This window comes from Pseudomonas sp. TH49 (assembly GCF_016650625.1).
In the GTDB taxonomy this organism is placed as follows: Bacteria; Pseudomonadota; Gammaproteobacteria; order Pseudomonadales; family Pseudomonadaceae; genus Aquipseudomonas; species Aquipseudomonas fluorescens_H.
The window spans coordinates 1-226599 of sequence record NZ_JAEKFL010000001.1; the positions used below are offsets into that span (position 1 = coordinate 1).

222 protein-coding genes, 4 tRNA genes and 4 pseudogenes (1 of these 230 only partly in view) are annotated in these 226599 nt (G+C 59.5%); 105 read left to right on the forward strand and 125 right to left on the reverse strand.

The features are described 5' to 3' along the window. Positions 1 to 132 (forward strand): annotated as a pseudogene (locus JFU48_RS30410) (SOS response-associated peptidase family protein); the annotation flags it as partial. A gap of 539 nt (positions 133 to 671) precedes the next feature. On the opposite strand, the gene JFU48_RS00005 reads toward JFU48_RS30410, so the two are convergent. The 33 genes from JFU48_RS00005 to JFU48_RS30420 form a co-directional block, all read right to left on the reverse strand. After that, the gene (locus JFU48_RS00005; protein ID WP_201135536.1) at positions 672 to 1466 is read right to left on the reverse strand and encodes a DNA adenine methylase; all 795 of its coding nucleotides are present in this window, start codon (positions 1464 to 1466) and stop codon (positions 672 to 674) included. Positions 1467 to 1615: 149 nt separating this feature from the next. Continuing rightward, positions 1616 to 2143 carry a lysis protein gene (locus tag JFU48_RS00010; RefSeq protein WP_201135537.1) on the reverse strand — a complete coding sequence of 176 codons (528 nt, stop codon included), beginning with the start codon at positions 2141 to 2143 and terminating at the stop codon, positions 1616 to 1618. Next, the gene (locus tag JFU48_RS00015) at positions 2125 to 2688 is read right to left on the reverse strand and encodes a glycoside hydrolase family 19 protein (protein WP_201135538.1); all 564 of its coding nucleotides are present in this window, start codon (positions 2686 to 2688) and stop codon (positions 2125 to 2127) included. The genes JFU48_RS00010 and JFU48_RS00015 overlap by 19 nt, the downstream gene beginning before the upstream one ends. A gap of 49 nt (positions 2689 to 2737) precedes the next feature. Further along, a complete protein-coding gene (locus JFU48_RS00020) occupies positions 2738 to 3787 on the reverse strand; it encodes a phage late control D family protein (protein ID WP_201137037.1) in 1050 nt (349 codons plus the stop codon). Positions 3788 to 3883: 96 nt separating this feature from the next. Next, positions 3884 to 4090, reverse strand: a complete 207-nt coding sequence (locus JFU48_RS00025) for a tail protein X (protein WP_064596196.1) — start codon at positions 4088 to 4090, stop codon at positions 3884 to 3886. Further along, entirely contained in the window at positions 4065 to 4910 is an 846-nt protein-coding gene (locus JFU48_RS00030; RefSeq protein WP_201135539.1) for a phage tail protein, read from the reverse strand. The genes JFU48_RS00025 and JFU48_RS00030 overlap by 26 nt, the downstream gene beginning before the upstream one ends. A 9-nt stretch (positions 4911 to 4919) precedes the next feature. Next, positions 4920 to 7580, reverse strand: a complete 2661-nt coding sequence (locus JFU48_RS00035) for a phage tail tape measure protein (RefSeq protein WP_201135540.1) — start codon at positions 7578 to 7580, stop codon at positions 4920 to 4922. A gap of 150 nt (positions 7581 to 7730) precedes the next feature. Further along, on the reverse strand, positions 7731 to 8330 hold the full coding sequence (locus JFU48_RS30415; protein ID WP_201135541.1) for a phage tail assembly protein: 600 nt from the start codon (positions 8328 to 8330) through the stop codon (positions 7731 to 7733). Between the two features lie 13 nt (positions 8331 to 8343). Further along, positions 8344 to 8847 carry a phage major tail tube protein gene (locus tag JFU48_RS00045; protein ID WP_034156538.1) on the reverse strand — a complete coding sequence of 168 codons (504 nt, stop codon included), beginning with the start codon at positions 8845 to 8847 and terminating at the stop codon, positions 8344 to 8346. Between the two features lie 12 nt (positions 8848 to 8859). Further along, positions 8860 to 10026 carry a phage tail sheath subtilisin-like domain-containing protein gene (locus JFU48_RS00050; RefSeq protein ID WP_201135542.1) on the reverse strand — a complete coding sequence of 389 codons (1167 nt, stop codon included), beginning with the start codon at positions 10024 to 10026 and terminating at the stop codon, positions 8860 to 8862. A 103-nt stretch (positions 10027 to 10129) separates the two neighbouring features. Next, positions 10130 to 10558 carry a phage tail assembly chaperone gene (locus tag JFU48_RS00055; protein ID WP_242486615.1) on the reverse strand — a complete coding sequence of 143 codons (429 nt, stop codon included), beginning with the start codon at positions 10556 to 10558 and terminating at the stop codon, positions 10130 to 10132. A gap of 2 nt (positions 10559 to 10560) precedes the next feature. Then, positions 10561 to 12531 (reverse strand): phage tail protein, encoded by a 1971-nt coding sequence (locus JFU48_RS00060; RefSeq protein ID WP_201135544.1) that lies wholly within the window; start codon positions 12529 to 12531, stop codon positions 10561 to 10563. Next, on the reverse strand, positions 12524 to 13132 hold the full coding sequence (locus tag JFU48_RS00065) for a phage tail protein I (protein ID WP_201135545.1): 609 nt from the start codon (positions 13130 to 13132) through the stop codon (positions 12524 to 12526). Before JFU48_RS00065 ends, JFU48_RS00060 begins: the two co-directional genes overlap by 8 nt. A gap of 1 nt (position 13133) precedes the next feature. Beyond that, complete coding sequence (locus JFU48_RS00070) at positions 13134 to 14015, reverse strand: baseplate assembly protein (RefSeq protein ID WP_201135546.1); 882 nt, start codon at positions 14013 to 14015, stop codon at positions 13134 to 13136. Continuing rightward, positions 14012 to 14338: a GPW/gp25 family protein gene (locus tag JFU48_RS00075; protein WP_150751243.1), complete on the reverse strand. Its 327-nt coding sequence runs from the start codon at positions 14336 to 14338 to the stop codon at positions 14012 to 14014. Before JFU48_RS00075 ends, JFU48_RS00070 begins: the two co-directional genes overlap by 4 nt. 5 nt (positions 14339 to 14343) lie before the next feature. After that, complete coding sequence (locus JFU48_RS00080) at positions 14344 to 14592, reverse strand: hypothetical protein (protein ID WP_242486616.1); 249 nt, start codon at positions 14590 to 14592, stop codon at positions 14344 to 14346. Positions 14593 to 14647: 55 nt separating this feature from the next. Then, positions 14648 to 15232 carry a phage baseplate assembly protein V gene (locus JFU48_RS00085; protein ID WP_201135547.1) on the reverse strand — a complete coding sequence of 195 codons (585 nt, stop codon included), beginning with the start codon at positions 15230 to 15232 and terminating at the stop codon, positions 14648 to 14650. Continuing rightward, positions 15229 to 15741, reverse strand: coding sequence for a hypothetical protein (locus JFU48_RS00090; RefSeq protein WP_201135548.1), 513 nt, complete (start codon positions 15739 to 15741; stop codon positions 15229 to 15231). The genes JFU48_RS00085 and JFU48_RS00090 overlap by 4 nt, the downstream gene beginning before the upstream one ends. Then, positions 15734 to 16399, reverse strand: coding sequence for a hypothetical protein (locus tag JFU48_RS00095; RefSeq protein WP_201135549.1), 666 nt, complete (start codon positions 16397 to 16399; stop codon positions 15734 to 15736). The genes JFU48_RS00090 and JFU48_RS00095 overlap by 8 nt, the downstream gene beginning before the upstream one ends. Next, positions 16396 to 16716 (reverse strand): head-tail joining protein, encoded by a 321-nt coding sequence (locus JFU48_RS00100; RefSeq protein ID WP_201135550.1) that lies wholly within the window; start codon positions 16714 to 16716, stop codon positions 16396 to 16398. The genes JFU48_RS00095 and JFU48_RS00100 overlap by 4 nt, the downstream gene beginning before the upstream one ends. Before the next feature lie 2 nt (positions 16717 to 16718). Continuing rightward, the gene (locus tag JFU48_RS00105; protein ID WP_201135551.1) at positions 16719 to 17714 is read right to left on the reverse strand and encodes a major capsid protein; all 996 of its coding nucleotides are present in this window, start codon (positions 17712 to 17714) and stop codon (positions 16719 to 16721) included. 62 nt (positions 17715 to 17776) lie between these two features. Next, positions 17777 to 18121, reverse strand: a complete 345-nt coding sequence (locus tag JFU48_RS00110; protein ID WP_201135552.1) for a head decoration protein — start codon at positions 18119 to 18121, stop codon at positions 17777 to 17779. A gap of 2 nt (positions 18122 to 18123) precedes the next feature. Then, complete coding sequence (locus JFU48_RS00115) at positions 18124 to 19272, reverse strand: head maturation protease, ClpP-related (protein ID WP_201135553.1); 1149 nt, start codon at positions 19270 to 19272, stop codon at positions 18124 to 18126. Beyond that, positions 19269 to 20750, reverse strand: a complete 1482-nt coding sequence (locus tag JFU48_RS00120) for a phage portal protein (RefSeq protein WP_201135554.1) — start codon at positions 20748 to 20750, stop codon at positions 19269 to 19271. Before JFU48_RS00120 ends, JFU48_RS00115 begins: the two co-directional genes overlap by 4 nt. Next, positions 20750 to 20956, reverse strand: a complete 207-nt coding sequence (locus tag JFU48_RS00125; protein WP_008087653.1) for a phage head-tail joining protein — start codon at positions 20954 to 20956, stop codon at positions 20750 to 20752. Before JFU48_RS00125 ends, JFU48_RS00120 begins: the two co-directional genes overlap by 1 nt. A gap of 1 nt (position 20957) precedes the next feature. Next, positions 20958 to 22973 (reverse strand): phage terminase large subunit family protein, encoded by a 2016-nt coding sequence (locus JFU48_RS00130; RefSeq protein ID WP_201135555.1) that lies wholly within the window; start codon positions 22971 to 22973, stop codon positions 20958 to 20960. A 4-nt stretch (positions 22974 to 22977) separates the two neighbouring features. Next, positions 22978 to 23541 carry a hypothetical protein gene (locus JFU48_RS00135; protein ID WP_201135556.1) on the reverse strand — a complete coding sequence of 188 codons (564 nt, stop codon included), beginning with the start codon at positions 23539 to 23541 and terminating at the stop codon, positions 22978 to 22980. A 135-nt stretch (positions 23542 to 23676) separates the two neighbouring features. Then, complete coding sequence (locus JFU48_RS00140; RefSeq protein ID WP_034156347.1) at positions 23677 to 24021, reverse strand: phage holin family protein; 345 nt, start codon at positions 24019 to 24021, stop codon at positions 23677 to 23679. 191 nt (positions 24022 to 24212) lie between these two features. Further along, entirely contained in the window at positions 24213 to 24695 is a 483-nt protein-coding gene (locus tag JFU48_RS00145) for a hypothetical protein (protein WP_201135557.1), read from the reverse strand. Positions 24696 to 25023: 328 nt separating this feature from the next. Then, on the reverse strand, positions 25024 to 27723 hold the full coding sequence (locus JFU48_RS00150; RefSeq protein ID WP_201135558.1) for a DUF5906 domain-containing protein: 2700 nt from the start codon (positions 27721 to 27723) through the stop codon (positions 25024 to 25026). Continuing rightward, complete coding sequence (locus JFU48_RS00155; RefSeq protein ID WP_201135559.1) at positions 27720 to 27926, reverse strand: TraR/DksA C4-type zinc finger protein; 207 nt, start codon at positions 27924 to 27926, stop codon at positions 27720 to 27722. Before JFU48_RS00155 ends, JFU48_RS00150 begins: the two co-directional genes overlap by 4 nt. Then, positions 27919 to 28407 (reverse strand): phage regulatory CII family protein, encoded by a 489-nt coding sequence (locus JFU48_RS00160; RefSeq protein ID WP_201137039.1) that lies wholly within the window; start codon positions 28405 to 28407, stop codon positions 27919 to 27921. Before JFU48_RS00160 ends, JFU48_RS00155 begins: the two co-directional genes overlap by 8 nt. 139 nt (positions 28408 to 28546) lie before the next feature. After that, complete coding sequence (locus tag JFU48_RS30420; RefSeq protein ID WP_446739762.1) at positions 28547 to 28786, reverse strand: Cro/CI family transcriptional regulator; 240 nt, start codon at positions 28784 to 28786, stop codon at positions 28547 to 28549. An 88-nt stretch (positions 28787 to 28874) separates the two neighbouring features. Here JFU48_RS30420 and JFU48_RS00170 point away from each other — a divergent pair, with 88 nt between their 5' ends. The 10 genes from JFU48_RS00170 to JFU48_RS00215 all read left to right on the forward strand — a co-directional run bounded on the left by JFU48_RS00170 (position 28875) and on the right by JFU48_RS00215 (position 34639). Then, positions 28875 to 29672 carry a LexA family transcriptional regulator gene (locus JFU48_RS00170; RefSeq protein WP_242486647.1) on the forward strand — a complete coding sequence of 266 codons (798 nt, stop codon included), beginning with the start codon at positions 28875 to 28877 and terminating at the stop codon, positions 29670 to 29672. Between the two features lie 347 nt (positions 29673 to 30019). Beyond that, positions 30020 to 30391: a hypothetical protein gene (locus tag JFU48_RS00175; protein ID WP_201135561.1), complete on the forward strand. Its 372-nt coding sequence runs from the start codon at positions 30020 to 30022 to the stop codon at positions 30389 to 30391. A gap of 10 nt (positions 30392 to 30401) precedes the next feature. After that, on the forward strand, positions 30402 to 30677 hold the full coding sequence (locus JFU48_RS00180; RefSeq protein ID WP_034156305.1) for a hypothetical protein: 276 nt from the start codon (positions 30402 to 30404) through the stop codon (positions 30675 to 30677). Further along, positions 30674 to 31057, forward strand: a complete 384-nt coding sequence (locus JFU48_RS00185; RefSeq protein WP_201135562.1) for a hypothetical protein — start codon at positions 30674 to 30676, stop codon at positions 31055 to 31057. Before JFU48_RS00180 ends, JFU48_RS00185 begins: the two co-directional genes overlap by 4 nt. Then, positions 31054 to 31296 (forward strand): pyocin activator PrtN family protein, encoded by a 243-nt coding sequence (locus JFU48_RS00190; protein ID WP_073473050.1) that lies wholly within the window; start codon positions 31054 to 31056, stop codon positions 31294 to 31296. Before JFU48_RS00185 ends, JFU48_RS00190 begins: the two co-directional genes overlap by 4 nt. A 60-nt stretch (positions 31297 to 31356) precedes the next feature. Continuing rightward, complete coding sequence (locus JFU48_RS00195) at positions 31357 to 31707, forward strand: hypothetical protein (RefSeq protein ID WP_201135563.1); 351 nt, start codon at positions 31357 to 31359, stop codon at positions 31705 to 31707. A 41-nt stretch (positions 31708 to 31748) separates the two neighbouring features. Next, positions 31749 to 32561 carry a DUF2303 family protein gene (locus JFU48_RS00200; protein WP_201135564.1) on the forward strand — a complete coding sequence of 271 codons (813 nt, stop codon included), beginning with the start codon at positions 31749 to 31751 and terminating at the stop codon, positions 32559 to 32561. A gap of 74 nt (positions 32562 to 32635) precedes the next feature. Further along, positions 32636 to 33043, forward strand: a complete 408-nt coding sequence (locus tag JFU48_RS00205; RefSeq protein WP_201135565.1) for a hypothetical protein — start codon at positions 32636 to 32638, stop codon at positions 33041 to 33043. A gap of 166 nt (positions 33044 to 33209) precedes the next feature. Further along, complete coding sequence (gene xisR / locus JFU48_RS00210) at positions 33210 to 33425, forward strand: excisionase family protein (protein WP_073473060.1); 216 nt, start codon at positions 33210 to 33212, stop codon at positions 33423 to 33425. Then, complete coding sequence (locus JFU48_RS00215) at positions 33422 to 34639, forward strand: Arm DNA-binding domain-containing protein (protein WP_201135566.1); 1218 nt, start codon at positions 33422 to 33424, stop codon at positions 34637 to 34639. The genes xisR and JFU48_RS00215 overlap by 4 nt, the downstream gene beginning before the upstream one ends. A 40-nt stretch (positions 34640 to 34679) precedes the next feature. Here the strand turns inward: JFU48_RS00215 and JFU48_RS00220 are convergent, their stop codons facing one another. The 8 genes from JFU48_RS00220 to dapA form a co-directional block, all read right to left on the reverse strand. Continuing rightward, positions 34680 to 36251 carry a DUF2326 domain-containing protein gene (locus JFU48_RS00220; protein WP_201135567.1) on the reverse strand — a complete coding sequence of 524 codons (1572 nt, stop codon included), beginning with the start codon at positions 36249 to 36251 and terminating at the stop codon, positions 34680 to 34682. Between the two features lie 19 nt (positions 36252 to 36270). Beyond that, complete coding sequence (locus JFU48_RS30425) at positions 36271 to 36492, reverse strand: ABC-three component system middle component 7 (protein ID WP_446739763.1); 222 nt, start codon at positions 36490 to 36492, stop codon at positions 36271 to 36273. Beyond that, positions 36479 to 37333, reverse strand: coding sequence for an ABC-three component system protein (locus tag JFU48_RS00225; RefSeq protein WP_201135568.1), 855 nt, complete (start codon positions 37331 to 37333; stop codon positions 36479 to 36481). Before JFU48_RS00225 ends, JFU48_RS30425 begins: the two co-directional genes overlap by 14 nt. 368 nt (positions 37334 to 37701) lie before the next feature. After that, positions 37702 to 37791: transfer RNA gene (locus JFU48_RS00230), tRNA-Ser, on the reverse strand. An 84-nt stretch (positions 37792 to 37875) separates the two neighbouring features. Further along, the gene (purC, locus tag JFU48_RS00235) at positions 37876 to 38589 is read right to left on the reverse strand and encodes a phosphoribosylaminoimidazolesuccinocarboxamide synthase (protein WP_003222578.1); all 714 of its coding nucleotides are present in this window, start codon (positions 38587 to 38589) and stop codon (positions 37876 to 37878) included. 28 nt (positions 38590 to 38617) lie between these two features. Then, positions 38618 to 39379, reverse strand: a complete 762-nt coding sequence (locus JFU48_RS00240; protein WP_201135569.1) for an MBL fold metallo-hydrolase — start codon at positions 39377 to 39379, stop codon at positions 38618 to 38620. Positions 39380 to 39383: 4 nt separating this feature from the next. After that, the gene (bamC, locus tag JFU48_RS00245; RefSeq protein ID WP_003222574.1) at positions 39384 to 40499 is read right to left on the reverse strand and encodes an outer membrane protein assembly factor BamC; all 1116 of its coding nucleotides are present in this window, start codon (positions 40497 to 40499) and stop codon (positions 39384 to 39386) included. A 17-nt stretch (positions 40500 to 40516) separates the two neighbouring features. Next, complete coding sequence (dapA, locus tag JFU48_RS00250) at positions 40517 to 41395, reverse strand: 4-hydroxy-tetrahydrodipicolinate synthase (RefSeq protein WP_103485629.1); 879 nt, start codon at positions 41393 to 41395, stop codon at positions 40517 to 40519. Positions 41396 to 41720: 325 nt separating this feature from the next. Between dapA and JFU48_RS00255 the strand changes: the two genes are divergently transcribed. Next, positions 41721 to 42281: a glycine cleavage system protein R gene (locus JFU48_RS00255; protein WP_003222572.1), complete on the forward strand. Its 561-nt coding sequence runs from the start codon at positions 41721 to 41723 to the stop codon at positions 42279 to 42281. Between the two features lie 10 nt (positions 42282 to 42291). Then, on the forward strand, positions 42292 to 42765 hold the full coding sequence (locus JFU48_RS00260) for a peroxiredoxin (protein WP_201135570.1): 474 nt from the start codon (positions 42292 to 42294) through the stop codon (positions 42763 to 42765). Between the two features lie 121 nt (positions 42766 to 42886). Here JFU48_RS00260 and JFU48_RS00265 read toward each other — a convergent pair whose 3' ends face one another. Further along, entirely contained in the window at positions 42887 to 43957 is a 1071-nt protein-coding gene (locus tag JFU48_RS00265; protein WP_003222568.1) for an AI-2E family transporter, read from the reverse strand. 32 nt (positions 43958 to 43989) lie between these two features. Next, positions 43990 to 44229: a sulfurtransferase TusA family protein gene (locus tag JFU48_RS00270; protein WP_003222566.1), complete on the reverse strand. Its 240-nt coding sequence runs from the start codon at positions 44227 to 44229 to the stop codon at positions 43990 to 43992. 98 nt (positions 44230 to 44327) lie between these two features. Here JFU48_RS00270 and JFU48_RS00275 point away from each other — a divergent pair, with 98 nt between their 5' ends. Further along, positions 44328 to 45761: a M48 family metalloprotease gene (locus JFU48_RS00275; RefSeq protein ID WP_003222564.1), complete on the forward strand. Its 1434-nt coding sequence runs from the start codon at positions 44328 to 44330 to the stop codon at positions 45759 to 45761. Positions 45762 to 45840: 79 nt separating this feature from the next. Here JFU48_RS00275 and JFU48_RS00280 read toward each other — a convergent pair whose 3' ends face one another. The 4 genes from JFU48_RS00280 to rpoE all read right to left on the reverse strand — a co-directional run bounded on the left by JFU48_RS00280 (position 45841) and on the right by rpoE (position 49652). Further along, on the reverse strand, positions 45841 to 47271 hold the full coding sequence (locus tag JFU48_RS00280; RefSeq protein WP_003222562.1) for a DegQ family serine endoprotease: 1431 nt from the start codon (positions 47269 to 47271) through the stop codon (positions 45841 to 45843). 210 nt (positions 47272 to 47481) lie between these two features. Continuing rightward, positions 47482 to 48444, reverse strand: a complete 963-nt coding sequence (locus JFU48_RS00285) for a MucB/RseB C-terminal domain-containing protein (protein WP_103485631.1) — start codon at positions 48442 to 48444, stop codon at positions 47482 to 47484. A gap of 8 nt (positions 48445 to 48452) precedes the next feature. Further along, positions 48453 to 49040 carry a sigma-E factor negative regulatory protein gene (locus JFU48_RS00290; protein ID WP_003222558.1) on the reverse strand — a complete coding sequence of 196 codons (588 nt, stop codon included), beginning with the start codon at positions 49038 to 49040 and terminating at the stop codon, positions 48453 to 48455. A gap of 30 nt (positions 49041 to 49070) precedes the next feature. Then, positions 49071 to 49652, reverse strand: a complete 582-nt coding sequence (gene rpoE / locus JFU48_RS00295) for an RNA polymerase sigma factor RpoE (RefSeq protein ID WP_003172477.1) — start codon at positions 49650 to 49652, stop codon at positions 49071 to 49073. Positions 49653 to 50210: 558 nt separating this feature from the next. Here rpoE and nadB point away from each other — a divergent pair. Continuing rightward, positions 50211 to 51827, forward strand: coding sequence for an L-aspartate oxidase (nadB, locus tag JFU48_RS00300; protein WP_003222555.1), 1617 nt, complete (start codon positions 50211 to 50213; stop codon positions 51825 to 51827). On the opposite strand, the gene JFU48_RS00305 is transcribed toward nadB, so the two are convergent. Together JFU48_RS00305 and JFU48_RS00310 are read right to left on the reverse strand one after the other, a co-directional pair. Continuing rightward, positions 51796 to 52248 (reverse strand): protein YgfX, encoded by a 453-nt coding sequence (locus JFU48_RS00305; RefSeq protein WP_201135571.1) that lies wholly within the window; start codon positions 52246 to 52248, stop codon positions 51796 to 51798. The genes nadB and JFU48_RS00305 overlap by 32 nt on opposite strands. Further along, on the reverse strand, positions 52232 to 52486 hold the full coding sequence (locus JFU48_RS00310; RefSeq protein ID WP_003222550.1) for an FAD assembly factor SdhE: 255 nt from the start codon (positions 52484 to 52486) through the stop codon (positions 52232 to 52234). The genes JFU48_RS00305 and JFU48_RS00310 overlap by 17 nt, the downstream gene beginning before the upstream one ends. A gap of 149 nt (positions 52487 to 52635) precedes the next feature. On the opposite strand from JFU48_RS00310, the gene ygfZ reads away from it, so the two are divergent. Continuing rightward, a complete protein-coding gene (gene ygfZ / locus JFU48_RS00315) occupies positions 52636 to 53577 on the forward strand; it encodes a CAF17-like 4Fe-4S cluster assembly/insertion protein YgfZ (protein WP_003222548.1) in 942 nt (313 codons plus the stop codon). A gap of 35 nt (positions 53578 to 53612) precedes the next feature. Beyond that, complete coding sequence (locus JFU48_RS00320) at positions 53613 to 54434, forward strand: HDOD domain-containing protein (protein ID WP_201135572.1); 822 nt, start codon at positions 53613 to 53615, stop codon at positions 54432 to 54434. A 117-nt stretch (positions 54435 to 54551) separates the two neighbouring features. Here JFU48_RS00320 and JFU48_RS00325 read toward each other — a convergent pair whose 3' ends face one another. Then, a complete protein-coding gene (locus JFU48_RS00325; RefSeq protein WP_201135573.1) occupies positions 54552 to 55937 on the reverse strand; it encodes a sensor histidine kinase in 1386 nt (461 codons plus the stop codon). Further along, on the reverse strand, positions 55930 to 56601 hold the full coding sequence (locus JFU48_RS00330; RefSeq protein WP_003222545.1) for a response regulator: 672 nt from the start codon (positions 56599 to 56601) through the stop codon (positions 55930 to 55932). The genes JFU48_RS00325 and JFU48_RS00330 overlap by 8 nt, the downstream gene beginning before the upstream one ends. A 236-nt stretch (positions 56602 to 56837) precedes the next feature. Between JFU48_RS00330 and JFU48_RS00335 the strand changes: the two genes are divergently transcribed. Genes JFU48_RS00335 through JFU48_RS00355 form a run of 5 tightly spaced genes read left to right on the forward strand, consistent with a single transcriptional unit; the run spans position 56838 to position 62207 of the window. After that, a complete protein-coding gene (locus JFU48_RS00335) occupies positions 56838 to 58130 on the forward strand; it encodes an OprD family porin (protein WP_201135574.1) in 1293 nt (430 codons plus the stop codon). Between the two features lie 39 nt (positions 58131 to 58169). Next, entirely contained in the window at positions 58170 to 59147 is a 978-nt protein-coding gene (locus tag JFU48_RS00340; protein ID WP_103485701.1) for a Bug family tripartite tricarboxylate transporter substrate binding protein, read from the forward strand. 58 nt (positions 59148 to 59205) lie between these two features. After that, positions 59206 to 59664, forward strand: coding sequence for a tripartite tricarboxylate transporter TctB family protein (locus JFU48_RS00345; protein ID WP_201135575.1), 459 nt, complete (start codon positions 59206 to 59208; stop codon positions 59662 to 59664). 1 nt (position 59665) lies between these two features. After that, the gene (locus tag JFU48_RS00350) at positions 59666 to 61180 is read left to right on the forward strand and encodes a tripartite tricarboxylate transporter permease (protein WP_003222538.1); all 1515 of its coding nucleotides are present in this window, start codon (positions 59666 to 59668) and stop codon (positions 61178 to 61180) included. Continuing rightward, a complete protein-coding gene (locus tag JFU48_RS00355; RefSeq protein WP_007963258.1) occupies positions 61173 to 62207 on the forward strand; it encodes an AbrB family transcriptional regulator in 1035 nt (344 codons plus the stop codon). Before JFU48_RS00350 ends, JFU48_RS00355 begins: the two co-directional genes overlap by 8 nt. 119 nt (positions 62208 to 62326) lie before the next feature. Here the strand turns inward: JFU48_RS00355 and ung are convergent, their stop codons facing one another. Then, the gene (ung, locus tag JFU48_RS00360) at positions 62327 to 63019 is read right to left on the reverse strand and encodes a uracil-DNA glycosylase (RefSeq protein ID WP_139055269.1); all 693 of its coding nucleotides are present in this window, start codon (positions 63017 to 63019) and stop codon (positions 62327 to 62329) included. Positions 63020 to 63151: 132 nt separating this feature from the next. On the opposite strand from ung, the gene JFU48_RS00365 reads away from it, so the two are divergent. Then, positions 63152 to 64264 (forward strand): enoyl-CoA hydratase/isomerase family protein, encoded by a 1113-nt coding sequence (locus tag JFU48_RS00365; RefSeq protein WP_003222532.1) that lies wholly within the window; start codon positions 63152 to 63154, stop codon positions 64262 to 64264. 68 nt (positions 64265 to 64332) lie between these two features. Here JFU48_RS00365 and JFU48_RS00370 read toward each other — a convergent pair whose 3' ends face one another. The 5 genes and pseudogenes from JFU48_RS00370 to JFU48_RS00390 all read right to left on the reverse strand — a co-directional run bounded on the left by JFU48_RS00370 (position 64333) and on the right by JFU48_RS00390 (position 73007). Next, positions 64333 to 69855, reverse strand: coding sequence for a calcium-binding protein (locus JFU48_RS00370; RefSeq protein ID WP_201135576.1), 5523 nt, complete (start codon positions 69853 to 69855; stop codon positions 64333 to 64335). A gap of 2 nt (positions 69856 to 69857) precedes the next feature. Next, on the reverse strand, positions 69858 to 70718 hold the full coding sequence (locus JFU48_RS00375) for a hypothetical protein (RefSeq protein WP_201135577.1): 861 nt from the start codon (positions 70716 to 70718) through the stop codon (positions 69858 to 69860). Between the two features lie 35 nt (positions 70719 to 70753). Continuing rightward, a complete protein-coding gene (locus JFU48_RS00380) occupies positions 70754 to 71962 on the reverse strand; it encodes a glycosyltransferase family 4 protein (RefSeq protein ID WP_201135578.1) in 1209 nt (402 codons plus the stop codon). A gap of 201 nt (positions 71963 to 72163) precedes the next feature. Beyond that, a pseudogene (locus JFU48_RS00385) lies at positions 72164 to 72560 on the reverse strand (hypothetical protein). A 180-nt stretch (positions 72561 to 72740) separates the two neighbouring features. Continuing rightward, on the reverse strand, positions 72741 to 73007 hold the full coding sequence (locus tag JFU48_RS00390) for a hypothetical protein (RefSeq protein WP_003222522.1): 267 nt from the start codon (positions 73005 to 73007) through the stop codon (positions 72741 to 72743). Positions 73008 to 73348: 341 nt separating this feature from the next. Here JFU48_RS00390 and JFU48_RS00395 point away from each other — a divergent pair, with 341 nt between their 5' ends. The 8 genes from JFU48_RS00395 (at position 73349) to JFU48_RS00430 (ending at position 80034) form a co-directional block, all read left to right on the forward strand. After that, positions 73349 to 74836 (forward strand): sensor domain-containing diguanylate cyclase, encoded by a 1488-nt coding sequence (locus tag JFU48_RS00395; protein WP_003222519.1) that lies wholly within the window; start codon positions 73349 to 73351, stop codon positions 74834 to 74836. Beyond that, a complete protein-coding gene (locus JFU48_RS00400) occupies positions 74829 to 75059 on the forward strand; it encodes a cysteine-rich CWC family protein (RefSeq protein ID WP_103521444.1) in 231 nt (76 codons plus the stop codon). The genes JFU48_RS00395 and JFU48_RS00400 overlap by 8 nt, the downstream gene beginning before the upstream one ends. Before the next feature lie 33 nt (positions 75060 to 75092). Further along, complete coding sequence (locus JFU48_RS00405; protein ID WP_201135579.1) at positions 75093 to 75785, forward strand: pseudouridine synthase; 693 nt, start codon at positions 75093 to 75095, stop codon at positions 75783 to 75785. A gap of 316 nt (positions 75786 to 76101) precedes the next feature. After that, positions 76102 to 76986, forward strand: a complete 885-nt coding sequence (locus tag JFU48_RS00410; RefSeq protein WP_201135580.1) for an alpha/beta fold hydrolase — start codon at positions 76102 to 76104, stop codon at positions 76984 to 76986. 158 nt (positions 76987 to 77144) lie between these two features. Then, a tRNA-Gly gene (locus JFU48_RS00415) sits at positions 77145 to 77218 on the forward strand. A gap of 288 nt (positions 77219 to 77506) precedes the next feature. Next, positions 77507 to 77824: a helix-turn-helix domain-containing protein gene (locus tag JFU48_RS00420; RefSeq protein WP_003222513.1), complete on the forward strand. Its 318-nt coding sequence runs from the start codon at positions 77507 to 77509 to the stop codon at positions 77822 to 77824. Further along, positions 77817 to 79076: a type II toxin-antitoxin system HipA family toxin gene (locus tag JFU48_RS00425; protein WP_201135581.1), complete on the forward strand. Its 1260-nt coding sequence runs from the start codon at positions 77817 to 77819 to the stop codon at positions 79074 to 79076. The genes JFU48_RS00420 and JFU48_RS00425 overlap by 8 nt, the downstream gene beginning before the upstream one ends. Before the next feature lie 229 nt (positions 79077 to 79305). Continuing rightward, positions 79306 to 80034 carry a class I SAM-dependent methyltransferase gene (locus JFU48_RS00430; protein ID WP_201135582.1) on the forward strand — a complete coding sequence of 243 codons (729 nt, stop codon included), beginning with the start codon at positions 79306 to 79308 and terminating at the stop codon, positions 80032 to 80034. Positions 80035 to 80162: 128 nt separating this feature from the next. Here JFU48_RS00430 and tam read toward each other — a convergent pair whose 3' ends face one another. Continuing rightward, on the reverse strand, positions 80163 to 80933 hold the full coding sequence (gene tam / locus JFU48_RS00435; RefSeq protein ID WP_201135583.1) for a trans-aconitate 2-methyltransferase: 771 nt from the start codon (positions 80931 to 80933) through the stop codon (positions 80163 to 80165). 149 nt (positions 80934 to 81082) lie between these two features. After that, positions 81083 to 82168 carry a type I restriction endonuclease gene (locus JFU48_RS00440; RefSeq protein ID WP_201135584.1) on the reverse strand — a complete coding sequence of 362 codons (1086 nt, stop codon included), beginning with the start codon at positions 82166 to 82168 and terminating at the stop codon, positions 81083 to 81085. 220 nt (positions 82169 to 82388) lie between these two features. Between JFU48_RS00440 and JFU48_RS00445 the strand changes: the two genes are divergently transcribed. Then, positions 82389 to 82799 (forward strand): low affinity iron permease family protein, encoded by a 411-nt coding sequence (locus JFU48_RS00445; RefSeq protein ID WP_003222503.1) that lies wholly within the window; start codon positions 82389 to 82391, stop codon positions 82797 to 82799. A 96-nt stretch (positions 82800 to 82895) separates the two neighbouring features. Here JFU48_RS00445 and JFU48_RS00450 read toward each other — a convergent pair whose 3' ends face one another. From JFU48_RS00450 to JFU48_RS00475, 6 genes are all read right to left on the reverse strand, one after another. Beyond that, complete coding sequence (locus JFU48_RS00450) at positions 82896 to 83399, reverse strand: DUF4142 domain-containing protein (RefSeq protein ID WP_003222501.1); 504 nt, start codon at positions 83397 to 83399, stop codon at positions 82896 to 82898. Between the two features lie 75 nt (positions 83400 to 83474). Next, on the reverse strand, positions 83475 to 83633 hold the full coding sequence (locus tag JFU48_RS00455) for a KGG domain-containing protein (RefSeq protein WP_003222499.1): 159 nt from the start codon (positions 83631 to 83633) through the stop codon (positions 83475 to 83477). A gap of 118 nt (positions 83634 to 83751) precedes the next feature. Further along, entirely contained in the window at positions 83752 to 85101 is a 1350-nt protein-coding gene (locus JFU48_RS00460) for a sensor domain-containing protein (protein ID WP_201135585.1), read from the reverse strand. Between the two features lie 79 nt (positions 85102 to 85180). After that, positions 85181 to 85819: a LysE family translocator gene (locus JFU48_RS00465; RefSeq protein ID WP_103485687.1), complete on the reverse strand. Its 639-nt coding sequence runs from the start codon at positions 85817 to 85819 to the stop codon at positions 85181 to 85183. A gap of 60 nt (positions 85820 to 85879) precedes the next feature. Further along, a complete protein-coding gene (gene fos / locus JFU48_RS00470) occupies positions 85880 to 86296 on the reverse strand; it encodes a fosfomycin resistance glutathione transferase (protein WP_201135586.1) in 417 nt (138 codons plus the stop codon). Between the two features lie 4 nt (positions 86297 to 86300). Then, a complete protein-coding gene (locus JFU48_RS00475; RefSeq protein ID WP_201135587.1) occupies positions 86301 to 87017 on the reverse strand; it encodes a hypothetical protein in 717 nt (238 codons plus the stop codon). Between the two features lie 107 nt (positions 87018 to 87124). Between JFU48_RS00475 and relB the strand changes: the two genes are divergently transcribed. Together relB and JFU48_RS00485 are read left to right on the forward strand one after the other, a co-directional pair. Beyond that, positions 87125 to 87364: a type II toxin-antitoxin system RelB family antitoxin gene (relB, locus tag JFU48_RS00480; protein ID WP_103485684.1), complete on the forward strand. Its 240-nt coding sequence runs from the start codon at positions 87125 to 87127 to the stop codon at positions 87362 to 87364. Continuing rightward, positions 87354 to 87638 carry a type II toxin-antitoxin system RelE/ParE family toxin gene (locus JFU48_RS00485; protein ID WP_201135588.1) on the forward strand — a complete coding sequence of 95 codons (285 nt, stop codon included), beginning with the start codon at positions 87354 to 87356 and terminating at the stop codon, positions 87636 to 87638. Before relB ends, JFU48_RS00485 begins: the two co-directional genes overlap by 11 nt. A gap of 7 nt (positions 87639 to 87645) precedes the next feature. Here the strand turns inward: JFU48_RS00485 and JFU48_RS00490 are convergent, their stop codons facing one another. Then, the gene (locus JFU48_RS00490; protein ID WP_201135589.1) at positions 87646 to 88569 is read right to left on the reverse strand and encodes a LysR family transcriptional regulator; all 924 of its coding nucleotides are present in this window, start codon (positions 88567 to 88569) and stop codon (positions 87646 to 87648) included. 77 nt (positions 88570 to 88646) lie between these two features. Here JFU48_RS00490 and JFU48_RS00495 point away from each other — a divergent pair, with 77 nt between their 5' ends. The 3 genes from JFU48_RS00495 (at position 88647) to JFU48_RS00505 (ending at position 91723) form a co-directional block, all read left to right on the forward strand. Further along, positions 88647 to 89135: a DMT family transporter gene (locus JFU48_RS00495; protein ID WP_201135590.1), complete on the forward strand. Its 489-nt coding sequence runs from the start codon at positions 88647 to 88649 to the stop codon at positions 89133 to 89135. Between the two features lie 171 nt (positions 89136 to 89306). Beyond that, positions 89307 to 90542, forward strand: coding sequence for an aminotransferase class I/II-fold pyridoxal phosphate-dependent enzyme (locus tag JFU48_RS00500; RefSeq protein ID WP_003222486.1), 1236 nt, complete (start codon positions 89307 to 89309; stop codon positions 90540 to 90542). 14 nt (positions 90543 to 90556) lie between these two features. Next, the gene (locus tag JFU48_RS00505) at positions 90557 to 91723 is read left to right on the forward strand and encodes an MFS transporter (protein ID WP_003222484.1); all 1167 of its coding nucleotides are present in this window, start codon (positions 90557 to 90559) and stop codon (positions 91721 to 91723) included. Here JFU48_RS00505 and yiaY read toward each other — a convergent pair. After that, on the reverse strand, positions 91720 to 92868 hold the full coding sequence (yiaY, locus tag JFU48_RS00510; RefSeq protein ID WP_201135591.1) for an L-threonine dehydrogenase: 1149 nt from the start codon (positions 92866 to 92868) through the stop codon (positions 91720 to 91722). The two genes, JFU48_RS00505 and yiaY, sit on opposite strands and share 4 nt — an antisense overlap. A gap of 153 nt (positions 92869 to 93021) precedes the next feature. Between yiaY and JFU48_RS00515 the strand changes: the two genes are divergently transcribed. Beyond that, a complete protein-coding gene (locus JFU48_RS00515) occupies positions 93022 to 94041 on the forward strand; it encodes a DUF4917 family protein (protein WP_201135592.1) in 1020 nt (339 codons plus the stop codon). Positions 94042 to 94140: 99 nt separating this feature from the next. On the opposite strand, the gene JFU48_RS00520 is transcribed toward JFU48_RS00515, so the two are convergent. Next, positions 94141 to 94683, reverse strand: a complete 543-nt coding sequence (locus JFU48_RS00520) for a helix-turn-helix domain-containing protein (RefSeq protein WP_003222480.1) — start codon at positions 94681 to 94683, stop codon at positions 94141 to 94143. Between the two features lie 106 nt (positions 94684 to 94789). Between JFU48_RS00520 and JFU48_RS00525 the strand changes: the two genes are divergently transcribed. Continuing rightward, positions 94790 to 95572 (forward strand): aldolase, encoded by a 783-nt coding sequence (locus tag JFU48_RS00525; protein WP_201135593.1) that lies wholly within the window; start codon positions 94790 to 94792, stop codon positions 95570 to 95572. 25 nt (positions 95573 to 95597) lie between these two features. Continuing rightward, positions 95598 to 96432, forward strand: a pseudogene (locus tag JFU48_RS00530) (dihydrodipicolinate synthase family protein); the annotation flags it as partial. 87 nt (positions 96433 to 96519) lie between these two features. Here the strand turns inward: JFU48_RS00530 and JFU48_RS00535 are convergent. The 5 genes from JFU48_RS00535 to JFU48_RS00555 form a co-directional block, all read right to left on the reverse strand. Next, entirely contained in the window at positions 96520 to 97041 is a 522-nt protein-coding gene (locus JFU48_RS00535; RefSeq protein ID WP_201135595.1) for a hypothetical protein, read from the reverse strand. Then, the gene (locus tag JFU48_RS00540) at positions 97041 to 97685 is read right to left on the reverse strand and encodes a hypothetical protein (RefSeq protein ID WP_045122715.1); all 645 of its coding nucleotides are present in this window, start codon (positions 97683 to 97685) and stop codon (positions 97041 to 97043) included. The genes JFU48_RS00535 and JFU48_RS00540 overlap by 1 nt, the downstream gene beginning before the upstream one ends. A 153-nt stretch (positions 97686 to 97838) precedes the next feature. Continuing rightward, positions 97839 to 98183, reverse strand: coding sequence for a YegP family protein (locus tag JFU48_RS00545; RefSeq protein ID WP_003222469.1), 345 nt, complete (start codon positions 98181 to 98183; stop codon positions 97839 to 97841). A 195-nt stretch (positions 98184 to 98378) separates the two neighbouring features. Further along, positions 98379 to 98684 (reverse strand): ribbon-helix-helix domain-containing protein, encoded by a 306-nt coding sequence (locus JFU48_RS00550; RefSeq protein WP_003222468.1) that lies wholly within the window; start codon positions 98682 to 98684, stop codon positions 98379 to 98381. Between the two features lie 13 nt (positions 98685 to 98697). Continuing rightward, positions 98698 to 99279: a DJ-1/PfpI family protein gene (locus tag JFU48_RS00555; protein WP_103485675.1), complete on the reverse strand. Its 582-nt coding sequence runs from the start codon at positions 99277 to 99279 to the stop codon at positions 98698 to 98700. Between the two features lie 329 nt (positions 99280 to 99608). Here JFU48_RS00555 and JFU48_RS00560 point away from each other — a divergent pair, with 329 nt between their 5' ends. After that, positions 99609 to 100514 carry a DMT family transporter gene (locus tag JFU48_RS00560; RefSeq protein ID WP_086792057.1) on the forward strand — a complete coding sequence of 302 codons (906 nt, stop codon included), beginning with the start codon at positions 99609 to 99611 and terminating at the stop codon, positions 100512 to 100514. 65 nt (positions 100515 to 100579) lie between these two features. Here JFU48_RS00560 and JFU48_RS00565 read toward each other — a convergent pair whose 3' ends face one another. The 4 genes from JFU48_RS00565 to JFU48_RS00580 form a co-directional block, all read right to left on the reverse strand. Next, complete coding sequence (locus JFU48_RS00565; RefSeq protein ID WP_201135596.1) at positions 100580 to 101806, reverse strand: class I SAM-dependent methyltransferase; 1227 nt, start codon at positions 101804 to 101806, stop codon at positions 100580 to 100582. A gap of 267 nt (positions 101807 to 102073) precedes the next feature. Further along, positions 102074 to 102691, reverse strand: a complete 618-nt coding sequence (locus tag JFU48_RS00570; RefSeq protein WP_201135597.1) for a TPM domain-containing protein — start codon at positions 102689 to 102691, stop codon at positions 102074 to 102076. Between the two features lie 33 nt (positions 102692 to 102724). Continuing rightward, positions 102725 to 103483, reverse strand: a complete 759-nt coding sequence (locus tag JFU48_RS00575) for a TPM domain-containing protein (protein ID WP_201135598.1) — start codon at positions 103481 to 103483, stop codon at positions 102725 to 102727. Between the two features lie 13 nt (positions 103484 to 103496). Continuing rightward, positions 103497 to 104105: a LemA family protein gene (locus tag JFU48_RS00580; RefSeq protein ID WP_003222455.1), complete on the reverse strand. Its 609-nt coding sequence runs from the start codon at positions 104103 to 104105 to the stop codon at positions 103497 to 103499. A gap of 259 nt (positions 104106 to 104364) precedes the next feature. On the opposite strand from JFU48_RS00580, the gene bglX reads away from it, so the two are divergent. Continuing rightward, on the forward strand, positions 104365 to 106656 hold the full coding sequence (bglX, locus tag JFU48_RS00585; RefSeq protein ID WP_201135599.1) for a beta-glucosidase BglX: 2292 nt from the start codon (positions 104365 to 104367) through the stop codon (positions 106654 to 106656). 141 nt (positions 106657 to 106797) lie between these two features. Here the strand turns inward: bglX and JFU48_RS00590 are convergent, their stop codons facing one another. From JFU48_RS00590 to JFU48_RS00610, 5 genes are all read right to left on the reverse strand, one after another. Further along, positions 106798 to 107955: a phospholipase D-like domain-containing protein gene (locus JFU48_RS00590; protein WP_003222452.1), complete on the reverse strand. Its 1158-nt coding sequence runs from the start codon at positions 107953 to 107955 to the stop codon at positions 106798 to 106800. 1 nt (position 107956) lies between these two features. Continuing rightward, positions 107957 to 108547: a YceI family protein gene (locus tag JFU48_RS00595; RefSeq protein ID WP_103485669.1), complete on the reverse strand. Its 591-nt coding sequence runs from the start codon at positions 108545 to 108547 to the stop codon at positions 107957 to 107959. 218 nt (positions 108548 to 108765) lie between these two features. Next, positions 108766 to 109071 carry an amidase gene (locus JFU48_RS00600; protein WP_201135600.1) on the reverse strand — a complete coding sequence of 102 codons (306 nt, stop codon included), beginning with the start codon at positions 109069 to 109071 and terminating at the stop codon, positions 108766 to 108768. After that, entirely contained in the window at positions 109068 to 110147 is a 1080-nt protein-coding gene (locus JFU48_RS00605) for a serine hydrolase domain-containing protein (RefSeq protein WP_201135601.1), read from the reverse strand. The genes JFU48_RS00600 and JFU48_RS00605 overlap by 4 nt, the downstream gene beginning before the upstream one ends. A 169-nt stretch (positions 110148 to 110316) precedes the next feature. Next, positions 110317 to 111195, reverse strand: coding sequence for an acyl-CoA dehydrogenase family protein (locus JFU48_RS00610; protein ID WP_103522405.1), 879 nt, complete (start codon positions 111193 to 111195; stop codon positions 110317 to 110319). Between the two features lie 153 nt (positions 111196 to 111348). Here JFU48_RS00610 and olsB point away from each other — a divergent pair, with 153 nt between their 5' ends. Then, the gene (olsB, locus tag JFU48_RS00615) at positions 111349 to 112104 is read left to right on the forward strand and encodes an L-ornithine N(alpha)-acyltransferase (protein ID WP_003222441.1); all 756 of its coding nucleotides are present in this window, start codon (positions 111349 to 111351) and stop codon (positions 112102 to 112104) included. Continuing rightward, positions 112104 to 112898 carry a lysophospholipid acyltransferase family protein gene (locus tag JFU48_RS00620; RefSeq protein ID WP_201135602.1) on the forward strand — a complete coding sequence of 265 codons (795 nt, stop codon included), beginning with the start codon at positions 112104 to 112106 and terminating at the stop codon, positions 112896 to 112898. Before olsB ends, JFU48_RS00620 begins: the two co-directional genes overlap by 1 nt. A gap of 110 nt (positions 112899 to 113008) precedes the next feature. On the opposite strand, the gene JFU48_RS00625 is transcribed toward JFU48_RS00620, so the two are convergent. Next, on the reverse strand, positions 113009 to 113587 hold the full coding sequence (locus JFU48_RS00625; RefSeq protein WP_201135603.1) for an acyl carrier protein phosphodiesterase: 579 nt from the start codon (positions 113585 to 113587) through the stop codon (positions 113009 to 113011). Positions 113588 to 113756: 169 nt separating this feature from the next. Between JFU48_RS00625 and JFU48_RS00630 the strand changes: the two genes are divergently transcribed. From JFU48_RS00630 to JFU48_RS00640, 3 genes are read left to right on the forward strand one after another with little or no spacing between them, the layout of a single operon-like run. Continuing rightward, the gene (locus JFU48_RS00630) at positions 113757 to 114077 is read left to right on the forward strand and encodes an ArsR/SmtB family transcription factor (RefSeq protein ID WP_003222436.1); all 321 of its coding nucleotides are present in this window, start codon (positions 113757 to 113759) and stop codon (positions 114075 to 114077) included. 5 nt (positions 114078 to 114082) lie between these two features. Beyond that, positions 114083 to 115249: an MFS transporter gene (locus JFU48_RS00635; RefSeq protein WP_003222434.1), complete on the forward strand. Its 1167-nt coding sequence runs from the start codon at positions 114083 to 114085 to the stop codon at positions 115247 to 115249. Positions 115250 to 115279: 30 nt separating this feature from the next. Continuing rightward, positions 115280 to 116329 carry an alkene reductase gene (locus JFU48_RS00640; protein WP_041070489.1) on the forward strand — a complete coding sequence of 350 codons (1050 nt, stop codon included), beginning with the start codon at positions 115280 to 115282 and terminating at the stop codon, positions 116327 to 116329. A gap of 342 nt (positions 116330 to 116671) precedes the next feature. On the opposite strand, the gene emhR is transcribed toward JFU48_RS00640, so the two are convergent. Next, complete coding sequence (gene emhR / locus JFU48_RS00645) at positions 116672 to 117304, reverse strand: efflux system transcriptional repressor EmhR (protein ID WP_045122322.1); 633 nt, start codon at positions 117302 to 117304, stop codon at positions 116672 to 116674. A gap of 267 nt (positions 117305 to 117571) precedes the next feature. Between emhR and emhA the strand changes: the two genes are divergently transcribed. From emhA to JFU48_RS00670, 5 genes are all read left to right on the forward strand, one after another. Continuing rightward, the gene (gene emhA, locus JFU48_RS00650) at positions 117572 to 118726 is read left to right on the forward strand and encodes an efflux RND transporter periplasmic adaptor subunit EmhA (protein WP_003222427.1); all 1155 of its coding nucleotides are present in this window, start codon (positions 117572 to 117574) and stop codon (positions 118724 to 118726) included. A 3-nt stretch (positions 118727 to 118729) separates the two neighbouring features. Continuing rightward, a complete protein-coding gene (gene emhB / locus JFU48_RS00655) occupies positions 118730 to 121879 on the forward strand; it encodes an efflux RND transporter permease subunit EmhB (protein ID WP_003222425.1) in 3150 nt (1049 codons plus the stop codon). Then, positions 121876 to 123336, forward strand: coding sequence for an efflux RND transporter outer membrane subunit EmhC (gene emhC, locus JFU48_RS00660; RefSeq protein WP_003222424.1), 1461 nt, complete (start codon positions 121876 to 121878; stop codon positions 123334 to 123336). Before emhB ends, emhC begins: the two co-directional genes overlap by 4 nt. A gap of 416 nt (positions 123337 to 123752) precedes the next feature. After that, the gene (locus JFU48_RS00665; RefSeq protein ID WP_201135604.1) at positions 123753 to 125012 is read left to right on the forward strand and encodes an OprD family porin; all 1260 of its coding nucleotides are present in this window, start codon (positions 123753 to 123755) and stop codon (positions 125010 to 125012) included. Positions 125013 to 125291: 279 nt separating this feature from the next. Further along, positions 125292 to 126098, forward strand: a complete 807-nt coding sequence (locus tag JFU48_RS00670) for a methyltransferase domain-containing protein (protein ID WP_201135605.1) — start codon at positions 125292 to 125294, stop codon at positions 126096 to 126098. A gap of 104 nt (positions 126099 to 126202) precedes the next feature. On the opposite strand, the gene pcaC is transcribed toward JFU48_RS00670, so the two are convergent. The 11 genes from pcaC to pcaR form a co-directional block, all read right to left on the reverse strand. Continuing rightward, positions 126203 to 126595, reverse strand: coding sequence for a 4-carboxymuconolactone decarboxylase (gene pcaC, locus JFU48_RS00675; RefSeq protein WP_003222417.1), 393 nt, complete (start codon positions 126593 to 126595; stop codon positions 126203 to 126205). A gap of 10 nt (positions 126596 to 126605) precedes the next feature. Further along, positions 126606 to 127397: a 3-oxoadipate enol-lactonase gene (gene pcaD / locus JFU48_RS00680; protein WP_201135606.1), complete on the reverse strand. Its 792-nt coding sequence runs from the start codon at positions 127395 to 127397 to the stop codon at positions 126606 to 126608. A gap of 11 nt (positions 127398 to 127408) precedes the next feature. After that, positions 127409 to 128773: a 3-carboxy-cis,cis-muconate cycloisomerase gene (locus tag JFU48_RS00685; protein ID WP_201135607.1), complete on the reverse strand. Its 1365-nt coding sequence runs from the start codon at positions 128771 to 128773 to the stop codon at positions 127409 to 127411. Positions 128774 to 128819: 46 nt separating this feature from the next. Further along, the gene (locus tag JFU48_RS00690; protein ID WP_201135608.1) at positions 128820 to 130115 is read right to left on the reverse strand and encodes an MFS family transporter; all 1296 of its coding nucleotides are present in this window, start codon (positions 130113 to 130115) and stop codon (positions 128820 to 128822) included. A 260-nt stretch (positions 130116 to 130375) separates the two neighbouring features. Further along, positions 130376 to 130942 (reverse strand): protocatechuate 3,4-dioxygenase subunit alpha, encoded by a 567-nt coding sequence (pcaG, locus tag JFU48_RS00695; protein ID WP_003222412.1) that lies wholly within the window; start codon positions 130940 to 130942, stop codon positions 130376 to 130378. 1 nt (position 130943) lies between these two features. After that, positions 130944 to 131648: a protocatechuate 3,4-dioxygenase subunit beta gene (gene pcaH / locus JFU48_RS00700; RefSeq protein WP_201135609.1), complete on the reverse strand. Its 705-nt coding sequence runs from the start codon at positions 131646 to 131648 to the stop codon at positions 130944 to 130946. A gap of 36 nt (positions 131649 to 131684) precedes the next feature. Continuing rightward, complete coding sequence (gene pcaF, locus JFU48_RS00705; RefSeq protein WP_201135610.1) at positions 131685 to 132890, reverse strand: 3-oxoadipyl-CoA thiolase; 1206 nt, start codon at positions 132888 to 132890, stop codon at positions 131685 to 131687. Continuing rightward, on the reverse strand, positions 132887 to 133666 hold the full coding sequence (locus JFU48_RS00710) for a CoA-transferase subunit beta (protein ID WP_103485655.1): 780 nt from the start codon (positions 133664 to 133666) through the stop codon (positions 132887 to 132889). Before JFU48_RS00710 ends, pcaF begins: the two co-directional genes overlap by 4 nt. Further along, positions 133666 to 134523: a CoA transferase subunit A gene (locus tag JFU48_RS00715; RefSeq protein WP_003222404.1), complete on the reverse strand. Its 858-nt coding sequence runs from the start codon at positions 134521 to 134523 to the stop codon at positions 133666 to 133668. Before JFU48_RS00715 ends, JFU48_RS00710 begins: the two co-directional genes overlap by 1 nt. A gap of 273 nt (positions 134524 to 134796) precedes the next feature. After that, on the reverse strand, positions 134797 to 136143 hold the full coding sequence (locus JFU48_RS00720) for an MFS transporter (protein ID WP_103485654.1): 1347 nt from the start codon (positions 136141 to 136143) through the stop codon (positions 134797 to 134799). 294 nt (positions 136144 to 136437) lie between these two features. Then, positions 136438 to 137280, reverse strand: a complete 843-nt coding sequence (gene pcaR / locus JFU48_RS00725) for a pca regulon transcriptional regulator PcaR (protein WP_003222399.1) — start codon at positions 137278 to 137280, stop codon at positions 136438 to 136440. Positions 137281 to 137932: 652 nt separating this feature from the next. Here pcaR and JFU48_RS00730 point away from each other — a divergent pair. Together JFU48_RS00730 and JFU48_RS00735 are read left to right on the forward strand one after the other, a co-directional pair. Beyond that, positions 137933 to 138133 carry a hypothetical protein gene (locus tag JFU48_RS00730; RefSeq protein WP_003222398.1) on the forward strand — a complete coding sequence of 67 codons (201 nt, stop codon included), beginning with the start codon at positions 137933 to 137935 and terminating at the stop codon, positions 138131 to 138133. Positions 138134 to 138508: 375 nt separating this feature from the next. After that, positions 138509 to 139984 carry an inorganic phosphate transporter gene (locus JFU48_RS00735; RefSeq protein ID WP_003222397.1) on the forward strand — a complete coding sequence of 492 codons (1476 nt, stop codon included), beginning with the start codon at positions 138509 to 138511 and terminating at the stop codon, positions 139982 to 139984. A 1376-nt stretch (positions 139985 to 141360) separates the two neighbouring features. Here JFU48_RS00735 and ccoM read toward each other — a convergent pair. The 3 genes from ccoM to JFU48_RS00745 all read right to left on the reverse strand — a co-directional run bounded on the left by ccoM (position 141361) and on the right by JFU48_RS00745 (position 142238). Next, entirely contained in the window at positions 141361 to 141474 is a 114-nt protein-coding gene (ccoM, locus tag JFU48_RS30265) for a cytochrome c oxidase subunit CcoM (RefSeq protein WP_003222396.1), read from the reverse strand. 148 nt (positions 141475 to 141622) lie between these two features. Further along, positions 141623 to 141877 carry a hypothetical protein gene (locus JFU48_RS00740; RefSeq protein WP_146774706.1) on the reverse strand — a complete coding sequence of 85 codons (255 nt, stop codon included), beginning with the start codon at positions 141875 to 141877 and terminating at the stop codon, positions 141623 to 141625. A gap of 19 nt (positions 141878 to 141896) precedes the next feature. Continuing rightward, positions 141897 to 142238: a hypothetical protein gene (locus JFU48_RS00745; RefSeq protein ID WP_003222394.1), complete on the reverse strand. Its 342-nt coding sequence runs from the start codon at positions 142236 to 142238 to the stop codon at positions 141897 to 141899. 253 nt (positions 142239 to 142491) lie between these two features. Here JFU48_RS00745 and rapA point away from each other — a divergent pair, with 253 nt between their 5' ends. Beyond that, the gene (rapA, locus tag JFU48_RS00750) at positions 142492 to 145338 is read left to right on the forward strand and encodes an RNA polymerase-associated protein RapA (protein WP_003222393.1); all 2847 of its coding nucleotides are present in this window, start codon (positions 142492 to 142494) and stop codon (positions 145336 to 145338) included. A 172-nt stretch (positions 145339 to 145510) separates the two neighbouring features. Here the strand turns inward: rapA and JFU48_RS00755 are convergent, their stop codons facing one another. Beyond that, a complete protein-coding gene (locus tag JFU48_RS00755; protein ID WP_201135611.1) occupies positions 145511 to 146860 on the reverse strand; it encodes a spinster family MFS transporter in 1350 nt (449 codons plus the stop codon). Positions 146861 to 147160: 300 nt separating this feature from the next. Here JFU48_RS00755 and JFU48_RS00760 point away from each other — a divergent pair, with 300 nt between their 5' ends. Then, positions 147161 to 147529 (forward strand): YkgJ family cysteine cluster protein, encoded by a 369-nt coding sequence (locus tag JFU48_RS00760; protein WP_201135612.1) that lies wholly within the window; start codon positions 147161 to 147163, stop codon positions 147527 to 147529. A 148-nt stretch (positions 147530 to 147677) separates the two neighbouring features. Beyond that, positions 147678 to 149960 (forward strand): putative bifunctional diguanylate cyclase/phosphodiesterase, encoded by a 2283-nt coding sequence (locus tag JFU48_RS00765; RefSeq protein WP_201135613.1) that lies wholly within the window; start codon positions 147678 to 147680, stop codon positions 149958 to 149960. On the opposite strand, the gene JFU48_RS00770 is transcribed toward JFU48_RS00765, so the two are convergent. Beyond that, positions 149851 to 150747 (reverse strand): NAD(P)-dependent oxidoreductase, encoded by an 897-nt coding sequence (locus JFU48_RS00770; protein WP_201135614.1) that lies wholly within the window; start codon positions 150745 to 150747, stop codon positions 149851 to 149853. The genes JFU48_RS00765 and JFU48_RS00770 overlap by 110 nt on opposite strands. Before the next feature lie 197 nt (positions 150748 to 150944). On the opposite strand from JFU48_RS00770, the gene JFU48_RS00775 reads away from it, so the two are divergent. Further along, complete coding sequence (locus JFU48_RS00775) at positions 150945 to 153143, forward strand: hypothetical protein (RefSeq protein WP_103485739.1); 2199 nt, start codon at positions 150945 to 150947, stop codon at positions 153141 to 153143. Between the two features lie 294 nt (positions 153144 to 153437). On the opposite strand, the gene JFU48_RS00780 is transcribed toward JFU48_RS00775, so the two are convergent. Beyond that, on the reverse strand, positions 153438 to 153743 hold the full coding sequence (locus JFU48_RS00780; RefSeq protein WP_201135615.1) for a DUF2288 domain-containing protein: 306 nt from the start codon (positions 153741 to 153743) through the stop codon (positions 153438 to 153440). Between the two features lie 352 nt (positions 153744 to 154095). Here JFU48_RS00780 and JFU48_RS00785 point away from each other — a divergent pair, with 352 nt between their 5' ends. The 5 genes from JFU48_RS00785 to JFU48_RS00805 all read left to right on the forward strand — a co-directional run bounded on the left by JFU48_RS00785 (position 154096) and on the right by JFU48_RS00805 (position 159096). Next, on the forward strand, positions 154096 to 155223 hold the full coding sequence (locus JFU48_RS00785) for a branched-chain amino acid ABC transporter substrate-binding protein (RefSeq protein ID WP_003222386.1): 1128 nt from the start codon (positions 154096 to 154098) through the stop codon (positions 155221 to 155223). A gap of 230 nt (positions 155224 to 155453) precedes the next feature. After that, positions 155454 to 156377: a high-affinity branched-chain amino acid ABC transporter permease LivH gene (gene livH, locus JFU48_RS00790; protein WP_201135616.1), complete on the forward strand. Its 924-nt coding sequence runs from the start codon at positions 155454 to 155456 to the stop codon at positions 156375 to 156377. Continuing rightward, the gene (locus JFU48_RS00795) at positions 156374 to 157630 is read left to right on the forward strand and encodes a high-affinity branched-chain amino acid ABC transporter permease LivM (protein WP_003222382.1); all 1257 of its coding nucleotides are present in this window, start codon (positions 156374 to 156376) and stop codon (positions 157628 to 157630) included. The genes livH and JFU48_RS00795 overlap by 4 nt, the downstream gene beginning before the upstream one ends. Further along, positions 157627 to 158394 (forward strand): high-affinity branched-chain amino acid ABC transporter ATP-binding protein LivG, encoded by a 768-nt coding sequence (gene livG, locus JFU48_RS00800; protein WP_003222381.1) that lies wholly within the window; start codon positions 157627 to 157629, stop codon positions 158392 to 158394. Before JFU48_RS00795 ends, livG begins: the two co-directional genes overlap by 4 nt. After that, complete coding sequence (locus JFU48_RS00805) at positions 158395 to 159096, forward strand: ABC transporter ATP-binding protein (protein WP_003222380.1); 702 nt, start codon at positions 158395 to 158397, stop codon at positions 159094 to 159096. A gap of 183 nt (positions 159097 to 159279) precedes the next feature. On the opposite strand, the gene JFU48_RS00810 is transcribed toward JFU48_RS00805, so the two are convergent. Continuing rightward, positions 159280 to 160518 (reverse strand): DUF2599 domain-containing protein, encoded by a 1239-nt coding sequence (locus tag JFU48_RS00810; protein ID WP_201135617.1) that lies wholly within the window; start codon positions 160516 to 160518, stop codon positions 159280 to 159282. A 30-nt stretch (positions 160519 to 160548) separates the two neighbouring features. Beyond that, positions 160549 to 161922 (reverse strand): DUF2599 domain-containing protein, encoded by a 1374-nt coding sequence (locus JFU48_RS00815; protein WP_201135618.1) that lies wholly within the window; start codon positions 161920 to 161922, stop codon positions 160549 to 160551. A 303-nt stretch (positions 161923 to 162225) separates the two neighbouring features. On the opposite strand from JFU48_RS00815, the gene JFU48_RS00820 reads away from it, so the two are divergent. From JFU48_RS00820 to JFU48_RS00835, 4 genes are read left to right on the forward strand one after another with little or no spacing between them, the layout of a single operon-like run. After that, positions 162226 to 162534 carry a BufA1 family periplasmic bufferin-type metallophore gene (locus JFU48_RS00820; RefSeq protein ID WP_103485735.1) on the forward strand — a complete coding sequence of 103 codons (309 nt, stop codon included), beginning with the start codon at positions 162226 to 162228 and terminating at the stop codon, positions 162532 to 162534. Positions 162535 to 162559: 25 nt separating this feature from the next. Then, on the forward strand, positions 162560 to 163447 hold the full coding sequence (bufB, locus tag JFU48_RS00825) for an MNIO family bufferin maturase (protein ID WP_201135619.1): 888 nt from the start codon (positions 162560 to 162562) through the stop codon (positions 163445 to 163447). Continuing rightward, positions 163444 to 164202 carry an HvfC/BufC N-terminal domain-containing protein gene (locus JFU48_RS00830; protein WP_201135620.1) on the forward strand — a complete coding sequence of 253 codons (759 nt, stop codon included), beginning with the start codon at positions 163444 to 163446 and terminating at the stop codon, positions 164200 to 164202. Before bufB ends, JFU48_RS00830 begins: the two co-directional genes overlap by 4 nt. Continuing rightward, a complete protein-coding gene (locus tag JFU48_RS00835; protein ID WP_201135621.1) occupies positions 164199 to 164675 on the forward strand; it encodes a DoxX family protein in 477 nt (158 codons plus the stop codon). The genes JFU48_RS00830 and JFU48_RS00835 overlap by 4 nt, the downstream gene beginning before the upstream one ends. Before the next feature lie 107 nt (positions 164676 to 164782). On the opposite strand, the gene JFU48_RS00840 is transcribed toward JFU48_RS00835, so the two are convergent. Continuing rightward, positions 164783 to 165697 carry a LysR family transcriptional regulator gene (locus JFU48_RS00840; protein WP_201135622.1) on the reverse strand — a complete coding sequence of 305 codons (915 nt, stop codon included), beginning with the start codon at positions 165695 to 165697 and terminating at the stop codon, positions 164783 to 164785. A gap of 103 nt (positions 165698 to 165800) precedes the next feature. On the opposite strand from JFU48_RS00840, the gene JFU48_RS00845 reads away from it, so the two are divergent. The 3 genes from JFU48_RS00845 to JFU48_RS00855 all read left to right on the forward strand — a co-directional run bounded on the left by JFU48_RS00845 (position 165801) and on the right by JFU48_RS00855 (position 168824). Continuing rightward, positions 165801 to 166400, forward strand: a complete 600-nt coding sequence (locus tag JFU48_RS00845; protein ID WP_003222362.1) for a short chain dehydrogenase — start codon at positions 165801 to 165803, stop codon at positions 166398 to 166400. A gap of 59 nt (positions 166401 to 166459) precedes the next feature. Beyond that, positions 166460 to 167113: a COG3650 family protein gene (locus JFU48_RS00850; RefSeq protein ID WP_103485731.1), complete on the forward strand. Its 654-nt coding sequence runs from the start codon at positions 166460 to 166462 to the stop codon at positions 167111 to 167113. Between the two features lie 97 nt (positions 167114 to 167210). Next, complete coding sequence (locus tag JFU48_RS00855; RefSeq protein WP_135295099.1) at positions 167211 to 168824, forward strand: NAD(P)/FAD-dependent oxidoreductase; 1614 nt, start codon at positions 167211 to 167213, stop codon at positions 168822 to 168824. A 139-nt stretch (positions 168825 to 168963) separates the two neighbouring features. Here the strand turns inward: JFU48_RS00855 and JFU48_RS00860 are convergent, their stop codons facing one another. Then, positions 168964 to 170061: a PLP-dependent cysteine synthase family protein gene (locus JFU48_RS00860; protein WP_177434737.1), complete on the reverse strand. Its 1098-nt coding sequence runs from the start codon at positions 170059 to 170061 to the stop codon at positions 168964 to 168966. A gap of 169 nt (positions 170062 to 170230) precedes the next feature. Between JFU48_RS00860 and nhaA the strand changes: the two genes are divergently transcribed. From nhaA to JFU48_RS00875, 3 genes are all read left to right on the forward strand, one after another. Continuing rightward, a complete protein-coding gene (gene nhaA, locus JFU48_RS00865; RefSeq protein ID WP_201135623.1) occupies positions 170231 to 171418 on the forward strand; it encodes a Na+/H+ antiporter NhaA in 1188 nt (395 codons plus the stop codon). A gap of 305 nt (positions 171419 to 171723) precedes the next feature. Next, positions 171724 to 172917 carry an S-type pyocin domain-containing protein gene (locus JFU48_RS00870; RefSeq protein WP_201135624.1) on the forward strand — a complete coding sequence of 398 codons (1194 nt, stop codon included), beginning with the start codon at positions 171724 to 171726 and terminating at the stop codon, positions 172915 to 172917. A gap of 11 nt (positions 172918 to 172928) precedes the next feature. Then, the gene (locus JFU48_RS00875) at positions 172929 to 173180 is read left to right on the forward strand and encodes a pyocin S6 family toxin immunity protein (RefSeq protein WP_103485727.1); all 252 of its coding nucleotides are present in this window, start codon (positions 172929 to 172931) and stop codon (positions 173178 to 173180) included. Between the two features lie 74 nt (positions 173181 to 173254). Here the strand turns inward: JFU48_RS00875 and JFU48_RS00880 are convergent, their stop codons facing one another. Further along, the gene (locus JFU48_RS00880; protein ID WP_003222347.1) at positions 173255 to 173719 is read right to left on the reverse strand and encodes a glycine zipper 2TM domain-containing protein; all 465 of its coding nucleotides are present in this window, start codon (positions 173717 to 173719) and stop codon (positions 173255 to 173257) included. A gap of 167 nt (positions 173720 to 173886) precedes the next feature. On the opposite strand from JFU48_RS00880, the gene JFU48_RS00885 reads away from it, so the two are divergent. Next, positions 173887 to 174123: a hypothetical protein gene (locus JFU48_RS00885; RefSeq protein WP_103485726.1), complete on the forward strand. Its 237-nt coding sequence runs from the start codon at positions 173887 to 173889 to the stop codon at positions 174121 to 174123. A gap of 5 nt (positions 174124 to 174128) precedes the next feature. Here the strand turns inward: JFU48_RS00885 and pdxH are convergent, their stop codons facing one another. The 5 genes from pdxH to dinG all read right to left on the reverse strand — a co-directional run bounded on the left by pdxH (position 174129) and on the right by dinG (position 182076). After that, the gene (gene pdxH, locus JFU48_RS00890; protein WP_201135625.1) at positions 174129 to 174776 is read right to left on the reverse strand and encodes a pyridoxamine 5'-phosphate oxidase; all 648 of its coding nucleotides are present in this window, start codon (positions 174774 to 174776) and stop codon (positions 174129 to 174131) included. A 24-nt stretch (positions 174777 to 174800) separates the two neighbouring features. Further along, a complete protein-coding gene (locus tag JFU48_RS00895) occupies positions 174801 to 176018 on the reverse strand; it encodes an OmpA family protein (RefSeq protein WP_201135626.1) in 1218 nt (405 codons plus the stop codon). Positions 176019 to 176129: 111 nt separating this feature from the next. After that, entirely contained in the window at positions 176130 to 177275 is a 1146-nt protein-coding gene (locus JFU48_RS00900) for a serine hydrolase domain-containing protein (RefSeq protein ID WP_103485724.1), read from the reverse strand. Positions 177276 to 177486: 211 nt separating this feature from the next. Further along, positions 177487 to 179838 carry a beta-galactosidase gene (locus JFU48_RS00905; protein ID WP_201135627.1) on the reverse strand — a complete coding sequence of 784 codons (2352 nt, stop codon included), beginning with the start codon at positions 179836 to 179838 and terminating at the stop codon, positions 177487 to 177489. 93 nt (positions 179839 to 179931) lie between these two features. After that, on the reverse strand, positions 179932 to 182076 hold the full coding sequence (gene dinG / locus JFU48_RS00910) for an ATP-dependent DNA helicase DinG (protein ID WP_003222341.1): 2145 nt from the start codon (positions 182074 to 182076) through the stop codon (positions 179932 to 179934). 366 nt (positions 182077 to 182442) lie between these two features. Here dinG and JFU48_RS00915 point away from each other — a divergent pair, with 366 nt between their 5' ends. Continuing rightward, positions 182443 to 182907: a DUF2269 family protein gene (locus JFU48_RS00915; protein WP_003222340.1), complete on the forward strand. Its 465-nt coding sequence runs from the start codon at positions 182443 to 182445 to the stop codon at positions 182905 to 182907. A gap of 186 nt (positions 182908 to 183093) precedes the next feature. Here JFU48_RS00915 and JFU48_RS00920 read toward each other — a convergent pair whose 3' ends face one another. The 4 genes from JFU48_RS00920 to JFU48_RS00935 all read right to left on the reverse strand — a co-directional run bounded on the left by JFU48_RS00920 (position 183094) and on the right by JFU48_RS00935 (position 185794). Then, positions 183094 to 183852: a collagen-like triple helix repeat-containing protein gene (locus tag JFU48_RS00920; RefSeq protein WP_103522356.1), complete on the reverse strand. Its 759-nt coding sequence runs from the start codon at positions 183850 to 183852 to the stop codon at positions 183094 to 183096. Next, on the reverse strand, positions 183845 to 184120 hold the full coding sequence (locus tag JFU48_RS00925) for a DUF1145 domain-containing protein (protein ID WP_201135628.1): 276 nt from the start codon (positions 184118 to 184120) through the stop codon (positions 183845 to 183847). Before JFU48_RS00925 ends, JFU48_RS00920 begins: the two co-directional genes overlap by 8 nt. Positions 184121 to 184282: 162 nt before the next feature. Further along, positions 184283 to 185008 (reverse strand): OmpA family protein, encoded by a 726-nt coding sequence (locus tag JFU48_RS00930; RefSeq protein WP_201135629.1) that lies wholly within the window; start codon positions 185006 to 185008, stop codon positions 184283 to 184285. 90 nt (positions 185009 to 185098) lie between these two features. Continuing rightward, a complete protein-coding gene (locus JFU48_RS00935; RefSeq protein ID WP_201135630.1) occupies positions 185099 to 185794 on the reverse strand; it encodes an OmpA family protein in 696 nt (231 codons plus the stop codon). A gap of 197 nt (positions 185795 to 185991) precedes the next feature. Between JFU48_RS00935 and JFU48_RS00940 the strand changes: the two genes are divergently transcribed. Genes JFU48_RS00940 through JFU48_RS00955 form a run of 4 tightly spaced genes read left to right on the forward strand, consistent with a single transcriptional unit; the run spans position 185992 to position 187713 of the window. Continuing rightward, complete coding sequence (locus JFU48_RS00940) at positions 185992 to 186489, forward strand: DUF6231 family protein (RefSeq protein ID WP_041070621.1); 498 nt, start codon at positions 185992 to 185994, stop codon at positions 186487 to 186489. 4 nt (positions 186490 to 186493) lie between these two features. Beyond that, the gene (locus JFU48_RS00945) at positions 186494 to 186970 is read left to right on the forward strand and encodes a YchJ family protein (protein WP_003222334.1); all 477 of its coding nucleotides are present in this window, start codon (positions 186494 to 186496) and stop codon (positions 186968 to 186970) included. Positions 186971 to 187018: 48 nt separating this feature from the next. After that, on the forward strand, positions 187019 to 187513 hold the full coding sequence (locus JFU48_RS00950; RefSeq protein ID WP_201135631.1) for an LEA type 2 family protein: 495 nt from the start codon (positions 187019 to 187021) through the stop codon (positions 187511 to 187513). Beyond that, positions 187510 to 187713, forward strand: a complete 204-nt coding sequence (locus tag JFU48_RS00955; protein WP_003198420.1) for an SEC-C metal-binding domain-containing protein — start codon at positions 187510 to 187512, stop codon at positions 187711 to 187713. The genes JFU48_RS00950 and JFU48_RS00955 overlap by 4 nt, the downstream gene beginning before the upstream one ends. Before the next feature lie 331 nt (positions 187714 to 188044). Here JFU48_RS00955 and JFU48_RS29875 read toward each other — a convergent pair. Both JFU48_RS29875 and JFU48_RS00960 read right to left on the reverse strand, forming a co-directional pair. After that, positions 188045 to 188134 (reverse strand): annotated as a pseudogene (locus JFU48_RS29875) (cysteine hydrolase); the annotation flags it as partial. Positions 188135 to 188227: 93 nt separating this feature from the next. Continuing rightward, positions 188228 to 188785, reverse strand: a complete 558-nt coding sequence (locus JFU48_RS00960) for a cysteine hydrolase family protein (RefSeq protein ID WP_201137041.1) — start codon at positions 188783 to 188785, stop codon at positions 188228 to 188230. 143 nt (positions 188786 to 188928) lie between these two features. On the opposite strand from JFU48_RS00960, the gene JFU48_RS00965 reads away from it, so the two are divergent. The 11 genes from JFU48_RS00965 to pdeM all read left to right on the forward strand — a co-directional run bounded on the left by JFU48_RS00965 (position 188929) and on the right by pdeM (position 203072). Then, positions 188929 to 189573: a glutathione binding-like protein gene (locus JFU48_RS00965; RefSeq protein WP_201135632.1), complete on the forward strand. Its 645-nt coding sequence runs from the start codon at positions 188929 to 188931 to the stop codon at positions 189571 to 189573. 202 nt (positions 189574 to 189775) lie between these two features. Then, positions 189776 to 192223, forward strand: coding sequence for a penicillin acylase family protein (locus JFU48_RS00970; protein WP_201135633.1), 2448 nt, complete (start codon positions 189776 to 189778; stop codon positions 192221 to 192223). A 190-nt stretch (positions 192224 to 192413) separates the two neighbouring features. Beyond that, positions 192414 to 193448, forward strand: a complete 1035-nt coding sequence (locus tag JFU48_RS00975) for a ligase-associated DNA damage response exonuclease (protein ID WP_201135634.1) — start codon at positions 192414 to 192416, stop codon at positions 193446 to 193448. Then, the gene (locus JFU48_RS00980; protein WP_201135635.1) at positions 193445 to 195133 is read left to right on the forward strand and encodes an ATP-dependent DNA ligase; all 1689 of its coding nucleotides are present in this window, start codon (positions 193445 to 193447) and stop codon (positions 195131 to 195133) included. Before JFU48_RS00975 ends, JFU48_RS00980 begins: the two co-directional genes overlap by 4 nt. Before the next feature lie 422 nt (positions 195134 to 195555). Next, a complete protein-coding gene (locus tag JFU48_RS00985; protein ID WP_201135636.1) occupies positions 195556 to 196338 on the forward strand; it encodes a transporter substrate-binding domain-containing protein in 783 nt (260 codons plus the stop codon). A 57-nt stretch (positions 196339 to 196395) separates the two neighbouring features. Beyond that, positions 196396 to 197124 (forward strand): ABC transporter permease, encoded by a 729-nt coding sequence (locus tag JFU48_RS00990; protein WP_003222319.1) that lies wholly within the window; start codon positions 196396 to 196398, stop codon positions 197122 to 197124. Further along, positions 197121 to 197831, forward strand: a complete 711-nt coding sequence (locus JFU48_RS00995; RefSeq protein ID WP_003222318.1) for an ABC transporter permease — start codon at positions 197121 to 197123, stop codon at positions 197829 to 197831. The genes JFU48_RS00990 and JFU48_RS00995 overlap by 4 nt, the downstream gene beginning before the upstream one ends. Positions 197832 to 197842: 11 nt before the next feature. Further along, entirely contained in the window at positions 197843 to 198961 is a 1119-nt protein-coding gene (locus JFU48_RS01000) for a succinylglutamate desuccinylase/aspartoacylase family protein (RefSeq protein ID WP_201135637.1), read from the forward strand. 13 nt (positions 198962 to 198974) lie between these two features. Next, entirely contained in the window at positions 198975 to 199739 is a 765-nt protein-coding gene (locus JFU48_RS01005) for an ABC transporter ATP-binding protein (RefSeq protein WP_003222314.1), read from the forward strand. 190 nt (positions 199740 to 199929) lie between these two features. Further along, the gene (locus JFU48_RS01010; protein WP_201135638.1) at positions 199930 to 202419 is read left to right on the forward strand and encodes a ligase-associated DNA damage response DEXH box helicase; all 2490 of its coding nucleotides are present in this window, start codon (positions 199930 to 199932) and stop codon (positions 202417 to 202419) included. Then, positions 202416 to 203072 carry a ligase-associated DNA damage response endonuclease PdeM gene (gene pdeM / locus JFU48_RS01015; RefSeq protein WP_201135639.1) on the forward strand — a complete coding sequence of 219 codons (657 nt, stop codon included), beginning with the start codon at positions 202416 to 202418 and terminating at the stop codon, positions 203070 to 203072. Before JFU48_RS01010 ends, pdeM begins: the two co-directional genes overlap by 4 nt. 46 nt (positions 203073 to 203118) lie before the next feature. On the opposite strand, the gene JFU48_RS01020 is transcribed toward pdeM, so the two are convergent. Beyond that, entirely contained in the window at positions 203119 to 203325 is a 207-nt protein-coding gene (locus tag JFU48_RS01020; protein ID WP_003222309.1) for a hypothetical protein, read from the reverse strand. A gap of 103 nt (positions 203326 to 203428) precedes the next feature. Then, on the reverse strand, positions 203429 to 203995 hold the full coding sequence (gene dcd / locus JFU48_RS01025) for a dCTP deaminase (protein WP_003222308.1): 567 nt from the start codon (positions 203993 to 203995) through the stop codon (positions 203429 to 203431). A 353-nt stretch (positions 203996 to 204348) separates the two neighbouring features. On the opposite strand from dcd, the gene JFU48_RS01030 reads away from it, so the two are divergent. Beyond that, positions 204349 to 204558 (forward strand): cold-shock protein, encoded by a 210-nt coding sequence (locus JFU48_RS01030; protein ID WP_002554837.1) that lies wholly within the window; start codon positions 204349 to 204351, stop codon positions 204556 to 204558. Positions 204559 to 204721: 163 nt separating this feature from the next. On the opposite strand, the gene JFU48_RS01035 is transcribed toward JFU48_RS01030, so the two are convergent. Beyond that, complete coding sequence (locus JFU48_RS01035; RefSeq protein ID WP_003222306.1) at positions 204722 to 205729, reverse strand: DUF481 domain-containing protein; 1008 nt, start codon at positions 205727 to 205729, stop codon at positions 204722 to 204724. A 165-nt stretch (positions 205730 to 205894) separates the two neighbouring features. On the opposite strand from JFU48_RS01035, the gene JFU48_RS01040 reads away from it, so the two are divergent. The 4 genes from JFU48_RS01040 to JFU48_RS01055 all read left to right on the forward strand — a co-directional run bounded on the left by JFU48_RS01040 (position 205895) and on the right by JFU48_RS01055 (position 210667). Then, positions 205895 to 206248 (forward strand): MGMT family protein, encoded by a 354-nt coding sequence (locus tag JFU48_RS01040; protein WP_003222304.1) that lies wholly within the window; start codon positions 205895 to 205897, stop codon positions 206246 to 206248. Positions 206249 to 206291: 43 nt separating this feature from the next. Continuing rightward, positions 206292 to 207851 carry an AmpG family muropeptide MFS transporter gene (locus JFU48_RS01045; protein WP_003222302.1) on the forward strand — a complete coding sequence of 520 codons (1560 nt, stop codon included), beginning with the start codon at positions 206292 to 206294 and terminating at the stop codon, positions 207849 to 207851. A 129-nt stretch (positions 207852 to 207980) separates the two neighbouring features. Further along, positions 207981 to 209696 (forward strand): proline--tRNA ligase, encoded by a 1716-nt coding sequence (locus tag JFU48_RS01050; protein WP_201135640.1) that lies wholly within the window; start codon positions 207981 to 207983, stop codon positions 209694 to 209696. Positions 209697 to 209713: 17 nt separating this feature from the next. Next, entirely contained in the window at positions 209714 to 210667 is a 954-nt protein-coding gene (locus tag JFU48_RS01055; protein WP_201135641.1) for a hypothetical protein, read from the forward strand. A 119-nt stretch (positions 210668 to 210786) separates the two neighbouring features. Here JFU48_RS01055 and dinB read toward each other — a convergent pair whose 3' ends face one another. Next, positions 210787 to 211848: a DNA polymerase IV gene (dinB, locus tag JFU48_RS01060; protein WP_003222295.1), complete on the reverse strand. Its 1062-nt coding sequence runs from the start codon at positions 211846 to 211848 to the stop codon at positions 210787 to 210789. 280 nt (positions 211849 to 212128) lie between these two features. Between dinB and JFU48_RS01065 the strand changes: the two genes are divergently transcribed. From JFU48_RS01065 to JFU48_RS01085, 5 genes are all read left to right on the forward strand, one after another. Next, positions 212129 to 212205, forward strand: a tRNA-Met gene (locus tag JFU48_RS01065). A gap of 99 nt (positions 212206 to 212304) precedes the next feature. Then, positions 212305 to 213527, forward strand: a protein-coding gene (locus tag JFU48_RS01070) for an IS3 family transposase (RefSeq protein WP_201135642.1) whose coding sequence is annotated in 2 segments (ribosomal slippage) — positions 212305 to 212656 and positions 212656 to 213527 — 1224 coding nt in all. Because the reading frame shifts where the segments join, the coding sequence is not laid out codon by codon here. Between the two features lie 214 nt (positions 213528 to 213741). Next, positions 213742 to 213818, forward strand: a tRNA-Met gene (locus tag JFU48_RS01075). A 279-nt stretch (positions 213819 to 214097) separates the two neighbouring features. Continuing rightward, positions 214098 to 216737 (forward strand): bifunctional lysylphosphatidylglycerol flippase/synthetase MprF, encoded by a 2640-nt coding sequence (gene mprF, locus JFU48_RS01080; RefSeq protein ID WP_201135643.1) that lies wholly within the window; start codon positions 214098 to 214100, stop codon positions 216735 to 216737. Continuing rightward, positions 216737 to 218029 (forward strand): virulence factor family protein, encoded by a 1293-nt coding sequence (locus tag JFU48_RS01085; RefSeq protein WP_201135644.1) that lies wholly within the window; start codon positions 216737 to 216739, stop codon positions 218027 to 218029. The genes mprF and JFU48_RS01085 overlap by 1 nt, the downstream gene beginning before the upstream one ends. Before the next feature lie 106 nt (positions 218030 to 218135). Here JFU48_RS01085 and JFU48_RS01090 read toward each other — a convergent pair whose 3' ends face one another. Genes JFU48_RS01090 through JFU48_RS01100 form a run of 3 tightly spaced genes read right to left on the reverse strand, consistent with a single transcriptional unit; the run spans position 218136 to position 220271 of the window. Continuing rightward, positions 218136 to 218807, reverse strand: a complete 672-nt coding sequence (locus JFU48_RS01090; protein WP_201135645.1) for a PP2C family protein-serine/threonine phosphatase — start codon at positions 218805 to 218807, stop codon at positions 218136 to 218138. Further along, the gene (locus JFU48_RS01095) at positions 218804 to 219502 is read right to left on the reverse strand and encodes a hypothetical protein (RefSeq protein ID WP_003222287.1); all 699 of its coding nucleotides are present in this window, start codon (positions 219500 to 219502) and stop codon (positions 218804 to 218806) included. Before JFU48_RS01095 ends, JFU48_RS01090 begins: the two co-directional genes overlap by 4 nt. A 1-nt stretch (position 219503) precedes the next feature. Then, a complete protein-coding gene (locus tag JFU48_RS01100; RefSeq protein ID WP_003222286.1) occupies positions 219504 to 220271 on the reverse strand; it encodes a hypothetical protein in 768 nt (255 codons plus the stop codon). A 502-nt stretch (positions 220272 to 220773) separates the two neighbouring features. Between JFU48_RS01100 and JFU48_RS01105 the strand changes: the two genes are divergently transcribed. Beyond that, entirely contained in the window at positions 220774 to 221100 is a 327-nt protein-coding gene (locus JFU48_RS01105) for a DUF3077 domain-containing protein (protein ID WP_201135646.1), read from the forward strand. Between the two features lie 196 nt (positions 221101 to 221296). Here JFU48_RS01105 and JFU48_RS01110 read toward each other — a convergent pair whose 3' ends face one another. After that, positions 221297 to 223138, reverse strand: coding sequence for a potassium transporter Kup (locus JFU48_RS01110; protein WP_400497827.1), 1842 nt, complete (start codon positions 223136 to 223138; stop codon positions 221297 to 221299). 350 nt (positions 223139 to 223488) lie between these two features. Between JFU48_RS01110 and rimO the strand changes: the two genes are divergently transcribed. From rimO to JFU48_RS01130, 4 genes are all read left to right on the forward strand, one after another. Further along, positions 223489 to 224826, forward strand: coding sequence for a 30S ribosomal protein S12 methylthiotransferase RimO (gene rimO / locus JFU48_RS01115; protein ID WP_003222282.1), 1338 nt, complete (start codon positions 223489 to 223491; stop codon positions 224824 to 224826). 219 nt (positions 224827 to 225045) lie between these two features. Next, positions 225046 to 225519, forward strand: a complete 474-nt coding sequence (locus tag JFU48_RS01120) for a GNAT family N-acetyltransferase (RefSeq protein ID WP_003222281.1) — start codon at positions 225046 to 225048, stop codon at positions 225517 to 225519. A gap of 189 nt (positions 225520 to 225708) precedes the next feature. Then, on the forward strand, positions 225709 to 226419 hold the full coding sequence (locus JFU48_RS01125; RefSeq protein ID WP_003222280.1) for an rRNA pseudouridine synthase: 711 nt from the start codon (positions 225709 to 225711) through the stop codon (positions 226417 to 226419). 72 nt (positions 226420 to 226491) lie between these two features. After that, a protein-coding gene (locus tag JFU48_RS01130) for a DUF1456 family protein (protein ID WP_003222279.1) crosses the window boundary here: on the forward strand, positions 226492 to 226599 show its beginning. Its footprint extends 360 nt past the window's final position; only the first 108 of its 468 coding nucleotides appear in the window; it begins with the start codon at positions 226492 to 226494; its stop codon lies off the right edge, out of view.

The window sequence follows — 226599 nt, forward strand, 5'->3', positions numbered from 1 at the left end:
AAGGACCGCGCCGAGCCACTGGTGTTACAACAAGGCGAACCCACAGAAGCTTTCGAATGGTTCAAGGTCGACCGGGCCATTGGCAATGTGCGCAATCAAGGGAAAGACTTACTAAACCCTAAAGAGGACTAGCGGTCGATTTTCGAGCGCTTTCGGCGACTTAAAACACCTTTTATTTCTTTATTTCTTTATTTCGTCATTTCGTCATTTCGTCATTTCGTCATTTCGTCATTTCGCTAATTCGCTAATTCGCTAATTCGTTAATCCACCATTAAATAAATATCCTTCCGATATCCTTTTGATACTCAGATTTGCAAAAGCACTAGTGCAAGCGTGAAGATATCGCGCCCCTATACACCCTTTGCCCTATGACAGGGCGTTTTATACACCCATCACCCTAGTACAAAGCTCTCCTATACACCCATTGCCCTATAACACCTTACAAGATCAGCTTAACGAGCTGAGACTTGACGAGACGCTACAATTAAAACTAAGGTGCCACCCAAGCAAATCACCACTGCAATATCAAACGGCGCTTCCCAACGTCGCGACCTTATTTACATTACGAGAAGCCAATGAAATACATTAGCTATGCACGCCTTTGCCTTATTTTCGCAATTGAGTTAGTTCGACTGCTGCAGCTTCTCGTTAAGAAAAGTCCATGGTGATAGTTAAAACAATCCTCCCAACGATTCTGGCGCCCAATTCATGATCACCAACTCGCCGCTCACCTCGGCTTTGCCTTGCCGCTGGTTGGTATTGGAGTAACGGATGTCCAAGGTCTCGAAGTGGAATCCTTCGAACACTCGGCGGATGTCCGGGTGATCATTGATGCTGACCATCACCTTGCCTTTGCAGCGGCGCATGAAGTCGGCCATCCGTTCATAGTTGTCGAACGGAAAGTCCACGCCGTACCCGGCGGTCTGCCAGTAAGGCGGGTCCATGTAGTGGAACGTGTGGGCACGGTCGTAGCGTTCAGCGCATTCAAGCCAGGGGAGGTTTTCGACGTAGGTGCCGGACAGGCGCTGCCACGCAGCCGAGAGGTTTTCCTCGATGCGCAACAGGTTGATGGCCGGGGCAGTCGTCGCCGTCCCGAATGTCTGACCCGAAACCTTGCCGGCGAAGGCGTGGTGCTGCAGGTAGAAGAATCGGGCGGCGCGCTGGATGTCGGTGAGGGTTTCGGGGCGGGTCATTTTCTGCCATTCGAACACCTGCCGCGAGCTGAGCGCCCATTTGAATTGGCGCACAAACTCTTCGAGGTGGTTCTGCACGACGCGGTAAAGCGTGACCAGGTCGCCGTTGATGTCGTTGAGGACTTCGACCGGCGATGGCTGGGGCTTCATGAAGTAGAGCGCGGCACCGCCGGCAAAGACTTCAACGTAGCATTCGTGTGGCGGAAAAAGCGGAATGAGGCGGTCGGCCAGGCGGCGTTTGCCGCCCATCCAAGGGATGATGGGTGTAGACATAAAAAGCAAGACCTTTACTGTATGGATAAACAGGTGCTAGGCTCGCCGCGCTTTGTGCACGGAGCAAGAGCCTTGGCTGGACTTGCAGGGACCATCTGCAGGGACGGCGGTCGATCCGGATGTTGACGCATCTGGACCGGCCGCTCTTTTCACTTCGGTGTTGAGACTTCTTTGGCGTATGCCTGGCAGGCCGCGAGGGCAATCAGCCCCCGGTCGCCGTCATCGGTGACGCTGATAATTCGTTGAGCATGCGCTGGGTCAAGTTCGGATCTTGTGGGGCCATGAACCATGCCGCCGGTGGCGGTGGTGGCTGACACCGATCCGTTGCCGGCGCCGAGTAGGACTGACAGGCGCAGATCAGCAGTGGCAAGACGGTCGCGCAGGCGACCTTGATCACGTTGGGCATCACTCAAGGCTCGATAATGGGTTTGTTCACTGGTTGCCAGGCGCTGCTCGAGCGCAAAGCGTTTGTCCTGTTCGGCACGCTGCTGCGCAACCGTGGCCAGGGCCAACTGGTTAAGGGTTTCGGTGTGGAGCCGGGCCTGCTCTGCGAGCTGTTTGCCGTAGCGCCAATCCTGGACTTGCCAAGTAATGGCCGCAGAACCACCGACTAAAACGACCAGCAACACCCCTTTCACCAGCCGATACGGCGCCGGGATCAGTTCGCCGAGACGCATAGCACCGCCCTCGCCCGTCCCCACAACTCCAGCCGATCCTGCAGGCCGTTGAGACCGCCGTTGATCCGGCGGGTGATCGTGTTGAATTCGTTTTGATCGGCCAGCGCGTTCAGCCCATTCACCGACCAAAACCACGCGGCTGACTCGGCAGCCCACTGCGGCAACTCCAGCAGTTCAGGCGTGCGCAGCAATCGCTCGTCACCGAACAGCGCCAAGCTGCAGCGCAGGTAGTTGTCATGGCCAGTGACCTGGATCAGGCCGCGACCGCGATAGCGCTGGCCATCACCATCCGCTGCCGGTGTGTTGCCCAGTTTCGCAGCCAGGTTGCCGGTGTCGTATTTGCTCAGGTACTGGTCGCCGCCCAGTTCCCGGACGTACTGCAGCTGACCCGACTCGTGACCGACTTGCGCCAGAAACGCGGCTTGGCGATTCGGCGTGTTGATCTGTCGATGGGCCATGGCTGCGTTGAGGGCGGATACAAAAACGCCCGCTTGGCGGCGGGCGTTGGGCATGATGCTTTGCAGCTGTTGCTCAGTGATAGGCATACAAACTCCAGACATAAAAAAACCGCACTCAGGCGGCGATGGGATGCGGCTATTGCTTCTCGATGTTCACAACCTTGAGGGGTGTTTTTGGCCCTTTCTTTTTCTTGCCCTTGGATTTACCGGTTTTGCCGGCATTGCATTCGACCGTAGTGGACCATCCGGACTGGGTGAATACCTGCTCAACCGAATCCGCCAGGTATTCGCCATCAAGCCCGACCTTGAACCCCTGAGCGATGATGGGACGCTCGGCGAAGATGTCCGTTCGGCCGGGCATCTCAAGCCGAACATCGGCGGTAGAGCGGTTGAACGCTGACAGACGGGCCTTAGCCGCCGCTTCAGCAGCGGTCTTGTTTGGGTAGATATGGCGGTCGGTATGCACTGCCGGCAGGCCATCAGGAGCGTCATCATTGTCGATGGTGACCACCGCGAGCTTGCCGTTCTTCTTGTCCTGATGCTTGGTCGCGACCGCCTTGTGTGAGTTGCGATCACCGAGACTGAATTGCCAGCGGCTGAGGTCGCGGCGGGTTAGGGTTATTGCACCGAATGCTTTGCCGCTTGCAGTCTGGCCACCTTGGCGCGGCATCACCAACAGCTTGCTGTCGGCGACCTTGGCTGTGCAGTCGTACTGCTTGGCCAGACGGGTGATGAAATTAAAATCGGACTCGTTAAGCTGGTCGACCCGGGCGACCTTAGTCGACACCGGGCACACCGGCTGCCAGCCATTGCGCGCGGCGATGTCGGCCACAATCTTCGACAGCGGCACGTCTTCCCAGCTTCCGCTTCGGATGGTCTTGCCACTGCCACGCATGTCGCTGGCCTTGCCCTTGATCACGATGGTATCCGGTGGGCCTGACACCTCGACCGTGTCCACGGTGTAACTGCCCATTCGCACCAAGGTCGTTTCGGCATAGCCCAGGTAAATCTCGATTGAGCTGCCGCGTCGTGGCAATTGCACTTGCCCATCACGGTCGTCGATACGCAACTCAAACTCATCCGACTCCATCCCCGGCTTGTCCGAGGTACGCAGCAACAACAGCCGATCATTGATCTTGGCCGTGACGTCGGCCCCATCGGCGACAATTCGAAACATCGGAGTCATGGTTTTTTCCAATAAAAAACCCGCACAAGACGGGCCAGAAAAAAAGGTGTCGTTACGCGTAATGCGGCGCGGTGCCGGCGAAGGCATCGCCCCGGGTCAATCCCACAAGCTGACGCCTTCACTGGTCGGACTGGGCAGATCCGGCAGGACGATAATCACGCCCGACCGGAACGGTTGAGGCTCATCGGCCAGCCCCTGATTGGCATCGAGCACGGCCTCGACGCTGCCATTCAAATGGCCGTAAACGTTGTTGCAAATGACATCGAGCATGTCGCCATCAGACGTCCTGCATGTCGTCGCCATAGCGCTCAAACTCCAGAGTGAAGCCCTGTTTGCGAGCAATCCCGCCGTGCAGCAGCGCAGACTGTTCCTCGTTGATGTTTTTCAGACACCACGTTCCGATCACCTCGCCATAGCCCGTGGTCAGGGTCAGCGGTTGCAGCCTGGCCCCGATGGAACGCAGCGTGTCGAGCTGCTTTAAACCGCCTTTGAAGCCCGGATAGATCGTGCCCTTGAGCGTCAACTTTTCATCGCCCATACCGATGGCCTGCTTCGCCGGCCGGCGCGTCAGCCGCTCCTGCGAAGCCCAGCGGAACTCAGTCGAACGGCTCAGCTCATCAAACGCCGCCGTGTCCAGGTTGAAGTAGTACGGCTCAATTTTCGGATCGCGCGGCTGAATGATCATCAGATGGGGGAGCGGCTTTACCGCCTCCGGCGCCGGCGTGGCCTCACCGGCAAAGGAACTGGTGGGCACGATGTTGGCCAGCGACGGGCTGACCTTGCCGGCGACGTTGTTGATCGCCGTGGCCGCCTTGCCCGCCTGTTCCTTCAACGTGCCCAGCCGATCCTGCACTTCAGCCGCCGCCCGGGTGGCGCGGCCGTACACCGCCACCACCTGACCGACCTTGGCCTGAGCCGCGTCGACGCCGCGCATCACCCGCTGAAGTTTGGCGCCGATGGCGGGACCGACAAACGGGATGTTTTCCAGCTCGGATGCCGCGCCGGTCAGTTCGCGGATCGCACCGTTGACCGGGGTCAGCATGCCGTCAGCACTGCGCCGCCCGGTTTCCGCTGCCTCGACCAGGTACTTCAGGCTCGATTGCATCTGCTCCATGTAAGCCATGAAACCTCCTTAGACATGGGGTTCGTCATACAGCTTGGCGGCGTTACTCTTCGCCGCGTCCGCCATCATTCGTTGCATGTGCGGCATCAGGTCCTGCGCCAAGGTCTGCGGGTCTTTCACGTCCCCCTGCACCGTGACCGGCATGTTCAGCGAGTACTGAAACTGCTGATCCACCTTGGCCGGAACTGGCTTCTCAGCCTCCTTGGGCTGGATAGCCAGCGTTGCCGACTTGAGCGGCGCCGTCACCGCCATCGAGCGCGCGACATCCCCCAACACTGGGCCTTGCTGCGCCGCTGACGCCATCATGAGCGGCGTGACTGGCACCGGCGCCTTTGCCGTTTGTTCGGGCTTTTCATCCTCTCCACCGAACAGCGACTTACCCAACGACCCGCCCAGCGCCGCACCGCCCTGACTGCCCAGGTAAGCACCGATCATGCCGCCAATGGCCGTGCCGATGATCGGCACCACCGAACCGATGGCAGCGCCTGCTGCTGCACCGGCCATGGTGCCGGCCAGGTTGCCCGCGGCCGCACCGTAACCTTCGGCTTTTTCGTCCTTGGTCTTGGCGTTTTGAAAGGTTTCAAAAGCCATCGCGCCGGACTCCAGCAGCGTTCCGCCAGGAATGACCTTGGCCGCCTTGCCGACCTTACCGACGGTTTCCGTGACGACGCCGAGCTTGGACAATGCCCCACTTGGAACGGGAGGGACTGATGGCGATGGAATCGAAACAGGGGGACGCGGAGCCGGAACAGATGGACGTGAAACCGGAACAGGTGGACGAGGCACAGACGAGCGAGGACCTCTCGAACTCGGCAACGACCGGCGCCGAGCGCTGCGCCTTGACCCACGTCCACGTCGGCGCGATTCGCCCGACGCATCCACACCGCCACCCATAGCGCCGGCATTGACGACGAAAACCTTCTTGACGCCGTCGTTACCTGCACCACTTTCAGTACCAAGGCCACCGCCTGTTGCCGCTTCCTTCACCCGCGAAACAACATCCAGGCCAGTCGCTACCAGATCAAGTTCTCCGGGTTTTATATTTGGGGCTTCGCTCCCATTCCTGCCACCGCGCGACCCACGCGCAAGGTTTAGCAGCCCCTTGCTGATCTTGATCGTGCTGAAGATACCTTTTAAGGCGATCAGCCCCGCCCCGACCGTGGCGATACCGGCAACCACCCCGGGCGCGCTATCCGTCAGCGACGTAATGCCTTTAGTAACCTTGGTCAACGACTCTGCCACGGTGTCCGTCACCGGGCGCAGCGCATCACCGACGCTGCGCATGGCGTCATCCATTGACTGGGCCATTTCCGCCCATTTCTGCGATGACGACTCACGCCGCTCGGCGAGGTTTTTGTCGAGGATCCCGGTCGCATCACGCGAATCGTTTTTAAGCTGGCTGTACAGCGCCTTGTTCTGCATGTACGCCGACAGCGCGGCCTTGACCTGCATATCGGCGAACAGGTCGCCGGTGCGCAGGGATTCTTCCAGCGAGGCCATCATGGCCTTGGCCTTTTCTGGATTGGCTTCCTTGCTGATTTTCGACGTCGCTTCGGCCATGGCCGCCGCACGCTTCGGATCGGTCGCCTGAATATATTTCTGAGCCAGCGCCATACTGGTCTCAAGCGTCGACATACCGTTTTGCAAACCGGTCTGCATCGATCCCTTGTAATCAATCCCGGCTTTTTCGTAAGCCTTGACCGTATCGGTCGAACCGATTTTGCCCATCCAGTTTTTCAGGTTGTTGGCCGCCTCGTCCGAACTGCCGGCCTGCTTCATCTGCACCTGCAACATGGCGCCCAGTTGCGTCACCGCATCCAAGCCGGTGATTCCGTTGCTGGCCATGTTGGCCAGCAGTTCCGGGAACCACTTGGCCATGTCGGCCGCTTCAAAGCTGCCCGCCTGACCTTGGTAGGCGATCGCTTCCAGCGCCTGCTGCATCTGCTTGGGGTCGGTGATCTTGGCGTTCTGCCCTAGGGCGTTGATCATCTTCGCCGTGTCGACGCCGCTGGATCCCTGCCCAACGACAAACTTGGCCGCGACAGGCGCGTATTCCAGCGCCTTGCTCAAGTCCATACCGGCGCCGACCAACTGATTGACCACGTCGGCCACATCGTTGCGCGCCATGCCGGTATCGCGTGACGTGTCGATGATCTTGCGCGACATCTCCTGCTCTTGCGGCTTGTTGGCAATGCCGGCCTTGATCGCGATGTCACGGACAATCGCGCCAAAATCAGCGCTGACCTTGGCCGGCACCGCCATGGCACCGACACCCACAACCGCAGCACCGACAGCGCCCTTCATGCCCTTTACGCCAGAATCAATCTGCTGATGACCCCTGGCTTTCAGCTCGGCCTTGTTGGCCGTCTGCCCCATCGAGCGATAGGCTTTTTCCAACCGGCCGACCTCGACCCCCTGCTTTTTCAAGCTGTCGAGGTTCGAGTTCAAACGGTTGAGTAATTTGGACGCACCGGCAGCCCCGGTGTCGTGAGCCTTTTTCCATTCTTCGCGCAGGCGGATGGTGTCGCCAATCGTGCGCTGCAGCACCCGCGCTTTGTTGCCTTCAGCCTCAAGGCGCTTGATGCGCCCGGTCACATCCTTGAACGCGGCGCCGACCGTGGAACTGACGGCACCGCCGATCACCAGCCCGAGGGCGAGTTTATTTGCCATGTCATGGCCCTCATGTGCCCAGCACTACCGATGGCGGCTCAATCCGTGAGCCACCACACCATATCCGCGAACGGCATCGACTGGATCTCGGCGGCGGAAAATCCGGTTTCCGCCGCAAGACGTTTCGCCGCCGACTTGATCACGCTGGGGTTAAAGCCCGTCGTCGTTGTCCATGCGAAAATAGCCGGCCTGCAAGCGGTTAAAATCCACCAGCTTCAGCCCCTCCAGATCCGCCACACGCGCACCGGACAATGCAGCAAACAACACCAGCTCGCGCTGCTCATCATCGCCACCCACTTCCCGGTTGGCCGCCCGCACGTCGCCCACGGTCGGCGAACGCAAGGCCAGCTTGTCGACGGTCACGCCATTGATTTCACTCGGACACGACAGCGTCACCAGCACCTGATCGGTGGTCAGCGATAACCACGCCGGCATCGAGTCCGAATAATCGGTTTTCGGTACCAGGTGCGAATACGCCGTTTGCACGCGGCGATAATCCGTCAGCTTGAGGCCTTCCAGATCCTTCAGTCCGACTTCGGCGAGACCGGCGAACAGCATCAGTTCGCGCTGCTCATCATCGCCGTTGGCAGCACGATCGGCCGCACGCACTTCACGCACGGTCGGGTTACGCAGGTTCAACGTCTCGACGTCGACACTGTTGGCCTTGCTTGGACGGGTCAGCGTTACGACCGCGCCGAGCGCACTTAGCGACAGCCAGGCCGGCAGGGTTTTAGCGATTACTTGAGTCATCTGGGTCTATTCCTTACAGGCCGAGCGCGTTGCGCACTTCGAGCAGTTGGTCTGTGCCGTCGATCACCTGAATGCCGGCGACCATGTCGATTTCGTACATCAGGCGCCCGTCAATTTCGAGCTTGTAGTACGTGACCGAAACGGCGTGTTTGATCTCGGCCGCATCACCGGCTTTCCAGTCACCGAGATCTACCTCTTTGAGGCGACCGCGCAGAGTGGCAACGACCGCTGTCACCGCGCCCTTTTGGCCCTTGAAGGCACCTCGGAACGTGGCGTTGAACGCCGTGCCGTCGGCCAGGCCGAAGTACTTCAGCGACTCGCGGCGCACGCCCTTGGTGACAAACGAGGCTTCCATTTTTTCCAGCCCCTGATCCATATCGATGGGGCCGGCCATGCCGCCGCCACGATATTCGTCGGTCTTGGTGGTCACCTTTGGCAGCGTCATGCTCGGCACGTCGCCGGAGAAGTTCACGCCGTCGACGAACAGGTTGGTGTTGTACAAAGTCTGAGGAATCATTGGTTACGCCCCTTAGGCTGCTTCAAGCACTTCGGTCATCCCTTCATTGGTGACCTCAAAAAGAAAGTTCGGGTTTTCGGCCGGCGGCACGTCGGTGAAGCGAATGCGCCAGTACACCTTGCCCTGCTCAATCTGGCTGGCCGTGTTTAGTTCCTGATCAGCGTAAGCCTCGAACTTGAGCACCGCGCCCTGGTTCTTCAGGTCGCGACCGAACGCTTGCAGGCCGTCGGTGACGTCCTTGACGTAGGTCTTGGTGATCGAGCGGTCGACCGCCCATTTGTGTCCGGCCTGCACCGCGTCCATGATGATGAACAGCGTGCGAACGCGGGTAACGAACGCCCACTTCGGATCGCTCGACAGCGTGCGGTTGCCCCACAGGCGGTAACCGTCGTCGCGAATGATCGTGGTGATATTGGCGTTGTTGAGCAGGTTGGCCCGGCAGGTTTCATCGCCGTCCAGGTACTCGACCGCGCGGCCCGTGCCGGTGATGCCGGTCAACTCCTTGTTCGATGGCGAAGCCCAGAAACCGTATTCAGCATCCGTCCAGGCAAACAGCCCCGCCGCCCAAGCCGAACCGGGTGCGTCGACGGTCTTGCTGGTGATGGTGTCCCAGTACTTGACGCCCGGGTCGACCATGAACAGGTTGCGACTGCCGAAGTTCTCGGCGTAGGCCATGGCGGCCTCGTCGGTGGTACCGGGTCCGTCGATGATGCCGATAGCGCGCAGTTTCTGCGCCAAGCTATCGAGCGCCGTGGCCACCGCCTGAGTCGCGGTGTGACCCGGCGCGATCAACAACCGCGGCTGGGCATTGAACAAGCTTTTGCCATCGAGCAGCGCCTGTAGGCCGGTACGCTGACCCGACTCCAGCACGCCGCCGATGATCGCCGAGGTTTGCAGCGCAGGGTCCTCCAGCTTGGCCACGCCGATGGCGACGATCACCGCCTTGGCCTTGACGTAGATCGCCTGACAGGCCTTGGTGATTGCCGAATCGGCGCCGAAGGCGGCAATGGCTTCGCGCTCGGTGGTGATCAACTTCAGCTCGCCCGCCTTGGCCGTACCACCGCCGAGAACGCCCGGGGTGAAGGTGTCGCACAGACCGATAATCGACGACGAGGGCAGCGAGATGGTGCGCGCGCCGGTGTCGACCGACGTGGTCGTGACGCCGTGGAAAAAACTCATAAGGGTCAGTCTCCAGAAACGAAAAAGCCCCGCAAAAGCGAGGCTGTGAGGGTGTTGGTGTAACGCGTAAAGGAATGAAAAACGCCCCGTCAGTGAGGGGCGTTTAGGTGGTTTGTGCTGACAGCCAGGTCGGCGCCGGCGGCCGGTGTTCGGCGAGTGGGAATTGATCCCCTTGCGGCCAGTCGCGCAACAGCCGGCGGTAGCCTTGCAGCTCGGTATATTGCTCAGGCGTGATCGAAGTCGACCCGCCTTCTTCGACCTCGTCGCGATGGCGTGAAACCAGAGGATCAGTAGCCGCCAATTGCCGATCACGCCAAACACGCTCGGCAGCGGCTAGCACCTCAGCGCTCGGCGGCGGCGGATCGATCAGGACAGGATAACCAGACTCGTCAGCAGCGATGGCCATTCCAGCAGACTGCCCATCTAAGAGCGCGCGGTGACTTTCGCGGGAAACTTCAACACCATCTTCTGGAATAGCCCCATTAATGTCGGTGTCATAGAAGCCAAGCCCAGTTGCACTAAAGAAAATCATGGTCAATACCCCCATACGCGCCAATAGATGGTTGGAATGACCGACGTGGTCGGTCCCGAGTTCGCATTGACCAAAATGCTATTGAGGCTGCTGCCGTTCTTTCTCACCCCAGCAATAGAAAACTCCGCCGCCCCGGCTTGTGCCGAGTTGGCTACTGAGACTCCAGCCCCGAAAATCGCGTTGGGGAACACGATGGGAAGGAGGATGGTTAGCTCCGCATTGTCTTGAACAGAGACCGTTCCCCATTGATCGATCAGACCTGACGGATGCCTCTGGTAGCCGTTACTCGAAAGAAGCGCAAGCCCAGACCCACCAACGGCAAGCCAGCCCGCCCCCCATGCGATGAACTCCGTCGCAACGCCGTTACCCAACAGCACATTGGGCGAACCCATCTGATTGCCATTAGGCCCGGAAATGTTGCCGTTGATGGACCTTACAGTACAGTTGGTCATTGCTGCCGCCTGAACATAAATCCGACTGCCAGCGGGCAGCAGCGTGGCATCAGGCAGCGTGAGAAGGATGGACGTCGCGTTTGCATAGACGTACTTACCGACATCGGCCGCCGTCAAAACAGTATTTACCGCGTAGGCAGCGTATCCGGCCAAGCTACCCGCCGCGCGCTGCACAAACTCAGTTGTTGCTAGCGCCTTGGTGCTGTCGAACTGAGGCCGAGTTGTGAAGCTCTCCCCCGCCATGATGCCGGCAAAACGCAGCGCAACAGTGCCACCGATCAGCCGCCACTGATCTTGCAGTCGAATGAATTCGGCGGTGTCACCCAGGCTCAAGACCAGAGGGCCAGCAATACCGGTTGAGGTGTAAACCAGATCGGCCCCATCCCCGATAATTCTCAGGCCGCCAGAGCCCGCACAGACCAGCGCTACAGTAGCGCCCTGCGCGATTCCAGCCGTAGGCGGCAAGGTCGCGGTGAGCTGTGCCGCACCCGAAAAGCTGTGAAGACCGCCTACGTGCGCAGCAGTAAGCGCCAAGTTCGCGCTATTTGTGGTGAAGCCCGAAAACTCGACCCCGCTGCGCTTCACGAACTCAGCCGTAGCCAGCAACTTGCTGCTGTCAAATTGCGCCGGCGTCGGCGCCTTGGGGCTTCCGACAAAGATCGGAGAAAACAAACGGGCGAGACCGTCGGTAATGTCCTTGAACGTCAAGGCAGTGACGCCTACAACAATCGCGCCATCTGTCACCAACTGCCAAATCGTGTCGGCCTGAGTAGCACCCGCCTCAACCGCCAGCGTCATATTCGGCGTGACCTTGGCATTGCTGTCGGCATCACTTGCCCGCGCCCAGGCACCGGCCGCCACCACATACGGCCCGTTATCCTTCGCCATCGTTTGGTTCTTTACCAACACCCGGTCGCCGGCGTTCAGCGAAACACCATCCACCACCTGCAAACCGAGCAGAGCAATGTTGGCCGTCGTTGCGGCGCGCACAGATTGCTTGATGTCGAGCCTGCTCAACTCGTCAAGAAGACGCGAGTCAACATATTCGCGGGTAGCCAGTACCACCGCTGGGTCAATCTTGAGCGTGATATTCCCGGCGTTGCTGACCACAAAGTTCATGCGCACGATCTGCGTGCGGCCAGAGCCTTGCGACAACAGCGGCTTGAAGCTTGGCGCGCAGTTGGCCACCGCCACCAGATCCCCGTCGGCATCGTAAAGGCCGATTTCGCGGATCCACTTACCACCTTCATCGGCCGGGATGATTTGCTCGGCGATGATCACCGCCGGATTGACCGGGTCGATCTTTAGTTGGTTGAGCGGCTTGCGGCGCCACTCATTTAGCAGCTTGGATTGACCGGCCGACGGCACTGGATTAGGCGGATCGGCCAGCCCGCCCGGGTTGGCATCGCCAACGCCCATTTCGGTGAGTTTCCAGGGAATGCCAAGCGCGTCGGCGTTCGCCTGCTTGGCCATCCCCACGTTCGTGAGGATCGCAAAAAACTGCGAGTTCGCATCAATCATAATAAACGTCCAGGGTGTCTATGGTGTGTTCGCGGCCGACCACGCCAAAGCTGCCAGTGACCTCAATGTCACGCATGACGGGTGGGTAAACGTCGATTTCGTCGCCGTCGTAGAGGGACACGGCAATGTCCAGATTCCCTTGGGTCTCAAGGCTGATGGCCAGCCCGGTCAGTTGCCGTGTGACGGGTTTGGCATCGTCAATCAGGCGCTCCAGCTCCTGATACATCTCCTCGGTGATGCCTGTGTCGAGAACGCCCACCTTCAGCGCGAAGGTGCCGGGCACGCCTTCCGGCACCGTCTGGAACCACTCGACGATCTCGATCAGATAGCCCAACGGCTCGACGACGCGGCGCAGAGCGCCGATGGTGCCCTTGTGTTTGTGGATGTAATACGACGCCTTGATGGCCGCGCGCTTGGTAGCCTCGCTCCACCGGTAATCCCAGCGATCCACCGACCACGCCCAGGCCAGGTGCGGCAGTAAATGAACGGGGCAGGTATCAGCGTTGTAGAGGTCGCGCAGAGGGACAATGGTCTTTTCGAAGAACGCGGCCTCCATGGCCCGTTCCAGTTGCGTGCTGTTGAGCGGGAGGAGACTTTTCATATCAGCCCGCCAGCCTCACGTTGTAGCGCATACAGAAAGCCGCTTGTGCCTTGGTCGGGGCCAGATCCTGCCAACCGACCAGCTCAACCCGGGCAACGCCGGCAACGTGCAACTGGGCGTCAACAGCGGACCGGGCGACCTCGACACCCAGCCGCTTGCGGGGATTGATCCAGGCTGCCAAGCGGCTTTTCGCCTCCGCCAAACTGGCATCCGCTTCTGGGCCGGCGCCGGCCATGTGCAAGATGGCGTCAATCTCGTAACGGATCACCTCTGCGCTCTGCACAGTCACCCGATCACCAACTGGCCGAACGTCATCGTCATTCAACGCAGTTGCCACCGTCGCCAGGAGCTCCGGCGGCGCTTCGCCTTCCCCGTCCAACCCCAGCACCGTGACCGTGACGTAACAGGGCGCCGGGCTTTCGGCCGTGGCATCTGCGACCAGGCCAGAGGCGTTGCGTGCATGCAGGATGTAGCTGTTACGCGGGCCGGCCGTGGTCAAGCCCTCATAGGCCAACTGGATGCGCTCGCGAAACGGGTCGTCGTCTTCCATGACCTTGGGCACCGGTGGCACCGCCAGCAGATCCTCGGCCTGAATGACCAGGCGCGTCAGATTGACGTTCGCGCCCAAGTGATCGAGGTCACCGCGAATAGCATGCGCCAGCAACAGCGCTTTGCCGGCGTCATTAACGCGAGCGCGGTTGCCGACTTTGTTGTAAGCCCCGACCTCAAGCACTTTGACCACGGGATCGCTTTCCAGCGCGGCCGTCCAGTTACCTCCCATGTACCCGCGAAACACGCTCAGCCCGTCCTGATAAACCTCTTCGAAGTCCAGAGGCTCCAGCACGGTCGGCGCTGGCAGCGACGACAGATCTACGGTACTCATGCGGCCACCTCCAACGTGACGCTGTCGCCCAGGTACTTCCCGACGATTTGCAAATTGATTTGCCCGCCAATGACGGAAATGACCCGCACCTGATCCAACTTCAAACGCGGCTCCCAGCGCTCCAGAGCGCGGGCAACCTCAGCCTGTACGGCGCTTTTCCAGCCCTCGTTAACGGGCAAATCGACAAACCGACGCAGCTTGCTGCCGTACTCCATGCGGTGCCGGCGACTGCCCAGCGGCGTGCTCAAGATGTCGGCAATGGATTGCCGTAGATGCTCGATGCCGGATATGGGTAGGCCGGTCTGGCGATCCATTCCGATCATCGATGTCACTCCTTGAACGGCTCGTATTCTTCGCTGGCTTTCAGGAACTTGACCGCCTCGATGTCGGAGGCCGGCACCACGACCGTCGCCTTCTCCACCGGATAGGAACGGTCAGTACCGGGCACAATCAGCAGTCGCGACGTGTAGAGCTTGTCGCGGAATTTCAAGGACTCAGGCGATGAGTAAGTTGAGGATGGCAATGCTGGTTCCGAGGACGTCTGCGCATCGGTTGAGGTCATATCGATCTTGGCCATGTGGTTCTCCAGGCATGAAAAAGCCCGCACTTGGCGGGCTGGATGAATGTTTGGGTTAATGCTTGTGGTGGTTGTCGCTGTTGCCGGCGGCCATGATGTTGCCAGCGCCGTCGATGTTGCCCGTTACGGATAACGCGCCGTCGATATTGACAGGCCCTTTGATATTCACGGTCGCTTCAAGATCAATCGTTCCCGACTTCACCGTTACCGCGTTATCCGTAACGACGACGTCCGTGCCGCCGACCTTGATCGCCACCGTGCCACTCGGCAGGGTGATGGTGTAAGACTTGGCCTGCCAGTCGTAGACCAGCGAGCCGCCATCATCAAAACGCCAGACCTCGACATGGTCGCGATTATCTGGCGGCGGTCCGGCATTGCCATACAAGCCCGGGACAAACGTGCCTTGTGACACGTCACCGCTCGGACTGATCAAACTGCCCTGCTCGCCCAAAGACGGCGCCCGCCAGTGCCTGGCCTTGCCGGCGGCGATGCTGTGCCACCGCACCCAAGCGCTGACCCATTCACTGCCGTCCGACACGCGACACACCGGCGGCGAAGCGGACAGATCCACCGCGACCACGTAGCAAGCCTTTATCGCCCCCGCGATCATGCGGTCATGCTGCGCGCTTGCGTAACTCACGGCAGATCCTCGGGCTTGAATGGCCCGTCACCCGGATCGACTTCAAACACCAACGACCCCGGCGGCTCGTCCGGCCACGGCCATTCCTCAAGGCCGAGATAAACTTGCTGAGTCCACTCCACCAGCCACACCGTGTATCCATCCAGGTGCGCCTGGGTCCAGTCCTGCAGCGATTGCACAAACTCGGCGGGTTCAACTGCCAACCCCCACGTCTGCGAACGCAGCAGCACCGCCAACTGCGTCGCCAATTGCACGGCCTGTTGATGATGGTGCGGCTTGATCGGGTCAACAATGATCCGAGCCTCGAACTTGCAGACCAGCGAGGTTTCGCCGGTGCCGATATCGGTACCCGGCTCGATCTCGGCCACCTCCAGAAACACCGCTGGCAGCAACACACGATCCTTAATGTCTGGCCAGGCTGTGACGGCCTGCACGCCAGGCAAGTGGGTACGCAGATGCTGTTCTACCGCCCGATAAAGCTGGTCCAGGCTGAACGGTTCGTCAGACATTGCCGATCCTCTTGAGGTATTTCTGCAGCTCAAAGTTGAGTTCTTGTTTGAGAATCGCCAACAGGATCTCATCTGCCTTTTTGACCCAGCTGTCGAAATGCGGCCGGGCTTGCTCCAGCGACACCTTGGCTTTGGCCAGCGGGAAACGACTACCGTTTTCGGCGACCCAACCCGAACTCGGCCCGCGACCGGGGGACACCGTGCTGTCGGGGTAGTCGTCCGCGTTGAAATGCTTGCTGGCTGTGCGGATCCAGATGTCGGGCTTGTTGCCATAGACCTTCTTGAGAAAGGCACCTTGGTAACGCCGCCCCGCCACCGACACACCGCTCCCGGTCTGCCGCGCCCGGCCGATCCGGCTGGATTCGATGGTGTTCAACCCGAACCACAGTTTGCCGCTCGCGGCCGCGCCGGAAACTGGATAGCTGCGCAACCGCTGACGCACCGCCGCTACGGCAATGCGCTCTGACCGGCTGACGGCTCGGGCGATGTGCGTGCGCAACCGTCCCAACGTCTTGTTGATCGCGCGCCGATGCGCCGCAGCAGCCGCTTTCGGCACCACCTTTGCAAAGTCCTGGAACGCCTGAAAATCTGCGGCCGAGGACTGGATAGAGATCATCCCGCCCCCGGCCGAGGGTTTGAAATAGCTGCCGACGCTCATGGCCGCAACCTCAGAATCAGGGCGACCAGACCGTCGCCGCTCGGTTCGAGCTGGATCAGGTCGTAGTCACCGCCGCCATCCAAGGCAGGCAAATCGACGCTGACCAGCATGCCTTGCTCCAGGCCGTGCGAATCGCTGACGCGGATCTCGAAGCGCGGCTCGCGCAAACCAGTATTGAGCTTGCCGAACTTGGGTTGCAGCCAGGGCGCGGCAAACATGCCGAACACTGGCTCTTCGCGACCCTCGATCCGCGCCGTATCGCCCAGCGTTTCGAACACCACCGCGTCGACGTCGGCGATCAGATCACGAAAGCCCACGGTCAGAGTTCCAGCAGAATCTGGGCGCGCGGTCGAGTGCACAGGTGCAATGGGTTGGACTGGGCCTCACCGGCCATGCCTTTGTTGAAGGGCAGCGGCTCGATCATGCTGTAGTACGGAATGCCCTGAGTGTTGACCGTTTCCATGTAGTCGGCCGGCGCGAACACCGAGATGTACAGATCGGGCACGCCTTCAGGCACCAGCAGCGCCTTGTCGTCGTGGACGAAAGACACACCGGCGACCTTGCCACGGTAGCGCTCCCAGATGATGCCGCCGAACTCGAAGCTTTCCCGGGCGTCGCCGCGCAGGGCTGCTGCCTGCTGGCTGTTGAGGTAGGTCTCTTTGACCGACTTGTGAACGATCAGCTTGTTCCAGAAGTTCTTGCCGCAGAAGGCGCGAGAACCGGTGCTGGTCACACTGCCGAGCGCGTCTTCCTGCATGTCCAGCGCTTCACCGCACTTGACCCGCAGCTCCGTGCCCGCATCCCCCAGGCCCATGGACATCTTTTGGCGCTCCACACCGAAGCGGTCATAGAGATTCAGCAGTACGGTCTTGCCATCGGCGTCGAGGATCTGGCCATTCAGTGCGCCCATGCGCTGAAACTCGTGCGTGGCGTCCAACTGGCGACGGGCCTTGGCCAGGCGCGCATTGACCACGTCCTGCACTGCCTGCAGCTCAGTGCGAGTACCGAAGGCACGGATGCCTTGGATCTCGTCAGCCTTGATCGTGAAACGCTCCGGCAGGTGCACGGTGTTGAACGGGATCAGGTTACGCTTGCTCGCAGCAACCACCAGGCCAGAACCACCGCGCTCACCGGCCGGCACCAGTGCCAGGGTGTCACCGTCCTTTTCAATCTGCACGGTCAGGGTGGTAATGCCTTCCTCGCGAAACAGGCCCAGGGCGCTGATGCGGCCCGGCAGGTAGGGTTGATCATTGAGTGCAGCGGTCAGCGAGGTAACGGTAAACGCTTCGTCTTCAAAAATGGCGATATCGGCCATGGGTACTCTCCAGAAACGAAAAATCCCGCACGCGGCGGGATGCATACAAATAAAGGATCGACTTAGCGGACGATCACGAAATGGGTGGTGAGTGCTTTCTCGGCGGCCAGATCGAGGCCGGTCAAATGCGCTTCACTGACCTCGGCCAACCGCACCACGGCGCGACCGCGACGCACCACATCGGATTCACCCAGCGGGCCGTAGAGAATGGCGACAGCGTTTTCGGTACCGTCCTCAGCAGTCGGTTCGTAAGGTGCGAATTCGCCGGTGGCGGTCACCAGCCCGAGAATTTGTCCCGGCCACAATGCTGGCCCCGCCGCTACGTTGATCGCTTCGCGCGAGATCGTGCCGGCGCCCTCAGACAGCAGGAATTCACCTGCGTGCATCGGTTCCTGTTTGATGGTCATGCTCATGCTCCTTTCGCGCCACGCGCGGTTCCAGTTTGAGCCGCTTGGCGAGCAGCCCAAATCGAGTTGGGGTCAGGTTGTTTGGCCAGCACCTTGGGTGCCGGGTCGTCGGCCAGCGGCAGACTGTTGTCGATTTCAAAGCCCTTACCGCTGGTGACGATCTTGTCGAACAGACGCGCCCGCACCGCCGGCGTATCCAGACCGGCCGCGACATACTCGGCACTGAATTCCGGCAGACGAGCGGCCACGCAGAGGTCGTTCACCGCTTTGGCGCGTGCAAGGCCGGCGAGAACGATCTCTTCGCTTTCGAGCTGGGTGGACTTGAGCAGAGGCTCGATCAGGTTGCTGATGCCCGCCGCCGTGCAGCGCTGAGTGATCAGCAGCGCCAACTTGGCCGAGTCGACAACAGGCGGCACCAGCGGTGGATCGACAGGTTCGAGTTCGGGATCCGATTCAGGTGGCTCATCGAGCTGGGCCAGCAATTCAGCCGGTGCGTTCTGGAAGCGTTGCAGCACCGCGCCTTGGCCGAGACACGCTTTGACCTTGACCCCGTCGCCCACTTCATCAGCCAGCCCCAAAGCCACCGCTTCGTTGGCAGTCAGCCAAGTTTCAGCCGCCACCAAACGCCGCAGCTCCACCTCATCGATACCGGGTGCTTTAGCTTTGTACGCGGCAATGATCGCTTCCATGGTCTGGTCGAGGACGTCGGCGACCTTGCGGAAGTCTTCCGCATCACCGGCGGCGTAGGTCCATGGGTTGTGAATCATTAACATCGCGTTGGAAGCGATCACCACGCGGTGGGCACCGCACACAGCCACACTGGCTGCACTCGCTGCCAGTGCATCGATCCGGCCGGTGCAGCGTTCGCCCAAACGCGACAGCGCGTTGTGCATGGCCAGCCCGTCGAACAGGTCACCGCCGATACTGTTGAACGCGGCGACCACCGGCGACACACCATCGTCCATGGCGCGCAGATCCTGCACGAATTGATTGGCCGTGATACCCCACGCGCCGATCTCGCCATAGACGAAGACTTCGATCACTCGCTCGGTGGCCTCGCCGCTGGCATGAACGGCGTACCAGGTCTTGTCCTTGACCTCGACGTGTTTGCCGGCGCGGTTGTAAATACGCGGTTTCGCGCTTTTGCTCATGATTGCTCCTTGTCGTCGGTGTCTTCGACGGCATCCAGGGTGTTGTAGTTGAGGCCCAATGCGGTGGCCCGCGCGAGATCGGCGGCGTTTTCCAGATCGACCGTCTCGGCGTCGTAGCCAGTACGCAAGACCATCTCGCTGCGCGACGAAAACCCGGCCCTCACCTCCATCGTGCGTGCTTGCACGTCCTGCACCGGCTGGATGTAGGCCCAGCCTTGTGGCACCCAGCGGGTGCGCAGGTACTTGCGGCGCTTCTGTGCGTAATCGTCCAACACCAGGACACCCGACAGCACCGCCATGTCCATCCACGCCGCCCGTACAGGGCGGCAGAGCTGGTGCACGTACACGCTGAATTGCAGTTGTTCCAGGCGGCGCCGAAACTCGTTGAGTACCACCCGCAGTGCTCGGTCGTTGATCCCGCGCATGTCACCAGTGAGGATCTCGTAAGGCGTGCCCGACCCCGCTGCCGCAGCCATCAGTTGTTGCCGCATGAAGTCCGGGTAGTTGTTGCCGGCGTCTGGTGGTTTGGAGAACTCAACCTCCTCACCTGCCCCCAGTTCCTGCATGGTGCCGGGTTCGAGCGCGACCATCGGGGTGAAGCCGTCGCGGTCCAGATCGAGCGGCTGACCGGTCACCGGATCTCTGGGAAGGGGTCCCGAGTCCGGCGCTGGACGCTTGATGAAACCGGCAAACAGGTTGGCCACTTCCTGACGGAACAGTACCGCGTCGTCGTAGTTGTCGAGACTGCGTAGACGCTTGAGCACCGGCGACAATCGCGGCACACCGCGCAACTGACCAGGCTCCACCGGTTCGAAAATGTGCAGCACCTGAGCCGACGGCACGCGGACTAGCTGGTTGTAACCGGCGTTCAGCGACGCTGCATCGCGCGGATGCGACATGTACATCCAGTACGCCACCCGCTTGCCACCGGGAGTGAACTCGATACCGGCGCGGATGACGTTGCCGTTTTTGGTGCTCTCGAATTTGTCGTGCGGCACGAATTCCGGCGCCAGGATTTGCAACTGCAGCGGAACCGCCAAACCGTCATCCAGACTGCGAGGACGCAACCGCACGAAGCATTCGCCCGAGGTTTCAACAGTGCGCGCCACCAGCGCCTGCTGGCCGTAGAAGTCGGTACGGTCATCCGCATCCGACTCATCGACCCAATCTCCCCACAGCTCCTGCAGCAGTTTGCGCAGAGCATCGTCGTCGGTCGTTGGCCTCGGAGTGATGCCCGTGCCGATCAGGTTGCTGACACGCTTGTCGATGACATTGAAGGCATACGGGTCGTTGCGAACCGCCGCCCGCGACCGCGACCGCAGATTGCGCAGGGCCGGAGTGTTGATGCTGTTGATCCCGTTGTCAGGAGCGTCCCAGCCAGTGGAGCGGCGCCCTTCTCCAGCGCCTTCGTAACTGGCCTTGATATTGGACGGCAGCACAAATCCGTTACGGGTCAGCGTTGGGAAGTGTCGGGCCATCAGACCCCCTTCCCAGCATGGTACAGCCGAACCACGCGCGAACGTGGCCCAGCTGCACTTGCCAACGAAGAGCGTATTTCCTCGCGCGCCTTGAGCAATTCATCGACCGTGCGGTATTCGACGGTACGGTCGGTGTAGCGCACAGTTTTCTCACCGCGAGCAATGGCTGCCTCAACCGCGTCGAGGTGCTTTTTTGTAAAGGACATATCAGCGTCTCTTCAGATAACCGCTGGCAGAGCTGCGGCGTTGAGGGGGTGCCACAGGGCGCGGTGTCGCGACCGGTGCAGCAGGTTGAGGTGCGGATTTCGCGGAAGCGACAACTGTCGCTGGTGGAACTGCCGTGGTAATGCGCGCGTCATGAACGGTCTTCGCAACCGGTGTGTCATCAAACAATCCAGATTGCGCTAACGAATGTCGCACGCGTTCCCAGTCATTTTCTTGATAACGATTGATGCCCATGTAATGCGCCATCGCCAAGCAATACACCATGAGGTCGAGGGCTTCGTTACGCTCTGCTTTACCCTTGATCCACTCGATGCGTTTGTGGCCGCGCACGTAACGAGCGACCTTGCGTTCAGCCACGCACTGGGCGAAGAACTCGTCCGGCAGGTCATTGGCAAAGTGAAGCGAGCCAGGACCGTCCGGGAACGGGTAGCGGTTGTAGATCCAGTCTTTGGCGGTGTCGGTACCGACGAACCACAACTCGGCGCCGTTGCGTTCGGTCTGGCCCTTCCATGTAACGTCAACCATGGATGGGCGCTGTGCAATCACCGGTCGACCCGGCTTGCTCGCACCCTTGATGGCGAAGATATTGCGCCAGCGGCGAACGCGGCAGAACTGATAGACCTCGTCGGTGTGATGACCACCGGAGTCAACGCCAGTGGCGAGAATGGCTAAACCGACACCGCAGGGATGCCGATATCGGGCCTTGAGTTTCTCGTCCAGAACGGACCAGGTGCGCTCGTCGGCCGGGTCGCCCCAGATGATCTGGTGATCCACAACCCAGCGTTCCATGCCGACGCCGAAGCCCATCACCATCAGTTCCAAACGGTTGGCCTGAACGTCGACAGCGCCGGTCAGCATCAATACACCGACCGGCATCGTACCGAGAGTGTAGGTTTCGAGACGCGCCCGAGCGATCAGTACTTCGGCCTTGGTTTGCTCTTGCGCACTGTCCCAAACCTTGGCTAAGCGAGTGTTGTAGAACACTTGCATAGGTTCCAGATCGCCTTTGTTTTGAGCGATTTTTGCTTTCTCAAACTGCATAGCCAAGGTGCGCCAGTCCATCCAGCCGGGCGGTGAATAGAGTGCGTTAAGGTGGAATCCTACCGTCTCGCCATCGCCCTCAGCGTGCGCGCGCCATTCGCCTTTGGCGAGCATTTCACCTTTATGGTGCTCCTCAATCAGCACATCACATTCGGCTCCAGAGCACTCGTAATGCACGGTGCTGAAATCGTCGCTGTAGTGAAGACGTTCCCACTCCAGTACCTGCATTTGACCGCAGTCTGGGCATGGCACGTAGTAGTGACGCTGGTCGCTACCTTCAAAGAGATCCGCAATCCGCGAAGCGCCTTTGATCGTTGGCGAACTGGAGAAATAAAACTTGGCGTTGCGACCAAAAGTACTCGCTCGCGTCTCCGCCAATTCGATGGGGTCCCCCTCCTCCCCGATGTCGACTTCCCAGCGGTCAATTTCATCGCCGTAAATGTAGCGCGCCGACAACTCTGACAAGTTTGCGGCAGAGCCGGCTGTGGTGACATACAGCGATCCGCCCTCAAACTCCTTGGTGTCCATCGTGTTGACTGCATCACGCCCGGTCGCGATGCGCTCACGTAAAACGGGCGTGGCTTTGATGGTCTTTCCGATCCGCGACGACACACGTTTGGCCAGGCCTAAGCTTGGCAGCAAGGTCAGGATATTTGACGGTGCCATGTGGATCAGCCCACCGATCCAGTTCAGCGCAATCTGGGTTTTCATTAGCTGCGAGGCCACCATAGTGACTACACGTTTGCTGCGATGTGCCGGTGACAGGCAACGCATAGGCTCGCGAGCATAAGGGGTCCGGGAGGTGCGGTACCGTCCAGGTTCAGCAGCACCCGTATCGCGCGGAATGCGCATGTACTCGTCAGCCCATTGATCGACCCACAGCTCAGGCTCTGGGCGCAGGCCACGAAAATACGCCGCCCGGTAAACCTCGGCGCCGTCTGCAAGTTTGGCATCCATATGATCAGTTTCCGGGGGTTAAGGCGTGACTAAAGTCTTCGGCTGAAAGGCGCTCAGCCTCTTCAAGCGCCTGGCGGATCTCACCAAGTAAGTGTTTTTCAATGTCCCAGGTGCTGGTCATAGCCGACAACACAGGGGCAAGTTTGGGTGGCAAGCTCAGTAACAAATCGCGAGTCATGCGCCCAGTTGCAAAAGCAGCTTGGTCGACGACTTCCCTATCAACCAACTCACCGGTGATCTTTTGGAGGTCAGCTTCTGCCCTCTCAGCCTGCGCAAGAGCCAACCGTGTTTTAGCCTGGTGATAGTCCGGCGCAGCTTGAGGGGCGGAAGTGGGAAGCGCGGGAGCGATCCATGGCTGCTGGACCGATGTAGCGGCGACCGGTGCGATTCGGGTACCCGAATTGCTGCGTGCTGGATCGCCCGTCATTTCTAAATACTGATCGGTGGCTTCAACATCGATCTTGCCATCCGAGGCGTAAATCAATCGGCCTTGCTTGGCCAGTTTGCCGACGTACTGGCGGGACCAACCTTTGCTGGCCGCGTATTCCGTTCGGCTCAAAACGGTCATGTAAACCTCCTGTCAACCTAGGGCCGTCAACCTCTGTCAACCTCTGTCAACCAACGTGGAAAAACCGGCCAGTCGCAAGATCCCGCGGGTTTCCGACCCCGTACCCTCCGAATAACCCCAGGGTCCCCGGCGGTTTCAGGCTGGCCCGCCACCATTCGGTGGAACATCGCACACACCAAGCCGCTTGGCAGCCCAGCGTTCGTACAAGCCGATGGCAACATCCGCGCCGGCCATTGCCGTCAGGCAACCCAAGGCGCCCGCCGTCCACAGCGACATCCCGGCGGCAATCATCAGCATCATCGCCGAGACCCCGCAGACAATGCAGGCACCGGATCGAAGTGCAAGCCGGCGCATCAAAGCCCAGCCCCGCGCACCATCCTTGTCTGCTCGCCACATCTCACCTGATACGCCGCCGACCAGAGCCAGGACGATCACCAACCAGATCGGCATTTCTGCCAGCGCTTGCTGCTCATTTGTCATGTTGTGCCTCAAGTGAAGGAGCATGCCGAACACAAAAAAGAAAACCCCGCCGCGGGGCAGGGTTTTCAGTGTCGCGGCGTACGCCAGGACGAAGTGCACAGCACGTGCTCGGGGAAGCGCCAAGGCGCAGAATCCATATCGTGGGGGCTTTTTACCCCCTGAGTACGGAACCGAAAAGGGGGCATTTTCGGTTATCCAACTTGACGCAACTTTGACGCAACTTTGAGGAGACTTTGAGGTAAAGCGCCCCGACCAACGGTCAGCCACTTACGTGCGTCCTTGCGCTCGGCCAGCACCTCGAAGAGTCGGACATGAAGGCGGTGCACAAGATCGTAGTAGGTTTGCTTCGCCTTTGAGACGTAACCAAGTTCATGCATCTGCGCCGCCCATGTCGGTGCAGGGTCAAAGCCATAACGCAAAACCGCCAACTGTTGCAGCCTCTCACCTCGACCATCTTGACGGGCAATCTCGGAAAGAGCGGCACCAACTTCCTGAGCAACTGCATCTGGACCTGCGCCACCGCCAAGAAGGATCCGTGATCCGGGCGTGCCGCGCGGCGCACAGCCGCCCCACTCCATGATCGTAGCCATCGGGCTGCCCATGCCACCAGCCTCACCGCCTTGTCGGCATTGCTCGCCCCAATGTTCCAGCAACAACTCCATCGACTCAATCATTGCCCTGCCCCCCGCAAAACCGAACCCAACACAGAAAAACCACAACCCGACACAAACCCAACACAGATAAATCCCTTTAAATCCAATGCTTTAATTGAACTTGAGTTGAGTGTGTTGGGTTTGTTGGGTTTATTAGTCGTCGCATTAGAAAAAAATCCTTCCGTTGAATTCGATGCAAACAACGTCATGCATGCGCGTGCGCGACACGAAACCCAACACACCCCACACAACACCCGCGAAGCCACGTAATTCGGGCACCTATATTGTGTGGGGTATTCAAAACCAACCCGACACACACTCGACACACCCAACACACTTTTGGAAGTAGTCATGCTGCAAGCGCCTTGATGTGATCCCAACTGTCCACGTGCCAGCCCGCCAGCTTGGCCTTGGCCCGCCAGTTTTCCACCTGCTTGCCCAGCTCCGCCGCCTTGAGTGATGGGGGCGGGGAAGCATCCAAATCAACAGGAAAGAAAAACGCGCCGAAGCGGCGGTTATTTCCGTCAGTCCAGGGTATCGCCCGCGTCTTATCCACTTCGGAACTGATGAACAGAGAGAACTTCGTCTGACTCATCACGTGCTCCTTGTTGCGTTGGCACCATTCGAGAAAAAGCGAATAGAGGTCAGTCGACAGACACGGCCCCCAAAGACCGTGGCCCAACTCGCTGTATTTCCAAAGGTGCAAAAAGGTTTGCCAGCCCGCGCGACTCAATGCCACCAAACGCTCACGTGCGTCGGTCGATGGTGGCCGAGTGCGCTGGTTGAAGTCGCCTAGATCGACCGATAGCAACCAACCGTATAGCGCCGCAACACCACCCTGCTCTAGCTCACGACCAATAGCCTTTTGCCGGGGGACTGGCAGTGTTTCCATTGGCCACATGACCAGCATTCGCCGATCACTGTCGCTGATAGGCCACGGAAGAATCTCGTTGCTTAGAAACACCGCGTTCATATGGTTGGCTTCTTCCCAGCCATTGATGAACTTCGATTCCATACGCACTGTTTTGCCGGTGATCAGATGCTTGATCTTGCCCACTTGGTTGTAACGCTGATCGCGACTGACAACCTCTTCGAAAACTGACCACAGCTTGCGGCTTTGCCATGCGTTGAAACTGCTCTCCAACTGCGTCTGACCAACAGTCGCCGCGTATTGGCCGTAGAGCATGCCAAGCGCGTCAGCAAACAGGAGGCTCTTACCCGAACCTTCCATAATCGAATGCATCAACACAGCCGTATCCATCTTGGCGCCCAAGTGCTGCAGCGGATAAGCCAACCAACGAGTTAGCCAATCGGTAGCCGCTTCATCATGGTTACAAAGAAATGAGATCAGCCAACGCAGGTTGGCACAGGCTGCGTCATCCCTCACTGGCTCAAGCGGCAAACCGTCAAAGGTATTGATGTACACCGCTGGATCCTTCGTCATGGTCGGATCAAACACGATGTGTTCAACATCGACGGTGCGGCGTTCGCTGCTGTTTAGCCACAACGGGTAAGTGTCACCCAGAGCCATCTTGACCGCGCCCTCGGCAATTCGCCGTTTCTTCTCGCGGTCCCATACGTCTTTGGTGCCATCGATGTACACATAGCGATCGGTAGGAGACATGCCGAATGCGCCACCTTTCTTCCCAGCCATCCGGCGCGCCTGCTCGATCTCGCGAACATGGTCGTCAGAAATCAGCCTCTTTCCTGTGTCTTCCAACCATGCTTTAGCGAGCGGTTTGCCCACCCGAGCTTCGAAGGCGGACTTCTTCATTACCTTCGATTGGTCGCAGTCCCAAACGTGAGTGGTGCCCTCGACCAAGGCGAAACGACGAAGAATGTGGTCGAGTGTCATGACCTCCCCCGCCCCCCCGTCAGGTGCAGGAGCAGCCTCGCTTTGGGCGTCCGTCTCGACCGGGATCGGCCCGCTGGAATCACCGGATGGGGGCGGGGGAAGATCGCTCGGATCAGGTCGCGCCGAGTGCTGCATTCCAAGCATCCGCGCAGCATCCTTCACAGCCTTCGACTGATCGCCGCCGTGCTCGAGTAAACAGAAGACTTCGAAGGCGTCGTTCTGATGCCCGTTCGCGAGCGGATCGGCACCGTGGTGAGAGTAAACCTTGCCCTCACTGATCGTCACCCCTGGCAGACCGGTGCTGCTTTGAGGGTACAGCCACTTATTGCCTCGCTTGATGTATCCATGGGCACGAAGAAGCTCCGCAACATCGTGACAACGGTTGAATTCATCAATTACCGAGGGCCGTTTGCCGCTACCGAGTGCAGGACGCTTTTGGGCTTTGACCGGTGGCTTCGGTGGCGCAACCGCCCATGGACACGCAGCTTCAGCATCTCGCTTAAAAAACTCCCAATTCTGCCAAATGGTAAGCAGCTCGTTGGTCAGCGTCGGCAGCCCGTCAGTAGCACTTGGAGCGGTTTTCCAGATGTAAGGTTTGCCGGTACCGGGATGAATTGATGGTGGAAATACGTCTTGCACCAATCCCGCACGTAGTTCAAAGACCGTGAAGCGTTTGAACGGCTCGGCTTCGGTTCGTGCAGCAGCTTCTGCGGCAAGATCACCCTGCTCTTTCGCAGCCTTGGCCTTGTCCATCAACCCTTTGAAAATCGAACCGTCCGGGTCTTTTTCATTCGGCCATGAAAGTGAATGACGCGTGAGTTCGATGCCTTCCGGCACCTTGAACACCACTCGGAATCGCAGCGGATTCCCGACGATAGTCGGGAACACCACTGCCATCGCATCAAGGTCAAGGCCCAACAGTTCATACAGAACATGTCGCGTCCATTGGACGTCATCAACATCCAATGAACAAACGCGGCTCGGCCCCAGCACGACGCCAAGGTTGTGATTTGGGTTTCGTTGCCAAAACGCCTCGGCCGTGTCGGCGTCGGTGATATAGCCTCCGGGCTTATTCCACCCTAGGCCTTTCGGAGCCTTTTCACCTGGATCAATCGATACGAGTGCCAAGTCAAAAGTATTGATGTAACGCTTTGCCCATGTAGCGATGGCTGTTCCTTTGCCCGATTCACTCATCGCCGGGCCTCCCGCAACTCCTGGCAAGAGACGCAGGTCTCGCAACCTTCAACCTTCTGCTGTCGAAGCAACGGGATTGGTTCGTCGCAGTCGCCACAGAACTGCGCGCTAACGCGGCTCGATGGCACGCGGCGACTGCGATGAATAGCAACATCAAGCAAGTATTGCGCCTGCTCGTTTGCGCGGTCGATATCATCAGCCATTGATGCGATCCTCCATCGCCTGACGAGCGCCCGCCATGATTCCAAGGACTTCGCGTATCACATCCATACCGTGCTTTTCGAGATCAACAACTTCGTGAAGCTCCCAAACATTATCCGCGGCGCCGTCATGCATCTTTGCCACGAATTCACCTGTCTCACCGAGCAACTTGCCAACGGCTTTCAGGGCATCACGCGTTGCCGGTACTGGCACTGGGCGGTACCAAACTGCACCTGCTGGACGCATTAATGCGTCCAGTAAGCGCGAATCAGCCGTCAGCCTGATCACTTCCTCAAGCTCATCGGGATTTAACCAGCGGCGTTCTTCATCGAGTTTGAGTTTTTTCTGGAGGGTGTCGTTGTCCAACACCATTTCAAAGGCAAGGGCGGTGATTCCGCCCTTGTAGTCACGACCAGCGCGATAAATCGCTTGGCGTAGTGGCAGGACCGGACCAGCGTCCGGCAAAAGATCTGTGCGACTCATAACCGTAAATCCCCTATTTACGGTGTAGCCATAGCCCAGGGCAAACCCTATCCTATGACCACGACCGATGTGCATGTGCTGTGTATCGTCGTAGTCGGGCTGGGGGATTCTTTGGTGAGAGGCCCCAGCTCGACACCTTTTAAGCGGCCCTGGCCTTGCGGCGCGATCCGATTGGACGAATCTCTACCGCTGTACAGGCCCCCTTCTCATCAACCCGAACTCGAATGTCCCGAGCTGAGTTGAGCATTTGAGAGACAGCGCTTTGCGATACCCCGATCAGTAAAGCCAGCTCTGGTTGAGTCTTACCCTCGGCGAAATCTCCCAAGGGAATTCCTATTTCGTTTGCCATCCACGTTTCCTCGAATGGGCGTTGCGGCATGAATATTAGTGTTACTTCTTTTAAACAGCAAGAAAAAAAGACGTTCTGCTGTTTTGATAAAATAAGTCTTCCTTATAAATTGGGATGCATGATTACCTCGATACCCTTTTCTGCCGACGACGAGACCCGAAAAGCCGAAGCCATGCGCTTGAAGGCTATTTATCAGGACCGCAAACGGCATGATCCCTCCCTTACCCAGGACAAAATCGCCGATCTGTGCGAATGGGCTGGGCAAAGCGTTGTCAGCCAATACTTAAATGGCCGAATCCCTCTCAACATCGGAGCGCTGATCAAATTTTCGAATGTCTTGGGCTTTTCGCTTGAAGAGGTAAGTCCACGTCTCGCTGCTCTCGCCGAAATGCCCCGCCTGCGGCATTCGCAGGGCGGCAATGAAAGCTCGAGAACCCCCGACTGGGAAATGCATCAGATTGAAGTGTGGGATGACGAGACCCCGCTCGGGCCTGATGAAGTAGAGCTGCCATTCTTTAAGGAAGTGGAATTGTCTGCGGGTAATGGATCTCAGGTTAGGCTTGAAACAAACGGACGTAAGCTTCGCTTCGGGAAACGTACTCTCAAAAGAAAAAGCATCGATCCTGCTTCTGCAGGTTGCGCTCCAGTAACTGGGAACAGCATGGAGCCAGTGCTTCCGGATGGCAGTACCGTGGGTGTAGACACCGCGAATACAGTCGTTCAGGACGGCAAGATGTACGCCATTGATCATGACGGACAGTTGCGCGTGAAGCTTCTCTATCGATTGCCAGGCTCAGGTTTGCGCCTTCGAAGCTACAACACCGAGGAACACCCGGACGAACGCTACGATGGCGACTACGTCCAACAGCACATTCGTATCATCGGGAAGGTTTTCTGGTATTCGGTAATGCTTTAAGAGATCTCCCCAAAGGCCCGTAAGGGTCTTTTTTCGTCTACTAATTTTATTTACCAATTTTTATAAGTGATACTGTTGACATATTAAATCAGTAACACTAATTTTGCATCGGAATCTACCTCTCACCAAAGAGATCAACCCATGCAAATCACACAGCAAAGCGACACCCGCTGCCCTGTTTACCTGCACCCCTCCACATGCAGCAGTCGCGCCGCAGTTGAAGACCTACAGCTTCGCACGGGGCTTCTCGTCGTCAGCAACCCTAAGGGCCGTACCGCCGCTATCAGGCCAGTCATTATCGCTAACGCATCCGAAGCCACTGCCGGGCCGCTCGGAGACGATGCGGCATGAATAACTACCTCATCCCCCTCACTAAACAAGACCTGTTGCATCACATGCTCCAGGTTGGTGGAGGTGCCGTGTGCCCTCTTCAACGACCAGAGCAAACCATCTATGCAAGCTTTGAGGTGGAGCTCACTCAAAACAGCGCAGTCGTCAGCGTTGAATTGGGAGGTCACACCGGCGAACTGACCCTCAAGCGGTCGGACCGAGCCAATCACCTGCACCTGCGGGATTTCATCCAGGACATTGCGAACGGCCGAATTGAATCAGCTCAACCCGCGCCACCCGAGCAGTCCGGCCGACTGGCGCAAATTGATCGAGCACTTGCGGACTCGGAAGCATTGCTTGCCCGCGTTCGCAAACTGATCGCTGCCTGAGGACTGCGCCATGAATCGCACCCTGGACGAAACAGCCGCATTGCTCGGACTCAAACCCCGCGCCTTCCGCACCAGGTTGCGCGAGCTGAGCATTCTGAACAGCAGTGGCGATCTAGCCAGCCAGCACCGTGATCGCGGCTATCTGTATTCGGATCCGCGCAGCACCGTGATTCCGTCCCTCAACAAGTGCCGTCATTACTCCGTGGTGATGGTGAAGGAAGAAGGGATCGAATGGCTGGCCAAGAAGCTAGGAATCATCATTACCAAAAAGGACGCCGCTGCATGAAAACCAACAACCTCAATGCCTACACGCAAGCCCTCGGCGCCCTGAAGCTGATCCCGATCTACTTGAACTGCCCGGGGGTCGTCAGCCGCGCAACGCTCGTTGGCGCCTCGACGGAAGCCATCCAATTACTGGAAAGCATGCCAGTGCTAAGCACCGAGTTGGCCGAGGTATTCCGCTGCGTCAACAACGTGATCCTTGACGGGCAAGTCGCCTACGTTACGCCGACCAACTCGCCTGAGTTCCCATTCGGCGCGGTGGTGGCTGACGCCAAGGGCAACATTTGTGCGGCTGCAATGGGCAAAAGTAAGGAAGGCCTCGCTGAGCTGATTCGCCTCAAGTTGCTGCCCCCATCGGAGGGGTTCGGGGAGAACGCAGCGTGAGCAACACACTTGAACAATTGCGACGTCAGTTCGCTACTCCGTGCCCGACCCTGGCGGCAGTTCGGGAACAGTACTTCGCGCACATTCGCACCGACCGCTACCTACTGGCCGAGATCAAGGCAGGTCGTATCGCGCTGGTCGTGAAGCGTCTGCACGGGTCGGCTCGCGCTCAACGAGTGGTGTACCTGCACGACCTGGCCGAGTTCCTCGACGCCCAAGCGGCGAAGCAAGCGGCTTGATTTCAACGGTCGCCTCTGCCGTCCAGAGGCAAACAATTCGCACATCAATAGGCACAGCACATGAAACCTACGGATACGGCCGAATTCATCGGCGAACTCAACGCAGGCGTCTTCGCCAATCAAATCGGTCACGCCCTTTCTGAAGTGGCATCAGGAGTTGTTGATAACGGCAAGGTTGGCTCGGTCACGCTGACCTTCACCTTGAAGCAGATCGCCAACAGTCATCAAGTCACCGTCAATCACAAGCTCGCCTACAAGGTGCCGACCAAACGCGGCAGTCGTACCGAGGACACCACCCTCGACACCCCGATGCACGTCAATGAGGGCGGGCGCCTGACTTTGTTCGCCGAAGCCCCCCGCGCCGGTCAGCTATTCGACCGCGACGACGCACCGATTCACGCAAAGTCCTAAACCGTTCGATTCCAAACCTCTCACCAAAGGAAGTCGATTCAATGGAAGCCAAAGCAATTCAGTTGATTCAGGACACCGCAGTATTGGCCTATGCCAAGCCGCTGGATACTTTCACCCCAGCGCTAGTATTGCCGTCTGACCAGAAGATCCACAGCATCGAGAAATTTCAAGCTGCTCGCAGCCGGTTCCGTGGCGCTCTCACCACACACTCGCTGCTGGACTTCGGCAATTACGTAATGACGCAAAGTGCCGAGGTTGTCGCGTCTGGTTTTGTGGACGCCGAAGCAATGTCGTGCACAGTCATTTTCAACCTGGGCGACACCAAATCACCAGGGCACGGCGACTTCACCGCCACCCTGAACTTGAGAAAAACTGCTGCGTTCCGGGCGCTGGAGCGTGCCGCCACCATTCAGTTCGCTCAGAAAGAACTCAGCGACTGGATCGAGGATTGGGCATCGAATCTCCAAGCCCTCGCGGCCGATGACAGTCCCATCGATTTGCGTAAAGCCGCGAGCGCCATCCGCTCCATCAGCATCGAGCAAGCACGCAAGAGCGAACACATCGTCGGCGACCTAAGCGCCTCTCGTTCAGCGATGGACCAGATTGAGGCCAAGTCCTCAGAAGGATTGCCTGCTGAATTCCTGTTCACGGTCGAGCCATATGAAGGGCTGAAAGTCCAGATCATCCGCCTGCGTGTAGCAGTTCTCACCGGCGGGGACAAACCCCTGCTGCGCCTGCGCTGGATTGGAGAAGAACAGCTTCGCGAAGACTTGGCACAAGAATTCAAAGAAGTCGTGCAGCACGAAGTCGGGGGCAGCGCGCAATTGACTATCGGCAATTTCAACTTGGGCTAACCACCCATCCAACACCCCTCCGCCGGCCTCTCACCAAGTATCCCTGCGGAGGGATCTACTGAGGTACACAGCACATGACTGCAATTCAAATCTGCGCACTCATCGCCCTGATCGTCTTGGCCGGACTACTTGTCTGGGCCGGTTATTTCATGGGGCATAACGACGGTATGTCCGCAGGCATGAGAGAAAGCGATGCGATCCAACGCGCCGAAAGCGCAAAGACCATTCGCGAATTGAAGGCTTCCCTCGACTTCATAAAGGCTGACCACGCCCGCCTGGCGCGATTCAGCAAGCGTCTTCAAGAAGGACTGGCACTCGGCGAAACCGAACGCCAGACGCTACTCAACATCGCCGAGAAGCTTCGGATTGCCGCCGAGACGTTCGCCGCCTTCCGCACTGGTAAAAAACTTGAAAGAGACACGATTGAGCTGCGAGATAAAGCGCTTGCCATGGCAACCCTTCTTGCTCCGGTGACCACATGACAGCGCTACGCCGAACGGTTCGAATTCGCCGAGGGCAAATGCCACCTCTCGACTTACAAACCATCTGCGACAAGTGCGACACCTCGCGAGCACATGGCAACCATCAACAATGCAGCAAGCAGCGCCAAGCTGAAGGTATCGCCCGGCGAGCAGCGGAGAAATCACAATGAGTGCAGCAGAGAAAATCGACTTTCACATCACACCGGGCGCCTGGTTCCGCCAAGACTTGCTGTACCCGGTTTTCGGCCTGAGTACCGAAGCAGTCCGCAAGTACCGCACCCGAGGCCTGTGGCTTGAAGGCAAGCACTGGCGGTATGACCCTGCCAATGTAATCGTCTACAACCGCGCAGCCATTGAGCGCTGGATGGAAGGGAAACCATGATCGATAAGATGCCGACCGGCGTTGAGATGAACGGCAAGCAGTTGCGTATCTGGTTCATCTTCAATGGCCAACGGTGCCGGGAGCCACTGGAAGGGATCTCGAAAGTAAACAAGGCCGCTATTGCGTATGCGGATAACAAGCGTCGGACCATCCTCACCGAAATCAAAGAAGGTCGCTTCGACTACGCGGCACACTTTCCGAAATCACCCAGGGCTGCAATGTTCACAGGCACTGGCGGCCCTTCGCTGAAGCGTACAGTGAAGGAAGGTATTGATCGCTGGCTAGAGGTTCAGCGCGCGCTCAAAGCTTCAAGCACCGTCGTCAACTACGTGAGCAAAGCAGTACACGTTGAGAATAAATTCGGTAAGCGTCGAATCGTCGACATCAGCAAGAGCGACATCGAGCTGTTTCAAGCTCAGTTGCTGAAGCAAGGCCTGGCCCCGAAGACAGTGAACGACATTTTCACTGTCGTTCGCGGAGTCTGGGCCGACGCATTCGGTGACGGAATACTGAAAGCGAACCCGCTCGACCGGATAAGCAACGTCGGGTCGGACGTCGACCTCGAGCATGCTGACCCCTTCAGCCGCACCGAGATCGAGTTGATTGGTAAAGCGGACCCTAGCCGGCGAGCTGATGCCCGAATGATCGAGTTCAACTGCTGGACCGGGCTGTCTCTGTCCGAGCTTATCGGACTGGCTGCTGAAGACGTCGACCTTCAAGCCGGCCTGGTACACGTCCGGCGGGCATTGGTCGTAGGAGAATTTAAAGTCCCCAAAGAACGCTCAAGGGTACGAGTCGTTGAGTTGATAGACCCTGCCCTCAAACTCATGAGGGAGATTGTCGCCGCCGCCAAGGACGCACAAGCCGAAGAGATCACCGTTATCCAACGCGACAACATCACTTCCAAAAAAATGAAAGTGAGATTCCTTTTTCGCAGCTCCACCAGCGGCTTACTCTGGAGTGGTAAAACATTGAGCAACTGGTTTACCGCCCACCTGAAAAAGGCCGAAGTCCGCCACAGAGGTGCCAATCAGTGTCGCCACACGTTTGCCAGCCAGATGCTGTCGAGCTATGTGCCAGTCGAATGGGTGGCCAGGCAGCTTGGGCACGCCGACACAACAATGGTGAGAAAACACTACGGTAGATGGATACCGAAGGACACTAAAAGCATGGCGGGTATAGTCTCGAAAATGTTGGGTTTTCGCCAAGATTAAGCTCAAAAAATCGACAGTTAAACATTATGAAGAACGGCTGTCACTTCGCGTTCTTCCATTTAACATTGAATGCCATACGATCTTTATCCAGCTTAAGAAACATTGCTTCAGTGATTATTTTCCGCACACCCGCCTGATACTTGCTAACTTCATCAATCGAAATAAAAACCTGCTTACTAAAAGAGCTGTAGATCTCCACCAAATGCTCTATTGCAGGTGTATCCATATTTTTGAATAACAGACTATCATGAATAATTATCGGAAGAACAGTTAACCGGAGGAACGTCAGATCTAGGGCGATCATGTTTGCAAAACCTTTCCCGGTTCCCCGATCATCGCCATGATCAAATTTATAATCTTTCTCACCTAGTGTAAGCACCGGTGAAATAGCTTTATTGCTATAAATTTTTGTTATTTCTTCTTCGATTCCTGCATTAAGTCCGACTTCTATCTCTGCAACCGAACTCTCTAGCGCCGAGTCAATATCAGCCTTTAATCTCTTGATTTCATTTTTTGCTTCTGCGCTCATCGTCCAGTATCGATTCTGCTGAATCAGAGCATTTTGCTGACGATCGAGATCTATTAAGCGCTCTAACAAATGAACCGAATCCTCACGGGAATCCACGAGATTTAAGAGCGAGTTATCAACTTTGGCTATATCGGCTTGGGCAGCGCCTAAAGCTTCTATTAGAACAACTTGTTCTGCTTTCAGCTGATCCTTCAGAATATTGGTAATGCCTGAATGAAAGGATTCTACCTCTAACAGTTTCTTCGAATCGACTTCAGGAAAAAAAGTGAGTATCGATTGAAAATCCTTACTACTTACAATCTTCGCATTACCTAAGTTTGACTCCACTCTGCTTAACTGCGTCTGGAGATCAAGCTTATACTCTACCAAGGCATCTTTTTGAAGCTTCAACTCAAGACTTTGCTCATTGATTATAGAGCGTATATCCGTAACATTTCTCTTCAGTGCCTGCTTAATCTTCTCAACCTCAGAAAAAAGCTGACTGATTACTGAATCGTTTTTAGATACCTGCGCTTTTGTGATTTTCTTTACTGCACCAGAGTTAAATGTACCATTAATGTCCTTTAGCGCTTTTTGAGCTCCGGCACGTTCCTGCTCCAGCTGAGAAATTAGCCAGTACATATTGAACATTTTGAGAATACGCTTTCTGACAACCTCCCATTTCTCCCGCACGGTTAGGTCCAAGGGACGTTTGTGGTTGTAGTTATTTCTTTGATAAATTCTAAAGAAACCGCTAACACAATCACGAAATGAAATTTCGCTTACACTGGTAAGATAGTTATCTTTAAGAAAGCTAGTAAACTCTCGAAGCGTGAGCATTCGCCCTTGTTCAAAGCAATAAACTGACTCAGGTGTTTCGGTATTTCGAATAAAGAGATAGCTTTTATCGAATTGAAATTCCATCACCACTTCTAAATGGCCAACATTTTTAATTACATCATCGCATTTTGTCGGAAAGTCGCTCCCACCAAATGCAAAGTCAATCAACATCAAAACTGATGACTTACCGATTGAGTTATGCGCATCATCCGCACCCACAACTGCATTCAGCCCTAACTTGAAATGGATAGAGGACTGGATCAATTTCTCGCATGTGATAGATTTAAGCAAGCTGAATGACCCCAGAGGTGAAGTTTACGTTTATTTTTTTTAAGACAAACAGCAAGTCGAGAGCATCTATAAACTCCGACACATCGAAAAATATATCCTTATGATTCAGATACACTGCTTGAACAGTATCATTATCTCTCAAAACTTCCAGCAACTTAGCTGCTTTAGGGAGACAACTATCCTCTAATGATATTATTTTATTAGGCAGTATCATCAGAAAAAATCTCACAATTCTGAATAAAATAAGAAACCAACACTTCAGATTTAGATCGTTCCTTGATCCCAGTGTTAGTCATAAACCATACGCACATCTCTTCAAATATTTGACTTTGATCAAAACCCTGCATTAACAACAGCGTGTAATAGCTCTTAACCTGAGAACAGATAAATAAAGACTTGGCCTTTTCCTCTAACTCTAGCTTTCTCAAGGACTCCCTAATAGGAGCAAAAAAACTCAGAATATACTGCCCAATCTTCATTTCATTCATGATGCCTAGGGATTCATCTTTCTTCTGCGAAAGCTTTAAGGCAGCAAATGATAGAGTTGTATTTTTAATATCCAACTCACTAAGGGTTTCCAAATCCCTAGCTACAAGCGCTATATCCTTGTGAAGAGTTTGCCTATCCCAAGTTTGTGAAAGCGCTTTAATTTTGTTGATTGTCTTTTTTATCTCAACCAGTTGCCTGTATTCCTGCACTGTCTTCTTAGTATCATAAATTTTATGACACTCTTTACACAGTGCGATAAAGTTCTCTTCACAATCGATATCATCTGAAAGCACTTCTTCAGCGATTAATATATGTTTTTCATGTTCGGTCGCATTTAGCGGATAGATATGTGCGATGTCGAAAACCCGCACACGTTTTGAGCCTTTCTTAACCATGAGCGCTCGCCTGCAGAGCGGGCAAAGTCCTTGGACTTCGCAAAGCAAGCTCATCTTAACCGTGTCAGTAACATTTGCTCTCCTAAGCTGATCTGACAAGTGTGGAGCTCCATCAATATTGAAACGGTCGACCGCTAGCAAGCGTGCCGCTATGACGACACCTTCGAGCATGCCAGGACCCGATTAAGAAATGGCTTTAAGACCATAGCACCCAGATTACTGAAAGCTACTGATTTGCCATCATTCTGTCCAGTAGACACCTGCTATTCAGCCCGGACGTCTTTTGACAATCCTCAGATCGGATACTCAATCATCTGTTGGAATGCTCACCGTCCGTGCCTGAAGAAGGTGGCGCGCCTCTAGGTGGCGATTGCTGATGAGACACACCAGAGCACTGTGCGGGTATTGAACGGCTCAGAGCGATTGATTAGAGCCTCAGAGGCGTGCACCTTGCCCTAAAAATGCCCTAATCAGAACAACGGAAACGAAAAAGCCCCCGTAATCATCAATGATTACGGGGGCTTCGTCTTGTTCAATAATGGCGGAGAGATAGGGATTCGAACCCTAGGTACCGGTGAAGGTACAACGGATTTCGAATCCGTCCCATTCGGCCACTCTGGCATCTCTCCAACGGCGCGCATCATAACAACACTTCTGCGGAAAGCAAACCCTCTTTCGCAAATTTTCTCCGTGCTATCAGATGCTTGCGTCGATTAAAGCGGTACACCCAGACGCTTGGCGACTTCTTCGTAGGCTTCGATGACGTCACCGAGGCCCTGGCGGAAGCGGTCCTTGTCCATTTTCTTCTTGGTGTCCTTGTCCCACAGACGGCAGCCGTCCGGGCTGAACTCGTCGCCCAGGACGATCGAGCCGTCGCTGAACACGCCGAACTCAAGCTTGAAATCGACCAGCAGCAGGCCGGCGTCGTCGAACAGTTTGCTCAGGACTTCGTTGACCTTGAGCGACAGTTCTTTCATCCGCGCCAGTTGCTCGGCGGTGCCCCAGCCGAATGCCACGACGTGGGATTCGTTGATGAACGGGTCGCCCTTGGCGTCGTCCTTCAGGAACAGCTCGAAGGTGTACGGGTTGAGCTTCATGCCCTCTTCGACGCCCAGGCGTTTTACCAGGCTGCCGGCGGCGTAGTTACGCACGACGCACTCGACCGGGATCATGTCGAGTTTCTTCACCAGGCACTCGTTGTCGCCCAGCAGTTTGTCGAATTGGGTCGGAATGCCGGCCGCTTCGAGTTTCTGCATGATGAAGGCGTTGAACTTGTTGTTCACCATGCCTTTGCGGTCGAGCTGCTCGATGCGCTTGCCGTCGAACGCCGAGGTGTCGTTGCGAAACAGCAGGATCAAGCGGTCAGCGTCGTCGGTCTTGTAAACCGATTTGGCTTTGCCGCGGTAGAGTTCTTCACGTTTTTCCATGATGGGCTCCGCTTGCTAAGTAGATGGGCTAGGCGATATGGCGCCAGTCGAGCCCTGAATCTTGATCGGCCAGTTGCAGCCAGTCCGGGTCGCACCCGAGGGTGTCGACGAAACATTGCCGGGCCAGCTGCGGCAGGTTGTTCTTGCTGCTCAGGTGGGCGAGAACCAGATGCTGCAAGCCCTGCCACCCCAACTCGGCCACCAGGAATGCCGCCTGATGGTTGTTCAAATGTCCCAGTTCGCCGCCCACCCGTTGCTTGAGAAAGTACGGATAGTGACCACGGGCCAGCATGTCGCGACAGTGGTTGGACTCGATCATCAACGCATCGAGATCCCGATAGCCGTCCAGCACCCGCTCGCAGTAGGAACCCAGGTCGGTCAGCAGGCCGAAGCGCCGCTGCTCGTTATCACTGAATACATACTGTGTCGGCTCTTGCGCATCATGGGCCACGGCAATGACCCCGATATTCAGTGCGCCGATCTGCAGTTGCTCGCCGCCGGCCAGAAAGCCTGCGGGTTTGATCGGTTTGCGCATCCCGCGCAGTGTGCCGCGACTGAGGTAGACCGGAAGATTGTAGCGCCGAGACAGCAAACCCACGCCATGCACGTGGTCGGCATGTTCGTGGGTTACGAGTATCGCGCTCAGTTGCGCCGGGTTCACACCCAGGCGCAACAGGCGTTTTTCGGTTTCCCGCAGGGAAAAACCACAATCCACCAGCACATACGTATCAGCGCTGGCGATCAGCGTGCCGTTCCCTTGGCTACCGCTGCCGAGAACGGCAAAGCGCATGTGATCAGCCCAGGTTGTCCTGAATCACGCTCAACACTTTGCGTGCCACATCGGCAGGCGCAACGGTGTTGATGTTCTTCTCGACGGTTACCTGAACGTTTTCACCGACCTTGCTCAGGCGAACCTGATAACGCTCGGCGCGGGCTTCAACTTCTTCCTTGGTCGGCGCACTGCCGAACAGACTGCTGAAGAAACCAGGCTTGTCGTCTTTCTTCTCGGCTTTTTCGGCCAGGTTGATGTAGTACAGGCCCAGGCTGCGGTTGATGTCTTCAACGCGCCACTGACCTTGCTCCAGCGCACGACCGACGCTCGACCAGGCACGATCCAGGTCCGGACCGACGTTCAGTACCGGGTTGCCGCTGCCGTCTTCGCTGAGGCTGACACGGCTTGGGGTATCGAAGTCACGCGAAGCCAGCATCGACACCGAACCGCCCTTCTCGGAGATCCGGCTCATGCTCGCGAGCATGTCGTCGACCAGCGCAGCGTCCAGGCCAGTGTTGACCGAACGGTTGGTGAAATCGACATCGGCGGTGCTGCCGGCAGGACGCTCGGCGCTGACCACGTAGATTTCACTGGTGTTGCGCTGCACGCCTGGCTCGATACGCACCCGCACGCGGGTTTCGCTGTCGGCACCGACACCGGCTGCGCTCAGGCGCTTGGCCATGGCGGCGGACAGTTCGTCGGAATGCTGCCATTTAGTCGTGAACTCGCCGGTTTGCGGGCGCTGTTCATCCAGACGGAAACCGTTGTCCTGGAAGAACTGCACCGCCACTGGCCAGACTTCGGCCGGCTGATGCTGGGCCATGACCCAACGCGAGTCGCCGCTCTTCTGCAACGAGTAGTCGGTCGCGTCGGCAATCGCCGACAGCGGTTGTGGACGCGGCACCACGTACTCGCCCTTGGCGGTGTCATCAGCCACGTTGCGCGGGATCGGCAACAGCGGATCCAGACGCTTGGAGGTGCTGACATTCGGTGGTAGTTGCATCGGTGGAGTCTGTTGCGCTTCCAGGTAATCGCTACCACGGTCACGGAAATAACCTTCCGGGCCCCAGACCCATCCGCAGCCACTGGTGCTGGAGATAATCAAGGCAAGTGCGGAAAGTCCGGCCATTCGCTTCATGCGTTGTACTTCCTCAATTAAACCAGGACGCTGCACTGGCGCAGGGCCGTGCGAAGCGTTTCATGACAAGGAGCGCTCAGCCAGGTCAGCGGCAAGCGGATGCCTTCGTGCATCAGGCCCATTTCAACCAAAGCCCACTTCACCGGAATCGGGTTGGCTTCGATGAACAGGTCCTTGTGCAGCGGCATCAGTTTTTCGTTGATTGCCCGTGCGGTGTCGGCGTCGCCATTCAGCGCAGCCTCACACAGATCAGCCATTTCGCGCGGGGCGACGTTGGCGGTCACGGAGATATTGCCTTTGCCGCCCAGCAGGATCAGCTCGACCGCAGTCGGATCATCGCCGGACAGCACGATGAAGTCCTTGCTCACGCCGTCGATGATGGCTTTGGCGCGTTTCAGGTCGCCGGTGGCTTCCTTGATGCCGATGATGTTCGGCACGGTGGACAGGCGAATCACGGTCTCGGCCTGCATGTCGCAGGAGGTGCGGCCGGGAACGTTGTAGAGAATCTGGGGAATGTCGACCGCTTCGGCAATGTGCTTGAAGTGCTGGTACAGGCCTTCCTGGGTCGGCTTGTTGTAGTACGGAACCACCAGCAGGCAGGCATCGGCGCCGGCTTCCTTGGCGTTGCGGGTCAGTTCGACGGCTTCGCGGGTCGAATTGGCGCCGGTACCGGCGATCACCGGGATACGGCCGGCAACCTGTTTGACCACGGCTTTGATGACGGCGATGTGTTCTTCTACATCAAGGGTTGCCGACTCGCCGGTGGTACCGACCGCGACAATGGCATGGGTGCCGTTTTCAAGGTGGAAGTCCACGAGTTTTCGGAGGCTGTCCCAGTCAAGACGCCCTTGTGCATCCATGGGTGTGACCAGTGCCACCATACTGCCCCGAATCATGAAAACGCTCCTGCCGGAAAAAGAGAGCGGTAATGGTACTGGCGCCAAGATGCTTGCACAAGCGAAGTACTGCGCCGCCATTCCCCTTGGCGTCGGTTTTCGCTACCCTTCAGACTTTGATCGGTACAGATCAGCTTGTACGTCGGGCTCCAGTCTCCCCTGTCGGCCACCCAGGCCCCGTTCCAGTGTCGCTGCTGCACGCTCTGCCTATATTGGAGCGAATTGCGAGCCATGGCCCGGGGCTTTCTGAATCGGCACGCGCAGACGCATCCCGACGGCCAACGCCCATCGACCTACCGACCGCTCATCGCTTTAGGAATGCTGCATGTCCACCCCCACAGTTCGCGAACAATTCCTTGTCATCAGTGCCCTTGGCGCCAACCCCATGGAGCTGACTAACGTCCTGTGCCGCGCCAGCCATGAAAATCGCTGCGCCGTCGTCACCTCCCGTCTGACTCGCCATGGCGAATGCAGCGCCCTGGTGCTGGAAATCTCCGGCAGCTGGGACGCCCTGGCCCGTCTCGAAGGCAGCCTGTCGGGCCTGGCCAAGCGTCACGCCTTTACCGTCAACGTGGTGCGCAGTGCCGCGCTGGAAAATCGCCCACAGGCCCTGCCGTACGTGGCCTATGTCAGCTCGGCGTATCGCCCGGACATCATCAACGAGCTGTGCCAGTTCTTCATGGATCACAACGTCGAGCTGGAAAACCTCACCTGCGATACCTATCAGGCGCCGCAGACCGGCGGCACCATGCTCAATGCCACATTCACTGTGACGCTGCCGGCCGGCACCCAGATCAGCTGGCTGCGCGACCAGTTCCTGGACTTCGCCGACGCAATGAACCTGGACGCGCTTATCGAACCCTGGCGCCCACAAAACCCAATGTAAGGAAGCTTTCATGGCCGTTGTCATCGACCAACCGGTTGCGGATTTCGAAGCACCTGCCACCAGCGGGCAGACCGTCAGCCTGTCCGCCCTGAAGGGCAAGCAAGTGGTGATCTACTTCTACCCGAAGGACAGCACCCCGGGCTGCACCACCGAAGGCCAGTGTTTTCGTGACCAGTACGCGGCGTTCCAGGCTGCCAACACGGAAATCTTCGGTATTTCCCGCGACAGCCTGAAATCCCACGAGAACTTCAAGTGCAAGCAGGAATTCCCGTTCGAGCTGATCAGCGACAAGGATGAAGCCGTCTGCCAACTGTTCGACGTGATCAAGCTGAAGAAGCTGTACGGCAAGGAATACCTGGGCGTTGATCGCAGCACTTTCCTGATCGACAAGAACGGTGTGCTGCGTCAGGAATGGCGCGGCGTGAAAGTGCCGGGGCATGTTGATGCGGTGCTGGCTGCGGCTCAGGCCCTGAATAAAGCCTGATATTTCTGCGTCGTTTTCACTGACGCCTTCGCGAGCAAGCCCGCTCCCACATAGACCTCGGTCAAATGTGGGAGCGGGCTTGCTCGCGAAGGGGCCATAAGCCTCAACGAATAATCCGGCTTTAAAGTAACGGAGCTACAACCGGCTCCTTGCGCGGCCAGGCATCCAGCACTGCCTTGAACAGCGTCGCCAGCGGAATCGCGAAGAACACTCCCCAGAATCCCCATAGCCCGCCAAATAACAGCACCGCGCAGATAATCGCTACCGGGTGCAGGTTGACCGCCTCGGAAAACAGCAACGGCACCAGCACGTTGCCATCCAGGGTCTGAATGATCCCGTAGACCGCCATCAAATAGATGAACTGATCGCTCCAGCCCCACTGGAACAAGGCAATCAGCAGCACCGGCACGGTCACCACCACCGCGCCGACGTACGGCACCACCACTGACACCCCGACCAGCAACGCCAGCAGCGCCGCATAGTTGAGGCCAAGGGCGACGAACGCGATGTAGGTCACACCGCCACAGATCACGATCTCGATGACCTTGCCGCGAATATAGTTGGCGATCTGCCGATTCATTTCCTGCGCCACGCGGGTGATCAGCGCCCGCTCTCGGGGCAGATAGCCGCGCACCCACTCGCCGATCATGGCCCGATCCTTGAGGAAGAAGAACACCAGGATCGGTACCAGTACCAGATAGATCATGATGTTGACCAGCAACGGCAGACTCGACAGCGAGAAGGTCAGCGCCCATTGGCCGAACTTGCCGATCTCGCCGCGCGCCGCTTCGATGGCCTGCAGTACCTGCTCGTCGGAGACCAGATGCGGATAGCGCTCCGGCAGCAGCAACAGCAGTGACTGCCACTTGGCGAGCATGCCCGGCAGTTCGTTGAACAGCGTGATCAACTGATGCCACAGCAACGGCAAGACCACCACGATGAACACCAGCAACACGCCCATGAACAGCGCGAACACCAGCCCCACCGCCGCTGCACCAGGCAAGCGCATGCGCTCAAGAGCGAGCACCAGCCCCTGCATCAGATACGCCAGCACCATCCCGGCCAATACCGGCGCGAGCATACCTCCGAGGGTAAGCACCGCGGTAAAGGCGAGAAACAGCAGCACCGCCAGCACCACCGCTTCTTCATCGGAAAAGTAGCGCTGAATCCAGTCGCGTAACACTTTGAACATCAATAATCCTTAGGTCTTTTACGCTGTCGGTTTCAGGCTTTCTTCAACCAGTAACGGTAGACGCCTGCTTCGTCTTCTTCGCGCAGCAGCGTATGACCGGCCAGACGGGCAAAGGTGCGGAAGTCGCGCTGCGAGCCGGCATCCGTGGCGATCACCTTGAGCACGGCGCCACTGGGCAGCTTGTTGAGTTCCATTTTGGCCTTGAGCAACGGCAACGGGCAATTCAGACCACTGGCGTCCAGTTCACAGTCATGGGCTACAGGGTCGGTCATCGCGTCACTCCGGTTCGGGTAATTGAGCTGCCTAGAATATCTGGTCGCAAGCCCGGTGTCCGGCTACAGTAAGGTCTTTGTCTTCTAAGGCTTTGTGCATGACATTTCTGCGCCCTACCCTGCTGACGCTCGCTTGCCTGCTCGCCTCACCGGGCTTTGCCGACGATCTGCCGTCACTTGGCGACGCCAGTTCTGCCATTGTCTCACCGCAACAGGAATACCAGCTCGGCCGCGCCTGGCTGGCCATGTTGCGCAGCCAGGTTGCACAGCTCAACGATCCGCAGCTCAAGGACTACGTCGAGTCCAGCGTCTATAAGCTGGTGGAAACCAGCCAAGTGACTGACCGCCGTCTGGAGTTCATCCTGATCAACAGCCCGCAACTCAACGCCTTCGCGGCGCCGGGTGGCGTGGTCGGGGTCAACGGCGGGCTGTTCCTCAACGCGCAGACTGAAGGCGAATACGCTTCGGTACTGGCCCACGAACTGGCTCACTTGTCGCAACGCCACTTCGCGCGCGGCGTCGAGGCTTCGCAGCGGATGCAGGTGCCGATGATGGCGGCGCTGCTCGCCGGGATCGTGATTGCCGCCGCCGGGGGCGGTGATGCCGGGATCGCGACCATCGCCGGCACTCAGGCCGCGGCGATTCAATCGCAACGCACCTTCTCGCGCCAGAACGAACAGGAAGCCGACCGCATCGGCATTCTCAATCTGGAAAAGGCCGGCTACGACCCGCGTTCGATGCCGACCATGTTCGAGCGCCTGATGCGCCAGTATCGCTTCGACGCCAAGCCGCCGGAATTTCTGCTGACTCACCCGGTCACCGAATCGCGTATCGCCGACACTCGCAACCGCGCCGAGCAGGCACCACAGGGCGGTATTGAAGACAGCATGCGCTATCAGTTGATTCGTGCCCGCGTCCAACTGATCTATGAAGAAACTCCGGGCCTGGGCGCCAAGCGCTTCCGCGCCCAATTGGACGAGAACCCGAAGAACGACGTGGCGCGCTATGGCCTGGCGATCGCCCAGATCAAAGGCGCTCAGCTCAATGAAGCGCGGGAGAACCTCAAGCAGTTGCTGGCCAAGTCGCCGAACGAGATCATCTACAACCTCGCGCAGATCGACCTGGACATCACCAACAACCGCCTGCCGGATGCGCAAACGCGGGTTGACCGGATGCTCACGCAATATCCGGGCAACTACCCGCTGAATCAGGTTCGCGTCGATCTGCTGCTGAAACAGAATCGCACCGCCGACGCGGAGAAAGCCCTTGAAGGCCTGCTCAAATCCCGCCCGAACGATCCGGACGTGTGGTATCAGGTTGCCGAAACCCGTGGCCTGTCAGGGAACATCATCGGCTTGCATCAGGCTCGCGCCGAATACTTTGCGCTGGTGGGTGATTATCGTCAGGCGATCCAGCAGCTCGACTTTGCCAAACGCAAGGCTGGCAGCAACTTCCCGCTGTCCTCGCGGATCGATGCACGCCAGCGTGAGCTGATGGAGCAGGAGCGCATGATCAAGGACATGATGGGCTGAGTTTTCGTCCTCGAAACATTGTTTCAGGCATAAAAAAACCGCCTCTTTCGAGGCGGTTTTTTATTTCACCGCAACCGGATTATTCAGCCAGTTTGAAGGTGATGAAGCTGGCCCGGCCTTGACGCAGAACACGCATCGACACCGAACGATTCTTCGGCAGCGCCTTGGCAATCTCGCCGAACTCCTTGGTGGAGCCAATGGCCTGGTTGTTCAGGTGAGTGATCACGTCACCCGGCTGCAGACCGATCAGGGCTGCAGGACCATCCTGGACGTCCTTGATGACCACGCCGCCTTTGAGGTCGTAGGCTTTCTTCTGCTCATCGGTCAATTCGACCACCGACACACCGAGGCGGTTGCTGCTGCTTTCCGCGCCGGATTTCGGTAGCGATGCCAGCTCTTTGTCTTCGTCCGGAATTGCGCCGACTGTCAGCTCGACATTCTTGCGCTTGCCGTCACGAATCACTTCGAGGTTGGCCTTGGCGCCAGCCTTCAGCGCACCGACCAGGTGTGGCAGGTCGGCGGACATGACGATCGGCTGACCGTTCATGCTCAGGATCACGTCGCCCACTTGCAGGCCGCCCTTGGCTGCCGGACCGTCATCCTGAATCTGCGCAACCAGCGCACCAGCCGGCTTATCTAGACCGAACGACTCGGCCAGATCCTTGTTTACTTCCTGGATGACCACACCCAGCCAACCGCGACTGACCTTGCCACCGCTTTTCAGCTGATTGGAAACGTCCATGGCTACGTCAATCGGGATGGCGAACGACACACCCATGAAACCACCCGAACGGGTGTAGATCTGCGAGTTGATCCCGACCACTTCACCGTTCAGATTGAACAGCGGACCACCGGAGTTACCCGGGTTGATCGGCACGTCGGTCTGGATGAACGGCACGTAGTTTTCGTTCGGCAGGCTACGGCCGACGGCACTGACGATGCCCTGAGTCACGGTATGGTCAAAGCCAAACGGCGAACCGATCGCTACGACCCACTGACCAGCCTTCAGGTCCTGGGACTTGCCGAGCTTGAGCACCGGCAGATCCTTGCCATCGATTTTCAGCAGGGCTACGTCTGAACGCGGGTCGGTGCCGATCAGCTTGGCTTTCATTTCACTGCGATCAGCCAGACGCACGAGGATTTCGTCGGCATCGGCAATCACATGGTTGTTGGTCAGGATGTAGCCATCCGAGGAAATGATGAAGCCCGAACCCAGCGATTGCGCTTCACGCTGGCGATCACCGCGCGGCGAACGCTGCTGAGGCGGCATGCCGCGCTCGAAGAACTCGCGCAACATAGGCGGCAAGCCTTCCAGGTCAGGCATCTGCTGGTTCACTTTGCGATCCGGCAGCTTCTGCGTGGTACTGATGTTCACCACCGCAGGCGAGGCCTGTTCAACCAGTTGGGTGAAGTCCGGCAAGTCGGCCGCCTGGGCAGCGGGAACAGCCTGACCGAGCACCAGCACGGTGGCGAAAATGGAGAGATAAGACTTCAAGCTAAGTATCGACATACAGCTCCCGTTACGACGAGCAGGGTTAAGCGATATGGAGCAAGGAACACCGGGAACCGCGGGCCGGCATTTTTGTTCCGGGAACAACAGACAAGGCCAGAGCCGTGAGGCTCTGACCTATAAAAAACTTTCGGGTGATTTGCAAATGAAAATGCTGAGCAAACATTTCATCTACGTCTCGACGAAGAGGTGGAAATGACTGAAATCAGCTCACTGCTTGCTGGTTGCAGCGCCATCGTTGCGCATCGACAGGGCAATCCGTTCGGCCGTGCCAATGGGTATTTCACCGACCACCGTCACCATCATTTCGCCTTCAGGCGTGGTCAGGCGGCGGGAAACAGCGACGGTCGGCCCGAGCTGTGTGCGGGTATCGGTGACTGTCGCGCCGTTCAACGGCTCGAGAAACACCGAAAACCGCGCCAGCCCGTCGTCATACATCAGGCTGCTGACCTGAGTCTTGGTTTCCGGGTCTTTGTGCGAGGTACTGCTGGTCAGCACAAACCCCGGAGGCAGCCAGTCCGAATGCCAGACCTGGGCCGTCTTAACGGCGGAGGCCTTGTCACTGTCGAGGGTGATTGCCTTGCAATCGGTGCCAGGTTGCAGATCTTTGTCAGAAGGGGCATCAGCGGTATCAAGGCTGGTGAACTGGAAGCGCTCGAGTAACTGCCCCTTGTCATTGAGCAGCAACGACTTGAGTGGCAAACCAGTCTGTTTATCCAGATGCAGTTCGAAGCCGTAGCGATGCTGGTCACGAGGCGTCAGCGAAACGATTACCGCATCACGCCCGGCCACGCGCGACTTGCCGATGACAGCAAGGTCATACCAGTTTTTCAGCTTTTGGGGATCAAGCGAACGAGCGGTCGAGTTGGGTGAGTCTCCCAACCCCGCAATCAGGGTGCCGCTGACGCATTGAGTATGTCCATCAACGCGCACGACTTCCTGAGCCGAGCCATCGAGCTGAAGCAAACGCTCGCGGACCTGGCCATTCTGGACACGATGCCAGATGTTGTGGGTAGAAAAACTACCGTTACGCTCGTATACGAAAGTGCCGTGGAAGCTTTGCTGCTGCTCGGCCTGGCCCAGGCGGGTCAACCAGTCCTGAGCCTCGTCGGCATGGGCTGGAACAACGAACCAGCCACCAAGCAGAAGCGAAAGTAGAGGTATGGCGCGCATGATCCTCCTTAACGGTTTTCCATGCTTGCTGCACGCGCATAAGGCAGTGCGCTTTCAGTACCTTTCAGTGCAGCCTGCTGGGCATGCTGACGCAGATAGCCTGGCAGACGCTGATCGTGCCAGCCTGGCTGACCTTGCAGTACGCCGTTGGCCATCGGGCCTGTGGTTTCCGAGCTTTCCTTGTAGCCTGCCAGAACAGCCGGGCCTTTGACCTGAGGCGCAACCAGCGAAGGCTGATTGGACTGCTGGGCCAGCTCGACGCCAGCGATTTCGTCCTGATTGTACAGGCGCACACCGGCCAGCACCGCAACAGTCACCGACGCTGCAACGGCCAGACGGCCAAGATTGCGCCATGGGCCACGGGATACTTTGGCTGGAGCCGTTTCGTCTTCCAGCGCAGCAGAAACTGCCGCAGCAATGTCCAGACGCGGAAGTAGCAGATCCTTGTGCATCGCTGCCCGAGCGATCTGATAACGAGCCCAGGTCTCACGGGTTTCAACATCGTCCAGTGCATTGATCACTCGACGCAATTCCAGTTCGTCCGCTTCGTTATCCATCACTGCGGACAGCGATTCCTGCAGGGCTTCACGACTCATGGCGTTCCTCTCTTGGCTGTCGCCGCTGTCTCAGTTTTCCTGCAACAACGGCTGCAGGGCTTTATCGATGGCCTCCCGGGCGCGGAAAATCCGGGAGCGCACGGTACCCACCGGACACTGCATGACGCTCGCAATGTCCTCGTAACTCAGACCATCGAATTCACGTAAAGTTAAAGCCGTACGTAAATCCTCTGGCAGTTGCTGAATGGTTCGATGGACGGTGCCTTCGATCTCATCCCGCAGCAATGCGCGTTCCGGTGATTCGAGATCCTTGAGGCCGTGATCGCCGTCGTAGAACTCCGCATCTTCAGAACTTACATCGCTATCCGGCGGCCGGCGGCCGCGTGAAACCAGATAGTTTTTTGCCGTGTTGATGGCAATGCGGTAAAGCCACGTATAGAACGCGCTGTCTCCGCGAAAGTTTCCTAGCGCTCTGTAGGCCTTGATAAAGGCTTCCTGAGCCACATCCTGGGCTTCATGGGTGTCGTGCACGAAACGCACGATCAACCCGAGAATTTTGTGCTGATACTTCAGCACCAGCAGATCGAAAGCTCGCTTGTCGCCACGCTGAACGCGCTCGACCAGCTGCTGATCCTCTTCCTGGGTTAGCATGAACACTCCTCGATAAGCATGGAGGAGGCTTGCATAACTAAACGACCAGACTTGCAAACATAGACTCGGGCTTTTCGCAAAAGTTCTCCCCCTCCAGGCAAGTTTCCTGCGGGCTCTGATTTGGCACGCACGAAAAACGCAGCGCGGGATAAACCGGCTGCGCGAATAATCTTGTCATCGGTTCGCCGGCAAAACCCAATTCGCAGGTTTTGCATTGAAGCCGACACTGTCCCGTGCTTCAGGCAACGGACTATTGATCTTGGGCCTCTGGCAAAAGTTCCAATTATTTATAGCCGCGCTTAAGCGACATTGAGCGACCGTGCGCGGAAAAAGCCTGTTTCATCCTCGATACAGTCGCCTTTTCCCAAAACGACGGAAAAAAACGTCCGACGAAGCGTCAAGCTTTTGTCGTCACAGTAGTTTCACAATGCCATACGAGCCCGGCTATTGTGCCGCTCCCCCCCTCTATATACTAGTGGGCTGTGTGGCTGTCTTGACTCGCCGATCCAGCTGTCTGGCGCCACCCCCGATCCGGGTCGCTTTGAGCGGAATCCTGAAATGAGCCAACAGTTTCAACACGATGTTCTGGTCATTGGCAGCGGCGCTGCCGGTTTGAGTCTCGCGCTGACCCTGCCGGGTCACTTGCGCATTGCCGTATTGAGCAAAGGCGATCTGGCCAACGGCTCGACCTATTGGGCCCAGGGCGGTGTCGCTGCCGTGCTGGATGATACCGATACTGTCGAATCCCACGTCGACGACACCCTTAACGCCGGCGGCGGTCTGTGCCATGAAGACGCAGTGCGCTTCACCGTCGAGCACAGCCGCGAAGCCATCCAGTGGCTGATCGACCAGGGCGTGCCCTTCACCCGCGACGAACAGTCCGGCACCGAAGACGGCGGTTTCGAATTCCACCTGACCCGTGAAGGCGGTCACAGCCATCGGCGCATCATCCACGCAGCCGATGCGACCGGTGCAGCGATTTTCACCACCCTCCTCGCCCAGGCCAGAGAGCGCGCCAATATCGAGTTGCTTGAACAACGGGTTGCCGTTGATCTGATCACCGAACGCCGTCTGGGCATGGACGGCGAGCGTTGCCTCGGCGCCTATGTGCTGAATCGCGCGACCGGCGAGGTCGACACCTACGGCGCGCGCTTCGTGATCCTCGCATCCGGCGGCGCAGCCAAGGTCTACCTCTATACCAGCAACCCCGACGGCGCCTGCGGTGATGGCATCGCCATGGCCTGGCGCTCGGGTTGCCGGGTAGCGAACCTGGAATTCAATCAGTTCCACCCTACTTGCCTGTATCACCCGCAGGCCAAGAGTTTCCTGATCACAGAAGCACTACGTGGCGAAGGCGCGCACCTGAAGCTGCCCAACGGCGAACGTTTCATGCCGCGTTTCGATAAACGTGCCGAACTGGCGCCACGCGACATCGTCGCCCGGGCCATCGACCATGAAATGAAGCGCCTGGGCGTCGACTGCGTCTACCTCGATATCAGCCACAAGCCTGAAGCTTTCATCAAAAGCCACTTCCCAACCGTCTACGAACGTTGCCTGGGTTTCGGCATCGACATCACCAAGCAACCGATCCCGGTCGTACCGGCAGCGCACTACACCTGTGGTGGGGTGATGGTCGACCAGCACGGTCGTACCGACGTGCCGGGGCTGTACGCGATCGGCGAAACCAGCTTCACCGGTCTGCATGGTGCCAACCGCATGGCCAGCAACTCGCTGCTCGAATGTTTCGTCTATGCCCGCTCGGCGGCAGCGGACATTCTTGCGCAACTGGATGACGTCGCCGCGCCAAACGCCCTGCCCGAATGGGACGCCAGCCAGGTGACCGATTCCGACGAAGACGTGATCATCGCCCACAACTGGGATGAGCTGCGTCGGTTCATGTGGGACTACGTAGGCATTGTGCGCACCAACAAGCGCCTGCAACGGGCGCAGCACCGCGTGCGTCTGTTGCTGGACGAGATCGACGAGTTCTACAGCAACTATAAAGTCAGCCGCGACCTGATCGAGCTGCGTAATCTGGCGCAAGTTGCCGAACTGATGATCTGCTCGGCCATGGAACGCAAGGAAAGTCGTGGACTGCATTACACCCTCGACTACCCGAACCTGCTGCCCGAGGCGCTCGACACTATTCTGGTGCCGCCCACCTACGCCGGCTGAACTTGAGCCGCACCCGCAGGCGTCGATGCACATCGGCTGCCTGCGAGTCTCGCGGCACGCAGATCGAGCGCACCCGCCGCTCCCCGCGCAAACGAAAACGCAGCAACACAATCAGTGGCAACGCCAGGCTGTCGGGGCGCAACTGCACAGCCTGCCAGCCACCCGCCTGATTCCACAGCTGCCAGCCATCGGCGTCGCGGCGCAATCCGCAAAAAGCCTGCGGATGCTTCAGCAGAATCTGCCGTGGCAACACCCACGCGGCGTGCAGCAGACAGGCGAAAGCCCCGAGCAGACTGGCCCAGAGTGGAATCGACAGGAGAAACAACGCACCCAAAGCGAACGCCTGGGCCAACAGATACGCCGCCAGCAACTGCCGTGAGGCATGCCAGCGGCATTCGAACGTGTTACTTGGGCTGAACACGGTCCAGGATCATCCTCACCATGCGCTGCAGCTCAGGGTCTTCGGACTCGCTGCGCTCCATGAACCAGCCGAACATATCCTGATCCTCACAGGTCAGCAGACGGACATACAAGTCGCGATCGACCTGGTTGAGGTGCGGATAGACCTCTTTCACGAACGGCACCAGCAGCACGTCAAGTTCCAGCATGCCACGGCGGCTGTGCCAGAAGAGGCGATTGAGTTCAACTTGTTCGACCATGGAGCCCTCCTCAAATAGGCGCGCAGTATACAGCCCCGACGCGGGTCGCACAGTCGGCTTTGGTCGGGCACCACCGATCCTTTATCAACTACCCATTTCAACAACGCGCCCTTATGATGTGCCCCAGACTTTTTACCCTGCGATGACCCATGGCCGATTCTGCTTTTTTCTGCACCCTGTCTCATGAAGGCGTACTCGCGGTTCGCGGCGTGGATGCCGGCAAATTCCTGCAAGGCCAATTGACCTGCAACATCAATTACCTCAGCGACAGCCAGGCCAGCCTGGGCGCGCGCTGCACGCAAAAAGGCCGGATGCAGTCGAGCTTCCGCATTCTGCTCGAAGGTGACGGCGTGCTGCTGGCGATGGCCAGCGAACTGCTGGAGCCACAACTGGCGGATCTGAAAAAGTACGCGGTGTTCTCCAAATCCAAACTGACCGACGAAAGCGCCGCCTGGGTGCGTTTTGGCCTGGAGCACGGCGACGCTGCGTTGGCCAGCCTGGGTCTGAACCTGCCAGGCGAAACCGACAGCGTGGTGCGCAACGCAGGCCTGATCGCGATTCGCGTCTCGCCGGATCGCGCCGAACTCTGGGTACCAGCCGATCAAGCCGATGCCATCAAGGCCAAATTGGCCGCCGCCCTGCCCGAGGGCAATCTGAACCAATGGCTGCTGGGGCAGATCCGCGCCGGTATCGGCCAGGTCATGCCGACCACCCGCGAGCTGTTCATCCCGCAGATGCTCAACCTGCAGGCCGTCGGTGGCGTGAGTTTCAAGAAAGGCTGCTACACCGGCCAGGAAATCGTCGCGCGCATGCAGTACCTCGGTAAGCTCAAGCGTCGTCTCTATCGCGTGCAGCTGGACGCGAGCGAATTGCCGGAGCCGGGCACCCCGCTGTTCGCCCCAAGCCATGGCAGCGCCATCGGCGAAGTGGTGATTGCTGCCCGCGCCGAAGAAAAAATTGAACTGCTGGCGGTGTTGCAGGCCGAAGCTGCCGAAGCGGGTGATTTGCACTTGGGCGCCCTCGAAGGGCCAGCCCTGCATTTGCTCGACTTGCCCTACGAACTGGATCGCGACCGCGAAATCCAGCGCTGATCGCAGCTTTTGTTGCAACACCCTAGAGAGTCCACATGAGCGAGCTGGCGGATAAGGTCCAACAGGATTTGGTTGAGGCCATCGATAACGATGACCTGGTTCTGCCAACGTTACCGGAAGTGGCCCTGCAAATTCGCAAGGCCGCCGAAGACCCGGAAATCAGCGTCAGCACCCTGAGCAAAGTGATTGGCCGCGACACGGCGCTGTCGGCGCGCCTGATCAAAGTGGTCAACAGCCCGTTGCTGCGCGCAACCCAGGAAGTCACCGATCTGCACACCGCGATCACCCGGCTGGGTGTCAACTACAGCAGCAACCTGGCGATCGGTCTGGTGATGGAACAGATCTTCCACGCCCGCTCCGAAGTGGTCGAACAGAAGATGCGCGAAGTCTGGCGCAAGAGTCTGGAAATCGCCGGTGTCAGTTATGCGTTGTGCCGTCGGCATACCCAACTCAAGCCTGATCAGGCAGCGCTCGGCGGACTGGTGCATCAGATTGGCGTGCTGCCGATCCTGACCTACGCCGAAGATCACTACGAACTGCTGTCAGACCCGGTCAGCCTCAACCATGTGATCGACCATATTCATCCGCTGCTGGGCGACAAGCTGTTGCGGGTCTGGGAGTTTCCCGAGCAACTGGTGGCGTTGCCGGGACTGTACCTGGATTTCAAACGCGACTCGGCGCACATCGATTACGTCGATCTGGTGCAGGTGGCGAGCCTGTATTGCCACAAAGACAGCGATCATCCGATTGCACGGATTGATCCGCTCAGTGTGCCGGCGTTTAGGAAACTGGGGATCGATCCGGAGAACAAGGAATTGTGCGCGGATCTGGAAGAATCGCGGACGATGTTTTACTGATTGGGAACCGCGGCGCGCCCTTCGCGAGCAAGCCCGCTCCCACATGGGATCTGCGTCGTACACAAATCTCATGTGGGAGCGGGCTTGCTCGCGAAGAGGCCCGCACCAACACCACATTTACCCGGCGATAAAACTCACTCGAACCTTCAAACCGGCCTGCTCGCCATCATGCAACGTGATCTGCGCCAGATGCGCCCGGCAGATTTCCCCGACAATCGCCAGCCCCAACCCTGAACCTGCGACCTGCTGATTGCGCCGGTAGAAGCGTTCAAACACTCGATCACGCTCCTCCAGCGGAATTCCCGGCCCGTCATCTTCAATCTCAAGCACCGCCGGTGCCGCAACCCGCAGAATCACATTGCCGCCCGGTGGCGTATGCGCCAGCGCGTTGTCCACCAGGTTGCTCAGCAGTTCATTGAGCAACGTCGGTTCACCCCGCAACCACACCGGCTCATCCGCCTCCAGCGCCAGCGCGACCCCACGAGCATGCGCCAAGGGTGCCATGGCCATGCCCAATTCGCGGGCCAATTGACTCAGATCCAGCAGTTGCGCGCCGCCCTCGGCGATCGCCCGCGCACCGTTTTCCACGCGAGCCAGCGACAGCAGTTGATTGGCCAGATGGGTCAGGCGATCGGTGCTTTGCGCAGAGGATTCCAGGGTACTGCGCCAGGTTTGCGGTTCAGTCGAACGCAGCCCCAACTCCAGCCGCGCCTTCAACGCCGCCAGCGGCGTACGCAGTTCGTGTGCGGCATCAGCGATGAACTGCGCCTGCCGTTCGAACTGCCCGCGCAAACGCTCGGTGAAATGGTTGAGTGCACGCACCAGCGGCCACAATTCGCGCTGCACTTCCACCAGCGGCAGCGGCCGGAGGTCGTCCGACTGTCGTTCTTCCACCGCCGTGCGCAAACGCTCCAGCGGACGTAGCGCCGCACTCACTGCAAACCACACCAGCAACAAGGCGCCGATCGCGAGCATGCCCAGGCGCAGCAGCGTATCAGCCGCCAGACTGCGAGCCATGGCGACTCGCGCCTCGTCGGTTTCCGCGACACGGATTTCCGCCATGCCATTCATGTTCGGTTCGGTGACGGCCTTGAGCAGACTGACCACACGCACGTTCTGCCCGCGATACGTCGCGTTGTAGAAACGCGCCAGCGCTGGATAGCTGTCGGTTCTCGGGGTGCCGGGTGGCGGCCCGGGGAGGTTTTCGTAGCCGGAAATCAGCTTCTGATGGATGTCGTTGACCTGGTAGTAAATCCGCCCGGCGCTGTCGTAGGCGAACGTATCGAGGGCCACGTAGGGCACGTCGGCACTGAGCGTGCCGTCGCGTTGCGAGAGACCGGCGGCGATGGTTCGCGCCGAGGCCAACAGGGTTCGGTCGTAGGCCGTGTCGGCGGCTTCGCGCCCGTTCCAGTACGCGCTCAAACCACTGGCGAGCATCAACACCACCAGCAACAACGCGAGGTTCCACAGCAACCGCCAGCGCAGGCTGCTGGGCTTATGCATCGCGGCTCTCCAACAAGTAACCGAGGCCACGGAAAGTCACGATCGCCACTGGTTGGCCGTCGAGTTTCTTGCGCAGGCGATGCACGTAGATTTCGATCGCGTCGGGGCTGGCTTCTTCGTCGAGACCAAATACCTGTGCGGCCAGTTGCTCCTTGCTCATCACCCGTCCCGGGCGGGCGATCAACGCTTCGAGCACCGCCTGTTCGCGAGAGGTCAACGTGAGCAGTTCTTCGCCGAGGCTGAAGCGCCGGGTGTCGAGATCGTAGGCCAGTACGCCGCAGCGCTGTTGACGCTCGCCACCGAGCACGCTGCGCCGCAGCAGAGCTTTGACCCGGGCTTCGAGTTCGGTCAGTTCGAACGGTTTGGCCAGGTAATCGTCGGCGCCGAGATTCAAGCCGTGGACCCGGTCCTTCACATCGCTGCGCGCCGTCAGCATCAACACCGGCAGGTTCTTGCCGCGTGCGCGCAAGCGCGCCAGCACCTCGAAACCGTCCATGCGCGGCAGACCGACATCGAGGATCGCCATTGCGTATTCCTCGCTGCCCAGCGCCAGGTCGGCGGCCACACCATCGTGCAATACGTCCACGGTCAGACCGGTGCTCTTGAGCGCCTGAGCGACACTTTCGGCCAGTTGCAGATGGTCTTCGACGAGCAGGACACGCATGGATCGTTACCTCATTCACGGATGGCCGACGCCATTCTTTGCCGCGGAGTTTACAGCCGCAACCGCCGCTGTGAAGCCCGAAAACCGCGAAATCCGGCTGAAAGGTTAGTGAAAGGTTAGCCCGCTAGAGTCCGCCCACGGACAGTTCCGACTGCCGTCGCTGCTGCCACACAGCGATACGAAAAACGCCCCGATGCGTTTTCGACCAATAAGAACAATAAACGGAGTACACCCGCATGCCGTCCTTGCAGACCAAGGCTCTTACGCCTGTTCGTCCTTATCGTTTGCGCCACGCCACCCTCGCCAGCACTGCTGCCCTCGCCGGTTTTTCGCCGCTGAGCTACGCCGACTTCATCGAAGACAGTTCCGCCACCTTCGAAACCCGCAACATGTACTTCAACCGCGACTTTCGCGATGGCACCAGTGCCCAGCAATCCAAGCGCGATGAATGGGCGCAGGGTTTCATGCTCAATCTGCAATCGGGTTACACCGACGGCACCGTGGGGTTCGGTGTCGATGCGCTGGGCATGTTGGGAGTCAAACTTGATTCGAGCCCGGATCGCACCGGCACCGGCCTGCTGCCGACCCACGACGACGGGCGCGCGGCGAACGAATACTCGAAAGTCGGCCTGACCGGCAAAGTGAAAATCTCCGCCACCGAACTGAAAATCGGCAGCCTGATTCCGGAACTGCCGATCCTCAAACCGAACGACGGGCGCATCCTGCCGCAGACCTTTGAAGGTGGTTTGCTGACCTCCAAAGAGATCAAGAACCTGACCTTCACCGGCGGGCGTCTGGAGAAAGCCAAGGATCGCGACAGCACCGATTTCGAGGACATCGCCCTCAACAACAAGAACAGCCGTTTCGCTGGCACCGTGGCCGGCAAGCATTTCGATTTCGCCGGCGTGGATTACAAGTTCACCGACAAGATCACCGGCAGTTACCACTTCGCCCAGCTCGACGAAGTCTATAACCAGCACTTCTTCGGTCTGGTCGCCTCGCGGCCGATGGGTCCGGGCACGTTCGCCACCGACCTGCGCTTTGCGGTCAGTGACGATCAGGGCGCAGCCCGTGGTGGCGAGATCGACAACCGCTCGCTCAACGGTCTGGTCAGCTATGCGCTGAGCGGCCACAAATTCACCGCTGGTTATCAGCACATGTCCGGCGACAGCGCGTTCCCGTATGTCGATGGCAGCGACCCGTACCTGGTCAACTTCGTGCAGATCAATGACTTCGCCGGCGCCGAAGAACGCTCGTGGCAGGCGCGTTACGATTTCGACTTCGCCCGCCTCGGCATCCCGGGCCTGTCGTTCATGAGCCGTTACCTGAGCGGTGACAACATCAAGCTCAAGAATGGCGACGAAGGCAAAGAGTGGGAGCGCAACACCGAGATCAAATATGTAGTACAAAGCGGCGCGCTGAAGGACGTTGCCGTGCGTCTGCGCAATGCCACTTACCGTTCCAACTACTCCGCTCGCGATGCCGATGAAGTGCGGCTGCTGGTGAGCTATAGCGTTGCCCTTTGGTAATTCAGTACGTCCATAACAACAACTCCCAAGGAGACATAGATGAACTTATCACTGCGTAAAGTTGCTCTAGCCGCCGGCGTCATGCTGTTCGCCGGCCAACTGATGGCCGAACCAAAACGCCCCGAATGCATCGCACCGGCCTCCCCCGGCGGTGGTTTCGACCTGACTTGCAAACTGGCGCAAAGCGCGCTGGTCAACGAAAAACTGCTGACCAAACCGATGCGCGTGACCTACATGCCCGGTGGTGTCGGCGCGGTGGCCTACAACGCGGTCGTCGCCCAGCGCCCGGCCGACGCCGGGACGCTGGTGGCATGGTCCAGCGGTTCGTTGCTGAACCTGGCGCAAGGCAAGTTCGGTCGTTTCGATGAAACCAACGTGCGCTGGCTGGCCGCCGTCGGCACCAGCTACGGCGCCATCGCGGTGAAAAGCGATTCGCCCTACAAGACCCTCGACGATCTCGTTCAGGCGCTGAAGAAAGATCCGAGCAAAGTGGTGATCGGTTCCGGCGGTACGGTCGGCAGTCAGGACTGGATGCAGACCGCACTGATCGCCAAGGCCGCCGGAATCAACCCGCGAGACCTGCGTTACGTCGCGCTCGAAGGCGGCGGCGAAATCGCTACTGCACTGCTCGGCGGTCACATCCAGGTGGGTAGTACCGACATCTCCGACTCCATGCCGCACATCCAGAGCGGTGACATGCGTCTGCTCGCGGTGTTCGCCGATAAACGCATCGACGAACCGGAAATGAAAGACATCCCGACCGCTCGCGAGCAGGGCTACGACATCGTCTGGCCGGTGGTGCGCGGTTTCTACCTCGGGCCAAAAGTCAGCGACGAAGACTACGCCTGGTGGAAAGACGCCTTCGACAAACTGCTGGCCTCGGACGATTTCGCCAAGCTGCGCGATCAGCGTGAACTGTTCCCGTTCGCCATGACCGGCCCGGAGCTGGACACCTACGTGAAGAAACAGGTGGCGGACTACAAAGTGCTGGCCAAAGAGTTCGGCCTGATTCAGTGATCGTCTCTCTCTAGCCGCCGTGGCCTCGCGCATCGAGGCCTCGGCACAGGAGTTTCCCATGCTCTTACAACGCATTTTCGCCTCGGTGCTATTGCTGGCCTGCGTCGGCCTGGCGCTGATGGCGTGGCCGTATCAAGCGGCTTTTTCTTATGAACCGGTCGGCCCGCGCGCCTTTCCCCTGCTGATGCTCGGCTTGATGGGCGTGGCGCTGCTGTACATGGTGTTCCGCCCGGCACCGATCAAACACAGCGAAGACGAGCCACCGCTGGATCGCCAAACCCTGACCAAGATCGGCATCTGCGTCGTCCTGCTGCTGGTGTTCGCCGGCCTGTTCGAACCGCTGGGCTTCATCCTCAGCAGCATCCTGATCGGCATCCCGATGGCGCGCCTGTACGGCGGTCGCTGGCTGCCCAGCATCGTGGTGACAACGTTGATGGCCATCGGTCTGTACCTGCTGTTCGACCGTCTGATGGACGTTCCGCTGCCTTTGGGCCTGCTCGACGTTCTGGAGAACTGATATGGATACTCTCGGTTATTTGGGTCAGGGCTTCGGCGTCGCGCTGAGTCCGTACAACCTGGTCACGGCCCTGACCGGCACGCTGATCGGCACCGTGGTCGGGCTGTTGCCGGGCCTGGGCCCGATCAATGGCGTGGCCCTGCTGATCCCGATCGCGTTCGCCCTTGGCCTGCCACCGGAGTCGGCGCTGATTCTGCTGGCGGCGGTGTATCTGGGCTGCGAATACGGCGGGCGGATCAGCTCGATCCTGCTGAACATTCCGGGCGAAGCCTCCACCGTGATGACCACCCTCGACGGTTATCCGATGGCGCGTCAGGGTCTGGCCGGTGTCGCCCTGTCGCTGTCGGCGTGGAGTTCGTTCATCGGTGCGTTCATCGCCACCTGCGGCATGGTGCTGTTCGCCCCGCTGCTGGCGAAATGGGCGATTGCCTTCGGCCCGGCGGAATACTTCGTGCTGATGGTGTTCGCGATTGTCTGCCTCGGCGGCATGGCCGGTGATCGACCGCTGAAGACGTTTATTGCGGCGCTGATCGGGCTGTTCCTGTCGACCGTCGGCATCGACGCCAACAGCGGCGTGTACCGCTTCACCGGCAACAACATTCACCTGACCGACGGTATCCAGTTCGTGGTGTTGGTGCTGGGGCTGTTCTCGGTCAGTGAAATCCTCCTGCTGCTGGAAAAAACCCATCGCGGTCAGGAAGCGGTGAAGGCCACCGGACGCATGATGTTCAACTTCAAGGAAGCGGCGTCGGTGTTCGTGGTGAACATCCGTTGCGGCTTGCTGGGGTTCATCATGGGCGTGTTGCCGGGCGCCGGCGCGACGCTGGCCAGTGCCGTGGCCTACATGACCGAAAAACGCATCGCCGGTGCCGGCGGCAAATTCGGTCAGGGTGACGCCCGTGGCCTCGCCGCTCCTGAGACCGCGATCGGCGCTTCGGCCTGCGGCGCACTGGTGCCGATGCTGACCCTCGGCGTACCCGGTTCGGGCACCACCGCCGTGATGATCGGCGCGCTGTCGCTGTACAACATCACCCCGGGGCCGCTGTTGTTCCAACAGCAACCGGACATCGTCTGGGGCCTGATTGCCTCGTTGTTCATCGCCAACATCATGCTGGTGATCCTCAACATCCCGATGATCCGCATCTTCACCCGCATCCTCGCCGTGCCGAACTGGGCACTGGTGCCGGTGATCGCAATCATCACCGGGATCGGCGTGTACGCGGTGCATGCGACCACCTTCGACCTGTTCCTGATGGTCGGCATCGGCATCTTCGGTTACATCCTGCGCAAGCTGGATTTCCCGCTGTCGCCGGTATTGCTCGGGTTCATTCTCGGTGGGCTGATGGAGCAGAACCTGCGTCGCGCACTGTCGATCTCCAACGGTGCGCTGGAAATCCTCTGGTCGAGCCCGATCACCTTCGGTGTCTGGGTCCTGACCGCAATCATGTTGCTGATGCCGCTGCTGCGCATCTGGCGCAAACGCTCGGCAGCGCAACGCGCCATCGCCGATGTCTGATCGCTCCTCCCTCAGAAGCTGGTGGGCCACCCCGCTGGTCGGTCTGCTTGGCGGTTTTATCGCCAGCCAGATCGGCTGGCCACTGCCGTGGATGGTCGGCTCGCTGCTGGCGATCATCCTGGTGCGCTGCCTGACACCCTGGCAATTGACCGAGATCCCTGGCGGGCGCAAATGCGGCCAATGGATTGTCGGCATCGGCATCGGCCTGCACTTCACCCCGGTGGTGATGGAGCAGGTGCTGAGTCATTTCGGTTTGATCTTCTTCGGTGCGCTGGTCACCAGTCTGTCGGCGGTGGTCGGCGTGTGGTTGATGCGCCGTACCGGCGAGGATCGTGCCACGGCATTTTTCTCGAGCATGCCCGGTGGCTCAGGCGAGATGGTCAACCTCGGCGCACGCAATGGCGCGCTGCTCAGCCATGTGGCGGCGGGGCAAAGTCTGCGGGTGCTGGTGGTGGTGCTGTGCGTGCCGGCTGCGTTCAAGTATCTGCTGGGCGACGGCACGCCAATTTCCCACGCCGGCAACGTCGATTGGCGCTGGCTGGCGATTCTGTTTCCCACGGGCGCCCTGCTCGCCTGGCTCTGGCAACGCTTGCGTCAACCCAATCCGTGGCTGTTCGGGCCGCTGCTGGTCAGTGCCACGGTGAGCATTGCCTGGGATTTGCACATCGGCCTGCCGGATGGCGGCAGCCAGATCGGCCAGTGGCTGATCGGCAGCGGGCTGGGCTGTCACTTCAACCGACAGTTCTTCCGCCGCGCGCCGTCTTTCATGGGCCGGACGTTGATCGGCACGGCACTGACCATGTTGATCGCGACATTGGCGGCGTTGGGTTTGAGTGCGCTGACCCATCTGGATCTGCGTTCGCTGACGCTGGGCATGATGCCCGGCGGCATTGCCGAAATGAGCCTGACGGCGGAGACCCTGCAACTGTCGGTACCGCTGGTGACGGCGATGCAGGTAATGCGGTTGCTGTTTGTGCTGTTTCTGGCGGAGCCGTTGTTCAAGTATTGGAACCGTAATCCCGAGTAACACCGATAGACCGAGTTGCCTTCTTCGCGAGCAAGCCCGCTCCCACATTGATTATGTGCATGCCGCAAAACCAATGTGGGAGCGGGCTTGCTCGCGAAGGGGCCGGTCCGGTCAGCCGATCAAATCGGCGGCAACCGCCACTCGATCGGCGCCTCACCATTCTGCTCAAGAAACTTGTTGGTCCGGCTGAAGTGCCCACACCCCAGGAAGCCTCGATAAGCCGACAACGGCGACGGATGCACCGACGTCAGCACCAGGTGCTTGGTCGCATCGATCAGCTTCTGCTTGCTCTGCGCATGCGCGCCCCACAGCATGAACACCAGATGCGGCTGGCGTTCGCTGACCACTTCAATGATCCGGTCGGTGAAGAACTGCCAGCCCTTGTCCTTGTGCGCGTTGGCATTGGCCCGCTCGACGGTCATGGTGGTGTTGAGCATCAACACGCCCTGATCGGCCCAGCTCTGCAGGTAGCCGTGGTTGGGAATGTCGATGTTCAGGTCGCGCTTCAACTCTTTATAGATGTTGACCAGCGACGGCGGAGCCGGCACGCCGGGTTGCACCGAAAAGCACAGGCCATGGGCCTGGCCCGGGCCGTGGTACGGGTCCTGGCCGAGGATCACCACTTTGACTTTATCCAGCGGCGTCGAATTCAGCGCGTTGAAAATCAGCGGTCCCGGCGGATAGATTTCCTTGCCGGCCGCCCGCTCCTGCTGCAGAAAAGTGCGCAACTCTGCCATGTATGGCTGGTCGAACTCAGCACGCAGTGCCTCCTTCCAGCTCGGTTCGAGTTTGATACGGTCGTCAGCAGTCATGGTCATACCCGGCAAAAACAATGGGGCGAACCCTAGGAAAGCCGACCACGCTTGTCAATTGATCTGACGCAGATCCGGCACTTTCCCACACAGCGATCATACTGATCGTTCAAATTCCCGATCGAGGTCACGATGAATCTGCACTTCGAAGAACTCACCGGCACCGACGGCGCCCGCCTCGGGATCGCCAGCCTGGACGCTGAAAAGTCGCTCAATGCGCTGTCCTTGCCGATGATCAACGCCCTGAGCGACAAGTTGAACGCCTGGGCCAAGGATCCACAAATCGTCTGCGTATTGCTGCGCGGCAACGGCGCCAAGGCGTTCTGCGCCGGCGGCGAAGTGCGCAGCCTGGTGGAAGCCTGTCGCGCCCATCCCGGTGAAGTCCCACCGCTGGCCGCGCAGTTTTTCGCCGCCGAATATCGCTTGGACTACAGCCTGCACACCTACCCCAAACCGCTGATCTGCTGGGGCCACGGTTACGTGCTCGGCGGCGGCATGGGCCTGTTGCAAGGCGCCAGCACGCGGATCGTCACGCCGAGCAGTCGCCTGGCGATGCCGGAGATCACCATCGGTCTGTATCCGGACGTCGGGGCCAGTTGGTTTTTGTCACGGTTGCCGGGCAAGCTCGGCTTGTTCCTTGGTCTGACCGGAGCGCACATGAACGGGCGTGATGCGATCGATCTCGATCTGGCCGACCGCTTTCTGCTTGAAGAGCAGCAACCACAGCTGATCGAAGGCCTGCTGCAACTCAACTGGCAGGAACAGACCGACATGCAGCTCAACAGTCTGCTCAAGGCCCTGCAACAGGAAGCCGTGGGGCAGATGCCCGAGGCGCAGTGGTTGCCGCGCCGCCGGCAGATCGACGAACTGCTCGACGTCAGCGACGTCACCTGCGCCTGGAAAGCCATCAGCCTGCAACGTGACAGCAGCGACCCGCTGATCGCCCGTGCCGCGAAGACCATGAGCGAGGGTTCGCCACTGACCGCGCACCTGGTCTGGGAGCAAATCATCCGTGCGCGCCACCTGTCGCTGGCCGAAGTCTTTCAGATGGAATACACCCTGAGCCTCAACTGCTGCCGGCACCCGGAATTCAGTGAAGGGGTGCGGGCGCGACTGATCGACAAGGATCAGAAACCGCACTGGCATTGGCCGGACGTCAATACCGTGCCGGACGCGGTGGTGGAAGCGCACTTTCACAAGGTCTGGGAAGGTCGGCATCCGCTGGCGGATCTGTCGCAGTATTAATTGGCAACTGCCCGCGATAGTCCCGCTTGTCGCCTATCGCGGGCAAGCTTTAACTGAACTTATTAAACCTAAATATTCAACTCGTAAAACTTAACTATTTCCGCAATAGCGATTGACGACTCCTCGTTATTCTTAATCAAGATATCCTCCACATCCCTTAACGGAGGAAGAGGATGCAAACGTTCAGCAATTTCAGTGGCAGTATAGTCCTGAGTCGCTTTACCTTCGCCTCTAACCCTTATATAGCCGATGGCGCTTTCCCCTTCAGAAAAATGATTGGACACTCGCATCTTCGGTGAAACACCGTAATTCACAACTATTACCAGATCATCACCTTCGCGATGGAATTTCAATTGCCCGATATTCAAGTCAACATCTGAAAAATCGATTCCATCAATACCACCGCCCGAGTTATCAATCACGTCCCTGCCAAGACCATCATATTTATAAACATCATCGCCCGCCCCGCCGGACAACGTGTCATTACCTGGCCCACCCAGCAGCACATCCTCGCCAGAGCTACCAGTCAGCAAATCATTACCGTGACCGCCCACCAGCGGCAGCGTTTGAGCATCTCGAATAGATTGGGCGGGCGTCGCATTATCAATGACGACGGCATTATGGTAAGTATCCGGGGCAGGGCCCAGTTGACTAGACTCCAGAAGAGTCTTCAGGCTGGCGCTGGTGCCGTCGGCAAACCTTATGACTTCGATCCCGGAGCCCTGGAGATCCCCTGCATTGGGTAAAACGATACGAACCTGCTGAGTCCCCCATTTAATATCGAGAGTCGAATAAAGCATCTTCGCCCGAGGTGGATGGCGATAGTTGTCACGTGACGGATTGGGGGCCAATTCGATATTGACTGTTTCAATCAACACCGCCCCCCAACTTAACTGCAGCTCTTCCAGCCTTGCCCCATCTGGAAGAATGACAACATCTTGATCGATCCGCCCATACTCGTCTTTCCACCCCGTCACACCCACTTCCGGGCGCTGAAAAACAGGACTCAGTACATCCGCAATAATGGTCGTTGCGCCAGCGTGTGCTTGCACAGTGTAGGTATCGGCACCATTTTCACCGTAGAGCCAATCAATCCCTGAACCGCTGATTAAATAATCGGCCCCCTCGGATCCGAGCAGCGTATCGTTGCCCGCTCCAGCCGATAGTATGGCCCCCGGTAATCTGTCATTTACCGAACCATAATCAAGTGGGGTAAGCGCATAAGCGACTATCAGGTCATCACCCTTACCGCCATGAAAGGTATTCCCGACTTCCAGGTTCACTCGTCCGCCGCCGGCGTCACCTTGTACAGTCTTGTGCTTGATGGTTTCGGTCTTTACATCCCGGCGAAATTCTTTACGGACAGTTTCGCCAGAGTTGAAGCTTGCTGCAGGATAGATGTACCAACCTTCGATAGTCCCTGACTTGTTTCTATCCTCTACCAGCACGTCTCCTGTTTTAAACGAAAAACCGCTACCCGAACCAGATCGATAATATTGAGGTTTATGGTTCGATGGGTTTGCTGCCCCCTCAACCTTTGTATTTTTGAAATAGGAGTGGGATGCAGAGCTCGTCTGCCTGTCGCTGTACACAGCTCTGCCAGATGGAGCGTTCATCCACTGCGGTGTGTCAGACAAGGATCCGTTTTCGATGCTTTCGTCAATCAAGTCGGAATAAGTGATGAACCCCGTATCAGTCGTGAAAATGTGATTTCTGACCCAGACACCTTGATCATTGAGGGTGAAACCCGTGGCTTGCCTGTTTTTCGAACGCCTTCCTTGAATTTCCCCAAGGAATTTTTCCACCCCTTCAATGCCATTACCCAATTCAGCCTCATTTCCTTCGCTCGAAACATCAATGGCTGACTCGACGGGAACGCTTGCGATACCGCTGTATTCACTCGTGTCTTCTGTTTCTTCTATGTCTGCCTTGTCCACCACTTCCATTACCGGCGGTTCGATCACAACTACCGGAGCAAGCGTTTTTTTGATGACATCCTGATAGCTCAAGACCACTCCATCACTGAAACTGAAAGTTGAGTCTCGCCACGTCTCGTGATTTTTTATCAGAACGGCGTCACCCACTCCGTTGGCCAGCCGCAATACCAGACCGATTTCAATATCGATAATTTCAATCTTCAGATTGTCCGCAAAAAAACCGGCTCCGAACTTCATGACATTGTTGCCACCGGCGTCTACAACTACATCAAGCCCATCACCGGCGCCGAAATAGTAAATATCATCCCCGTCCCCCGCTTCCAGGTAGTCGTTACCGGCCCCGCCATCAAACACATTATTTCCTGAGTCACCGCGCAGGTAGTCCACACCCTCCCCGCCAAATAACGTGTCGTTTCCACCGCCGCCCAGCAACGTGTCGTTGCCTGAACCACCGTCCAGATAATCTGCACCCTGTTCGCTTTCAGGCGTCTGCTCGTAGTCGCCAGACATCAAGTCATCGTCATCACCGCCGTAAAGCGTATCGGCGCCCAAGCCCCCCCAAAGGGTGTCGTTTCCGGCACCGCCTCGAACGAGGTCATCATTGGTGCCGCCGGATTGCAGGTTTGGCTGGTCACCATCCAGAGCATCAGCGCCCGGCCCGCCTATCAGTGTGTCGGAGCCACCCAATCCCTGGAGCGTGTCGTCACCCATACCGCCATCAAGGAAATCATCACCGTGGTGGCGAATCGGATGGTCGTAGTAATCGCCAACCAGCTCGTCATTTCCTGCCCCACCAAACAGCAAATCATCAGCACCGCCGCCCCAAAGGGTGTCATCGCCCGCACCACCGTCCAGAAAGTCACGTCCGAAGAAATGGCTAGTGTCACCCGCCACACCATCCAATACGTCGTCATCCCCCTTCAGGGCATCATTGCCGGGGCCGCCATACAAGACGTCGCTACCGCCGTTGCCAGCGAGAGCGTCGTCGCCACTGCCTCCCTCCAGCAGATCGTTGCCATGGTGTCCGCTTTGGAGTCCTCCACCCCAATCAAGGTTGTCTCCGAACAATGTGTCGTTGCCACTCCCGCCCGTCAGGGTGTCGTCGCCCCCGTCGCCGCTCAGCTGATCATCTTCTGTTCCGCCATCCAACACATCCTCGCCCCAACCGCCGCAGAGAACATCTCTCCCGCCTTGGCCATACAGAACGTCGTTGCCTCCTTCCAATGCATCTTTCACGGAGGATTTGTCGAAGGTGGTGCGCAAGCTGATGACGCCTTGGGCAAGAACGACTTCATGTCGTTTATATTTCCAGTTTTGCTCCAGTACCCCAGTCGTATCGTCGCCGTGCAAGAAGTCATCACCCGCCCCCCCAGCCAGTGTGTCTCGACCGTTGCCACCGAGCAGCACGTCTCCAGAGGCAGTACCCACCAGCAGATCATCGCCCTGCCCACCATCCAGCCAATCGCCACGACCGACCTTCCCCTTGGCGACACCATCAGCCAGAGCTTTTTCAAGGGTTGACTGTTTGTCTCCAAACAATTGATCGTTTCCAGCTTGCCCGAACAGTCGATCAGAGCCGCCAAGCCCAAGGAGGATGTCGTCTTTGGGCGATCCGTAAAGTGCGTCGGCCTTATTCCTCTGTTTTACATTTGGCAACAGCACAACGTTACCCAAGTCATCGTAGGAAAGCTGATCACCGGGAACACTGGGGTCCGTATCGGCAGCTCTCCAGTCACCCTGGATAACCAGATCGGGTGTTGAAAAGGTGTGGCCATCGAAGTCGGGGAGCTGAACACCCAGCATCCCCGGCCTGTAGTGCTTGATTACGATCAGATCGCTCTGGCCGTAGCGGATGTTCAGTGTGTTTTCCGTGAGTTCTTCAATGAGCGTCAACGTTATGGATCGGTCTTGCGTGAACCATGTGTTGCTCAGAAGAGCACTGCGTTTGAGGGCGGGAATCGGACGGTCATTTATCAATAACTGCCCATCAGCATTTGCATCGAAAATTTCATCGATTCCGTCACCACTATAAAACGCGTACCGATCATTACCCTCGCCACCGGTCAGAGAATCGTTACCCTTGCCGCCGATCAAAACATCATCACCCGCCATCCCGTATAGCGCGTCATTGCCGTCGCCACCGCTTAACGAGTCGTTACCGCGAGCACCTTCAATAACGTCATTACCTGCCAGTCCACTGATCGAGTCATTGCCCTCACCGCCATACAGATGATCGGCATTTATCGCACCACCGAAAGATCGCCCTCCGTCGTCACCGAACATCACCAGCGGATTGGATACGCCAGTCGTCATGGGCGCTTGTTTGCCCGATGCGAGATCGGTGAAGGAAAACTTTTGGAGTGCGTTTTCTCCGAACGAACCATGGGTTCTGGATATCAACCGGGCCAACATTTCTGCGCGATCAAAAATCCACTGCTCAGTAATAAAGCCTTCACCCGTGGCAGGATCATAGAGTTCCAAGCCACGACGGGGAAAACCGTCATCTTTTTCTATGACTATTTCACTTAGCTGTTTCAGAGAATTGCGCAAAGCCAAGCCAACCGGTGTGTCTTGCGCGGCGAGCTTGGCCCATGCTGTAGCACTGCCATATTCGCTGATGGTCTTGGTAACGATGCTTTGGGATTGAATTGGTGTAAACGCTGAGAAAAATGCGTACACATTGGACGCAAACGTTTCCTCGGTGGTGGGCGCGGCATTAGAGTCGCCGTCGTATGTTCGCTTGAACATGTCAAAAAAAACATTTACGCCATATCGCAAGATCAGATCAACGATAGGCGAAACAGGTGTGCCTTTCACCACGTACTGGATCAAGGGATTGGTGTTTCCACTGGCCATTGCAATTTTGATTTGCTCAGGCACTACCGAAAACACGCTCTCAAGCACATTGACACCAAAGTTATTGACCGCCGCGCGTAGGCCGACACTGTATGAGTCAATGGCAAATAGAATATTCTTGAAATCATCGAGCCTGTTAACTTTAGCCAGTTCATGATTACCTTTGATTTCTGAGCCAGGGTCGCCTGCGGAAATCAATCTCCAGGTTTCATACGGGGGTTTGCCACCTAACAGGCTGAAACCGATGGTTCCAGACCAACCTGCGTTACGGCTTGTAGCGGTATCGTCTTTGCCAAGATCATCAAGGAATAAAACCTCTCCAATAGCGCTTGCATCAATACCTGCGATTTGACTGATTGAGGGCACTGTCCAAGGAGCCAAATCGCCCTTAACCGATCCATATAACAGTATATTCATGAAATTTACTGCAACCTGATTTGAGGAGGCCTGCATTTTCGACTCTGTAAATTTCTCACGTAATCGAAGTTCTCCTTGCCGCATGGTGTAGGCGCGAATCAAAGCGGAGTAAGCTCCCTGCCCACCATTAGCATCAATTGCGACATCAAGCCAAAGTCTGGCACTCTTCAAAACATCAATTACATCCTTCTCAAAGAGAGCATCCTCAGAAAATTTTTCGCCAATGATTTTAGATAAAACCCGATAAAAGGAAGCACAGTTTCGCCCCTGTTCCGCAGAGGCTATATACCTCTCAGCATCCTGATCAAACCACATCCCCTCAGAAGTATTCGCAACCTGTAGCACCATTGACTTTTCTAAATCATCAAAAACATAACTCATAGTTACTTCCCTGTAATTATGGAGCGTGAAAGATAGTCACTTACAAATTTAATCGCTTCAGGCGCACCTCGTAACGAACTTGTGTCCAGCCCGACACGTCCGTCCCCACCTGCAAAATCAAAACTGTAGAGCTCGACTGTGCAGTAGGTCTGTAACACTCCAAAGTCCAAACTTTCCAACTGTTCTTTGTTAAGCTTCAACAAGTCTTGTTTGCCCAAACCAGCGGCCTGAATCTTGTCGCCAGGATGATTCAATCCATCACAACTTATCGTCCGAGGTGTTCCGTCATGCCGGCGCCAATTACGCATAACAAATGTGGTAATGGAAAACTCATTCTTGAAATGAGGCGGAGGAGCATTAAGCCAAAGTTCCAACCCTGGATAATTTTTTAATACCACAATCAGATCATCCGGCCAATCTGTATGTCGATACCCCATGCTGTGCGGCTCAGTGCGTTCCTTCCGGGTGTAGAGTCTCGCCGCAAGCCGGAAATACCCCCAACTGGAAGGCTTTTCTATCCCGCTCATCTCATACTCCGTACGAAGTTCGCTACCCGTCCACCAAAATGAACCCTCGAGAGTATCGGCAATACATGACCCGTCACTTCTCAAATTCGATCCGAAATAAAATCCGGGTATCCGACTCCGATCAAGAAGACCCCCGCCCGGTATTGGCACCTGTTCCATACCCGCCAGTTTTTTACTGCAGTCACCTTGTTCCTTTTGGTAAATCGCCCTGCGTTCTGCCGCCTCCTCCCATTCAATATAAAAATCCACCACCCAATAGCACACCAGCAAAACCAGACCATACTTCAGTAAGGCTTTACAACGTCTAAAGGCTTCCTTGCGTGACATTTTGAACATTTCAAATCTCCCTTTTAAAATGACGAAAACTCTAGTTAGAATCGACCAGCCATCGCATCTTCAAAAACCTGAAAATAGCCCTTCAGACCAGCACTGACATCAAAACTGTTTGCCGTTAGCCGCGCAGCTTTTCTGATAGATTCAAAATCACCGGGATAATTTAAAACGCTGCATACATTGGCAGCTATTGATTCAACCTGGAAAAAATCGACAAGAACCCCATTACACCCGTGAACAACGACCTCCTTCACCGGAGCTGTATCAGAAGCGACTACCACACAGCCAGCCGACATGGCCTCCAATAAGGACCAAGACAAAACGAACGGATACGTCAAGTAAACATGCACCGTTGAAACTTGCAGAACAGCTCTATATTTCTGGTAAGGCAGCTTCCCGGTGAAATGCACATTGGAAACATCGCAATCCACCTCCGATAACATCTTGTCTCGCCAATTCTCATACCCAACAGGCCTCCGCCCATAGCTGACTTCATCTCCACCCACAATGACTATTTGAGCGGTCGGACACTCAGCCTGAATATGGCTGATGGACCTCATAAATGTATGAAATCCACGATAGGGTTCAAGGTTTCTGGCAACGTACGTCACTATTGGCTGATGTGCCTTAAGTACACACCCACTGGGTAAAGTTACAGCCTTAACTTTCTCGGCATGAGGCGTTTGGATGACACCTTCATGAATCACGCGAATTTTAGATTGATAGCTTTTCGGAAAAAGACTTCGTTGCCACTTTGTCGGAGCAATTCCAATATCACACTGCTCCAGATTCAACAGATGCATTGAGTTCAAAACTCTTAATCTTGAGGAAGCATCGGACGCACGTGGAAATTCAGGATCAAAACCTGAGTCTGCCCCCTGCGCTCGATAATAATATTCACAGAGGTGAATCAGTGGTGCATCCGGATATACATCCTTGATAAATAACGTTTCACCCCACCCGGGATGAGCAAGAATCACATCGGGTCGATAACCCTGTTGCTTAAGTTTCTTCAACAAGACCAAAACACGCTGCCCATCCAACACAGCCGTTTGATATCCATGCAAATAAGCATGGCTACTATTCGAGTCTCTTATTGAGGACCGATACCGAAGCAGTTTCACCCCGGCAATACCCGGTGCCGTATCACGACCAATTGCAAGCACTTTGAAACCCTTTCGACGCGCCGCCAATGCAACATGGCGAAATTGACCGGGAAAATTTTGATGAATGATAAGTAAATGCATGCCTGAAAAACTTCCGTGTTTATATAGCCCCGTAAATTGAAAGCTTCCAGCTTCAATAGGCGCATACAAACGCTAACAATTATTCAGAAATAAAACTGTAGGAGGCTTCCGAGAACTTCCTAGGAGATGGAGCAACATACGAATTTTCAACAGGTACAAAAAAAGCGGCGCTCAATGCGCCGCTTTTTTGTTTGCGGATGATTACCAGCGACCGCCTCGCCCGCCGTGGTCACCCCGATCACCGATGATCACGGCCACCACGGTCGCGATCCCAACCACCACCGCGGTGGCCGTCCCAGCGCCCGCGATCATTGTCGTGCCAGCGACGGCTTTCGTAATAGCGCGGGGCCGGCTGGTAGTAGCGCGGTTGCGAGTAATACCGTGGCGCGGGCTGGTAGTAACGCGGCGCAGGCTGATAGTAGCGCGGGGCCGAGTAATACGTGCTGCCACCGCTGTAATACGTGCCACCAGTGTTGTAGTAGGCCGGAGCGGGTGAGGTGTAGACCTCCGAGCTGTAATAGCTATCTGCGTAGGAGTAGGGAGCGCAACCGGCAACGGAAAACATCATCGCAGCAAGCAGTAGAATTCGTCGATACATGGCGGCCTCCTGGACCGCGAGTGAGCCACACCAGCGACGCTGGCAGGCATCAGTCGGTTATTCGGTGACTGACGAATGATCTGACAGCGTTTTCCGAATCTGGTGCGCTTCCGTAACAAGTTGAAACATGTGATTGATGAAATCCTGTTCATTTGCAAAACACTGTCATTCAGCCGTCGCTCAGTGGTGTCCACCGTGATAGCCGCCGCCGTGGTAACCGCGACCATAACCACCGCGATAGCCGTAACCACCGTAATAGTAACGGGCGCCTCCGTAGTAGCGCGGGCCGTAATATCCGCCGTAGTAATAAGGTGAGTAGTAGCCGGGATAGTAGTAGGGAGCGGCGTAGTAAACATCGGCGGGAGGCCCGTAGTAATAACATCCGGACAGCCCAAGCCCGAGCACTGCACCGAGCAACACTCGACGAAACAGTTTCTGAACACGCATGACGGCCTCCTGAAAGACCCACGACCGCAGCAGGACAGCGCAGCCGACACAGTTTTGACTGTCAGGCCCGGGGCAAGTGCCGGACTCGGACAAGCTTCAGATCAGCGGTGTCACTCCCCCTGAGAATCCCCCTGTGGGAGCGGGCTTGCTCGCGAATGCGGTGGGCCAATCAACATTCATGTGTCTGGAAAACCGCCTTCGCGAGCAAGCCCGCCCCCACCGTTGAACGGTGCAAATGCCCGGAAATACAGGAACGACCATTTGCGCCGCGTATGGAGCAGTTATTTCCCGGCAGTGCCACTAGAATGCTGCCATCGGCTCATCTGCCAACGGAACCGCCCATGCCGCACAGATCTGCGCTGTACTCCCAACGCTCGCTGGTGCTGACTCTGGTCGCACTGCTTGGTGCCGGCTTCCTCGCCACTTCCTTGCTCAGCTATTACGCCTCACGGGCGTCGATCCGCGACAGCATCGTCAACACCGAACTGCCGCTGACATCCGACACCGTTTATTCGGAAATCCAGAAAGACCTCGTCAGACCGATCCTGATTTCCTCGATGATGTCCCGCGATACGTTCATGCGCGACTGGGTGGTGAACGGCGAAAAAGACCCGGTAAAAATGACCCGCTACCTCGACGAGGTCATGACCCACTACGGCGCCTACACCGCGTTCTTCGTCTCCGACAGCAGCCACACGTACTACCACGCCAAAGGCGTGCTCAAGCAGGTCAGGATCGATGAGCCGCGCGACGCCTGGTACTTCCGCGTGCGCGACATGAAAGACCCGTACGAGATCAACGTCGACCCGGATCTGGCCAACAAGGACAACCTGACTTTCTTCATCAACTACAAGGTCTACGACTACGACAACCGCTTCATTGGTGCCGCGGGCGTAGGCCTGACGGTGGACGCGGTGATCAAGCTCATCGACAAGTACCAGCAGCGTTATCAACGCAGCGTCTACTTTGTCGATGCCTTCGGGCGACTGGTGCTCACCGGCGCCAGCGGCGGCCCGGAAGGTGCGCACATCGGGCAAAGCCTCAGCGAACTCGCCAGTATGAAAAGCCTGATCAGCCAGTTACCCAAGCCTCACAGCGGCAGTTACGAATATTCCGCCCACGGTCAGGGACATTTTCTCAACGTACGTTACATCCCGGAATTGCACTGGTATCTGTTCGTCGACAAGCGCGAGGACGGCGCGCTCAGTGACATCCGTCAGTCGCTGTACCTCAATCTGCTGATCTGCCTGCTGGTGACGCTGGGCGTGCTGGCCCTGCTCAATCGGGTGATCCGGCGTTATCAGCGTAAGATTCAGACGCAGGCCACGCTCGACAGCCTCACTGAATTGCCGAACCGCCGCGGCTTCGACCTGCTCGCCGTGCAGGCCCTGCACGAAGCGCAACGCGAGCCGAAGCCCCTGACTGCGCTGTTGCTCGATCTCGATCACTTCAAAACATTGAACGACACCTACGGGCACATGGCCGGCGATCAGGTGCTGATCGGCTTCGCCCGCGACCTGCAAAGTTGCCTGCGCCATTCCGACATTGTCTGCCGTTGGGGCGGTGAGGAATTCATCGTATTGCTGAAGGACACCGACGCTGAGACCGGTCAGAAGATTGCCGAGAAGATCCGCCGACACGTCGAACAACAGGCATATTCCTACGATGGCCACAGCCTGAGTCTGACCGTGAGCATCGGCGCCACCACCCTGCAAGCGGATGACACCTTGCACACGCTGCTGTCCCGGGCCGATCATGCGATGTACCGAGCCAAACAAACCGGCCGTAACCGCACCTGCGTGGAAATGCCTCATTCGACTTATGCCTGATACCGACGCTAAACCCGACCTCTGCCCGGCCTGCGGCGCCCGCAACGACTGCACCCTGGCCGACCCGCGCACCGCCGACCAGGCTTGCTGGTGCTATGGCGTGAGCATCGACCCGGCGGTCCTCGAAGCCCTGCCGGCCGAACTGCGCAATAAATCCTGCCTGTGCCCGCGCTGCGCGCAGGTCGAGGCGCAACTGCAAGCAGCGGCGCGACCGATCCCGTAAGATACGCGCCCCTTTATCCGCCGATTCCTGACCATGCGCGTCGACCGTTTCCTCAGCAACCTGCCCCGCTACAACCGTCAACAGGTTCGCCTGTTGCTGGTGGAAAAGCGCGTGCGGATCGACGGAAAAATCGTCAGCGACCCGCACAGCGAAGTGCTGGAATTCAGCCGCGTCGAAGTCGACGAAGAAGTCTTGCAACTCGGCAAACCGGCGCGCTACTTCATGCTGCACAAACCGCCGGGGTGCGTCAGCGCCACCCGCGATCCGCAGCACCCGACCGTGCTCGATCTGATCCACCAGCCGGACAAGGACGACCTGCACATCGCCGGTCGCCTCGACTTCAACACCACCGGGCTGATGCTGATCACCAACGATGGCGGCTGGTCGCGACGGCTGACCCAACCGCAGACCAAACTGCCGAAGGTCTATTACGTCGAGACCGAACAGGAGATCGGGCCGGAGTATGCAGTCACGTTTGCCGAGGGCATCTACTTCGCCTTCGAAAACCTGACCACGCAACCGGCGCAACTCGAAGTGCTCGGCCCGAGGGCGGCGCGTCTGAGCATCGTCGAGGGTCGATACCATCAGGTGAAGCGCATGTTTGGTCACTTCAACAACAAAGTGTTGCGCCTGCACCGCGAATCCATGGGCCCGCTGTTGCTCGATAACGCGCTAAAACCGGGCGAGTACCGCGCATTGCGCACCGAAGAGATCCATTTGTTCTAAGCCGGCGACCGCTCAGCAGAAGTTGTCGAACAATTCACCAACGGCACTTGCGCGATCCTGATCCCCCTGCTTGAATCAGGACGTCGGCCAAATTGTGACCGATGAGTCACGCAGTACATCCAAGCAACCTTTTTGCCGGTAGAGAGCCTCAAAGGCTCCACCTCCCCCGGCAGACTGCCCGCCAATAATAATACCCGTCGACCTGCCGTTCCGGATCGACATGGGCCCCAAACTCCAGGCGTATGCCTACCTGTCACAAAGCTCGTGCAATCTCTATTTGCGCGCATACCCGCTTGCTTGCCAGGAGTCTTATGACATGAGGCCAGAAATCGCTGTGCTGGATATACAGGGTCAGTATCGGGTTTACACGGAGTTCTATCGCGCAGACGCCGCAGAAAAGACCATCATCCTGGTCAACGGCTCGATGGCCACGACTGCGTCGTTTGCTCAAACCGTGAAAAATCTGCACCCGCAATTCAACGTGGTTTGCTACGACCAGCCCTACGCGGGCAGGTCGAAAATCCACAACCGCCACGAGAAACATCTGACGAAGGAAGTCGAAGGGCAGATTCTGCTGGAGCTGATCGACCATTTCGGTGCCGAACACGTGCTGTCGTTTTCCTGGGGCGGCGCGGCCACCCTGGTCGCCTTGGCCCACCAGCCGCGGCGCATCGAAAAAGCCGTGATCAGCTCGTTCTCGCCGGTGATCAACGCGCACATGCTGGATTACCTGGAGCGCGGTGTCGATTACCTCGGCCAGCGCGACGGCGACCGGGTCGGGCACCTGGTCAACAACACTATCGGCAAACACCTGCCGTCACTGTTCAAGCGCTTCAACTATCGCCACGTCAGCAGTCTGGCCGAGCACGAATACGGGCAGATGCACTTTCACATCAACGACGTGTTGCACAGTGATCGTCAGTGCTACCTGAATGCGGCGAAAAGGATCAACGTGCCGGTGCTGTTCCTCAACGGCGAATGGGATGAGTACACCGCCGCCGAAGACGCACGGATATTCGGCAACCACGTGGTACAAAGCACCTTCACCACGCTGCAGGCCACCGGGCATTTTCTCGACATGGAGCACAAGGCGGCTTGCCGTGACAGCCAGAACGCCCTGCTTGGTTTCCTGAAACCGTCACAGCAGTCGAGCCGAACGCGTTACTCGTTCGTCCAGGATCACCATGCATCGGCCATTTGAAAAAGCGTCGTCGCGAGCGAGTCTGTGGGGCTGAGAAGCCAGCGCTGATTACCTGCAGATTCGCCCGCGAATGACCGTTTTCAATACTGTAACGCGCTGCGGGCAAAAGAAAAACTTCAAATCCGCGCCCGACTCTGGTACAAAGTCAGCCGCTCTGAGCGGGTATAGTTTAGTGGCAAAACGAAAGCTTCCCAAGCTTTAGTTGAGGGTTCGATTCCCTCTACCCGCTCCACTCAATCGGGTCTCACGTCGAGGTTATGACGGGGGATGCAGAAACAGAAAAACCGGCCTACAGGGCCGGTTTTTTTGTGTCCGGGATTTGTGGGAACACACCATGAATGATGATTCTCCTGACTCGAACCTCTCCTCAACCCAAATTTGGATAATTCCATTTTTCTGTGGGTTATTGCGATTTTCAAAAGATAAGCCACAATAATCAGGAATAGTGCATGGATGACAAGTTCCTGGATAAATCCAGAATTACCGGCTTTAAAGTAGCTTTTGAGGTGTAAGACCCATTATGTTGGATTTAAGCCTTAGCAAGCCAAGTGAGATCGTCAAGCGGATCTGTGAACGTCTACGCACTGATCGACTCGCTCTGGAAATGACACAAGCGGACGTGGCCGCACGTGCCGGCATCGGAACCAACACGGTATCCAATCTTGAAGCCGGGCGTAATGTGGGCTTCGAAAATCTGGTACGTGTTGCCATGGTACTTGGGCGCAGTAAGGAACTCGAAAACCTGTTCTTGCCAAAGCTTGAAACTCTGGACGACATCCTGCGCTACGAAAACAGTGCCAAGCGTTACCGCATCAAAAGGAAATCCGACAATGCTTGAGAAAGTAGACGTCTACTACGAGGGCTGGGGTGAACATTGGCAGTGGGGCACGCTGGCTTCCACCACAGCGCTGACCGGTCGGCCGCTGGTGGTGTTTGAGTACAGCGACGAAGCGAAAAAAAGAGGACTCGAACTTTCGTCCCTGAAACTTCCTTTGCAAGGCGCCAAATTAAGCCGGGATTTCCCGCCACATCAGTTGGGATTGCCAGGCCCCGTCTATGACTCGCTGCCCGACGGCTGGGGCATGCTGCTGATGGATCGTCTATTCAAACGTCGCGGCCTGAATCCCGCACGCATCGGACCTTTGGAGCGACTGGCCTACATCGGCAACAATGCCATGGGTGCCATGTCGTTCAAGCCTGTGGCACCTGACGTACTAGAACCACAAATGCATGTTCCCATTGAGTTACTTGCAGCCGAAGTGCGGCAAGTGCTGAAAGGTAAAGGGGGCGAGCTTCTTCATAAGTTGCTGCTGGTTGGAGGCTCTCCGCAAGGTGCCAGACCCAAGGCTCTGGTCTATCGCGCCCCCGACACCGGGACGTTCACCACAGCTGCCACTCCAGGTTTTGAAGCATGGCTGGTGAAATTCCCTGCCCAACACGAACATCCCGAAGTGTGCGCCATCGAAATGGTGTATGCCGCTTGCTTGCGCCTCTGCGGCATTCAAACGCCGGATACGCAGTACTTCAGTCTGTCAGATGGAATGGCTGCCTTCGCCAGCAGACGGTTTGATCGACAAGACGGACTACGCGTCCCCATGCAAAGCCTCGCAGCCTTTACCGGTGCAGATTTTCGCTCTCCGGGGGCATTGGACTATGTCAACTTCCTGCGCGCCACCCAAAGATGTACCAATGATGTACGTGAAAAAGCACGGGCGTTCGAGCGTGCTGTTTTCAACGTTGCGTTCCACAACCGGGATGATCATCCCAAGAACTTTGCCTACACCATGTCGCGAGCTGGCGATTGGAAATTAGCCCCGGCCTACGATGTGACCTTTTGCGAGGGGCCGGGTGGGTATCACCAGATGGATGTGATGGGCGAAGCGCTGGAAATCGACCGAAAGGCCATGCTTGGACTGGCAGAAGAAGCGGAGGTGGGTGCCTATGAGGCAGGAGTTATCATTGAGCGCTTTTGCGACGTATCCAGCCAATTCTCGACTGTGGCAAATGATCTTTATCCTGGCGTGATCACTCAGGAAACCCTGCGTACCATTCAAAGCCGAATTGATCACAACATCAAGCTGTTGCGATGACTGCATATCCTTGCAAATCACATTTTTTGAAACCCTGAAGATTTTTCCGACATTACAGATCCGCAACACACCCACGGTTCTCACCGTCCCCACGACCCAGTAGGATTCCCACTTCACCCACCACCCTCCCCCTGCGCGGCCATCGACGAATACGCGTTTTGACTTTCGAGGGACTCCATGGCGCGGCCACTGTGCCGCTGATGACCGAACTCAAAAGAGCCACTCACTCATGACGCAAAACATTTACGACGACCCGGAATTTTTTCAGGGTTACAGCCAGATGAACCGCTCGATCGGCGGTCTCGATGCCGCGCCGGAATGGCCGGCGCTCATGGCGTTGTTGCCGTCGATGCATGATCTTAATGTGGTCGACCTCGGCTGCGGCTATGGCTGGTTCAGCCGTTGGGCCAGTGACCAAGGCGCCGCCCATGTGCTGGGGCTGGATGTCTCGGAAAAGATGCTGGAGCGCGCGCGCGAAACCACTGCGGCGGCGAACATCCGCTATGAACGCGCCGATCTTGAGCATCTCGATCTCCCAGCGTGCAGTTTCGATCTCGCCTACAGTTCACTGGCGCTGCATTACATCAAAGATCTGCCAGGGCTGTTCGCTCATCTGTACGCAGCGTTGAAACCGGGTTCGCATTTTGTGTTCTCCATCGAACACCCGATCTTCATGGCCCCGCGCAATCCGGGCTGGTTGATCGACAGCGACGGTCGCAAGCGCTGGCCGCTGGACAGTTATCAGATGGAAGGCGAACGGGTGACCAACTGGCTGGCCGAAGGGGTGATCAAGCAGCACCGCACGATGGGCACGCTGTTGAATTCGTTGATCGCGGCGGGTTTTGCCATTCGCCATGTCAACGAATGGGGGCCGAACGATGCGGAGGTGGCGGCGCAACCGGCGCTGGCTGAAGAGCGGGAGCGGCCGATGATGATGTTGGTGGCGGTGCAGCGTTGATCTGATCTGAGCAAACGATATGTGGTGAGGGGATTTATCCCCGATGGGTGCGCAGCACCCGCTTAGAAGGCCTGCTGCGCAGTCCGTCGGGGATAAATCCCCTCACTACAAGTGCCTGAAGTCTGGCTTTAGCGAGTCGCGACGATAAATAGCCGTGGAAACGGCAACAGCACCGAACCATCAGGCAACGCCGGATACGCCTCGGCAACGGCCGCCAGATACTGCTGCAGATACTGCGTCCGCTCCTCTTCGCTCAGCGGGCTCAGAAACGGAATCAAGCCACTGCCCTTGAACCACTCCACGATCCCCGCCGCTCCACCGGACAACTGATGGTGATAGGTGGTGCGCCACACATCGACCCGCGAGCAGTGCGGACGCAACATCGAGAAGTATTCGCTGGCGCTGGCCATGTCGGTGCGCTGTCCGGCGGCGCCTGCCAGTTTCGCGGCCCACGGGCCGTTGGCGGCGACTTCGCGCATCAGTCGATGGGAAGGTTCGTTGAGGTTGTCCGGCATCTGGATCGCCAGACTGCCACCGTCCGACAGCTTACCCACCAGCGCCGGCAGCAACGTCGCGTGATCCGGTAACCACTGCAATACCGCGTTGGCGAAAATCACATCGAACGGGCCTTGATCCGCCCAACTATCGATTTCTGCGACCTCGAACTGCAACTGCGGCATGCGCTTGCGCGCGGCGTTGACCATGTCCGGCGAACTGTCGAGGCCCCTGACCTGGGCCTGCTCAAAACGCGGCACCAGCAGCTCGGTGGAGTTACCCGGGCCGCAACCGATATCGACCACCGATCGCGCCTGAACCGTGGGGATCGCCGCCAGCAGATCACGGGCCGGGCGGGTGCGTTCATCTTCGAAAGCGACGTATTGTCTGGCGGACCAACTCATTGCGTTCTCCTGTCGGGACACTTCAGCGGTTCGTCACAATACAGGCAGCGCTGCGGGCAATTCCAGAGCGGCTTATTGCAAAGGATTTCGACACTGGTATTCGAACCAAAAAAAGCAAAAAAAACCGGCCCTCAAGACCGGTTTCTTATTCAATCGTAGTACCCGACTGTCTTTTTCAGGTGATCCGAATATTCGTAAATGTCATCGACCGAGCTAATCGGATGCCGCGTTTCGTTTTTTTCCTCATCAAAAATACCGATGTACTTCTGCGAGCGATTGAAGTGCAGACGACAGATCGGCTTGCGGTTGTTGTCATCTAAAAGAATGCCAAAGTAACTTTGCGTATCACGCTGGACAATCCGCTTGGCATCAACCACTGATCGCACCAACGCACGAACAATGTGATAACCCTCAAGTTCTTCCAGCGTTGTAAGAACTTTGTCGTCCGCTTCATCACGCGCGTCTACTGGATCGGTCCCGACAGCAGCTGACGGCAACGACGCCAGCGAGGGCTGGATTGCACCACTCATTGCAGACTTGAGCCGATCATTGATCTGGTCATTAAGAAACTGCACAACAGCTTTTCTCGTCAACTCATGAAATTGCTCGCGTACTTTTTGCGTGATCACCCCGTCGTAAACGCGCGAAGCAAACACCTTCACAAAATCATCATCCGGTTTGATGACCTGGGCTGCGATCACCTTTTTTATCTGGCTGACATATTTCAATTCGCCAGCAGCATTGATGATGGATTCCACGTCAAATGCAGACTTTGTCAGTTTCACCAGCTCGGGAACCGAATATTCGTCGATATCCAGGAGATCCAACTCCAGAAAAGGCTTTTCATCCATCTTGTTCGGTGCATCCAGATCGGTGAAAAACTTGTAGACCTGACCATTGGTAAGGATAGAGATCCGAGCGCTGGTGACATGGAAGTAACGAAAGAGTTGGGACGCATGGTTAACGTGCAACGGCTCACCGATTTTCTTGCATTCGATGAGTATCTGAACTTCGCCCTCTTTCATGATGGCGTAATCAATCTTCTCGCCTTTCTTCGTACCGATGTCGCAGACAAACTCAGGCGTCACCTCTGTCGGGTCAAACACGTCGTAACCCAGAACGGTGCTGATGAAGGGCATGACAAACGCATTTTTTGTCGCCTCTTCCGTCTGAATTGCAGCACTCTGCAACCGAACTTTGGCGGCTAGACTGGCTAATTTCTCGAAGAATTCCATGAGTGACCTCTGACTAGTTACTATCCGTGCATTCGCATGCTGGCGAATTGACTGCCAGTTGATCCTAGACGCAAACCCGCACAAAGAAAGTTTTCTACCGAAAAGTGTTCCGACCTACGTCCAGACATGACCGTTTTCATTGGCGACAGCCTGTCTCAGTCGAATTTTCGCAACGTCGTCACTGTCTGAACTTCAAGCTCTCCCAATAAGGAACACCGCAATGAAATTCGCAAAAATATCCCAGACCCTGGCCCTCTGGGCCGGTAGCCCGAAAACCTTCATGGGCGCGTTGATCCTGATTTTTCTGTGGGGGCTGAGTGGGCCGATTTTTCATTTCAACGACACCTGGCAACTGATCATCAACACCTCGACTACCATCATCACCTTTCTGATGGTGTTCCTGATCCAAAACACGCAGAACCGCGATACGGACATCCTGCATCTGAAGCTCGATGAGTTGTTGCGGGTAAATAAGGAAGCGCAGAACGCGATGCTTGGCTTGGAATCGCTGGACCTCAAACAATTGGAGGCGCTGCGCAAGCATTACCGTAGCCTGGGGGAAAGCGAGGTGTTCAATCTTGATGGGCTGGGAGAGAAGAGCAAGCCGAAGCAGGATTTGAATGACTGCTGAGTAAAGTCAAAAAAGCAAAAGATCGCAGCCTTCGGCAGCTCCTTGGAATGGTGCAGGAGCTGCCGCAGGCTGCGATCTTTTGACTTGTAAGCGGGATCAGCGGCTGGCTTGCAGCGCTCGCGCCATTTCCAGATGGTTTTGCAGTTTTGGCAACGTCTCGTCGGCAAATGCCTTGATTTCCGGAACGTCGGTTGACTGCGCTTCCTGCTGGATCTGCTGAATAGCTTCTTCGGTCGCTTTCACCTGGCTCGCGGCGTAGGCCTGATCGAAGGTTTCACCGTCTTTCACCTGGGGGATCATGGTTTTAGCCTTGTCGGCAATTTCTTCACGAGGTGCGACGGGCAAGTCGAGCTTTTTCGCGATCTTTGCCAGATGCTGGTTGGCCGTGGTGCGGTCATTGATCACGACGATGGTGTAATCCTTGACCTCTTTGGAGTCGGATTTCTGGTGCGCCAGACGACTGGCTTCGATGTCGGCCATGCCTTTGGCGGACGCATCGTTGATGAAGTCGGCAGGCGACTGGGCGAATGCACTGCCAGCGAACAAACCCAACAGCGTGGCAAAACTGAAACGACGTATCTGGGTGGCCATCCGGCTCATGGTCGCGCCCTCCTATCTCTGCAAATTCAAGCGGGGGCTTGCGCCCCCGCCTCTCAATCAAAACTACCTCACCGACTACTTCGACTTCTGAGCTGGCTTGCGGCCCATTTCGGTTTTCGCAGGCTCTTTGTCGACTGTCGTGGTGGTGGTTTTCCCACCTTTGCGACCGGCTTCAGAGGCCTTGGTTCGATCGTTGGCGAAGTTTCCCGAGTTCGAGTTTCTTGAATTAGGCATGATTCTCTTCCTCTTGGTGTTGATCGTTGGCGAGCAGGTGCCCGCCTAGATTGAGAATTGCCGGACCGATAAAGGTTTAGAAAAGTTGCCCGCGCCGCGACGAACGGCGTGCACTGTTTCAGCTATCCACTACCCGATGATTGAGGCGTTTGGCGGCGTACATCGCCTGGTCGGCGTGCCGGAACAGTTGTTGCTCTTCGCGGCCATGTTCGGGATAACGGGCCACGCCGATGCTCGGCTCGATGCACAGGTTGTGACCGTCCAAGCGCATGGGCTGCATCAGCACCTGTCGGATTTTTCCGGCCACGCTGTCGGCGTCTTCAGCGGCATGAACACTGTGCAACAGCACCACGAATTCGTCGCCACCAATGCGCGCCACGGTATCGGTATCGCGTACGCAGCCCTTGAGCCGACTCGCCACCGTTTGTAGCAGCATGTCGCCGACCGCATGGCCAAAGGTGTCGTTGACCTGCTTGAAGTGATCCAGATCGACGTACAGCAGCGCCATGTTTCCCGACGCTTCGCGGGCACCGGCCAGCGCAGCCTTGAGGCGGTCTTTGAGCAATCCTCGATTGGGCAACTGAGTCAATTGATCGTACTGCGCCATGCGCTTGAGCCGCGCGTGCAGTTGCTGACGCTCGATCGCGGTCGCGACCTGGGCGCAGACGTATTGCAGCAGTTCCTTGTCCTGTTCGGTGTAACGCTCGCCACCCGGCAGGCTTTTGACGATCAGTGCGCCGATGGTGCCGTTCTTCGAATTCAGCGGCACACCGAGCCAGCACGGTGAATCCTGCCCCGCCACCAGCGCCGCGAAGTCGGGTGGGGCGTCGGGACTGTCCGGCGTCAGCAGAATCGGCTGACCGCTGCGGATAACCTCCGCACACAGGCGCCCGGTGACGGTGCCCGGCTGCTCGGGCTGCAATTCGTGATCGTCGACGTGATAGGGAAAATTCAGCTGCGCACAGTGCTCGTCGTACAGCGCCACGGAGAAATTCAGCGCCGGCAACCATTCGCCGATGATCAGGTGAATGCGCTTGAACAGCGCCAGCAAGTCTTCGGCGACATGCGCCGCTTCGGAAATCGCATACAACGCCGCCTGACGTGACTCGGCCTGCTTGCGCTCAGTGATGTCGCGGGCCACGGCGATGCGCAGTTGATCGACCTGCGACCAGCGCGCCGACCAGAGGATGTTGACGATGCGGCCATCCTTGCGCACGTAACGGTTTTCAAAATTGTGTTTGGGTTCGCCACCCATGATGTCGCGGGCGGCGGCGAGGGTGCGCTGGCGGTCTGCAGGATGCACCAGTTCGATCATCGGCCGACCGATCAACTCGTCAGGCGTATAGCCGAAAATGCGCTCGCAGGCGGCGCTGACAAAAACGAAACGGCCCTGCGTGTCCACCGCACAGACGGCATCGAGCAACAGGTCCATATAACTCGCCAACGGCGCGGAATTTCGGCTTTCCATGGTTCAGCGTGGGTGTCCGGACAATGCAGCACTGTTCAACCATCCCTGACCCTTTGTTCACGCATCCCTGCACACAACTTCAAGCCTTGTTCGGCAGCAATCCCGGTAGTGCGTGCACCAGTGCGTTTATGGCAAAACCGATGAACATCACGCCACACAAACGCGTGATCATCAGCTCGTGGCGCTGATACAGCGTGCGCACCCGTCGGGCGCCGACCACGCCGATCAGAATAGCGTAGGCCAGCAAACCGCCGAGGAAACTCAGGGCGATCAGCGCCGGCAGCATCGACCAGTTGAGCAGTTCGGCACGGCTCGACAGCAGCGCGGTAAACGTCGCCACAGCCACCGGATACGCCTTGGGATTGGTCAGGCCAAACAGGATGCCGTGCCAAAACGGCTGACGCGCTGCGCCCTGGGGCTGATCATCGCTGCGCCGTTTGGCCCGCACTGCGCGCCAGCCGAGCCAGAACAGGTACAAACCGCTGAGCACACCCAGCACATCGAACGCGGTGCTGCCGATTTCGCGGGCGCCGACGATAGCGATCAGCGCGGTGCTGCACCAGACCACATCACCGAGCAGGTGCCCGCAGAGAAACCCCGCCCCGGCCCGCCGCCCATGCGCCGCGCCAATGCCGAACACCGCCAGCACGCCCGGCCCAGGCGTGATGCCGTAAATGAAACCCGAGGCCAGAACGGCCATTAGCAGCGATGGAGTCATGAAAAACCTGCTGGCGCCAGTACAAATGATGGCCAGTCTATATCAGCCCGCAACGCCAGATCACGACGCGTCGTAAAAACGCATGCCCGCGTACGGTTTGTGCCGACAGGCTGCCAGTCGCGACGCGAGATCGCCGACGTGAGCCTCGAGCTTGTGGCTATCAGGGTCGAGAAAGTAGAACGATGCGCCTTCACTGCGGTTGTCGCGCCATTCCCTCACATTCGCCGCTTTTAACGTCTGCACAAACAACGGAAAATCTGTCTCGGCGAGGCTGAACGCGTAATGGGTGTAGTCGACGGACGGCTCGGTGGTGCGCTGCGCATCCAGCGACAGACACAACCACAGCCCCGGCAGCGACAGGTAGGCACCGGCGTCCCACGTGGCTTCGACGCGCAGACTCAATACATCGCGGTAGAACGCCAGACTGCGGGGCAAATCACTGACGGCGAGGGTCAGGTGGTTGAGGCCGGTGAGCATGGGGTCAGTAACCTCTGAGGTCTTCAGGAACGTTGTACTGCTGACCATCGTACGTCAGGGTGATCTGTTTTTTCTTCAGCTCGGTGGTGTTCGATACGCACTGGTTGCCGGACTTGGTGTTTTTCATTTTGCTGCCGCTGGTGGTGACGATCAGATCGGCGAAACCATTGTGGCTCGTTGGAGCGATCTCGAGCGTCCGGCGGATTTTTTTGCTGTAGCCCTCGCAGTCATTCACGAACTCACCGTTGTCCTTGAAGACCACCAGGCCTTCAAGCACCGGACGTAACTCGTCCCCCTCGCGCACATACAGCGCCAGATCGGTTTTCTCGTAGGGAATGGCATGGGAACTGTGGACGAACTTGGCTCGCAGCCCAAAAGCGCGGATATCCGGCGTCAGTCGGTAGCGCGCCGTGTCGATGCGCACATCATCCAGGCGCACGGCATCAGAGTTGTAGGCGCCCGGTTTACGGTAGGTGGCGATGGGTTTGGCATTGCTCGCATTGAGCAGCGCCAGATCCAGATCGAACGCCCCGGCATCGTCGCCGCCAGAATCGGCCAGATAGGTGGACTTGACCGAAATCGCCTGACTCGGAAACGCCGGCCAGACATTGCAGCGCGACATGGATTTGCCGTCGAAACTCTTGGTGGTGCAGGCGGCGTGGGCGTGGGAGGTAATGGCCAGGAATGCAAAAGCCAGGATGAAGGTGTTTCTGCAGGTCATTTTTCTTCCTTGATAAAGTCTTGTGCGCAACCGTTAGACGAATGGCGGGCCGGGGCAAGTATGACGCTGTAGTATGTTGCACTACAAACCACTACACCGAGACCACCATGTCCGTCATGTCTTTGCGGCTTCCCGACGAAATTGCAGATACGCTGGCCAACCTCGCCAAAGCGACCGGGCGCAGCAAGTCCTATCTGGCAGTCGATGCATTGCGCGAGTACCTGGCTCGTGAAGCCTGGCAAATTGAAGAAATCCAAAAAGCGCTGAACGAAGCCGATGCCGGTGATTTTGCTTCTGCCGATGATGTCAGGGCGATCGCTAACAAATGGAATGCCAATGCGCGTTGAGTGGCTGCGTACTGCACTAAAGAATCTCGATGACGAAGCCGCCTACATCGCGATTGAAAATCCGCAGGCGGCCTCTGAGTTTGTTCAAGCCATTCTCGACTGCGTCGATCAGCTTGCCCGCTTTCCCGCCTCCGGGCGCGAGGGACGTTTGCCCGGAACCAGAGAGTGGGCACTTCCTGATCGCCCCTATCTGATTCCCTACCGGGTTCGTCAAAGCCGGCTTCAGGTTCTGCGCGTTTTTCATACTCGCAGGCTTCCTCCGCGCACGTGGTAGGCCATTATCAATCGCGGCTCCCGGATCGATCTATCCCCTCCTCAATCCGGCGATTCAACCAGTTCAACGCCTGATCCCCACCCCGGCGCTTATGCCACGCCAGCACAAACGTGAACGGCGCGATCTCAAACGGTGGCGGCAGCACAATCAATTCCTGTTGATCAATCTCGCGCACGCTGCGTGACGACACCGTGAGAATCAAATCCGTACCGCTGATCAACTGTGGCGCGACGTTCCAGTGCGGCAGGCTGATGGCGACGCGGCGGCGTTCGCGCAATGAGGTCAGCGCCCGTTCGATTTCCGGGGTGCCGCTGCCGCGCATTTCCAGCAACACATGCGGGCGCGACAGGTAGGTCGGCAAATCCAGAAGCCCCTCGGCCGGCAGGCTGCGGCGATCCAGCAAACAGACGTAGCGCTCTTCGAACAGCAGCGTGCTGCGCAATTCGTTGGGCATTTCCGGGAACACCCCGGCGGCCAGATCAATGTCGCCGTTGAGCACACCTTCGAGCATGCCTTCGCGACTGGCGTGGCTGATTTGCAGGTCGATACCCGGTGCCTCGCGACGCAAGGTGCGGATCAGATCGGGCAGGATGATGGCCGCGCCGTAGTCGGACATCGCCACACGAAAGGTCCGCCGCGCAGTGGCCGGATCGAAAGTGTTCGGCGCCAGCAACGATTGCACCTGAGCCAGTGCTTCAGCCAGCGGTGCGACCAGCTCCAGCGCCCGCGCCGTGGGTACCAGGGTCGAACCGGCGCGCACCAGCAGCGGATCGCCAAGCAAGTCGCGCAGACGCGCCAGCGCATGGCTGACTGCCGGTTGGCTGAGGTGCAGCCGCTCGGCGGCGCGGGTGACATGTTGCTCGCTGAGCAAGGCGTCGAGAACCACCAGCAGGTTGAGATCGATACGGCGCAGATCATTCATCTTGTGCATGTTCTGGATGACAAAACGGAATTTAAATCTGCGCGACGAATACTCTAGAGTCCAGCAAAACCTGTTGGAGAATGATCATGAGTACGTTGCAGTGGGTCGGTTTGTTGCTGCTGGCCGCGTTTGCCGGCGCGGTGGTGCCGTTTCAAAGTGCGATCAACAGCAATCTGGCGCGAGGACTGGGACATCCGCTGTGGGCGACCTTGGCCTCGTTGCTGGTGAGTGTGCTGGTGCTGTTGCCGGTGATTCTGGCGTTGCGCCTGCCGCTGCCGTCGCTGGGGTTTATCAGCAAGGCGCCGTTGTGGATGTGGGCTGGCGGTGCGTTCGGCGTGTGCTTTGTGGCGCTGGCGGTGATGTTGCTGCCCAAACTCGGCGCGTCCGGGTTTGTTGCGCTGGCGTTGGCCGGGCAAGTGATTGCTTCGATGCTGCTCGATCACTTCGGGCTGTTTGGATTGCTGGAGAAACAGCTGACGTTGTCGCGGGTTTTGGGCGCGTTGCTGCTGATTGGCGGGGTGGTGTTGATTCAGTTTGGTGAGGCAACGAGCAGGAATCTGGCACCTGCCGGGTAGGACTCGGAGGTGCCCGACAGCCCATCAGGACATCGCCCTACAAGCAAATATCCAATAGCGTTCAATATTGCAGGACGTGTCTGATTCAAGCCCGAAGTCGCATTCCGTAAAGTCTGGCAATACACACAAATTGCAACGACCCGCGGATTGCTACGCTCAAGGGATGCCCTGATGAACCAGATGCAGCAAGCACCAAACCTTTATTCCAACTATCGAAAAGTCATCGCACTGGCAAACCAGGACTGGGAGAACGCCGAGCTCGGCAAAGTCGCCGGGCTCAATGTCGAAGTCATGGGTCCCAACCGCCTGCTCGACCAATATGGACGGGAGCTACAACATTTCTGTACCACGTCCTACCTTGGCCTTGATCATCACCCTGCCCTGCTCGAAGGTGCTATTGCCGCACTGCAGGAAACCGGCTCTATGCGCGTTGCCAACTCGAAAAATCGCTGCAAACTGGAGATTCTCGAAAAATACGAAACCGAGCTTTCGCAGCTGTTCGATGCTGTGTGCCTGACGACCTTGTCCTGCAGCGCTGCTAGTGCGGGGATCTTGCCGCTGCTGGCCAGCGGTGTATTGACCGATAATCGCCCGCCAGTAATGGTCTTTGACCGTCAGGCGCATTACTCGATGAATCATTTGAAAGCTGCCTGCGCCGACGAAACTCGTGTCATGACCTGTCCACACAACGACATGGATTTTCTGGAACAGATGTGCCAGCAATACGGCCGCGTGGCCTATGTTGGCGACGGCGCCTACAGCATGGGCGGCGTGACCAACATGGAAGGCCTGCTGTACCTCAAGGATCGTTACGGGCTGTTTCTTTATCTGGATGATTCCCACGCGTTGTCAGCCGTCGGCCATAACGGCGTCGGCCTGGTACGACCGAGAATCCAGACGCTGGAAGATGACTGCCTGATCGTTGCGTCGCTGGCCAAGTCATTTGGCGCCAGTGGTGGATTGGTGATGCTCGGTAACCTGCGCCAGAAAAAAATCATCCAGCGTTATGGCGGCCCGAGCAACTGGTCACAAAGTCTAAACTGTGCGGCAATCGGCGCCGGCCGAGCGTCGATCCGCCTGCATTACAGCGCCGAATTCGCCGCTCTACAGGCCAGCCTCCAAGCTAATATCCGCCTCTTCGACAGTTTGATCAGCACCGAGCAATGCCACAGCGCGATGGCGATCCGCTTGATCGATTGCGGCCAGGCGGATCTGGCCAACTGCATCGCCAGCGAACTGGCCGAGCAAGGCTTTTTCACCAGCGCGGTATTTTTTCCAGTGGTTGCCCAAGGTAAAGCGGCCATTCGGGTAACCTTGCGTGCTGATATGGAGCCGTCGCTGATCCGATATTTCTGCGAAGCAGTCAGCGAGTTGTTGCGCACGCATCGCGTCGATTTCGACATCTGAGCCAAGGACGACAGATGAACGCCAGCGCCACCCTTCTTATCACCTGCTGTACCGTTTTCCTCGCGCAGCTGGGCATGAGTATTTACCTGCCAGCGCTGCCGGAGATTGCCGGCCATCTGCACGCGGAGCCTGCACAAGTGGCGTGGGGCTTATCGATTTATCTGGTCGGCATGGCGCTGCCAATGCTGCTTTGGGGTTCACTGGCCCAGCGTATCGGACGCAAACCGGTGTTGCTCGCAGCGCTGGGCTTGTATGGCGTGACGAACCTGGGCTTGCCGCTGGGTTCGACGCTGGAGTCGTTCCTTTTACTGCGCCTGATTCAGGGCGTTGGCGCCAGCGGGATTTCGGTGATGGCAAGGGTGCTGATTCGCGACAGTTTTCGCGGCGACCTGCTGGCCAAGGCATTGTCGTGGATTTCGATTTCGTTCGTGGTGGCACTGGGTATCGGCCAGTACCTGGGGTCGATCATTCAGGTCGCGCTGGGCTGGCAGGCCATCTTCTACTTGCTCGGCATCACAGGCTTGCTGATGGCTCTGATCGTATCCCGGGCCAACTTCGCGACCTTGGAGGAGGTGCAAACAAACGCTTCGGCATGGAGGGTTTACCGGCGCATCCTGATCCATCGCGCGTTCCTGTTGCCGGCACTCGCCGGCGGTCTCGGCTACGGCGTCATCATCGCCTTCAACACGGCTGCACCGCTGATCCTGCAAGGGCCGTTCAATTGGTCCACGATGGATTACGGTCTGCTCGGCTGGCCGGTCAGTGCGGCGTACTTTCTCGGAGCGCTAGGGGTCAATCGCTGCGTTCTGCACGCGGGTCAACACCGTTTGATGACGCTGGGCGTGGCGCTGGTGATGGCGGGCTGCGGCGTGATGCTGCTGGGCAGTCTGATGGCCAACTCCATCGCGCTGCTGCTGTGGCTGCCCTACTGCGTGGCGGTATTCGGTCAGTCGCTGAACTATCCGATCAGCCTGTCCCGTGCCAACGATGGCGCACCGATTGCGGGAGCTTACGCGATGGCATTGAGCGGATTTATTCACCAACTGATGGCGGCGTTGATCGGCGCGATTGCCAGTCTTATTGCCAGCCCTTCGGCGTGGCCGCTAGCACTGTTGTGCAGTGTGCTTGCGTTCGGCGCGATGCTCTGTGTGAGATTCACGCCGACGCGTGTCAGCCCTTAAAACGCGTTACGGAAAATCTCCTCGATCTGCCGCTGATCCGCCGCCCGTGGATTGGTCAGGCCGCATGCATCTTTCAGCGCGTTGCTGGCGAGCACCGGGATGTCGCTGAGCTTGGCGCCGAGTTCACGCAGGCCACCCGGAATCTCGACGTCCCTGGCCAAACAACGGATCGCGTTGATCGCCGCCTGGGCGCCCTCTTCCGGGCTGAACCCACGAATATCCGCGCCCATGGCGTGGGCGACGTCAGTCAGGCGTTCGGCACAGATCAACGCGTTGAAGGTCTGCACGTGCGGCAGCAACACGGCGTTGCACACACCATGGGGCAAGTCGTAGAAACCACCCAACTGGTGGGCCATCGCGTGCACGTAGCCGAGCGATGCGTTGTTGAACGCCATGCCGGCGAGGAACTGCGCGTAGGCCATGTTCTCCCGCGCCGCGAGGTCGCTGCCGTCACGCACGGCCAGGCGCAGGTTGTTGCTGATCAGGGTCATGGCCTTCAGCGCGCAGGCGTCGGTGATCGGGTTGGCGGCAGTCGAAACGTAGGCCTCGATGGCGTGGGTCAGCGCGTCCATGCCGGTGGCGGCGGTCAGGCTTTTCGGCATGGCGACCATCAGCGCCGGGTCGTTGACCGACAGCAGCGGCGTGACGTTGCGGTCGACGATGGCCATTTTCACGTGGCGCGATTCGTCGGTGATGATGCAGAAACGGGTCATCTCGCTGGCAGTGCCGGCGGTGGTGTTGATGGCGATCAGCGGCAACTGCGGCTTGCTCGATTGATCGACACCTTCGTAGTCGCGGATCTGCCCACCGTTGGTCGCACACAGGGCGATACCCTTGGCGCAGTCATGGGGCGAACCGCCGCCGAGCGACACCACGAAATCGCAGCGACTGTCCTTGAGCAGCGCCAGTCCTGCCTCGACGTTGGCGATGCTCGGGTTCGGTCTGGCACCGTCGAAGATCACCGAGTCGATGTCCTGCATCGCCAGTTTCTCGGCGACCATGGCCGCCACGCCAGCCTTGGCCAGCCCCGCGTCAGTGACGATCTGCGCCTTGCGAAAACCGTAGTTGCGGATCGCAAGCATGGCCTCGTCGAGGCATCCGTTGCCCATGATGTTTACGGCTGGAATGAAAAAGGTGCTGCTCATGCGCGTCTCCTGACTGGGGCCGAATCGACTGCTCCGATCCGGCGGATGTGCACAGGATCGACCGATCGGTCACCACCGATGTTGATCTGGCTCAATGCCCGCTCGTGATAAAGTCGCCGCCCATCTGCCCTTTGTTTTGAGACTGCCCACGCAATGACCGATTTTCTGCAAGTCGATGCCACCCTCGAAGACTGGAGCGCCCTGCGCGTCACCGCCGACTTCAACGGTCTGCTGGTGGGCAATGGCGCCAGCCGCGCGGTGTGGGACGATTTCGGCTACGACTCGCTGTTCGAAAACGCGCGCACCGTGGAAGAGAAACCACTGAGTCCGTCGGAGCTGAGCGTGTTCGATGCGATGCAGACGCGCAGCTTCGAGCAGGTGCTCGGTGCGCTGAAAACCACCAGCCGGGTCAACAAGGCGCTGGCGGTCAGCTCGGCCGCACCGCGCAATCGCTACTACGCGATCAAGGAAGCGCTGATCAACACCGTGCATGCGGTGCACATTCCATGGCGACTGGTGCAGGCCTCGACCCTGGCGACGCTCAACGAAGAACTGGCGCGTTATCGCACGGTGTTCACCACCAATTACGACCTGCTCAGCTACTGGGCGATACAGCACCGCAGCGAGGCGATCGACGACCTGTTCAACGGCCCCGACGCCAGTTTTGATCTGAGCGAAAGCGCCAGCGTAAAACCGCGTCTGCTGTATCTGCACGGTGGTCTGCACCTGGTGCGCAATCAGGACGGCACCGCCCGCAAACTGACTTCGACCGAAGGCACCCTGCTCGGCAGTTTCGCGATCAACAACACGATCAAGACCCTCGACGACGTGCCGCTGTTCGTCAACGAAGGGCCGAGTGCGGACAAGCTGAAGACCATTCGCAGCTCGGATTATCTGTCGTTCTGCTATGAGCAGTTATTGGGCCACGCGCAGAACCTGTGCATCTTCGGGCATGCGCTGGGCGAGCAGGATGCTCACATCGTGAGGGCGCTGCGCCTGGCGAAACCGGCGAGCGTGGCCATCTCGATCTATCCGCGCAGTGCGGCGTTCATTCAGCACCAGAAGCGGCATTACGCGAAGGTGTTCGAAGGGACCGGGGTTGAGTTGCGGTTTTTTGATGCGAAGACGCATGCGTTGGGGAGTCCGAAGCTTTCGGTTCCCGTCGAGATTTGATGTAAGCAGTACTGACGCCTTCGCGAGCAAGCCCGCTCCCACCTTGGAATGCATTCCAAATGTGGGAGCGGGCTTGCTCGCGAAGCTTTTTCTGGCGGCTCATTCTTCCGAGCTGTGCACCACCACCAGCAACTGCGCCTGCACCTCGCCCACCGATCTGATCCGATGCGGTTTCTGCGCATTGAAATGCAGCGCATCGCCGCGCTCCAGCAGCACTCGCTCGTTCATGAAATCCACTTCCACCTGCCCTTCGTGGACGAACAGAAACTCTTCGCCCAAGTGCTCCTTGAAGGTCTTGTCGGTGAACTCGCTCGGCGGGTAGATGATGAACGGCAGCAGGTTGCGCTCGCTGACCTGATGCGCCAGCACCGCATACCCCGGGCTCTGATCGTTGGCCGCCAGTGACTGGCGCTCGTGGCTGCGCACCAGGCTGTAGCTGTCGAGGCTGACGTTGTCTTCGGAGAACAATTCCTCGACCTTCACGTTCAGCGCCTTCGCCAGTTTCAGCGCGGCCGCAATCGACGGGGTGTTCAACCCGCGTTCGACTTTCGACAGATAACTCTTGGTCATGCCGGATTTTTCGGCCAGCGCCTCAAGCGTTACCCCAAGTTTTTTTCTCAATAATTTCAAACGGATAGACATGCGCAGCAGTTATTCCATCAAGGAAACGACGATTCATGCTTGCTTATGACACTTTGTGTCATACAGGCTCTTTAGTGTCATTTGCAATCACCCAAAGGACACAGACATGGCCAAGACATTAGCACTACCCAAAGCGCAACTGGTCAAGCAAGCGCTGACCCAGATGCAAAACACCCTGGCGGATAATACGTGGACTGACCGGCAAAAGCTGGCGTTGACCTGCCGGATACTGTTCGAGAGCGGTCATGACTCCGGTCTGGCCGGACAGATCACCGCCCGTGGCCCGCAACCGGAGACCTATTACACTCAGCAACTGGGCCTGGGTTTCGATGAAATCACCGCGAGCAATCTGCTGCTGGTCAACGAAGACCTGGAAGTGCTCGAAGGCCACGGCATGGCCAACCCGGCCAACCGTTTCCATAGCTGGGTCTACCGCGCCCGACCGGACGTGAACTGCATCATCCACACCCATCCGACGCACATTGCTGCACTGTCGATGCTGGAAGTGCCGCTGCAGATTTCCCACATGGACCTGTGCCCGTTGTACGAGGACTGTGCGTTTCTCGAAGGCTGGCCGGGCGTGCCGGTGGGTAACGAAGAGGGCGAACTGATTGCCGGTGCACTGGGCGACAAGCGTGCGATTCTGCTGTCGCACCACGGCCAACTGTCGACCGGCAATACGATCGAAGAAGCGTGTGTCATCGCCCAACTGATCGAGCGCGCCGCCAGACTTCAGTTGCTGGCAATGGCCGCTGGCACGATCAAGCCGATCATCCCGCAACTGGGGCGCGAGGCCCATGACTGGGTGTCGAAACCCAAGCGCCACGCCGCCGCTTTCAACTACTACGCCCGGCAGAACCTGCGCCAGCACGCCGATTGCCTGAACTGATTTCAGCTTTTCAAGGAGACACCGCATGTCCAACATTCACGGCATCATCGGCTACACCATCACCCCGTTCGGCGCCAAGGGCGAAGGCCTGGATCTGCCCGCTCTCGGCCAATCGATCGATCGTCTGATCGACAGCGGCGTCCACGCCATCGCCCCGCTGGGCAGTACCGGCGAAGGCGCTTACCTGAGCGACGCCGAGTGGGATCAGGTCGCCGAGTTCAGCATCAAACACGTGGCCAAACGGGTGCCGACCATCGTCAGCGTGTCCGACCTGACCACCGCCAAAGCCGTGCGCCGCGCGCGCTTCGCCGAAGCGCATGGCGCCGACGTGGTGATGGTGCTGCCGGCCTCGTACTGGAAGCTCAGCGAGGCGGAAATCCTCGCCCATTACCGCGCCATCGGCGACAGCATCGGCGTGCCGATCATGCTCTACAACAACCCGGCCACCAGCGGCACCGACATGTCGGTCGAGCTGATTCTGCGCATCGTCAATGGCGTGGAAAACGTGACCATGGTCAAGGAGAGCACCGGCGACATTCAGCGCATGCACAAACTGCAATTGCTCGGTGAAGGCCAGGTGCCGTTCTACAACGGCTGCAATCCGCTGGCGCTGGAAGCGTTTGCCGCCGGCGCCAAAGGTTGGTGCACCGCCGCGCCGAACCTGATCCCGCAACTGAATCTGGATCTGTACGCAGCATCGCTGGCCGGCGATCTGGAGCGGGCACGTGAGGTGTTCTACCGCCAGTTGCCGCTGCTGGATTTCATCCTCAAGGGCGGCTTGCCGGCGACGATCAAGGCTGGATTGCGCGAGACGGGGGCTGGAGGTCGGCGATCCCCGGTTGCCAGTGTTCCCGGCAGACATCACCTCAAAGCGCTGCTCGACGTTTTGCGCTGATGAAAAAAATCCCGCCCGGAACACTCCGGGCGGGATTTTTCCTGCCTGTCGGTCAAAGACTGGCGGCGTGCTTCATCGCTTCACGGTGGAAGGGCTGATCCTTCAGGACCTGCGCAATGAACGTGTCAGTGATCAAGCGCACATGCTCGAACTGTCCGCCCGAGGCGTTGAAGGCGCCCCGCCAGGATTCAGTGTGATTGTGCACGGCATAGACACCCAGTATCTCCTTGCCATGGCTGAGACTGAACACCACTGTGCTGTCGAAGCTCACCGGTACCGGTACCAGGAACAGTGTGAAGGCACTCAGGAACAACTGAGGCTGAAGCGCGCCGACATCGCTGTTGGCGACTACCAGAACGTTGTAGCCATCCTCGCTTCGACCGGCGCGAACTTCGTCGAAAGTGCCGGGCCGACGCAGTTCGTCTCGCAACATCCAGCTCGGCAGACCGAGCACATTGACGCTGATCGCCGGCAGTTGCTGGCTGTAGTCGACGTCGGGGGCCTTGAGGCTGTGGGTCGCCTGACAACCCCCCAGCAACATGAGCAATCCCAGAAACAGAAGCTTGATGCGCATTAGAGTTTTCCTGACAGCATGGCTTTATAGACGGAGGCGCTGGGGCCGTTTTCTTCGCGAATGAACGGCGTGGCGGTGTCCAGATTCGGCAGGTCCAGACGCTGCAACCCCGGTACTTGCGGATATTTGGCACGAACCAGCGCCGCATCACGTTCAAGATGATCGCTGTGCAGGAACAGGCATGACAGCTGGAGACCGATCAGGCACCCGGCGCGAAAATCGCCGATGTAATAAGCCTTGCCCGCCTCGAGTTGCATGCCGATGGTGAAGTCTTCACGGCTCCACGTCACCGACTGCCCATGATCGAAACGCACGTTGTAGATCTCGTAACGACCGGGTTTGAGCGGCATCACAAACAACGTGCCGATGCCGTGATCGGTCTCGCGTACATCTCGCTCGGTTCGGGCGTAAAACTCGTTGTGCAGGCGTGCAGTGGCGAAATCATCGCTTCCACGCTTACGGATCATCAGCATTTGTTCCTTCGCCGAAAACCTCGTCTTGGGCCAGATGCCGACCACACCTACCACATAAGCCACGCCGGAATCGGCGGTTGGCTTGAGTTCATCGTCAATGTGGGTGGGTGACATGCTGTAGCAACCACTCAGGCCGAGCAGCGCCGTCAGAACAGCGAAAAAGCGAATCATCAAAGGAAAAACTCTCGCGTAAACATTGAAAAACACACGAAAGAGTATTGAACGCCGCCCCTTCCATGGATTGGTCGCGAAGGATAAGCGATGTAGTGGCACATAGCCAGAATTCAGTCGCCATTGTTTTGGCGACTGAGTCGTGGAGTTATTTCAAAGCACCGGCAACGTCTTGTCCTTGATCACTTTGCTCGGCCCGTTGGCCTTGACGCTGGCGATGCCTTTGGCGCACGCGGCGTCCGTGGAGTACGACTCGCTGCTGCCGATGATCTGATGGTTGGCGGCCTTGAGGTTGAAGTATGGGTGGCCATCCTTCGTCGATTTCTTCTCGTAGCGTTCATCCAGCGGGCTGTTGGTCTGCACCGAAGCAATGCCGTTGTCGACTGCCGCGCGAGTGGTGTAGAGCTCGCTGGTGAGAATGGTTTCAGCGTTGGCGGCCTTCAGCACAAACCTGAACTGGCCGTTGCTGCTTTTGCTCACTTCGTACCATCCGGACATGCTCGATTCTCCTTGGCGGTTGAGAGGTTTCGCGCCAGTGAGTAAAGACCAGCCCAGGATTTCTGTCGCCTGTAATGGCCTCTTCGCGAGCAAGCCCGCTCCCACATTGGTTAACGAGTGCTCACCTGTTTTTGTGATCACTGGAGATCCACTGTGGGAGCGGGCTTGCTCGCGAAGGCGTCGACCCGCAGTGGGCTATTTCACAACTGCTCGCACCACCGACAACTGCGGCTCCGTCACCCGCCGCTGACTCAGATACCGCGTGCAGCTCACCCGCAGGAAAGAGGCAAAATTCACCACCTCCCCGCGATAATCCATCACTTCTTCATACAGCTTGGCGATCAACTGGTTAGTGGTCATGCCATCGACTTCGGCGATTTCGCTGAGGATGTCCCAGAACTGGTTTTCCAGACGCAATGTCGTCACCACGCCGCAGATGCGCAGCGAGCGCGAGCGGGATTCGTAGAGAATCGGGTCGGCCTTGACGTAGAGCTCGCACATCGGCGCATCCTCGTTACAGGGTGATTTGGGTGCCAAGCAGGCCGAGGAATCCGGACAGCCAGTTCGGATGCGCCGGCCACGCCGGAGCAGTCGCCAGATTGCCTTGAACGTGGCCGTCGGTCACCGGGATATCGATGAACGTGCCACCGGCCAGGCGTACTTCCGGCGCACAGGCCGGATAGGCGCTGCATTCGCGACCTTCCAGAACGCCCGCCGCCGCGAGCAACTGCGCGCCGTGGCACACAGCGGCAATCGGCTTGCCAGCCTTGTCGAATGCTCTTACCAGCGCCAGCACCTTTTCATTCAGGCGCAGGTACTCCGGCGCACGCCCCCCGGGAATCAGCAGCGCGTCGTAATCGGCCTCGGCGACCTTGGCAAAGTCGAAGTTGAGGGCGAACAGGTGACCCGGTTTTTCGCTGTAGGTCTGGTCGCCTTCAAAGTCATGGATCGCGGTGCGCACGGTGCTACCGGATGGCTTGTCCGGGCACACGGCGTGCACGGTGTGACCGACCATTTGCAGGGCCTGGAACGGCACCATCACTTCGTAGTCTTCGACGTAATCGCCGACCAGCATCAGGATTTTTTTCGCGGCCATGGGGAGGACTCCTCTGGGAAAGGGCTTGCAGGAGTATTCAAGGTAGACCTTATCCGTTCGGGCGGGTAACAACCGGCTACTACGCCTCCCCGCCTTTGTGGCGAGGGAGCTTGCTCCCGCTGGGGCGCGAAGCGTCCCCTCGCTTTCCGTGAGTAAAGAATGCATTCAGGTTTGGCGCCTGCTGCGCAGGCGAGCGGGAGCAAGCTCCCTCGCCACAGGACTTATTCCAACTGTATGGATAACTCTGTGCCTAGCTGTAACAGCCCGACCCGCCCGGTTTATGGCTAGATGAAGCCACCTCCCTGTCACCTTCAATTCTGGTCACTCACATGTCCTCGCGCGAAAACACCGGCATGGCCCTCGGCCTGCTCGGGGTTGTGATTTTCAGCCTGACCCTGCCCTTCACGCGGATCGTGGTGCAGGAACTGCATCCGCTGCTCAACGGCCTCGGCCGGGCGCTGTTCGCGGCGATTCCGGCGGCGGCGCTGTTGTTATGGCGGCGCGAGAAGTGGCCGAGCTGGCAGCAAATCAAAGGCCTGAGCCTGGTGATCGCCGGGGTGATTCTCGGCTTTCCGGTGCTGTCGGCGTGGGCCATGCAGACCTTGCCGGCGTCCCATGGCGCACTGGTCAACGGTTTGCAGCCGCTGTGCGTGGCGCTGTATGCCGCGTGGCTGTCCCATGAGCGTCCGTCAAAAGCCTTCTGGGCCTGCGCCGCACTGGGCAGTGCGCTGGTGCTCGGTTATGCGCTTTACACCGGTGCCGGGAGCATTCAGGCCGGTGACTTGCTGATGCTCGGCGCGATTGCCGTGGGTGGTCTGGGGTATGCCGAGGGTGGCCGGTTGGCCAAGGAAATGGGCGGCTGGCAGGTGATCTGCTGGGCGCTGGTGCTGTCGACGCCGCTGCTGATCGGGCCAGTGTTGTATCTGGCGCTGCAACATCAGGGCGCGGTGTCGGCCAAGACCTGGTGGGCGTTTGGCTACGTGGCGTTGTTTTCGCAGTTTCTCGGCTTCTTCGCCTGGTACGCCGGGCTGGCGATGGGCGGGATCGCGCGGGTCAGTCAGATCCAGTTGCTGCAGATCTTCTTCACCATCGCGTTTTCGGCGCTGTTCTTTGGCGAACATGTCGAGCCGATCACCTGGGTGTTTGCCTGCGGGGTGATCGCAACGGTGATGCTCGGGCGCAAGACCGCCATCAAACCCCATGTGGGAGCGAGCCTGCTCGCGAAGGGGCCATAACAGCCAGCAGCATCCTTGGCTGGCAGTCCGCCTTCGCGAGCAGGCTCGCTCCCACAAGGTCAAGGTCAGGCCAGGTAACCGTCGGCGCGCAGCAGGGTTTCCAGACAGTGCTCGCTGATGTTGTAGAACGCCTTCAACTCAGCAATCTTCACCAGCAACTGAGCCGGGTCCACCGGCTCGGCGCGTTTCACCGCGAGAATCATCTTGTTCTTGTTGGTGTGTTCCAGCGAGATGAACTCGAACACTTTGGTCTCGTAACCGCAGGCTTCGAGGAAAAGCGCGCGCAGGCTGTCGGTGACCATTTCCGCCTGTTGCCCCAGGTGCAGACCGTATTGCAGCATCGGTTTGAGCAACGCCGGGCTCTGGATCTGCAGGCGAATCTGTTTGTGGCAGCACGGCGAGCACATGATGATCGACGCGCCGGAACGGATGCCGGTGTGGATTGCGTAGTCGGTGGCGATGTCGCAGGCATGCAGGGCGATCATCACGTCCAGTTCGCTCGGCGCCACGCTGCGCACGTCACCGCACTTGAACACCAGCCCCGGGTGCTCGAGTTTCGCCGCGGCGGCGTTGCACAGGTTGACCATCTCGTCACGCAACTCGACGCCGGTGACTTCGCCTTCGGCCTTGAGCGTGTTGCGCAGGTAATCGTGAATCGCGAACGTCAGGTAGCCCTTGCCCGAACCGAAATCAGCAACCCGCACCGGTTTGTCCAGCGCCAGCGGTGACGAGGTCAGGGCGTGGCTGAAGACTTCGATGAATTTGTTGATCTGCTTCCACTTGCGCGACATCGCCGGGATCAGCTCGTGTTGCGCGTTGGTCACGCCCAGGTCCTTGAGGAACGGCCGGCTCAGGTCCAGAAAGCGGTTTTTCTCACGGTTGTGCTCGGCGGACGGCGCTTCACGCAATTGCTGAGGTTTGCTCTTGAACAGTGAACTCTTGCCCTTTTTGCTGTATTCGAGCTGGGCTTCGTCGGTCACGGTCAGCAAATGCGCATTCTTGAACGCCGCCGGCAACAACTCGGCAATCACCGCCACGCCTTCGCTCAGCGGCAGATTCTTGGTGATGTCGCGGGTCTTGTAGCGATAGACAAACGACAGGTTTGGCTGCGCCTTGACCGTCACCGCCTTGATGATGATCCGCTGCAGATCCGCCTCTTCACCCACGTACTTGGCCAGCACCAGTTTGATGAAGCCGTTGTGTTCGAGGCTGGTTTGCAGCAGCTCGATGAACTGGGCGTGATGGTCTGGCGCGGGTTTGGCAGACGGCGCGGATGGGGCGGTAACGGACATGAACAAGCGGCCTCGGGCGGGGCGAAACGGGAATGGCGGGTATTTTAGGGGGATGGGGGTTGGGGACACGTTCTTATTTACCCAACGGCACAAGAACCCAGTACACCGGGCTTCTGTGGCGAGGGAGCTTGCTCCCGCTCGGCTGCGCAGCAGTCGTTAAAACAGGCGATTACTAACCAGACAAACCGCGTTTACCGGGTTCAGGGCCGCTTCGCGCCCCAGCGGGAGCAAGCTCCCTCGCCACAGGGGATGACTGCGGCCAGAGAATCAACCCAACACAATCAACCGATTGGGCAATTCATTCCTCACCTGCGTCACCGGCACATGCACCTTGAGCAGTTCACCGCACGCCTCGATGCAGGTCACGAACCCCTCAAGCGTGCGCCCCTGCCGCACTTGCTCGGTGAACGCGACGACAATCGCGTCCCAGCTTTTGTTGTCCAGCCGCCGGGAAATCCCCTCGTCCACCAGAATCTCCACGTAGCGTTCGGCCTCGCAGACAAAGATCAGCATGCCGGTGCTACCCACGGTGTGGTGCAGGTTCTGCTCAAGGAACTGGCGCCGCGCCAGGTTCGACGCACGCCAGTGGCGCACACGGCGCGGGATCAGATGGGTGGTGACTTGCGGCAGACGAAACAGCAGGCACAGAACAATGAACAGCCCCCACTGCACCAGCAACAGGCTGTGCATGGTCAGCCAGCCGCTCAGGTAATGGACGATGCCCGGCACCAGCAGCGCCAACAGGCTGGCCCACAGCAACGGGATGTACGCGTAGTCATCGGCGCGGGCCGCCAGCACGGTCACCAGTTCGGCGTCGGTGTCGCGCTCGACCCGGGCGATCGCCTCGGCGACTTTGCGTTGTTCGTGTTCGCTCAGTAATGCCATGTCGAAAAATGCCTGATCATTATTGTTGTGTGTTCACCAGCCGCCGGACGAACCACCGCCGCCGAAACTGCCCCCGCCGCCGCTGAAGCCCCCGCCCCCGCCTCCACCGCCGCCGCCAAATCCACCACCGCCGAAACCGCCCCCACCGCCGGAGCCGCCACGGCCGGCGGGAAGGATACCGAGCATCTGGCAGACAAACACGGTCAGGATGAACAACACCACCAGAAAAACAAACAACAGCGGATGGCGCGAGACAAAATCGCTTTGCGGATCGCCGCTCGACTCATACACCGTCGAGGGCTCGTCCAGCGGGTTGCCGCCGAGCACCACCAGCATCGCCGCCACGCCGTCGCTGATGCCCTTGCTGAAATTGCCGGTCTTGAATGCCGGGGTGATCACTTGATGGATGATCACCGAGGTCTGCGCATCGGTCAGCCGATCTTCCAGCCCGTAACCGACTTCAATGCGCAGCTTGCGCTCATCACGGGCGACGATCAGCAGCGCGCCGTTGTTCTTGTCTTTCTGGCCGATGCCCCAGTGCCGGCCCAGTTGCACGCCGTAATCCTCGATGGTGGTGCCCTGCAGATCAGGCACCGTGACCACCACCAGTTGCTCGCCGGTCGCTTGCTCGTGAGCCTGCAACTGCTGGCTCAACTGGGCGCGCACCGAGGGCTCGATCATCTGCGCCTCGTCCACCACCCGCCCGCTCAGCGCCGGGAACGTCAACTCGGCCCGGGCGCTGACGGTGAACAGCCAGAGCATCAGCACCAGGCCAATCTTCAACAAACGCATGGGCAACCTCGAATCAGAACTTCACTTCCGGGGCCTTTTCCGCACCGGGGGTGGTGGCTTCGAAGGTTTCGCGAATCGGCAGATCGCTGTACATCACGCTGTGCCAGAGGCGACCGGGAAATGTGCGGATCTCGGTGTTGTACTTCTGCACCGCCAGAATGAAATCGCGCCGCGCCACGGCGATCCGGTTTTCCGTGCCTTCGAGCTGCGATTGCAGGGCAAGGAAGTTCTGGTTGGCCTTGAGGTCCGGGTAGCGCTCGGAGACCACCATCAATCGGCTGAGCGCACCGCTCAACTGATCCTGGGCCTGCTGGAACTGCTTGAGCTTTTCCGGGTTGTCGAGGGTGCTGGCATCGACCTGGATCGAAGTTGCCTTGGCCCGCGCCTCGACCACTGCAGTCAGGGTTGCCTCTTCATGCTTGGCATAGCCTCTGACGGTTTCCACCAGATTGGGAATCAGGTCGGCACGACGCTGGTACTGATTCTGTACCTGGCCCCAGGCCGCTTTCGCCTGTTCGTCGAGGGTCGGAATGTTGTTGATGCCGCACGCGGTCAACAGCGTTGCCATCAGCAACAGCGTGGCGACCTGCAAACGCGAGCGGTAGGTTGGACTGACATTCATCAAAGTGATGCTCCCTGGCGTATTTCATAAAAAACCGACCGTGAAACCTTCTGCATCGGCGGTTCGGGCATAATCGGCGGCGCCACTGGATTGCAACGGGCCGATGGGCTAAAAAGAGGCCCTGCGCAAACGCTGCCGAAGGTCGGTGGGCGTTTTTTGGCTCGGTCATTTTGAGCCTGCACCCGAACAACAATAGTCGCTCCCTAACTTTTGGCTGGCCGGCATTGCATTGCCGCTTGGGCCCTTGAGAAAAATATTCATGAAGAAGCTGTGTTTGCTGGGCCTGTTCGTCAGCCTGGCCAGTCATCAAGTATTGGCCGCCACGACCCCGGTACCCCTGGAAAACAAGGACGCGTTCATCAGCAATCTGATGAAACAAATGACCCTCGATGAAAAGATCGGCCAGTTGCGCCTGATCAGCATCGGCCCGGAAATGCCCCGCGAACTGATCCGCAAAGAGATCGCCGCCGGCAATATCGGCGGTACGTTCAACTCGATCACCCGCCCGGAAAACCGTCCGATGCAGGACGCGGCGATGCGCAGTCGCCTGAAGATTCCGATGTTTTTTGCGTACGACGTGATCCACGGTCACCGTACGATTTTCCCGATTCCGCTGGCCCTGGCATCGAGCTGGGACATGGACGCCATCGGTCGGTCCGGGCGCGTTGCCGCCAAAGAGGCTGCATCTGACAGCCTCGACATCACCTTCGCGCCGATGGTCGACATCTCCCGCGATCCGCGCTGGGGCCGCAGCTCCGAAGGCTTCGGTGAAGACACCTACCTGACCTCGCGCATCGCCAAAGTGATGGTCAAGGCCTACCAGGGCGACACGCCGAGCGCGGCTGACAGCATCATGGCCAGCGTCAAGCACTTCGCCCTGTATGGCGCGGTCGAGGGCGGTCGCGACTACAACGTCGTCGACATGAGCCCGGTGAAGATGTACCAGGACTATCTGCCACCGTACCGCGCGGCGATCGACGCCGGTGCCGGCGGGGTGATGGTGGCGTTGAACTCGATCAACGGCATCCCGGCCACCGCCAATACCTGGCTGATGAACGATCTGCTGCGCAAGGACTGGGGCTTCAAGGGCCTGGCCGTCAGCGACCACGGGGCGATCTTCGAGCTGATCAAGCACGGTGTAGCCGCCGACGGCCGTGAAGCGGCGAAACTGGCGATCAAGGCCGGCATCGACATGAGCATGAACGACACCCTGTACGGCAAAGAGCTGCCGGGGCTGCTCAAGTCCGGCGAGATCGAACAGAAAGACATCGATAACGCGGTGCGCGAAGTGCTCGCCGCCAAGTACGACATGGGCCTGTTCAAGGACCCGTACCTGCGTATCGGCAAGGCCGAGGATGATCCGGCGGACACCTACGCCGACAGTCGTCTGCACCGCGCCGACGCGCGTGACGTCGCGCGTCGCAGCCTGGTGCTGCTGAAGAACCAGAACGACACGCTGCCGCTGAAGAAAACCGCGAAAGTCGCGCTGGTCGGCCCATTGGCCAAGGCTCCGATCGACATGATGGGCAGTTGGGCCGCCGCCGGTAAGCCGGCGCAATCGGTCACGCTGTTCGACGGCATGAGCTCGGTGATTGGCGACAAGGCCAACCTGATCTACGCCCGTGGCGCGAACATCACCAGCGACAAGAAAGTGCTGGATTACCTGAACTTCCTCAACTTCGACGCCCCGGAAGTGGTCGATGACCCACGCCCGGCCAACGTGTTGATCGACGAAGCGGTGAAGGCAGCCAAGGACGCTGACGTGATCGTCGCCGCCGTTGGCGAGTCCCGTGGCATGTCCCACGAATCCTCGAGCCGCACCGACCTGAACATCCCGGAAAACCAGCGCGAGCTGATCCGCGCATTGAAAGCTACCGGCAAACCGTTGGTACTGGTGCTGATGAACGGCCGTCCGCTGACCATCCTCGAAGAGAACCAGTCGGCTGATGCGATTCTGGAAACCTGGTTCAGCGGCACCGAGGGCGGCAACGCCATCGCTGATGTGCTGTTCGGCGACTACAACCCGTCGGGCAAACTGCCGGTGACCTTCCCGCGTTCGGTGGGCCAGATACCGACCTACTACAACCACCTGAGCATTGGCCGGCCGTTCACACCGGGCAAACCGGGCAACTACACCTCGCAGTATTTCGATGACACCACCGGGCCGCTGTTCCCGTTCGGTTACGGCTTGAGCTACACCCAATTCGCCCTGAGCGACATGGCGCTGTCCTCGACCACCCTGAACAAGACCGGCAAGCTCGACGCCAGTGTCACCTTGAAAAACACCGGTCAGCGCGACGGCGAAACCGTGGTGCAGCTGTACATTCAGGACGTCACCGGCTCAATCATCCGCCCGGTGAAAGAACTGAAGAACTTCCAGAAAATCATGCTCAAGGCCGGCGAACAGAAAGTCGTGCACTTCACCATCACCGAGGATGACCTGAAGTTCTACAACGCCCAGCTCAAGTACGCGGCCGAGCCTGGAAAGTTCAACGTGCAGATTGGCCTGGATTCGCAGGATGTGACGCAGCAGAGCTTTGAGTTGCTGTAATTATTCAGGTAACACATAAACCCTGTGGGAGGGGGCTTGCTCCCGAAGGCGGTGTATCAGCTACCTATATGCTGAATGACACTCCGCCTTCGGGAGCAAGCCCCCTCCCACATTAGATTTCCGTAATTTTCGAAATTGGCGTTATCCACGCCGATCGAGAATGTTGACCACCACCCGATCCACCCAGCCCCAGATCCTCTGCTTCACCCGCCGCCACAACGGCCGGCGCTGCCACTCCTCCAGACTGACCTGCTGGCTGAGACCGAAATCCTTCTCGAAACTCTGCACCACCGCTGCCGTCAACGACGGGTCCAGCGCCTCCAGATTCGCCTCCAGATTGAAGCGCAGGTTCCAGTGATCGAAGTTGCACGATCCGATACTCACCCACTCGTCCACCAACACCATTTTCAGATGCAGGAAGCACGGCTGGTATTCGAAGATCTGCACCCCGGCCTTGAGCAGGCGCGGGTAGTAGCGATGGCCGGCGTAACGCACCGACGGGTGATCGGTGCGCGGCCCGGTCAGCAGTAACCGGACGTCGACACCGCGAGCAGCGGCCTTGCGCAGCGAGCGGCGGATGTTCCAGGTCGGCAGGAAATACGGGGTGGCCATCCAGATGCGTTTTTGCCCGCTGTTGAGGGCGCGGAACAGTGATTGCAGAATGTCACGATGCTGGCGCGCGTCGGCGTAGGCCACACGGCCCATGCCCTCGCCCATGTCCGGCACCTTGGGCAAGCGTGGCAGGCCGACATGCGCCGACGGTTTCCAGGCCCGGCGATGGCGGTTGGCGATCCATTGGCGGTCGAACAATATCTGCCAGTCGAGCACCAGCGGGCCGCTGATTTCCACCATCACTTCATGCCATTCGCTGCTGTCCTGCTCCGGCGTCCAGAATTCATCGGTCGCACCGGTGCCGCCGACGAACGCCAGACGCTGGTCGACCAGCAGCAGTTTGCGGTGATCGCGATAGAAGTTGCCGACCCAGCGCCGCCAGCTCAGGCGATTGTAGAACCGCAACTCGACCCCGGCCTGAATCAGGCGCTGACGCAGGTGCAGGGTAAACGCGAGGCTGCCGTAGTCATCGAACAGGCAGCGCACCCGCACACCGCGCTCGGCGGCCTGCACCAGCGCCTGCACCACGGCTTCGGCACAGGCGCCCGCCTCGACCAGATACAACTCCAGCTCGACCTGTTCCTCGGCGCGGGCAATCTCCACCAGCATGCGCGGGAAGAATTGTGGGCCGTCGATCAACAGCTCGAAGCGGTTGCCGTCCCGCCATGGGAACACCGCGCCGCGCATGTCAGCGCGCCGTGAAAATCAGCACCGCACCCACCGGCACCGACAGACTGATGGCCGAAAGACCGGCCAGGTTGCGCAGAGTTTCCAAACCCGGCACCAGGTCGAAATCCTCGGCGTTGATCACCAGCGGCTCCAGCGTCACCACTTGAAAACGTCGGTCATCGAGACGGGTGGCCAACAACTCTGCCGGGTATTCATGTTGCTTGCCGTGCAGGTTGACGGTCAGCGGCAAGCGCAATTCCAGTTGCGCGCCGGGGGCCAGATCGTTGATCGGGCGCAGGTCGATCCGGGTGCTGATGGTCGCTTCGGGGAATTGCTCGATCTGGAACAGTTCCTTGCGCATGCGCTCGTCGCGCAGCGGGATGCCGCTGTTGATCGACTCCAGTTCGACTTCAACCTCGGCCCGACCGCTGGGGTCGACCTTACCGTGCAACACCAGAAAGCGCTGCACCTCGGAAATGTGGGCGTTTTTCGTGCTGACAAACGATAGCCGCGACGACTCGCCATCCAGATACCAGTTGGCCTGCGCCGGCAGCGCGGCGGCGGCCAGCAGCAGACTGGCGAAGGCTTTATAGAGGGAGCGGTTGAACATTGAATACTCGTGGGGGCGATAAACCTGCACGAACCTTAACCGCCCACGCCGTTATTGCAAACTGATCGCCGCAAATCTATCGATTGGTGAAAATCCCTGTGGGAGCGGGCTTGCTCGCGAAGGCGGTGAATCAGTCAACACAAATGCTGAATGGCACACCGTATTCGCGAGCAAGCCCGCTCCCACAGGGTTGTTCATTGACTGAAGGATCGAGGATTTCAGGGATTGAGGCGGCAACCCTGCCGTTCACTCAACCACTGCGCACTATTGCTGCGGCCCATGCCGCTGACGGTGATGGTTTTGCTCGCGCTGTCATCGGTAAAGCGGCTGGTCGGCAGCCACTGTTTCACATAGCCGCGGCAATATTCGGCGTCGTTGTTCATCACATAACGACACGAACAATATTCCTTGGCGGTGTACGCGCTGATGATATCGGGGAAGGCCCACAGGTTGTCCCGCTCGAGCCAGATCCAGCAGATGAGCACGATCAGCACCAGCAGCAGCGTCCGTTTCAACAGTTTCATGGCTGCACCGCCTTGAGCACGCGCTTGAGCAGTTCGTTGTGGCGATAGCTGCCGTCGCGATCATCGGCGTAACGCACGATCACCAGTTTCTCGCTGGGGATCACATACAGAGCCTGCCCCCAATGCCCAAGGGCGGCGAAGGTGTCGGGCGGCGCGTCGGGCCACGGCGCGGCGGCAGCAGCCACCGGGCGATTGAGCCACCATTGGCCGCCGGGCACCGCTTCGTCCTGATGCGCCTTGTAGCCGGCGAAAGGAGTGCGGTTGAAGGCGACCCAATCCTGGGGCAGCAATTGCCGGTCACCCCAACGTCCATCGCGCTGCATCAACAGGCCAACCCGCGCCAGATCCCGCGCCGTGAGATACGCGTAAGAAGAGGCGACAAACGTGCCGCCGGCATCGGTTTCCCACACGGCGTGGCGGATGCCCAGCGGCTCGAACAGCGCCGTCCACGGATAGTCGGGATAACGCTGGGGGCCAACCATGGCTTTCAACGCAGCGGCCAACAGATTGCTGTCGCCACTGGAGTAACGGAACGCCTGCCCCGGCGGCGCGTAGGCGTCGTGATCGGCGGTGAATCCTGGCATGTCGCGGTGCCCACGGGTGTAGAGCATCGCTACCACCGAGGATTTCAGCGGCGCGTATTCGTAGTCTTCCTGCCAGTCCAGCCCGGAGGCCCAATGCAGCAGATCCGCCACGGTGATCGCCGGGTATTTTTCCAGCGCCGGATAAAACGTCGAGACCGGATCATCCAGTTTGAACAGACCTTCGCCATACGCCACGCCAAGCACCGTGGCCATCAGGCTTTTGCTGATCGACCAGGTCAGGTGCGGGGTCTCGGCACGGGTCGGGCCGGCGTAGCGTTCGTAGATCAACTGACCGTCGCGGATGATCAGCAAGGCGTCGGTGCGGATGCCTTGGCGGGTGGTGTCGTCGCGAGGCGGGAAGGCGTAAGTTTCCAATGCCTCGACCGCGGCGCCGCTGATTTTTGCGCCAGTCGGCCATTGTTCATCGGGCCATTGCTCGGCCTGAACCGTGAAGCTGACCAGCAGCAGAAACAGGAACAGGCCTTTGCACATGGTGAGGGCTCTTGGGGGAGAACCTGCTGAGGGTAGTCGGGGTTTATGACAGGGGTGTGGTGATTTTGCGGCCGCCTTCGCGAGCAAGCCCGCTCCCACAATTTGATCGCATTCCTGCTGAAGGAACTCGGTCAACCTGTGGGAGCGGGCTTGCTCGCGAAGGGGCCCGTCAGCCCACCGCCAAAGCTTTGGCCAAGCGCTTGGCCCTGGCTCCCGCCGCCAACTGCATCACCGACTGATCACGCTGCCACATCAACGCCCACTCCGGATTACCCTCGGCCAACGCCCGATCGATCTCGGGTTTGAACGCATCGAACTGCGCAAACAACCCACCCAACAGCACATGTCCGGCCGGGTTGTTCGGCGGCTGGCGACTCGCTTCCGCACACCCACCCAGCAGCGCCAGCAAGCGCAACAGCAGCGGCTGCGACCAGCCGCTGTCCTGACCGACGCCATACAGCCACGCGGTCATCGCGCTCAACACGTAAACATCTTCCAGAGTGCGGAACGGCTTCACATAAGCATCCCAGCCGTCCCCCGCGAGCAACTCGCACAACGCGCCGTCCAGATGCAGACGACCGTGACTGATGTCCGGCATCAGCGGCAGCGCCGGGAGTTTTTCCACGCGCACGCCGGGTTCGCCGGGATAGACCACCGCCAGACTCAGGCGCGGCGTTTCGCCGGGTTCTTCACTGCGCGCGGCGATCAATAACCAATCCGCCGCATCCCCGGCGGTGACGAAATCCTTTTGTCCGTTGAGGCGCAAATCCGTCAGGCGCGTCTGCATGTCCGCCGGGCGCAAGCTGCGCTGTTCGGTCGCACACAACGCGCCAAGACTCGGCGGTGCGCTCGGCCAGAGCATGCGCAATGCCGCCTGATACCCCACCAGAAACGCCAACCCCGGCGTCGCCATCCGCCGCCCTCCGGCCACCGCCAGTTCGAACGGCGTCACGCTGCCCAGTTGATGCAACAACGTGGCGAAACCTTCCGCCAGATCTGCGACGGCGGGCAGGCGTTCACGACTTTCGAGCAGGGTTGGCCAGGGCATAAGAGGCTCCTTGTGGGCTGTCATACAAGCATCACCAAACGTTCATGGCGATGACACCGGGGCTACATAGCCTGACTTTGCACAACATGGCTGCATAAAGAAAGTCGATCGGCTGCAACCCACGACGGGTTCAAGGCCCGTACGGAGATTCCAATGACTCAGATCGCCCGCATCAGCGACACCGGCAATGAACGCCGCCTGCAAGCCGAACGCCTGATCGGCGCCGAGGCCTTGCAGCAAGCCCAGGCCCTGCGCTTCAACGTGTTCAGCGGCGAGTTCAACGCCAAGCTGAAAGGCGCGGAGCTGGGTCTGGACATGGATGACTATGATGTTCACTGCAGCCACATCGGCGTGCGTGACCTGAACACCGGGCGTCTGGTGGCGACTACCCGTCTGCTCGATCACACCGCTGCCAGCAGTCTGGGCCGTTTTTACAGCGAAGAAGAATTCAGCCTGCATGGCCTCGCCCATCTGCAAGGGCCGATCCTCGAAATCGGCCGCACCTGCGTCGACCCGGCCTACCGCAACGGCGGCACCATCGCCGTGCTCTGGGGTGAACTGGCCGAAGTGTTGAATCAGGGCGGCTACAGCTACCTGATGGGTTGCGCGAGCATTCCGATGCAGGACGGCGGTGTGCAGGCCCACGCGATCATGCAGCGTCTGCGCGAACGTTATCTGTGCACCGAACACTTGCGCGCCGAACCGAAGAATCCGCTGCCGTCGCTGGATATCCCGTCGAACGTGATCGCCGAGATGCCGCCGCTGCTCAAGGCCTACATGCGCCTGGGTGCGAAGATCTGCGGCGAGCCGTGCTGGGACGAAGACTTCCAGGTCGCCGACGTGTTCATCCTGCTCAAGCGCGACGAACTCTGCCCGCGCTACGCCAAACACTTCAAGGCGGCCGTGTGATGAGCCGGTTGCGCGTGTACGCGCGGATCGCGCGGGTGCTGCTGGTGGTGGCGCTGGGCTTGACCATGGCCAGCGTCTTCGGGATGTTCGAACGTCTGGGCCTGGCGCACTCGATGCAACGTCGGCAGCGCTGGTCGCGGTTTTTCATGGCGCGTCTGAGCAATGCCCTGCCCTTTCGCGTAACCGTGCACGGCGAGTTGCCGAAGCAGCCGATGCTGTGGGTCAGCAATCATGTGTCATGGACTGACATTCCGCTGCTGGGCATGCTCACGCCGCTGTCGTTTCTGTCCAAGGCCGAAGTGCGCACCTGGCCGGTGGCCGGTTGGCTGGCGGCGAAGGCCGGCAGTCTGTTCATCCGTCGCGGCTCGGGCGACAGCCAGTTGATCCGCAAACAGATGACACGTCACCTGCAAACGCAACATCCGCTGCTGATGTTCCCGGAAGGCACCACCACCGATGGCCGTTCGCTGCGCACCTTTCATGGTCGCCTGCTGTCGGCGGCGATTGATTCGGAGGTGATGCTGCAACCGGTGGCGATCCGTTATCTGCGCGATGGCGAAATCGACACGCTGGCACCGTTCATTGGCGACGATGATTTGCTCTCGCACTTGATGCGTCTGTTCAGTAACGACTGCGGCGATGTCGAGATTCATGTGCTCAAGCCGATTGCCTGCGTGGGTCGCGAGCGTGCAGCACTGGCGTTCGAAGCACAGCAGGCGGTGCAGAAGGCGTTGTTTGGTGAGGTGGCCAAACCTGCCGAACCGCGTCGCGCCGGCGAATTGATCGCCGCCTGAAACACAGTTCCCCCCTGTGGGAGCGGGCTTGCTCGCGAAAGCGGTGGTTCAGCCAATGCACATGTTGAATGACCTACCGCATTCGCGAGCAAGCCCGCTCCCACAGGGGGTTACTGCGTTGCCGACGTTTGTGCAAATTCTTGAAGCTGCGGATAGAACAAGCGGAAATCCTCACTCAGCGGCTCGTACAACCGCCGCAATTCCTGCATAGCCCCCGCCAGCTCCTCTGGCCGAGTCAGACGCCGCGAGATCCCGCGCAGCACCTGGTCCAGCACTTCGAATTCCTGGTACGAACCCAGCCAGTCATTGGCGACCATGTGCGGGGCGATTTTCGCCAGGCGTTCGGGCAATTGCGGCTCGCTCGACAGCACCCGATAAACGTCGGCGGTGAACTGCTCCAGTGGCTGATCGGCGTACTGCGTCCAGTCCCGCGCCAGGCAATGGTCGAAAAACACATCAAGGACAATCCCGGCATAACGCCGCCGGGTCTCGGAGAAACGCCCGAGGGCGATGTCCACCAAAGGGTGGCGATCGGTGAACACATCGATTCGCCGGTGCAGCTGAATCGCCGCTTCGATCTGCGGAGCAAACTGCCCCTGCAGCCGTCCTTTGACGAAATCGCCATACAGGCTGCCAAGTAATTGCTCGGGGCGCTGGCCTCCGAGGTGTAAATGTGCGAGATAGTTCATGGGCGCAGCTTAGCACTGCGCGCTTTCATCGTTACAGCACGCGTATCGTTATAACCCGATATACCGATTTATGCGGTCATCAGATCAAATTCATATTGGTATATCGCGAAATACCGATTTAAAGTTCGCCTCATCGCGATATAGCGCTACACATCACGAGCATAAAGCCATGAACCTCGACCTCGACGAAATAATAAAAGCCCTGGCACACCCAGTACGGCGAGACATTCTCATCTGGCTGAAAGACCCCAAAGCCCAGTTTCCTGAGCAGATTCACAACCACGAGTACGGCATCTGCGCCGGGCAGATCGATCAACGCTGCGGCCTGTCGCAGTCGACCGTCTCTGCCCACCTGGCGACCCTGCAACGCGCAGGTCTGATCAGCAGCCAGAAAGCCGGCCAGTGGCACTTCTTCAAACGCAACGAGGACGTGATCCAGGCGTTCCTCGACGCCATCGTCAAAGAGCTCAGCGCTCCCACAAGGAATTGATTCAAATGCCCCTCTCGCTACTCATTCTGGCCTTGAGCGCCTTCGCCATCGGTACCACCGAGTTCGTCATCATGGGCCTGCTGCCCGATGTGGCGGCCGACCTCGGTGTGTCGATTCCCGGCGCCGGCTGGCTGGTGACCGGTTACGCCCTCGGCGTGGCCATCGGTGCGCCGTTCATGGCACTGGCCACCGCCAGACTGCCGCGCAAGGCCGCACTGGTAGCGCTGATGGGCATTTTCATCGTCGGTAACCTGCTGTGCGCCATCGCCAGTGACTACAACGTGCTGATGTTCGCCCGTGTCGTCACCGCGCTGTGCCACGGTGCGTTCTTCGGTATCGGTTCTGTGGTAGCTGCCGGACTTGTAGCGCCGAACAAACGCGCATCCGCCGTGGCGCTGATGTTCACCGGCCTGACCCTGGCCAACGTCCTCGGTGTACCGCTGGGCACAGCACTGGGTCAGGAAGCCGGCTGGCGTTCGACGTTCTGGGCGGTGACCGTGATTGGTGTTGTGGCACTGATCGGTCTGATCCGCTTCCTGCCGGCCAAGCGTGACGAAGAAAAACTCGACATGCGCGCCGAACTCGCCGCCCTGAAAGGCGCCGGCATCTGGCTGTCGCTGAGCATGACCGCGCTGTTCGCCGCGTCGATGTTCACCCTCTTCACCTACGTCGCACCGCTGCTCGGCGATGTCACCGGCGTCTCGCCCAAAGGCGTGACCTGGACCCTCCTGCTGATCGGCCTCGGCCTGACGGTGGGCAACATCATCGGCGGCAAATTGGCGGACAAGCGCCTCGGCGCGACCCTGATTGGTGTATTCGTGGCGATGGCGGTGGTCTCCACCGTGCTGAGCTGGACCAGCGTGGCGCTGATCCCGACGGAAATCACTCTGTTCCTCTGGGCCACCGCCTCCTTTGCCGCCGTCCCGGCGCTGCAAGTCAACGTGGTGACCTTCGGCAAGGCCGCACCGAACCTGGTGTCGACCCTGAACATCGGCGCTTTCAACATCGGCAACGCCCTGGGCGCCTGGGTCGGCGGCAGCGTCATCGCCCACGGTTTCGGCCTGACCAGCGTGCCCCTGGCCGCCGCCGCGCTGGCCGTGCTCGCGCTGCTGGTGACCCTGATCACTTTCCGTCAGAACGGCGATGCCGGCCTGGCCCCTGCTACCCACTGATTAACCACTTAACTGACGAGGGTTGTACACATGGCAACTATTTTCGATCCGATCAAACTGGGCGACCTCGAGCTGTCCAACCGCATCATCATGGCCCCGCTGACCCGCTGCCGCGCCGATGAAGGCCGCGTGCCGAACGCGCTGATGGCCGAGTACTACGTGCAACGCGCCTCCGCCGGCCTGATCCTCTCCGAAGCCACCTCGGTGACGCCGATGGGCGTTGGCTACCCGGACACCCCGGGTATCTGGTCCAACGATCAGGTGCGCGGCTGGACCAACGTGACCAAAGCGGTACACGCTGCCGGCGGCAAGATCGTTCTGCAACTGTGGCACGTCGGCCGCATCTCGCACCCGTCGTACCTCAACGGTGAAACTCCGGTCGCGCCGAGCGCCATCCAGCCAAAAGGTCACGTCAGCCTGGTTCGCCCACTCGCCGATTACCCGACTCCACGTGCCCTGGAAACCGCTGAAATCGCCGAGATCGTCGAGGCCTACCGCACCGGTGCCGAGAACGCCAAAGCCGCCGGCTTCGACGGCGTGGAAATCCACGGCGCCAACGGCTACCTGCTCGACCAGTTCCTGCAAAGCAGCACCAACCAGCGCACCGACAACTACGGCGGCTCCCTGGAAAACCGTGCACGTCTGCTGCTGGAAGTGACTGACGCGGCGATCGACGTCTGGGGCGCCGGCCGTGTCGGCGTGCACCTGGCGCCACGCGCCGACTCCCACGACATGGGCGACGACAATCTGGCCGAGACCTTCACTTACGTCGCTCGCGAGCTGGGCAAGCGTGGCATCGCCTTCATCTGCTCCCGCGAGAAAGAAGGCGCCGACAGCCTCGGCCCACAGCTGAAAGAAGCCTTCGGCGGCGCGTACATCGCCAACGAACGCTTCACCAAGGACAGCGCCAATGCCTGGCTGGCAGAAGGCAAGGCTGACGCGGTGGCGTTTGGCGTACCGTTCATTGCCAACCCGGACCTGCCGGCACGTCTGAAGGCCGATGCACCGCTGAACGATCCGCGCCCTGAGCTGTTCTACGGCAAGGGCCCGGTCGGTTACATCGACTACCCGACGCTGTAAACCTTATTCAGGACGCGACAGAAATACAAAAGCCCCCGACTTGTGAAAGTCGGGGGCTTTTTCTTGGGTTTTGCCCCGCAATCGCTGAAGCTCCATTGTGGGAGCGGGCTTGCTCGCGAAAGCGGTATAACCGTCGGCAGATGTATTGAATGTTCAGACGCCTTCGCGAGCAAGCCCGCTCCCACAAGGTGATGCTGTCATTATTGGCGACAGCTAACATTCGTTCACAGCGAAGACACAAAATCCCTACAAAATCCGTAGCTCGCTACGTTTAAACTCGCGGTTCGGGTCTATATAAAAGCAGGCCGATTGACATAACCTGTGCCAATTACGCATTTCGTTTCATTTGCGCAGGCTGGGGCTCAGGCGCAGCATGTCCAGCCCTGTATCGACCCAGCGCTCGGCTTCGGCATGCAATTGAAAGCTGTCCGGCGCCAATAGCCATCCATACAGGAGGCCATCGATATACGCATGAATGCTGATGGCCGCCCGGGCAGTGTCGAGATCTTCCGGCAACTGGCCGCGATTTACCGCATTACGCAAGGTCAGGCCGATGCGCAGGTTGCAATCGAGACTGGCCGTGCGGCGCTGCTGGCGCAGATCGCACATTTCATCGGTGAATTCGCACTTATGAAAAAGAATCTCGTTGATGCGACGGGTCTTCGGATCCAGGGCTACCTGATGGAACAGATGGATCAACAGCTTGCGCATGCACCCCAGTGGGTCGAGTTCGTCCTCGCTCTCGCTGGCCTTCGCCAATTCATCCAGCGGTTCATGCAGGCTGTCGAGCATCGCCTGCACCAGATCCGCCTTGTTGCTGAAATGCCAGTAGATGGCACCGCGCGTGACGCCAGCCAGCGTTGCGATATCCGCCAGGGTCGTGCGGGCCACGCCTCTTTCATAAAACGCTTTCTCGGCCGCTTCGAGAATCTGGCTGCGCGTTTCCTGAGCTTCCTCTTTGGTACGACGGACCATGGCAGTAAAACCTCAAACAGGACGTTTCAGGGATGGCTGAATATCCGCTGAATAAAGAGGGGGCCGATCTCTCACGAATCAGCTCCCCAGCCTACAATTTCAAACCTTGCGACGACTTTTGTAACAGGGTGGGTACGACGCCAAGGTGTTTACAAACAACCATGAACGTAAGTATATTCCTTAGCAAGCTACTTATCCACTCGACCCGATTTTTTTAACCTTCCACACTTCTTGTGCGCACTGTGCGCGCCTGACCCGAGGATCTTCATGCAATTCAAGCCAGCTGTTACCGCTCTGGTCACTGCCGTCGCCCTGGCATCGCTGCTCAGCGGATGTAAAAAGGAAGAAGCGGCCCCAGCCGCTCCGCCTCCTCAGGTCGGCGTCGTCACCCTGCAACCACAAGCCTTTACACTCACGTCCGAACTGCCGGGCCGCACCAGTGCGTACCGCATCGCTGAAGTTCGACCACAGGTCAACGGCATCATTCTCAAGCGCCTGTTCAAGGAAGGCAGCGACGTCAAGGCCGGTCAGCAGCTGTATCAGATCGACCCGGCCGTCTATGAAGCCACCCTGAAAAGCGCCGAAGCCAACCTGCGTTCGACCAAGTCGATCTCCGACCGCTACAAGCAACTGGTTGACGAGCAGGCCGTAAGCCGCCAGGAATACGACACTGCCGTGTCCAACCGCATGGAGTCGGAAGCCTCGCTGCAAAGCGCGCAGATCAACCTGCGTTACACCAAGGTCTACGCACCGCTCTCCGGGCGTATCGGCCGCTCTTCGGTGACTGAAGGTGCGCTGGTCAGCAACGGCCAGGCTGACGCGATGGCGACGATCCAGCAACTGGACCCGATCTACGTCGATGTCACGCAGTCCTCGGTTGAACTGCTGGAACTGCGCCGCGAGCTGGAAAGCGGTCGCCTGCAGAAGGTCGGCGACAACTCGGCAGCGGTCAAACTGACCCTCGAAGACGGCAGCCAGTACAAGCTCGACGGTAAGCTGGAATTCTCCGAAGTGTCGGTTGATCCGACTACCGGCTCCGTGACCTTGCGCGCCGTGTTCCCGAACCCGGATCACACCCTGCTGCCAGGCATGTTCGTACGCGCCCAGTTGCAGGCCGGGGTCAACGCTGCCGCCATTCTGGCGCCGCAACAAGGCGTGACCCGCGACCTCAAGGGTACCCCGACCGCACTGGTTGTCGGCCCGGACAACAAGGTTGAACTGCGTCAGCTCAAGGCCAGTCGCACCGTCGGCAGCCAGTGGCTGATCGAGGATGGCCTGAAAGCCGGCGATCGTCTGATCACCGAAGGCCTGCAATATGTTCGACCAGGTGTTCAGGTCAACCCGACTGAAGCGACCAACGTAGCCAAGAACCCGGCCCCCGCTCAGGCAGCTGACAAAGCCGCTGGCGGCAAAGGGGAGTAACTCATGTCGAAATTTTTTATCGACCGTCCGATTTTCGCCTGGGTAATTGCCCTGGTGATCATGTTGGTCGGGGCACTATCGATCCTGAAATTGCCGATCAACCAGTACCCGAGCATTGCGCCTCCGGCCATCGCGATCTCCGTGACCTACCCGGGTGCTTCGGCACAAACCGTGCAGGACACCGTGGTCCAGGTGATCGAGCAGCAGCTCAACGGTATCGACAACCTGCGTTATGTGTCCTCGGAAAGTAACTCCGACGGCAGCATGACCATCACCGCGACCTTCGAGCAAGGCACCAACTCCGACACCGCGCAGGTTCAGGTTCAGAACAAGCTGAACCTGGCCACCCCGCTGCTGCCGCAGGAAGTGCAGCAACAGGGTATCCGCGTGACCAAGGCAGTGAAGAACTTCCTGCTGGTGATCGGCGTGGTGTCGCGTGACGGCAGCATGTCCAAGGACGACCTGTCCAACTACATCGTGTCGAACATGCAGGACCCGATCTCGCGGACTGCCGGTGTCGGTGACTTCCAGGTCTTCGGTGCCCAGTACGCGATGCGCATCTGGCTCGACCCGGCCAAGCTGAACAAGTACAACCTGACCCCGGCCGATGTCAGCACCGCGATTTCGGCGCAGAACGTCCAGGTGTCGTCCGGTCAGCTCGGTGGTTTGCCGGCGCTGCCTGGCCAGCAACTGAACGCCACGATCATCGGCAAAACCCGTCTGCAGACTGCCGAGCAGTTCAAGGCAATTCTGCTGAAGGTCAACCAGGACGGCTCGCAAGTACACATCGGTGATGTTGCCGACGTTGGCCTGGGCGGTGAAAACTCGACTATCTCGGCCCAGTTCAACGGCAAGCCTTCTTCCGGTCTGGCGGTAAAACTGGCCAACGGCGCCAACGCCCTCGACACCGCCAAAGCCCTGCGTAAAACGATCGACGAGCTCAGCCCGTTCTTCCCGCAAGGCATGGAAGTGGTGTTCCCGTACGACACCACTCCGGTGGTGACCGAGTCGATCAAGGGTGTGGTTGAAACCCTGGTCGAAGCGATCGTGCTGGTGTTCCTGGTGATGTTCCTGTTCCTGCAGAACTTCCGCGCGACCGTCATCACCACGATGACCGTGCCGGTGGTATTGCTCGGTACGTTCGGCATCCTCGCGGCGTTCGGTTTCAGCATCAACACCCTGACAATGTTCGGTATGGTGCTGGCCATCGGCTTGCTGGTGGACGACGCCATCGTCGTGGTGGAAAACGTCGAGCGGGTGATGAGCGAAGAAGGCTTGTCACCGAAGGAAGCGACCAAGAAGTCCATGGGCCAGATCCAGGGCGCTCTGGTCGGTATCGCCCTGGTTCTGTCGGCGGTACTGCTGCCGATGGCGTTCTTCAGCGGCTCCACCGGTGTGATCTACAAGCAGTTCTCGATCACCATCGTTTCGGCCATGGCCCTGTCGGTGATGGTGGCGCTGATCTTCACCCCGGCGCTGTGCGCCACCATGCTCAAGGCGATTCCGAAAGGCGAGCACGGCACACCGAAAAAAGGCTTCTTCGGCTGGTTCAACCGCAGCTTTGACCGCGGCGTGAAAAGCTACGAGCGCGGTGTCGGCAACATGCTGTCGCGCAAAGCGCCGTACCTGCTGGCCTACGTCCTGATCGTGGTCGGCATGATCTGGCTGTTCACCCGCATTCCGACCGCGTTCCTCCCGGAAGAAGACCAGGGCGTACTGTTCGCCCAGGTGCAGACCCCGGCCGGTTCCAGTGCCGAACGTACGCAAGTCGTGATCGACGAAATGCGCTCCTACCTGCTGGAAAAAGAGTCCGGTGCGGTGTCCTCGGTGTTCACCGTGAACGGCTTCAACTTCGCCGGTCGTGGTCAGAGCTCGGGTCTGGCGTTCATCATGCTCAAGCCGTGGCACGAGCGTGATGCGAGCAACAGCGTGTTCGCCCTGGCCCAGCGCGCCCAGCAGCACTTCTTCAGCTTCCGCGACGCGATGGTGTTTGCCTTTGCCCCGCCTGCGGTACTGGAGCTGGGTAACGCCACCGGTTTCGACGTGTTCCTGCAGGACCGCGCCGGTATCGGTCACGAAAAACTGATGGAAGCGCGTAACCAGTTCCTCGGCATGGCCGCGCAGAGCAAGGTGCTCTACCAGGTCCGTCCGAACGGTCTGAACGACGAGCCGCAATACCACCTGGAAATCGACGATGCGAAGGCCCGCGCCCTGGGCGTGAGCATTACCGACATCAACAGCACCCTGTCGATTTCCTTCGGTAGTAGCTACGTCAACGACTTCATCGACCGCGGTCGTGTGAAGAAGGTGTACGTGCAAGGCCAGGCCGGTTCGCGCATGAGCCCTGAAGACCTGAAGAAGTGGTACGTGCGCAACAGCGCCGGGACCATGGTGCCGTTCTCCGCGTTCGCCAAGGGCGAGTGGATCTACGGTTCGCCGAAACTGGCGCGTTACAACGGTGTGGAAGCGATGGAGATCCTCGGTTCTCCGGCGCCGGGTTACTCCACCGGTGAAGCGATGGCCGAAGTCGAAGCGATTGCCAAGAAGCTGCCGGCCGGTGTCGGTATCTCCTGGACGGGTCTGTCCTACGAGGAACGTCTGTCCGGTTCGCAGGCGCCAGCGCTGTACGCCCTGTCGCTGCTGATGGTGTTCCTGTGTCTGGCGGCACTGTATGAAAGCTGGTCGATTCCGATCGCGGTCATGCTCGTGGTACCGCTGGGGATCATCGGTGCGCTGATGGCCACCAGCCTGCGCGGCCTGTCCAACGACGTGTACTTCCAGGTGGGCCTGTTGACGACCATCGGTCTGGCAGCTAAAAACGCCATTCTGATCGTCGAATTCGCCAAGGAGCTGCATGAACAAGGGCGCAGTCTGCGCGATGCGGCGATCGAAGCCTGCCGCATGCGTCTGCGACCGATCATCATGACCTCGCTGGCATTCGTCCTCGGTGTTGTTCCGCTGGCGATCTCCACCGGCGCCGGCTCGGGCAGTCAACACGCAATCGGTACAGGCGTGATTGGCGGTATGCTCACGGCCACGATCCTGGCAATTTTCTGGGTCCCCCTGTTCTTCGTCACCGTGTCGTCCATGGGCCAGCGCAAAAATGCGGACCAGGATGACACCACAGAAACTCCTAAAGAGGCTGGCCAATGAGCAAGTCGCTACTCTCCATCGCGGTCGCAGCCTTCGTGCTGAGCGGTTGCTCGCTGATTCCTGATTATCAGCGACCAGAAGCACCGGTTGCGAACCAGTTCCCGCAGGGCCCGGCGTACTCGCCGGCCCAGGCACCGGCGCAAGCCGCTGCCGAGCAAGGCTGGAAGCAGTTTTTCCATGATCCTGCCCTGCAACAGCTGATCCAGGTCTCGCTGGAAAACAACCGCGACCTGCGCGTCGCGGCGCTGAACATCGACGCCTACGCCGCTCAGTACCGCATCCAGCGGGCCGATCTGTTCCCGGCGGTTTCGGCGAACGCCACCGGCAGCCGCCAGCGCGTTCCGGCACGGGCTTCGCAGACCGGTGAAGCGGGCATCACCAGCTCCTACTCCGCCACCGTCGGCATCAGCGCCTACGAACTCGACCTGTTCGGTCGGGTGCGCAGCCTGAGCGAACAAGCGCTGCAACAATACTTCGCCACTGAAGAAGCGCGGCGCAGCACCCAGATCAGCCTGGTGGCCAGCGTGGCCAACGCCTACCTGACCTGGCAGGCCGACAAGGAACTGCTCAAGCTGACGCAGGACACCCTCGGTGCCTTCGAAGAAAGCTACAAGCTGACCAGCCGCAGCAACGAAGTCGGTGTCGCCTCGGCGCTGGACCTGGCGCAGTCGCGTACCTCGGTGGAAAACGCCCGGGCGCAACTGGCCAAGTACACCCGTCAAGTGGCTCAGGACGAAAACAGCCTGACCCTGCTGCTCGGCACCGGTATCCCGGCCAACCTGCAAGCGGCCAAACCGCTGTCGGATGACCTGCTCAGCGACGTACCGGCCGGCCTGCCTTCGGACCTGCTGCAACGTCGTCCGGACATCCTGCAAGCCGAGTACAACCTGAAAGCGGCCAACGCCAACATCGGCGCGGCCCGTGCCGCGTTCTTCCCGAGCATCAGCCTGACGGCCAACGCCGGTACGCTGAGCCCGGACCTGTCCGGCCTGTTCAAGGGTGGTTCGGGGACCTGGCTGTTCTCGCCGCAGATCAACCTGCCGATCTTCAACGCCGGCAGCCTGCGCGCCAGCCTCGACGCGGCGAAGATCCAGAAAGACATCGACGTGGCGAACTACGAGAAGTCGATTCAGACCGCCTTCCAGGAAGTCGCCGACGGCCTGGCCGCCCGCCAGACCTACACCGAGCAGTTGCAAGCGCAACGTGACTTCGTCGCGGCCAACCAGGATTACTATCGCCTGGCCGAGCGTCGTTACCGCATCGGTGTCGACAGCAACCTGACCTTCCTCGACGCCCAGCGTCAGTTGTTCAGCGCGCAACAGGCGCTGATCACCGACCGCCTCGCGCAGCTGACCAGTGCGGTCAACCTGTACAAGGCGCTGGGTGGTGGCTGGAATGCGCAGACCGCGCAAAACGAACCGCTGAAAGAAGAAGCACCGAAGATGAAGCTGTTCTGATCATCCGGTGAACACAGGGAGCCCGCCACTTGGCGGGCTTTTTGTTGCCTGCCAGAAAGATTCTGGCGTCAGAACCGGCCTCTTCGCGAGCAAGCCCGCTCCCACTTTTGGAATGCATTCCCCTGTGGGAGCGGGCTTGCTCGCGAAGAGGCCCTGATAGACGCCAAAAAGACCCGACTCAATCTTGCGTTCGATAATCGCCCAAAACCCGCTTTCCCCGATTGAATCCCGCCCTTCGCGCCCCGCACCATTCGCTCCACAAAACCAATAACAACAGGTTCGACACCATGCTCCCGCGCCCTGTCCCGTCCGGCTGATCGCCGCCGCTGCATCCCAGATTCTGCAAGCGCTTGCCTGCCCCGAAAGTGGCGGCAACGGACCCGTTCGACCCAAAAAAAATAACAAGAGACCCTGCGATGACTCATCCAACTGCGCCGTACGCCCTTCCCGGCCTGATCGCCCTCGCACTGACCGGCGCTGCCCTGCCTGTCGCAGCCGAAGAAGCCGGATTTGTCGAAGGCGCCAGCGCCAACCTGAACCTGCGCAACTTCTACATCAACCGCAACTTCACCAACCCGACCAAGGCTCAGGGCAAGGCTGAAGAGTGGACGCAGAACTTCATCCTCGATGCCAAATCCGGTTTCACCCAAGGCACCGTCGGCTTCGGCATGGACGTGCTCGGCCTGTATTCGGTAAAGCTCGATGGCGGCAAAGGCACCGGTGGCACGCAACTGCTGCCGCTGGATCACGACGGGCGCCCGGCGGACAATTTCGGCCGTACCAACGTCGCGTTCAAGGCCAAGCTGTCGCAGACCGAAATCAAGGTGGGCGAATGGATGCCGGTGCTGCCGATCCTGCGTTCGGACGACGGCCGTTCGCTGCCGCAAACCTTCCGTGGCGGGCAGATCACCTCGAAGGAGATCAACGGTCTGACCCTCTACGGCGGGCAGTTCCGCGCCAACAGCCCGCGCGATGACAGCAGCATGAGCGACATGTCGATGTTCGGTAAGCCGGCGTTCACCTCGGACCGCTTCAACTTTCAGGGCGGTGAATACGTTTTCAACGAAAAGCGCACGCAGATCGGCCTGTGGAACGCCGAACTCAAGGACATCTACAGCCAGCAATACGTCAACCTGACGCACAGCCAGCCACTGGGCGACTGGACCCTGGGCGCCAACCTCGGCTTCTTCTATGGCAAGGATGACGGCAGCGCCCGCGCCGGCGAACTCGACAACAAGACCTGGTCGGGGATGTTCTCGGCCCGCTACGGCGGCAACACTTTCTACGTCGGCCTGCAGAAACTCACCGGCGACAGCGCCTGGATGCGCGTCAACGGCACCAGCGGCGGCACCCTGGCCAACGACAGCTACAACTCAAGCTACGACAACGCTCAGGAGCGATCCTGGCAGGTGCGCCACGACTACAACTTCGCCGCCCTGGGCATCCCCGGCCTGACCCTGATGAACCGCTACATCAGCGGCGACAACGTGCACACCGCAACCGTCACCGACGGCAAGGAGTGGGGCCGCGAATCGGAACTGGGCTACACCGTGCAGAGCGGCACCTTGCGCGACCTGAACGTGCGCTGGCGCAACTCGACCATGCGCCGCGACTTCAGCAACAACGAGTTCGACGAAAACCGCCTGATCATCAGCTATCCGATCAGCTTGCTGTAAACACCAAGCCCCTGTGGGAGCGGGCTTGCTCGCGAAAGCGGTTTATCAGTCACTTCAATGCTGCCTGACCCTCCGCCTTCGCGAGCAAGCCCGCGCCCACAGGGGTGTTGTGCCATCCGTCAGGATCTGTAGCGCTTCGCAAAGCCTCGGGTAGAGTAGGAAACACCTGAAGGACTCAGGCGCCACACCCTCCCCGCTTCCGCTATCCAAAGTTGTTGGTCCTCAAGTTTTGGCCAGGTTGTCATCGGAAGACACTGCTGATCATCGGAGGACCACCTCATGATCACTCATCTCAATGCAGCACCCGACTGGGACGCCAAGGCGTACCAGCAGTTTTCCCGTCAACGCCAGCGCCCGGTCAACGAATTGCTCGATCGCGTCGAACTGGATAACCCCAAACACATTTACGACCTGGGCTGCGGCACCGGCATTGCCACGCAGCTGCTGGCCGAACGTTGGCCGCGAGCGCAGTTGCTGGGCGTCGACAGTTCGCGGCAGATGCTCGATCAGGCCCGATGTCTGTCGATCAACGCTCGCTGGCAAGAGTGCGACCTGCTCGAATGGCAACCCAGACAACCCGCCGACCTGCTGCTCGCCGCGGCGGTGCTGCATTTCATTGGCGATCATCAACAACTGCTGCCGCGCCTGCTGGGGCATCTGAACCCCGGCGGCTGTCTGGCGGCGCACATGCCGGACTGGCGCGATGCCTTGTGGTATCGATTGATGCTCGACACCCTGGAAGACGCCGGCCCAGGTCACACCCCCATCGGCACGCCGCAACTGCGCCAGCACATGGCGGCGCGACCGCTATTGTCGCTGGAGGATTACTACCGCTTGCTGGCGCCGCTGACCACGTCACTGGATATCTGGGAAACCGAGCAATTACAGGTGGTCGGCGGCAAATCGCCGATCTACGACTGGGTGAAGGTCTCGGCGCTGCGGCCGGTGATGCAGGCACTGACGCCACAGGAACAGGCGCGGTTTATCTACCACTTCCTGATGCGTGTGCATGAGCATTATCCGCCGGAGAAAAACGGGCAGACGCTGTTTCCGTTCAAGCGGATTTTTATTGTCGCCAGGGTGTGAGGTGTCACGGCAAACATCGCCATCGCGAGCAGGCTCACTCCTACAGAGGAACGCGTTCCATTGTGGGAGCGGGCTTGCTCGCGAAGGCGTCAGTTCAGGCACCATCACTCCCGGGATTCAACCCCCAGCTCATCCCACACCGATTCCGCCAGATGGAACGTGGCATTCGCCGCCGGGATCCCGCAATAGATCGCACTCTGCATGATCACTTCCTTGATCTCGCCCCGGCTCACACCGTTGTTGGCCGCCGCACGCAAATGCAGTTTCAGCTCGGCCTCGCGGTTCATCCCGATCAGCATGGCGATGGTGATCAGGCTGCGGGTATGCCGAGGCAGGCCCGGGCGGGTCCAGATGTCGCCCCAGGCGTGACGGGTGATCATCTCCTGGAATTCCGAGTTGAACTCGGTCAGCGCATTCAGGCTGCGATCGACGTGGGCATCGCCCAATACCGCGCGGCGTACTTGCAAACCTTCGTCGTAACGTTGTTTCTCGTCCACAAATCTTCCCTCACTGAGCGTTCAGAAACGCCAACACCCGATCACTGAAAGCGGCACCGGCCTGCACGTTGGACAGGTGCGCGGCATAGAACTCGGCGTACTCGGCGCCGCGCACATGCTCCTGAATGAAATGCCCGCCGGACGGTGGCGTCACCGCATCTTCGGTGCCGGCGATCACCAGCAGCGGCAGGTTGATCGACGCCAGTTGCTCACGGAAATCGGCATCGCGTACCGCCGCGCAATTGGCCGCATAACCTTCAGGTGACGTCGCCGCGAGCATGTCGGTGATCTTCTTCGCCGCGGCCGGATTGGCCGTGGAAAAGTCCGGGGTAAACCAACGGGCAATCGACGCATCACGCAGTGCGACCATCGCTGCCGGGCCATCACGCAACACGGTTTCGATGCGCGGATTCCACACCGACGGGTCGCCGATCTTCGCGGCGGTGTTGCACACAATCAGTTTGTGCAGACGATGACCGGCATTGATCCCCAGCCACTGGCCGATCAACCCGCCCATCGACAATCCGCAGAAATGCGCACGCTCGATGTGCAGCGCATCCAGCAGACCCAGCACGTCGCGACCCAGTTGCTCGATGCTGTACGGCCCCGGCGTCACCAGCGACTGGCCGTGTCCGCGCGTGTCGAAACGCAGCACCCGGAAGTGCTCGGTGAACGCCGGTATCTGCGCGTCCCACATGTGCAGGTCGGTGCCCAGCGAGTTGGACAGCAACAACACCGGCGCATCGACCGGCCCATCCAATTGATAGTGCAGTTCGCCATCGGCGAGTTGAACGAAAGCCACAGCCCTCTCCTTCAGACAGTCAAAGCATTGTGTTCGGCGACTGCGCGCTCGACCCAGGTTTGCGCCTGGCCGAGGTAATGCGCGGGGTCGAGCAGATGATCGAGTTCGGTGCTGCTCAGTTCGGCAGTCACTTGCGGCTCGTCGCCGAGTACCGCACGCAGGTGGCGCTGTTCGGCCACCGCGCGTTTGCAGCATTGTTCGAGCAAATGGTGCGCGGTGTCGCGTCCGACCCGCTGCGCGAGGACGATGCTCACCGCTTCGGCAAGCACCAGCCCTTGAGTCAATTGGAGATTGCGCGCCATGCGTTCGGCGTCGACTTCCAGACCATCGGCCAGCAGGCGCGCCTGTTGCAGCGCACCGGACACCAGGCAGCAGATGTCCGGCAGGGTTTCCCATTCGGCATGCCACAGACCGAGGCTGCGTTCGTGCTCCTGCGGCATGGCGCTGAACAGCGTCGAGACCAGCCCCGGCACCCGCGTCGCGGCACCGATCAACACTGCCGCGCCGACCGGATTGCGCTTGTGCGGCATGGTCGACGAACCACCCTTGCCCGGCGCCGACGGCTCGAACACTTCCGCCGCTTCGGTCTGCATCAACAGACTGACGTCGCGCCCGAGTTTGCCGAGGCTGCCGGCGATCAAACCGAGTACCGCGCCGAACTCGACGATGCGATCACGCTGGGTGTGCCATGGTTGCTCAGGCAAAGTCAGTTGCAGCTCTTCGGCCAACGCCTGGGCGATTAGCAGCGCTTGCTCGCCGAGCGCCGCGAGGGTGCCGGACGCTCCGCCGAATTGCAGCACCAGCAGCCGTGGCTTGAGTTCACGCAGACGCTGGCGACTGCGGGTCACCGCGCCGAGCCAACCGGCAATCTTCATTCCGAGAGTCACGGGCGTGGCGTGCTGCAGCCATGTGCGCCCGGCCAGTGGCGTCGCCGCATGACGTTGGGCATGGGCGGCGAGCGAATCGGCAAGCGCTGCCAGATCGCTTTCAATCAGCTCCAGCGCCTGACGCAATTGCAGCACCAGCCCGGAATCCATCACATCCTGACTGGTCGCCCCCAGATGCACATAGCGCTCGGCCTCGGCACTGCTCGCGGCGATCTGCTTGCCCAACGCCTTGACCAGTGGAATCGCCGAATTACCGGCCGTGGCAATCGCCTCGCCCAGCGCCGCGAAGTCATACAGACCGGCGTTGCAGGCGGCGGCAATCGGCGCGACGGCGGACGCCGGAATCACCCCGACCCGCGCTTCGGCCCGGGCCAGCGCCGCTTCGAAATCGAGCATCGCCTGCACCCGGCCCTGATCGCAGAACACGTCGCGCATATCGCGGGCAGTGAAGTAGGCATCGAACAATTGATTGCCCGGTCGCTGAGTCATAAACAGTCCTTGCCGGCGCGGGCCATCGCGGCCCGCGCTCATCGGTTTACAGATCGTGATGCAAGTACGCCGCCTGTTTCGGCAGGCGCAGGCTGAACAGGAACGCCACCGCCATCATCACCGTGACGTACCAGTAGAAGGCGTTTTCCATGCCCCCGGCCTTCAGGCTCAGGGCCACGTATTCGGCCGAGCCGCCGAAGATCGCGTTGGCCACCGCGTAGGCCAGACCGACGCCGAGGGCGCGGACTTCCGGCGGGAACATTTCGGCTTTCACCAGGCCGCTGATCGAGGTATAGAAACTGACAATTGCCAGCGCCACGGTAATCAGCACAAAGGCCAGAATCGGGCTGCTGATGCTTTTCAGGCTCAACAGGATCGGCACGGTGAACAGCGTGCCGAGCGCGCCGAACCAGAGCATCGAATTACGTCGGCCGATCTTGTCGGCGAGCATGCCGAACAGCGGCTGCATGCACATATACAGGAACAGCGCGCCAGTCATGATGTAGCTGGCGGTCTTCGCGTGCATGCCGGCGGTGTTCACCAGGTACTTCTGCATATACGTGGTGAAGGTGTAGAAAATCAGCGAGCCACCGGCGGTGTAACCGAGCACGGTGATGAACGCGGCTTTGTGATCACGGAACAGCGCGCGAATGCTGCCGGCGTCCTTGTTCTCGCGCATTTCCTTGCTGGCGGTTTCTTTCAGCGAACGCCGCAGGAACAGCGAGATCACCGCCGCCACCGCACCGACCACAAACGGAATCCGCCAGCCGTAGGCACGCAGTTCGTCTTCGCTGAGGAACTGCTGCAGGATCACCACCAGCAACACCGCCAGCAATTGTCCGCCGATCAGCGTCACGTACTGGAACGAAGCGAAAAAGCCGCGCTGGCCCTTGAGCGCGACTTCACTCATGTAGGTCGCGGTGGTGCCGTATTCGCCACCCACCGACAAACCTTGAAGCAGACGCGCGAACAGCAACAGCAGCGGTGCCCACACGCCGATGCTGGCGTAAGTCGGCAGGCAAGCGATGAGCAGCGAGCCGAAGCACATCATCAGCACCGAAATCATCATCGAAGTCTTGCGGCCCTTCTTGTCCGCCAGCCGCCCGAAAATCCAGCCGCCAATCGGGCGCATCAGGAACCCGGCGGCGAATACACCGGCGGTGTTGACCAGTTGCACCGTGGGGTTGTCGGAGGGGAAAAACGCCGGGGCGAAATAGATCGCGCAGAAGGCATAGACATAGAAGTCGAACCATTCGACCAGATTGCCGGACGAGGCACCGACAATGGCGAAGATGCGCTTGCTGCGCTCTTCGCCGGTGTAATGAGCGGTGGTAGTTGTCATTGTTTTTACTCTGAGGGGACAGATGAGAGTCTAGACACACTTCGCAACAGTCCCGTTCCACACATACATCCAACACAATTCCCTTGTAGGAGTGAGCTATGTGGCGAGGGGATTTATCCCCGATGGGCTGCGAAGCAGCCTCAAAACGGATAATCACGGAGCAACAGACCTACCGCATTTACCGGTTTTGCGAGCGCTGCGCACTCGGTCGGGGATAAATCCCCTCACCACAAACTCACTCCCTGGGAATGGGGTCTCGATCAATAATCGAAGAACACCGTCTCCGCCTCAGTGCCCTGCAAAATCACATTCCACTGATAAACACCCGCCGCATCCGGCTTCGCCAGCAACGTCCCGCGGCGCTCAGCCGGCACACATTCCAGCAGCGGATCATTGACGTTCGCCGGATCGCCTTCAAAGTAGATGCGTGTCAGCAAGTGTTTGACCAGACCGCGGGCAAACACCAGCACCACCAGGTGCGGGGCCTGGGTCGAGCCCTTCAGGCCTTCGACCGTGCCCGGTTTGATCGTGGTGAAACGGAAGCGCCCTTCGGCGTCCACCGGCACCCGGCCGAAACCTTCGAAGTGCGGGTCCAGTGGTTTGTCCTGCTCGTCTTCCGGGTGCGCGTATTTGCCGGCGGCGTTGGCCTGCCAGACTTCGAGCATCGCGTCGTTGACCACATCGCCGTTGCCGTCAACGACTTGGCCGGTGATCGCCACGCGCTCGCCGAGGGTTTGTTCGACCGCGAGGTTTTCGCGGTTCAGCCAGGTCAGGCCGATGTGGTAGTACGGCCCGACGGTATGGGACGTGGTGGCAGTCAGCGTCATCTTATTTCTCCATCGGCGTGGCGTCGCGGCCGCGCAAGACGATGTCCCAGCGATAGCCGAGGGCGTAGGACGGAATGGTTTTTTCCAGATCGAAAGCGGCGATCAGACGCTCCTTGGCGGAGGTGTCCGGCACGCAGTTGTAGATCGGGTCGTAGGCCAGCAGCGGGTCGCCGGGGAAATACATCTGCGTCACCAGACGGGTGAGGATGCTCGGCCCGAACAGCGAGAAATGGATGTGCGCCGGGCGCCACGCGTTGTGGTGGTTGCCCCACGGATAGGCGCCGGGCTTGATGGTCTGGAACTGATACCAGCCGTCGGCGTCGGTCACGGTGCGACCGGTACCGGTGAAGTTCGGGTCCAGCGGCGCGTCGTGCAGATCGCGTTTGTGGTTGTAGCGGCCGGCGGCGTTGGCCTGCCAGATCTCCACCAGAATCCCCGGCACCGGCAAACCGTTTTCATCGAGCACACGGCCGTGAATGATGATGCGCTCGCCCAACGGCTCGCCGTCGTGCTGAGCAGTCAGGTCGTTGTCTTTCTCGGCGACGCGTTCGGCACCGATGGTCGGGCCGGTGGTCTCCGACAACGAATGCGGCAGAAACACCAATGGCTTGGACGGCGAGCGCAGGTTGGTGGATTGATACGTCGGGTGCAGGTACTCAGGCTGGGTGCCTTCCTGCGGACGACGGTAGCCAGGCTTGTCAGTCATTTCGCTTTCCTCAGTTCTTGTTCGTGCAGCTGTGCGTCAGACGCGTTCGATGGCCAGCGCCAGACCCTGCCCGACGCCGACGCACATGGTTGCCAGACCTTTCTTGCCGCCGGTCTTTTCCAACTGATGCAACGCAGTCAGCACCAGTCGCGCGCCGCTCATGCCCAACGGGTGACCCAAGGCAATCGCGCCACCGTTCGGGTTGACCTGCGACGCATCATCGGCCAGACCCAGTTCACGCAGCACCGCCAGGCCCTGGCTGGCGAAGGCTTCGTTGAGTTCGATCACGTCGAAATCGCTGACCGCCACCCCGAGACGCTCGATCAGTTTGCGCACCGCTGGCACCGGGCCGATGCCCATCACCCGTGGCGCGACGCCGGCACTGGCCATGCCCAGCACTTTGGCGCGGGCGGTCAGGCCGTGTTTCTTCACCGCTTCAGCCGAAGCGAGAATCAGCGCGGCCGCGCCGTCGTTGACCCCGGACGCGTTGCCGGCGGTGACAGTCTTGTCCGGGCCGTTGACCGGTTTGAGTTTGCTCAGGGCTTCAAGCGTGGTGTCGGCGCGAGGATGTTCGTCCTGGCTGACCACGGTTTCGCCCTTCTTGTGGGCAATGCGTACCTCGACGATTTCCTCGGCGAAGTAGCCCGCCGCCTGCGCGGCGGCGGTGCGTTGCTGGCTGCGCAGGGCGAACGCGTCCTGGTCGGCGCGCGACACTTTATAGTCGTCGGCGACGTTGTCGGCGGTCTGCGGCATCGCATCGACGCCGTACTGCGCTTTCATCAACGGGTTGATGAAACGCCAGCCGATGGTGGTGTCTTCCAGTTTCATGTTGCGCGAGAACGCTGCGTCCGCCTTGCCCATCACGAACGGCGCGCGGGACATCGACTCGACGCCGCCGGCAATCGCCAGCTCCATCTCGCCACTGGCAATGGCGCGGAACGCGGTGCCGATCGCATCCATGCCCGAAGCACAGAGACGGTTGAGGGTCACGCCCGGCACGCTGTCCGGCAAGCCCGCCAGCAGCAGCGCCATGCGCGCCACGTTGCGGTTGTCTTCGCCTGCCTGGTTGGCGCAGCCGAGGAACACTTCGTCGATTGCATTCCAGTCCACCGAGGGATTGCGCTCCATCAGCGCCTTGATCGGCACGGCGGCCAGATCGTCGGCGCGCACGGCGGCCAGACCACCGCCGAACCGGCCGATGGGGGTGCGAATCGCATCGCAGATATATACGTCACGCATCATGCTTCTCCCGGTGCCTGGCCGTGGGCGGCGGCGGTGCGCGCTTCGAGATCGCGCAGTGCAGTGAGTTCGACCTCGGTCGGTGCCGCCGTGGTTTCAACGTTGTCGGCAAAGCGGATCGCCCAACCGGTGGCTGCGATCACCTGCTCGCGGGTCACGCCCGGATGCAGGGCGGTGACCACAAATTCGTGGGTGCCCGCTTCCGGCTCCATGATGCACAGGTCGGTGATGATCCCGACCGGACCGGCACCCGGCAGGCCCAGACGCTTGCGCGAATCGCCGCCCTCGCCGTGACCGACCGAGGTAATGAAGTCGAGCTTGTCGACGAACGACCGCGCCGACTGTTTGAGGATGATCAACACGCTCTTGGCCGAACCGGCGATTTCCGGCGCGCCACCGGCACCCGGCAGGCGCACTTTCGGCGCGTGATAGTCGCCGACCACGGTGGTGTTGATGTTGCCGAAACGGTCGACCTGCGCCGCGCCGAGAAAACCGACGTCGATGCGCCCGCCCTGCAGCCAGTAGCGAAAAATCTCACCGGTCGGCACGACGGTGTCGGCAGTTTCCGCCAATTCGCCGTCACCGATCGACAGCGGCAACACGCTTGGCTTGGCGCCAATCGGGCCGGATTCGTAGATCAGCACCACGTCCGGCGACGAGGTCAGGCGCGCGAGGTTGGCGGCTTTCGACGGCAGGCCGATGCCGACGAAGCACACCGAGCCGTTTTTCAGGCGACGGGCCGCAGCGACGGTCATCATTTCGTTGGTGGTGTAAGTCATTACTTGGCCTCCGAAGCAGCGGCCAACTTGGCCTGGAACTCGCTGAAGTCAGCGCAGCCATGGATGTATTCGTTGATCCACGCGGTAAACGTCTCACGGTCACGGGCGATCGGATCCCACGCCTGATAGAAACGATTGTCACGTTCGGTGTAACCGTGGGCGTAGGACGGATGCGCGCCGCCCGGCACGTGGCAGACCGCGCTCAAGGCCCAGGTCGGCAGCACGCAAGCGTTCATCGGGGCGTTGAGGTTGTCGACGATTTCCTCGACGGTGACGATGCAGCGCTTGGCCGCCAGTGCGGCTTCTTTCTGCACACCGAGAATGCCCCACAGCAACACGTTGCCTTGGCGGTCGGCCTTCTGCGCGTGGATCACGGTCACGTCCGGACGTACCGACGGCACCGCCGCCAGCACTTCACCGGTGAACGGGCAGGTCACGGATTTGATCAGCGGGTTGACCTTCGGCAGGTCGGAACCGGCGTAGGCCCGCAGCACGGCGAACGGCAGGCCGGAAGCGCCGGCGACGTAGGCGTTGGCCAAGTCGGCGTGGCTGTGCTCTTCGATTTCCAGCGCATGCGGCCACTGCTTCTCGACCGCATCGCGCAGACGGTGCAGCGAACCGACACCCGGGTTGCCACCCCAGGAAAAGATCAGCTTGCGTGCACAACCGGCACCGATCAGTTGGTCGTAGATCAGGTCAGGCGTCATCCGCACCAGGGTCAGATCTTTCTTGCCCTGACGAATGATTTCATGACCTGCGGCTGTCGGAATCAGGTGAGTGAAGCCTTCGAGCGCGACGGTGTCGCCGTCGTTGACGAATTGCTTCACCGCGTCGTGCAGCGAAAGAATCTCAGCCATGGAGCAGGCTCCCGTTTTTGTAGTGAATCGCCAGTGAGAAAAAGGCGCGAGGTTCAGCGCCGGAGTCACTGCAGATTAAGCCGCTGAAAATCGCCAAACAATCCGATAATCGACTGAGTGTTCGTTTATCGAACAGATTGTTACCACCCTATCAATCACAAGCAAAAGCTTCGCGAGCAAGCCCGCTCCCACATTTGAAATGTGTTTTCCCTGTGGGAGCGGGCTTGCTCGCGAAGGCGTCGGAACATTCAACGCAAATCAAAATGACTCGACTCAAGTCGCATCCGCATGACTGACCACGCCTTTAATCACCACCGCCGTCGTCGCCAACGCCGCCGGAATCACCAGTGCCGTCAACACCTGCTCAAAGTTCCAGCCCAACCCCAGCAACGTCGCGCCCATCCACGCCCCGAGAATCGCACCAAACCGGCCAATCCCGAGCATCCACGACACCCCGGTCGCGCGGCCCTGGGTCGGATAAAACCGCGCCGCCAGCGACGGCATCGCCGATTGCGCACCGTTGACGCACATCCCCGCCACCAGCACCAAGGTCGCGAGCAAGGTGATGTTGCCCAGGCTCTGCCCCACCGCATAGGCAAACACCCCGGCCAGCAGGTAGAACGTGCCAATGACCTTGTGCGGATTGAAGCGGTCCATCGCCCAGCCCACAGCGACCGCGCTCAACACCCCGCCGAACTGGAACAACGCGCCGATGAACGCCGCCTGCTCCATGCTCGCGCCGCTGTCACGCATCAGGGTCGGCAGCCAACTGGTCAGCAGGTAGACGATGACCAGGCCCATGAAGTAGGTCAGCCACAGCAGCAAGGTGCCGGCGCTGTAGGTGCCGGAGAAAATCACCGCGAACACGTTGCGCGCCTTGACGGTTTTCTGTTCCGGCACGCTGAAACTCGAGGCCTGCGCGACGGTGACCGGATCGATCGGCGACAAGGTCTTGCGCACTTTGTCGGTGCCGCGATTACGCACCACCAGATAACGCGCCGATTCCGGCAGCCAGAACAACAGCACCACGGCGAGGATCAGCGGCAGGATCCCGCCGATCAGCAACAGGCTGTGCCAGCCGAACGCCGGGATCAGCTTCGCCGAAATGAATCCGCCGCCGGCCATGCCGAGGTTAAAACCGCAGAACATGCTGGTCACCAGCAAGGATTTCTTGCGCTCCGGGGTGTACTCCGAGAGCAGTGTGGTGGCGTTGGGCATGCCGGCGCCCAGACCGAGGCCGGTGAGGAAACGCAGCACCAGCAATTGTTCGACGTTGGTGCTGTAGGCCGAAGCCAGACTGAAAGCGCCAAACAGCAGCACCGCGCCGACCAGTACCACTTTGCGCCCGAAGCGGTCAGCCAGTGGGCCGGAACCCAGTGCGCCGAACACCATGCCGATCAGCGCGGCACTCATCACCGGGCCGAGGCTGGCGCGGTCGATGCCCCAGTCCTGGGACAAGGCCGGGGCGATAAAGCCCATCGCCGCGGTGTCGAGGCCATCGAGAAACACAATCAGGAAACACAGGATCACCACCCGCCACTGATAGCGCGAGATCGGTTGGGCATTGATGAAGGTCTGCACGTCGAGGCAGTTACCTACAGCGGACTGAGGCTGGTTCATTATTTTTATTCCACGCAAAAAACGCAGTCGAACGGCGGCCGGCCAAAAAGCGGCACGGTCACAAGAATAGAAGATCGAAATCAGGCGTTGCGGTGAATCCGGCAACAGGGAATGGGGCTGAGACAGTCGGGGAGCATGCGCATGGTGAGTTGCCTCTTGTCATTATTATGGGAGTCGACAATCCGGCAGGCTCATTCACATCTGCGCCGGATGACGCTGCCGCGACATTAATGATCCGAGGCTTTTAGCGTCAATTCGATAAACGCAACACTGTGCGTTTATCGAACAGCTTCATCAGGCGAACAACTGGGCGCTGAGGTCGCGGCTGGCACTGAGCAGGCCCGGCAGAAAGCGTTGCTCCAGCTCGGTACGGCTGACGCGGCCGGCGTGGGTGCTGACATTGAGCGCCGCGACCACCTGACCCGACGCGTCGTACACCGGCACGGCAATCGAACGCAGGCCTTGCTCGAGTTCCTGATCGACGATGCACCAGCCCTGCTGCCGAACTTCCTGCAGGCATTCGAGCAGACTTTCCGGGGTATGCAGTGTGCGACTGGTTTTGGCCACCAGTTCGGCATGGTCGAGGTATTCGCCCAGCGAGGTGTCGTCCAGCGCCGCCAGCAGGATGCGGCCCATCGACGTGCAATACGCCGGTAGCCGCCCACCCACCGACAGGTCCACCGAAATCAGCCGCTGCGTGGTCGCCGAACGGGCGATGTACAGAATGTCGTCGCCTTCAAGTGTGGCCATGTTGCAGGCTTCGTGCAGTTGCTCGCTCATGCGATCGAGGTACGGCTGGGCCGACACCGCCAGCGGCGTCGATGACAGATAGGCGTGGCCAAGGGTCAGGACTTTGGGCAGCAGTGAATATGTGCGGCCATCGGTGGTGGCGTAACCCAGTTTGATCAAGGTGTGCAGGCAACGGCGCACGGCGGCGCGGGGAATTTCCGTGCGGTGGCTGATCTGGGCGATGGTCAGGTGTCGCTTGCGCTCCTGAAACGCCTGCACCACCGCCAGGCCACGGGCCAGCGAGGTCATGAAATCCGGATCGCCGGTCAGCGCCTGGATGCGCTTGGCCGGCGAAGCGACGATCGGCGGCGCCACGGAGGTGAAGGAGTTGCGCATTTGATCGTTCATTTCTTGTCCTTTTGCATCACGGATCAATGGCTATACAAGCGGCTCGCCGACAGATGCACAAGGGCCGAGACGCCAAGATTGGGCGATTATCGAACCGCCGACCGATTATCGCAATCCATCAGCCGCCGTCCTTCGCGGCTTCTTCAATCGTTGGGCCAACCTGTTCAGCCAACTTTGCATGACCCATTAGTTGCTCGACTTAATGGCGCCAGAAACTGAACGCGCGTCCTTAAAGGTTTCGACAAATTTCAACTAGCGATAAAACTTGTCAGCAACAAAACGATCACACATCCCGAACCGTTTTTAACTTGGCAAAGATAGTCAATCCCGATTCGACCGCTATAATGCACCTCAGTGGCGCCGCGTTTTCACTGGCCGAGGGTGCCGCCCGCTGATGCGCTGCCTATTGCCGTCAGCCCCGGCCAGCGCCTGACGCTCATTATTCATGCACCGCCAGCGCGCTTGCTGAAACAGGAAACTGATGCTGCGTCAGTTTTAATCTGGTGCCGTAGCCGCCTGCAACATGGAAGTCTTGATCGCCCTGCCGACAACTCCAATGCCTGAACTGGCATTGCCCCTCGGTGGACGTGTTCAATCGACTCGTTGCCGTGCGTTTCACCAGACATTTATCTCAACTCAAACAGGTAGCACTGTGACGAAAGACGAACTGCGCGCGGAACTTGAGCGCCAGGAACAACGTTACAAGGAAGTTTACGGCGGGGAAGTCACCACCTACGCCGCCCAACCCGAACCGGAACGCAAGGCATGGCGTAAACGCCCCACAGTTCAGGATCAGGTTTTCCAGCAAGAACTGAAAAAAATGGAAGAAGAACTCAAAACCGAAGAACCATGAACGGGCGATCCTGAGTTTTTCGAGGGCCTGCGTCGCCACCGGCTACAAGCACGGTGACCCGATGATGCCTTGCGCGCCCGCTACCCGCGGGCAGCGGCCACCTCCCCCGTCCTGCACGGGAAAGGAGCGTGTCTGACTCGTTTCAGAGATATTTCACACAAACGTTTGAGGCCCCTGCGCGCTCGACAAAACGCCTGCTGCCTGAAAGTTTTTCCAAGCCAATCAAGCACTTGAAAAACCCTGCAACACGCTCGGGCTTTGCACCTTGCAACAATTTAATTCGACATTGATTGCTACCGATGAGCAGGTAGGGGATCGATTTCCAGTCTTTTCTGGCATAATCGCGCCCCCTTATGACCGGGTCAGAAAACCTTCATGATCGATTTATTCAGCGGACTGGATGCTTGGGTGCTTGTGAGCCTCTTGCTCGCCCTGACGTTTGTCCTCGCCTTCGAGTTCATCAATGGATTTCATGACACCGCTAACGCGGTAGCCACTGTTATCTACACCAAAGCCATGCCGCCTCACCTGGCGGTGTTCTTCTCCGGTGTGTTCAACTTCCTCGGCGTGTTGCTGGGCGGCGTTGGCGTGGCGTATGCCATTGTTCACCTGCTGCCGGTAGAACTGCTGATCAATGTGAACACCGGCCATGGCCTGGCGATGGTGTTCTCGTTGCTCGCCGCGGCGATCACCTGGAACCTGGGCACCTGGTACTTCGGTATCCCGGCCTCCAGCTCCCACACCCTGATCGGCTCGATCCTCGGCGTCGGCCTGGCTAACGCCCTGATCAACAACATCCCGTTGGCCGACGGCGTGAACTGGCAGAAAGCGATCGACATTGGCGCCTCGCTGGTGTTCTCGCCAATGGCCGGTTTCCTGATCGCCGCGCTGATCCTGATCGGCCTGAAGTGGTGGCGCCCGCTGTCGAAGATGCACAAGACCCCGGAACAGCGCCGCAAGATCGACGACAAGAAGCATCCGCCGTTCTGGAATCGCCTGGTCCTGGTGATCTCGGCCATGGCCGTGAGCTTCGTGCACGGTTCCAACGATGGTCAGAAAGGCATCGGCCTGATCATGCTGGTACTGATCGGTATCGTGCCTGCGCAGTTCGTGCTTGACCTGAGCAGCACCACCTACCAGATCGAGCGCACCCGTGACGCGACCTTGCACCTGAGCCAGTTCTACAAGCGCAACGCCGACTCCCTTGGCGAATTCCTGGCCCTGGGCAAAAGTGTTGAAGGCGATCTGCCGGAAAAATTCCGCTGCAACCCGCAGCAGACCGAACCGACCATCAACGCCCTGCTTGGCACCCTTAAAGGTGTAGCGGACTACCATTCGCTGTCCTCGGAAAGCCGCATCGAAGTCCGTCGCTACTTGCTCTGCCTGGACGACACCGCGAAGAAAGTCGGCAAGCTGCCAGGCCTTGAAGCGCGTGAAAAAGCTGACCTGGACAAACTGCGCAAAGACCTGACCACCACCACTGAATACGCGCCGTTCTGGGTGATTCTGGCGGTCGCACTGGCCCTGGGCCTGGGCACCATGGTCGGCTGGAAACGTGTGGTACTGACCATCGGCGAGAAGATCGGCAAGCAAGGCATGACCTACTCTCAGGGCATGTCGGCGCAGATCACCACTGCCAGTCTGATCGGCATGGCCAACATTTTCAGCCTGCCAGTGTCCACCACCCACGTCCTGTCCTCGGGCGTGGCCGGCACCATGGTCGCCAACAAGAGCGGCCTGCAGGGCGGGACTGTTCGCACTATCCTGCTGGCGTGGGTGCTGACCCTGCCGGCGACTGTGGCGTTGTCGGCTGGGTTGTTCTGGTTGGCGTCCAAAGCGTTGGGTAGCTGATAGACCGCAGCACATGAGAAAGGCGTGATTCGTGAGGATTGCGCCTTTTTTTGTTTTGGTTGGGGTTGGATTGGGGGCATATCCGTTGCTGCGGGGGTTGCTGATTACGGTTCCGCCCTTACGGCGGGTCACTTTTTCCAAACGCCGAAAAAGTAACCAAAAAGGCTTCCCCCGGCGTACGGCACTTCGCTGAGGCTCAGTGTTCCCTCGCTACGGTGTCCATCAGGGGGCATCGCCTACGGTTTGCTTCGCTGCACCTCCTCTCGATGGATGCGGCTCCGCCGCATGGCGCTGCGCGCCTACCCCCCTGATGGACACCTTCGCTCGGCCTGCCGAAGGGGCTCGAAGATCAAAAGCCACATCAAGAGCCAGAGCCAGAGCCAGAGCCAGATCAAAAGATCGCAGCCTTCGGCAGCTCCTACATGGGATTGGGTGTATTCAGTAAGAGATTGGTCGGCTGACAGGCCGCCTTCGCGAGCAAGCCCGCTCCCACAGTGGGGCCGGGCATATCAGTAAGAGATTGGTCGGCTGTCAGGCCGCCATCGCGAGCAAGCCCGCTCCCACAGTGGGGCCGGGTATATCAGTAAAAGATTGGTCGGCTGACAGGCCGCCTTCGCGAGCAAGCCCGCTCCCACAGTGGGGCCGGGTACATCAGTAAGAGATTGGTCGGCTGTCAGGCCGCCTTCGCGAGCAAGCCCGCTCCCACAGTGGGGCCGGGTACATCAGTAAGAGATTGGTCGGCTGTCAGGCCGCCTTCGCGAGCAAGCCCGCTCCCACAGTGGGGCCGGGTACATCAGTAAGAGATTGGTCGGCTGTCAGGCCGCCATCGCGAGCAAGCCCGCTCCCACAGTGGGGCCGGGTGCATCCGCAAGAAATTGGTCGGCTGTCAGGCCGCCATCGCCAGCAGGCTGGCTCCTACAGTTCAGATTGCGTGCTGCCCCTGCGGCGAAGCCGCCCCACTCACCACAATGAGCGTTAGCTCGAGTAAAGCTTTTGATCTCAGGGCCCGTCGGCAGGCTGAGTGGAGGGATTTATCCGGGGGTGGGAGCGCAGCGACCGTTTGGCGCAGCCAAACACAGCGAGAGGAGGTGCAGCGAAGCAAACCGTAGGCGCTGCCCCCCGGATGAATCCCGGAGCGAAGGAACCCGAGCCTAAGCGAGGGCCGAACGTCAGGGTAAAGCCTTTTTGGTTACTTTTTCGGCGTCTGGAAAAAGTGACCCGCCGTAAGGGCGGAACCCTAATCAGCAACCCCCACAGAAACGGATATACCCCCAAAACCCCAAGAACATGGTCGGCCCAAAGGCCGCCAAGAACACAAAAAAAAGGGCAACCGAAGTCGCCCAAAATGCCTTGCGTGCTCATCAAACCCAGAAAGACTACTTCTTGCGCTTATTCGCATCCTTCCAGATAAAAAATCCAAACCCTGCAAAAAACAGAACCATGAGACCTACGGTCAGAACCCCGGCAAACACCACGTTATCGAAAAACATGACTGTGGCCTCCTGGCCCCTGCTTTGCTGCGATGGAGCTAAGTTAACCAATCACGCAGGCGCAGAAATTGACCAGGATCAAGTCCGGACAACACAGAGGATAAAGGCGGGAAAATAACTGACCTGCATCAAAGGATGCAGGGGAAGATCAACGCTTTTTCGGTTTCTTTTTCGGCTTTTTCTGGGTTTTTCCCAACGGCATGGCCTGCTCGAAGGCCTTGCGAACTTCGTTAAGCCGCTTTTCGTTGAGATCATGCACACGCTTGGCGCGTTCAGTGCCGAGGTCGATCAGTTTTTCATCTTGGCTCATGGCGTTCAGCGCATCACTTGAAGAAAACACAACTGCCGCATCAGCGGCAGGGCTGCGCCAATCATGCAGCCTGACAACAGCACCCGACAACAATTCGTGTAAACCTTCGTACTCAGATCTCGATATCGACCCACAAGCCCTGACGCGGCTGATCTTCCATCAGCGGCACCACCGGCACGGTGTTGTCAGCATTCAGCTCGGTGCCCGGCACGGCCAGATGCTCCTCCGGGTCTTCGTCGGCTTCGCGACGGCGACGATCACGCTCCTGCTGGCGACGCTGTTCTTCGCGCGCCAGCAGTCGATCCTCTTCCGGATCGCGCTTTTGCAGATCGATCGTGCTTTCGTTGGAGCTTTCCTGCACCGGCACCACCGGAGGAATGTCCGGCCGCTGGCGAATCGGATCCTGCTGGGAAGTGATCGGCACAGCGCTCAGGGGGAGCATCGGTGGCAGCATATATAGGGTCTCCTGTCAGCAAGCTATCGGCTGCGGCAAAGGCGCCTTGAGCCATCCGTCGCAAATCTGTGACGCACTTGGCACCTGCAGGAGCTGCCGCAGGCTGCGATCTATTAATCGGACACCACAAATCTCAAGTGTTTCCAAAGATCAAAGGATCGCCGCCTGCGGCAGCGCCTACCCAGTAATCTTTGGCCCTGAAGCCTGCATTCCGTTAAGATAGCCCGCTTTTTCAAGGTGGGAGTCAGGCAGCATGGCGCAGCAGTATCAACCGGGGCAACGCTGGATCAGTGACAGCGAAGCAGAGCTTGGTTTAGGCACCGTTCTGGCACAGGACGGCCGCTTGTTGACCGTGCTTTACCCGGCCACTGGCGAAACCCGCCAGTACGCGCTACGGAATGCGCCCCTCACCCGCGTGCGATTCTCGCCGGGTGACACCATTACTCACTTCGAAGGCTGGAAGATGACCGTGCGCGAAGTCGACGACGTCGACGGGCTGATGGTCTATCACGGTCTCAACGGGCAGAACGAAGCCGTTACCCTGCCGGAAACCCAGCTGTCGAACTTCATTCAGTTCCGTCTGGCCAGCGACCGTCTGTTCGCCGGGCAGATCGACCCGTTGTCATGGTTCTCCCTGCGCTACAACACCCTGGAACACACCAGCCGCCAGTTGCAGTCCTCGCTCTGGGGCCTGGGCGGCGTGCGTGCGCAACCAATCGCGCACCAGTTGCACATCGCCCGTGAAGTCGCCGACCGTATTGCGCCGCGGGTTCTGCTGGCGGACGAAGTGGGTCTGGGGAAAACCATCGAAGCCGGTCTGGTGATCCATCGCCAACTGCTCTCGGGCCGCGCCAACCGCGTGCTGATCCTGGTTCCGGAAAACCTGCAGCACCAGTGGCTGGTGGAAATGCGCCGCCGTTTCAACCTGCAGGTCGCGCTGTTCGACGAAGAACGCTTCATCGAAAGCGATGCCACCAACCCGTTCGAAGACACCCAGCTGGCATTGGTTGCCCTGGAGTGGCTGGTCGAAGACGAGAAGGCGCAGGACGCCTTGTTCGCCGCCGGCTGGGATCTGATGGTGGTCGACGAAGCCCACCACCTGGTGTGGCACGAAGACAAGGCCAGCCCTGAGTATTCGCTGGTCGAACAACTGGCTGAAGTGATTCCCGGCGTGCTGCTGCTCACCGCGACCCCGGAACAACTGGGTCAGGACAGCCACTTCGCCCGTCTGCGCCTGCTCGACCCGAACCGTTTCCATGACCTGGCCGCGTTCCGCGCCGAGAGCGAGAACTATCGCCCGGTGGCCGAAGCCGTTCAGGAACTGCTCGACAAAGGGCGCCTGTCGCCTGCAGCACACAAGACCATCCACGGTTTCCTCGGCAACGAAGGCGAAGCCCTGCTGACTGCGGTCAACGATGGCGACAGCGAAGCCAGCGCGCGTCTGGTGCGTGAACTGCTCGACCGCCACGGCACTGGCCGCGTGCTGTTCCGTAACACCCGCGCCGCCGTGCAGGGTTTCCCGGAGCGCAAACTGCACCCGTACCCGCTGCCATGCCCGGACGAATACCTCGAACTGCCGCTGGGCGATCACGCTGAGCTGTACCCGGAAGTCAGCTTCCAGGCCCAGCCTGACGCCAGCGAAGAAGAGCGCTGGTGGAAATTCGACCCGCGCGTCGAGTGGCTGATCGATCAACTGAAAATGCTCAAGCGCACCAAAGTGCTGGTGATCTGCGCCCACGCCGAAACCGCGATGGATCTGGAAGACGCGCTGCGCGTGCGTTCCGGCATCCCGGCCACGGTGTTCCATGAAGGCATGAACATCCTCGAGCGTGACCGCGCCGCCGCCTACTTCGCCGACGAAGAATTTGGCGCACAGGTGCTGATCTGCTCGGAAATCGGCAGTGAAGGTCGCAACTTCCAGTTCGCGCACCACCTGGTGCTGTTCGATCTGCCGTCGCACCCGGACCTGCTCGAGCAGCGTATCGGGCGTCTCGACCGGATCGGTCAGAAGCACATCATCGAACTGCACGTGCCGTACCTGGAAACCAGCCCGCAAGAGCGCCTGTTCCAGTGGTACCACGAAGCGCTGAACGCGTTCCTCAATACCTGCCCGACCGGCAACGCCTTGCAGCATCAGTTCGGCCCGCGCCTGCTGCCGCTGCTTGAAGAAGCCGATGACGGCGAGTGGCAAGCGCTGATCGACGAAGCCCGCGCCGAGCGCGAGCGTCTGGAACAAGAGCTGCACACCGGTCGCGACCGTCTGCTGGAACTCAACTCCGGCGGCGCTGGCGAAGGTGACGCGCTGGTCGAGGCGATCCTTGAGCAGGACGACCAGTTCGCCCTGCCGATCTACATGGAAACCCTGTTCGACGCGTTCGGCATCGACAGCGAAGACCACTCGGAAAACGCCCTGATCCTCAAGCCGAGCGAGAAAATGCTCGACGCCAGCTTCCCGCTGGGCGACGACGAAGGCGTGACCATCACCTACGACCGCAATCAGGCGCTGTCGCGCGAAGACATGCAGTTCATCACCTGGGAACACCCGATGGTGCAGGGCGGCATGGATCTGGTGCTGTCCGGTTCGATGGGCAACACCGCCGTCGCGCTGATCAAGAACAAGGCGCTGAAACCGGGCACCGTGCTGCTGGAACTGCTCTACGTCAGCGAAGTGGTTGCACCGCGCTCGCTGCAACTGGGCCGCTACCTGCCGCCGGCCGCCCTGCGCTGCCTGCTCGACGCCAACGGCAACGATCTGTCGCCGCGGGTCTCGTTCGAAACCCTCAACGATCAACTGGAAAGCGTGCCACGTGCCAGCGCCAACAAGTTCATCCAGGCCCAGCGCGATCAGCTGACGCCACGGATCAACGCCGGTGAAGACAAGATTGCCCCGCGTCACGCCGAGCGCGTGGCCGAGGCCCGTCGTCGTCTGGCGGCCGATACCGAAGAAGAACTGGCGCGCCTGACCGCGTTGCAAGCGGTCAACCCGACCGTGCGCGACAGCGAACTGGATGCGTTGCGCAAGCAACGTGAACTGGGTCTGGCGATGCTGGATAAAGCGGCGCTGCGTCTGGAAGCGATCCGGGTGTTGGTGGCGGGTTAAACCGCCCTGCTTCAGTGCTGAAAACAAGAAGGCCCGCAGTGATGCGGGCCTTTTTGTTTGTCTGATATTCATGCTGCGCTGTTGATTGCCTCTTCGCGAGCAAGCCCGCTCCCACAGGGATCGACTTCACACCGCAGATCCAATGTGGGAGCGGGCTTGCTCGCGAAGGCGATCATGCAGTCGCCACCGCACCATCAGGTTCACTCACCGCCACCAACCCCTCCTTCATCCGCTGCGCATCCCGCACAAAAAACCGCGCCGCCAGAAACAGAAACACCATGGTGAAAAACAGCGCCACCGGAATCAGATACATCGCGTCATGCAGCCCGACAGCCTTGAATGCCTCGGTCATCTGCTCAGCCCCCGCCGAAATCATCGCCGACTGGGCGAAGTGATCCGACAAACCACCGACCACCACCGGCCCCAGGCCACCGCCCAGTAAATACAACCCGGCGAAGAACAACGCCATGGCCGTGGCCCGCAAGCGCGGCTCGACCACGTCCTGAATCGCCGTGTACACGCAGGTATAGAAGTTGTAGGCAAACAGCCAGCCGACGCTGAACAGCGCGACAAACACCCCGATCTCGACACGCCCGACATACAGCGCCCACACCGTACACACCGTTGAGACGATCAGGCTGAACCCGGCAAACAGTAGCCGTCCGTTGGCAACACGCTGATGAATCTTGTCGGCGATCCAGCCACCCAGGGTCAGGCCGATCAACCCGGTGATGCCGACAATCACTCCGGTCGCTACCGCCGCATCGTGCAGAGGCATCAGGAAATAGCGCTGCAGCATCGGCACCATGAACGAGTTGCAGGCATAGGTGGCGAAGTTGAAACACAACCCGGCCAGCACCAGCCAGAGGAACGTCGGCACCGCGAGCACCCGGCGAATCGGTTTGTCGACTCTCTCCTGCGAGACCTGCACGGTTTCTGCCGCACCGCGTTTGGGTTCCTTGATGAAGAACATGAACACCGCGAGGATCAGCCCCGGCACCGCCGCGATAAAGAACGGCGCGCGCCAGCTGTCGAACGCCTTGACCATCGCGCCGATGGTGAAGAACGCCAGCAGCAGGCCCAGCGGCAGGCCCAGCATGAAAATGCCCATGGCCCGCGCCCGACGGTGCGCCGGGAACAGGTCGCCGATCAACGAATTGGCGGCCGGCGCATAACTGGCCTCGCCAATGCCGATGCCCATGCGCACCAGCAGAAAACTCCAGAAACTGCCGACCAGACCATTGACTGCGGTCAGCGCGCTCCAGGTCGCCAGGCCCCAGCCCATCAGTTTTCTGCGCGAACCGGTATCGGCCATGCGCCCCAACGGCAGACCGGCGATCGCATAAACCAGGGTGAACGCGGTGCCGACGATCCCCAGTTGAAAGTCGCTGAGGTGCCATTCCATGCGGATCGGCTCGATGATGATCGCCGGAATGGTGCGGTCGAAGAAATTGAACAGGTTGGCAAGGAACAACAGGAACAGAATGCGCCAGGCATTCGCCGCTTGGGTCGAGTTCTGCATGGGTCCGTCTCTTTATTGTTATAGGGCTTCACTGCCGACGCATCCGAGCCCGGAACCTGCAATCTAGACAGGCGGGCCGGGGCTGTCTGTGATCATTCGTCAAGCTGATAACGAGGCATGGCACTGTAAAGAAACGTAAGCCCTTGATAAGTCAGCAATCCCCCATAAACCGGGGGTTTTGCGGCAAAATCCGGCTACAAAAAAATACTTTCGCGCCCCCCTTCCCAAGTCCATGGCGAAGCCTAGAATAGCCGCCGGATCCGTCCGGATTCGCCGATCAACCCCTTTGATGCCCTCCCCATGTCCGAAGTCAGTCCGTGTCTGAATTGCGGTGCCTGCTGTTCCCATTTTCGCGTGTCTTTTTTCTGGGGTGAATGCGCCTCCTCCGGCGGCACAGTGCCCGATGAACTGGTCACCCAGATCAGCCCCAGTCGGGTGGCGATGAACGGCACCGACTGCAAATCGCCGCGCTGTACGGCGCTGGTCGGTGAGGTGGGCAGTAACGTGCAGTGCTCGATTTATGAGCAACGCTCCAGTCCCTGCCGCGAATTCAATGCTTCCTGGGAAAACGGCGAACAGAATGTCGATTGCGACAAGGCGCGCGCCCGATTCGGCTTGCCGCCTCTCGAACCGGAATGGAATCAACTGCCTTACGACCAGAGCGCCTGACCCTTAGCGCCAATCGTTATGAGGCTCATGCCGAAATCGTTGGCGCCAATGTGCCACTATCGCTTGCATAGCAAAAACCGCCTCTATACTCCAGTCATTCGCCTGCGTTGAAGACGCAGTAGGGACGACTTCAGAGACGGGGCATGCTATGGAGTGGCTTGGTTTGCAGTTTGTTACCGAGCTGCCGGAGAGCGGGCAGGTCATTCTCGATTGCACACACAACCCCTTGCTGGTGCTGGTGGCCTATCTGGTCGCCTGCGCCGCGAGTTTTGCCACCCTCGACATGGCCGAACGCGTCGGTCACGCCGAAGACCCGGGCTCGCAACGGGTGTGGCGCTGGATCGGCGCTTCTTGCCTGGCCGGCGGCATCTGGGCCATGCACTTCATCGCCATGCTGGCGTTCCAGGCGCCGATCGAAGTCCACTACGATCTGGCGATTACCCTGTTCTCCCTGCTGATCGCCCTGCTCGCCTCGTGGCTGGCGATGCACACCTTGAGTGATCCGCAACCCAGCCTGGTGCACTACCTGAAAACCGCCATCGTCATCGGTCTGGGCATCGCCGGCATGCATTACGTCGGCATGGCGGCGATGCATTCGGTGGCCACCGCCTACTACCAGCCCCTGTTGTTCTGCCTGTCGATCGTGATTGCCATCGGCGCCAGCTTCGCCGCGTTGTGGGTCGCCGGTTATCTGCGTGAAGGCACTGGGCGTTTTCATCAATTACTCAAATACACCGCTGCGGTGATTCTCGGCGCCGGCATCATCAGCATGCACTTCACTGGCATGGCCGCGCTGCACCTGGTGTTGCCCGAAGGTACAGCACCGACGATGGCCGCCGACCCCAGCCATCTGCAACTGGGCCTGACGGTCGCGCTGATCATCCTGCTGATTCTCGGCAGCGCGATCAGTGCGGCCCTGGCCGACAAGAAACTGCAGAACAAGGAGCACGACCTGCGCCGGGTCAACGCCCTGCTCGGGCAGCTCGATCAGGCGCGGATGTCACTGCAGCAAGTGGCCAACTACGACGCCCTGACCAACCTGATCAATCGCCGTGGATTCAACCAGATCTTCGCCGAGAAACTCAGCCAGAAAACCAGCGAAGGCGGCATGCTCGCGGTGATGTTTCTCGACATCGACCACTTCAAGCGGATCAACGACAGCCTTGGCCATGACGCCGGTGACGCCCTGCTCAAAGTCATCGCCAATCACATCAAAGGTTCGGTGCGCAGTCATGAGGATGTGGTCGCGCGCTTCGGCGGCGACGAGTTCTGCATCCTGATCGGCCTGCACGACCGCGAAGAAGCACGCGGCATGGCGCAGCGGATCATGCAGAAAATGAAGGAGCCGATCGAGCTGGCCGGACGGCGCATGGTGATGACCACCAGCATCGGTATCAGCCTGTTCCCCGACGACGGCACCACCTGCGAAGAACTGCTCAAACATGCGGATCTGGCGCTGTATCAATCCAAGGGTGCCGGGCGAAACGGCCTGCATTTTTTCAGTTCCAACATGAAGACCCGCGCCAGTCTTGAACTGCAACTGGAAGAAGAACTGCGCCACGCCCTGCGCGAAGAAAACGGGCTGATGCTCTACTACCAGCCGATCTTCGAACTGAAAACCGGGCGGGTGACCAAGCTCGAAGCGCTGATTCGCTGGCAGCACCCGGTGCATGGCCTGCTGGCACCGGATCGTTTCATCGCGATTGCCGAAACCAACGGCCTGATCGCCGAGCTGGATAACTGGGTGCTGCGCCGGGCCTGCACCGACCTTGGCGAACTGACGCGCCACGGCTGCGACGAACTGAAAATCGCCTGGAACTGCTCGCCACTCAATCTTGCCCGGGAAGAGCTGGCCGATGAAATCGAAAGTGCGCTGCGCACCGCAGGCGTCGCGCCGGAACGACTGGAACTGGAAGTCACCGAAAACGCGCTGATGGGCAACATCGCCAACACCCTGGTGCTGTTGCGGCAGATTCGCGCCCTCGGGGTGTCGCTGTCGATCGATGACTTCGGCACCGGTTATTCATCGCTGGCCTACCTCAAGCGCCTGCCGCTGAACACGCTGAAGATCGACCGTTCCTTCATCCTCGACATCCCCAAGGCGACCGCCGACATGGAGATCGTCCAGGCGATCATCGTCATGGCCCACACCCTGCATTTGCAGGTGGTGACCGAAGGCGTGGAAAGCCTGGAGCAGTACGAGTTTCTTGAGCGCTCAGGCTGCGATTTCATTCAGGGCTACCTGCTCAGTCGCCCGGTGCCGCTGAATGAACTACGTCCGGTACTTGAGGAAATCAATCAGCGCAAACACTCGCACGCGGTCAATCCGCTGAGTCTGGCGCGCGGTACATTTGTACCAGTGTCGCTGGATCCTTCTGCAAAAAACCCTGCGCCCCATGCAGGCGCATCAGTTGTGCGGCCAATCCGCTGATCGGCGTGGCCGAGCCTTGTTCGCGGGAGAATTTCACCGCGGTGTCGAGATCCTTGAGCAGCGTGCGCACGTGCCATTTCACCGGTTCGAAACGGCTCTCGGCCATTTGCGGGGCGAGGATCTGCAATGGTTTCGAATCGGCAAAACCACCGGCCAGCGCTTCGGCGATCAGGCGCGCATCGACCCCGGCCTGCTCGGCCAGCACCACCACTTCGGCAATCACCAGCGCGTTGCAGGCGACGATCATCTGATTGCAGGCCTTTGTGACTTGCCCGGCGCCGATGCCGCCCATGTGCGTGACGCGCTGACCGAGGCGGAGCAATACCGGGCGCACCCGATCCAGATCCGCCGCCGCACCGCCGACCATGATCGCCAGACTGCCGGCCTCGGCGCCGACCACGCCGCCGGACACCGGTGAGTCGAGCCAGGCCATCCCGGTTTGGTCTGCCAACTCGGCGGCCATTTCGCGGGTAGCGGTCGGTTCGAGGCTGGAAAAGTCCACCAGCAACTGGCCGTTTTTCGCGCCTTCAGCGACGCCGGCGGGGCCAAACACCACCTCGCGCACCACCGCCGTATCAGCCAGACAGAGCATCACCACGTCGGCGTGTTCGCACAGTTCTGCGGGGCTCGCCACCTGCCGGGCGCCGGCCTCGACCAGTGGCGCGCACTTGGCCGGGTTGCGGTTCCACACGGTCAGCGGATAACCCGCGGCCAGCAGACGACGGCACATCGGCAAGCCCATCAGGCCGATTCCGGCAAAACCCAACGAAGGTAGCGTTGACATCATTTCGCCTCTTTTCGATTAAAGATCACTGAATAATGGCCGATTCATGAACGATCAGGAAAGGATTCCCCCGCGCGACGATCAGGCCAAGCCCCTGACGCCCGGGCCAAATACGCGCAGTCAAAGACGCGAGATCCTCTTTCCGTGAGGCTCGATGACATCGGTCGCCGAGCCAACCCTGTCCAGGTATATGGCGCACAATGACTTCTAAAAACAATCCGGCCACCGCGGTATCCGATCTGACCCTGAGCCCTGCGGCGAACAGCCCGGCTCCGATGAAGCCATTGCCTCCTTCGCGCCCGCTGGGCACTCACCAATACCTGTACTACACCGAAACCAATACCGACCGCATCCTCGACAACCTCGACGGTCTGCGTGACCTGGTGTTCCCGCGCCCGCCGCACCTGGAAGGCGACAACGAACAGCACAACGACCAGGAATTCCCCTCGGTGTGCCTGATCGGCCTCGGTCGCTGCGGCTCGAACATCGCCCTCGACGTCGCGGAGCTGGTGTACAACGCGCGCAAGTTCTACCTCAACGAATTCAACAACGAAGACCGTGCGGCGGATCGGCGTCTGGCCGACAAGGGCTACAGCCCGGCCCAGTGGATCAAGCACAACCTGCGGATCGGCCCGAACAAGTCGAGCAAACCGGTGTTCCTCGTCGAACCGCTGGTGATGCTCGGTGACCTCGACAAGGATATCGCCGGGCGCATCCGCTTCTCGCGAAAGGGCGAGAAAAGCGGCTTCCTGCGCGACTACAGCAAAATGAAGATCATGGACTTGTCCGAAGTCCACGCCGGTGGCGCCGGTAACGCGCCGATCCTCGGCCAGTATCTGGCGAAGATCATCCTCAACAAGGATACCCAGCGTTTCTCCAGCCCTGACTGGAAAATGATCCACTCGTACCTGATCGACAGTTGCGGCATCAAGGCCAACCAGTCGCGCCTGTACTTCTCGATCTTCAGTGCTGGCGGCGGTACCGGTTCGGGCATGGCCTCGGAGTTCGGCCTGGCCCAGCAGCACTCGTACATGAACAAGACGTTCGACACCAAGCCGATGGATGAGCACGACGGCAAGAGCGGGCATTCGTTCGTGTTCGAGCCGATCTTCACCAGCGGCATCTGCGTGCTGCCGAACATTTCCGACCACCGCAGTGAAATGTCCGAGGCGCTGCACATCAACGCCGGCCGCCTGCTGTGCAAATACCTGTCGGAAGAATGGGATTTCTCCTACAACTTCGCCAATGAAGACAGCAGCGAAGCCAGCGTCATGGGCCGTATCCGCCCATGGAACGCGATGATGCTGATCTCCAACGACATCATGCGTTACGCCGAAGAGAGCGATGACGGCAACATCCAGAACATTGATGTCAACGCGATGGAGAAGCACGCCAACCAGTACATCTCGCAGCAAATCTTCAACATTCTGACGGCGCAGGCGGTGACCACCGACTACGACCAGAACTACTTCCGTCGCGCCGGCATCGACATCGGCGAAACCATCCGCCTGGACGCCAACGACCTGTTCATGAGTCTGGCCGGCCCGGTGGCGATTGCCTACGCCGAATCGGTAGTGCCGGAAACCCCGCCGCCGAGCAGCGACAAGTTCAAGGTGTTCGACAAAGAGCCGCAGCGTCTGAACATCGATGACCTGTTCTTCCGCTCGATCGACCTGCCGCACTTCAACAAAGTCACCCAGGCCATCGAAGGCATCAGCCTGCTGCCGATCGAATCCAAGCGCTATCGCGCCTCGCTGGAGCAGTACAAGAATTCCGGCTACGACGCCGCCGCGCTGCACGACCTGCACTTCTTCAAGAACTGCTCGTCGGTGGTCTCGATCGTCTCGCTGCCGAAGGACTACAAGCTGTCGTACATGGACCTGAACCGGTTGAAGACCCACCTCAACAGCCTGTTCCCCAACACCACGCTCAAGCGCTATGCACTGGTGATCGGTGCCTCGGCCAACCTGTCGCTGACCACCCTGATCGCCAAGAGCCCGTGCCTGTCGGACGACTTCCTGACCCTGATCGTGGCGTTCATCAAGCGCTGCTTCGCCAAGACCCCGTACCGTTTCGACGAGACCCTGGACAACTCGATCCTCGACTTCATCATCAATGAAGACTTCGACGAAGACCGTATCGACGATCTGCTCAACGAGTTCGAAAACCCGGCAAAGATCCTCGACACCAACTGGTACGCGATCAAGCCGATGTACGAGAAGAAGTACCGCGAGCTGATCAACGACAAGGACAAGTTTGTCTCGATCAACGACATTCGCCTGTCGCGTGATTGCGTGAAGAAAGCGATCAAGTACCTGCGCGAGATCTACCGTCACCGGATCGGCAAGACCAAGGTTATTTCCCTGAATAACCATACCGGGAAGACTTACTCGGTCTGATCGCAGACCGAGTCGCCCCCTTCGCGAGCAGGCTCGCTCCCACAGGGAAGTGCATTCCAAATGTGGGAGCGAGCCTGCTCGCGAAGAGGCCATTCCAAACGCCGCAAAACCTTCATTGCCAACATCCAGAAACAATTAAGCAGCCGTTAGGCTGCTTACTAAACTGTTCCCGTTACGTTTACGTCACCGTGAGGCCACCCACGCTTGTGGCATTTCTCTACGGCAACGTGCCATCACGCTACTCGGCTACACACTTTTCCCGGATGACGGCACGCACTACAAAGGTGCACCCCTTCAGACCTGCGCCCTTTCCTGGATCAGAATCCACGGACTCACCACCACCGCCCACAGCGCTGGATCACGCTCGAAAATATCCAGCGCCCGCGTTTCAGACAGCTTGGCGAGTTTGTCCTCGGCCAGCCAGGTGGCGACTTTCTCGCCATCGTCCGATGCCACGGCCTCGGCGGCGGCGATCAAATCCAGGGCCGGGTCGACCCACAATAGGGCACCCTTGGCGAAGAACGGTTCCAGCTCTTTCCAGGTGATAGATGCGGTTTCACCAAGCAGCTTGGCATAGAGGGTGCTAGGTTCTTGATTCATGGGACTGTCCGGAAAAGAAATCGACGCGAATGATAACGTCGGTGGTCCGGCAGAAAAACCCGGTTGCAAATGGCTTCACCGAACGAAAAGAGCAGGAACGCCAAGGAATGCTGCTGTTTGGGGCATAAGCCCCAGGAAAGCCCCGCCGCAATTCTGTCTTTTTCATTCAAAAATGCGACACCCACAAGTTTTGCCCCCTGGCGCCAGCTTCCCAGGCCAACAACCGGCGCTCTACACTGTACCGGTACAGTTGCCGGGGGCATTTCCGGAGGGTATCGCAAAGATATCTGACCCGGTTCTGCTGCTACGGCGCCAGAACTCAAAAAAATTACAACAGTAAGAGTGGAGCACTATGACTAAGGCTACTAAGCAGATTTCCAAACTGTTTGCCGCTATGGTTCTGGCCGGGGTTGCCAGCCATTCGTTCGCCGCTGACACCATCAAGATCGGTATCGCCGGCCCTAAGACCGGTCCTGTAGCCCAATACGGCGACATGCAGTTCAGTGGCGCGAAAATGGCCATCGAGCAGATCAACGCCAAGGGCGGCGTCGACGGCAAGAAACTCGAAGCCGTTGAATACGACGATGCCTGCGATCCGAAACAAGCCGTAGCGATCGCGAACAAAGTCGTCAACGACGGCGTCAAGTTCGTGGTCGGTCACCTGTGCTCCAGCTCCACTCAGCCTGCTTCGGACATCTACGAAGACGAAGGCATCGTGATGATCACCCCGGCTGCCACCAGCCCGGACATCACTGCCCGTGGTTACAAAATGATCTTCCGCACCATTGGTCTGGACAGCGCCCAGGGCCCTGCCGCCGGTAACTACATTGCCAAGTACGTCAAACCGAAAGTCGTCGCCGTACTGCACGACAAGCAGCAATACGGTGAAGGCATCGCCACCGCCGTTAAACAGACGCTGGAAAAAGACGGCGTAAAAGTCGCGGTATTCGAAGGCATCAACGCCGGCGACAAGGACTTCTCCTCGATCATCGCCAAACTCAAGCAAGCCAACGTCGACTTCGTCTACTACGGCGGCTACCACCCGGAACTGGGTCTGATCCTGCGTCAGTCCGAGGAAAAAGGCCTGAAAGCCAAGTTCATGGGTCCGGAAGGCGTGGGTAACGACTCCATTTCGCAGATCGCCAAAGACGCCTCCGAAGGCCTGCTGGTGACCCTGCCGAAATCCTTCGACCAGGATCCGGCCAACGTTGCCCTGGCTGATGCCTTCAAGGCGAAGAAAGAAGATCCGAGCGGCCCGTTCGTGTTCCCTTCCTACTCGGCGGTTGAAGTGATTGCCGGCGGTATCACCGCAGCCAAATCCGAAGACCCGGCCAAAGTGGCCGCAGCCATTCACGCAGGCTCCTTCAAGACCCCTACCGGCGACCTGAGCTTCGACGCCAAGGGCGACCTGAAGGACTTCAAATTTGTGGTTTACGAGTGGCACTTCGGCAAACCGAAAACTGAAGTTTCGCCTCAGTAAGGCGCGCCCTGACTGACTGCCAATAAAGCCCACGGCGTGCCGTGGGCTTTGTTTTACGAATGTATGGGCCGCGCTGGCGTGATCCGCCAGTCTCCCCACCTGAAAATCTCAAAACCGTCATCAGCGGTTCGCTGGCAAAACCCGGATTCGAAGTGGATAAAGATCCACGGGGCCGGGCGGGAAAATGACTCCACCAGTGAAATGCGTATCAGGTTTTTAGGAGCGCTGTAATGCCTGACATCTATCACTTCTTCCAACAGCTGGTTAATGGCCTGACCATTGGCAGCACGTATGCCCTGATTGCCATCGGCTATACGATGGTTTACGGCATCATTGGAATGATCAACTTCGCCCACGGCGAGGTGTACATGATCGGCTCCTACGTGGCGTTCATCGCCATCGCCGGGCTGGCCATGATGGGAATCGACAACGTCCCGCTGTTGATGACCGCCGCGTTCATCGCGAGCATCGTCGTCACCAGTTCCTACGGTTACAGCATCGAACGGATCGCCTACCGCCCCCTGCGCGGCAGCAACCGTCTGATCCCGCTGATTTCCGCGATCGGTATGTCGATCTTCCTGCAGAACACGGTTCTGCTCGCGCAAGACTCCAAGGACAAATCCATCCCCAACCTGATCCCCGGCAACATCTCCATCGGGCCAGGTGGCGCACATGAAGTGCTGATTTCCTACATGCAAATCGTGGTGTTCGTGGTGACTCTGGTCGCCATGCTCGGCCTCACGCTGTTCATCTCCCGCTCTCGCCGGGGTCGCGCCTGCCGTGCCTGCGCCGAAGACATCAAGATGGCCAACCTGCTGGGCATCAACACCAACAACATCATCGCCCTGACCTTCGTCATCGGTGCTGCGCTGGCAGCCGTCGCTGCCGTGCTGCTGAGCATGCAGTACGGCGTGATCAACCCGAACGCCGGTTTCCTCGTCGGCCTCAAGGCCTTCACCGCTGCGGTACTGGGCGGGATCGGCAGCATCCCCGGCGCGATGCTCGGCGGGCTGGTGCTCGGGGTGGCGGAAGCCTTTGGCGCCGATATCTTCGGCGACCAGTACAAGGACGTCGTGGCTTTCGGCTTGTTGGTTCTGGTGCTGTTGTTCCGTCCGACCGGCATTCTGGGCCGTCCGGAGGTTGAGAAAGTATGACTAGGAATCTTAAACAGGCACTGTTCAGTGCCTTGCTGGTGTGGGCCGTGGCCTACCCGGTACTCGGTCTGAAACTGACCATCGTCGGCATCAACCTCGAAGTGCATGGCACCAGCCCGGCCATTCTGGCGACCATCGCCGTGTGCTCGGTGCTGATGTTCCTGCGCGTGCTGTTCAACCAGCAGATCAGCAAGGCGTGGAAATCCTCGCCGGGCCTGCCGTTGATCCCGGCCAAGGCCAGCAATTTCCTGACCCTGCCGACCACGCAACGCTACATCATCATTGCGCTGATCCTCGGTGCACTGGTGTGGCCGTTCTTCGGCTCCCGTGGCGCGGTGGACATTGCGACGCTGATCCTGATCTACGTGATGCTCGGCCTCGGTCTGAACATCGTCGTCGGTCTGGCCGGTCTGCTCGACCTCGGTTACGTCGGTTTCTACGCCGTCGGCGCCTACAGCTACGCGCTGCTGTCGCACTACTACGGCCTGAGCTTCTGGATCTGCCTGCCGATTGCCGGTCTGATGGCGGCGACGTTCGGCTTCCTGCTGGGCTTCCCGGTGCTGCGTCTGCGCGGTGACTATCTGGCGATCGTGACCCTGGGTTTCGGCGAAATCATCCGGCTGTTCCTGCGTAACCTGACCGATATCACTGGCGGTCCGAACGGCATCAGCAACATCGAGAAACCGACGTTCTTCGGTCTGACCTTCGAACGTAAAGCGGCGGAAGGCATGCAAACTTTCCACGAATATTTCGGCCTCGAATACAACTCGATCAACAAGGTGATCTTCCTCTACCTGGTGGCCCTGGTGCTGGCACTGGCGGCGCTGTTCATCATTAACCGTTTGCTGCGCATGCCGATCGGCCGCGCGTGGGAAGCGCTGCGTGAAGACGAAATCGCCTGCCGTGCCTTGGGCCTGAATCCGACGATCATCAAGCTGTCGGCGTTCACCCTTGGGGCAAGCTTCGCCGGTTTCGCCGGGAGCTTCTTCGCTGCCCGTCAGGGTCTGGTCACACCGGAGTCGTTCACCTTCATCGAGTCGGCGATCATCCTCGCCATCGTCGTGCTGGGTGGGATGGGCTCGCAACTGGGCGTGATTCTCGCGGCCGTGGTGATGATCCTGTTGCCGGAAATGATGCGTGAGTTCAGCGAATACCGGATGTTGATGTTCGGTGCGCTGATGGTGTTGATGATGATCTGGCGTCCACAAGGTCTGCTGCCGATGCAACGCCCACACATGGAGTTGCGAAAATGAGCCGCGAGATCCTTAAAGTCGAAAACCTGAGCATGCGCTTCGGCGGCTTGCTGGCGGTCAATGGCGTGGCCCTGACCGTCAAGGAAAAACAAGTGGTGGCGCTGATCGGGCCGAACGGCGCGGGCAAGACCACCGTGTTCAACTGCCTGACCGGTTTCTACCAGCCATCGGGTGGCAGCATCCTGCTGGACGGCGAGCCGATTCAGGGCCTGCCGGGGCACAAGATCGCCCTCAAGGGCGTGGTTCGCACCTTCCAGAACGTGCGTTTGTTCAAGGACATGACGGCGGTCGAGAACCTGTTGATCGCCCAGCACCGTCACCTGAACACCAACTTCCTGGCCGGCCTGTTCAAGACCCCGGCGTTCCGCAAGAGCGAACGCGAGGCCATGGAATATGCCGAGTACTGGCTGGAAAAGGTCAACCTGAAAGAGTTCGCCAACCGTACCGCCGGCACCCTGGCCTATGGTCAGCAACGACGTCTGGAAATCGCCCGCTGCATGATGACCCGCCCACGGATCCTCATGCTCGACGAACCGGCCGCCGGCCTGAACCCGAAGGAAACCGAAGACCTCAAGGCGCTGATCAGCGTGCTGCGTGAAGAGCACAACGTGACCGTGCTGTTGATCGAACACGACATGAAACTGGTCATGAGCATTTCCGACCACATCGTCGTGATCAACCAGGGCACGCCTCTGGCCGACGGCACGCCGGATCAGATCCGCGACAATCCTGAAGTGATCAAAGCCTACCTGGGGGAAGCGTAAATGCTGCAGTTCGAAAACGTTTCCACCTTCTACGGCAAGATCCAGGCCCTGCACAGCGTCAATGTCGAAGTCCGTCAGGGCGAGATCGTGACCCTGATCGGCGCCAACGGTGCCGGCAAGTCCACGCTGCTGATGACGCTTTGCGGTTCACCGCAGGCGCACAGCGGCAGCATCCGCTACATGGGTGAGGAACTGGTCGGCCAGGACTCGTCGCAGATCATGCGCAAGAGCATCGCCGTAGTGCCGGAAGGTCGTCGGGTGTTCGCCCGTCTGACCGTTGAAGAAAACCTGTCGATGGGCGGTTTCTTCACCGACAAGGGCGACTATCAGGAGCAGATGGACAAGGTCCTCGGCCTGTTCCCGCGCCTGAAAGAACGCTTCAACCAGCGCGGCGGCACTATGTCCGGTGGCGAACAGCAGATGCTTGCCATCGGCCGCGCGCTGATGAGCAAGCCGAAACTGTTGCTGCTCGACGAGCCGTCGCTGGGCCTGGCACCGATCATCATCCAGCAGATCTTCGACATCATCGAACAGCTGCGCAAGGACGGTGTAACGGTGTTCCTGGTCGAACAGAACGCCAACCAGGCGCTGAAAATCGCCGACCGTGCGTACGTTCTGGAGAACGGCCGCGTGGTGATGCAAGGCACCGGTGAAGCCCTGCTGACCGACCCGAAAGTGCGCGAGGCATACCTCGGAGGTTGAGGCTTTTCACTGAACAGAAAAACGGCCTTCGGGCCGTTTTTTTGTGCCTGGCAGATAGTTTGAATCCAACACAGATCCCCTGTGGGAGCGGGCTTGCTCGCGAAAGCGATTTTACATTCAGCCTATGTGCTGACTGATCCACCGCATTCGCGAGCAAGCCCGCTCCCACACAATCAAAAGCCGTCAGTACGGATTGCAGTGCTGCGCCACCGCTGTCGCCTGATCGACATAAGGCCGTGCCGGCTCAAGGTTCCACTCAGGCTTGTTCCTCACAGGCTTGCCCTCGTAGGTAGCTGCCAGATGGCAAACCATCTGCCGCCGCAATGACCCGCCATTGACGCTGTATTCGCGCCACTGCGGATCGTCCTTGTGCTTGTTGTACAGCTCGGCAAACATCCGGTCGGTCTGGTCATCCTTGATCGCCCGACCACACGCGGTCGGTACTACCGAGAGCGACCAGGTGTTCGGCCCCAATTTCGGGTCGGGACGTTGTACCCAGGTGCTGGACTCGATGTACTTGTCGCAGAATTTTGGCGCGGTCGGCGTCGAGGTCTGGATGCACGAGAATGTGGCCTTGGCGACCGGGGTTTTCGGGAAGTCGATCTTGATGATGTTGCGATCCTTGCCGGTCTTGGCCTTGTAATCCTTTTGATTGGCCAAGGCATCATTCAAGCCGCGCTGATCGCTGTAGAAAAACGCCAGAATCGGCAGTTCATCGGTTTTCGGGTTGCCCAGGCGCAGCTCGGTCTGGGTCTGAAATTCGCGGCTGTTGATGACCTTGCGCGCGCCCATGAAATTGCGAAAGGCGTCGACCCGCTCCTTGCTGCTCATCGGATTGCGCATGTTGAAGCCGCACTGCAACTGGTCCTGCTGGCGGTTGTTGTTGAATTGGGTGAAGTGCGCCACCCAGGCACTCGGACTCGTGATAGGTGGCTTCATGGCCTGGCAGACTGCCTCGGTCGGGGCGGTGTTCTTGTTGTCGCCACAGCCACGGTCGTTGCGAAAGTCGGTCCAGGCATCGTTGGGAAACGCGCAGTAGACGTGCACTGGCGTCTCGGGGTCTTTCACTAGATCCCGGGGCGTAATCAGGTAGCCGTTTTGTGTGCTCATGCCAGGGTCTTCATAACTGATGCCGTCGGCCCGCATGTATGAGGCAGCAAACGTGCCCAGCTCCACGGCTTTCGGGCTGGGATTCCACACGTCCCACTTTTGCCCTTTGGCCGGATCGGCGCGGTGCGTGCCGCGAACCAGCAGCCCCGAACAGTCCGACGCGGGATCCTGCCCGCAACTGTCGACGGTGTTGTTGTAGAGCTTTTCAACCTTCCGCAGCGTCTCGTCACATGACTCGGCGCTGGCCCATGCCGCATGTACCAACAGCGGCAACACGAGCAACGGGGCGATCCTGTTCAGACGTTTCTTCATGGCTTGCATCTCCTTGATTAGCCAACACACTCAACGCGGGACCGGGTTGCAACCCGCAGCGCGAGTCTCGCTGTCCGACAACGCCGGCCTGAACGGTTCCAGATTCCATGGCGTCTTGTTGCGGTAATTGACCAGCACGCAGCGCAGTTGCTGTCGCATGCTGCCAGCGGACTTTTCGTTGTCGCGCCAGTTACTGTCCGGCCCCTTGAGGGCGAACAACTGATCGTACAGAGCGCCGACTTGCTCACCGGGCAAGGCGCGCCCCGCCGCGGTGGGCACGATGCTCAGGCTCCATTCATCCTTGCGGGTGCCGGGGTCGTAACGTTTGATCCAGTCGGCGGAGGCGATGTATTGCGGCACCGGGGCGCCACCCACCACCATTTCGTCGATCGCCTGATCGGCGGCGACATAGCTGAAGCGCTGCTCTGCAGGCTTGGTGAAATCCAGGCGCAGGATCGGCACGCTGTAGCCCTGAGCCTGAAGTTTTTTCTGGAAATTGCGCGCGCTGTTCAGGCCGTTCTCCGGTTTCGGCGGCGCCTGATCACCGCGGGTGGCGAAGTTCTGCGTGCTGTTGACGTTGTAGATGAAGGCATCGATGTACTTCATGTTTTCACTGCCATCGTTGGTCGCGGTAGCGTTCTTCAACATGAACTCGTTGACTTGGGCACTGAAGGCAAAAGGATCCTTGTTGGTGGTGTTCGGCCGCGACTCGTGCACGCGGATCATCGCGTGCCAGTCGCTGGGTTTTTCCGCGTTCCACGAACATTGGCCGTACTGGATCGGCCCCTTCATCAGCCCGGTGTATTTCTGCGTCCACTGCTCGGCGGTGGTTACACCGGCCTCCGCGCAAGTGCCATAAGCCAGTGCGGCATTGCGATTGTTCATCGTGCCTTGCGCCGCGCGCGGCGGTTCGCGGCTGTCGAAGAAACCGCAGCCATACCACTTGCGCTCCGGCCCGGTGCCGCCATCGAACGCATAGATGCAGGTAAAGCCCTGCTCTTTGACCGGCATCTTCAACGCCGCCGCATCGGTGGGCGTGCGCAGGATGAAACCGGCAGGGTGAATCAGAATGCGCGTGCTCAGATCCTTGCGGATCCACGAGTAGGACGTCGCGCCGATCTTGATCGCATAGGGGCTGTAATCCCACGGATTGAACGGCCCGTCATTGACCATGCGCAAGGTCACGCCGCTGCAGTAATACAGCCCGCGCGCAGCACCGCTATCGGGTTCCTGGCAAGCGTCCTTAAGAGTGTTGTAGTTGCTGTTGACGCGCTTGAGCGTGTCCAGCGGATCAACCTGCGTCTGGGCGCAAACCGTGCCGAACAGCAAGGGCAGCGTGCAGGCAAGCGCAAAAGATGAAGTCCTGCGCCATAACACAGCGTGGGCTGAGCGATCCTTCGTCATGAGATACCGTCCTGGTAAATCGGCCTGTGACAGAGGCCGTTGAAATGACTATAGAACAGGCGAGAGTGAACACAATCACTGTGGGAGCGGGCTTGCTCGCGAAGGCGGTGTGTCATCAAACATCAATGGCGTCTGACACTACGCCTTCGCGAGCAAGCCCGCTCCCACAGTGGATTGCAGTGTTCGAAAATCTTTTCGAAAAAACTTTGCACTGCGCTGTAACGCATCGCCATGAGCGTTCTCTAGTGGGGTAAGCAAGCGCACTTCGCTTGTAAAACCCAAGCTCAAATCTGGAGAAACATCATGACTGCTACCACTCGCTCCCTGTCCGCCGCTGCCCTGGTTCTGGCTCTTGGTTCCGCCCTGAGCATGACTGCCGTTTCCAGCGCCAATGCCGCCGATAACAGCAACATGGAAAAATGCTTCGGCGTGGCCATGAAAGGTCACAACGATTGCGCCGCGGGCGCAGGCACTACCTGTGCCGGCACGGCGAAGATGGACTACCAGGCCAACTCGTGGAAGTTCGTGCCAAAAGGCACCTGCACCACCACCGAGAGCAAGACCTCGCCGACCGGTTTCGGTCAGATGGAAGCCTTCAAAGCCAAGTCCTGAACCATTGCCTGCCCGAGTGACGCTCATGTTGACCACCCGCGAAACTGTCCCACCGCGCACTCGGGCAGCCCTCTGCGGGCTCCCACCCCGCGCGGGGCTGGGGCTCAAGACCGGGCACTTTGTTGAAGTGCTCGGCACCCAACCGGACATCGGTTTCTTTGAAGTCCACGCCGAAAACTACATGGTCGACGGCGGTCCGTTTCATCATTTTCTCGGGTTGATCCGCGAGCAGTATCCGCTGTCGCTGCACGGTGTCGGGCTGTCCATCGGGGCCGAAGGGTCGCTGGACACTCAACATCTGCAACGCCTGAAAACGCTGATCGAGCGCTATCAACCGCAATCCTTTTCCGAACACCTGGCCTGGTCGAGCCACGGCCTGGTGTTCCTCAATGACCTGCTGCCGCTGGCGTATGACATGCCGACCCTGAACCGCGTCTGCGCGCATATCGACCAGGTGCAGAACAGCCTCAAGCGCCCGATGCTGCTGGAAAATCCAGCGACCTATCTCGGGTTCGAACGCTCGACCATCGATGAGCCGGAGTTCATTACCGAGGTGATCCGCCGCAGCGGCTGTGGTCTGCTGCTCGACGTCAACAACGTCTACGTCTCGTGCGTCAATCATCAACGCGATCCACTGACCTACCTCGACGCGCTGCCTTTGCACGCGGTCGGCGAGATTCATCTGGCCGGGTTTGCCGAAGATGCCGACAGCCTCGGCGACCGTTTGCTGATCGACGATCACGGCGCGCCGATTGATGACGCGGTCTGGGCGTTGTACCGACAGGCGCTCGAACGAATCGGCCCGGTGGCAACCTTGATCGAACGGGACAATCAGGTTCCGGCGTTCAATGTGCTGCTGGCCGAGGCGCAGCAGGCTGAAGCGTTATTGCTGCACGCCGGGAGTCAGCCATGAGCACTCAAGCCGACTTCAGCGCCGCCCTGCTCGACACTCGCCGGCCCTGCCCCGCTGGCCTGTGCAGCGTTAACGGTGCTGATCCCGCCAGCCGATTCTCGGTGTATCGCAATAATGTGCAAGGTTCGTTGATCAACGCGCTGGCCGACAGTTACCCGGTGGTGCAGCAGTTGGTCGGCGAGGAATTTTTCAGTGGCATGGCCAGCATTTTCATCCAGCAGCAGCCGCCGCGCAGTCCGTTGATGAGCCGTTACGGCGACGGTCTGGCAGACTTCATTGGCGCCTTCGAACCGGCGGCCGGCGTCCCTTATCTGGCCGACGTCGCACGGCTCGAACGCCTGCGCACCCGCGCCTATCACGCCGCCGATGCGCTGGCGATCAATGCGCAACAGATCAGCGCCGCTTTGGCCGATCCGCACACACTGGCCGAACTGACCATCGCCCTGCATCCCTCGCTGCACCTGCTCGATTCGGCCTACGCGGTGGTTTCGATCTGGGCGGCGCATCAAGGAGACGCGACGCTGGCGGGCATCGACGTCCATCAAGGCCAACACGCACTGGTGCTGCGCAACGCACTCGAGGTCGAGGTCTTTGCCCTCGATCACGGCGCCAGCGTGTTTATCCGCCACCTGCTCAACCACCAACCGCTGCTGCAAGCTGCGCAAAACAGCCCGCCCTTCGATCTGCCGCAGACCCTCGCCCTGCTGATCGGCCACAACGCCATCACCGACCTGAACAACAAGGTATCGCCATGAACAACCTCATCACTCGTGTCATCGGACTCATGGAAAAAATCCCCCACAGCCTGATCGCCTTCATCGCGCGGTTTTCGATTGCCGCGGTGTTCTGGAAGTCCGGGCAGACCAAGGTCGAGGGGCTGGCCATCGATTTGATCGACGGCACCTTGCAACTCGGCTGGCCACATTTGGCGGACTCGACGATTCCGTTGTTTCAGAGCGAATACCACGTGCCGCTGCTGTCACCGGAAATCGCCGCGCACATGTCGGCGTTCGCCGAGCACTTCTTTCCGGTGCTGATATTGATCGGCTTCGCCACGAGATTTTCAGCGCTGGCGCTGCTGGGCATGACGCTGGTGATCGAGGTGTTTGTCTATCCCGATGCCTACCCGACCCATGGCACCTGGGCGGCGGTGTTGCTGTACCTGATGGCGACCGGGCCGGGGAAATTGTCGATTGATCACCTGATCGCACGACGTTTTGCCAGCTGACCACAAACTGTAGGAGTGAGCCTGCTCGCGATAGCGGTAATCCAGCCAACATTTCTGTTGAATTTGCTTACGCAATCGCGAGCAGGCTCACTCCTACAGGAAATGAGTTAGCGCTGAAGTCGATCCAGCGCCTCGCCGCTGCGCTTGAACCAGCCAATCAGATAATCCGCCAGCACTTGCGTGCGTTTGGGCAAACCGCCCTGATAAGGATGCACCAGATACATCGGCATCCGGCGCGTCTGAAAGTCGCGCAGCAGCCAGCGCAACCGACCGTCAGCCAATTCCGTTTGCAGCAGATACGACGGCAAACGGGCGATACCAGCGCCGGCCAGTGCGGCTTTCTTCAGCAGGTTGTAATGGTTGCTGGCGAACGGCCCCGACACCCGCACCCGCAGCAATTCGTGCTGTTGGTGATACAGCCATTCCTCGCGACCACTGTAGTGACTGTTGAGCAGGCAACGGTGCTCGACCAGCTCCTGCGGGCTCAGAGGTTCGCCGAACTGCTCAAGATACGCCGGGCTGGCGCAGGTCATTTCCTGCCACGCCAGCAGTGGCCTGGCCACTAGCCGTTCGTCATTGGCCACTTCGCTGCGGATAGCCAGATCAAAGCCATCCCGGGACAGGTCGCGATAACTGTTGTTCAGCTCCAGCTCGATCTGCACCTCGGGGTATTTCTGCGAGAACTCCAGCAGCAGGCCATCGAAAAACGTTTCCCCCAGCGACACCGGTACCGTCATCCGCACCGGCCCGGCCATGTCGTCCTTCAAGCGCGCCAATGCCTGACGCGCGCGCTCCACCTGAACGACCAGCGCTTGCGCCTGCGGCAGCAAAGCGGCGCCGGCGGCAGTCAGGCTCAGACGGCGCGTCGTGCGTTGCAGCAGCACCACGGAAAACTGTGCTTCCAGCTGACTGATGCGTTTGGACAACTGGCCCTTGCTGCAACCCAGTTGCTGCGCCGCCAGGGTAAAACTGCCGGCCTCGATCAACACCGCAAACGCCGCCAGATCATCCATTTCGCTCATGGATTGTTTCCATTTGAAAACCAAAGGTTGCCTATTAGTGCGCTTATCCGCAGAAAAAACCACTCTAGACTGAAACCTCATTCAACCCATTGAGGAACAGCCCATGAAGATTCTGTTGATCGGTGCCGCCGGCACCATCGGTTCGGCCGTGGATAAAGAGCTGAGCCAGCGTCACGAAGTCATTCGTATCGGTCGCAACAGCGGCGATTTCCAGGTAGACATCAGCGACAGCGCGTCGATTCGCAAGCTGTTCGAGCAGACCGGCAAGTTCGACGCGCTGGTCTGCGCCGCCGGCAACGTGACCTTCGCCCCACTGGGCGAGATGAACGCCGACAGCTTCGCCCTGGGCCTGAAAGACAAGCTGATGGGCCAGGTCAACCTGCTGCTGATCGGCCGCGAATATGCCAACGACGGCGCCTCGTTCACCTTCACCACCGGCGTGCTCAGCCACGACCCGATCCGCTCCGGCGCCTCGGCAGCACTGGTCAACGGCGCCCTGGACAGTTTCGTCAAAGCCGCCGCCATCGAATTGCCGCGTGGCTTGCGCGTCAACTCGATCAGCCCGACCGTGCTGCTGGAAGCCATGGGCAGCTACGCCCCGTACTTCCGTGGCTACAAGCCGGTTCCGGCAGCCGATGTGGCATTGGCCTACGCCAAAAGCGTCGAAGGCCTGCAAACCGGTCAGACCTTTCACGTGGGCTAAACCCTTGTGATCAACGGTCAGCCTGCGTAACGTGGCGGCACTTGTCTGGAGAGCCGAAGATGCGTGTTGCCCGTTCGTTGATCGTTGTTGCCCTGCTGCCGTTGTTCGCCGCCTGCCAATTGCTCGATGGCCCGCGTGAAAGTGCTTCCCACGTCGGGCAGTCCCGGATGCAGGGGCAGTTGACGGCGGCCGACGGCAAACTGGTGTTCCAGCCGTGTGGCGAACAGCGTCAGTACGTGGTCAACGACATCGGCGGCACCAGCGTGCTGCAAGAGGCTGCGACCCTCGCCGATCAGCAGGGCAAGCTGTTTGCCGATGTGCGCGGGAAGATCGCCGGCGACCGCCTCGACCTTGGCCAGTTGTATCGCGTCGAGCGCTCCGGCACCGCGTGCGATGACCCGAATTTCAAACTGTTGATCCTGCGTGCCGCCGGCCACGGTCCCGAGTGGAACGTCAAAGTCAGCGGCAAGGGCATGGTCATCGATCGTGAAGGCCAGCCGGCACTGGCCGTGCCTTATGTTGAAGAGCAACTGGGCGACGGTCGCTTCAACCTCAGCAGCGAAGCCAACAACCAGCGCATCGAGTTGTGGGTCGCGCCGCAGCGCTGTGTCGACAGCAGCACCGGCAGCGTGCAGCACATGAGCGCCGAACTGCGCATCGACGGCAAGGTCGAGCGTGGTTGCGGGTATTTCGGCGGATCGCGTAACGACTGAGCGTTTTAGCCTCACCGGATCCGGCCTTTGCGGCTTATAATCGCGGCCTTCAAACGCCCTGGCGCAGTTGTGCGCCCCGCGAATCCGGATCCTCGCCATGTTACGAATCACCGAACTCAAGCTGCCAATCGACCATCCCGAAGAAGACCTGCGTGCCGCCATCGTGCAGCGCCTGGGCATCGCCAGCGATGACTTGCTCGATTTCACCTTGTTCAAGCGCAGCTACGACGCGCGAAAAAAGTCCTCCGAACTGTGCTTCATCTACACCATCGACCTCAACGTGCGCGACGAGGCCAAGGTGCTGGGCAAGTTCGCCGACGACCGTAACGTCAACGTGGCGCCGGATGTCAGCTACAAATTCGTCGGTCAGGCGCCGAGCGACCTGAGCCAGCGCCCGATCGTGGTCGGTTTCGGCCCGTGCGGGATCTTCGCCGGCCTGCTGCTGGCCCAGATGGGCTTCAAGCCGATCATCCTCGAACGTGGCACCGAAGTCCGTCAGCGCACCAAGGACACCTGGGGTCTGTGGCGTAAAAGCGTGCTCAACCCCGAGTCCAACGTGCAGTTCGGCGAAGGCGGCGCGGGCACGTTCTCTGACGGCAAGCTGTACAGCCAGATCAAGGATCCGAAGTTCCTTGGCCGTAAAGTCCTGCACGAGTTCGTCAAGGCCGGCGCGCCGGAAGAAATCCTCTACGTCAGCAAACCGCACATCGGTACGTTCCGTCTGACCGGCATGGTCGAGACCATGCGTGAAGAGATCCGCGCCCTGGGTGGCGAAGTGCGCTTCCAGGAGCGCGTGACCGATGTGCTGATCGAAGACGGCCAACTGGTCGGCGTCGAGTTGGCGAGCGGCGAAACCCTGCATTCGAAACACGTGGTTCTGGCCCTCGGCCACAGTGCCCGTGACACCTTCCGCATGCTCCACAGCCGTGGCGTGTTCATGGAAGCCAAGCCGTTCTCGGTGGGTTTCCGCATCGAACACCCGCAGTCGCTGATCGACCGTGCGCGGTTGGGCAAGTACGCCGGCCACCCGAAACTCGGTGCTGCCGACTACAAACTGGTGCACCACGCCAAGAACGGCCGTTCGGTCTACAGCTTCTGCATGTGCCCGGGCGGCACCGTAGTGGCGGCGACGTCCGAGCCGAACCGCGTGGTCACCAACGGCATGAGCCAGTACTCGCGTAACGAGCGCAACGCCAACTCCGGGATCGTCGTCGGCATCACCCCGGAAGTCGATTACCCGGGCGGCCCGCTGGCCGGTATCGAGTTGCAGGAACGTCTGGAATCCCACGCGTTCATCCTCGGCGGCAGCGACTACAAGGCCCCGGCGCAACTGGTCGGCGACTTCATCAATGGCACCCCGTCGACCGAACTGGGCGAAGTCGAGCCGTCGTACAAACCGGGCGTAGCCCTGGGCGACCTGGCCCTGGCGCTGCCGGACTTTGCCATCGAAGCGATTCGTGAAGCGTTGCCGGCGTTCGAGAAGCAGATTCGCGGTTACTCGCTGCACGATGCGGTGTTGACCGGCATCGAAACTCGCACCTCGTCGCCGCTGCGCATCACGCGTAACGAGTCGCTGCAGAGCATGAACGTCAAAGGTCTGTTCCCGGCGGGTGAAGGCGCGGGTTATGCGGGCGGGATTCTGTCGGCGGGTGTCGATGGGATTCGTATCGCGGAAGCGGTGGCGCGCGACATTCTCGGTCTGGAAGCCTGATACCTCTGTTTTGCAGTAACAGCAACCTCCTGTGGGAGCGGGCTTGCTCGCGAATGCAGTGTGTCAGTCGACGAAGATGTTGACTGACCCGACGCATTCGCGAGCAAGCCCGCTCCCACATTGGTTTCCGCGTTCGGCTTTAGATATTGGCGCGCAGCACTGAAGTCGGCAGCGCCTCGCCTTTCTCGGCGCTCGCCGCCACCGCCGCCATCAACCCCTCCAGCTCATAGCCCTGAGCCTTCAGCCAGGCCTGATCGTAATAGGTGTCGGCATACCGCTCGCCACCATCGCACAGTATCGCCACGATCGACCCCGACTCCCCCGCCGCTTTCATCTGTTGCGCAGCCATCAGTGCGCCGATCAGGTTGGTACCGCTCGACCCGCCGACATGCCGTCCCAGACGCTGCGCCAGATAATGCATGGCCGCCAGCGACAAGGCGTCCGGCACCTTGACCATCGCATCGATCACCTTGGGCAGGAACGACGCCTCGACCCGTGGCCGGCCAATGCCTTCAATTCGCGAACCGCAATCCAGGCGCAGACTGGCGTCGCCAGTCTGGTAGTAATCGAAAAACACCGAACGCTCGGCGTCGGCGCACAACACCCGGGTGCAATGCTGGCGATAACGCACGTAACGACCCAGGGTCGCGGTGGTGCCGCCGGTGCCGGGGCTGGAAATCAGCCAGCTCGGTTCGGGATGTTGCTCGAAACGCATCTGCTGGAAGATCGACTCGGCGATGTTGTTGTTCGCCCGCCAGTCGGTAGCCCGCTCGGCATAGGTGAACTGGTCGATGAAATGGCCGCCATGCTCGCGGGCCAGACGTTCGGATTCGGCGTAAATCTGCGTCGGATCCTTTACCAGATGGCTCTGGCCACCGTAGAAAGCGATCTGCGCAATCTTCTCTTTCGAGGTGGTCGCCGGCATCACCGCAATGAACGGCAAACCGAGCATGCGCGCGAAATACGCCTCGGAAATCGCCGTCGAACCGCTGGACGCCTCGATCACCGGCGCGCCGGGCTTGAGCCAGCCGTTACACAACGCATACAGGAACAACGACCGCGCCAGGCGATGCTTGAGGCTGCCGGTGGGATGACTGGACTCATCCTTGAAATACAACTCGATACCCGGGAAACCCGGTAGCGGCAAGGGGATCAGATGGGTGTCGGCGCTGCGCTGGAAGTCCGCTTCGATAATGCGGATGGCTTCGCGGGCCCACTGGCGGTTGTCGCTCATGATCATGCTCTCGTTGATTCGGGCAGAAATTGCCTCGTCACAGGCTCAGCCGCCAAGCATAGGAAAAAACCTACAGGCCTCACAGATACAGCTGAGCCTCAATATATCCGCCAACTGCTAGGCTCTGTGCAAGTGGATGTCCGACCTTTTGCCATGTAGATGGAGAGTGACCTTGCCGCTGCGCAGAACCTTTACCCGTTTCTTTCAGCTGGAAGCGGCCAGCGGCTTGCTATTGATTGCCGCCGCCATCCTCGCCCTGATCATCAACAACTCACCGCTGTCATGGCTGTACACCGGTTTTCTCGACACTCCGGTGGTGACGCAGATCGGTGCGCTGAAAATCGCCAAGCCGCTGCTGCTGTGGATCAACGACGGCCTGATGGCACTGTTCTTCCTGCTGATCGGTCTGGAAGTGAAGCGCGAAGTGCTCGACGGGCAGCTGTCGAAACCGTCGCAGATCGTCCTGCCGGGGGCAGCGGCGGTCGGCGGCATGGTCGTACCGGCATTGATTTACTGGTTTCTTAACCGCGACAACCCGCCCGCCCTGAACGGCTGGGCGATTCCCACCGCCACCGACATCGCCTTCGCTCTCGGCGTACTGGCGCTGCTGGGCAAGCGTGTGCCGGTGTCGCTGAAACTGTTTCTGATGACGCTGGCGATCATCGACGACCTCGGCGCCATCGTGATCATCGCGGTCTTCTATTCCGGCGAACTCTCGAGCCTGTCGCTGGGCCTGGCGGCGGCATGCATCGCAGCGCTGGTGGCGATGAACCGGCTCGGCGTGGTCAAGCTCGGCCCGTACATGATCATCGGTCTGATCCTGTGGGTGTGCGTGCTCAAGAGCGGGGTTCACGCGACACTGGCCGGGGTCACGCTGGCGTTCTGCATCCCGCTGCGCACGAAAAATGCCGAACCCTCGCCATTGATGACCCTCGAACACGCGCTGCATCCGTGGGTGGCGTACGGCATTCTGCCGCTGTTCGCCTTCGCCAACGCCGGGCTGTCGCTGAGTGGGGTGACCATCGAAAGCTTCACCCATCACGTCCCCATGGGGATCGCCATCGGCTTGCTGCTGGGCAAAACCGTCGGTGTGTTCGGCCTGACCTGGCTGGCGGTGAAAATCGGCATCGCCGCTCTGCCCCAAGGTGCCAATTGGGGTCAGGTGCTGGGCGTGGCGATCCTCTGCGGCATCGGTTTCACCATGAGCCTGTTTGTCGGCTCGCTGGCCTTTGAACCTGGCGTGAGCGACTACGCCGGCATGGATCGGATGGGCATTCTGACCGGTTCGATTCTAGCGGCGTTGATCGGGTATGCGGTGACGGCGGCGGCGAGTCGCCATAACGCAAATTCACCTGCATAGAACCTTTGAATGGGCTCGTTGTGGCGAGGGAGCTTGCTCCCGCTGGAGCGCGAAGCGATCCCAATATCCCGGGTCTGCTGCGCAGCCCAGCGGGAGCAAGCTCCCTCGCCACAAGTCCAGGCTCGTCTGAAAACCAGCGAACAATCCCGGAGATAAATCGCCTCACCACAGGCCTGGCTTGTCTGACAAATAGCGAACAATCCCCAGCCCATTAGAGATGCGTCCTACAGCCACCCTTTGTCTGCTTCGTTAACGTCGCACAGCCCTTTCGAAGGGTTGTCGATGGATGAACGAAAGGACGCTCAGTGGCTCGCAACAAGGACATTCCCCGGGTTCCCAACCCGCCGGCGGGCGACGGTCATCACGTCACCTACCGCTATATGACGGCCACTGAACTGGCCGAGCGCGACGCTCGACAAAACGCATACGACGCCATGCTGGCGCGGCAGGAGGCCTTCGAGCGCAGCCGCGAGATGGTGGCCAAAAAGCCTGATCCCGTGCGTGCCGGGTGCGTGTTCGCCAAGTCCTGCAAATTGCCGGACGCGATCATCGATTACTCGAATCCTTCGGGGATGGTCCCCACCGACAGCCTGAAAGATTACGGAGATCTGCTCCTGCTCGGCGGCCGTGAAGCCGATGACAGCGGCGGCGTTCCACTCAAGAAAATCAGCGGCACTGCCATCCCGGCAGGCCTGGGCACCTTCGCCCTTGCGGGTGAGGCGTTCAAGGCATTGCCCGCCATCGCGTCCACCGCCGTTGTGACCCCTTTGGTCGGGCTGGTGGCGTTGCTCATGCCATCGAACCTGGGCGACAGCGCCCTCTACACCGAAGACCAGTTGCTCGCCCTCAAACAGGCTCGAACCCGCGTGCGCCTGCATGTCGAACAACAGGCCGACGGCAGCCTCAAGGGTTATGGTTTCTACACCGGCAAGAATCGCGACTGGGAAATGGTCGATGTCGCGCAGTTCACCGCACGTGATAACCGCTTTGTCGCAGACCTCGGCGAAGGCATCGAACTGATCTGGACGCCCGCCGTGGACGGCTCCGACATTCTCGGCATTCCGGCGCTGGAGGTTGCTCCGCAGGCCCCGCATATTTGGGTGTACCCACCGACGAAAGCGGCGGACGGGATTCTGGTGAACCCGGTTTATCCGCCGGAGTATCGGGATTTCATTTTGGTGTTTCCGGCGGATTCGGGGGTTAAGCCGGTTTACATTGTGCTCAGTCGAGCTCGCGACCATGCCTACTACGACCACCCAAAGACGCTACCTGCGTTTCCTGATGCGGTCAGAGTGAAGTCCAAGTCATCGGTTCAGGGTGGAGGAAAGCGGCGAGCACGCTGGGTAGACCGCAAAGGTCGGATCTATGAATGGGATTACAAAAGCAATGCTGTAGAAAAATACGACAAACTGGGAACCACTCATTTGGGTGAGTTCAATCATATTACTGGCGAACAAACCGGGCCCGCCGAGCCGGATAGAAGAACCTCTAGAAATTAAGGGACTAAAACATGCGTTACCTTTCAATAACCGGGTTTTACCCTGACGAAATCCAAGACAGCTCGCTACAGTTTGAAATGGATATCAACGATAGCGAAATGAATGAAAAGGTTGCACAGCTCATTGAATCCAAGCCGCTTAACGAGCTGGAGCCTGGAGAATTGTTATTGAGCCGGGATCAAGTAAGCGCATTGGAAGTCCTTCTGAACGTCAGCTTCCCGAAGGGTCTGGAGTATTTCATGGGCACCTGTGCCCAGCACTGATCAGGCGAATTGAAACAAACAAAAAACCCCGACCAGTCACCTGATCGGGGTTTTCTTTTACCGCTCGTTTCCGCTTAGTGCGAAACGCGGCTGGTGCCACCGACGGTGGAGATGCGCACGCGCTCACCGACACGGAACACTTCGTTTTCCTGGACCTGTTGCACGTAGGCACGCATGCTGCCGTCGTCTTCGCGCACGGTGATTTCAACGCCTTGGGTGCGGGTCATGCCTTCTTCAGCGGCCGAGCCCAGCAGACCACCGGCTACCGCGCCGATGACCGCAGCCACGGCGCTGCCGCGACCGCCGCCGATGGCGCTGCCGCCGACACCACCGACCACTGCACCGGCGACACCGCCGATCGGGGTCTTGGTGCCTTCGATTTTCACCGGACGCAGGGATTCGATGGTGCCCATGCGAATCGTCTGCACGCGACGCGCTTCGTCACGGGAGTAGGAGTCACCGGTCAGGCTCGACTGGCAGCCGGTCAGCAACATCGCCATCGTGGAAAAGGAAGCAACCAGCAGAACAGACTTACGCATAGCATCAACTCCAAAAGAACATGTATTCATTAAACCCCGCAGCTTGACGCCTGTCACGACGCGGCCGGGATAAACTTGATTTTATTCAGGCCCGGTACAGCCACCTGCCGCCCACCCAACAGTAGCGCCAAATCGCCCAACCCGCCCTGCCGATCCAAGGATTTTTCATGGATTACGTGATCATTTTCGTCACCACCGTTGCCGGTTTGTACTTCCACGGGTGGCTGTACGTGCGGATCAAACGCTGGATGGATCGTGATCTTGCACTATCCCTGGCGGGCAATGATGACGGCAAACGCGCCTTCATGCTCGAACAGCTGGCCCATGCCCGCTCGCAGAAAATCAAACGACAGGATCTGCCGAAGTGGCTTGAGGCCGCTGCGGCAGGCTATCCCGCTCGGTAGACTGCTTAAGGCGCCAGACGTTCAAGAATCCAGTTGGCGCCCTGCTGACGATAGTTCAGGCGATCATGCAGACGACTTGGACGGCCCTGCCAGAACTCGATGCGCTCAGGCAGCAGGCGATAGCCGCCCCAGTGCTCCGGGCAGTCAGGCTGAGTATCGCTGAAGCGTTGCTCGGTGGCCTTGAGCAAATCCTCTAGCTCGCCACGGCCGTTGATCACCCGGCTCTGCGGCGAAGCCCAGGCGCCGAGCCGGCTGCCCAGCGGACGCACTTGATAATACGCGTCGGACTCTTCAGGCGTGACCTTCACCACCCGCCCCTCAATACGCACCTGGCGCTCCAGGGTTGGCCAGAAAAACGTCATGGCCGCGAAAGGATTCGCCTCCAGATGCTGCCCCTTGGCACTGTCGTAGTTGGTGAAAAAGGTGAAGCCCTGCGCGTCCAGGCCCTTGAGCAGCAGAATGCGACAATGCGGACGCCCATCCGCATCGACCGTGGCCAGGGTCATCGCGTTGGCCTCCACCGGCGCCTGTTCGGTTTTCACCGCGTCGGCAAACCACTGGTGAAACAGCGCGAACGGCTCGCCCGGGGCTTGCGCCTCGGTCAGGCCATCCCGGGTGTAATCACGACGCATATCAGCCAGAGCCTGAGTCATGGCGCATTCCTTTTCGTTAACGGATCACTGCTTGGCAGCATCGGTGGCAGCGACCTTCTTGTCGGTCGCTGCGGCTTTGGCCGGCTCGGTTTTCTTCACCGGAGTCTTGGCTGGAGCCTTCTTCGCAGGTGCTTTGGCTGCAGCTTTTTTCGCTGGAGCCTTTTTAGTCGCCGATGCCGCGGCTTTCTTCGCGGCAGGCGCTGGCGTTACCGGCTTGTCGACTGGCTTGACGTCCTGCGCGGCAACCAGAGTCACCGGTGCCGGAGCTGGCATGTTGTACTTGCTCAACAGCGCAACCATGGTGTTCTGCGGTGTAACCAGCAGCTCGATACGACGGTTCAAGGCACGGCCTTCAACACTGTCGTTAGCCGCGCGCGGAGCGTCGGCCCCCATGCCACGCAGCATCAGGCGGTCACGTTGCAGGCCGCTGAGACGGAAGATCGCGGCCACCGATTGGGCGCGTTCCAGGCTGAGCTTGGTGTTATCCGCCGCGACGCCCGAGCTGTCGCTGTGACCGAGTACCAGGATCGCCGTTTTCGGATCGGCTTCGAGGATTTTGGCGACGTTGGTGAACGGGCTCAGGGTAACCGGGAGCAGCATGGCCGGACGTTTCGGGTTGAACGAGCCTTCAACCGGTGCGATCAGCACCAGCACGTTCTCACGACGTTCGAACTGCAGGTTGCTGCCTTTGATGGCGGCACGCAGACGCGGCTCATAATCGTCAAGCCAGGCTTGAGTGACCTTCGGATCCGGCATCGGTACGACTTTGGCGGCCACCTGATCTTTGGCAGTGCTCTGCTGCTTGCCGAACGGCCACCACCACTTGGTGCCTGTGTCAGCGTTGGCGTTGGCGTTGGCGACTACAGCCGGCTTGGCGTCGGGTTTCGCCTCAGGCTTCACTTCAGCTTTGACGTCGGATTTCACATCAGCCTTGGCGGCCGAGTTGTCCGAACCGCCGAACGGCCAGTACCAAGGGCTGCTGCTTTCAGCCTTGGCCACGGGTGCGGTGGCGGCAGGCTTCAACGGGGCTGGGGCTGGGGCTGCTGGAGCCGGTGCCTTTGCAGATGCAGACGCTGTCGCTGGAGCTGGAGCTGGCGCCGATACTGGATCTTTGGCCGCTGCTTTATCGGAAGAGCCGAACGACCACCAATTGCCGCCGTCCGCATCATTTTTAGGGGTCTGCGCACATCCGGTAATTGCAACACACAGGGCGGCCAGGGCAAGAGTGTTTTTATATGACATTGAAAATCCCCAATATGAAGTAATTGAATCAGAGCTCTTTTGCCCGGATAAATAGACGTTTTGCATCGAAAAACAAAAACAGGCTCCATACCTGGAGCCTGAAGTAAAGCATTACAGACAAGTGGCAAGTACCCGCGCCAGTTTCTGCGCACGAGGGTCCATCAAGACGTACGGCCCCAGGGTATTTGTCACAAAACCAAAAGCAACATCGTGCTCCGGGTCTGCAAATCCGATGGAACCCCCGGCGCCCGGATGGCCAAACGCCCGTGGGCCCAGACCATAAGTCGCGTTCGGCACATCGGGTTGATCAAGCATGCAGCCCAGACCGAAACGGGTTCGGGTCAGCAGGGTCTTGTCTTCGCCGAGGCTATGCTCGCGTGTCAGCTCGTTGAGCATTTCGCCGTCAAGCAGGCTGCCGTCGAGCAATCCGGCGTAAAAACCCGCCAGGCTGCGCGCATTGCCGTGGCCATTGGCCGCCGGTTGTTGCATGCGTCGCCATTCCGGCTTGTTGGTACTGGTGAGCACCGAGGGCGGATTGGTGAATGCACGAGTGGTCATGGCCGTGGGTTCACGCATGGTCACTTGCAACAGGCGCTGGGCCGCGGCGTCGCCGACGTTGCCCTTGCCCCGGGCGATGTGCGCCACGCGGTAAAACTCTTCGTCAGCCAGACCGACATGAAAATCCAGGCCCAATGGCTTGGCCACGCGGGCCACGATCGATTCCCCCGGCCCGCGACCGTCTGCGCGGCGCAACAACTCGCCGATCAGCCAGCCGTAAGTGATCGCGGCATAGCCGTGCCCCTCACCCGGCGTCCACCACGGCGCTTCGGCCGCCAGGGCATCGACCATGGTTTGCCAGTCATAAAGGGCTTCGGGGGCGAGCAGTTCACGCAGGGCCGGCAAACCGGCCCGATGGCTGAGCAACTGGCGCAGGGTGACCGATTCCTTGCCGGCCGCCGCGAACTCCGGCCAGTAGCGGGCAACCGGAACATCCAACTGCAATTTGCCTTCGGCCACCAGTTGCAGCGCCGCAACGGCGGTGAAAGTCTTGGTGCAAGAGAACAGGTTGGCGATGGTGTCGCTGTGCCAGGCCTCGGTGCCGTCCTTGTCGGCGGTACCGGACCAGAGGTCGAGGACGGTTTCTCCGCCGACCTTGATGCACAACGCTGCGCCGCGTTCCTGGGGATCGTCGAACAGTGCCGCGAATGCCTCGCGCACCGCTTCGAATTGAAGCTCGTAATGTCCCTGAATCTGCACCCGCAACTCCCCCGCAAAAACACGCTACAAATTGGTCGGCATTGTTCCAGTCCTTGAGGGATTTGGGAACAGCCGCAGGCTAGACGGTTGATGTTGTGGCATACGACTGATGCCATCGCCAAAAGGCCTGCTCGCACAGCAGATTCATGAACACCACAAATCCAGTGTGGGAGCGAGCCCGCTCGCGAAGAACGATAGCTCGTTCCGAGGCTTAGTGCCCATTCCCTGAATGCCCGCCCGCATGCCCGGCGCCAGGCCCTTTGCCGGCCTCGCCCCGTCTGCCGCCTTCAGCTTCATGCGCCGGCGCAGCGGCTTTTTCGGCTTCTTTGCCCAACTGATCAAGCGCCTGCAGGTTGCTCTTGCGCACCGCCTCGACAAAGCCCTGATACGGCAGATCGGTAATCCCCACCAGACCGAAGTGCCCGTTCTCGCCGTCGAGCAGGCGTCCGGTCGCCGGTTGATCCAGATACTGGAACCAGTGCACGCCGACGATCGACGGTTCGTTCAACGCCTGTTTGAGGAAGTTGGCATAGGCCGGGCCGCGATCTTCTTCCCGTGCCAGTTGCGTTACGCCGCCCCAGAACGGCCCACGGTCAGCCGAACCGAAATTGAATTCGGTGATCAGCACCGGTTTGTCGAGGGCGTGCAAGGCGGCGAAGTCATACCCGTCCTGCGGCTTCAGCGTGTACATATTGAAGCTCAACACGTCGCAATACTGCGCGCAGGACGCTACCGCTTCCGGGGTGCTGGTGGCGAAACGGCCGCCGAGCAGCAACTGATTCGGCGCGTGCCATTTCAACGAGTCAGAGATGGTCTTGAAGTAGGTATCGGCGAACACCTTCTGGAAGTATTTGAAGTCGTTTTCGATTTCCGGATGCTCCGGATTCGGCATCGGCGGCACGAAACCCGGGTCTTCCATCAACTCCCACGCCGGCAGATCAATGCCCCACGCTTTCGACAGACCTTCCTGGTTGCGGTACTTGTCGCGCAGTTGCTTGAGGAACGCGCGCTTGGCTGGCACGTCGGTGGTCATTTTCAACGTGCCGTAGGCCAGGGCGTAGCGCGACTGCGGATCGTCGCCGGGACCGGCCCAGGCCAGTTCGTTGTCGGCGTAGTAACCGATCAACCACGGATCATCGCGGTGATCACGGGCAGCGATGGCCACGGCACGCTCGGTAGCCATGGCGAAACGCGGGTCGAACGGGTCAGGCATGCCGCCCCACCAGTCTGTGCCGGTGCTGATGCTGGTGTAGTCGCCGACGATCGACAGCGGCAAGGTGTACGGCACCCGCTCAGCGTCGCCCAGCGAATCGGCACTCCAGTTGCCAACCGTGTTGAAACCCCAGGCTTGCAGACGATCAAGGGTGTGCGCGGCCCACTTCTGCTCATCGACCGTGGCTTTGCATGGCGCGGCGCTCGTCGGCTCGGCTGCCGGTTCGGCGGGTGCCTGCGCTGCGCAAGGTTCGCCGTACAGGCGTTGCAGGTTGGCGCCGTAGAAATCGTACCAGCGCCCGGCGTTGTAGCCACGGCCCTGATCGGCACCGTTGCCGCCACGGTTGTCGCCTTCGCCGAAATGGCTGGCAAGTGGCTCGTCTGGTTTTGGCAGCGATTCGAACATCCACTCACGCCCGGCGACGTAGGTCTGGTTGACCTGCGGGCTGACGGTGTTGACCCCCAGCGAATAGAACGGATGCCCTTCCGGCGTCACCAGATACCAGCGCCCGTCACGCTTTTCAGTGCGGAAAAAGCCGCTGGCCTTGAACGCCGGGCCTTGGTTCCAGCCACCGAATTTGTCCAGCGAAGACTTTTCGCGCTCGGCCAGCCAGGTTTTCAGCTGTTGCTGTTCCTTGGCGGCGGCGGCTTTCAGTTGTTCATCGTTGCTGATTTTTTCCGGCCATTTGCTGCGGGTCGACTGCCCGTAAGCGTCCACCAGATTGCCATACACGGCCTGAGTCACGGCATCGCCGTCCTGCACGCCGAAACGCTCGAGCAGCAGGCTCTGAGCGGCTTTCGGCTGATCCATCCACAGGCTCACCGACACCACCTGACTGCGGTCCAGTTCACCGCTGCTGCTGGCCAGCAGAATCCGCTGACCATCGACGGTCATCGGCATCGGCGGCCCGGCCTTCATGCCCTGGCTCAGCGGCGAAGTCGCCACCAACGGCACCAGCAGGGTTTGCGCGGGTCCGGCCGGCAAGTCGACGCGGCTGGTCAGCGTCTGGCCGTTGTTGCTCTGGATTTGCACGTAAACCGTCACGGCCCAGTTCATTGCGCTCTGCAGACGCAGGCTCATCATGCCCGACTGCGACCAGTCCCAGGCGCCGGTCTGCGGGGTCAGGCGCAGGGTCGGACGGGCTACCGGGTTGAACGTCACCCGGCGCAGCACTTCACCTTCCGGGGTTTGCTCGGCGTTGGCTTGTGGCAGGTCAGTGTTTTCGGTGACGACTTTCACCACGTCGGCAGGACGGACGAAGTTGAACAGGGTCTGCTGACCGGCAGGCGCCGCCAACAACGGGGCGGCGAAGATCAAGGCAAACACGGCAGGCAACGAGCGGCGAATCATAAGAACGGAGTTCTCCCTAACGACCAAAAGGCCAATGGAAAAGCGATGGCGGAGAGATAGACAACGCGGCGGGCAAAACTGCCCACCGTTGTCTCAGGATATTTCACGACGGAATGGCGGCAACGCATTGAGGATCGCCTTGCCGTAGCGCTGGGTGACCAGTCGCCGATCGAGCAAAGTGATGGTGCCGCGGTCTTCTTCGGTACGCAGCAGGCGCCCGCAGGCCTGGACCAGTTTCAGCGAAGCGTCGGGCACCGAAATTTCCATGAACGGATTGCCGCCACGGGCCTCGATCCACTCCGACAGCGCCGCCTCGACCGGATCGTCCGGCACTGAGAACGGGATCTTGGCGATCACCACGTGCTCGCAATAGGCCCCGGGCAAGTCCACCCCTTCGGCGAAACTGGCGAGGCCGAACAGCACGCTGGAATCACCGCCATCGACCCGCGCCTTATGTTTGTTCAGGGTTTCCTGTTTCGACAGGTTGCCTTGAATGAACACTTGCTTGCGCCAGTCGCGGTCGAGGCCATCGAACACGTCCTGCATCTGTTTGCGCGAGGAGAACAGCACCAGCGTGCCGCGCGAGCCTTCGACCAGATCCGGCAATTCGCGGATGATCGCGGCGGTGTGAGCCGCGGCGTCGCGTGGGTCGGCCTTCAGATCCGGCACCCGCAGTACGCCGGCGTCGGCATGATGGAACGGGCTCGGCACCACGGCAGTGACCGCTTTTTTCGGCAGACCGGCGCGCATGCGGAAACGGTCGAAGGTGCCCAGTGCCGTCAAGGTTGCCGAGGTCACCAGGCAGCCGTAAGCCACGTTCCACAGGCTGCGACGCAAGGTTTCTGCAGCGAGAATCGGGCTGGCGTTGACCTCGATATCGAACAGCGAACCGCTTTCGGCCAGTGTCAGCCAGCGCGCCATCGGCGGGCTGTCTTCCGGGTCTTCGGCGGTAAATGCAGTCCACAACTCCCAGTTGCCCGAAGCCCGGGACAACAGGCTGCCGAACAGCGGATACCACTCCTCGGCCTGATTGCTGGCAATGCCGATGTTGACCTCGCCGTCCATGCCTTCCTTGAGCAGGTCGGTCAGACGGGTGAACAGATCGTTGAGCCGCGAGTAGCCCTTCTTCAGCTCGATGCCCATCTCGCGCATGTGCTCGGGAATCACCCCGCCGACGAAACGATGGCGTGGCCGCTCGCGACCTTCGACGTCTTCGCCGGGCTTGAAATCGGCGATCTGCTCGCACGCGGTGAACATGAACTGCTGCTGGGTCTTGATCTCCCGCGCCAGCTCCGGCACCTGCTCGATCAGCTTGCCGAGATCCCCCGGCAACGGATGCTGGGCCAGCAGTTTGGTGAGGTTCTTCGCGGTGGTTTCCAGCCAGTCGGCGGTGGAACGCAGGCGCGTGTAGTGGGCGAAGTGGCCGATGGCCTTGTCCGGCAGGTGGTGGCCTTCGTCGAACACATAAATGGTGTCGCGCGGATCGGGCAGCACCGCACCGCCGCCGAGGGCCAGGTCAGCCAGCACCATGTCATGGTTGGTGACGATCACGTCGACTTTGCCCATGCCTTCGCGCGCCTTGTAGAACGCGCACTGGCCGAAGTTCGGGCAATGACGGTTGGTGCACTGGCTGTGATCGGTGGTCAGGCGCGCCCAGTCGGCATCTTCCAGCGCGTTTGGCCAGCTGTCACGGTCGCCGTCCCACTTATTGCCGGCAAGCTTCTCGATCATGCTGGTGAACAGCTTCTGACTGGCCTCGTCGACCTCGATCTTGAAGCCTTCTTCTTCGAACAGCTGGGCGGTGGCGGTTTGCGCATGACCTTCCTGCAACAACATGTCGAGCTTGGACAGGCACATGTAGCGGCCACGGCCCTTGGCCAGCGCGAAACTGAAGTTCAGCCCGCTGTTGCGCATCAGGTCGGGCAAATCCTTGTAGACGATCTGCTCTTGCAGGGCCACGGTCGCGGTAGCGATCACCAGGCGCTTGCCGGCCAGCTTCGCGGTGGGGATTGCCGCCAGGCTGTAGGCCACGGTCTTGCCGGTACCGGTGCCGGCTTCCACCGCGACAATTGCGGGGTCGCCACTGCGCCGGCCTTCGTCGTCGGTGTCGATATCCCCGAGGACTTTGGCGATTTCAGCGATCATCAGGCGCTGGCCATAACGCGGTTTGAGGCTCTTGGCTTCAAGAAAACGCGAATAGGCGCCCTGGATCGTGGTTTTGAGTTCAGTGCTGATCATTGATTGTCGGGCGCAAAAAACGCTGGATAAATTTTCAGTGGTTTAGGGGGGCGTTCTCGATCAGTTTCCACGCCGCGTTGTTGCCTTAAAGCGGGCCAGGCAAGGCGCAGGCCGCTGGAAATGGTTGTTCCCTTTCCAAGGCCTGCAACGCAGGCTGGCCCGCTTTAAGGCACAACCCGAAGGGCCGGGCCTGCTGTTGTGCAGGGCTGCGTTGCTCGAAGCTTATTTGGAATGACCAAACCACGCTTCTCGCGCCTTGCCCTGCACAACAGCAGGCCCGGCGCGGCGCGGAAACTGATCGAGAACGCCCCCCAACGGCGGCTATCATACCCCGCTAATTAATCCCGCGCAGAACGGAGTGCCCCAATGACACCTTTTAGCCTCGTTTATCCGCTGCATGTCTTGTCCGCCCTGGTCTGGGTCGGCGGCATGTTTTTCGCCTGGATGGTCCTGCGCCCGGCGGCGGTGAAGGCTCTCGACGGCCCTGCCCGCCTGACCTTGTGGGTGGAAGTGTTTCAAGGTTTTTTCCGCTGGGTCTGGGTCGCGGTGATCCTGTTGCCGATCAGCGGCGTCGGCATGTTGCATTTGCAGCACATCGGCTTCGAGACCGCGCCTAAGTATGTGCAAGTGATGATCGGGCTGTATGTGGTGATGACGGCGCTGTTTATTCGGATTCAGGGCCTGATGCTGCCGGAGTTGCGCAAAGCGGTGGAGGCGAAAGACTGGCCCGCGGGTGCGGCGGTGCTGGGGCGGATTCGCCGGGTGGTGGGGATCAATCTGATTGTCGGGTTGGTGCTGGTGGCGATTGCGGCGGCGCGGCCGATGTTCTGACCCGCTGACGACAGGCACTATTTGTGGCGAGGGAGCTTGCTCCCGCCGGGCTGCGCAGCAGCCCCAAATCAGCTGGCGCGTTCAATCTGATGAAGCGCGGTATCTGGGATGGGGCCGCTACGCGACCCATCGGGGCGGTGCGACGTTTCGCTAAATCCCCTCACCACAATTAAGAAATACGCTGTTTTAGAGGCGTTGCACGGTCACCGCGCCCGCCGCACCCACCGGCCCTGGCTGACCATCAGCCCCGGCCTTGCCGTTCTTGCCGCCATCAGCGCGGTACACCAGGCAACCCTTGGACTTGCCGCCCTGGCCGGCCTTGCCGCCGACACCCGCCGGACCACCGGCGCCGCCAGCGACGTCGACTTTGATCAGCTCGGCCGGAAACTCGCGGGGCACTTCCAGGCGCACCAGCGCACCCGGGGCACCGGGTTGGCCATCGCTGCCATTGCTGCCATCAAAACCGTGTCCGGCTTCGCCCCAGGTGCAGCCCGGATCTTCACCGTTGCCGCCATCCAGACCGACAAAACCTGGTGCGCCGGTACCGCCACGGGCATCGACAAACAGCTTGGGTGCGGTCAACGCCTTGAACTGCAGATTCAGATTACGCCCGGCACGGGCGGCTTTTTCATAGGTCCCCGGTGCCCCGCGTGCAGTAATCAGGCTGCCTTCGCTCAGTTCGGCACGAATGACTTTCATGTCCAGCGCCTGTTCGCTCGGAACAATCGCGATGCGTGCTTCATGGCCCAGGCGCAGTTCGCCGACGGTCAGTTCGGTCACATTGGCAGGAATCAGCAAAGTGCCGTAATCGGCGACTTCGAGTTTTTCCAGCTGCAAGGTGCTGGCGGTATTGGGCAGGCGCATCAGGGAATTGGTTTCGACACTGACCACCTGGGCGCAGGCCAAGGGACTGATGAATGCAGCGAGCAGGCAAAGTTTACGCATGGGAAGAAGCCTCCGGAGCGGCCGGGGCCGGGATGGTTTGCAGGTGGAATACGCCAAACAGCAGGATCAGCAGACGGTCACGCCACGGGTTGGCACGCCCCTCGAGGCGAGAGAACAGCAACTCCAGCACATGCAGCGCCAGCAACAAGCCGCCGGCCAGATTGACCAGCAGATGCAGCGGATGCACAAACGGCATCAGCAGATTGAGCACTACCACGCACCACAACAGCAGGGTCAGCAAACGCCCCAGCCCCCAGAAAACCTTCATACGCTCCCCCGTGTCGGAATTATTCTTTGGGCGCACAGTAACGGCTTACACGGGGGATAAGCCAGAGGGGCAAAAGAAAAAACTTTTGTCAGTCGTCGGATCGCTGCCGGATCGACGATGATCGTCGCCCGGCAGCTCTAGTCTGCGGACTACAGACAAGTCTCAGCGATTGATATGCAACTCGACCCGACGGTTTTTCGCCCGTCCTTCTTCGGTCGCATTGTCAGCCACCGGCTCACTCTCGCCGCGTCCCTCACTGGTCAGTTTGTTCGGCGCCAGACCCTGGCTCAGCAAGTAGGCGGCAACACTGCTCGCGCGGCGTTCGGAAAGCGCCTGGTTATAGGCGTCCGAACCTTTGCTGTCGGTATGCCCGATAACCTTGATGCTCACCACGTCGGCGTTGCGCAATTTGTCCATCAGCGTATCGAGCTGGGCTTTGGCTGCCGGGGTCAGATCCGATTTGTCGAAATCGAACAACACATTGCCGGCATCGCTGAGGGTGATGACTTCGGTTTGCGGCGCTACAGGCTCCGCAGGTTTTTCGGTCACAGGATATTGCGGCAACGGGCAACCACGGTGATCGACCGGCGTATTGGGCGGTGTGTCCGGGCAACGATCACGACGGTCGAACACGCCATCGCCGTCTTCATCGCCATCCTGGGCGTAACAGATCAGTCCGCCAGTCAGAATCCCCAGCGCTGCGCCGCCACCGGCCCAGCCGCCACTTTCAATCGCGCCGAGCCCACCACCGACCAAGCCGCCAATGAGGCTGCAGATCGGCCATGTACGTTGATTGAGCGGGGCATCGCCATCGCTATGAGTGGCGCAACCGGTGAGCAAGCTGCCCAGCAGCAGCACCGGCAAGACGGACCTTGAGAAAACAGTCATTGTGAAAGCTCCTGTGTCACCGGCCCATACCGGTTACACAGGAGTAAAGACCCGCATCCGCGACTGCACAAGCCGCGGATGCGAGAGGGGCTAGCGGACGATTTTGATTTCGGTACGACGGTTTTGTGCACGGCCGTCAGCGGTTTTGTTATCCGCCACTGGCTGGCTTTCACCCATGCCCGATACCGAGACGAAGCTGGCACGCGGCACACCTTGCGAAATCAGGTATTCCACCACCGAGTGCGCGCGACGATCCGACAGTTTCTTGTTGTAGGCATCGCTGCCGACGCTGTCGGTGTGGCCGGTCACGGTCAGTTGCGCCGTCGACGACTCTTGTTTCAGGCGCGCGGCGACTTTGTCCAGAACCTGTTTGTCGGCACCGGTCAGGGTGGCTTTGTCGAACTGGAAGTGCACATCACGAATAACGATGGTTTCTTCCCTGACAATGACCGCCTCCTCTACCACAGGTGCAGGGGCCGGTGGAGGGCAGCCGTCAGCATCGACCTGCACGCCTCGAGGGGTGTGCGGGCACTTGTCGCGACTGTCCGGCACACCATCACCGTCTTCGTCGCCATCACCGTGTACCCAGCAATAGGCGGCTGCCGTACCGCCGACCAACAGTGCGCCGTAGCCGGCCCACGCCGAACTTTCCGTCGCGCCGAGGCCCGCACCGACCACACCGCCGACCGCCGCACAGGTCGGCCAGTCGGTTTTCTGCAAACCTGCGCAACCAGTCAACACACTGGTTAGCAGAATCAAAGGTAACGCTGTCCGAACTATGCTCATCTGGTTTTCTCCTGAGGGATCGGCTTAGAACCGATTCACGGAGTAAAGACCGGAGTTTTAATCTCCGCCAGCAATAGGCCAGCGTCATTTGGGACCGTGTTCACAGGGATTTGGCACTTTTGCCATACGCGACAAAACGGGGTCTAGGCCGGATCCGTCTGGCGCGCTAGTCTTGGCGATCTGATTGAGGAGCTTCGATGAACGTCGCCATTTCTTCGCGCACGCCGCAACAGGCGCTGGCCGCTTTACTGGATCGCTATGCACCGGCGCGTCTGCTGCTGATCGGTGCCAGCGAATTTCCGGCGCTCGCCGCGTTCAAGCAGGCGCACCCGGACTGCTGCGTGGCCCACGCCGAACCCGGTGCGTTGCCCGCCGAACTCGCGGCACGGCGCTTCGATCTGGCGCTGGTGGTCGATTGCCTGGAGCATCTGCCCAAGCGTGACGGCCTGAATCTGCTTGGCGGGATCCGCAACCTCAATGCCAGCCGCATCGCTGTGCTGGCAGACCTGCCGGCCAGCGGCTGGCAGGAGACCGATTTCTATTCACTGGCGCTGCAAGCCAGCGAACGTTTTCAGCGTGACGAGCAGGTACTGACCCTGTTCACCTACGATCTGCTTGACTACAAACAAGTCCCCGACTGGCTCAACTCGCGGTTCTGGGCCAATCCGGAAAACTTCGGGAAATACTGGTGGTAATGCAATGAGTACAGCCATTTGCCCGTGCGGCAGCGGCAACCTGCTGGAGGCCTGCTGCGGTCACTATCACGAAGGCCATCCCGCGCCGTGCGCCGAAGCCCTGATGCGTTCGCGCTACAGCGCCTATGTGCTGGGGCTGATCGATTATCTGGTGGCCACCACCCTGCCCGCCCAGCAGGCGGGTCTGGATCGCCAGTCGATCAGTGCCTGGAGCGCGCAAAGCACCTGGCTCGGTCTTGAGGTCGAAAGCTCGGAAGTGTTCGGCGGCCAGCCCGAGCACGCCTTTGTCACCTTTACCGCGCGCTGGCACGACAGTCAGGGCGAACACAGCCACCGCGAGCGCTCATCTTTCGTGCAAAACAGCGGGCGCTGGTACTTCATCGACCCGACCGTGCAGTTGAAGCTGGGGCGCAATGACAGTTGCCCGTGCGCAAGCGGGCAGAAGTTCAAGAAGTGCTGTGCAGGGTATTTCGGCGCATAGGCCTGCAATTTTTTTAGCGTCTAGACTGGCTGCAAAGGGAGTTCAACCATGCTCGGTCGTTGGCGCACATTCCAGTTCTTCACGTTGATGCTGTTGCTGAACCTCGGCGGTTGCGCCTCGTGGTTCAGCGACGACAGCCTCGACCCCGCCGTGCACCTGGTGAAAGTCGAGGTGGTGCGGGCCAAGTTGCTCGAACAGAAATTCATCCTGCACTTTCGGATCGACAACCCCAACGACAGCGACCTGACCGTGCGCGGTATGGAATATCGCATTCATCTGGCAGACCTGTTGCTGGCCGAAGGCGAGCATGAACACTGGATCACCGTGCCCCCCAAAAGCAGCGCGTTTTACCGGATACCGATCCGCACCAACCTGTGGCCACGAGTGAAGGACGTGGTGAAAATGCTCAAGAGTCCGCACCAGCAGGTGCCTTATCAACTGCAGGGCGAGATGGAAACCGGTTTATTCATCGCTCACTACGTGCACCTGGAGCGCAATGGCGTGATAATCCCGGCCGATTTAATTCCGGAGCACAACCGATGACTCAGCAACCTCACGTCCATGGCCCTGACTGCAACCACGATCATGACCATCATCACGATCACGACCATGGCCATGTCCACGGCCCGAACTGCGGCCACGCCCACCAGGAACCGGTGCGCAACGCCCTGAAAGACGTCGGCCGCAACGACCCTTGCCCGTGCGGCAACGGCAAGAAATTCAAGAAGTGCCACGGCGCTTGATGTTTCAGGTGAAGTCCTTCTTCGCCTGACAAGCCGCCTTCGCGAGCAAGCCCGCTCCCACATTCGACCGCATTCCTGCTGACTGAACGCGGTCGAATGTGGGAGCGGGCTTGCTCGCGAAAGGGCCGGCACATTCACCCCAAACTGTTCAGACAGCCGCCAGAATCTGCTTCGCACTGACCACCGTCGCATACTCCCCCTGCAAATTCCCCAGCGACATCCCGTGCACCTCTTCGGCTCCCACATTCGACCGCATTCCTGCTGACTGAACGCAGTCGACTGTGGAAGCGGGCTTGCTCGCGAAAGGGCCGGCACATTCACCCCAAACTGTTCAGACAGCCGCCAGAATCTGCTTCGCACTGACCACCGTCGCATACTCCCCCTGCAAATTCCCCAGCGACATCCCGTGCACCTCTTCGGCTCCCACATTCGACCGCATTCCTGCTGACTGAACGCAGTCGACTGTGGGAGCGGGCTTGCTCGCGAAAGGGCCGGCACATTCACCCCAAACTGATCAGACAGCCGCCAGAATCTGCTTCGCACTAACCACCGTCGCATACTCCCCCTGCAAATTCCCCAGCGACATCCCGTGCACCTCTTCGGCTGAGCGCGGTGTGCCGAAGTAATCGGCCTTGTCGAAGGTGAAACACGCATCCTCCGCGACCCACGCCTCAAACCCCAGATTGCCCGCCGTGCGCGCCGTGGATTCCACCGAGTTGTTGGTCGCTACACCAACAATGATCAATTGCCCAATCCCCGCCTCACGCAATTGAGATTCCAGCCCTGTGGCACAAAACGCATCCGGCACACGTTTCTGGATCAGCCACTCGCCTTGCTGCGGCGCAAACCGTGGCTGAAACTCCACCCCCGGTTGTTCGGGCCAGAACACCGAATCCGGCGAATGCGACAGATGCTGCACATGAATCACCGGTCGCCCGCTGCTGCGCCACGCCCTCAGTAGATCGAGCATGCGTTCTTCGGCCTGCGGATTATTCCGCCGCCCCAGGCGCGGCTCTAAGATGCCTTGTTGCTGGTCGATGATGATCAGTGCCGCGTTGGCCTTCAGCTCCATGGCGATTTTTCTCACGGGGGTCATTGAATTTTCCGCAGTTCAGCATCACCTGCACTTATTAAGCAAGCTATCGAACACACGGGACCACCTGCTGCCGGCGTTTGCTCTACGCAACCAAGCCAATTGTTGATCTGGAGTTTGCAATGATCGATCTGTATTACTGGACCACCCCCAACGGCCACAAAATTTCGCTGTTCCTCGAGGAGGCTGGCCTGCCTTACAAGGTGCATCCGATCAACATCAGCCTGGGCGAGCAGTTTCAGCCACACTTTCTGAAGATCGCGCCGAACAATCGGATTCCGGCGATCGTCGACCACGAACCGGCCGATGGCGGTGAGCCGCTGTCGCTGTTCGAGTCCGGAGCGATCCTGCTGTATCTGGCGGAGAAGACCGGCAAATTCCTGCCCAAAGACCTGCGCTGCCGGCAAACCGCGTTGCAATGGTTGTTCTGGCAGATGGGCGGCCTGGGGCCGATGGCCGGGCAGAATCATCACTTCAGCCAGTTCGCCGCGGAAAAAATTCCCTACGCGATCAAACGCTACATCGACGAAACCGCGCGCCTCTACGGCGTGTTGAACAAGCAACTGGCCGATCACGAATTCGTCGCCGGCAGCGAATACAGCATCGCCGACATGGCGATCTACCCGTGGATCGTCTCGCACAAGTGGCAGAGTCAGAACCTTGAAGACTTCCCGCACGTGTTGCGCTGGTTCAACCGGATCAAGGAGCGTCCGGCGACGGTGCAGGCGTATGCCTTGGTGCAGCAGATCAACCCGCCAAAAGCCTGATTGAAGCGCAAAAGATCGCAGCCTTCGGCAGCTCCTGCAGGGTGTACTCAATCCAATGCAGGCGTTGCCGCAGGCTGCGATCTTTTCCATTCGACAGAAATACACAAATAACCCCTGCCCCCGCTTGCGCGGCCACCTCCTGCTCACTAACGTAGCGGCTTTATTGCGCCCCCAGCCTCTACACCCCCGCAGGAGCTTTGCCATGGCCTCGCCAGCCCTTACACATTTTCTTCCCCGGTTCGGCGTTGCCGCAGCAGTGACCGGTGTCTTGAGCCTGTCCGGTTGCCAGACCTGGAACGCTCAGGACACCCTCCCGCCCACCTCCGGCGTGCAACCGCTCAAGGGCCTGGCGCAAAACGTTTCGGTGCGACGCAATGCCCAAGGCATGCCGTTGATCGAGAGCAACAGTTTCCACGACGCACTGTTCAGTCTCGGCTATGTTCATGCCAGCGACCGCATCAACCAGATGGTCACCCTGCGCCTGCTGGCTCAGGGACGTCTGGCGGAAATGTCCGGGCCATCGATGCTTGATGCCGACCGCTACATGCGTGCGGTCAACCTGAAGAAAAGCGCCGCCGAGCTTTACAAGGCTTCGTCGCCACGGCTCCAGCGCTTCTTTGAAGTCTATGCGCGGGGCGTCAACGCCTACCTGTTCCGCTACGCCGACAAGTTGCCGGGCGACCTCGCCTCCAGTGGCTACAAGCCGGAATACTGGAAACCAGAAGATTCGGCGCTGATCTTCGCGCTGCTGAACTTCAGCCAGTCGGCCAACCTGCCGGAAGAGATCTCATCCCTGGTGCTGGCGCAAACCGTGACCAGCGACAAACTCGCCTGGCTGACCCCGTCCGCACCCGATGAAAATCTGCCACTGGCCGAGGCCGACAAGCTGCAAGGCCTCAAGCTCAACGGGCAGATCCCCGGTCTCACCGAACTGAGCAACGCCAGCCAGCAATTGGCAGCGATGAATCTGCTGGGCGCCAGCACGTCGAACAACTGGGCGATCGCTCCGCAACGCAGCCGCAGCGGCAAGAGCATTCTGGCCAGCGACAGCCATGGCCCACTGGCGGCACCGTCGCTGTGGAGCTTCGTGCAGATCCGCGCGCCGAAATATCAGGCTGCCGGTGTCACCGTCGCCGGTCTGCCGATGATCCTCGGCGGTTTCAACGGCAAAGTCGCGTGGAGCGCCACCAGCGTGCTCGGCGACAACCAGGACCTGTTCCTGGAAAAGATCCGCCGTCAGGGCAACAGCCTGACCTATGAGGTCAACGGCAAGTGGCAACCGCTGGGCGTGCGCAACGAAACCTATTTCGTCAAAGGCCAGCGGCCGATTCGCGAAGCGGTGTACGAAACCCGCCACGGCGCGCTGCTCAACAGTGCCCAGGCAGCACAAGGCAACGGTTTTGGCCTGGCCCTGCAAACACCGAGCTTCACCGACGACAAATCGCTGGACGCGTTTTTTGACCTGACCCGCGCACAGAACGTTGAACGCGCCTCGGACGCCAGTCGCGAGATCCGCGCCACCGCCCTGAACATGGTATTCGCCGACGCCAGCAACATCGGCTGGCAAGTCACCGGGCGTTTCCCCAACCGTCGTGAAGGCGAAGGCCTGCTGCCATCGCCGGGCTGGGAAGGTCGCTACGACTGGGACGGTTACGCCGACCCGATGCTGCACCCGTACGATCAGGACCCGACCCAGGGCTGGCTCGGCACCGCCAACCAGCGCGTCATTCCCCATGGCTACGGCATGCAACTGTCCAACTCCTGGGCGGCGCCGGAGCGCGGCGAACGTCTGGCGGAACTGGCCGGCAGTGGCAAACAGGACGGTCGCAGCGTGATCGCCATGCAGTACGACCAGACCACGACGTTTGCCGCCAAGCTGAAAAAAATGTTCGAAGCGCCGGGTATGAAACAGCCGCTGAAACAGGCGATTGACGCCCTGCCGGAAGCCGATCGCAGCAAGGCTCGCGAGGCCTTGACCCGATTGATGGCGTTCGACGGCAAGCTCAGCCCGACGTCGGCGGATGCGGCGATCTACGAGTTGTTTCTGCAAGAAAGCATGAAGCAGATCTTCCTCGACGAACTTGGCCCCGAGTCCAGCCCGGCGTGGAAAGCCTTTATCGCCAATGGCGACTTGTCCTATTCGGCGCAGGCCGATCACCTGCTGGGGCGTGAAGACAGCCCGTTCTGGGATGACATCCGCACACCGCAAAAAGAAGACAAGGCACAGATTCTGGCGCGCAGTCTGGCGGCCGCGATCAACGCTGGCGACAGCCAGTTGGGTGGCGATCACAAGGCCTGGCAGTGGGGCAGATTGCATGGCTACACGTGGAAAAACGCCAGCGGCCAGACCGTTCGCGGGCCGCTGGCAGCCGGCGGCGATCACACCACGCTCAATACCGCGGCGTTTGCCTGGGGCAAGGACTTCAACACCACGCGGGCGCCGTCGATGCGCTTCATAGTCGACTTCAGCCAGAGCGAGCCGCTGATGGGCCAGAACGGCACCGGCCAGTCCGGCAACCCGGCGAGCCCGAACTACCTCAATGGCATCGATGCGTGGCTCAAGGGCCAGTACATCGGCTTGCCGATGCAGCCGCAGAACTTTGACCGGGTGTATGGCAAGACGCGCTTGACCCTCACTCCGGGAAAATAAACACAATCCCTTTGTAGGAGTGAGCCTGCTCGCGATCGCGGTCTGACCTTCAAAATTGAAGCGTCTGACACACCGTGATCGCGAGCAGGCTCACTCCTACAGGGGCTTTGTGCCGACCTGGAAATAATCGATAGAACTTCCGGACTCGCGCCAACCTCTTAGCTAACAAGCCCTCCATTCTGGTAACGACATGGACCTTGTTATCGCCCGCCCCGAAGGTTTGTATTGCCCGGCCGGGGACTTCTACATTGACCCGTGGCGCCCGGTCGAGCGCTCGGTGATCACCCATGCCCACGGCGATCACGCCCGTAACGGCAATCAGCACTACCTTGCCAGCAGCGCCAGCGAAGGGATTTTGCGTGCGCGTCTGGGTCAGGACATCAACCTGCAAACCCTCGCCTACGGCCAGCGGCTGACCCACCACGGGGTGACCTTGAGTTTCCATCCCGCCGGGCATGTGCTCGGTTCGGCTCAGGTGCGTCTTGAATACGGCGGTGAAGTCTGGGTCGCGTCGGGGGATTACAAAATCGAACCCGATGGCACCTGCGCGCCGTTCGAACCGGTGCGCTGCCACACCTTCATCACCGAATCGACGTTCGGCCTGCCGATCTACCGCTGGCAGCCGCAGGCGCAGGTGTTCAGCGAGATCAATCAGTGGTGGCAGGCGAACATCGCCACCGGCAAGGCCAGCGTGTTGTTCTGTTATTCGTTCGGCAAAGCCCAGCGGATTCTGCACGGCATCGACGCCAGCCTCGGCCCGATCCTCAGCCACGGCGCGGTCGAGCCGCTGAACCGGGTCTACCGCGAGGCCGGCGTGTACCTGCCACCGACGATCTACGCCGGCGACATCAAAAAGTCCGACCCGATCATGCGTCAGGCGCTGGTGATCGCCCCGCCCTCGGCCGGTGGCAGCACCTGGATGCGCCGTTTCGGTGATTTCAGTGATGCCTTCGCCAGCGGCTGGATGCGCCTGCGCGGTACTCGGCGGCGTCGTGGCGTGGATCGCGGCTTTGTGCTGTCGGACCACGCCGACTGGCCGGGTTTGCTCTGGGCCATCGAACAGACCGGCGCCGAGCGCGTGATGGTGACCCACGGTTCGATCGGCGTGCTGGTGCGCCATCTGCGTGAACAAGGCTTGGACGCGCAGGGTTTCAACACCGAGTACGGCGACGACGAAGAGGAAAACATCGACGCCGAACCTGCCATCGCCGAGGTGCAAGCATGAAAGCCTTCGCCGAGTTGTACGCCGAACTCGACGCCACCACGTCCAGCAACGCCAAACTGGCGGCGATGCAAAGTTACTTCGCCCAAGCTGCACCGCAGGACGCGGCGTGGGCGGTGTACTTTCTGTCCGGCGGGCGCCCACGGCAATTGGTGCCGGTGCGCATCCTGCGCGAACTGGCGGTAGAGGTCTCGGGGCTGCAACCGTGGCTGTTCGAGGAAAGTTATCAGTCCGTCGGCGATCTGGCGGAAACCATTTCCCTGGTGCTACCGGAGAATTCGCACAGCTCCGCGGCGGGCCTCGCCGAATGGATCGAAGACAAGCTGCTGCCGCTGCGCGGTGAAACCCCGGAATACCTCGCCCGCCAACTGCCCGCGCTGTGGGCGCAACTGGATCGGCCGAGCCTGATGCTGTGCATAAAGTTGATCACCGGCAGCTTCCGCGTCGGCGTGTCGAAATTGCTGGTCACTCGCGCTCTGGCGTCGATGGCAGGGCTCGACAGCAAACGCGTGGCGCAACGACTGGTGGGTTACACCGACCTGTCGAACCGGCCGAACGCGGCCAGCTACCTGAAACTGATCGCGCCGGAGTCCGCCGACGAACACGCCCAGCGTGGCGGCCAGCCCTACCCGTTCTTCCTCGCGCATGCCTTGTCGCAACCGGTCGAGGAATTTGAAGGGCTGCTGGGGCCGGCAAGCCACTGGCAGGTGGAATGGAAGTGGGATGGCATCCGCGCGCAGGTGGTCAAACGCGAGGGTCGGCTGTGGGTCTGGTCGCGGGGTGAAGAACTGGTGACCGAGCGCTTTCCCGAGTTCGACACACTGGTTCACGCGTTACCCGACGGCACGGTGATCGACGGGGAAATCGTGGTCTGGAAAAGCACTCATCCGAGCACCGAAGACGCCTTCGATCCGCAATCGAGCGCACCGCCGGCGGTGCAACCGTTCGCCCTGCTGCAGCAACGCATCGGGCGCAAAACCCTCGACAAAAAAATCCTCGAAGAAGTGCCGGTGGTGGTGCTCGCCTACGACTTGCTGGAATGGCGGGGCGAGGACTGGCGCAACCGTCCGCAGGCCGAACGGCGGGCGCAACTGGAACAAGTCATCGCCCACGGTAACAACCCGGTGTTACTGCCCTCGCCGATTCTGACCGGCAGCGACTGGTTCGACCTCGCCCGTCAGCGTGAAGCCTCACGCCGACTGGGGGTCGAGGGCATGATGCTCAAGGCCCGCGACGCCCTGTATGGCGTGGGCCGGACCAAGGACATGGGCGTGTGGTGGAAGTGGAAGGTTGACCCGTTCAGCGTCGATGCGGTGTTGATCTACGCCCAGCGCGGACATGGCCGGCGCGCCAGTCTGTACAGCGATTACACCTTCGCCGTGTGGGACGGCCCGCCAGAATCCAGCCAACGGGCGCTGGTGCCGTTCGCCAAGGCCTATTCGGGGCTGACCGACGAGGAAATGCGCCAGGTCGACAGCATCGTGCGCAAGACCACCGTGGAAAAATTCGGCCCGGTCAGCAGCGTCAAGCCGAGTCTGGTGTTCGAACTGGGTTTCGAAGGCATCGCCCTGTCGCGACGGCACAAGAGCGGGATCGCCGTGCGCTTTCCGCGAATGCTGCGCTGGCGGCAGGACAAGACGGTGGATGAGGCCGACAGCCTGGCGACGCTGCAGGATTTGCTGGCCTGACCCGGTTTTCCGGGACAAACCTCCAATCGTCCTGAATGAATTCCCTGTGGTGAGGGAATTTTGTGGTGAGGGGATTTATCCCCGATCGGCTGCGCAGCAGCCGCAAATCCGTACGCGAGGTTTGCTGAAAGAACACTGGGGGCCGCTTCGCAGCCCATCGGGGATAAATCCCCTCACCACAAATCACCTCACCCCTGGTCCTCTCAACCACAGAAAAATGCGTGCATCGACCCAAGTTGGTGCAGCCTTCAACGGCCGCCCATTCTTGTGCACCAATCCTTCTCCCTCCTCCCTCCCCCAACCTTTTAAAACACTTGTTCGGGACTCTGGTTCGGAAATTGCTACTTTCTATAGGTCGTACGCGTTGCAGTAACAATAATTCTGCGCCACAAGCGCTCATATTGGTTCTTAGGGATTGAATAATGAAAAAAGCATTGCTGACCCTTTCTGCACTGGCGTTGTGCATGGCTGCCGGCTCCGCGCTGGCCAAGGAATACAAAGAGCTGCGTTTTGGCGTTGATCCTTCCTACGCACCGTTCGAGTCGAAAGCGGCCGACGGCAGCCTGGTGGGCTTCGACATCGACCTGGGCAACGCGATCTGCGCCGAGCTGAAGGTCAAGTGCAAATGGGTTGAAAGCGACTTCGACGGCATGATTCCGGGCCTCAACGCCAACAAATTCGACGGTGTGATCTCGTCGATGACCGTGACCCCGGCCCGTGAAAAGGCGATCGATTTCTCCAGCGAGCTGTTCTCCGGCCCGACTTCCTACGTGTTCAAGAAGGGTTCCGGCCTGAGCGATGACGTCGCTTCCCTCAAGGGCAAGTCGGTCGGTTACGAGCAAGGCACCATCCAGGAAGCCTATGCCAAGGCAGTACTGGAGAAGGCCGGGGTGAAAATCCAGGCTTACGCCAACCAGGATCAGGTCTACGCCGACCTGAAAAACGGCCGTCTCGACGCCTCGATCCAGGACATGCTGCAAGCCGAACTGGGCTTTTTGAAGTCGCCGGATGGCGCCAACTTTGAAGTCAGCAAGCCGGTCGACAGCGAATTGCTGCCAGCCAAAACCGCTGTCGGTATTAAGAAAGGTAACAAAGAGCTGAAGGCGCTTTTAGATAAAGGTATCAAAGCGTTACACGATGACGGCAAATACGCCGAGATTCAAAAGAAACACTTTGGCGATCTGAATCTGTACAGCGGTAAATAATGCCCTGGCGCCCATCACTCGATGGGCGCCTTTTCCATCCGCTCAGGTTGCTGATTTATGTTCGAAAACCTCTTACAAAATCTGGGGCTCTCCGCCTTCAGCCTCAAGGGTTTCGGCCCGTTGCTGTTGGAAGGCACCTGGATGACCATCAAATTGTCGGCGTTGTCGCTGCTGGTGGCCGTGTTGCTCGGCCTCTTGGGCGCCAGTGCCAAACTGTCGAAATCGAAACTGCTGCGCCTGCCTGCCCAGCTCTACACCACGCTGATTCGCGGGGTGCCGGATCTGGTGCTGATGCTGTTGATCTTCTACAGCCTGCAAACCTGGCTGACGGCCCTGACCGACGTCATGGAGTGGGACTACATCGAAATCGACTCCTTCACCGCCGGGGTGATCACCCTGGGCTTCATCTATGGCGCGTATTTCACCGAAACCTTCCGTGGGGCGATCCTCGCCGTACCACGCGGTCAGGTCGAAGCGGCCACCGCCTACGGCCTCAAGCGTGGCCAGCGCTTTCGCTTCGTGGTGTTCCCGCAAATGATGCGCTTCGCTTTGCCGGGCATCGGCAACAACTGGATGGTGATGCTCAAGGCCACCGCGCTGGTGTCGATCATCGGTTTGGCGGATCTGGTCAAAGCCGCGCAGGACGCCGGTAAAAGCACCTATCAACTGTTCTACTTCCTGGTACTCGCCGCCTTGATCTATCTGCTGATCACCAGTGCTTCGAACGTCATCCTGCGCTGGCTCGAGCGTCGCTACGCCGCCGGTGCCCGGGAGGCCGTACGATGATCGAACTCCTGCAGGAATACTGGAAACCCTTCCTTTATACCGACGGCAATAACATCACCGGTCTGGCGATGACCATGTGGCTGCTCAGCGCCTCGATCTTCATTGGCTTTCTGGTGTCGATCCCTTTGTCGATTGCCCGGGTGTCCTCGCACTTCTATGTGCGCTGGCCGGTGCAGTTCTACACCTACCTGTTCCGGGGCACGCCGCTCTACATCCAGTTGCTGATCTGCTACACCGGGATCTACAGCCTGGCCGCCGTGCGCGCGCAGCCGTTGCTCGACAGTTTCTTTCGCGATGCGATGAACTGCACGATTCTCGCGTTCGCCCTGAACACCTGCGCCTACACCACGGAGATTTTCGCCGGAGCGATCCGCAGCATGAACCATGGCGAAGTCGAAGCGGCCAAGGCCTACGGACTGACCGGCTGGAAGCTGTACGCCTACGTGATCATGCCGTCGGCGCTGCGTCGCTCGTTGCCGTATTACAGCAACGAAGTGATCCTGATGCTGCACTCGACCACCGTGGCCTTCACCGCGACCATCCCAGACATCCTGAAAGTTGCGCGGGACGCCAACTCGGCGACCTACCTGACCTTCCAGTCGTTCGGCATCGCCGCGCTGATCTACCTGACCATTACCTTTGCGCTGGTCGGCCTGTTCCGCCTCGCCGAACGCCGATGGCTGGCGTTCCTCGGGCCGACCCACTAGGAAAACCTGTAATGCGACACCAGATCCATGACCTGTTGGCCCCGGTGCCGGGGACCGCACGACAGATCCACAGCTTCCACTTCGGCCCGGAGCAGGCCCAAGGCAAGATCTACATCCAGTCCTCGCTGCATGCCGATGAAATGCCCGGCATGCTCGTCGCCTGGCATCTCAAGCAGCGCTTGGCGGAGCTGGAAGCCGCCGGGCGCCTGCGCAGCCAGATCGTGCTGGTGCCGGTAGCCAATCCGGTCGGCCTTGAACAAGTGCTGATGGACGTGCCGCTGGGCCGCTACGAACTGGAGAGCGGGCAAAACTTCAATCGCTGGTTCGTCGACCTCAGCGAAGAAATCGGCAACGACATCGAGGGCAAGCTGGGCGACGACCCGCAGCGCAACCTTGATCTGATCCGCACCAGCCTGCGCAACGCCCTCGCCCGCCAGACCGCCGCCACGCAACTGCAATCCCAGCGCCTGACCCTGCAACGGCTGGCCTGCGATGCCGACATGGTGCTGGACCTGCACTGCGATTTCGAATCGGTGGTTCACCTCTACACCACGCCCGAGGCGTGGCCGCAGGTCGAGCCGCTGGCGCGTTACATCGAAGCCCAGGCCAGTCTGCTGGCCACCGATTCCGGCGGCCAGTCGTTCGACGAATGCTTCACCCTGCTGTGGTGGCAACTGCAGGAACGCTTTGGCGAGCACTTCGCGATTCCGCTGGGCAGCTTTTCGGTGACCGTCGAATTGCGCGGCCAGGGTGACGTCAATCACCCGATGGCCAGCCGCGACTGCCAGGCATTGCTCGACTACCTGGTGCAATTCGGCGCGATTGTCGGCGAACCGGCAGCGTTGCCGCCGCTGCCCTTCGCCGCCACGCCACTGGCGGGTGTCGAACCGGTGGTGACGCCCGTTGGCGGCCTGCTGGTGTACACCGCACAGGCCGGGCAATACCTCGACGCCGGGCAACAGCTTGCCGAAATCATCGACCCGATCACTGATCGGGTGACCTCTATTTGCTGTACCGCTGCCGGCGTGATGTACGCCCGCTCGCTGCGGCGCATGGCCACTGCCGGAATGGTCATCGCCCACGTGGCGGGCGCCGAAGCCTATCGCAGCGGCTACCTACTTTCGCCTTGAGGATGTCTGTCCCATGTACAAATTGACTGTTGAAGGTCTGCACAAAAGCTACGGCGACCATCAGGTACTCAAAGGCGTTTCGCTCAAGGCCAAAACCGGCGACGTGATCAGCCTGATCGGCGCCAGCGGCTCGGGCAAAAGCACCTTTTTGCGCTGCATCAACTTCCTCGAACAACCCAACGATGGCGCCATGAGCCTCGATGGCCAGGCGATCCGCATGGTCACCGACCGCCACGGCATGCACGTCGCCGACCCGAACGAGTTGCAACGCCTGCGCACGCGCCTGGCGATGGTGTTCCAGCATTTCAACCTGTGGAGCCACATGACCGTGCTGGAAAACATCACCATGGCCCCGCGCCGGGTGCTGGGTTGCAGCAAGCAGGAAGCCGAAGACCGCGCTCGCCGTTACCTGGACAAGGTCGGCCTGCCCGCACGGGTCGCCGATCAATACCCGGCGTTTCTCTCCGGCGGCCAGCAACAGCGGGTGGCGATTGCCCGGGCGCTGGCGATGGAACCGGAAGTGATGCTGTTCGACGAACCGACCTCGGCGCTCGACCCGGAGCTGGTGGGTGAGGTGTTGCGGGTCATTCAGGGTCTGGCTGAAGAAGGCCGGACGATGATCATGGTCACCCACGAAATGAGCTTTGCACGCAAGGTATCGAGTCAGGTGCTGTTTCTGCATCAAGGGCTGGTGGAAGAAGAAGGTGCGCCGGAAGACGTGTTGGGCAATCCGAAGAGTGAACGGCTGAAGCAGTTCCTCAGCGGTAACCTCAAGTAACGCCATCCACAATTCCCCTGTGGGAGCGGGCTTGCTCGCGAAAGCGGTGTGTCAGTCAAAACTGTTCTAACTGGCACACCGCTTTCGCGAGCAAGCCCGCTCCCACAGAGGTATGTGCTCGCACAAAATTAAACTTGTCCCTCAACGGCGCGGTCACTGAAGGAACACCTTCAGAGCGCAAGCCGCCGGTATGCCGACCTCCACCGACTTCGCAAAACTCTGGTTCAGCGCACGCGGCTGGAAGCCGTTCGCCTTTCAGAAAAACGTCTGGGCCGCCGTTAAAAAAGGTCAGTCAGGCCTGCTCCACGCCAGTACCGGCGCCGGTAAAACCTATGCGGTGTGGTTCGCTGCGCTCAACCGCTTCGCCCGTTTGGCCGCGCCCGCAGCCACCACCAGCAAACGCAAACCCCAGAGCGAACCACTGACCGTGCTGTGGATCACGCCGATGCGCGCCCTCGCTGCCGACACCGCCCGCGCGTTGCAAGCGCCGGTCAGCGATCTGCAGATCCCGTGGAGCATCGGCCTGCGCACCGGCGACACCAGCAGCGCCGAACGCGCACGTCAGGGCCGGCGCCTGCCGACCACGCTGATCACCACCCCGGAAAGCCTGACCCTGCTGCTCGCCCGTGCCGACGCCAAAACTGTCTTGTCGAGCCTGCGGATGATCGTCGTCGATGAATGGCACGAGCTGCTCGGCAACAAACGCGGCGTACAGCTGCAACTGGCCCTCGCCCGCCTGCGCCATTGGCAACCCGAGCTGATCGTCTGGGGCGTGTCCGCCACCCTCGGTAATCAAGCCCACGCCGAACAGGTGCTGATCCCACAGGGCGGTGGCATCAGCGTGCAAGGCCAGAGCGAAAAATCACTCAAGGTCGACACCTTGATCCCACCCGCCATCGAGCGTTTTCCCTGGGCCGGGCACATCGGTCTGAAGATGCTGCCGCAGGTTGTTGCCGAACTCGACGCCTGCGCTAGCAGCCTGGTGTTCACCAACACCCGCGCGCAGTCGGAAATCTGGTATCAGGCACTGCTCGACGCGCGACCGGACTGGGCCGGGTTGATCGCGCTGCACCACAGCTCACTGTCCCGCGAGACCCGCGACTGGGTCGAGCAAGCGTTGAAGGACGGAAAGTTGAAAGCCGTGGTCTGCACCTCGAGCCTGGATCTGGGCGTGGACTTTTTACCGGTGGAACGGGTGCTGCAGATCGGCTCGGCCAAAGGCGTGGCGCGACTGATGCAACGCGCCGGGCGCTCCGGTCATGCGCCGGGGCGCACCTCGCGAGTGACGCTGGTGCCGACCCACAGCCTGGAACTGATCGAAGCCGCCGCCGCAGGCGACGCGGTGGAGCAACGACACATCGAACCGCGTCTGTCGCCGCATAAACCGCTGGATGTGCTGGTGCAGCATCTGGTCAGCATGGCCCTCGGCGGTGGTTTTATTCCCGAAGAGCTGTACGAAGAAGTCCGTGGTGCCTGGGCCTATCGTGACCTGACGCTGGCGGATTGGGCCTGGGCGCTGGCTTTCGTACGTCACGGCGGGCTTTCTCTGACAGCCTATCCGGATTACCGCCGGGTCGAACCGGACGAACACGGCGTCTGGCGTGTCCCCGATGCGCGGTTGGCGCGCCGTCATCGCATGAGCATCGGCACCATCGTCAGCGACGCGAGCATCCATCTGAAATTCTGGAGCAAGGGCGGTGGCGGCAAGCAGTTGGGCAGTGTCGAGGAAGGCTTTATCGCGCGCCTGAAACCGGGTGACGGCTTTCTGTTCGCCGGGCGTTTGCTGGAATTGGTGCGCGTGGAAAACATGACCGCGTACGTCAAACGCAGCACCGCGAAAAAAGCCGCCGTGCCGCGCTGGAATGGCGGACGGATGCCGCTTTCCAACGAACTGGCCGCCGCCGTGGTCAGGCGCTTTACGGCGGCAGCGCGCGGGGAGTTCGCCGGCCCGGAAATGCAGGCGCTGCAACCATTGCTGCAAACCCAGGCGCGCTGGTCGGGCCTGCCTACCTCCGACAGCCTGTTGGCCGAAGTGCTGAAATCCCGCGAGGGCTGGCACCTTTTCCTCTACCCGTTTGCCGGGCGCCAGGTGCATCTGGGGCTCGCCAGCCTGTTGGCGTGGCGCGTGAGTCAGCGCCAGCCGCTGACGTTTTCGATTGCAGTGAATGATTACGGGCTGGAATTGCTCAGCGCCACGCCGGTCGATTGGTTCGGGCAACTCGATGCGGCGCTACTCAGCCCCGATCATCTGCTGCGCGACGTGCTGGCCAGCCTCAATGCCGGGGAGCTGGCGTTGCGGCGCTTCCGTGAAATCGCGCGGATCGCCGGGCTGGTGTTCGCCGGTTATCCCGGCGCGCCGAAAAGCACCCGTCAGGTGCAGGCCTCCAGCGGGTTGTTCTTTGAAGTGTTCAAGCAATACGACGCCGACAACCTGCTGCTTGCTCAGGCCGGGGAAGAAGTCCTACGCGAAGAACTGGATATTCGTCGTCTGGAACAGACACTGGAGCGGATCAACCGGATGAAACTGGACATGCACCTGATTAAAAGTCCTACACCGCTGGGCTTTCCATTACTGGTCGAGCGCATGCGCGAAAGCATGAGTTCGGAAAAACTCGCCGACCGTATCCGGCGCATGGTCGGCGATCTGGAAAAATCCGCGGACAAGGGTAAAACCTCATGAGCGCAGCTTATCCCGTGCGCCTGGCCGGTGAAGAACTCTGGTTGCTGCCGGAAAAGGCCCTGTACTGGCCGGCGCAGCAAGCGCTGCTGATCGCCGATGTGCATTTCGGCAAGGCTGCGGCCTACCGCACCCTCGGCCAGCCAGTGCCGCAGGGCACCACGGCGGCCAACATCGACGTGCTCGACCGCTTGCTGGCGAGACTGCCCTGCCGGCAGCTGATTTTCCTCGGTGACTTTCTGCACGGCCCCGGTTCGCATGCAGCGGGCACCCTGAATGCCTTGGCCGAATGGCGTGCACGTCACGCCGATCTGCCGATGACGCTGATTCGTGGCAATCACGACAAACGCGCCGGCGATCCGCCCCAATCGTTGAACATCCGGGTAGTGCCGGAGCCGCTGCTGCTCGGGCCGTTTGCCTTGCAGCACGAACCCGACCCGCATCCCGAACGCCATGTGCTGGCCGGGCACGTGCATCCGGTCTATCGGCTCAATGGCAAGGGGCGGCAGCGTTTACGGCTGGCGTGTTTCCGGCTGGGCGAACGTTTGAGTCTGCTGCCGGCGTTTGGCGCGTTTACCGGCGGCTTTCCGGTGGAGAAGGATGACGCCTGCAGGATTTTTGTCGTCGGTGATGACGAAATATGGCCAGTCAGCTGAGGTCTTGGGCAAACCTCAGCTGACTGGCCATTCATGGGGCAGTGACTCAGGCCACTGGCGCGGGTGGCGGCTCGTCCGGCAGCGTTGGCTCGCCCGGTTCGGTCGGTTGTTCGTTGGGGGTGTCGGGATCAGGCTGGCCGGGAATCCCGCCGGCCATGTTCAGCGGGTGTGCCAGCAGAGACCAGGCCAGTACGCCAACCTGATTGGGCTCAAGCCTTGCCAGTTCGGCGGTGATATGCGGATCGATCTTCATGGAACCCTCCTCGGCGAAGGCCCGCTTTGCCAGAAGCAAGAACGGGCAGTACACCCCATAGAGTGTCTGCCCGCCAAAGAATTCCCGCGAACTGCCGGATGGATCAGGTACGCGGCAGAGTCACGCCACGCTGGCCCTGATATTTACCGCCGCGATCCTTGTACGAAACTTCGCACTGCTCGTCGGATTCGAGGAACAGCATCTGCGCCACGCCTTCGTTGGCGTAGATTTTCGCCGGCAGGTTGGTGGTGTTGGAGAATTCCAGCGTCACGTGACCTTCCCACTCAGGCTCGAGCGGAGTGACGTTGACGATGATGCCGCAGCGCGCGTAGGTGCTTTTACCCAGGCAGATGGTCAATACGTTGCGCGGAATGCGGAAGTATTCGACGGTGCTGGCCAGGGCGAAGGAGTTCGGCGGAATGATGCAGACGTCGCTGTGAATGTCGACGAAGCTGCCGGCGTCGAAGTTCTTCGGATCGACGATCGCCGAATTGATGTTGGTGAACACCTTGAAATGGTTGGTGCAGCGCACATCGTAGCCGTAGCTCGACACACCGTAGGAAATCACACGGCTGTCGTCGCTGCCGCGCACCTGGCGCTCGACGAAAGGCTCGATCATGCCGTGTTCCTGCGCCATGCGGCGAATCCACTTGTCCGATTTGATGCTCATGGCGGGTGTCCTGAATAGCGAGGTGGAAAAAATCTGTCCGGCATCTTACCGGGCGCGCCGCCGTGTTCAAAGTCCACACTGAAATTCTCGCCGAACACGCTGGAAATACGGGTTCTGGCGACGAACTGTCACACCGCCGATCCCTAAAACAGAGAAACCTTCGCAAGAAACATTGGCACGTTCCGGAAAAAGGGTTAAGGTGGCGCCACTGTGTTGCTTGTGTCACTGAGAATCTCTACACGATATGTTGAATTTCGATCCAACCATCTACAAGAATTTTTCCTGCTCTTTGCACTCAGTCTCGGCCAGGGTTCTTCCTGAGTCGCAGTTATCTTTGTTCAAGGAGTTACACCATGTCTAATCGCCAAACCGGTACCGTTAAGTGGTTCAACGATGAAAAAGGCTTCGGCTTCATCACTCCACAATCCGGTGACGACCTGTTCGTTCACTTCAAAGCTATCCAATCCGACGGCTTCAAAAGCCTGAAAGAAGGCCAACAGGTTTCTTTCATCGCTACCCGCGGTCAGAAAGGCATGCAAGCTGAAGAAGTACAAGTTATCTAACTTGTAGCTTCTTTAGAAAAGAGCCCCGCCCTCAAAGCGGGGCTTTTTTGTGGGCGTGTGTTTTTCCACGCGCAAAAAAAGATCGCAGCCTGCGGCAGCTTCTACAGGATGAACACCATCCCCTTGTAGGCGCTGCCACAGGCTGCGATCTTTTGCTTGTGCTTTACCAGGCCACGCCAAACCCTGCGGTGTAGCGGGTCTTGTTCAAATCCGCGTCCTTGGTGCCGCTGATGATGTCGCGTTCAGCCTTGAGGTTGAGCGACGCCCAGTCGGTGACCTTGTAGCGCAGACCCATCTCGGCATCCAGCGCGTAGTTGGCTACGTCAGAGAGTGGCTTGCCCAGTTCGCCATTGGTGAAGAACTCGACTTTTTTGCCGATCAGGTAGCGGTTGTAATCCCACTTCATGGCGACCGAATAGAAGTTGTCCTTGCCGCCATCGCTGTATTCGTAATCGGTGCGGTTGAGCAACGAACCGAGCGAGAACGCGCCCAGCTCGTCGTCCCAGAACTGGTAGCCCGGACCCGTACCAACGACGCGCTGACGCGACAGTTCCTCAATATAGTCACGCTTGTAGTTCAGGCGACCCTGCCAGAACCACTTGTCGGTGAGGAAGCGGTCGAGTGCGTATTCGGCGCGCCAGTTATTGGTGGTGACCTGCTCGTCCTGCACTTCGCGGTTGTATTCGCCCTCGGCAGTGTGCCGCCAGCGGCCATGACGCGCGGTGGTCTTGAAGTCAATGTCGTAGTCGTCGGTATCCTTTTCCGCACGCTGATAATCCAGAGCCAGACCAACATTACCCTTCCACACCAGATCCTCGACCACCGGTTTCGGCTTGAGAATCTGCTGGATACTCGCCAGCTCCACGGTTTTCGGCGCCTCACCGTTGGCCAAGGTGACCTTGCCGTCATCGGCGGCGGTCAGCGACTTGGCTTTCTCACCGCTGTAGGCATCCTGCTTGACCAGCAGCTCCTGATCGCTTTGCAGGGTCTTGACCTCTTTCCAGTCGATGCTGACCGCCCCCGCATACTGGGTCTGGATCAGCAATTTGCCGCCGTCGAACAAGGAAATCTTACCGCTCAACTTGTCACCGTTCTTTAACCAGACGGTATCGGCAAGCAGCGGCGTGGAGGCACTGAAGACAGCAAGGCACAGCAAGGTTCTGGACAGCATAAGCGGATCGAGGGCTCAAGTTTGCGAAAAAAGGTCGGCATTATCCGTAGGAATAAGACCCTGACAAGGACTGACCGGGCGATTTCCATTGAGTTCATTTCTCATCTGCGCGCCGACGGATTACCCTTGACCCCATCCACCACCTCTTGTTCAGGAACGGCGCAGGTGAAAGAGCCACCCCATCCCGACGAAAGTCCGGCGCAAATCCGACGCACGGCGCTCTATTCGACACTTGCCCAAGTACCTGAGGGCAAAGTGGTCAGCTATGGTCAGTTGGCAGAACTCGCGGGGTTGGGGCGCGCCGCCCGCTGGGTCGGCCGGACCCTGAGCCAGCTACCCGCCGATACCAGGCTGCCGTGGCACCGGGTATTGGGCGCCGGCGGTCGGATCAGCCTGCCGCCGGGCAGCCCCTCGGGGGACGAACAACGGGCACGATTGCGTTCTGAGGGCGTCACCGTCCTGAACAATCGTGTGGATATTCAGCGCCATGGCTGGCGTCCGATAGAGCACAGCGGTTAGAGTGCGCGCTTTGTTTTCGCAATCTTGAGGCAGACTTCAGCCCATGCCCCGTAAAACCTGGCGCGCCGCGCTCGCCGCCTATGCCAGTCCTTCGACGCTCGTGCTGTTGTTGCTCGGTTTTGCTGCCGGCCTGCCGTACATGCTGGTGTTTTCGACGCTTTCCGTTTGGCTGCGTGAAGCCGGTGTTGCCCGTGAAACCATCGGCTACGCCAGCCTGATCGGCCTGGCCTACGCCTTCAAATGGGTGTGGTCACCGCTGCTCGACCAATGGCGCCTGCCTTTATTGGGCAAGCTTGGCCGCCGCCGTTCGTGGCTGGTGCTCTCGCAGACCCTGGTGATTCTGGGCCTGATCGGCATGGGCTTCTGTGATCCGCAGAAACACCTGTCCTGGCTGATCGCCATTGCCGTCATCGTCGCCTTCGCCTCCGCCACCCAAGACATCGCGGTCGACGCCTATCGCCTGGAAATCGCCGACGACAGCCGCCAGGCCGCGCTGGCTGCCAGTTACATGTCCGGCTATCGCGTCGCCGCCCTGCTCGCCACGGCGGGCGCGCTGTTCTTTGCCGAAGGCTTCGGCTCCACCGGTTTCAACTATCAACACTCGGCCTGGACCGGCACCTACGCCCTGTTCGGGGTATTGATGATCCCTGCCCTGCTGACCTCGCTGCTGATGCGCGAACCGCCAGTGCCACTGCGCACGCAGTTGCAGGCCGGCCGCTACAGTTTCGGGCATCAACTGGCCTCGGTATTCGTGCTGATCGTGTTGCTGGTGTCGGTTCCGGCGATGTTCACCCAGCTCTACAACACCGATTTCGCCGGCGTGCTGTTCGGCAATATGAGCCCGCTCGACCTGTTGCTCGAAGATCGCGCCTTTCTGCGCGCCATCCTCTACACCCTGCTCACCGGCCTGTGCCTGTCGACCATGGGCCGTCGCGGCCTGGCGCCGGTGCTGACCCCGGTCAACGACTTCATCCTGCGCTACCGCTGGCAGGCATTGCTGTTGCTCGGGCTGATCGCCACTTACCGGATGTCCGACACGGTGATGGGCGTGATGGCCAACGTGTTCTATATCGACCAGGGCTTCACCAAGGATCAGATCGCCAGCGTCAGCAAGATCTTCGGCCTGATCATGACCCTCCTCGGCGCCGGGATGGGCGGTCTGCTGATCGTGCGCTTCGGCATCCTGCCGATCCTGTTCATTGGCGGCGCAGCTTCGGCGGCAACCAACCTGCTGTTCGTGATGCTGGCTGACATGGGCCCGAACCTGCAGATGCTGGTGGTGACCATCTCCCTCGACAACTTCAGTTCGGGGATGGCGACCTCAGCCTTCGTCGCCTACCTGTCGAGTCTGACCAACCTGAAGTTCTCGGCCACCCAGTACGCCCTGCTCAGCTCGATCATGCTGTTGCTGCCGCGCCTGATCGGCGGTTATTCCGGGGTAATGGTCGAGAAGTTCGGCTACCACAACTTCTTCATGATCACGGCGCTGCTCGGCGTGCCGACCCTGGTGCTGATCGCCCTGCACTGGTTTCAGGAAAACCGCCGCGAAGGCCCGACACCAACGCCCGAGCCTGTGCCGACCAGCGTGGTCGAAGAGTCGTAGGACAATTCAGATACGGCGGGAGGATTCCCGCCGTTGAGCCTCACCGCCGAGCGCAATCCTGTACGTCGGCAAATCTCGCCGGTACACTGCTCCGTCATTTCCAGTCATAGCAACCGACAACGGCCAACCATGCGCACCAGTCAATTTTTGCTCGCCACACAGAAAGAAACGCCTTCCGATGCGGTCGTCGTCAGCCATCAGCTGATGCTGCGCGCCGGCATGATCCGCAAACTCGCTTCGGGCCTGTACACCTGGCTGCCGATGGGCTTGCGGGTAATGCGCAAGGTTGAAGCCATCGTTCGCGAAGAAATGAACGCTGCCGGTTCTCTTGAAGTGTTGATGCCGAGCACCCAACCGGCCGAGTTGTGGCAGGAATCGGGGCGCTGGGAAGAATACGGCCCTGAGCTGCTGCGCATCAAAGACCGCCACGGTCGCGACTTCTGCGCGGGCCCGACCCACGAAGAAGTGATCACCGATCTGATGCGCAACGAGTTGAGCAGCTACAAGCAGCTGCCGATCAACCTGTACCAGATCCAGACCAAATTCCGTGACGAAATCCGCCCACGCTTCGGTTTGATGCGCGGCCGCGAATTCATCATGAAGGACGCCTACTCGTTCCACGCCGATCAGGCTTCGCTGCAGATCACCTATGACCGCATGCATCAGGCGTACTGCAACGTGTTCACCCGTCTGGGTCTGAAATTCCGTCCGGTTGAAGCCGACAACGGTTCGATCGGTGGCGCTGGTTCCCACGAATTCCACGTACTGGCCGAGTCCGGCGAAGACGATATCGTCTTCAGCAACGGCTCCGACTACGCCGCGAACATCGAGAAGGCCGAGGCTGTGCCACGCGAAACCTCGCGTCCAGCACCGACCGAAGAGCTGCGCCTGGTCGACACCCCAGATACCAAGACCATTGCCGCCCTGGTGGAAAAATTCAATCTGCCGATTGAAAAGACCATCAAGACCCTGATCGTCCACGCCGAAGAGCCAGGCAAGCTGATTGCCCTGGTCATCCGTGGCGACCACGAGCTCAACGAAATCAAGGCCGCCCAGCAGCCGGGCGTTGCCAGCCCGCTGGTCATGGCTTCCGATGCCGAACTGCGTGACGCCATTGGCGCCGGCGCCGGTTCGCTCGGCCCGCTGAACCTGCCACTGCCAATCATCATCGACCGCTCGGTCGAACTGATGAGCGACTTCGGTATCGGCGCGAACATCGACGACAAGCACTACTTCGGCGTGAACTGGGAACGCGATCTGCCGGTTCCAACCGTTGCCGACCTGCGTAACGTCGTGGCCGGTGACCCAAGCCCGGACGGCAAAGGCACCCTGGAAATCAAGCGCGGCATCGAAGTCGGGCACATCTTCCAGCTGGGCAACAAGTACAGCAAGGCGATGAAGTGCGAAGTGCTGGGCGAGAACGGCAAACCGGTGACCCTGGAAATGGGTTGCTACGGTATCGGCGTATCCCGCGTGGTGGCTGCTGCCATCGAGCAGAACAACGACGACAAAGGCATCATCTGGAGCGACACCCTGGCGCCGTTCCAGATCGCCCTGGTACCGCTGCGTTATGAAACCGAGCAGGTGCGCGAAGCCACTGACAAGCTGTACGCAGAACTGACTGCGGCCGGTTTCGAAGTGCTGCTGGACGATCGCGACAAGAAAACCAGCCCGGGCATCAAGTTCGCGGACATGGAGCTGATCGGCATTCCACACCGGATCGTGGTCAGCGACCGCGGTCTCGCCGAAGGCAACCTGGAATACAAGAGCCGCACCGAGGCCGAAGCGCAAGCGCTGCCGGTTGCCGATGTGCTGTCCTTCCTTCAGGCCCGTATCCGCCGCTGAATCCAGATAGAGACCTCATGTTCAAGCGAAACACCCTGGGCCTCGGTGGCGCCGCCTTATGCGGCGCCCTGCTGGTCAGCGGCTGCGCCAATCACATGTCACAGCGCAGCGAGCACGAAGAGCGGGTCGAGCGTAAATTGCTCGATCACAGCCTGCAGATCGACGTCGGTGAGCCCAAGGTGCTCGAACTGCCGCAACGCCGCGTGAAGATCAGCGAACAGAAGACCTTCGAGGTCACCGAGTTCGAGGTCACGCGGCATTACGATCGCTATACGCCTTACCAGCCCTGGCGGAAAATCTACGAGATTCCGCTGGGTGCGGTTGCGCTGGTGGGGGGTATCGGCGCCAACGTGGGCAACGTTTTCGCACTCGGCAACCTGCCGGACAGCATGACCAGGGACTGGTTGAGCTACGGTCTGGACGGCCTCAACCCGGCCATGAACATGCAATCCCATGGTCGCGCGCAACAGAACCTGGCCAGTATCGATGAAGTCCAGCGCGACAAGCGCATGGAGTATTCGAGCCTGCCGTGGAGCGAGCGTCCAGTGCAGGTCAAGGCTGGCAAGCAGACATTCGACATGACCACCGACCGCAACGGTGTGCTGCGCCTGAACCTGCTGGACAGTCCGTTCGCCGAAAATGACCTGAATCATATCGGCAAGCTGCAGATCAGCGTTGAAGACGGCAAGGATGACGTGCACAGCGATTCATCCCTGGCCATCAGCAGCCATTTGCGCAGCAAGTTGCTCGAAGCCCATGGTTTGATTTACGACGATCTGGAAGACGACGAAGTGAGCCAGTGGGTCCACCGGGTCAAGCGTCTGTCGGAGCTGGGTCTGGAAGAGGAAGCCAGCGAGCTGGAGCAAAGCCTGATCGAACTGACGCGCAACGATCCTGAGTTACAGGCCGAGTTTCTCAAGTCGCTGACCAAGGATGCCGGGCGTCTGGTGGCGGATCCGGGACCGAATTAAGGCTGAAAAGCTTCGCGAGCAAGCCCGCTCCCACAGTTGATCGAGTTCCTTCAGATGGAATGCAATCAAATGTGGGAGCGGGCTTGCTCGCGAAAGCGGCATCAGCAACACCGCAGCAATTAGCGCTCAAACAACTCCATCTGCTCAAACCCACCCCGCAAATCCTCCAGCCTGACCCCCACCCCCAACAACCGCACCGGTTTCCCGCCCCGGTTGAACGCCTGCGTCAGCATCAACTGATAACTGCCCAGATCGCGCCCTGCCCCGGCTTGCTCCAGCGTGGTCTGGGTAAAGTCATGGAACTTCACTTTGACGAACGGCTTGCCCGGGCGATAGCTGCTGTCGATCCGCTCCATGCGGGTTTTCAGGGTTTCCAGCAGCTCCGGCAATTTGTCCAGGCAACTGCGCAGATCGGGTAGATCAACGTCGTAGGTGTTTTCCACGCTGATTGACTGACGGCGACTGTCGTTGTGCACCAACCGGTCATCGATCCCACGGGCCAGACTCCACAGTCGCTCACCGAAACTGCCGAATTCGCGCACCAGCGCCAACTTGTCCCACTCACGCAGTTGCAGGCAGTCGACGATGCCGAGCTTGCCCAGCTTGTCGGCGGTAACTTTGCCGACGCCGTGCAACTTGCTCACCGGCAGACCACTGACAAAATCCTCGACCTGATCCGGGGTAATCACGAACAACCCGTTGGGCTTCTTCCAGTCACTGGCGATTTTCGCCAGGAACTTGTTCGGCGCCACGCCCGCAGACACGGTGATGTGCAACTGATTGGAGACCCGGCGACGAATGTCCTGGGCAATTCGCGTGGCGCTGCCGCCAAAATGCGCGCTGTCGGAGACGTCGAGGTAGGCCTCGTCCAGCGACAGCGGTTCGATCAGGTCGGTGTAATCGCGAAAGATCGTATGAATTTCCTTGGAAGCTTCGCGATAGGCGTCCATGCGCGGCTTGACGATGGTCAGGTCGGGGCACAGCTTCAAGGCATGTCCGGATGACATCGCCGAACGCACGCCATACGCCCGTGCTTCATAGTTACAGGTAGCAATCACTCCGCGCCGATCCGCCGACCCGCCCACCGCCAGCGGCTTGCCTGCCAGGTTCGGGTCGTCGCGCATCTCGATGGCGGCGTAGAAACAGTCGCAGTCGACGTGGATGATTTTTCGTTGGGTCATGACAGAAAAGGAAACCTGGCGAGCCGGATCCCCAGTATCTCACTGACACCTGTATATAGCACCAGTAGTCTGAATGTTCTTTTCAGGCTGTAGGAAAACGACCATGAATTTATATTCTCAATCGAAAATCTCCTGCCGATAGAGCTGAAAGCCTTGCCCCACCTGCCCTGCGCACCCTTCGCCGGCCCTGTAAAAAGCGCTAACCGATTGAACAAGAACAGATTTATCTGAATTCAAGGTTGACAGACCGGCGTTCCTCTGTAGAATGCCGACACACAGACGCGGGATGGAGCAGTCTGGTAGCTCGTCGGGCTCATAACCCGAAGGTCGTCGGTTCAAATCCGGCTCCCGCAACCAAACATCAAAAAAGGCTACTCGAAAGAGTGGCCTTTTTTGTGCCTGTTGTCGCGTCCTGAATAAGGTTTACACCTTCTGACCAATCTTCAGGAGGATTCAATGGATACCGGAAAAAGGCGGAGCCAGCGCGATTACACGCTAGCTTTTAAATTGTCAGTCGTAGATCAAGTCGAAAAAGGCGAGTTGAGTTATAAAGAGGCTCAACGGCGCTTTGGCATTCAAGGCCGGTCCACGGTACTGGTTTGGTTACGCAAGCATGGCCGACAGGACTGGAGCCAAGGCGCCTCAATCCGAGCGCCGCGGAGCAGGCCGATGACCGACCCCAACCTCCCGCTGACACCCGAACAGCGGATCAAAGAGCTTGAAGAACAGTTGGCGCTGAGCAATCAGAAGGCCCAGTTCTTTGAAGCTGTCGTGAACGTCTTGAAAAATGATTACGGTGTGTCCATCGTAAAAAAGCGACCCGGCAAGTCCTCTCGCAAGGGCAAATCCAAGACCTGAGCATTACCAGGGCTTGCCTGTTTATGGGCATTTCGCGCCAAGCGTATTACAAGCGCAACCGAGCCTTTGACGCGAGAGTTTGCCAAGACCAGCAGGTGGTGGAATTCGTTCTGGAAAAGCGTCGCCGCCAGCCGAGGCTTGGGACGCGCAAACTGCACCACCTGATGGCAATTGAAGCCGCAGCGGCGTTACGTGTCGGTCGAGACCGCCTGTTTTCCATCTTGCGAGAGGCGCGAGAGCTGGTTCCTCGCAAACGCGCTTATCATAAAACCACGCATAGTCATCATCGCTTCCGCCGTCACCCCAACCTACTCAAAGCTGGCCCGGAACAAGTTGTAGCCAGCAGACCTGAGCAGGTTTGGGTCGCAGACATTACCTATCTCCCAACGCGGGAAAGTGTCGCTTACGTTAGCCTGATAACAGACGCGTACTCACGCAAAATCGTGGGTCATCATGTGCACAGCAGCCTGCATACGGAGTCGGTGGTCAGGGCGCTGCAGAAGGCTGTTAGTCAGCGAAAATCCAATCAACCGCTCATTCATCATTCAGATCGCGGAGCCCAGTATTGCTCCGATTTATACCAACGGATGCATACCCGGCATGGAATCAGGTGCTCAATGACTGACGGTTATGATTGCTATCAGAACGCTATGGCGGAGAGGGTAAATGGGATTTTGAAGACTGAGTTTTTGCTGCATCGCCCCAAAGACCTGGCGGATGCAGTGAAAATGGTGGATGAATCGGTGCAAATCTACAACCGGGAGCGGCCGCACTTATCCCTGAAATACAAAACGCCCGATGCGGTGCATCGGGCGTTTTGAGACTGAAACAGGTGTAAACCTATTTCAGGACTAGACATGTCTGTTTTTCAGACCGGCCTCCACATCACGCACATCCGGGCGAACAGGAATTCGTTGCATTTCCGAAACTTACCGCACCACTGCGACCGTTTGACGCAAATTCACACTTATTTGACCCTTTACGGGATTAGCGGTTGACACCTCGCCGTTCGCCTGTAGAATGCCGCCACACAGACGCGGGATGGAGCAGTCTGGTAGCTCGTCGGGCTCATAACCCGAAGGTCGTCGGTTCAAATCCGGCTCCCGCAACCAAACATCAAAAAAGGCTGCTCGAAAGAGTGGCCTTTTTTGTATCTGTGGAAAAAGTCCTTTCGCAACAATGATCTGTCACGCTGCAGTGAAACACTCAGGATCGTCAGACCCGCCGAGTTGCGACTATGCTTGAGTCGCAGGCAAGACGTCTGCAATCCATGACCCGCCCTCGCCGATACCCGATGAGAGGCGTAGTATTTTGTGATTATTTTTTTCTACAGGGATTGGTAACTTGGCTGGATACCTCCATCCTGTCGCGCACAATCCAAGAGGTGATTGATGCGCGCCAACTCGTCTGATCCACAAGACACCGTCACAGCAGACCATCCGATCAAGCCCGAGCGCCTGCGCTTGCTGGATCGTTTGAGCAAATACCGCCAGCCTATCGGTCTGGCGGTCACATTGCTGTTGTTTGCCATTGCGCTGATTGCCTGTCGCCATCTGCTGAGCGAACTCGATCTCTACGCGCTGCATGACTCGATCCTGGCCGTGCCGAAACCTGCTCTGCTCGGGGCATTGGGTGCGACGGTGATCGGCTTCATTATATTGCTGGGCTATGAATGGTCAGCGAGCCGCTATGCCGGCGTGACGCTGCCACCGCGCACGCTGGCGCTGGGCGGCTTCACTGCGTTTGCAATTGGCAACGCCATCGGCCTGTCGCTGCTGTCCGGCGGCTCGGTGCGCTACCGTTTATATGCGCGCCATGGTCTGGGGGCATCAGAAGTCGCCCACATGACGCTGTTCGCCAGCCTGTCGCTGGGCTGCGCCCTGCCACCGCTGGCGGCTCTCGCAACCCTCAGCGACCTGCCTTCCGCTTCCGCCGCCCTGGGCCTGTCAGAGCGCCTGCTTGGCACGATTGCCATGGTGGTGCTGGGTCTGGGCGCGATTCTGGCGATCGGCATCTACCGCCGGCGCCTGCCGGAGCAACCGTACCGCGATAACCTGCTGGTCAGGGCTGGGCGCCGGACGTTGCGCCTGCCGGGCCGCCGCCTGACCTTCCTGCAACTGATCATCACCGCCCTCGACGTCGCCGCAGCAGCCACCGTGCTTTATCTGCTGCTGCCGGAAGCCCCGCCATTCGGCGCCTTCCTGCTGGTGTACCTGCTGGCCCTGGCCGCCGGCGTCCTCAGCCATGTGCCGGGGGGCGTCGGGGTCTTCGAGGCGATCCTGCTCGCCGCGTTCGCCGACACACTCGGCGCCGCGCCACTGGCCGCCGCCCTGCTGCTCTACCGCCTGATCTATGTCGTGCTGCCGCTGCTGGTGGCCTGCCTGTTCTTGCTGATCAACGAAGGCCAGCGCCTGTTTCAGACCCAGACCATGCGCGCAGCGTCCGGTCTGGCGGCGCCCATTCTGGCGGTGCTGGTGTTCCTGTCCGGCGTGGTGCTGCTGTTTTCCGGCGCGACCCCGGAGATCGACACCCGTCTCGAACACATCGGTTTTCTGATCCCGCATCGTCTGGTCGACGCCTCGCACTTCGGCGCCAGTCTGATCGGCGTGCTGTGCCTGTTGCTCGCCCAGGGCCTGCGTCGTCGGCTGTCTGCCGCGTGGATGCTGACCACCATTCTGTTGCTGGTCGGCGCCCTGCTCTCGCTGCTCAAAGGCTTCGACTGGGAAGAAGCCACGCTGATGACACTCACCGCTGCGTTGCTGGGGGTGTTCCGCCGTTCGTTCTATCGTCCGAGCCGCCTGACCGAGCTACCGTTCTCGCCGCTGTATCTGGTGGCCAGCCTCTGCGTGCTGGGGGCTTCGACCTGGCTGCTGCTGTTCGCCTATCAGGACGTGCCTTACAGCCATCAACTGTGGTGGCAGTTCACCCTCGACGCTGACGCGCCGCGCGGCCTGCGCTCGCTGCTCGGTGCTGCCGTACTGTTGCTGGTGATCGCCCTGACCTGGCTGCTGCGCACCGCGCGCCCGGTGATTCACCTGCCGACACCGGATGAACTGGAACGCGCCTCGAAGATCCTCATGGCCTCGTCGCAACCCGATGGCGGCCTGGCACTGACCGGTGACAAGGCACTGCTGTTTCACCCCAACGACGAGGCGTTCCTGATGTACGCCCGCCGTGGCCGCAGCCTCGTGGCGCTGTACGACCCGATCGGCCCCGGCCAGCAGCGTGCCGAAATGATCTGGCAGTTCCGCGACCTGTGCGACATCCATCACACCCGTCCGGTGTTCTATCAGGTACGTGCCGAGAACCTGCCGTACTACATGGACATCGGCCTGACCGCGATCAAGCTCGGCGAAGAAGCCCGGGTCGATCTGCATCGCTTTGACCTGGAAGCCAAGGGCAAAGAGATGAAGGACCTGCGCTACACCTGGAACCGTGGGACCCGCGACGGTCTGTCGCTGGAAATCCACGAGCCGGGCCAGGCGCCGATGGACGAGTTGAAAGTGATTTCCGATGCGTGGCTGACCGGCAAGAACGTGCGCGAGAAAGGCTTCTCCCTCGGTCGGTTCAGCGACGATTACCTGAAGCATTTCCGCATTGCGGTGATTCGCTTCGAAGGCCGCCCGGTGGCGTTCGCCAACCTGCTCGAGACTTACAGCCATGACCTGGCCAGTCTCGATCTGATGCGCTCGCACCCGGACGCCCCCAAGCTGACCATGGAATTCCTGATGGTCGGTTTGATTCAACACTATAAGAGTCACGGATACGCGCGCTTCAGCCTGGGCATGGTGCCGTTGTCGGGGTTGCAACCCCGGCGTGGTGCACCGCTGACCCAGCGTCTGGGCTCGATGGTCTTCCGCCGTGGTGAGCAGTTGTACAACTTCCAAGGCTTGCGCCGCTTCAAAGACAAGTTCCAGCCTGACTGGGAACCCCGTTATATGGCAGTGCCCGCCGGACTCGATCCGCTGGTGGCGCTGGCCGATACTGCTGCCCTGATCGCGGGCGGCTTGACTGGATTGGTGAAACGCTGATGATTCAACGCTCCCTGAAGTACATCCTGGCCGCACTGATCGTGCTGGCCGTGATTGCCGGCGGCGGTTACTGGTACCTCAAACGCCCGGCACCGCAATCGACTCTGCAACCGCTGACTGCCGCCGACGGCACGGTCATGACCCGCGTCGTTCCCGGCACCCAGCCCAAGGCTCAGGTGCTGGTAGCGGTCAATGACGACCAGAAGCTGACCGACAACCAACTGAGCACCCTGAGCCGCAGCGCCTCGGCGCAAATCGTTCAGGTGATTCTGCCCAAGGACTGCCTGCAACAGAGCCGCGCGCTGCAAACCGGCCTGCGCGAACTGAATGGCCCGGCCACGCTGGTCAGCGGTATCGGCCCGGGCGCCGTGCTGGCCTGGCGCTGGCTGTCCGAGCAGAAGGACGACAAGGCCCAGGCCATCTCGGTTGACCTGGCCCTGGAAAAACCCGGCTGCACCCACCTGCTGCCGAAATCTGCGGCCCACGGCCATTGGCTGGTGGCATGGAACGACAACCCGGACGACACCAGCGCCGGTTTCGTGCGCGATCAACCGAACGCCGAAACCAGCATCAGCGACTACGACATCAATCTGCCGCAAGTGCTGAACAACGAGCTGCGCAAGATCCTCGTCGGCGGCGACAAGGACAACGGCGGTCTGGCGATTCCGGTGGTTGAAGTGCCGGCCGGTCAAGCCAAAGACACCGTGACCCTGTTCCTTTCCGGTGATGGCGGCTGGCGCGACCTCGACCGCGATGTGGCCGGCGAGATGGCCAAGATTGGCTATCCCGTCGTCGGCATCGACACCCTGCGCTACTACTGGCAGCACAAGAGCCCGGAGCAAAGCGCCCTGGACCTGACCGAACTGATGCAGCACTACCGTCAGAAATGGGGCACCAAGCGCTTCATCCTGACCGGTTATTCGTTCGGTGCCGACGTCCTGCCGGCGATCTACAACCGCCTGCCGGACACCGAGCAGCAGCGCGTAGACGCCATCATCCTGCTGGCCTTCGCCCGTACCGGCAGCTTCGAAATCGAAGTCGAAGGCTGGCTCGGCAACGCCGGCAAAGAAGCCGCCACCGGCCCGGAAATGGCCAAGCTGCCAGCGACCAAAGTAGTGTGCATCTACGGCGCCGAAGAAACCGACGAAAGCGGCTGCACCGACAAGACTGCAGTCGGCGAAGCGGTGAAACTGCCCGGCGGCCACCACTTCGACGAGAACTACCCGGCGCTGGCCAAGCGTCTGGTGGACCTGATCGAGAAGCGTCAGAGCAAGGATCAGCCGACAGAGTGATCTGAAGCGCTCCAACGAAAAGCCCCCGCAACCTCACGGTTGCGGGGGCTTTTTTACGCAAACTTGCAGCACTTCCTGCCAGTCGAAACTTCTATCGATACCGAGACTAAAGCTGAACATCTATCCACGTGATGTCATCTTCTACATCGATACAGCTGCCATCCGGCGCTGTTAGCAAGTAGCTTTGCTGTAACTCGGTTAGCTCCGCCCAAAAGCCATCGGTTGCAAATACCAGTCGTTCTCTTAGGGTCAATGAATGAAACACAAAGTCAGGGTTCGGTGCGCGACTCGCCTTCAAGCATCGAGTCACCCGGTTTCGAGCCGGATCTTGCGCCAGCTCGGAGTGGGAACGGTCGCGCCTCCAGTTAGCCTTACAGTGGGGCGACGTAATCCATTCGATCGCTCCTGCTGGCGTCACAACACCGCACGAACAATCACCCTCATACGCAAGCGTGAGTTTCCCATGAGCAGCGACACCCACCACATAACAAGTGGCGCCTGTGTGACTTGCAAACAAAACGGGGTGGAGGTCGGCCAGTATAGAAAGCAGTACCTGTTCAACAGCTTCGCACTCAGTGATATCGAGGCCGTGATCAAAGTGTTTTGACCAGACCTCTAAAACATCTTTCGCAAAGGACTCAGCCAACTGGCCACTGCCAACCCTCGATGTACCGTCCGTGATAACAAATACGCCGTTTTCTCCATCACAGAGCGCTCCAGCAAAGTCATGGTTGGTTCTCCTGGCTCGCCCTGCTACCGATCTGACGTGGTATTTCATGCGCTGCCCAGTTCTTTCATGCGCCCATGAATGATTTGCCCTCTTCCCGGATTGGCCTGTACCGAGCCCGAGCTTTCAATCACATAGTCAATGCCACTGAGAACCCTGAGTGCTCGAACTCCATTCGTGATGAATTCTTTGAGCTCGGATTCTGCCTGCCGAACCTCTTCTAAAAGCTCTGGACGTCCATCAATCAAGATAATGATGTCTTCGACGTCTTTATGGTATGGATCGCCACCGCCACGACCACTGAAGGCTTCCAGTTTTGTCGCGAGAAAATAGGTCGGTTTGAATATCTGGATGACGGTACCGCTGGGCAACGTAAATTTATTGGCCCGCGCCAGCCCCTCTACAAACCAGCGGTTGGCATATCCGAGAACCTCGGGATCAGAAGGCATCACGTCAACGACGATGTCGTTGAAGCGGAAACGACAGTTCACTTCATCCTCGCCAGTAATCTTGAAATTCCTGGCCGCCAACCGTTCGGTAAGCTGCTGCCAGGCGCCAATGCCTGCTAGCTCGATCACCAGGTCAACATCATCGGTGAAGCGAATGTCGTCCAGCACAACAGCATCAGTTACCAGCATGGCTGTGGTGCAACCTCCGACAAAGGCAACCTCCGCGAGAAACGCCTCTCCCAAACCCTCAGCAACAAACTCTATAAGCTCGTAGTTGTGATCAGCGTTGGATGACATGTTATTTCAGTCCCATCCCTGCTTTTAGAATGTCGACTGCAACACCACACTCTCGCGGACCTCCAAGGCGGATTGCATCAGCAAGCGCAAGATAGTGGTAAAGGGTCCTGTCCCGCTTCACCGCTTCCGGCACTGTCTTGTAGAGCGGCTCTATCGCCTGTCCACGCTCCGCTCCAAGTGCATCTGGCCAAACCGGAATCAGTCCGCCAGCACTTTTGATGCTTTTGGACAGTGCCGGTGCTGCAAAACCCGTCGGGATGCCGCGAACCATTGCCCCGGGCTTTACAGGGAAAAAGTATTTCAGAGCGTGCTCGGTGATGTTTAGCAACTGCCGCCGGTTAACTTTTGGAAGTCCGGTGTCATAGTCATTGGTGAGCAGCCCGGACACACGACACCTGGCGATGGAATTTGAAACTTCGCTCTTGCTTAGCCCAAGTGAAGCAGACAACGCACGCAACGAGTAACCTTCACTCCAGCTTGCCAGTGGCGGAACAGCTACCGGCTCCGACCACCCTTCCCACCCCGCCTCATCGTCCAAGGGCGAATCGAAATCCTGTCGGCGGAATACAGTATCTTCACCGTCGGTGGAGTAGGTGACCAATGGTTGCCCCACCCGACCGCCCGCCGTCATTTGACTGACCACGTAGGGCTTCAACAACTCCTCGACTCTGTTCGAATTTGACTCCGACTCCATTACCCCAAGGAGGTTTTCCTCCTGAGCGTGAAGGCTGGTCATCTTGAACAAAAGCAAAATGTCTTGACTCTTCATGAAGCTTAAAACTCCACTCGTCCACAATCCATAAAACGTGGACACTTGTCTCATTCAAAATATCCGATCGTCAAGCCCTTTATTCGACCCTCCTCCTGTGGCGCCAACTCAAGAATCCACCGCCCCCGAGATTGCTCGCCACCTTAATTCCGGTTACCGGTGTCGCAATATCAGATGACGTCCGCATACCTTGTAGGCAAACTCCTAATCTCGTGCTTGGGCACTTTGCCGCTCTGTTGCGCTTTTTTTCGACGGGATACTCTCCAGAGGTCGCTGACCAATTCAGTGATCGGGTGTGGTAACCCGGCTAAGCAAAGTGCAACAACGCTCCCAACACGACTCAGGTGTTTTTACGTCTGCAATTCCGAGTCATGGCGGCTGTGCGTGGGAGACCTTCGGGTCTGCCGGTTTCTTTGCTCTCCCGGTTTACCACCCTGCGTACAGCTGCCACCCATTCGTGTGGTAACGAATGCGGCAGCTCCTCGTTTTATGGAGCGAAACAATGAGCAAACAAAGTCCTTCATCACCTTCGGACCTCACAACCGTCGGCTTTACCTCTTTCCTCTACAACTCGGATCTGGCGCTATTCAACGTCCGCTCCGGTGTCCCCGTCATTGATGCACTGTCGCAAGCTTCCGATCTGCTATTCCTCGCCAAATCCTTCGCTGAGGACGCTGCCTTCATCAAAGACACCGACCGCCATGCCTGGGCTGCGCATTACCTGACGGTGATGGGCAAAGCCTTGATTGATGACGTGATCCAAGCGCTGATGCCGCGACCTGCGCGGATGAAGACCGAATCTGAAGAAGAATTGCCTGAAAGCCACTGACACCACAGAATCCTTGTGGGAGCGAGCTTGCTCGCGAATGCGGTGGATCAGCCACCACATGTCTCGACTGACATTCGGCCTTCGCGAGCAAGCTCGCTCCCACAGGGGATTTGCAGTGGGTTAGAGGTTTATGTGAAGCACAAAAAAGCCCCCGCCAGCTACAAGGCTGACGGGGGCTTTTCAGTTGGGGCGTGGCCTACATCTCGACCTGCGTCCCCAACTCAATCACCCGGTTCAGCGGCAGATTGAAGAAGCGCAAATTGCCGTTGGCATTCTTCAACATGAATGCGAACAGCGCCTCGCGCCAGCGGGCCATGCCTTCGAGTTTCGAGGCGATCACCGTTTCGCGGCTGAGGAAGTAGGTGGTGCGCATCGGGCTGAAGTCCAGATCATCCAGATGGCACAGTTTCAGCGCCTGCGGCACGTCCGGCTCGTCGGTGAAGCCGAAGTGCAGGATCACCCGGAAGAAGCCTTCGCCGTAGGAGTCCACCTCAAAGCGGCGTGCCGGCGGCACGCGCGGGATGTCTTCGTAGACCACGGTCAGCAGCACCACTTGCTCGTGCAACACCTGGTTGTGCAGCAGGTTGTGCAACAGGGCGTGCGGCACGGCGTCGGAGCGCGCGGTGAGGAACACCGCGGTGCCCTGCACACGGTGCGGTGGTTGTACACGGATGCTGCTGATGAAGATCGGCAGCGGCAGCGCGCCTTCGTCGAGGCGATCGACCAACAGCTCCTTGCCGCGTTTCCAGGTGGTCATCAGGATGAACAACACGATCCCCGCCAGCACCGGGAAGGCACCGCCCTGAATGATCTTCGGCACGTTGGCCGCGAAAAACATGCCATCGACCAGCAGGAAACCAAGCAGAATCGGCACGGCCAGCAGCGGCGGCCATTTCCACAGCAGCAGGATCACCGCTGCCACCAGAATACTGGTGATCAGCATGGTGCCCGTCACTGCCACGCCGTAGGCAGACGCCAATGCGCCGGAAGACTCGAAACCGATCACCAGCAGGATCACGCCGACCATCAGCGCCCAGTTCACCGCACCGATGTAAATCTGCCCCTGTTCAGCACTGGACGTGTGCTGAATGTGCATGCGCGGGATGTAACCGAGCTGGATGGCCTGCCGGGTCAACGAGAACGCGCCGGAAATCACCGCTTGCGAAGCAATCACCGTGGCCAGGGTCGCCAGCACCACCAGCGGTACCAGTGCCCAGTTCGGCGCCAGCAGGTAGAACGGGTTACGCGCCGCTTCCGGGTTTTCCAGGAGCAATGCGCCCTGACCGAAGTAGTTCAGCACCAACGCCGGCAGCACCAGCACCAGCCAGGCACGGGCAATCGGCTTGCGCCCGAAGTGGCCCATGTCGGCATACAGGGCTTCAGCACCGGTCAGCGCCAGCACCACCGCACCGAGAATCGCCACACCCATGCCCGGGTGAACCATGAAGAAACGCACGCCCCAGATCGGGTTCAGTGCATTCAAGACTTCAGGGTGCCTGACGATCCCGCTGACACCCAGCCCACCCAGCACCAGGAACCACACGACCATCACCGGGCCAAACAGCTTGCCGATGCGATCGGTGCCGTGTTTCTGGATCAGGAACAGCGCGACCAGGACCACCAGTGCCATCGGCACCACCCAGCGCTCCAGGCCATCGAACGCCAACTCCAGACCTTCAACCGCAGACAACACGGAGATGGCCGGGGTGATCATGCTGTCGCCGTAAAACAGCGCGGCACCGATCAACCCCAGAATCACCAGCACGGCCTGCAACCTGGGATAGCGGCTGGATGCACGTCGCGCCAGGGCGGTCAGCGCCATGATCCCCCCCTCACCCTGGTTGTCGGCCCGCAGGACGAACAACACGTACTTGATCGTCACGACCCAGATCAGCGACCAGAAAATCAACGCCAGAATCCCGAAGACTCCGTCGTGGTTGACCGGCACCCCATAGTGACCGGCAAAAACTTCTTTGAGGGTGTACAACGGGCTCGTGCCGATGTCGCCGTAAACCACCCCGACTGCCGCGACCAGCATGCTCAGCGGTTTTGCAGCCGAATGCTCGGCGCCCGCCGCCTGACTACTTGCCTGACCCATCCAACACTCCTACTTCTCAGAACCGGCTTCTTTGAATGAAGCACTATGCTTTGTGGTGCAGCATGCGCTGTTTTACCTGTTGTTACAGACGTTTTGTTGACTGTAAAAAATTGGTAAAGCTCAACGGCGCGAAGCATAGCGCAGCACTCGTCGTATTTCCCTGCATAAAGCTGGTCAAGTGCGTTGCTCATCGCTAGAATTGCGCACTTTTTGATCAGAGGCGCACTTCAAGCGCCCGTCCGTCAGCTTCCACACCAGGCAAGCGACGTCACAAAACACCGAGGTTAGACATGTCCACCACTCCTGCGCCGGCCAATCCAAAGGTTGGCTTCGTATCTCTGGGTTGCCCGAAAGCACTGGTCGACTCCGAGCGCATCCTGACCCAGCTGCGCATGGAAGGCTATGACGTGGTGTCCACCTATCAGGACGCCGACGTGGTGGTGGTCAACACCTGCGGCTTCATCGACTCGGCCAAGGCTGAGTCGCTGGAAGTGATCGGTGAAGCGATCAAGGAAAACGGCAAGGTGATCGTCACCGGTTGCATGGGCGTGGAAGAAGGCAATATCCGCGACGTACACCCGAGTGTGCTGGCCGTGACTGGTCCGCAGCAATACGAGCAAGTGGTCAACGCCGTGCACGAAGTGGTGCCACCGCGTCAAGATCACAACCCGCTGATCGACCTGGTGCCGCCGCAAGGCATCAAGCTCACTCCGCGTCACTACGCCTACCTGAAGATTTCCGAAGGCTGCAACCACAGCTGCAGCTTCTGCATCATCCCGTCGATGCGCGGCAAACTGGTCAGCCGTCCGGTGGGTGATGTACTCGACGAAGCCCAGCGTCTGGTCAAATCCGGCGTCAAAGAGCTGCTGGTGATCTCGCAAGACACCAGCGCCTACGGCGTCGACGTGAAATACCGCACCGGTTTCTGGAACGGCGCGCCGGTGAAAACCCGCATGACCGAACTCTGCGAAGCGCTGAGCACCTTGGGCGTGTGGGTCCGTCTGCACTACGTTTACCCGTACCCGCACGTCGACGAGCTGATCCCGCTGATGGCCGCCGGCAAGATCCTGCCGTACCTGGACATCCCGTTCCAGCACGCCAGCCCGAAAGTGCTGAAGGCGATGAAACGCCCGGCGTTCGAAGACAAGACCCTGGCGCGGATCAAGAACTGGCGCGAAATCTGCCCGGACCTGATCATCCGTTCGACCTTCATCGTCGGCTTCCCGGGCGAAACCGAGGAAGACTTCCAGTACCTGCTGAACTGGCTGACCGAAGCCCAGCTCGACCGCGTCGGCTGCTTCCAGTACTCGCCGGTCGATGGCGCGCCCGCCAATGACCTGGACCTGGAAGTGGTGCCGGACGACGTCAAACAAGACCGTTGGGAGCGCTTCATGGCGCACCAGCAGGCGATCAGCTCGGCGCGCCTGCAAATGCGCATCGGCCGCGAGATCGAAGTGCTGGTGGACGAAGTCGACGAGCAAGGCGCCGTCGGCCGCTGCTTCTTCGATGCCCCGGAAATCGACGGCAACGTATTCATCGACAACGGCAGCAATCTCAAGCCGGGCGACAAGGTCTGGTGCAAGGTGACGGACGCTGACGAATACGACCTGTGGGCTGAGCAGATCTAAGCACCACAAAATACTTGTGGGAGCGGGCTTGCTCGCGAAGGCGGTGTATCAGTCATTGGATATGTCGACCGATACACTGCTTTCGCGAGCAAGCCCGCTCCCACAGGGGATAGTCGTGTCATCAAAAGCCTCGCTCTTTTTTACGAGATGCGGGGCTTTTTTACGGCTATCGTTTACCGGGGGAAGGACTCCCTTGAAACGAACAAGAGGCCATCGGGCATGCGTCAGCATTCGGTCATTCACACGCCGAAACTCAGCGATTATCAGGAACTGACCCGGGTCTGGGAGGCCTCGGTCCGCGCGACCCATGATTTTCTGCCGGACAGCTACATCGAGTTGCTGCGCAATCTGGTGCTCACCCGTTATCTGGACGCGGTGATGCTGATCTGCACCAAAGACCATCAGCAGCGCATCACCGGATTCGCCGGGGTGGCGGCGGGCAAGATCGAAATGCTGTTTATCGATCCCGCGCACCGTGGCCAGGGGCTGGGCAAGCAATTGCTGAACTACGCCATGCAGCATCTGAATGCCGATGAACTGGACGTCAACGAACAGAACCCGCAGGCGCTGGGGTTTTACTTCAAGCAGGGCTTTGAAGTGATCGGCCGATCGGAGGTAGATGGCATGGGCCAGCCGTATCCGCTGCTGCATATGCGCTTGCGCCAGAATCAGCAGCGCTCGAAGCATGCCTGACACACCAAAGAACCTTTGTAGGAGTGAGCCTGCTCGCGATAGCGCCGGACCAGCCGACATCAATGCTGAATGTTAGACGGCAATCGCGAGCAGGCTCACTCCTACAAAAAACCACCTACCGAAATGGAACCGGGCTTAACCGGCGCCAGGCAGGTACAATGCTCACCCCTTTTTTGTTACGGCCCTGTCATGACTGACCCGATTCGCCTCTCCAAACGCCTCATCGAACTGGTCGGTTGCTCCCGCCGGGAGGCCGAGCTGTTCATCGAGGGCGGCTGGGTCACCGTGGACGGCGAAGTGATCGACGAACCGCAATTCAAGGTCGGCGACCAGAAGGTCGAGCTCGACAAGGACGCCCAGGCCACCGCGCCGGAGCCGGTGACCATTCTGCTCAACGTACCGGCCGGGATGGACGTCGACACCGCCATGCAATCGCTCAGCGCCGACACCCTCAGCGACGAGCACCGCTACGGCAAACGTCCGCTGCGCGGCCACTTCCTGCGCCTGACCGCCAGCGCCGATCTGCAGCCCAAGGCCAGCGGTCTGCTGGTGTTTACCCAAGACTGGAAAGTACTGCGCAAACTGACTGCCGACGCGGCCAAGATCGAGCAGGAATACGTGGTTGAAGTCGAAGGCGACATGGTTGCCCACGGCCTCAATCGCCTGCAGCACGGTCTCACCCACAAGGGCAAGGAGCTGCCGCCGGTCAAGGCCAGCTGGCAGAACGAAAACCGCCTGCGCTTCGCCATGAAGAACCCGCAGCCGGGGATCATCGCCCAGTTCTGTGAAGCGGTTGGCCTGAAGGTCGTCGGCATTCGTCGCATCCGCATCGGCGGCGTCTCGATCGGCAAGGTTCCGCTCGGCCAATGGCGCTACCTGTCCGGCAAAGAGAAGTTCTAAAGCCTCTGTTGCCGCCACACATTCCGGCAGCGTGCCTGCGCGTTGCCCACAACGATTATCAGGATTACCCACATGATTCATAACGACGTACTGCGCAGCGTGCGCTACATGCTCGACATCAGCGACAAGAAAGTCATCGAGATCATCAAGCTCGGCGGCCTAGACGTGGAGCTGAAAGAC

Bases quoted from the DNA above. Each gene is read 5' to 3' on its own strand.
- JFU48_RS00005 (WP_201135536.1), bottom strand. From the start codon at position 1,466: ATGTCTACACCCATCATCCCTTGGATGGGCGGCAAACGCCGCCTGGCC.
- JFU48_RS00010 (WP_201135537.1), bottom strand. From the start codon at position 2,143: ATGCGTCTCGGCGAACTGATCCCGGCGCCGTATCGGCTGGTGAAAGGG.
- JFU48_RS00015 (WP_201135538.1), bottom strand. From the start codon at position 2,688: ATGCCTATCACTGAGCAACAGCTGCAAAGCATCATGCCCAACGCCCGC.
- JFU48_RS00020 (WP_201137037.1), bottom strand. From the start codon at position 3,787: ATGACTCCGATGTTTCGAATTGTCGCCGATGGGGCCGACGTCACGGCC.
- JFU48_RS00025 (WP_064596196.1), bottom strand. From the start codon at position 4,090: ATGGCGACGACATGCAGGACGTCTGATGGCGACATGCTCGATGTCATT.
- JFU48_RS00030 (WP_201135539.1), bottom strand. From the start codon at position 4,910: ATGGCTTACATGGAGCAGATGCAATCGAGCCTGAAGTACCTGGTCGAG.
- JFU48_RS00035 (WP_201135540.1), bottom strand. From the start codon at position 7,580: ATGGCAAATAAACTCGCCCTCGGGCTGGTGATCGGCGGTGCCGTCAGT.
- JFU48_RS30415 (WP_201135541.1), bottom strand. From the start codon at position 8,330: ATGACTCAAGTAATCGCTAAAACCCTGCCGGCCTGGCTGTCGCTAAGT.
- JFU48_RS00045 (WP_034156538.1), bottom strand. From the start codon at position 8,847: ATGATTCCTCAGACTTTGTACAACACCAACCTGTTCGTCGACGGCGTG.
- JFU48_RS00050 (WP_201135542.1), bottom strand. From the start codon at position 10,026: ATGAGTTTTTTCCACGGCGTCACGACCACGTCGGTCGACACCGGCGCG.
- JFU48_RS00055 (WP_242486615.1), bottom strand. From the start codon at position 10,558: ATGATTTTCTTTAGTGCAACTGGGCTTGGCTTCTATGACACCGACATT.
- JFU48_RS00060 (WP_201135544.1), bottom strand. From the start codon at position 12,531: ATGATTGATGCGAACTCGCAGTTTTTTGCGATCCTCACGAACGTGGGG.
- JFU48_RS00065 (WP_201135545.1), bottom strand. From the start codon at position 13,132: ATGAAAAGTCTCCTCCCGCTCAACAGCACGCAACTGGAACGGGCCATG.
- JFU48_RS00070 (WP_201135546.1), bottom strand. From the start codon at position 14,015: ATGAGTACCGTAGATCTGTCGTCGCTGCCAGCGCCGACCGTGCTGGAG.
- JFU48_RS00075 (WP_150751243.1), bottom strand. From the start codon at position 14,338: ATGATCGGAATGGATCGCCAGACCGGCCTACCCATATCCGGCATCGAG.
- JFU48_RS00080 (WP_242486616.1), bottom strand. From the start codon at position 14,592: ATGGCCAAGATCGATATGACCTCAACCGATGCGCAGACGTCCTCGGAA.
- JFU48_RS00090 (WP_201135548.1), bottom strand. From the start codon at position 15,741: ATGTCTGACGAACCGTTCAGCCTGGACCAGCTTTATCGGGCGGTAGAA.
- JFU48_RS00095 (WP_201135549.1), bottom strand. From the start codon at position 16,399: ATGAGCGTCGGCAGCTATTTCAAACCCTCGGCCGGGGGCGGGATGATC.
- JFU48_RS00105 (WP_201135551.1), bottom strand. From the start codon at position 17,714: ATGGCCGATATCGCCATTTTTGAAGACGAAGCGTTTACCGTTACCTCG.
- JFU48_RS00110 (WP_201135552.1), bottom strand. From the start codon at position 18,121: ATGACCATCAAACAGGAACCGATGCACGCAGGTGAATTCCTGCTGTCT.
- JFU48_RS00115 (WP_201135553.1), bottom strand. From the start codon at position 19,272: ATGAGCAAAAGCGCGAAACCGCGTATTTACAACCGCGCCGGCAAACAC.
- JFU48_RS00120 (WP_201135554.1), bottom strand. From the start codon at position 20,750: ATGGCCCGACACTTCCCAACGCTGACCCGTAACGGATTTGTGCTGCCG.
- JFU48_RS00125 (WP_008087653.1), bottom strand. From the start codon at position 20,956: ATGTCCTTTACAAAAAAGCACCTCGACGCGGTTGAGGCAGCCATTGCT.
- JFU48_RS00130 (WP_201135555.1), bottom strand. From the start codon at position 22,973: ATGGATGCCAAACTTGCAGACGGCGCCGAGGTTTACCGGGCGGCGTAT.
- JFU48_RS00135 (WP_201135556.1), bottom strand. From the start codon at position 23,541: ATGACCGTTTTGAGCCGAACGGAATACGCGGCCAGCAAAGGTTGGTCC.
- JFU48_RS00140 (WP_034156347.1), bottom strand. From the start codon at position 24,021: ATGACAAATGAGCAGCAAGCGCTGGCAGAAATGCCGATCTGGTTGGTG.
- JFU48_RS00145 (WP_201135557.1), bottom strand. From the start codon at position 24,695: ATGATTGAGTCGATGGAGTTGTTGCTGGAACATTGGGGCGAGCAATGC.
- JFU48_RS00150 (WP_201135558.1), bottom strand. From the start codon at position 27,723: ATGAGTGAATCGGGCAAAGGAACAGCCATCGCTACATGGGCAAAGCGT.
- JFU48_RS00155 (WP_201135559.1), bottom strand. From the start codon at position 27,926: ATGGCTGATGATATCGACCGCGCAAACGAGCAGGCGCAATACTTGCTT.
- JFU48_RS00160 (WP_201137039.1), bottom strand. From the start codon at position 28,407: ATGAGTCGCACAGATCTTTTGCCGGACGCTGGTCCGGTCCTGCCACTA.
- JFU48_RS30420 (WP_446739762.1), bottom strand. From the start codon at position 28,786: ATGCCGCAACGCCCATTCGAGGAAACGTGGATGGCAAACGAAATAGGA.
- JFU48_RS00170 (WP_242486647.1), top strand. From the start codon at position 28,875: ATGATTACCTCGATACCCTTTTCTGCCGACGACGAGACCCGAAAAGCC.
- JFU48_RS00175 (WP_201135561.1), top strand. From the start codon at position 30,020: ATGAATAACTACCTCATCCCCCTCACTAAACAAGACCTGTTGCATCAC.
- JFU48_RS00180 (WP_034156305.1), top strand. From the start codon at position 30,402: ATGAATCGCACCCTGGACGAAACAGCCGCATTGCTCGGACTCAAACCC.
- JFU48_RS00185 (WP_201135562.1), top strand. From the start codon at position 30,674: ATGAAAACCAACAACCTCAATGCCTACACGCAAGCCCTCGGCGCCCTG.
- JFU48_RS00195 (WP_201135563.1), top strand. From the start codon at position 31,357: ATGAAACCTACGGATACGGCCGAATTCATCGGCGAACTCAACGCAGGC.
- JFU48_RS00200 (WP_201135564.1), top strand. From the start codon at position 31,749: ATGGAAGCCAAAGCAATTCAGTTGATTCAGGACACCGCAGTATTGGCC.
- JFU48_RS00205 (WP_201135565.1), top strand. From the start codon at position 32,636: ATGACTGCAATTCAAATCTGCGCACTCATCGCCCTGATCGTCTTGGCC.
- xisR (WP_073473060.1), top strand. From the start codon at position 33,210: ATGAGTGCAGCAGAGAAAATCGACTTTCACATCACACCGGGCGCCTGG.
- JFU48_RS00215 (WP_201135566.1), top strand. From the start codon at position 33,422: ATGATCGATAAGATGCCGACCGGCGTTGAGATGAACGGCAAGCAGTTG.
- JFU48_RS30425 (WP_446739763.1), bottom strand. From the start codon at position 36,492: ATGATACTGCCTAATAAAATAATATCATTAGAGGATAGTTGTCTCCCT.
- JFU48_RS00225 (WP_201135568.1), bottom strand. From the start codon at position 37,333: ATGCTCGAAGGTGTCGTCATAGCGGCACGCTTGCTAGCGGTCGACCGT.
- purC (WP_003222578.1), bottom strand. From the start codon at position 38,589: ATGGAAAAACGTGAAGAACTCTACCGCGGCAAAGCCAAATCGGTTTAC.
- JFU48_RS00240 (WP_201135569.1), bottom strand. From the start codon at position 39,379: ATGCGCTTTGCCGTTCTCGGCAGCGGTAGCCAAGGGAACGGCACGCTG.
- bamC (WP_003222574.1), bottom strand. From the start codon at position 40,499: ATGAAGCGAATGGCCGGACTTTCCGCACTTGCCTTGATTATCTCCAGC.
- dapA (WP_103485629.1), bottom strand. From the start codon at position 41,395: ATGATTCGGGGCAGTATGGTGGCACTGGTCACACCCATGGATGCACAA.
- JFU48_RS00255 (WP_003222572.1), top strand. From the start codon at position 41,721: ATGTCCACCCCCACAGTTCGCGAACAATTCCTTGTCATCAGTGCCCTT.
- JFU48_RS00260 (WP_201135570.1), top strand. From the start codon at position 42,292: ATGGCCGTTGTCATCGACCAACCGGTTGCGGATTTCGAAGCACCTGCC.
- JFU48_RS00265 (WP_003222568.1), bottom strand. From the start codon at position 43,957: ATGTTCAAAGTGTTACGCGACTGGATTCAGCGCTACTTTTCCGATGAA.
- JFU48_RS00270 (WP_003222566.1), bottom strand. From the start codon at position 44,229: ATGACCGACCCTGTAGCCCATGACTGTGAACTGGACGCCAGTGGTCTG.
- JFU48_RS00275 (WP_003222564.1), top strand. From the start codon at position 44,328: ATGACATTTCTGCGCCCTACCCTGCTGACGCTCGCTTGCCTGCTCGCC.
- JFU48_RS00280 (WP_003222562.1), bottom strand. From the start codon at position 47,271: ATGTCGATACTTAGCTTGAAGTCTTATCTCTCCATTTTCGCCACCGTG.
- JFU48_RS00285 (WP_103485631.1), bottom strand. From the start codon at position 48,444: ATGCGCGCCATACCTCTACTTTCGCTTCTGCTTGGTGGCTGGTTCGTT.
- JFU48_RS00290 (WP_003222558.1), bottom strand. From the start codon at position 49,040: ATGAGTCGTGAAGCCCTGCAGGAATCGCTGTCCGCAGTGATGGATAAC.
- rpoE (WP_003172477.1), bottom strand. From the start codon at position 49,652: ATGCTAACCCAGGAAGAGGATCAGCAGCTGGTCGAGCGCGTTCAGCGT.
- nadB (WP_003222555.1), top strand. From the start codon at position 50,211: ATGAGCCAACAGTTTCAACACGATGTTCTGGTCATTGGCAGCGGCGCT.
- JFU48_RS00310 (WP_003222550.1), bottom strand. From the start codon at position 52,486: ATGGTCGAACAAGTTGAACTCAATCGCCTCTTCTGGCACAGCCGCCGT.
- ygfZ (WP_003222548.1), top strand. From the start codon at position 52,636: ATGGCCGATTCTGCTTTTTTCTGCACCCTGTCTCATGAAGGCGTACTC.
- JFU48_RS00320 (WP_201135572.1), top strand. From the start codon at position 53,613: ATGAGCGAGCTGGCGGATAAGGTCCAACAGGATTTGGTTGAGGCCATC.
- JFU48_RS00325 (WP_201135573.1), bottom strand. From the start codon at position 55,937: ATGCATAAGCCCAGCAGCCTGCGCTGGCGGTTGCTGTGGAACCTCGCG.
- JFU48_RS00330 (WP_003222545.1), bottom strand. From the start codon at position 56,601: ATGCGTGTCCTGCTCGTCGAAGACCATCTGCAACTGGCCGAAAGTGTC.
- JFU48_RS00335 (WP_201135574.1), top strand. From the start codon at position 56,838: ATGCCGTCCTTGCAGACCAAGGCTCTTACGCCTGTTCGTCCTTATCGT.
- JFU48_RS00340 (WP_103485701.1), top strand. From the start codon at position 58,170: ATGAACTTATCACTGCGTAAAGTTGCTCTAGCCGCCGGCGTCATGCTG.
- JFU48_RS00345 (WP_201135575.1), top strand. From the start codon at position 59,206: ATGCTCTTACAACGCATTTTCGCCTCGGTGCTATTGCTGGCCTGCGTC.
- JFU48_RS00350 (WP_003222538.1), top strand. From the start codon at position 59,666: ATGGATACTCTCGGTTATTTGGGTCAGGGCTTCGGCGTCGCGCTGAGT.
- JFU48_RS00355 (WP_007963258.1), top strand. From the start codon at position 61,173: ATGTCTGATCGCTCCTCCCTCAGAAGCTGGTGGGCCACCCCGCTGGTC.
- ung (WP_139055269.1), bottom strand. From the start codon at position 63,019: ATGACTGCTGACGACCGTATCAAACTCGAACCGAGCTGGAAGGAGGCA.
- JFU48_RS00365 (WP_003222532.1), top strand. From the start codon at position 63,152: ATGAATCTGCACTTCGAAGAACTCACCGGCACCGACGGCGCCCGCCTC.
- JFU48_RS00370 (WP_201135576.1), bottom strand. From the start codon at position 69,855: ATGAGTTATGTTTTTGATGATTTAGAAAAGTCAATGGTGCTACAGGTT.
- JFU48_RS00375 (WP_201135577.1), bottom strand. From the start codon at position 70,718: ATGTTCAAAATGTCACGCAAGGAAGCCTTTAGACGTTGTAAAGCCTTA.
- JFU48_RS00380 (WP_201135578.1), bottom strand. From the start codon at position 71,962: ATGCATTTACTTATCATTCATCAAAATTTTCCCGGTCAATTTCGCCAT.
- JFU48_RS00390 (WP_003222522.1), bottom strand. From the start codon at position 73,007: ATGCGTGTTCAGAAACTGTTTCGTCGAGTGTTGCTCGGTGCAGTGCTC.
- JFU48_RS00395 (WP_003222519.1), top strand. From the start codon at position 73,349: ATGCCGCACAGATCTGCGCTGTACTCCCAACGCTCGCTGGTGCTGACT.
- JFU48_RS00400 (WP_103521444.1), top strand. From the start codon at position 74,829: ATGCCTGATACCGACGCTAAACCCGACCTCTGCCCGGCCTGCGGCGCC.
- JFU48_RS00405 (WP_201135579.1), top strand. From the start codon at position 75,093: ATGCGCGTCGACCGTTTCCTCAGCAACCTGCCCCGCTACAACCGTCAA.
- JFU48_RS00410 (WP_201135580.1), top strand. From the start codon at position 76,102: ATGAGGCCAGAAATCGCTGTGCTGGATATACAGGGTCAGTATCGGGTT.
- JFU48_RS00420 (WP_003222513.1), top strand. From the start codon at position 77,507: ATGTTGGATTTAAGCCTTAGCAAGCCAAGTGAGATCGTCAAGCGGATC.
- JFU48_RS00425 (WP_201135581.1), top strand. From the start codon at position 77,817: ATGCTTGAGAAAGTAGACGTCTACTACGAGGGCTGGGGTGAACATTGG.
- JFU48_RS00430 (WP_201135582.1), top strand. From the start codon at position 79,306: ATGACGCAAAACATTTACGACGACCCGGAATTTTTTCAGGGTTACAGC.
- tam (WP_201135583.1), bottom strand. From the start codon at position 80,933: ATGAGTTGGTCCGCCAGACAATACGTCGCTTTCGAAGATGAACGCACC.
- JFU48_RS00440 (WP_201135584.1), bottom strand. From the start codon at position 82,168: ATGGAATTCTTCGAGAAATTAGCCAGTCTAGCCGCCAAAGTTCGGTTG.
- JFU48_RS00445 (WP_003222503.1), top strand. From the start codon at position 82,389: ATGAAATTCGCAAAAATATCCCAGACCCTGGCCCTCTGGGCCGGTAGC.
- JFU48_RS00450 (WP_003222501.1), bottom strand. From the start codon at position 83,399: ATGAGCCGGATGGCCACCCAGATACGTCGTTTCAGTTTTGCCACGCTG.
- JFU48_RS00455 (WP_003222499.1), bottom strand. From the start codon at position 83,633: ATGCCTAATTCAAGAAACTCGAACTCGGGAAACTTCGCCAACGATCGA.
- JFU48_RS00460 (WP_201135585.1), bottom strand. From the start codon at position 85,101: ATGGAAAGCCGAAATTCCGCGCCGTTGGCGAGTTATATGGACCTGTTG.
- JFU48_RS00465 (WP_103485687.1), bottom strand. From the start codon at position 85,819: ATGACTCCATCGCTGCTAATGGCCGTTCTGGCCTCGGGTTTCATTTAC.
- fos (WP_201135586.1), bottom strand. From the start codon at position 86,296: ATGCTCACCGGCCTCAACCACCTGACCCTCGCCGTCAGTGATTTGCCC.
- JFU48_RS00475 (WP_201135587.1), bottom strand. From the start codon at position 87,017: ATGACCTGCAGAAACACCTTCATCCTGGCTTTTGCATTCCTGGCCATT.
- relB (WP_103485684.1), top strand. From the start codon at position 87,125: ATGTCCGTCATGTCTTTGCGGCTTCCCGACGAAATTGCAGATACGCTG.
- JFU48_RS00485 (WP_201135588.1), top strand. From the start codon at position 87,354: ATGCGCGTTGAGTGGCTGCGTACTGCACTAAAGAATCTCGATGACGAA.
- JFU48_RS00490 (WP_201135589.1), bottom strand. From the start codon at position 88,569: ATGCACAAGATGAATGATCTGCGCCGTATCGATCTCAACCTGCTGGTG.
- JFU48_RS00495 (WP_201135590.1), top strand. From the start codon at position 88,647: ATGAGTACGTTGCAGTGGGTCGGTTTGTTGCTGCTGGCCGCGTTTGCC.
- JFU48_RS00500 (WP_003222486.1), top strand. From the start codon at position 89,307: ATGAACCAGATGCAGCAAGCACCAAACCTTTATTCCAACTATCGAAAA.
- JFU48_RS00505 (WP_003222484.1), top strand. From the start codon at position 90,557: ATGAACGCCAGCGCCACCCTTCTTATCACCTGCTGTACCGTTTTCCTC.
- yiaY (WP_201135591.1), bottom strand. From the start codon at position 92,868: ATGAGCAGCACCTTTTTCATTCCAGCCGTAAACATCATGGGCAACGGA.
- JFU48_RS00515 (WP_201135592.1), top strand. From the start codon at position 93,022: ATGACCGATTTTCTGCAAGTCGATGCCACCCTCGAAGACTGGAGCGCC.
- JFU48_RS00520 (WP_003222480.1), bottom strand. From the start codon at position 94,683: ATGTCTATCCGTTTGAAATTATTGAGAAAAAAACTTGGGGTAACGCTT.
- JFU48_RS00525 (WP_201135593.1), top strand. From the start codon at position 94,790: ATGGCCAAGACATTAGCACTACCCAAAGCGCAACTGGTCAAGCAAGCG.
- JFU48_RS00535 (WP_201135595.1), bottom strand. From the start codon at position 97,041: ATGCGCATCAAGCTTCTGTTTCTGGGATTGCTCATGTTGCTGGGGGGT.
- JFU48_RS00540 (WP_045122715.1), bottom strand. From the start codon at position 97,685: ATGATTCGCTTTTTCGCTGTTCTGACGGCGCTGCTCGGCCTGAGTGGT.
- JFU48_RS00545 (WP_003222469.1), bottom strand. From the start codon at position 98,183: ATGTCCGGATGGTACGAAGTGAGCAAAAGCAGCAACGGCCAGTTCAGG.
- JFU48_RS00550 (WP_003222468.1), bottom strand. From the start codon at position 98,684: ATGTGCGAGCTCTACGTCAAGGCCGACCCGATTCTCTACGAATCCCGC.
- JFU48_RS00555 (WP_103485675.1), bottom strand. From the start codon at position 99,279: ATGGCCGCGAAAAAAATCCTGATGCTGGTCGGCGATTACGTCGAAGAC.
- JFU48_RS00560 (WP_086792057.1), top strand. From the start codon at position 99,609: ATGTCCTCGCGCGAAAACACCGGCATGGCCCTCGGCCTGCTCGGGGTT.
- JFU48_RS00565 (WP_201135596.1), bottom strand. From the start codon at position 101,806: ATGTCCGTTACCGCCCCATCCGCGCCGTCTGCCAAACCCGCGCCAGAC.
- JFU48_RS00570 (WP_201135597.1), bottom strand. From the start codon at position 102,691: ATGGCATTACTGAGCGAACACGAACAACGCAAAGTCGCCGAGGCGATC.
- JFU48_RS00575 (WP_201135598.1), bottom strand. From the start codon at position 103,483: ATGCGTTTGTTGAAGATTGGCCTGGTGCTGATGCTCTGGCTGTTCACC.
- JFU48_RS00580 (WP_003222455.1), bottom strand. From the start codon at position 104,105: ATGAATGTCAGTCCAACCTACCGCTCGCGTTTGCAGGTCGCCACGCTG.
- bglX (WP_201135599.1), top strand. From the start codon at position 104,365: ATGAAGAAGCTGTGTTTGCTGGGCCTGTTCGTCAGCCTGGCCAGTCAT.
- JFU48_RS00590 (WP_003222452.1), bottom strand. From the start codon at position 107,955: ATGCGCGGCGCGGTGTTCCCATGGCGGGACGGCAACCGCTTCGAGCTG.
- JFU48_RS00595 (WP_103485669.1), bottom strand. From the start codon at position 108,547: ATGTTCAACCGCTCCCTCTATAAAGCCTTCGCCAGTCTGCTGCTGGCC.
- JFU48_RS00600 (WP_201135600.1), bottom strand. From the start codon at position 109,071: ATGAAACTGTTGAAACGGACGCTGCTGCTGGTGCTGATCGTGCTCATC.
- JFU48_RS00605 (WP_201135601.1), bottom strand. From the start codon at position 110,147: ATGTGCAAAGGCCTGTTCCTGTTTCTGCTGCTGGTCAGCTTCACGGTT.
- JFU48_RS00610 (WP_103522405.1), bottom strand. From the start codon at position 111,195: ATGCCCTGGCCAACCCTGCTCGAAAGTCGTGAACGCCTGCCCGCCGTC.
- olsB (WP_003222441.1), top strand. From the start codon at position 111,349: ATGACTCAGATCGCCCGCATCAGCGACACCGGCAATGAACGCCGCCTG.
- JFU48_RS00620 (WP_201135602.1), top strand. From the start codon at position 112,104: ATGAGCCGGTTGCGCGTGTACGCGCGGATCGCGCGGGTGCTGCTGGTG.
- JFU48_RS00625 (WP_201135603.1), bottom strand. From the start codon at position 113,587: ATGAACTATCTCGCACATTTACACCTCGGAGGCCAGCGCCCCGAGCAA.
- JFU48_RS00630 (WP_003222436.1), top strand. From the start codon at position 113,757: ATGAACCTCGACCTCGACGAAATAATAAAAGCCCTGGCACACCCAGTA.
- JFU48_RS00635 (WP_003222434.1), top strand. From the start codon at position 114,083: ATGCCCCTCTCGCTACTCATTCTGGCCTTGAGCGCCTTCGCCATCGGT.
- JFU48_RS00640 (WP_041070489.1), top strand. From the start codon at position 115,280: ATGGCAACTATTTTCGATCCGATCAAACTGGGCGACCTCGAGCTGTCC.
- emhR (WP_045122322.1), bottom strand. From the start codon at position 117,304: ATGGTCCGTCGTACCAAAGAGGAAGCTCAGGAAACGCGCAGCCAGATT.
- emhA (WP_003222427.1), top strand. From the start codon at position 117,572: ATGCAATTCAAGCCAGCTGTTACCGCTCTGGTCACTGCCGTCGCCCTG.
- emhB (WP_003222425.1), top strand. From the start codon at position 118,730: ATGTCGAAATTTTTTATCGACCGTCCGATTTTCGCCTGGGTAATTGCC.
- emhC (WP_003222424.1), top strand. From the start codon at position 121,876: ATGAGCAAGTCGCTACTCTCCATCGCGGTCGCAGCCTTCGTGCTGAGC.
- JFU48_RS00665 (WP_201135604.1), top strand. From the start codon at position 123,753: ATGACTCATCCAACTGCGCCGTACGCCCTTCCCGGCCTGATCGCCCTC.
- JFU48_RS00670 (WP_201135605.1), top strand. From the start codon at position 125,292: ATGATCACTCATCTCAATGCAGCACCCGACTGGGACGCCAAGGCGTAC.
- JFU48_RS00685 (WP_201135607.1), bottom strand. From the start codon at position 128,773: ATGACTCAGCGACCGGGCAATCAATTGTTCGATGCCTACTTCACTGCC.
- JFU48_RS00690 (WP_201135608.1), bottom strand. From the start codon at position 130,115: ATGACAACTACCACCGCTCATTACACCGGCGAAGAGCGCAGCAAGCGC.
- pcaG (WP_003222412.1), bottom strand. From the start codon at position 130,942: ATGACGCTGACTGCCACCACGTCCCATACCGTCGGGCCGTACTACCAC.
- pcaH (WP_201135609.1), bottom strand. From the start codon at position 131,648: ATGACTGACAAGCCTGGCTACCGTCGTCCGCAGGAAGGCACCCAGCCT.
- pcaF (WP_201135610.1), bottom strand. From the start codon at position 132,890: ATGATGCGTGACGTATATATCTGCGATGCGATTCGCACCCCCATCGGC.
- JFU48_RS00710 (WP_103485655.1), bottom strand. From the start codon at position 133,666: ATGACTTACACCACCAACGAAATGATGACCGTCGCTGCGGCCCGTCGC.
- JFU48_RS00715 (WP_003222404.1), bottom strand. From the start codon at position 134,523: ATGGCTGAGATTCTTTCGCTGCACGACGCGGTGAAGCAATTCGTCAAC.
- JFU48_RS00720 (WP_103485654.1), bottom strand. From the start codon at position 136,143: ATGAACCAGCCTCAGTCCGCTGTAGGTAACTGCCTCGACGTGCAGACC.
- pcaR (WP_003222399.1), bottom strand. From the start codon at position 137,280: ATGAACGATCAAATGCGCAACTCCTTCACCTCCGTGGCGCCGCCGATC.
- JFU48_RS00735 (WP_003222397.1), top strand. From the start codon at position 138,509: ATGATCGATTTATTCAGCGGACTGGATGCTTGGGTGCTTGTGAGCCTC.
- ccoM (WP_003222396.1), bottom strand. From the start codon at position 141,474: ATGTTTTTCGATAACGTGGTGTTTGCCGGGGTTCTGACCGTAGGTCTC.
- JFU48_RS00745 (WP_003222394.1), bottom strand. From the start codon at position 142,238: ATGCTGCCACCGATGCTCCCCCTGAGCGCTGTGCCGATCACTTCCCAG.
- rapA (WP_003222393.1), top strand. From the start codon at position 142,492: ATGGCGCAGCAGTATCAACCGGGGCAACGCTGGATCAGTGACAGCGAA.
- JFU48_RS00755 (WP_201135611.1), bottom strand. From the start codon at position 146,860: ATGCAGAACTCGACCCAAGCGGCGAATGCCTGGCGCATTCTGTTCCTG.
- JFU48_RS00760 (WP_201135612.1), top strand. From the start codon at position 147,161: ATGTCCGAAGTCAGTCCGTGTCTGAATTGCGGTGCCTGCTGTTCCCAT.
- JFU48_RS00765 (WP_201135613.1), top strand. From the start codon at position 147,678: ATGGAGTGGCTTGGTTTGCAGTTTGTTACCGAGCTGCCGGAGAGCGGG.
- JFU48_RS00770 (WP_201135614.1), bottom strand. From the start codon at position 150,747: ATGATGTCAACGCTACCTTCGTTGGGTTTTGCCGGAATCGGCCTGATG.
- JFU48_RS00775 (WP_103485739.1), top strand. From the start codon at position 150,945: ATGACTTCTAAAAACAATCCGGCCACCGCGGTATCCGATCTGACCCTG.
- JFU48_RS00780 (WP_201135615.1), bottom strand. From the start codon at position 153,743: ATGAATCAAGAACCTAGCACCCTCTATGCCAAGCTGCTTGGTGAAACC.
- JFU48_RS00785 (WP_003222386.1), top strand. From the start codon at position 154,096: ATGACTAAGGCTACTAAGCAGATTTCCAAACTGTTTGCCGCTATGGTT.
- livH (WP_201135616.1), top strand. From the start codon at position 155,454: ATGCCTGACATCTATCACTTCTTCCAACAGCTGGTTAATGGCCTGACC.
- JFU48_RS00795 (WP_003222382.1), top strand. From the start codon at position 156,374: ATGACTAGGAATCTTAAACAGGCACTGTTCAGTGCCTTGCTGGTGTGG.
- livG (WP_003222381.1), top strand. From the start codon at position 157,627: ATGAGCCGCGAGATCCTTAAAGTCGAAAACCTGAGCATGCGCTTCGGC.
- JFU48_RS00805 (WP_003222380.1), top strand. From the start codon at position 158,395: ATGCTGCAGTTCGAAAACGTTTCCACCTTCTACGGCAAGATCCAGGCC.
- JFU48_RS00810 (WP_201135617.1), bottom strand. From the start codon at position 160,518: ATGAAGAAACGTCTGAACAGGATCGCCCCGTTGCTCGTGTTGCCGCTG.
- JFU48_RS00815 (WP_201135618.1), bottom strand. From the start codon at position 161,922: ATGACGAAGGATCGCTCAGCCCACGCTGTGTTATGGCGCAGGACTTCA.
- JFU48_RS00820 (WP_103485735.1), top strand. From the start codon at position 162,226: ATGACTGCTACCACTCGCTCCCTGTCCGCCGCTGCCCTGGTTCTGGCT.
- bufB (WP_201135619.1), top strand. From the start codon at position 162,560: ATGTTGACCACCCGCGAAACTGTCCCACCGCGCACTCGGGCAGCCCTC.
- JFU48_RS00830 (WP_201135620.1), top strand. From the start codon at position 163,444: ATGAGCACTCAAGCCGACTTCAGCGCCGCCCTGCTCGACACTCGCCGG.
- JFU48_RS00835 (WP_201135621.1), top strand. From the start codon at position 164,199: ATGAACAACCTCATCACTCGTGTCATCGGACTCATGGAAAAAATCCCC.
- JFU48_RS00840 (WP_201135622.1), bottom strand. From the start codon at position 165,697: ATGAGCGAAATGGATGATCTGGCGGCGTTTGCGGTGTTGATCGAGGCC.
- JFU48_RS00845 (WP_003222362.1), top strand. From the start codon at position 165,801: ATGAAGATTCTGTTGATCGGTGCCGCCGGCACCATCGGTTCGGCCGTG.
- JFU48_RS00850 (WP_103485731.1), top strand. From the start codon at position 166,460: ATGCGTGTTGCCCGTTCGTTGATCGTTGTTGCCCTGCTGCCGTTGTTC.
- JFU48_RS00855 (WP_135295099.1), top strand. From the start codon at position 167,211: ATGTTACGAATCACCGAACTCAAGCTGCCAATCGACCATCCCGAAGAA.
- JFU48_RS00875 (WP_103485727.1), top strand. From the start codon at position 172,929: ATGCGTTACCTTTCAATAACCGGGTTTTACCCTGACGAAATCCAAGAC.
- JFU48_RS00880 (WP_003222347.1), bottom strand. From the start codon at position 173,719: ATGCGTAAGTCTGTTCTGCTGGTTGCTTCCTTTTCCACGATGGCGATG.
- JFU48_RS00885 (WP_103485726.1), top strand. From the start codon at position 173,887: ATGGATTACGTGATCATTTTCGTCACCACCGTTGCCGGTTTGTACTTC.
- pdxH (WP_201135625.1), bottom strand. From the start codon at position 174,776: ATGACTCAGGCTCTGGCTGATATGCGTCGTGATTACACCCGGGATGGC.
- JFU48_RS00895 (WP_201135626.1), bottom strand. From the start codon at position 176,018: ATGTCATATAAAAACACTCTTGCCCTGGCCGCCCTGTGTGTTGCAATT.
- JFU48_RS00905 (WP_201135627.1), bottom strand. From the start codon at position 179,838: ATGATTCGCCGCTCGTTGCCTGCCGTGTTTGCCTTGATCTTCGCCGCC.
- dinG (WP_003222341.1), bottom strand. From the start codon at position 182,076: ATGATCAGCACTGAACTCAAAACCACGATCCAGGGCGCCTATTCGCGT.
- JFU48_RS00915 (WP_003222340.1), top strand. From the start codon at position 182,443: ATGACACCTTTTAGCCTCGTTTATCCGCTGCATGTCTTGTCCGCCCTG.
- JFU48_RS00920 (WP_103522356.1), bottom strand. From the start codon at position 183,852: ATGCGTAAACTTTGCCTGCTCGCTGCATTCATCAGTCCCTTGGCCTGC.
- JFU48_RS00925 (WP_201135628.1), bottom strand. From the start codon at position 184,120: ATGAAGGTTTTCTGGGGGCTGGGGCGTTTGCTGACCCTGCTGTTGTGG.
- JFU48_RS00930 (WP_201135629.1), bottom strand. From the start codon at position 185,008: ATGACTGTTTTCTCAAGGTCCGTCTTGCCGGTGCTGCTGCTGGGCAGC.
- JFU48_RS00935 (WP_201135630.1), bottom strand. From the start codon at position 185,794: ATGAGCATAGTTCGGACAGCGTTACCTTTGATTCTGCTAACCAGTGTG.
- JFU48_RS00940 (WP_041070621.1), top strand. From the start codon at position 185,992: ATGAACGTCGCCATTTCTTCGCGCACGCCGCAACAGGCGCTGGCCGCT.
- JFU48_RS00945 (WP_003222334.1), top strand. From the start codon at position 186,494: ATGAGTACAGCCATTTGCCCGTGCGGCAGCGGCAACCTGCTGGAGGCC.
- JFU48_RS00950 (WP_201135631.1), top strand. From the start codon at position 187,019: ATGCTCGGTCGTTGGCGCACATTCCAGTTCTTCACGTTGATGCTGTTG.
- JFU48_RS00955 (WP_003198420.1), top strand. From the start codon at position 187,510: ATGACTCAGCAACCTCACGTCCATGGCCCTGACTGCAACCACGATCAT.
- JFU48_RS00960 (WP_201137041.1), bottom strand. From the start codon at position 188,785: ATGGAGCTGAAGGCCAACGCGGCACTGATCATCATCGACCAGCAACAA.
- JFU48_RS00965 (WP_201135632.1), top strand. From the start codon at position 188,929: ATGATCGATCTGTATTACTGGACCACCCCCAACGGCCACAAAATTTCG.
- JFU48_RS00970 (WP_201135633.1), top strand. From the start codon at position 189,776: ATGGCCTCGCCAGCCCTTACACATTTTCTTCCCCGGTTCGGCGTTGCC.
- JFU48_RS00975 (WP_201135634.1), top strand. From the start codon at position 192,414: ATGGACCTTGTTATCGCCCGCCCCGAAGGTTTGTATTGCCCGGCCGGG.
- JFU48_RS00980 (WP_201135635.1), top strand. From the start codon at position 193,445: ATGAAAGCCTTCGCCGAGTTGTACGCCGAACTCGACGCCACCACGTCC.
- JFU48_RS00985 (WP_201135636.1), top strand. From the start codon at position 195,556: ATGAAAAAAGCATTGCTGACCCTTTCTGCACTGGCGTTGTGCATGGCT.
- JFU48_RS00990 (WP_003222319.1), top strand. From the start codon at position 196,396: ATGTTCGAAAACCTCTTACAAAATCTGGGGCTCTCCGCCTTCAGCCTC.
- JFU48_RS00995 (WP_003222318.1), top strand. From the start codon at position 197,121: ATGATCGAACTCCTGCAGGAATACTGGAAACCCTTCCTTTATACCGAC.
- JFU48_RS01000 (WP_201135637.1), top strand. From the start codon at position 197,843: ATGCGACACCAGATCCATGACCTGTTGGCCCCGGTGCCGGGGACCGCA.
- JFU48_RS01005 (WP_003222314.1), top strand. From the start codon at position 198,975: ATGTACAAATTGACTGTTGAAGGTCTGCACAAAAGCTACGGCGACCAT.
- JFU48_RS01010 (WP_201135638.1), top strand. From the start codon at position 199,930: ATGCCGACCTCCACCGACTTCGCAAAACTCTGGTTCAGCGCACGCGGC.
- pdeM (WP_201135639.1), top strand. From the start codon at position 202,416: ATGAGCGCAGCTTATCCCGTGCGCCTGGCCGGTGAAGAACTCTGGTTG.
- JFU48_RS01020 (WP_003222309.1), bottom strand. From the start codon at position 203,325: ATGAAGATCGATCCGCATATCACCGCCGAACTGGCAAGGCTTGAGCCC.
- dcd (WP_003222308.1), bottom strand. From the start codon at position 203,995: ATGAGCATCAAATCGGACAAGTGGATTCGCCGCATGGCGCAGGAACAC.
- JFU48_RS01030 (WP_002554837.1), top strand. From the start codon at position 204,349: ATGTCTAATCGCCAAACCGGTACCGTTAAGTGGTTCAACGATGAAAAA.
- JFU48_RS01035 (WP_003222306.1), bottom strand. From the start codon at position 205,729: ATGCTGTCCAGAACCTTGCTGTGCCTTGCTGTCTTCAGTGCCTCCACG.
- JFU48_RS01045 (WP_003222302.1), top strand. From the start codon at position 206,292: ATGCCCCGTAAAACCTGGCGCGCCGCGCTCGCCGCCTATGCCAGTCCT.
- JFU48_RS01050 (WP_201135640.1), top strand. From the start codon at position 207,981: ATGCGCACCAGTCAATTTTTGCTCGCCACACAGAAAGAAACGCCTTCC.
- JFU48_RS01055 (WP_201135641.1), top strand. From the start codon at position 209,714: ATGTTCAAGCGAAACACCCTGGGCCTCGGTGGCGCCGCCTTATGCGGC.
- dinB (WP_003222295.1), bottom strand. From the start codon at position 211,848: ATGACCCAACGAAAAATCATCCACGTCGACTGCGACTGTTTCTACGCC.
- mprF (WP_201135643.1), top strand. From the start codon at position 214,098: ATGCGCGCCAACTCGTCTGATCCACAAGACACCGTCACAGCAGACCAT.
- JFU48_RS01085 (WP_201135644.1), top strand. From the start codon at position 216,737: ATGATTCAACGCTCCCTGAAGTACATCCTGGCCGCACTGATCGTGCTG.
- JFU48_RS01090 (WP_201135645.1), bottom strand. From the start codon at position 218,807: ATGAAATACCACGTCAGATCGGTAGCAGGGCGAGCCAGGAGAACCAAC.
- JFU48_RS01095 (WP_003222287.1), bottom strand. From the start codon at position 219,502: ATGTCATCCAACGCTGATCACAACTACGAGCTTATAGAGTTTGTTGCT.
- JFU48_RS01100 (WP_003222286.1), bottom strand. From the start codon at position 220,271: ATGAAGAGTCAAGACATTTTGCTTTTGTTCAAGATGACCAGCCTTCAC.
- JFU48_RS01105 (WP_201135646.1), top strand. From the start codon at position 220,774: ATGAGCAAACAAAGTCCTTCATCACCTTCGGACCTCACAACCGTCGGC.
- JFU48_RS01110 (WP_400497827.1), bottom strand. From the start codon at position 223,138: ATGCTGGTCGCGGCAGTCGGGGTGGTTTACGGCGACATCGGCACGAGC.
- rimO (WP_003222282.1), top strand. From the start codon at position 223,489: ATGTCCACCACTCCTGCGCCGGCCAATCCAAAGGTTGGCTTCGTATCT.
- JFU48_RS01120 (WP_003222281.1), top strand. From the start codon at position 225,046: ATGCGTCAGCATTCGGTCATTCACACGCCGAAACTCAGCGATTATCAG.
- JFU48_RS01125 (WP_003222280.1), top strand. From the start codon at position 225,709: ATGACTGACCCGATTCGCCTCTCCAAACGCCTCATCGAACTGGTCGGT.